199 protein-coding genes and 5 pseudogenes (2 of these 204 cut by a window edge) are annotated in these 230,686 nt (G+C 62.8%); 117 read left to right on the top strand and 87 right to left on the bottom strand.

Annotated elements, in window-relative coordinates; genetic code table 11:
- Both GA0004734_RS19445 and GA0004734_RS19440 read right to left on the bottom strand, forming a co-directional pair.
- Nucleotides 1-5,293 carry the 5' portion of a VCBS domain-containing protein gene (locus GA0004734_RS19445; RefSeq protein WP_092937112.1) on the bottom strand. It extends 1,817 nt beyond the left edge of the window, so 5,293 of the gene's 7,110 nt are visible here — the first part of the coding sequence; it begins with the start codon at nt 5,291-5,293; the stop codon falls past the left edge of the window.
- Nucleotides 5,294-5,397: 104 nt separating this feature from the next.
- Nucleotides 5,398-5,688 (bottom strand): hypothetical protein, encoded by a 291-nt coding sequence (locus tag GA0004734_RS19440; protein ID WP_092937110.1) that lies wholly within the window; start codon nt 5,686-5,688, stop codon nt 5,398-5,400.
- Nucleotides 5,689-5,955: 267 nt separating this feature from the next.
- On the opposite strand from GA0004734_RS19440, the gene GA0004734_RS19435 reads away from it, so the two are divergent.
- From GA0004734_RS19435 to GA0004734_RS19420, 4 genes are read left to right on the top strand one after another with little or no spacing between them, the layout of a single operon-like run.
- Nucleotides 5,956-6,714 (top strand): GntR family transcriptional regulator, encoded by a 759-nt coding sequence (locus tag GA0004734_RS19435; protein ID WP_092937108.1) that lies wholly within the window; start codon nt 5,956-5,958, stop codon nt 6,712-6,714.
- Nucleotides 6,707-7,060: a TIGR04076 family protein gene (locus GA0004734_RS19430; protein WP_092937106.1), complete on the top strand. Its 354-nt coding sequence runs from the start codon at nt 6,707-6,709 to the stop codon at nt 7,058-7,060. The genes GA0004734_RS19435 and GA0004734_RS19430 overlap by 8 nt, the downstream gene beginning before the upstream one ends.
- A 10-nt stretch (nt 7,061-7,070) precedes the next feature.
- Nucleotides 7,071-8,117 carry an aldo/keto reductase gene (locus GA0004734_RS19425; RefSeq protein ID WP_092937103.1) on the top strand — a complete coding sequence of 349 codons (1,047 nt, stop codon included), beginning with the start codon at nt 7,071-7,073 and terminating at the stop codon, nt 8,115-8,117.
- A 2-nt stretch (nt 8,118-8,119) separates the two neighbouring features.
- The gene (locus GA0004734_RS19420; protein ID WP_092937101.1) at nt 8,120-9,379 is read left to right on the top strand and encodes an ABC transporter substrate-binding protein; all 1,260 of its coding nucleotides are present in this window, start codon (nt 8,120-8,122) and stop codon (nt 9,377-9,379) included.
- Nucleotides 9,380-9,424: 45 nt separating this feature from the next.
- On the opposite strand, the gene GA0004734_RS19415 is transcribed toward GA0004734_RS19420, so the two are convergent.
- Nucleotides 9,425-10,513, bottom strand: a complete 1,089-nt coding sequence (locus GA0004734_RS19415) for a lactonase family protein (protein ID WP_092937099.1) — start codon at nt 10,511-10,513, stop codon at nt 9,425-9,427.
- 130 nt (nt 10,514-10,643) lie between these two features.
- Here GA0004734_RS19415 and GA0004734_RS19410 point away from each other — a divergent pair, with 130 nt between their 5' ends.
- The 8 genes from GA0004734_RS19410 (at nt 10,644) to GA0004734_RS19375 (ending at nt 18,288) form a co-directional block, all read left to right on the top strand.
- Nucleotides 10,644-11,192, top strand: a complete 549-nt coding sequence (locus GA0004734_RS19410) for a MaoC family dehydratase (RefSeq protein ID WP_092937097.1) — start codon at nt 10,644-10,646, stop codon at nt 11,190-11,192.
- A gap of 6 nt (nt 11,193-11,198) precedes the next feature.
- Nucleotides 11,199-12,398: a CaiB/BaiF CoA transferase family protein gene (locus GA0004734_RS19405; protein ID WP_092937095.1), complete on the top strand. Its 1,200-nt coding sequence runs from the start codon at nt 11,199-11,201 to the stop codon at nt 12,396-12,398.
- Nucleotides 12,399-12,424: 26 nt separating this feature from the next.
- Nucleotides 12,425-13,540, top strand: coding sequence for an ABC transporter substrate-binding protein (locus tag GA0004734_RS19400; RefSeq protein WP_092938188.1), 1,116 nt, complete (start codon nt 12,425-12,427; stop codon nt 13,538-13,540).
- 40 nt (nt 13,541-13,580) lie between these two features.
- Complete coding sequence (locus GA0004734_RS19395) at nt 13,581-14,771, top strand: substrate-binding domain-containing protein (RefSeq protein ID WP_092937093.1); 1,191 nt, start codon at nt 13,581-13,583, stop codon at nt 14,769-14,771.
- Between the two features lie 66 nt (nt 14,772-14,837).
- On the top strand, nt 14,838-15,575 hold the full coding sequence (locus tag GA0004734_RS19390) for an ATP-binding cassette domain-containing protein (RefSeq protein ID WP_092937091.1): 738 nt from the start codon (nt 14,838-14,840) through the stop codon (nt 15,573-15,575).
- Nucleotides 15,568-16,311, top strand: coding sequence for an ATP-binding cassette domain-containing protein (locus GA0004734_RS19385; RefSeq protein WP_092937089.1), 744 nt, complete (start codon nt 15,568-15,570; stop codon nt 16,309-16,311). Before GA0004734_RS19390 ends, GA0004734_RS19385 begins: the two co-directional genes overlap by 8 nt.
- The gene (locus GA0004734_RS19380) at nt 16,311-17,267 is read left to right on the top strand and encodes an ABC transporter permease (RefSeq protein ID WP_092938186.1); all 957 of its coding nucleotides are present in this window, start codon (nt 16,311-16,313) and stop codon (nt 17,265-17,267) included. The genes GA0004734_RS19385 and GA0004734_RS19380 overlap by 1 nt, the downstream gene beginning before the upstream one ends.
- Before the next feature lies 1 nt (nt 17,268).
- A complete protein-coding gene (locus tag GA0004734_RS19375; protein ID WP_092937087.1) occupies nt 17,269-18,288 on the top strand; it encodes an ABC transporter permease in 1,020 nt (339 codons plus the stop codon).
- Nucleotides 18,289-18,297: 9 nt separating this feature from the next.
- Here the strand turns inward: GA0004734_RS19375 and GA0004734_RS19370 are convergent, their stop codons facing one another.
- Nucleotides 18,298-19,152: an amidohydrolase family protein gene (locus GA0004734_RS19370; RefSeq protein WP_092937085.1), complete on the bottom strand. Its 855-nt coding sequence runs from the start codon at nt 19,150-19,152 to the stop codon at nt 18,298-18,300.
- Nucleotides 19,153-19,247: 95 nt separating this feature from the next.
- Nucleotides 19,248-20,045, bottom strand: coding sequence for an IclR family transcriptional regulator (locus tag GA0004734_RS19365; protein ID WP_092937083.1), 798 nt, complete (start codon nt 20,043-20,045; stop codon nt 19,248-19,250).
- A gap of 246 nt (nt 20,046-20,291) precedes the next feature.
- On the opposite strand from GA0004734_RS19365, the gene GA0004734_RS19360 reads away from it, so the two are divergent.
- The 14 genes from GA0004734_RS19360 to GA0004734_RS19295 all read left to right on the top strand — a co-directional run bounded on the left by GA0004734_RS19360 (nt 20,292) and on the right by GA0004734_RS19295 (nt 33,519).
- Nucleotides 20,292-21,530, top strand: a complete 1,239-nt coding sequence (locus GA0004734_RS19360) for an ABC transporter substrate-binding protein (RefSeq protein ID WP_245292597.1) — start codon at nt 20,292-20,294, stop codon at nt 21,528-21,530.
- Nucleotides 21,531-21,683: 153 nt separating this feature from the next.
- Nucleotides 21,684-22,577, top strand: a complete 894-nt coding sequence (locus GA0004734_RS19355; RefSeq protein ID WP_092937079.1) for a carbohydrate ABC transporter permease — start codon at nt 21,684-21,686, stop codon at nt 22,575-22,577.
- A 1-nt stretch (nt 22,578) separates the two neighbouring features.
- Entirely contained in the window at nt 22,579-23,445 is an 867-nt protein-coding gene (locus tag GA0004734_RS19350) for a carbohydrate ABC transporter permease (protein ID WP_092937077.1), read from the top strand.
- A gap of 4 nt (nt 23,446-23,449) precedes the next feature.
- A complete protein-coding gene (gene ugpC / locus GA0004734_RS19345) occupies nt 23,450-24,559 on the top strand; it encodes an ABC transporter ATP-binding protein (protein WP_092937075.1) in 1,110 nt (369 codons plus the stop codon).
- Nucleotide 24,560: 1 nt separating this feature from the next.
- Complete coding sequence (locus tag GA0004734_RS19340; RefSeq protein WP_092937073.1) at nt 24,561-25,676, top strand: mandelate racemase/muconate lactonizing enzyme family protein; 1,116 nt, start codon at nt 24,561-24,563, stop codon at nt 25,674-25,676.
- Between the two features lie 9 nt (nt 25,677-25,685).
- A complete protein-coding gene (locus GA0004734_RS19335) occupies nt 25,686-26,015 on the top strand; it encodes an L-rhamnose mutarotase (RefSeq protein WP_092937071.1) in 330 nt (109 codons plus the stop codon).
- On the top strand, nt 26,008-27,105 hold the full coding sequence (locus GA0004734_RS19330) for a Gfo/Idh/MocA family protein (protein WP_092937069.1): 1,098 nt from the start codon (nt 26,008-26,010) through the stop codon (nt 27,103-27,105). Before GA0004734_RS19335 ends, GA0004734_RS19330 begins: the two co-directional genes overlap by 8 nt.
- Before the next feature lies 1 nt (nt 27,106).
- A complete protein-coding gene (locus GA0004734_RS19325; RefSeq protein WP_092937067.1) occupies nt 27,107-27,556 on the top strand; it encodes a MaoC/PaaZ C-terminal domain-containing protein in 450 nt (149 codons plus the stop codon).
- 10 nt (nt 27,557-27,566) lie between these two features.
- A complete protein-coding gene (locus GA0004734_RS19320; protein ID WP_092937065.1) occupies nt 27,567-28,301 on the top strand; it encodes an SDR family oxidoreductase in 735 nt (244 codons plus the stop codon).
- A gap of 41 nt (nt 28,302-28,342) precedes the next feature.
- Nucleotides 28,343-29,188, top strand: coding sequence for a fumarylacetoacetate hydrolase family protein (locus GA0004734_RS19315; protein ID WP_092937063.1), 846 nt, complete (start codon nt 28,343-28,345; stop codon nt 29,186-29,188).
- A gap of 27 nt (nt 29,189-29,215) precedes the next feature.
- Nucleotides 29,216-30,493 (top strand): L-fuconate dehydratase, encoded by a 1,278-nt coding sequence (locus GA0004734_RS19310; protein ID WP_092937061.1) that lies wholly within the window; start codon nt 29,216-29,218, stop codon nt 30,491-30,493.
- 177 nt (nt 30,494-30,670) lie between these two features.
- Nucleotides 30,671-31,645: a C4-dicarboxylate TRAP transporter substrate-binding protein gene (locus GA0004734_RS19305; RefSeq protein ID WP_092938184.1), complete on the top strand. Its 975-nt coding sequence runs from the start codon at nt 30,671-30,673 to the stop codon at nt 31,643-31,645.
- Between the two features lie 51 nt (nt 31,646-31,696).
- On the top strand, nt 31,697-32,209 hold the full coding sequence (locus GA0004734_RS19300; RefSeq protein WP_092937059.1) for a TRAP transporter small permease: 513 nt from the start codon (nt 31,697-31,699) through the stop codon (nt 32,207-32,209).
- Nucleotides 32,206-33,519, top strand: coding sequence for a TRAP transporter large permease (locus GA0004734_RS19295; RefSeq protein WP_092937057.1), 1,314 nt, complete (start codon nt 32,206-32,208; stop codon nt 33,517-33,519). Before GA0004734_RS19300 ends, GA0004734_RS19295 begins: the two co-directional genes overlap by 4 nt.
- A gap of 98 nt (nt 33,520-33,617) precedes the next feature.
- Here the strand turns inward: GA0004734_RS19295 and GA0004734_RS19290 are convergent, their stop codons facing one another.
- Genes GA0004734_RS19290 through GA0004734_RS19275 form a run of 4 tightly spaced genes read right to left on the bottom strand, consistent with a single transcriptional unit; the run spans nt 33,618 to nt 39,866 of the window.
- Nucleotides 33,618-35,285, bottom strand: a complete 1,668-nt coding sequence (locus GA0004734_RS19290) for a methyl-accepting chemotaxis protein (RefSeq protein WP_092937055.1) — start codon at nt 35,283-35,285, stop codon at nt 33,618-33,620.
- Nucleotides 35,273-37,654: a bifunctional diguanylate cyclase/phosphodiesterase gene (locus GA0004734_RS19285; protein WP_092937053.1), complete on the bottom strand. Its 2,382-nt coding sequence runs from the start codon at nt 37,652-37,654 to the stop codon at nt 35,273-35,275. Before GA0004734_RS19285 ends, GA0004734_RS19290 begins: the two co-directional genes overlap by 13 nt.
- Before the next feature lie 50 nt (nt 37,655-37,704).
- Entirely contained in the window at nt 37,705-39,441 is a 1,737-nt protein-coding gene (locus GA0004734_RS19280) for a pilus assembly protein TadG-related protein (protein WP_092937050.1), read from the bottom strand.
- On the bottom strand, nt 39,441-39,866 hold the full coding sequence (locus GA0004734_RS19275; protein ID WP_092937048.1) for a TadE family protein: 426 nt from the start codon (nt 39,864-39,866) through the stop codon (nt 39,441-39,443). The genes GA0004734_RS19280 and GA0004734_RS19275 overlap by 1 nt, the downstream gene beginning before the upstream one ends.
- Nucleotides 39,867-40,548: 682 nt before the next feature.
- Between GA0004734_RS19275 and GA0004734_RS19270 the strand changes: the two genes are divergently transcribed.
- Nucleotides 40,549-41,319, top strand: coding sequence for a FadR/GntR family transcriptional regulator (locus tag GA0004734_RS19270; RefSeq protein ID WP_092937046.1), 771 nt, complete (start codon nt 40,549-40,551; stop codon nt 41,317-41,319).
- Between the two features lie 47 nt (nt 41,320-41,366).
- A complete protein-coding gene (gene dgoD / locus GA0004734_RS19265; RefSeq protein ID WP_092937044.1) occupies nt 41,367-42,515 on the top strand; it encodes a galactonate dehydratase in 1,149 nt (382 codons plus the stop codon).
- Nucleotides 42,516-42,625: 110 nt separating this feature from the next.
- Here the strand turns inward: dgoD and GA0004734_RS19260 are convergent, their stop codons facing one another.
- The 12 genes from GA0004734_RS19260 to GA0004734_RS19215 all read right to left on the bottom strand — a co-directional run bounded on the left by GA0004734_RS19260 (nt 42,626) and on the right by GA0004734_RS19215 (nt 50,443).
- Nucleotides 42,626-43,075 carry a flavin reductase gene (locus GA0004734_RS19260; RefSeq protein ID WP_245292596.1) on the bottom strand — a complete coding sequence of 150 codons (450 nt, stop codon included), beginning with the start codon at nt 43,073-43,075 and terminating at the stop codon, nt 42,626-42,628.
- Nucleotides 43,076-43,152: 77 nt separating this feature from the next.
- The gene (gene rutD / locus GA0004734_RS19255) at nt 43,153-43,953 is read right to left on the bottom strand and encodes a pyrimidine utilization protein D (protein ID WP_092937040.1); all 801 of its coding nucleotides are present in this window, start codon (nt 43,951-43,953) and stop codon (nt 43,153-43,155) included.
- A gap of 50 nt (nt 43,954-44,003) precedes the next feature.
- Nucleotides 44,004-44,387, bottom strand: a complete 384-nt coding sequence (gene rutC / locus GA0004734_RS19250) for a pyrimidine utilization protein C (RefSeq protein WP_092937038.1) — start codon at nt 44,385-44,387, stop codon at nt 44,004-44,006.
- A gap of 42 nt (nt 44,388-44,429) precedes the next feature.
- Complete coding sequence (rutB, locus tag GA0004734_RS19245) at nt 44,430-45,170, bottom strand: pyrimidine utilization protein B (protein ID WP_092937036.1); 741 nt, start codon at nt 45,168-45,170, stop codon at nt 44,430-44,432.
- The gene (rutA, locus tag GA0004734_RS19240; RefSeq protein ID WP_092937034.1) at nt 45,167-46,261 is read right to left on the bottom strand and encodes a pyrimidine utilization protein A; all 1,095 of its coding nucleotides are present in this window, start codon (nt 46,259-46,261) and stop codon (nt 45,167-45,169) included. The genes rutB and rutA overlap by 4 nt, the downstream gene beginning before the upstream one ends.
- Nucleotides 46,262-46,723: 462 nt before the next feature.
- Nucleotides 46,724-46,849, bottom strand: a complete 126-nt coding sequence (locus GA0004734_RS26710) for a hypothetical protein (RefSeq protein WP_280949519.1) — start codon at nt 46,847-46,849, stop codon at nt 46,724-46,726.
- 35 nt (nt 46,850-46,884) lie between these two features.
- Nucleotides 46,885-47,013 carry a hypothetical protein gene (locus tag GA0004734_RS26705; protein ID WP_280949518.1) on the bottom strand — a complete coding sequence of 43 codons (129 nt, stop codon included), beginning with the start codon at nt 47,011-47,013 and terminating at the stop codon, nt 46,885-46,887.
- Between the two features lie 166 nt (nt 47,014-47,179).
- Nucleotides 47,180-48,217 (bottom strand): ribosome small subunit-dependent GTPase A, encoded by a 1,038-nt coding sequence (gene rsgA, locus GA0004734_RS19235; RefSeq protein WP_092937030.1) that lies wholly within the window; start codon nt 48,215-48,217, stop codon nt 47,180-47,182.
- A gap of 272 nt (nt 48,218-48,489) precedes the next feature.
- Nucleotides 48,490-48,783, bottom strand: a complete 294-nt coding sequence (locus GA0004734_RS19230) for a hypothetical protein (RefSeq protein WP_092937026.1) — start codon at nt 48,781-48,783, stop codon at nt 48,490-48,492.
- 429 nt (nt 48,784-49,212) lie between these two features.
- Nucleotides 49,213-49,593 (bottom strand): DUF6481 family protein, encoded by a 381-nt coding sequence (locus tag GA0004734_RS19225; protein WP_092937024.1) that lies wholly within the window; start codon nt 49,591-49,593, stop codon nt 49,213-49,215.
- 294 nt (nt 49,594-49,887) lie between these two features.
- Entirely contained in the window at nt 49,888-50,097 is a 210-nt protein-coding gene (locus GA0004734_RS19220) for a cold-shock protein (RefSeq protein ID WP_062478651.1), read from the bottom strand.
- 82 nt (nt 50,098-50,179) lie between these two features.
- A complete protein-coding gene (locus tag GA0004734_RS19215) occupies nt 50,180-50,443 on the bottom strand; it encodes a hypothetical protein (protein ID WP_139056305.1) in 264 nt (87 codons plus the stop codon).
- Between the two features lie 57 nt (nt 50,444-50,500).
- Between GA0004734_RS19215 and GA0004734_RS19210 the strand changes: the two genes are divergently transcribed.
- From GA0004734_RS19210 to GA0004734_RS19145, 14 genes are all read left to right on the top strand, one after another.
- Nucleotides 50,501-50,734, top strand: a complete 234-nt coding sequence (locus tag GA0004734_RS19210; RefSeq protein WP_092937022.1) for a BrnA antitoxin family protein — start codon at nt 50,501-50,503, stop codon at nt 50,732-50,734.
- Between the two features lie 87 nt (nt 50,735-50,821).
- Entirely contained in the window at nt 50,822-51,748 is a 927-nt protein-coding gene (rbsK, locus tag GA0004734_RS19205) for a ribokinase (RefSeq protein ID WP_092937020.1), read from the top strand.
- 59 nt (nt 51,749-51,807) lie between these two features.
- On the top strand, nt 51,808-52,569 hold the full coding sequence (locus tag GA0004734_RS19200; RefSeq protein ID WP_092937018.1) for a DeoR/GlpR family DNA-binding transcription regulator: 762 nt from the start codon (nt 51,808-51,810) through the stop codon (nt 52,567-52,569).
- A 124-nt stretch (nt 52,570-52,693) separates the two neighbouring features.
- Nucleotides 52,694-54,214: a glycerol-3-phosphate dehydrogenase gene (locus tag GA0004734_RS19195; RefSeq protein WP_092937016.1), complete on the top strand. Its 1,521-nt coding sequence runs from the start codon at nt 52,694-52,696 to the stop codon at nt 54,212-54,214.
- A gap of 42 nt (nt 54,215-54,256) precedes the next feature.
- Nucleotides 54,257-55,339 carry an ABC transporter ATP-binding protein gene (locus GA0004734_RS19190; RefSeq protein WP_092937014.1) on the top strand — a complete coding sequence of 361 codons (1,083 nt, stop codon included), beginning with the start codon at nt 54,257-54,259 and terminating at the stop codon, nt 55,337-55,339.
- Between the two features lie 10 nt (nt 55,340-55,349).
- A complete protein-coding gene (locus tag GA0004734_RS19185; RefSeq protein ID WP_092937012.1) occupies nt 55,350-56,438 on the top strand; it encodes an ABC transporter ATP-binding protein in 1,089 nt (362 codons plus the stop codon).
- A gap of 3 nt (nt 56,439-56,441) precedes the next feature.
- Nucleotides 56,442-57,308, top strand: coding sequence for a carbohydrate ABC transporter permease (locus GA0004734_RS19180; RefSeq protein WP_062596988.1), 867 nt, complete (start codon nt 56,442-56,444; stop codon nt 57,306-57,308).
- Nucleotides 57,309-57,329: 21 nt separating this feature from the next.
- The gene (locus GA0004734_RS19175) at nt 57,330-58,208 is read left to right on the top strand and encodes a carbohydrate ABC transporter permease (RefSeq protein WP_245292549.1); all 879 of its coding nucleotides are present in this window, start codon (nt 57,330-57,332) and stop codon (nt 58,206-58,208) included.
- Between the two features lie 10 nt (nt 58,209-58,218).
- Nucleotides 58,219-58,500: a DUF2160 domain-containing protein gene (locus GA0004734_RS19170; RefSeq protein ID WP_092937010.1), complete on the top strand. Its 282-nt coding sequence runs from the start codon at nt 58,219-58,221 to the stop codon at nt 58,498-58,500.
- A gap of 85 nt (nt 58,501-58,585) precedes the next feature.
- The gene (locus GA0004734_RS19165; protein ID WP_092937008.1) at nt 58,586-60,307 is read left to right on the top strand and encodes an ABC transporter substrate-binding protein; all 1,722 of its coding nucleotides are present in this window, start codon (nt 58,586-58,588) and stop codon (nt 60,305-60,307) included.
- Between the two features lie 156 nt (nt 60,308-60,463).
- Nucleotides 60,464-61,966, top strand: a complete 1,503-nt coding sequence (gene glpK, locus GA0004734_RS19160; protein WP_092937006.1) for a glycerol kinase GlpK — start codon at nt 60,464-60,466, stop codon at nt 61,964-61,966.
- A gap of 264 nt (nt 61,967-62,230) precedes the next feature.
- Nucleotides 62,231-63,823 (top strand): adenylate/guanylate cyclase domain-containing protein, encoded by a 1,593-nt coding sequence (locus tag GA0004734_RS19155; RefSeq protein ID WP_092937004.1) that lies wholly within the window; start codon nt 62,231-62,233, stop codon nt 63,821-63,823.
- A gap of 289 nt (nt 63,824-64,112) precedes the next feature.
- Nucleotides 64,113-65,495, top strand: a complete 1,383-nt coding sequence (locus tag GA0004734_RS19150) for an aspartate aminotransferase family protein (protein WP_092937002.1) — start codon at nt 64,113-64,115, stop codon at nt 65,493-65,495.
- 285 nt (nt 65,496-65,780) lie between these two features.
- Entirely contained in the window at nt 65,781-67,052 is a 1,272-nt protein-coding gene (locus tag GA0004734_RS19145) for an MFS transporter (RefSeq protein WP_092937000.1), read from the top strand.
- A gap of 61 nt (nt 67,053-67,113) precedes the next feature.
- Here the strand turns inward: GA0004734_RS19145 and GA0004734_RS19140 are convergent, their stop codons facing one another.
- The 5 genes from GA0004734_RS19140 to GA0004734_RS19120 all read right to left on the bottom strand — a co-directional run bounded on the left by GA0004734_RS19140 (nt 67,114) and on the right by GA0004734_RS19120 (nt 73,461).
- Entirely contained in the window at nt 67,114-67,902 is a 789-nt protein-coding gene (locus tag GA0004734_RS19140) for an inositol monophosphatase family protein (RefSeq protein WP_092936998.1), read from the bottom strand.
- Between the two features lie 25 nt (nt 67,903-67,927).
- The gene (locus tag GA0004734_RS19135) at nt 67,928-68,989 is read right to left on the bottom strand and encodes an ABC transporter ATP-binding protein (protein ID WP_092936996.1); all 1,062 of its coding nucleotides are present in this window, start codon (nt 68,987-68,989) and stop codon (nt 67,928-67,930) included.
- Entirely contained in the window at nt 68,986-71,229 is a 2,244-nt protein-coding gene (locus tag GA0004734_RS19130) for an ABC transporter permease (protein ID WP_092936994.1), read from the bottom strand. The genes GA0004734_RS19135 and GA0004734_RS19130 overlap by 4 nt, the downstream gene beginning before the upstream one ends.
- Before the next feature lie 81 nt (nt 71,230-71,310).
- Nucleotides 71,311-72,336, bottom strand: a complete 1,026-nt coding sequence (locus tag GA0004734_RS19125) for an ABC transporter substrate-binding protein (protein WP_092936992.1) — start codon at nt 72,334-72,336, stop codon at nt 71,311-71,313.
- A gap of 171 nt (nt 72,337-72,507) precedes the next feature.
- A complete protein-coding gene (locus GA0004734_RS19120) occupies nt 72,508-73,461 on the bottom strand; it encodes an ABC transporter substrate-binding protein (protein ID WP_092936990.1) in 954 nt (317 codons plus the stop codon).
- A 285-nt stretch (nt 73,462-73,746) separates the two neighbouring features.
- Between GA0004734_RS19120 and GA0004734_RS19115 the strand changes: the two genes are divergently transcribed.
- Both GA0004734_RS19115 and GA0004734_RS19110 read left to right on the top strand, forming a co-directional pair.
- Nucleotides 73,747-74,490, top strand: coding sequence for a response regulator transcription factor (locus tag GA0004734_RS19115; RefSeq protein WP_092936988.1), 744 nt, complete (start codon nt 73,747-73,749; stop codon nt 74,488-74,490).
- The gene (locus GA0004734_RS19110; protein ID WP_092936986.1) at nt 74,487-76,604 is read left to right on the top strand and encodes a sensor histidine kinase; all 2,118 of its coding nucleotides are present in this window, start codon (nt 74,487-74,489) and stop codon (nt 76,602-76,604) included. The genes GA0004734_RS19115 and GA0004734_RS19110 overlap by 4 nt, the downstream gene beginning before the upstream one ends.
- Here the strand turns inward: GA0004734_RS19110 and GA0004734_RS19105 are convergent.
- Nucleotides 76,552-77,298, bottom strand: coding sequence for an ArsR/SmtB family transcription factor (locus GA0004734_RS19105; protein WP_092936984.1), 747 nt, complete (start codon nt 77,296-77,298; stop codon nt 76,552-76,554). The two genes, GA0004734_RS19110 and GA0004734_RS19105, sit on opposite strands and share 53 nt — an antisense overlap.
- A 122-nt stretch (nt 77,299-77,420) precedes the next feature.
- Between GA0004734_RS19105 and GA0004734_RS19100 the strand changes: the two genes are divergently transcribed.
- On the top strand, nt 77,421-78,323 hold the full coding sequence (locus GA0004734_RS19100; RefSeq protein ID WP_092936982.1) for a DMT family transporter: 903 nt from the start codon (nt 77,421-77,423) through the stop codon (nt 78,321-78,323).
- A 42-nt stretch (nt 78,324-78,365) separates the two neighbouring features.
- On the opposite strand, the gene GA0004734_RS19095 is transcribed toward GA0004734_RS19100, so the two are convergent.
- A complete protein-coding gene (locus GA0004734_RS19095) occupies nt 78,366-79,487 on the bottom strand; it encodes a hypothetical protein (RefSeq protein WP_092936980.1) in 1,122 nt (373 codons plus the stop codon).
- A 175-nt stretch (nt 79,488-79,662) separates the two neighbouring features.
- Here GA0004734_RS19095 and GA0004734_RS19090 point away from each other — a divergent pair, with 175 nt between their 5' ends.
- The gene (locus GA0004734_RS19090; RefSeq protein ID WP_092938180.1) at nt 79,663-80,118 is read left to right on the top strand and encodes a BA14K family protein; all 456 of its coding nucleotides are present in this window, start codon (nt 79,663-79,665) and stop codon (nt 80,116-80,118) included.
- Nucleotides 80,119-80,192: 74 nt separating this feature from the next.
- On the opposite strand, the gene GA0004734_RS19085 is transcribed toward GA0004734_RS19090, so the two are convergent.
- Complete coding sequence (locus GA0004734_RS19085) at nt 80,193-80,777, bottom strand: YceI family protein (RefSeq protein WP_092936978.1); 585 nt, start codon at nt 80,775-80,777, stop codon at nt 80,193-80,195.
- Nucleotides 80,778-80,841: 64 nt separating this feature from the next.
- On the bottom strand, nt 80,842-82,005 hold the full coding sequence (locus GA0004734_RS19080; protein WP_210173764.1) for a cytochrome b/b6 domain-containing protein: 1,164 nt from the start codon (nt 82,003-82,005) through the stop codon (nt 80,842-80,844).
- Nucleotides 82,006-82,276: 271 nt separating this feature from the next.
- On the opposite strand from GA0004734_RS19080, the gene GA0004734_RS19075 reads away from it, so the two are divergent.
- Complete coding sequence (locus GA0004734_RS19075) at nt 82,277-83,977, top strand: dihydroxyacetone kinase family protein (protein ID WP_092936976.1); 1,701 nt, start codon at nt 82,277-82,279, stop codon at nt 83,975-83,977.
- Between the two features lie 38 nt (nt 83,978-84,015).
- On the opposite strand, the gene GA0004734_RS19070 is transcribed toward GA0004734_RS19075, so the two are convergent.
- Nucleotides 84,016-84,984 carry an AraC family transcriptional regulator gene (locus GA0004734_RS19070; protein WP_092938178.1) on the bottom strand — a complete coding sequence of 323 codons (969 nt, stop codon included), beginning with the start codon at nt 84,982-84,984 and terminating at the stop codon, nt 84,016-84,018.
- Nucleotides 84,985-85,096: 112 nt separating this feature from the next.
- Between GA0004734_RS19070 and GA0004734_RS19065 the strand changes: the two genes are divergently transcribed.
- On the top strand, nt 85,097-86,305 hold the full coding sequence (locus GA0004734_RS19065; RefSeq protein WP_092936974.1) for an MFS transporter: 1,209 nt from the start codon (nt 85,097-85,099) through the stop codon (nt 86,303-86,305).
- Between the two features lie 142 nt (nt 86,306-86,447).
- Complete coding sequence (locus GA0004734_RS19060) at nt 86,448-87,149, top strand: SDR family oxidoreductase (RefSeq protein ID WP_092936972.1); 702 nt, start codon at nt 86,448-86,450, stop codon at nt 87,147-87,149.
- 6 nt (nt 87,150-87,155) lie between these two features.
- On the opposite strand, the gene GA0004734_RS19055 is transcribed toward GA0004734_RS19060, so the two are convergent.
- The 3 genes from GA0004734_RS19055 to GA0004734_RS19045 all read right to left on the bottom strand — a co-directional run bounded on the left by GA0004734_RS19055 (nt 87,156) and on the right by GA0004734_RS19045 (nt 89,347).
- A complete protein-coding gene (locus GA0004734_RS19055) occupies nt 87,156-87,764 on the bottom strand; it encodes a pyridoxamine 5'-phosphate oxidase family protein (protein WP_092936970.1) in 609 nt (202 codons plus the stop codon).
- A 72-nt stretch (nt 87,765-87,836) separates the two neighbouring features.
- Nucleotides 87,837-88,505 (bottom strand): DUF2161 domain-containing phosphodiesterase, encoded by a 669-nt coding sequence (locus GA0004734_RS19050; RefSeq protein ID WP_092936968.1) that lies wholly within the window; start codon nt 88,503-88,505, stop codon nt 87,837-87,839.
- Between the two features lie 68 nt (nt 88,506-88,573).
- On the bottom strand, nt 88,574-89,347 hold the full coding sequence (locus GA0004734_RS19045) for a GntR family transcriptional regulator (protein WP_245292548.1): 774 nt from the start codon (nt 89,345-89,347) through the stop codon (nt 88,574-88,576).
- A 203-nt stretch (nt 89,348-89,550) separates the two neighbouring features.
- On the opposite strand from GA0004734_RS19045, the gene GA0004734_RS19040 reads away from it, so the two are divergent.
- From GA0004734_RS19040 to GA0004734_RS19010, 7 genes are all read left to right on the top strand, one after another.
- A complete protein-coding gene (locus GA0004734_RS19040) occupies nt 89,551-90,810 on the top strand; it encodes an ABC transporter substrate-binding protein (RefSeq protein WP_092936966.1) in 1,260 nt (419 codons plus the stop codon).
- 165 nt (nt 90,811-90,975) lie between these two features.
- Nucleotides 90,976-92,088 carry an ABC transporter ATP-binding protein gene (locus tag GA0004734_RS19035; protein WP_092936964.1) on the top strand — a complete coding sequence of 371 codons (1,113 nt, stop codon included), beginning with the start codon at nt 90,976-90,978 and terminating at the stop codon, nt 92,086-92,088.
- Nucleotides 92,078-92,968, top strand: a complete 891-nt coding sequence (locus GA0004734_RS19030; protein WP_092936962.1) for a carbohydrate ABC transporter permease — start codon at nt 92,078-92,080, stop codon at nt 92,966-92,968. Before GA0004734_RS19035 ends, GA0004734_RS19030 begins: the two co-directional genes overlap by 11 nt.
- A gap of 2 nt (nt 92,969-92,970) precedes the next feature.
- Nucleotides 92,971-93,861, top strand: a complete 891-nt coding sequence (locus GA0004734_RS19025) for a carbohydrate ABC transporter permease (RefSeq protein ID WP_092936960.1) — start codon at nt 92,971-92,973, stop codon at nt 93,859-93,861.
- A gap of 11 nt (nt 93,862-93,872) precedes the next feature.
- Nucleotides 93,873-94,370 (top strand): GNAT family N-acetyltransferase, encoded by a 498-nt coding sequence (locus GA0004734_RS19020; RefSeq protein WP_092936958.1) that lies wholly within the window; start codon nt 93,873-93,875, stop codon nt 94,368-94,370.
- A 131-nt stretch (nt 94,371-94,501) separates the two neighbouring features.
- Nucleotides 94,502-95,263: a transporter substrate-binding domain-containing protein gene (locus GA0004734_RS19015; protein ID WP_245292547.1), complete on the top strand. Its 762-nt coding sequence runs from the start codon at nt 94,502-94,504 to the stop codon at nt 95,261-95,263.
- A gap of 3 nt (nt 95,264-95,266) precedes the next feature.
- Nucleotides 95,267-96,649, top strand: coding sequence for a GGDEF domain-containing protein (locus tag GA0004734_RS19010; RefSeq protein ID WP_092936954.1), 1,383 nt, complete (start codon nt 95,267-95,269; stop codon nt 96,647-96,649).
- Between the two features lie 35 nt (nt 96,650-96,684).
- Here GA0004734_RS19010 and GA0004734_RS19005 read toward each other — a convergent pair whose 3' ends face one another.
- The 3 genes from GA0004734_RS19005 to GA0004734_RS18995 all read right to left on the bottom strand — a co-directional run bounded on the left by GA0004734_RS19005 (nt 96,685) and on the right by GA0004734_RS18995 (nt 99,141).
- Nucleotides 96,685-97,002: a hypothetical protein gene (locus GA0004734_RS19005; protein WP_092936952.1), complete on the bottom strand. Its 318-nt coding sequence runs from the start codon at nt 97,000-97,002 to the stop codon at nt 96,685-96,687.
- Between the two features lie 67 nt (nt 97,003-97,069).
- On the bottom strand, nt 97,070-98,482 hold the full coding sequence (locus GA0004734_RS19000; RefSeq protein WP_092936950.1) for a sensor histidine kinase: 1,413 nt from the start codon (nt 98,480-98,482) through the stop codon (nt 97,070-97,072).
- A complete protein-coding gene (locus GA0004734_RS18995) occupies nt 98,479-99,141 on the bottom strand; it encodes a response regulator (RefSeq protein WP_092936948.1) in 663 nt (220 codons plus the stop codon). The genes GA0004734_RS19000 and GA0004734_RS18995 overlap by 4 nt, the downstream gene beginning before the upstream one ends.
- A gap of 133 nt (nt 99,142-99,274) precedes the next feature.
- Between GA0004734_RS18995 and GA0004734_RS18990 the strand changes: the two are divergent.
- From GA0004734_RS18990 to GA0004734_RS18980, 3 genes and pseudogenes are all read left to right on the top strand, one after another.
- Nucleotides 99,275-99,748: pseudogene (locus GA0004734_RS18990) on the top strand (hypothetical protein); the annotation flags it as partial.
- A 420-nt stretch (nt 99,749-100,168) separates the two neighbouring features.
- Nucleotides 100,169-102,061 carry a molecular chaperone HtpG gene (htpG, locus tag GA0004734_RS18985; RefSeq protein ID WP_092936946.1) on the top strand — a complete coding sequence of 631 codons (1,893 nt, stop codon included), beginning with the start codon at nt 100,169-100,171 and terminating at the stop codon, nt 102,059-102,061.
- A gap of 148 nt (nt 102,062-102,209) precedes the next feature.
- Complete coding sequence (locus tag GA0004734_RS18980; RefSeq protein ID WP_092936944.1) at nt 102,210-102,569, top strand: hypothetical protein; 360 nt, start codon at nt 102,210-102,212, stop codon at nt 102,567-102,569.
- Nucleotides 102,570-102,715: 146 nt separating this feature from the next.
- On the opposite strand, the gene GA0004734_RS18975 is transcribed toward GA0004734_RS18980, so the two are convergent.
- Complete coding sequence (locus GA0004734_RS18975) at nt 102,716-103,513, bottom strand: creatininase family protein (RefSeq protein WP_092936942.1); 798 nt, start codon at nt 103,511-103,513, stop codon at nt 102,716-102,718.
- The gene (locus GA0004734_RS18970) at nt 103,510-103,917 is read right to left on the bottom strand and encodes a RidA family protein (RefSeq protein WP_092938174.1); all 408 of its coding nucleotides are present in this window, start codon (nt 103,915-103,917) and stop codon (nt 103,510-103,512) included. Before GA0004734_RS18970 ends, GA0004734_RS18975 begins: the two co-directional genes overlap by 4 nt.
- A 188-nt stretch (nt 103,918-104,105) precedes the next feature.
- Here GA0004734_RS18970 and GA0004734_RS18965 point away from each other — a divergent pair, with 188 nt between their 5' ends.
- Genes GA0004734_RS18965 through GA0004734_RS18935 form a run of 7 tightly spaced genes read left to right on the top strand, consistent with a single transcriptional unit; the run spans nt 104,106 to nt 111,114 of the window.
- Entirely contained in the window at nt 104,106-105,110 is a 1,005-nt protein-coding gene (locus GA0004734_RS18965; protein ID WP_092936940.1) for an ABC transporter substrate-binding protein, read from the top strand.
- A 4-nt stretch (nt 105,111-105,114) separates the two neighbouring features.
- Nucleotides 105,115-105,969 carry an ABC transporter ATP-binding protein gene (locus GA0004734_RS18960; RefSeq protein WP_092936938.1) on the top strand — a complete coding sequence of 285 codons (855 nt, stop codon included), beginning with the start codon at nt 105,115-105,117 and terminating at the stop codon, nt 105,967-105,969.
- A gap of 1 nt (nt 105,970) precedes the next feature.
- Complete coding sequence (locus tag GA0004734_RS18955) at nt 105,971-106,819, top strand: ABC transporter permease (protein WP_092936936.1); 849 nt, start codon at nt 105,971-105,973, stop codon at nt 106,817-106,819.
- Between the two features lie 4 nt (nt 106,820-106,823).
- Nucleotides 106,824-108,116, top strand: a complete 1,293-nt coding sequence (locus GA0004734_RS18950) for a cytosine deaminase (protein WP_092936934.1) — start codon at nt 106,824-106,826, stop codon at nt 108,114-108,116.
- Nucleotides 108,113-109,513 (top strand): FAD-binding oxidoreductase, encoded by a 1,401-nt coding sequence (locus GA0004734_RS18945; RefSeq protein ID WP_092936932.1) that lies wholly within the window; start codon nt 108,113-108,115, stop codon nt 109,511-109,513. Before GA0004734_RS18950 ends, GA0004734_RS18945 begins: the two co-directional genes overlap by 4 nt.
- 3 nt (nt 109,514-109,516) lie before the next feature.
- On the top strand, nt 109,517-110,122 hold the full coding sequence (locus tag GA0004734_RS18940) for an NAD(P)H-dependent oxidoreductase (RefSeq protein WP_092936930.1): 606 nt from the start codon (nt 109,517-109,519) through the stop codon (nt 110,120-110,122).
- A gap of 35 nt (nt 110,123-110,157) precedes the next feature.
- A complete protein-coding gene (locus GA0004734_RS18935) occupies nt 110,158-111,114 on the top strand; it encodes a LysR family transcriptional regulator (protein ID WP_092936928.1) in 957 nt (318 codons plus the stop codon).
- Between the two features lie 142 nt (nt 111,115-111,256).
- On the opposite strand, the gene GA0004734_RS18930 is transcribed toward GA0004734_RS18935, so the two are convergent.
- Nucleotides 111,257-111,811, bottom strand: a complete 555-nt coding sequence (locus GA0004734_RS18930; protein WP_092936926.1) for a 3'-5' exonuclease — start codon at nt 111,809-111,811, stop codon at nt 111,257-111,259.
- Between the two features lie 234 nt (nt 111,812-112,045).
- Between GA0004734_RS18930 and GA0004734_RS18925 the strand changes: the two genes are divergently transcribed.
- From GA0004734_RS18925 to GA0004734_RS18905, 5 genes are all read left to right on the top strand, one after another.
- Entirely contained in the window at nt 112,046-112,873 is an 828-nt protein-coding gene (locus tag GA0004734_RS18925; protein WP_092936924.1) for a phosphogluconate dehydrogenase C-terminal domain-containing protein, read from the top strand.
- Between the two features lie 103 nt (nt 112,874-112,976).
- On the top strand, nt 112,977-113,918 hold the full coding sequence (locus GA0004734_RS18920; RefSeq protein ID WP_092936922.1) for a D-ribose ABC transporter substrate-binding protein: 942 nt from the start codon (nt 112,977-112,979) through the stop codon (nt 113,916-113,918).
- 71 nt (nt 113,919-113,989) lie between these two features.
- Nucleotides 113,990-114,640 (top strand): DUF2291 family protein, encoded by a 651-nt coding sequence (locus GA0004734_RS18915; protein ID WP_092936919.1) that lies wholly within the window; start codon nt 113,990-113,992, stop codon nt 114,638-114,640.
- 2 nt (nt 114,641-114,642) lie between these two features.
- Nucleotides 114,643-116,211 (top strand): sugar ABC transporter ATP-binding protein, encoded by a 1,569-nt coding sequence (locus tag GA0004734_RS18910; protein WP_092936917.1) that lies wholly within the window; start codon nt 114,643-114,645, stop codon nt 116,209-116,211.
- Entirely contained in the window at nt 116,208-117,272 is a 1,065-nt protein-coding gene (locus tag GA0004734_RS18905; protein ID WP_092936915.1) for an ABC transporter permease, read from the top strand. Before GA0004734_RS18910 ends, GA0004734_RS18905 begins: the two co-directional genes overlap by 4 nt.
- Nucleotides 117,273-117,294: 22 nt before the next feature.
- Here the strand turns inward: GA0004734_RS18905 and GA0004734_RS18900 are convergent, their stop codons facing one another.
- Entirely contained in the window at nt 117,295-118,194 is a 900-nt protein-coding gene (locus GA0004734_RS18900) for a DMT family transporter (protein WP_092936913.1), read from the bottom strand.
- 246 nt (nt 118,195-118,440) lie between these two features.
- Here GA0004734_RS18900 and GA0004734_RS18895 point away from each other — a divergent pair, with 246 nt between their 5' ends.
- Both GA0004734_RS18895 and speB read left to right on the top strand, forming a co-directional pair.
- On the top strand, nt 118,441-120,963 hold the full coding sequence (locus tag GA0004734_RS18895) for a methyl-accepting chemotaxis protein (protein ID WP_092936911.1): 2,523 nt from the start codon (nt 118,441-118,443) through the stop codon (nt 120,961-120,963).
- A gap of 88 nt (nt 120,964-121,051) precedes the next feature.
- Nucleotides 121,052-122,101 carry an agmatinase gene (speB, locus tag GA0004734_RS18890; protein ID WP_092936909.1) on the top strand — a complete coding sequence of 350 codons (1,050 nt, stop codon included), beginning with the start codon at nt 121,052-121,054 and terminating at the stop codon, nt 122,099-122,101.
- A 46-nt stretch (nt 122,102-122,147) separates the two neighbouring features.
- Here the strand turns inward: speB and GA0004734_RS18885 are convergent, their stop codons facing one another.
- The 7 genes from GA0004734_RS18885 to GA0004734_RS18855 form a co-directional block, all read right to left on the bottom strand.
- A complete protein-coding gene (locus GA0004734_RS18885) occupies nt 122,148-122,594 on the bottom strand; it encodes a DoxX family protein (RefSeq protein WP_092936907.1) in 447 nt (148 codons plus the stop codon).
- Between the two features lie 168 nt (nt 122,595-122,762).
- Nucleotides 122,763-124,088, bottom strand: coding sequence for an extracellular solute-binding protein (locus GA0004734_RS18880; protein ID WP_092936905.1), 1,326 nt, complete (start codon nt 124,086-124,088; stop codon nt 122,763-122,765).
- A 64-nt stretch (nt 124,089-124,152) separates the two neighbouring features.
- Nucleotides 124,153-124,980 carry a carbohydrate ABC transporter permease gene (locus GA0004734_RS18875; protein ID WP_092938172.1) on the bottom strand — a complete coding sequence of 276 codons (828 nt, stop codon included), beginning with the start codon at nt 124,978-124,980 and terminating at the stop codon, nt 124,153-124,155.
- 47 nt (nt 124,981-125,027) lie between these two features.
- Nucleotides 125,028-125,966 (bottom strand): carbohydrate ABC transporter permease, encoded by a 939-nt coding sequence (locus tag GA0004734_RS18870; RefSeq protein WP_092936902.1) that lies wholly within the window; start codon nt 125,964-125,966, stop codon nt 125,028-125,030.
- The gene (gene ugpC / locus GA0004734_RS18865) at nt 125,959-127,062 is read right to left on the bottom strand and encodes an ABC transporter ATP-binding protein (protein WP_092936901.1); all 1,104 of its coding nucleotides are present in this window, start codon (nt 127,060-127,062) and stop codon (nt 125,959-125,961) included. Before ugpC (GA0004734_RS18865) ends, GA0004734_RS18870 begins: the two co-directional genes overlap by 8 nt.
- Before the next feature lie 158 nt (nt 127,063-127,220).
- Entirely contained in the window at nt 127,221-128,732 is a 1,512-nt protein-coding gene (locus tag GA0004734_RS18860; RefSeq protein ID WP_092936899.1) for an arabinosylfuranosidase ArfA, read from the bottom strand.
- 114 nt (nt 128,733-128,846) lie between these two features.
- On the bottom strand, nt 128,847-129,776 hold the full coding sequence (locus GA0004734_RS18855; protein WP_092938171.1) for an ArsR/SmtB family transcription factor: 930 nt from the start codon (nt 129,774-129,776) through the stop codon (nt 128,847-128,849).
- A 183-nt stretch (nt 129,777-129,959) separates the two neighbouring features.
- Between GA0004734_RS18855 and GA0004734_RS18850 the strand changes: the two genes are divergently transcribed.
- From GA0004734_RS18850 to GA0004734_RS18830, 5 genes and pseudogenes are all read left to right on the top strand, one after another.
- Nucleotides 129,960-130,517: a hypothetical protein gene (locus GA0004734_RS18850; protein WP_175386559.1), complete on the top strand. Its 558-nt coding sequence runs from the start codon at nt 129,960-129,962 to the stop codon at nt 130,515-130,517.
- Nucleotides 130,518-130,575: 58 nt separating this feature from the next.
- Nucleotides 130,576-132,072, top strand: a complete 1,497-nt coding sequence (istA, locus tag GA0004734_RS18845) for an IS21 family transposase (protein WP_139056207.1) — start codon at nt 130,576-130,578, stop codon at nt 132,070-132,072.
- Nucleotides 132,069-132,827, top strand: a complete 759-nt coding sequence (gene istB / locus GA0004734_RS18840) for an IS21-like element helper ATPase IstB (RefSeq protein ID WP_092930036.1) — start codon at nt 132,069-132,071, stop codon at nt 132,825-132,827. Before istA ends, istB begins: the two co-directional genes overlap by 4 nt.
- 133 nt (nt 132,828-132,960) lie before the next feature.
- Nucleotides 132,961-134,010, top strand: a pseudogene (gene zwf / locus GA0004734_RS18835) (glucose-6-phosphate dehydrogenase); the annotation flags it as partial.
- Between the two features lie 140 nt (nt 134,011-134,150).
- Nucleotides 134,151-135,014 carry a transglycosylase SLT domain-containing protein gene (locus GA0004734_RS18830; protein ID WP_245292546.1) on the top strand — a complete coding sequence of 288 codons (864 nt, stop codon included), beginning with the start codon at nt 134,151-134,153 and terminating at the stop codon, nt 135,012-135,014.
- A gap of 67 nt (nt 135,015-135,081) precedes the next feature.
- Here GA0004734_RS18830 and kdgD (GA0004734_RS18825) read toward each other — a convergent pair whose 3' ends face one another.
- Nucleotides 135,082-136,014 (bottom strand): 5-dehydro-4-deoxyglucarate dehydratase, encoded by a 933-nt coding sequence (gene kdgD / locus GA0004734_RS18825; RefSeq protein WP_092938170.1) that lies wholly within the window; start codon nt 136,012-136,014, stop codon nt 135,082-135,084.
- Between the two features lie 79 nt (nt 136,015-136,093).
- Entirely contained in the window at nt 136,094-136,849 is a 756-nt protein-coding gene (locus GA0004734_RS18820) for a FadR/GntR family transcriptional regulator (protein WP_348626098.1), read from the bottom strand.
- A gap of 230 nt (nt 136,850-137,079) precedes the next feature.
- Between GA0004734_RS18820 and GA0004734_RS18815 the strand changes: the two genes are divergently transcribed.
- Both GA0004734_RS18815 and GA0004734_RS18810 read left to right on the top strand, forming a co-directional pair.
- Nucleotides 137,080-138,513: an aldehyde dehydrogenase family protein gene (locus GA0004734_RS18815; RefSeq protein WP_092936889.1), complete on the top strand. Its 1,434-nt coding sequence runs from the start codon at nt 137,080-137,082 to the stop codon at nt 138,511-138,513.
- 67 nt (nt 138,514-138,580) lie between these two features.
- On the top strand, nt 138,581-139,729 hold the full coding sequence (locus GA0004734_RS18810) for a mandelate racemase family protein (RefSeq protein WP_092936887.1): 1,149 nt from the start codon (nt 138,581-138,583) through the stop codon (nt 139,727-139,729).
- Nucleotides 139,730-139,732: 3 nt separating this feature from the next.
- Here the strand turns inward: GA0004734_RS18810 and GA0004734_RS18805 are convergent, their stop codons facing one another.
- The 8 genes from GA0004734_RS18805 to GA0004734_RS18770 form a co-directional block, all read right to left on the bottom strand.
- Nucleotides 139,733-140,770 carry an alpha/beta fold hydrolase gene (locus GA0004734_RS18805; RefSeq protein ID WP_245292545.1) on the bottom strand — a complete coding sequence of 346 codons (1,038 nt, stop codon included), beginning with the start codon at nt 140,768-140,770 and terminating at the stop codon, nt 139,733-139,735.
- 14 nt (nt 140,771-140,784) lie between these two features.
- A complete protein-coding gene (locus GA0004734_RS18800; protein WP_245292544.1) occupies nt 140,785-141,570 on the bottom strand; it encodes a FadR/GntR family transcriptional regulator in 786 nt (261 codons plus the stop codon).
- A complete protein-coding gene (locus GA0004734_RS18795) occupies nt 141,567-142,325 on the bottom strand; it encodes an ABC transporter ATP-binding protein (RefSeq protein WP_092936881.1) in 759 nt (252 codons plus the stop codon). Before GA0004734_RS18795 ends, GA0004734_RS18800 begins: the two co-directional genes overlap by 4 nt.
- Nucleotides 142,322-143,191, bottom strand: coding sequence for an ABC transporter ATP-binding protein (locus GA0004734_RS18790; RefSeq protein ID WP_245292543.1), 870 nt, complete (start codon nt 143,189-143,191; stop codon nt 142,322-142,324). The genes GA0004734_RS18795 and GA0004734_RS18790 overlap by 4 nt, the downstream gene beginning before the upstream one ends.
- Nucleotides 143,192-143,201: 10 nt before the next feature.
- Nucleotides 143,202-144,074, bottom strand: a complete 873-nt coding sequence (locus GA0004734_RS18785) for an ABC transporter permease (protein ID WP_092938169.1) — start codon at nt 144,072-144,074, stop codon at nt 143,202-143,204.
- A 37-nt stretch (nt 144,075-144,111) separates the two neighbouring features.
- On the bottom strand, nt 144,112-145,128 hold the full coding sequence (locus tag GA0004734_RS18780) for an ABC transporter permease (protein ID WP_092938167.1): 1,017 nt from the start codon (nt 145,126-145,128) through the stop codon (nt 144,112-144,114).
- A gap of 69 nt (nt 145,129-145,197) precedes the next feature.
- Nucleotides 145,198-146,802 carry an ABC transporter substrate-binding protein gene (locus GA0004734_RS18775; RefSeq protein ID WP_245292594.1) on the bottom strand — a complete coding sequence of 535 codons (1,605 nt, stop codon included), beginning with the start codon at nt 146,800-146,802 and terminating at the stop codon, nt 145,198-145,200.
- Nucleotides 146,803-147,052: 250 nt separating this feature from the next.
- Nucleotides 147,053-154,078: a beta strand repeat-containing protein gene (locus tag GA0004734_RS18770; RefSeq protein ID WP_092936875.1), complete on the bottom strand. Its 7,026-nt coding sequence runs from the start codon at nt 154,076-154,078 to the stop codon at nt 147,053-147,055.
- Between the two features lie 473 nt (nt 154,079-154,551).
- On the opposite strand from GA0004734_RS18770, the gene GA0004734_RS18765 reads away from it, so the two are divergent.
- Nucleotides 154,552-156,030: an MDR family MFS transporter gene (locus GA0004734_RS18765; RefSeq protein WP_092936873.1), complete on the top strand. Its 1,479-nt coding sequence runs from the start codon at nt 154,552-154,554 to the stop codon at nt 156,028-156,030.
- Between the two features lie 18 nt (nt 156,031-156,048).
- Here the strand turns inward: GA0004734_RS18765 and glf are convergent, their stop codons facing one another.
- The 3 genes from glf to GA0004734_RS18750 all read right to left on the bottom strand — a co-directional run bounded on the left by glf (nt 156,049) and on the right by GA0004734_RS18750 (nt 160,707).
- On the bottom strand, nt 156,049-157,206 hold the full coding sequence (glf, locus tag GA0004734_RS18760) for a UDP-galactopyranose mutase (RefSeq protein ID WP_092936871.1): 1,158 nt from the start codon (nt 157,204-157,206) through the stop codon (nt 156,049-156,051).
- A gap of 97 nt (nt 157,207-157,303) precedes the next feature.
- Entirely contained in the window at nt 157,304-158,560 is a 1,257-nt protein-coding gene (locus GA0004734_RS18755) for a hypothetical protein (RefSeq protein ID WP_092936869.1), read from the bottom strand.
- 104 nt (nt 158,561-158,664) lie between these two features.
- Nucleotides 158,665-160,707 (bottom strand): O-linked N-acetylglucosamine transferase, SPINDLY family protein, encoded by a 2,043-nt coding sequence (locus GA0004734_RS18750; RefSeq protein WP_092938165.1) that lies wholly within the window; start codon nt 160,705-160,707, stop codon nt 158,665-158,667.
- A gap of 634 nt (nt 160,708-161,341) precedes the next feature.
- Here GA0004734_RS18750 and GA0004734_RS18745 point away from each other — a divergent pair.
- Nucleotides 161,342-167,701: a hypothetical protein gene (locus GA0004734_RS18745; RefSeq protein ID WP_092936867.1), complete on the top strand. Its 6,360-nt coding sequence runs from the start codon at nt 161,342-161,344 to the stop codon at nt 167,699-167,701.
- Between the two features lie 204 nt (nt 167,702-167,905).
- Here GA0004734_RS18745 and GA0004734_RS26480 read toward each other — a convergent pair.
- A pseudogene (locus GA0004734_RS26480) lies at nt 167,906-168,135 on the bottom strand (ABC transporter permease); the annotation flags it as partial.
- Here GA0004734_RS26480 and GA0004734_RS26475 point away from each other — a divergent pair.
- A pseudogene (locus GA0004734_RS26475) lies at nt 168,133-168,588 on the top strand (sugar ABC transporter substrate-binding protein); the annotation flags it as partial. The pseudogenes GA0004734_RS26480 and GA0004734_RS26475 overlap by 3 nt on opposite strands.
- A 330-nt stretch (nt 168,589-168,918) precedes the next feature.
- Here GA0004734_RS26475 and GA0004734_RS18735 read toward each other — a convergent pair.
- Nucleotides 168,919-169,932 carry a zinc-binding alcohol dehydrogenase family protein gene (locus GA0004734_RS18735; RefSeq protein ID WP_092936863.1) on the bottom strand — a complete coding sequence of 338 codons (1,014 nt, stop codon included), beginning with the start codon at nt 169,930-169,932 and terminating at the stop codon, nt 168,919-168,921.
- Nucleotides 169,933-170,052: 120 nt separating this feature from the next.
- Between GA0004734_RS18735 and GA0004734_RS18730 the strand changes: the two genes are divergently transcribed.
- The 9 genes from GA0004734_RS18730 (at nt 170,053) to ugpC (GA0004734_RS18690) (ending at nt 179,875) form a co-directional block, all read left to right on the top strand.
- On the top strand, nt 170,053-170,448 hold the full coding sequence (locus tag GA0004734_RS18730; protein WP_092936861.1) for a winged helix-turn-helix transcriptional regulator: 396 nt from the start codon (nt 170,053-170,055) through the stop codon (nt 170,446-170,448).
- Nucleotides 170,449-170,543: 95 nt separating this feature from the next.
- A complete protein-coding gene (locus tag GA0004734_RS18725; protein ID WP_092936859.1) occupies nt 170,544-171,491 on the top strand; it encodes an MYG1 family protein in 948 nt (315 codons plus the stop codon).
- Between the two features lie 27 nt (nt 171,492-171,518).
- Nucleotides 171,519-172,001 (top strand): transcription elongation factor GreA, encoded by a 483-nt coding sequence (greA, locus tag GA0004734_RS18720; RefSeq protein ID WP_092936857.1) that lies wholly within the window; start codon nt 171,519-171,521, stop codon nt 171,999-172,001.
- A 169-nt stretch (nt 172,002-172,170) separates the two neighbouring features.
- Nucleotides 172,171-173,265 (top strand): LacI family DNA-binding transcriptional regulator, encoded by a 1,095-nt coding sequence (locus GA0004734_RS18715; protein ID WP_092936855.1) that lies wholly within the window; start codon nt 172,171-172,173, stop codon nt 173,263-173,265.
- Between the two features lie 138 nt (nt 173,266-173,403).
- Entirely contained in the window at nt 173,404-174,672 is a 1,269-nt protein-coding gene (locus GA0004734_RS18710) for an ABC transporter substrate-binding protein (RefSeq protein WP_092936853.1), read from the top strand.
- Nucleotides 174,673-174,794: 122 nt separating this feature from the next.
- Nucleotides 174,795-175,706 (top strand): carbohydrate ABC transporter permease, encoded by a 912-nt coding sequence (locus GA0004734_RS18705; RefSeq protein ID WP_092936851.1) that lies wholly within the window; start codon nt 174,795-174,797, stop codon nt 175,704-175,706.
- Nucleotides 175,703-176,527 carry a carbohydrate ABC transporter permease gene (locus tag GA0004734_RS18700; RefSeq protein WP_092936849.1) on the top strand — a complete coding sequence of 275 codons (825 nt, stop codon included), beginning with the start codon at nt 175,703-175,705 and terminating at the stop codon, nt 176,525-176,527. The genes GA0004734_RS18705 and GA0004734_RS18700 overlap by 4 nt, the downstream gene beginning before the upstream one ends.
- Before the next feature lie 10 nt (nt 176,528-176,537).
- Nucleotides 176,538-178,784: a glycoside hydrolase family 2 protein gene (locus GA0004734_RS18695; protein ID WP_092938163.1), complete on the top strand. Its 2,247-nt coding sequence runs from the start codon at nt 176,538-176,540 to the stop codon at nt 178,782-178,784.
- Nucleotides 178,785-178,792: 8 nt separating this feature from the next.
- Nucleotides 178,793-179,875 carry an ABC transporter ATP-binding protein gene (gene ugpC / locus GA0004734_RS18690; protein ID WP_092936847.1) on the top strand — a complete coding sequence of 361 codons (1,083 nt, stop codon included), beginning with the start codon at nt 178,793-178,795 and terminating at the stop codon, nt 179,873-179,875.
- 198 nt (nt 179,876-180,073) lie between these two features.
- On the opposite strand, the gene GA0004734_RS18685 is transcribed toward ugpC (GA0004734_RS18690), so the two are convergent.
- The 6 genes from GA0004734_RS18685 to GA0004734_RS18660 all read right to left on the bottom strand — a co-directional run bounded on the left by GA0004734_RS18685 (nt 180,074) and on the right by GA0004734_RS18660 (nt 189,099).
- Complete coding sequence (locus GA0004734_RS18685) at nt 180,074-181,444, bottom strand: alpha-glucosidase/alpha-galactosidase (RefSeq protein WP_092936845.1); 1,371 nt, start codon at nt 181,442-181,444, stop codon at nt 180,074-180,076.
- A 17-nt stretch (nt 181,445-181,461) separates the two neighbouring features.
- Complete coding sequence (locus GA0004734_RS18680) at nt 181,462-183,132, bottom strand: ABC transporter ATP-binding protein (RefSeq protein ID WP_092936843.1); 1,671 nt, start codon at nt 183,130-183,132, stop codon at nt 181,462-181,464.
- A 13-nt stretch (nt 183,133-183,145) separates the two neighbouring features.
- On the bottom strand, nt 183,146-184,273 hold the full coding sequence (locus tag GA0004734_RS18675) for an ABC transporter permease (RefSeq protein ID WP_348626113.1): 1,128 nt from the start codon (nt 184,271-184,273) through the stop codon (nt 183,146-183,148).
- Nucleotides 184,274-184,299: 26 nt separating this feature from the next.
- Entirely contained in the window at nt 184,300-185,313 is a 1,014-nt protein-coding gene (locus GA0004734_RS18670; RefSeq protein ID WP_092936839.1) for an ABC transporter permease, read from the bottom strand.
- A gap of 115 nt (nt 185,314-185,428) precedes the next feature.
- The gene (locus tag GA0004734_RS18665) at nt 185,429-187,516 is read right to left on the bottom strand and encodes an ABC transporter substrate-binding protein (RefSeq protein ID WP_092936837.1); all 2,088 of its coding nucleotides are present in this window, start codon (nt 187,514-187,516) and stop codon (nt 185,429-185,431) included.
- A 116-nt stretch (nt 187,517-187,632) separates the two neighbouring features.
- Entirely contained in the window at nt 187,633-189,099 is a 1,467-nt protein-coding gene (locus GA0004734_RS18660; RefSeq protein ID WP_092936835.1) for an alpha-glucosidase/alpha-galactosidase, read from the bottom strand.
- Nucleotides 189,100-189,287: 188 nt separating this feature from the next.
- Between GA0004734_RS18660 and GA0004734_RS18655 the strand changes: the two genes are divergently transcribed.
- Nucleotides 189,288-190,202: an AraC family transcriptional regulator gene (locus GA0004734_RS18655; RefSeq protein WP_092936833.1), complete on the top strand. Its 915-nt coding sequence runs from the start codon at nt 189,288-189,290 to the stop codon at nt 190,200-190,202.
- Nucleotides 190,203-190,403: 201 nt separating this feature from the next.
- On the top strand, nt 190,404-190,547 hold the full coding sequence (locus tag GA0004734_RS18650; protein ID WP_082475727.1) for a DUF1127 domain-containing protein: 144 nt from the start codon (nt 190,404-190,406) through the stop codon (nt 190,545-190,547).
- Nucleotides 190,548-190,668: 121 nt separating this feature from the next.
- Here GA0004734_RS18650 and GA0004734_RS18645 read toward each other — a convergent pair whose 3' ends face one another.
- Entirely contained in the window at nt 190,669-191,523 is an 855-nt protein-coding gene (locus GA0004734_RS18645) for a LysR substrate-binding domain-containing protein (protein ID WP_092936831.1), read from the bottom strand.
- Nucleotides 191,524-191,637: 114 nt separating this feature from the next.
- Between GA0004734_RS18645 and GA0004734_RS18640 the strand changes: the two genes are divergently transcribed.
- Both GA0004734_RS18640 and GA0004734_RS18635 read left to right on the top strand, forming a co-directional pair.
- Nucleotides 191,638-192,633, top strand: a complete 996-nt coding sequence (locus GA0004734_RS18640; protein ID WP_092938161.1) for a bile acid:sodium symporter family protein — start codon at nt 191,638-191,640, stop codon at nt 192,631-192,633.
- Nucleotides 192,634-192,882: 249 nt separating this feature from the next.
- The gene (locus GA0004734_RS18635) at nt 192,883-194,790 is read left to right on the top strand and encodes a methyl-accepting chemotaxis protein (protein WP_245292542.1); all 1,908 of its coding nucleotides are present in this window, start codon (nt 192,883-192,885) and stop codon (nt 194,788-194,790) included.
- A gap of 63 nt (nt 194,791-194,853) precedes the next feature.
- On the opposite strand, the gene GA0004734_RS18630 is transcribed toward GA0004734_RS18635, so the two are convergent.
- The 4 genes from GA0004734_RS18630 to GA0004734_RS18615 form a co-directional block, all read right to left on the bottom strand.
- Nucleotides 194,854-196,239, bottom strand: a complete 1,386-nt coding sequence (locus GA0004734_RS18630; protein WP_092936827.1) for an FAD-containing oxidoreductase — start codon at nt 196,237-196,239, stop codon at nt 194,854-194,856.
- Nucleotides 196,236-196,724 carry a DUF4126 family protein gene (locus tag GA0004734_RS18625; RefSeq protein WP_092936825.1) on the bottom strand — a complete coding sequence of 163 codons (489 nt, stop codon included), beginning with the start codon at nt 196,722-196,724 and terminating at the stop codon, nt 196,236-196,238. The genes GA0004734_RS18630 and GA0004734_RS18625 overlap by 4 nt, the downstream gene beginning before the upstream one ends.
- A gap of 386 nt (nt 196,725-197,110) precedes the next feature.
- Nucleotides 197,111-198,247 (bottom strand): DNA polymerase IV, encoded by a 1,137-nt coding sequence (dinB, locus tag GA0004734_RS18620; protein ID WP_280949524.1) that lies wholly within the window; start codon nt 198,245-198,247, stop codon nt 197,111-197,113.
- Nucleotides 198,248-198,328: 81 nt separating this feature from the next.
- Nucleotides 198,329-200,407 (bottom strand): ATP-dependent helicase, encoded by a 2,079-nt coding sequence (locus tag GA0004734_RS18615; RefSeq protein ID WP_092936823.1) that lies wholly within the window; start codon nt 200,405-200,407, stop codon nt 198,329-198,331.
- A 159-nt stretch (nt 200,408-200,566) separates the two neighbouring features.
- Here GA0004734_RS18615 and GA0004734_RS26470 point away from each other — a divergent pair.
- The 10 genes and pseudogenes from GA0004734_RS26470 to GA0004734_RS26700 all read left to right on the top strand — a co-directional run.
- Nucleotides 200,567-200,734, top strand: a pseudogene (locus GA0004734_RS26470) (carbohydrate ABC transporter permease); the annotation flags it as partial.
- A 55-nt stretch (nt 200,735-200,789) separates the two neighbouring features.
- Nucleotides 200,790-201,245, top strand: coding sequence for an RbsD/FucU family protein (locus tag GA0004734_RS18605; protein WP_092936821.1), 456 nt, complete (start codon nt 200,790-200,792; stop codon nt 201,243-201,245).
- Between the two features lie 345 nt (nt 201,246-201,590).
- Nucleotides 201,591-202,265, top strand: coding sequence for a FadR/GntR family transcriptional regulator (locus tag GA0004734_RS18600; protein WP_092936819.1), 675 nt, complete (start codon nt 201,591-201,593; stop codon nt 202,263-202,265).
- On the top strand, nt 202,262-203,443 hold the full coding sequence (locus GA0004734_RS18595; RefSeq protein ID WP_092936817.1) for a PLP-dependent transferase: 1,182 nt from the start codon (nt 202,262-202,264) through the stop codon (nt 203,441-203,443). The genes GA0004734_RS18600 and GA0004734_RS18595 overlap by 4 nt, the downstream gene beginning before the upstream one ends.
- Before the next feature lie 36 nt (nt 203,444-203,479).
- Nucleotides 203,480-204,739, top strand: a complete 1,260-nt coding sequence (locus tag GA0004734_RS18590) for an ABC transporter substrate-binding protein (protein WP_092936815.1) — start codon at nt 203,480-203,482, stop codon at nt 204,737-204,739.
- 83 nt (nt 204,740-204,822) lie between these two features.
- Nucleotides 204,823-205,755, top strand: coding sequence for a carbohydrate ABC transporter permease (locus tag GA0004734_RS18585; protein WP_092936813.1), 933 nt, complete (start codon nt 204,823-204,825; stop codon nt 205,753-205,755).
- Nucleotides 205,756-205,763: 8 nt separating this feature from the next.
- Nucleotides 205,764-206,594: a carbohydrate ABC transporter permease gene (locus GA0004734_RS18580; RefSeq protein WP_092938157.1), complete on the top strand. Its 831-nt coding sequence runs from the start codon at nt 205,764-205,766 to the stop codon at nt 206,592-206,594.
- 3 nt (nt 206,595-206,597) lie between these two features.
- Entirely contained in the window at nt 206,598-207,713 is a 1,116-nt protein-coding gene (gene ugpC / locus GA0004734_RS18575; RefSeq protein WP_092936811.1) for an ABC transporter ATP-binding protein, read from the top strand.
- A 129-nt stretch (nt 207,714-207,842) separates the two neighbouring features.
- A complete protein-coding gene (locus tag GA0004734_RS18570; RefSeq protein WP_092936809.1) occupies nt 207,843-208,223 on the top strand; it encodes a PRC-barrel domain-containing protein in 381 nt (126 codons plus the stop codon).
- Between the two features lie 133 nt (nt 208,224-208,356).
- A complete protein-coding gene (locus GA0004734_RS26700; protein WP_280949517.1) occupies nt 208,357-208,482 on the top strand; it encodes a hypothetical protein in 126 nt (41 codons plus the stop codon).
- 149 nt (nt 208,483-208,631) lie between these two features.
- Here the strand turns inward: GA0004734_RS26700 and GA0004734_RS18565 are convergent, their stop codons facing one another.
- Together GA0004734_RS18565 and GA0004734_RS18560 are read right to left on the bottom strand one after the other, a co-directional pair.
- Nucleotides 208,632-208,799 carry a Thivi_2564 family membrane protein gene (locus GA0004734_RS18565; protein WP_092936807.1) on the bottom strand — a complete coding sequence of 56 codons (168 nt, stop codon included), beginning with the start codon at nt 208,797-208,799 and terminating at the stop codon, nt 208,632-208,634.
- A 140-nt stretch (nt 208,800-208,939) separates the two neighbouring features.
- A complete protein-coding gene (locus GA0004734_RS18560; protein ID WP_092936805.1) occupies nt 208,940-209,146 on the bottom strand; it encodes a hypothetical protein in 207 nt (68 codons plus the stop codon).
- A 94-nt stretch (nt 209,147-209,240) separates the two neighbouring features.
- On the opposite strand from GA0004734_RS18560, the gene GA0004734_RS18555 reads away from it, so the two are divergent.
- Complete coding sequence (locus tag GA0004734_RS18555) at nt 209,241-210,212, top strand: 3'-5' exonuclease (RefSeq protein WP_092936803.1); 972 nt, start codon at nt 209,241-209,243, stop codon at nt 210,210-210,212.
- A gap of 399 nt (nt 210,213-210,611) precedes the next feature.
- Here the strand turns inward: GA0004734_RS18555 and GA0004734_RS18550 are convergent, their stop codons facing one another.
- The 7 genes from GA0004734_RS18550 to GA0004734_RS18520 form a co-directional block, all read right to left on the bottom strand.
- Nucleotides 210,612-211,892 (bottom strand): TRAP transporter large permease, encoded by a 1,281-nt coding sequence (locus tag GA0004734_RS18550; protein ID WP_092936801.1) that lies wholly within the window; start codon nt 211,890-211,892, stop codon nt 210,612-210,614.
- The gene (locus GA0004734_RS18545) at nt 211,892-212,413 is read right to left on the bottom strand and encodes a TRAP transporter small permease (RefSeq protein WP_092936799.1); all 522 of its coding nucleotides are present in this window, start codon (nt 212,411-212,413) and stop codon (nt 211,892-211,894) included. The genes GA0004734_RS18550 and GA0004734_RS18545 overlap by 1 nt, the downstream gene beginning before the upstream one ends.
- An 84-nt stretch (nt 212,414-212,497) precedes the next feature.
- Nucleotides 212,498-213,472 carry a TRAP transporter substrate-binding protein gene (locus GA0004734_RS18540; RefSeq protein WP_092936797.1) on the bottom strand — a complete coding sequence of 325 codons (975 nt, stop codon included), beginning with the start codon at nt 213,470-213,472 and terminating at the stop codon, nt 212,498-212,500.
- Between the two features lie 50 nt (nt 213,473-213,522).
- The gene (locus GA0004734_RS18535; RefSeq protein ID WP_092936795.1) at nt 213,523-214,410 is read right to left on the bottom strand and encodes an amidohydrolase family protein; all 888 of its coding nucleotides are present in this window, start codon (nt 214,408-214,410) and stop codon (nt 213,523-213,525) included.
- The gene (locus tag GA0004734_RS18530; RefSeq protein ID WP_092936793.1) at nt 214,410-215,558 is read right to left on the bottom strand and encodes a mandelate racemase/muconate lactonizing enzyme family protein; all 1,149 of its coding nucleotides are present in this window, start codon (nt 215,556-215,558) and stop codon (nt 214,410-214,412) included. Before GA0004734_RS18530 ends, GA0004734_RS18535 begins: the two co-directional genes overlap by 1 nt.
- Nucleotide 215,559: 1 nt before the next feature.
- Entirely contained in the window at nt 215,560-216,465 is a 906-nt protein-coding gene (gene kdgD, locus GA0004734_RS18525) for a 5-dehydro-4-deoxyglucarate dehydratase (protein ID WP_092936791.1), read from the bottom strand.
- 70 nt (nt 216,466-216,535) lie between these two features.
- Nucleotides 216,536-217,270: a FadR/GntR family transcriptional regulator gene (locus GA0004734_RS18520; RefSeq protein WP_092936789.1), complete on the bottom strand. Its 735-nt coding sequence runs from the start codon at nt 217,268-217,270 to the stop codon at nt 216,536-216,538.
- Nucleotides 217,271-217,394: 124 nt separating this feature from the next.
- Here GA0004734_RS18520 and GA0004734_RS18515 point away from each other — a divergent pair, with 124 nt between their 5' ends.
- From GA0004734_RS18515 to GA0004734_RS18500, 4 genes are all read left to right on the top strand, one after another.
- Nucleotides 217,395-218,192, top strand: a complete 798-nt coding sequence (locus GA0004734_RS18515; protein ID WP_092936787.1) for an NAD-dependent epimerase/dehydratase family protein — start codon at nt 217,395-217,397, stop codon at nt 218,190-218,192.
- Nucleotides 218,193-218,222: 30 nt separating this feature from the next.
- Nucleotides 218,223-218,945 carry a hypothetical protein gene (locus GA0004734_RS18510; RefSeq protein ID WP_092936785.1) on the top strand — a complete coding sequence of 241 codons (723 nt, stop codon included), beginning with the start codon at nt 218,223-218,225 and terminating at the stop codon, nt 218,943-218,945.
- Nucleotides 218,946-219,036: 91 nt separating this feature from the next.
- A complete protein-coding gene (locus tag GA0004734_RS18505) occupies nt 219,037-220,629 on the top strand; it encodes an FAD-dependent oxidoreductase (RefSeq protein WP_092936783.1) in 1,593 nt (530 codons plus the stop codon).
- A 164-nt stretch (nt 220,630-220,793) separates the two neighbouring features.
- The gene (locus tag GA0004734_RS18500) at nt 220,794-223,106 is read left to right on the top strand and encodes a PAS domain S-box protein (protein ID WP_175386557.1); all 2,313 of its coding nucleotides are present in this window, start codon (nt 220,794-220,796) and stop codon (nt 223,104-223,106) included.
- A 150-nt stretch (nt 223,107-223,256) separates the two neighbouring features.
- On the opposite strand, the gene GA0004734_RS18495 is transcribed toward GA0004734_RS18500, so the two are convergent.
- From GA0004734_RS18495 to GA0004734_RS18480, 4 genes are all read right to left on the bottom strand, one after another.
- Nucleotides 223,257-223,736, bottom strand: coding sequence for a response regulator (locus tag GA0004734_RS18495; RefSeq protein WP_092936779.1), 480 nt, complete (start codon nt 223,734-223,736; stop codon nt 223,257-223,259).
- Nucleotides 223,733-225,007: a PAS domain-containing protein gene (locus GA0004734_RS18490; protein WP_245292541.1), complete on the bottom strand. Its 1,275-nt coding sequence runs from the start codon at nt 225,005-225,007 to the stop codon at nt 223,733-223,735. The genes GA0004734_RS18495 and GA0004734_RS18490 overlap by 4 nt, the downstream gene beginning before the upstream one ends.
- On the bottom strand, nt 224,952-225,236 hold the full coding sequence (locus GA0004734_RS18485; protein WP_092936775.1) for a WGR domain-containing protein: 285 nt from the start codon (nt 225,234-225,236) through the stop codon (nt 224,952-224,954). Before GA0004734_RS18485 ends, GA0004734_RS18490 begins: the two co-directional genes overlap by 56 nt.
- A 68-nt stretch (nt 225,237-225,304) precedes the next feature.
- Nucleotides 225,305-226,231: a GntR family transcriptional regulator gene (locus tag GA0004734_RS18480; RefSeq protein WP_092936773.1), complete on the bottom strand. Its 927-nt coding sequence runs from the start codon at nt 226,229-226,231 to the stop codon at nt 225,305-225,307.
- A 224-nt stretch (nt 226,232-226,455) separates the two neighbouring features.
- Between GA0004734_RS18480 and GA0004734_RS18475 the strand changes: the two genes are divergently transcribed.
- The 6 genes from GA0004734_RS18475 to GA0004734_RS18450 form a co-directional block, all read left to right on the top strand.
- Complete coding sequence (locus GA0004734_RS18475) at nt 226,456-227,610, top strand: mannitol dehydrogenase family protein (protein WP_092936771.1); 1,155 nt, start codon at nt 226,456-226,458, stop codon at nt 227,608-227,610.
- Nucleotides 227,607-228,290, top strand: a complete 684-nt coding sequence (locus GA0004734_RS18470; protein WP_092936769.1) for an amino acid ABC transporter permease — start codon at nt 227,607-227,609, stop codon at nt 228,288-228,290. The genes GA0004734_RS18475 and GA0004734_RS18470 overlap by 4 nt, the downstream gene beginning before the upstream one ends.
- A 13-nt stretch (nt 228,291-228,303) precedes the next feature.
- The gene (locus tag GA0004734_RS18465) at nt 228,304-228,963 is read left to right on the top strand and encodes an amino acid ABC transporter permease (protein ID WP_092936767.1); all 660 of its coding nucleotides are present in this window, start codon (nt 228,304-228,306) and stop codon (nt 228,961-228,963) included.
- Entirely contained in the window at nt 228,947-229,675 is a 729-nt protein-coding gene (locus tag GA0004734_RS18460) for an amino acid ABC transporter ATP-binding protein (protein ID WP_092936765.1), read from the top strand. The genes GA0004734_RS18465 and GA0004734_RS18460 overlap by 17 nt, the downstream gene beginning before the upstream one ends.
- Before the next feature lie 69 nt (nt 229,676-229,744).
- On the top strand, nt 229,745-230,557 hold the full coding sequence (locus GA0004734_RS18455; protein ID WP_092936763.1) for a transporter substrate-binding domain-containing protein: 813 nt from the start codon (nt 229,745-229,747) through the stop codon (nt 230,555-230,557).
- A 78-nt stretch (nt 230,558-230,635) separates the two neighbouring features.
- On the top strand, nt 230,636-230,686 hold the 5' end (the start) of the coding sequence (locus GA0004734_RS18450; protein ID WP_092936761.1) for a zinc-binding alcohol dehydrogenase family protein. It continues 960 nt past the right edge of the window; the window shows 51 of its 1,011 coding nt (coding positions 1-51); the start codon lies at nt 230,636-230,638; its stop codon lies off the right edge, out of view.

Raw genomic sequence — 230,686 nt, 5'->3', positions numbered from 1 at the left:
GTTCCATCGCGTCCGCGGCGGTGCCGCTGCCGTTCATGACGATCGCGTAATCCGTCGTCACCTTCTGACCGAGCGTCAGCGTCTGCGACGCATCGGCGCCGCCGCCGTTCATGAGGACGTAGCTGATCTTCGATCCGTCGCCCACGGCGACCGAGTTTGCGGCCCTGTCCTCGCTCATCAGGATGTCGCCGCCGTTGAGGTTGGCGTTCTTTCCAAGCGTCAGGCTCGCCGGTCCGGTGCTCGCATCGAAGTTGAGCGTACCGGCCTTGAGTACGAAGTTGTCGCCTGCCGTCAGGCTGTTGGCGCCCGCGCCGAAACTGCCGCCCTGGTTCAGGGTGGTGTTGTCGCCGAAAACAATGGCGTCCGCGCCGGCCCCGACCTGGAGAGCGGAGACGATCGTCGGGCCTGCTTCGGCGTCGCTCGCGCCGGTGATCGTCACCACCGCGGTTCGGGTCGTCCGACCGCCATGGCCGTCATCGACGATGATGTCGTAGGACTGGGTGAGAACCTCTCCTGCCTTGAGCTTGTCGAGAGCGCTGTCTTCGGCAGAGAACGTCCAACCTATCCTGCCGTTCTCGGCCCGGGTGAGGGTGAAGGCGCCGAGATAGTCGGCGGCCTTTGCCGTAAACGTCGCGGTGTGGCTGTCGCTGAGGTCTGCGTCGGAGAAGGCGATCGAACCGGGTGTCGTCAGGCTCGTCCGGTTCTCCCCGGCCAAGCCATCCACCAGTTCCGTGATCCCGCCCGAGAACACGGATGCGCTCGTGTGAATGACCGGCGCATCGTTGGTCCCGGTCATCGTGACGCTGACCGGTTGCGTCGTCCGGCCGCCCCGGCCGTCGTCGATGGTGACGTCATAGACCTGAACGCGCGTTTCGCCTGCGCCGAGGAAATCGACAGTGTGCGAGGGAACGGAGAAGGTCCAGCCGACCTCATTGGCGGATGCCGTGCCGAGAAGGAGTTCGCCCAGATAGTTTGCGCCGCGAGCGGTCGCCGTGACGGTCGGCACGCTGCCGGCAGCGTCAGCATCCGCAAAGGCGAGAGAGCCGCTGACGCTCGGATCGGAACCCGCCTGTCCCGTCGGCTCCGCAATGGTTCCGACCAGCGTCGAGCTTGCGACATCGACGACCGGTGCGACGTTGACACTGACATCGTCATGGGCACCGCGAATGGTGACGGAGACGGTTTCCGTCGCCTTGCCGCCATGGCCGTCATCCACGGTCACCTGATAGGATTGCGTCAGCACCTCATCGGCATCCAGCCGGTCGATCGCTGCGTCTCCCACCTGGAACGTCCAGCCAAGCTTGCCACCCGAGACGGTGCCAAGGCTGAACGTGCCGAGATAGTTCGCACCGCTGGCAACGTAGCTCACCGCCTGCTTGTCGGTGATATCCGCATCGGCAACGCTGATCGCACCGGTCGCCGTATGGGTCGCCTGGTTCTCCTGCGGCGCGCCGTCTGCCAGCTCGGCAACCGCGCCGGAGAGCGTTGATGTCGCGGCGGTGATGACGGGCGCGTCGTTGGAACCGGTGATCGTTACGGTAACGGTCTCTGTCGTGCTGGCACCCTTGCTGTCGGTGATCCGGACATCATAGAACTGCGTGCGCACCTGTCCCTCTGCCAGCCAGTCCAGCGCGCCGCTGTTGACGGAATAAACCCACGGCAGAAGGCCGAACTGCGCCGAGGTCGGCTGCTTGTAGTCGATGGTCCCGAGATATCCGCCGTCGCGCGGCGTGATCGTCACGCTGTGTGTGTCGCCGAGGTTCCTGTCGGTGAACTCGATCGTACCGTTGGTCTTCAGGATGGTGCTGTTTTCGCCGATCTTTCCGTCGGAAAGCTCGCTGACCGCACCGGTCTTCGTGGTGCCGGAGGCAACCACCTCAGGCGCGTCGTTGCGGCCTGCGACCTTCAGTTCGGCACTTTCGAAATTGGTGAAGGTCATGCCCCGCCAGGTGAGGTTGCCGCGGGGCGTCCAGGCGTCATTGCCGAGCGCGACCCAGCCCGCCGCCTTTGCCGCCGCTTCGAAGCTGGCGAGATCGCTGGCGTCGATGCTGAGGGATAGTGCGTCCTTGCCAGCGCCGCCGTCGAACGTGGTCGGCGTCGTATCGACCGTGGAGAGGCCGAGGCTCAGCCGGTCATCGCCACCGCCCAGATTGACGCGGCCGTCGATGTTCCAGTTCTTGCCGAGCGTGACCGTATCGACGCCGGTCGTGCTGCCGGTCAGTGCACCGCGCAGGGTGAAGTTGTCGCCGGCTTTGATCGTATTGACGTTCTGCGCGCCGTTCAGCGTCATCGCGCCGCCCACGGTCACGCCGGATCCGAAGTCGAACGTCTTGGTGGAATAGGCGCCATCTGCATCGATGCCGCCGCCGATGCTGACGCCATCGCCAAGCTTGATCTTCATCGCGGCGAAATTCGCAGCCGTGCCGGCGCCGTCCATGTCGATGGCGGCATCCGACTTCGACCGGTCGCCGATCGTCACCGTATTGACCGTGCCGGCGCCCGAGCCATCGGCGCGGATGAGGCTGAAGGTCGTTTCGTCACCGAGGACGACCGTGTTCTTGATGCCGCCCTTGCCCATGAGAATGTCACCGCCATTCAGGCGGGCGCCCATGCCGGTGGACACGGAGGCGGAATGCAGACTGTTGCTGAAATCGAGATTGCCAGCTTTCAACTCGAAGAAGTTGCCGGCCTCCAGCCGGTTCGAGCCGCCGCCGAAGTCGCCGCCTGTGAGCAGACGGACGTTGTCGCCGAAGACAACGCTATCGTCCGCCTTTGTCGTTGCAAGGCGGGAGACCACGGTAACCTGGCTGTCCGTCGGGAAGCCCGGATCGTCCGAGCCGCGCAGCGTGACGGAGATCGTCTGCACGGTGATACCGCCATGGCCATCGTTGATGGCGACGTCATAGATCTGCACGACCTCCTGTCCTTCCGTGAGCTTGTCGAGAGCGGCGTCATTGACTTTGTAGGTCCAGGTGATCGAGCCGGTCTTCACGCCGACGCCGGTCGTCGGATTGCCGATTGTCAACTGGCCGAGATAGTCCGCGCCTTTCGGCGTGATACTCGCGGTGTGGGCTTCCGCGTCGGCATCCGCAAAGGCGATGATGCCGCTCGTGGTCAGTTCGGTTTTGTTCTCGCCGGGCGTGCCGTTCTTCAGTTCGGTCACGTCTCCGGCAACGGTCGAGTATTTCGTAAACACCTTCGGTGCGTCGTTTCCGGCGGTGTCGTCCACATCCGGCACGAGCAGGCCGCAGAGGCAGACGGCTTCGCCGGTCGTGGCGCAGGGGCTGCTTGGCGCGGACGGATCGAGGTCGGCGAAATTGCCGTAGTTCGCGATCTTCAGGTCGCGGATCAGGCCGACGAAATGGGCATCGCCGGACACGCTGGATTCGCCGATGAGGTAGTGCGCGCGATCGACGTCGGCGGGAACGACCCCCTGACCTTCCTTCAGGACGTCGGAATTCTTGATGATGCGCATGACGCCGTTCGGATCGACACCGACGCGCCATGTCGCGGTTTCACCCTCGACGATCGCGTTGGTCGCGACCACACGGTAGGTCTCGCCACCCTGCTTGATGACGAACTCGATGTCGCTGGTATCGCGGACCTGGCCCAGCCAGATGTTCTGCGCATCGGGGCCGTTGCCGAGGTCGAAGATCTTCTGGTTCTTGCCACCGGCCAGATCGTCGAAGCGCGCGCTGACGGCCAGTGCGAAGGCGCCGTCGATCTGCTCGTTGTCGATCGCATAGATGGTCGCGCCGCCGCCCTGAAGATTGTCGGTCTGCTGGAGATCGACCATGTCGACGCCGACCATCTTGGCGACGGAGGGGACGCCGTTCTTGTCCACGACGAACATCATCCACGTGCCGGGGATGGCGACGTTGGCCTTCGGGATCGTGATCTCAACCGTGTTGCCGTCGATGATCTTGTGTTCAAGCTCCACGAACCGCACGTCGGCATTGCGCGCATGCGTGTTGGCGCCGGACTTGATGAAGGTGATCTTGTCGATGTCGGACGTGTCGTCCACGGTGATGCGGATGACGCTGTCGGTATCGATGTTGGTCGGCGCGGAAACGATCGACGGCCGGTCGCTGGTCGGATTGCCGTTTGCGTCGAACAGGTAGGACGGGTTGAGAATCTGGAAATTGGCATTCTCTTCCGGACCCGGCGAACCGCTGCCGCCGGAGTAGATCGTGCCGTCGGGTAGGAGAAGCGCGCTCGAATGATACATCCGGGCGAGATCCTGCTTCTCGGAATAGGTGACGGTGCCCGTAGCGGGATCCCAGAAGAGCACGGAGTGCTGTGCGCTACCCAGATTGTCGGCCAGCAGGCCGGCGCTGGATGAGCCGCCGACCATGGCGACCTTGCCATCCGGCATCATGATGAAGGTGCCGTTGGTGCGGGCGACGAGACCGCCGCCGTTTTCATTGTTGATCGAGAAGGCGAGCTCCCACTTGATCGTCGGCTGCGACAGGTCGGCCTTCCAGACCTGGCCCGTGCTCGAGGCGACGATGACCTTGTCGGTCTCGTACATCATGGAGCCGGTGAGATTGCGGGTGTCGAAAGGCAGCTTGCCGATCTTCTGCATGGAGCCTTCGCCGTGCACGTCCATGCGGTAGACGTCGTGGCCGGAATTGCTGGTGCCGCCCGCCTCGATAATGATGACCGAACCATCGGTGACCTGCCAGGCGTGCGGATAGTAATAGGTGCCGGTCAGCGTTCCCTCGCCGTCCTTCATGTCGCCCATGTAGGTGCCTGATAGCTGCCGCATGCCCGTTTCGCTGTTGTAGATCTCGGCAAAGGTCGAGCCGTTGGAGTTCTCGTCACGGCCGCCGACCATCAGGATCTCGCCGTTGCTCAGCGTCACCGTGGTGCCGTACCAGCGGGCCTGATGCAGGGCGAAGCTCGAGTCTTCCTGCGAGATGTTGCGGATCGACTGGGTGGTGTAGTCGAACATCACGACATCGTGCCGCCCGGTCCAGGTGCCGCCGGCTTCACCGGTATTGTGGTTGTCGCCGCCCATGATGATGACGTTGCCCGTGTTCGGGTCGATCGACATCTGCGAGCAGAAGATGTTGGTGCCCGTGGTATTGGGCAGAACCTTGAGCACACCCGTGACCGGATCGTAGATGGAGTAGACGAAGCGCGCGTCGTAGTCTCCGGCAACGCCGTCCGTGCCGAATGCGAGCACCTTGCCGTCCGGCAGGACGATGGAGTGAAGCGGAATGAGGGCGTCCTTGATGACGGCACCCCATTCGCCGTTGCCATTCGTATCCTTTGAGGTCAGGTTGGCCATTGGTCATACTCCATGGGATGAACAGACTGCCAAGGCGTCAGCCTGCAGTGTTCCGAAACGATCAGAAATGAAAATGCGGACCGCGGGGCGGTCGAGAGCCTGCTTTAGCGGACCGGTTGAAGCACGAGAGTACCGGCTGGGCGCAGCCGTGCGGCGATGGTCGTCGCCACCAGGAGGGCGACGCCGAGAGCGGCGGCCGGGCAGCCCCAGCAATGGACGGCGTCGGCAAACATCGAGCCCGAAACATCGGCCGAACTGCCGCAGATCGAGCCGATGAAGGCGTCTGCCGTCGGCAGGTGCGCAACGATCTTCGCCGTACCCGCCGCCGTCAGCATGGCGCCGAGACCGGCGAAGCCCATAAAGTAAGCAGCCTGGTTTTCGGAGTGATGGGTCATAGGATCCTCGTCAGTATACATCACCTTATATCGAGGAACAGTAATCCCGAAACTTCTTAAATAAGAAGAAAAATGCGCGATTTCTAAAATTCGACCGATCTATACGGTTAATTTTAACGCTGATGTCAGGGTCTTTCTTCGGCATCTTGCGCGGTTGCGGTCCCAAAGGCGCACGGAAGGCACTTGATTTGATCGGTGATGTTTGATCAAACTCAGTCAACTGAGGAGCATGATATCGAAGACCGCACAGCCGCGGGAGCGTGGGAGATGGCAATAGGAACGGGAGGCGATCTGCGAAACGCACCCACTGCCGCTGGCGTCGAGACGCAAGCGATCTCGCCGGTCGGGCGCGAGACGCTGCAGGATCGCGTTTATGCTCAGCTGCGGAATTCTTTGATCAACGGCATGTTCGATGCCGGCGACGTGCTGCGCATCGTCGATCTGGCCGAGCGGTTGCAGACCAGCACCATGCCGGTGCGCGAGGCGCTGGGGCGTCTCGTGTCGGAAAAGGCGCTGGAGTCGCTGCCGAACCGCTCCGTCCGCGTGCCGCTCATCACCCGCGCGCGGCTCGACGATCTCGCCCGCGCCCGGATTCTCATCGAAGGACGGATGGTCTCGCTTGCCTTGCCGCATCTGACGCGGGAGGATGTCGCTATCCTGAAGCAGGCCAATGTGGATTGCGATGCCGCCTTCGAGACGCATGGCAAGGATATCGGCCATGTCACCTCCGCGCTGAACCAGCGCTTCCACTTTCATCTCTACAGCGTCGCCCGCTCCCCCGTTCTCCTGTCTATTGTCGAAAGCCTCTGGCTCCAGTCCGGCGCCATCATCCGTCAGGCGGCGCAGATCCACGACGAGCAGGGTGGGCTCGCCGCAACCGATCATCACTGGGCGCTGATCGCAGCGCTTGAAGCGCGCGACGAGGATGCGGCGCTGCGTTCGCTCACCAATGACATCAGCCGCTCCTTCGACCTCATCCGGGGACGGCTCGATGCACAGCAAAACGTGGAGGTGCGCTATGGCTGAGGCTGGCGATGACGGCTTCGAGTTGTTCGATCTGCGCGTGGACGTGGTCATTCCCGAGGGCGGGGCGGTCTATTGCGGCGCGAAGCCGGGCGATCATTTCGAGCTGCGCGGCGAAATGCTGCATCTGCCGGTGGGGCAGGGCCTGTCGATCTATTCGCTCGCCTCCGTGCTGCCGCTGCTTGCGGCGAAGCAGCGGCCCACCCACCGCAACGACTGGATGACGACGGATGCGGAGATCGCCTGTCCGGACCCGAACTGTTCCACGCGGTTGCGGATCACCCGCCTGGGCCGGCGACGTTTCAGCCACGCCGCGACCACCGCAGTCCCCTTGAACGACGAAACATAGGCCTGAAGACATGCAGCGCATCGCCATCGCCCCCGACTACGAGATTTCCCGCGTCATCCGCGGCGGCTGGCAGTTGGCCGGCGGCCATGGCGCTGTCGATGCCGATTCTGCGGTGGAGCATATGATCGCATTTGCAGATGCCGGCATCACCACATTCGACTGTGCCGACATCTATACCGGCGTGGAGGAGCTGATCGGCCGCTTCCGGCTCGCCTATGGCAACCTGCGGGGTGCAGAGGCGCTGTCGCGCATCCGGGTCCATACGAAGTTCGTGCCCGACCTTGCCGTCCTGCCCACCATCGACAAGGCCTATGTCGAGGGCGTGATCGACACCTCGCGCAAGCGGCTGAACCTCGAGACACTCGATCTCGTCCAGTTTCACTGGTGGGCGCTCGACGTGCCCGGCTGGCTGGAGACGGCCGGCTGGTTGAAGGAACTCTCGGAAGAGGGCAGGATCGGAAAGGTCAGCCTGACAAATTTCGACGCAGACCACGTGGCGGCGATCATTCATGCCGGCGTTCCCGTCGCCTCCCTTCAACTGCAATATTCGCTGCTCGACCAGCGACCTGAAAAGCGTATGGTCGACCTCGCGCGCGAGAAGGGGTTTGCCTTGCTTTGCTACGGCACGGTCGCCGGCGGCTTCCTCAGCGATCGCTGGCTGGGCCAGGTGGAGCCGGAGCATCCGCTCGAAAACCGGTCGCTGACCAAGTACAAGCTGATCATCGATGATTTCGGTGGATGGGACCTTTTCCAGTCTCTTCTACAGACGCTGCGGCGCATTGCCGACCGCCACAAGACCGACATCGCGACGGTCGCGAGTGCAGCCATGTTGACGAAGCCCACCGTTGCCGGCGTCATCGTCGGTGCGCGCAACCGCAGCCATCTGCCCGCCAATCTCGCCATTTGCGATATCGTGCTGAACGACGAAGACCATGCGGCGCTGGCAGACGTCCTTACTGAAGCCCGGCCGCTGGACGGCGATGTCTATACGCTGGAACGCGACCGCACGGGCCGTCACGGCGCCATCATGAAATACAATCTCAACAAAGGGGAATAGGAATGAGACCGTCACATCTGCTCGCAGCGCTTTTCACCACGCTGGCAGCCTCCACATCGCCCGCTTTCTCGGCCGATTGCGACATCACCGTCGGCCTCGTCATGGAACTGACAGGCCCCGCTGGCGAATATGGTCAGGCGGGGGCAAAATCCGTCGAGATGGCCTTCCGTGACATCAACGACGCCGGTGGCGTCGGTGGCTGCAAGGTCGTGGCCGATACACGCGACAGTCAGAGCCAGGGCAATGTTGCCGTCGATCAGGCGACGCAGCTCGTCAACATCAAGAAGGTGCCGGTCATCATCGGCGGCATCATTTCCTCGGTGTCCATTCCGATCCTGACCTCGGTCACGGCGCCGGCCGGCGTCGTGCAGATCTCGCCGGCCTCCTCGTCGCCGACGCTCACTGCGCTCGGCCGTGATGGCAAGACGAACGGCGTGTTCTTCCGCACCATCACCTCGGATGCGCTGCAGGGAACGGCGGCTGCAAAATATGCGATCGACCAGGGCCTGAAGAAGATCGCCATCATCAACGTCAACAACGACTTCGGCGTCAACATGGTGCGGGAGTTCAAGACGGCTTACGAAAAGCTCGGCGGCACCATCACCACCACGACGCCCTATAACGAGAAGCAGTCCAGCTATGCCTCGGAAGCAAGCGCCGCCATGGCGGGCGAGCCGGATGCGCTTTACCTCGTTAGCACGCCGGTGGATGGCGCGACGATCGCCCGCGCCTGGATCTCCGGCGGCGGCAAGCAGACGTTCCTCCTGAACGACGGCATGAACTCCAAGGACTTCATCGAAAGCGTTGGCGCGCAATATCTGGAAAATGCCTACGGCACCTCGTCCGGCACCAGCCCGACCGCTTCGACGGACTATTTCAACGCCAATTACGAGGCCTTCTCCGGCGGCATCGCGCCGTCGGCGCCGGCGGCCGATCGTTCCTACGATGCCGGTGCGATCGTCGGACTTGCCATTGCCAAGGCGGGCAAATCGGATGCAGCGGCCATCAAGGCCGCGATGCGCGAGGTCGTGGCCGACGGCGGCACGCCGATCCACGCCGGCAAGCAAGAGTTCGTCAAGGCCCTGGCGCTGATCAAGGAGGGCAAACCTGTGAAGTATGAGGGCGTCATCGGCCCGGTCAGCTTCGACCAGTATGGCGACATCACCGGTCCCTTCCGCTTGTGGAAGATCACGAACGGTGATGTGACCACCGTGGGCGAACTGAGTGCCGAAGAGGTCGGCAAGCTGAAGGACGGCAAGTAAGTCTGAGGAGGGCCGGCGGGCATACCCTGCCGGCCTCTCGGCCGATCACGCGAAACGAATGCACATGGGCGTGCCCACGGCGATCGTCTTTCCGCTCGGTGTCAGGCTGCCCGTGTCCGCATCGCGCGTGAAGATCGTGATGACGTCGGCGTTCTGGTTGGCGCAAAGGAGGTGCCGGCCTGACGGTGAGATCGCAAGGTTTCGCGGGGTCTCGCCGCCGCAGGGCGTATGGGCGACATGCTTCAGTTGGCCGGTGGCGTCATTGACGGCAAAGGTGACGATGCTGTCGTGTCCGCGGTTCGAGCCATAGACGAAACGACCGTCCGGCGAGATCTGGATATCGGCGCAGTGATTGCCGTCGCGGGAATCCTCGGGTACGGCGGGTTTGGCATCGACGGGCGTCAGCCGGCCGTCGGTGCTGACAGCGTAACTTGCAATGGTCGAGTCGAGCTCGTTCATCACGAAGATCCAGCCTCCGCCGGGATGAAGTGCGACATGCCGGGGACCGGCCCCAGGCGCGGTCTTGCAGACATGGCGGCGCGTCAGGCTGCCCTCGTCTCCGATGGTATAGGTGGTCAGCGTATCCGTACCGAGATCTGCGACCAGCAGCAGGTTTGGCCCAATGCGCGTAACGCTATGGGCGTGGCTACGCTCCTGCCGTTCGGTATCCGGCCCGGTTCCCGCCTGCTGCACGCTGGAGACAGGTGGCGTCAGGCTCCCGTCCTCCCGAATGCCATAGACCACGAGCGCTTGATCCGGTCCGCCGGCACCCATGCCGTAATTGACGACGAACAGCCATCTGCCATCGTCCGAAAGTGTATTGTGCGCCGTGATGCTGCCGAGGGTCGGCTGCATGCCGATCGGCGCGAATCGTCCCGTTGCCCGATCGAAGGACAGGGCAGAGACCAGACCTTCCGCCCAGCCGAAGATCTCGGAATTGGCATAGACCCGGCGCCCATCCGGCGTGACCGAGAGGAAGGTCGGGTTGTCGATGCCGGTAAAGCCGGCAATCGTCTCTACCGCCAGCGTATCCTCATCGAAGCTGAAGACCGTCAGGCCCGTGCCGCGCGCGCCTTGAAAATACGGCGCCTCGCGATTGAGCGATCCGACAAACACCAGGCAAGGCTCCGCCATGTCTCTTCCTCCCATTTCCACCGTCTTCCAACGGTTCCTTTTCCCGTGGCGAGAATGGTCGATGCCTCTTGCAAAAGCAATCCATATGTGAACACTATCTTCACATAAGAAAATGCGGAGGAGGAGCTTCGTGGAGACGTTTCAGCCGACTGTGGGTGTGGAAAGCACCTTTCCCTCGGATATGCCGGCAGACCATGCGGGCCTCCCGGTTTGGAATGCGGAGAACTGGTTCTACGAGGATTGGCCGGTCGGTCAGAAGATCCGTTCGCTGCGCCGCACCCTTGGGGAATCCGACAGTCATCTCTTCAACACGCTCGTGACCGACATCCATCCGTACGTTCAGGACGAGATGTTTGCCCGGCGGGACGGCGTCTTCGGTCGTCGGCTCGTTGCCGGTGCCTTCGTTTTTTCCGCAGGCCTCGGCCTCGTCGCCACGAATTGCGTCAATGCCTTTTCCTACGGCTATGACAGGCTGCGCTTCATCAAGCCGGTCTTCATCGGCGACACGATCTACACGATCCGGACCAATATGGAGAAGAAGCCGCGCACGGCGGATCTCGGCCTGATCAGGGCCAGCTACGAGATCTTCAAGGGCGAGGGCGAGTTGGTGCTCTACTGCAAGCATCTCCAGACCGTCCGCTACAAGAACCCCGGCGCCATCGTCGTCATCGAAAAGTAAGCCGTTATGCCCATATCCGATATTCCAGCCTTCACAACCCCAGCCGCAGCGGACCAGACCGAACTTCCCTTGAGCGGGCTCCTTGTCGTGGATATGAGCCAGTTCCTGTCCGGCCCTTATTGTTCGCTCCGCCTGATGGATCTCGGCGCCCGCGTGATCAAGATCGAGCGGCCCGATGGCGGCGACCTTTCGCGGCGGCTCTACCTGAGCGATACGGAGATCGGCGGCGACTCCACGATTTTCCACGCGATCAACCGCGCCAAGGAAAGCCTGGCGATCGACTTGAAGAACGCCGGCGACCTCGCAGCGCTCCGTAAACTGCTGCAAAGCGCCGACGTCGTCATCCAGAATTTCCGTCCTGGCGTCATCGAGCGGCTGGGGCTCGACTATGCCAAAGTGAAGGCGATCAATCCGCGTATCGTCTTCTGCTCGATCAGTGGTTACGGCAACGAAGGCCCCTGGGTGTCGCGTCCGGGACAGGATCTTCTGGCGCAGTCGCGTTCCGGCGTCATGTGGCTGAATGGCGACGAGGGGCAGGGGCCGGTACCCTTCGGGCTCGCCATTGGCGACATGCTGGCCGGTGCGGCTGCCGCGCAGGGCATTCTTGCCGCGCTCGTGCGGCGCGGCGTGACGGGCAAAGGCAGTCACGTGGAAACCAGCCTGCTCGAAGCTCTGGTCGATCTGCAGTTCGAGGTGCTGACCACGCATCTGAACGACGGTCGTCGTTTGCCGAAGCGTTCGGATTTCCGCAGTGCACACGCCTATCTCTCGGCCCCCTACGGCGTCTATCCCGCAGCCGACGGATACCTCGCCATCGCGATGACCCCGATCCCGAAACTGGCGGACCTTCTGGAGATGGACGAGCTCGCCATGTTCCGGGACGATCCGTCGAGCTGGTTTACCGCGCGGGATGCGATCAAGGCGCTGATCGCCAAACGCATATCCGAAAAGACCATCGACGAATGGCTCGCCATCCTGGAGCCGGCGGATATCTGGTGCGCAAAGGTGATGGACTGGAAGGAGCTGATGGAAAGCGACGGCTTTCAGCATCTCGACATGCTGCAAACGGTCTCTCGCGACGATGGCGTCTCCATCCACACCACGCGGTCGCCGCTCAGGATCGATGGCGTGCGCCCCACGTTCGATCGGGCAGCGCCCCGGATCGGTGAGCAGAGCGCGGCGATCCGTGAGGAGTTTGGCCTGTGAACACGCACCGCATCACCCTCAAGGGCATGACCTGGAACCACCCGCGCGGCTACGATCCGATGGTCGCCTGCTCGCGTCTCTGGCAGGAGCAGACCGGCGTCACCATCACTTGGGACAAACGCTCTTTGCAGGATTTCGAGACCTATCCCGTCGAGGAGCTGGCGCGGGCCTACGACCTCATCGTCATCGATCATCCGCATGTCGGCCAGATCACGCGCGAGAACTGCCTCGCGCCACTCGACGTGCCGGAGAAGGCGGCGGAGGCAGCGGCTCTTCGTGCCGGCAGCGTTGGTGCATCCTTTCCGAGCTATCACTGGCAGGGCCGGCAATGGGGCTTGCCCATCGATGCGGCAACGCAGGTGCAGGCCTTTCGGCCGGATCTCCTGTCCGCACCCCCGCAGCGGTGGGTAGACATGCTGGATCTCGCACGCGAAGGCCGCGTGCTGCTGCCGCTTCGCCCGCCGCACAGCCTCATGAGTTTCTACACGCTGGCGGCCAATCTAGGCACGCCTTGTGCCGTCGAGGGCGAGGAACTCATCGCGCCGGAGGCCGGTGCGGCTGCGTTCGAGGCGCTGCGGGAACTCGCCGCCCTCGTCCCCTCAATGTGCTTCGAGATGGACCCCATCGCCGTCTTCGAAGCCATGGCGGATACCGGCTCGACCTATGCCATGACGCCGTTGATCTACGGCTATGTCAGCTATGCCATGGACGGGTTTCGGGAGAAGCCCATTCACTTCTGCAACATACCCTCCGCGGGCCGGAACGGCCCTGTCGGGTCTGCACTGGGCGGCACCGGCATCGCGGTTTCCGCTTTTTCTGCCTCGCCCCTTGAAGCGATCGACTTTGCCTATTGGATCGCCAGCGGCGATGTCCAGAAGGGCCTCTATGCCGCTTCCGGTGGGCAGCCGGGGCATGCGGCGGCCTGGGACGACGAGACGGTGAACGCCACGACGGCCGATTTCTACCGTGCCACGCGGGCAACGCTGGAGACTGCCTGGGTTCGCCCGCGGCACGATGGCTACATGGTGTTCCAGCAGGCGGCTTCCGACCGGATCAATCGCGGCCTTCTGGAAAAGCGTCCGCCGGCAGAGGTCGTCGCCGACCTCAACCGCCTGTTCCGCGAGAGTTTCAAGACGATTTAATATCCCGGCGGAGGAGCCGGACATTCGGGAGGAGAGAGAGATGAAAATGAGGATCAACGGCCTTCTGGCCGCAACAGCGCTCGTGCTGTCCGCGCATGCCACGCAGGCACAGGATGCCGTCGCCACCGTCGTCGCCGGTCTGCCGGAGCCTTTGAAGGCGCAGTACGAAGGCGCGCCGCAGGCGGTTCTGCCGTCGGCCTGGGATGGCTTCACGGCCCCTGCAAAACCTTGGAAATGGTGCCATTCGGAATCCTATCAGGGCAACCCGTGGCGGGTGACCGTGACGAAGGAGTTGCAGCGGCTGGTGGAAGGGCTGATCGCGAACGGGACCGTAGCCAGCTTCGAAGTGTCCGACAGCAACAACGACGTCAGCCAGCAGATCAACCAGATCCGAGCCTTCGTGGACAAGGGCTGCTCGATCATCACCTCCATCCCCGGCTCGGCGACGGCGCTGGACGATGCCATCGACGCGGCTGCGAAAGCCGGCATTCCCTTCGTGACGGCTGCCGGTTCCGTCACCAGCCCGAACGCGATCAATGTCGACTCCAACTATGCGCGCTGGGGCTACGACATGATGAGCGCGGTCGGCAAGGCTCTGCCGGATGGCGGCAGCGTTCTCCTGGTCGAAGGTATTGCTGGCCATCCGATCGTGGTGCAGGAACGGCAGGGCGGCGACAAGGCGCTTGCCGAAAACACCAAGCTCAGGGTTGCCCGCAACGTCAACGGCAACTGGACGGCCAACGTCACGAAGACGGTCGTCTTTCAGGCAATCGCCACCAATCCGGCGCCGATCGATGCGGTCTGGACCACAGGCAGCGAAAGCCGCGTCGTGGCCGAAGCCTTTGCCGAAGCCGGCCGCCCTGCGCCGCTGATCACGGGTTCACTGACCGGCGATGCACTTGGCTACTGGAAGGCCAATCCGGACAAGTTCCGCTTCGAGGGCCACGCGCTCCTGCCGCATTGGACGGCGCAGACGCTGTTTCGCGTCGGCGCGCGCATGCTGGATGGACAGAAGCCGAAGCTGAACACGCTGATGATTCCGATCCCGGCCATCCACAATGCCGATCTGCCGAACTGGTACAAGGACTGCATGATGCCGGACTCCGTGTCCGTCTTCCCGGTTCCGCCGCAGGATCCGATGCCGGAACCGCTGCTCGACGCCTACTTCACCGGCGCCAAGCCCACGCCCGGCTGGGACTATGCGTCCACGCCCGATGCGTGCGCGAAGTAGCGATAATATGAGGGAGAGGCGGGCGCGTTCCAGGTGGACGGCCCGCCGCCACAGGCGGACGGTACGATGCTCGAAATCAACACTCTGTCAAAACGCTACGGTGAGACGGTGGCTCTTGCCGGCGCCAGCATCGCGTTCCGTGCCGGCACCATCCACACGATCCTCGGTGAGAACGGCTCCGGCAAGAGCACGCTGGTGAAATTGCTGTCCGGCATCGTTCAGCCGGATGGGGGTACGATGCTGCTGGACGGGACGCCGTTTTTGGGGCGGAGGCCTGCGGATTTCCAAGCCGCCGGTTTTGCCACCGTGTTCCAGGAAGTGCTGATCGCGCCGGACAGGAGCGTGGAGGACAATATCCTGCTTGGGCTCGACGGGCTCGTGCACCGGAACGTCCCGCGCGACCAGCGGCGGCAGACGGCGGCAGATGCGCTGGCCCGCTTTGCCGTCACGCCGGTCCCGCTCGATGTCAAAGCCGGCGCTCTGCCGCTTGCGGCACAGCAGTTGATCGTTCTGGCGCGTGCGGTCGTTCGTCGCCCGCGTGTTCTTATTCTCGATGAAGTGACGGCCGCGCTCGATTATGCCGACCGCGAGTCCGTCTTCTCCCTGATGCGCCAGCTGGCGGCGGAAGGCTCGCTGCTTCTCTTCATCACCCACCGTATGGATGAGGTGATGAGCCTTTCCGACAGGATCTCCATCCTGCGCAGCGGCAAGGTCGTGACGACCGAGGAGCGCGGGCTCTCGACGCCTGCGGAGCTGCTGAAAGCCATGGCGCCACAAACGGCCGAGGCGTTACTGCATGTCTGATCCCGCACGCCTTCATGCCCGTGACCTCGTGATCCGGCGCGGCGCGACCCCGATCATCGAGGAGATCCGCTCCGGCGAGATCGTCGGCCTTGCCGGCCTCGACGGGCATGGACAGGAGCAATTTCTCGAAACGCTCGCCGGCCTGCAGAAGCCGCTCGCCGGATCCGTGTCCCTGGAGCGGGGTGGCACCGAGACGCGGATTACGGATTTCCGCAAGGCCGTCGCCGCCCATGTCGCCTATCTCCCGCGCGACCGGCGGGCGACAGGCATCTTCCCCACCCAGTCCGTCCTCGACAACTTCGCCATTTCCACGGTGTCGGAGGATGCCCGCTTCGGCTTCATCAGCGCCGGCCAGCGCGCGCGGCGCTACGAGGTCTATCGCGACCGGCTGTTCATCGCCGCACCGCGGCCGGATGCGGCGATCACCACGCTGTCGGGCGGCAACCAGCAGAAGGTGCTGCTGGCGCGTGCCCTGGCGTTGAAGCCGGATGTGCTGCTGCTCAACGACCCCACCCGCGGCGTCGATGTCGCCACCCGCCATGTGCTCTATGACGTCTTTCGCGATCTTGCTCGGGACGGCATGGCGCTGGTCGTTCTGTCCAGCGAGATCGAGGAGATCCTGCTTTTGTGCCATCGCGTTCTCGTTTTTCGCGACCATGATATCGTCGCCAACCTGCAGGGGCCTGCCATGACCACCGATGCCGTCATCGCCGCCATGTTCGGACGCGCGGCATGATGAAGGCGCTTCCGCGAACACTGGGCGGGCTCTGGCGCGATACGGGCTTTGCGTTCGTGCTCCTCGTCATCCTGCTCGTCGTCAACCTCATCCTCAACCCGGCACGCTTCCACCCGGCAGCCTGGGGGTCGCTCATCGGGCTTGCAGCACCGCTCATCGGCGCGGCGGTGGCCTCCGCGCCTGTCATTCTGGGGGGACGCGGCGGCATCGATATCTCGGTCGGGCCGCTGATGGGCTTCGTCAACGCCATCGTCATCCAGCTTCTGTTTCTGAAGGCAGGCATCTCGTCGCCGCTCGTCATCATTCCCGCAGCCCTCCTGATCGGCGCTGCGATCGGCGCCATCAACGGAGCGCTGACCACGCTGGTGCGAATCCAGCCGATCGTGGCGACGCTCGGGACCTATCTCGTGCTGACCGGCGTGACCCTGACCATCCTGCCCGCGCCCATCGGGCCGGCGCCGGGCTGGCTGAAGGCGCTGGCCGGCCCCTGGTCGGCCCTGCCACTGATCGCCCTCTTCGCCGCCTGGTGGACCATCCGCCGGCTGCCCTATTACGATCAACTGATGGCGATCGGCAGCGACGACCGCGCAGCCTATACCGCCGGCGTCGATGTCACCCGCGTCCGCTTCATCGCCTATGTCATCACGGGCGTCTTCGCCGCCGTGGCGGGCCTGATGTTGACAGCCCTGATCGGCTCGGCCGACCCGAACATCGGACAGGCTTATACGCTGATCTCGATTGCGGCCGTCGCGCTCGGCGGCGTCAGCCTTGCCGGGGGTCGCGGCGGGCTCATCGGCGCCTCCATCGGCGCGATCGACATCTTCCTGCTGCAAAGCGTGCTCACCGCCTTCAACGTTTCCACGTACGTTCTGCAAATCGCCTATGGCGCCATCCTCGTTGCCGCCGTCATTCTGACGGCCGTGCAGGAACGGGCGGCCCGCGGCCGGGAGGTCTGACATGGCTGCCATCGAAACAGGTCGCCCGGAACAGGCAAGGCCGGGCCTCGCCCTCCGCATCCGCTCGGGCCTTGCCGGCACGAACGGCCGAATCCTCATGGCTTTCTTCATTGCGGGCGTGCTGCATCTTGTCGGCACGCTCGTCATTCCGGGCTATTCCTCGCCGTTTGCCATCCGCGCTCTGCTGGTTATCGCCGCTCTCCTCGCCGTTGCCTCCATCGGGCAGACGCTCGTCGTCATCCTCGGCGGAATCGATCTGTCTATTCCGTTCATCATCGGTTTCGCTAACGTGGTTGCCGCACAGCTCTATGGCGACAGGTGGAATTTCGCGCTCGTCTGCCTGTTCGTCGTCGTGGTCGCAATGCTGATCGGCGCGCTGAACGGCTACATCTCGCGGCGGCTCGATATCCATCCGCTCATCGTAACCTTGGGGATCGGCATGATCGTACAGGGGGCCGTCCTGCTTTGGACGAAGGGGTTTCCGTCCGGTTCCGCGCCACCCTACGTCTCCGCTTTCGTTTCCATCGGCGGTTCGGCGGGGCCGCTGCCCTTTCCCTGGGTGGTGCCGGCACTCGCGGTGCTCGCAACGCTCATCGTGCTCGTTCTCGCCCGCACACCCTACGGGCGGCGTCTCTATGCCCTCGGCAGCAATCTCGGCGCAGCCTCTCTCGCGCTGATCGACCCCGTGCGCATGTGGATGCTGACATTCTCGCTCAGCGCCCTGTTCGCCGCCGTCACGGGCATCCTGCTCCTCGGCTTCACCGGCTCGGCCTATGGCGATGTTGGCCAGCCCTATCTGTTCCAGACGATTGCCGCGGTCGTGGTCGGTGGCGCGGCGCTGGTCGGCGGGCGCGGCAGCTATCTCGGCACGATTGCCGGCGTGCTGGTTCTCACTGAGATCAACACGCTGCTGATCGGCCTTGGCTTCCAGCCGGCCGCCGTACAGGCATCGCTCGGCGCCGTCATCATCCTGCTCGTCTCGATCTATGGCCGGGAGCGGCATGTCAGCATGACGATCTGAGGCGATCCCTCAAGTTCCAGTGGGAAGATCGAGGCTCCAGAGCTTCAGCGCATTGCCGGCCAGCAGCGCGTGGCGCTCGGCATCGCTGCTGCCTGCGAGCAGCGCATGCGTGGCGGCGACCCAGGTCGAGAGGCTGCCGGCGAGCGTGCAGACGGGCCAGTCGCTGCCCCACACGACCCTGTCCCATCCAAATTGCAGGATGGCGGTTTCCGCATAGGGGCGGATCGTGTCCACGCTCCAGCTGTGGGGATCGGTATAGGCGACGAGCCCGGACATCTTGCAGACCACATTCGGCCGACGTGCGACATCCTTCAGCTCGTCCCGCCAGAGCGAGATATCGCCTGCCTTGATATCGGGAACGCCGCAATGGTCGAGGATGAAGGTCACATCGGGTGCGAGGTCGGCAAGGGCCGCCGCGTGGCCCAGCTGGCGCGGCAGCACGCAGAGATCGAAGGTGAGGCCGGTGCCCCCGAGGCGCTTGATGTTGTCGCGAAAGACCGCGCTTTCCGACAGCGCGTCCGGCATGACGTGGAGGACACGGCGAAAGCCCTTGACCAGCGGGTTTTCACGCTGACGCTCCAGCATAGCGGGAAAGCTCTCGTCTTCCGGCCGGCAGGCGGAGATGGCGCCGACGACAAGGCTCTCGGGGAGCGCTGCGAGCTGCCCCACATGCTGCGTTTCGGCCTCGATCTCCTCGGCCGCGACATCGACCTCCATGTGCAGGCTTGCGGCAATGCCGCAGCGCAGGGCCTCCTGGCGATAGGTCTCGTAGAGGTAGTCCCGATCGAGCGCCGGGACGGAGGCAAGCCACGGATAGGTGAGGGCCGTCTTGTCGATCAGGTGAAGATGGGTGTCGATGATCATGCGTGCTCCTCCCGCGTCATGCGCCGAATTGGACACTCTCACAGGGAAGCAGAGGTTTCAAATAAGAATGTACCGGTTCGCGGACTGACGGAGCCTCATAGCTCCGCCGGGTTGTCGTGCTGGACGTCGGAGCCGGCGAGAAGCGAAAGCTGCTCGGCGGTCTTTTGAAGCAGGGAGATCGTTGTCGAGATATCGGGCGCAGATGGCGCGTTGACGAGGCTGATGTAAGGCACGGTGAGGGCCGCAATTCCGCGACGGTCCGGACCGAGAATCGGCGCCGAGAGGTTGAATACGCCGGCCGTCTGGGCGCTCGCCATCATTTCGTAGCCGCGGGCGCGGATCTCGTCGAGGCGCGCGTAGAACTCCGGCGTCAGTTCGATGTCCTTCCGGCTCTTGACGTGTTCCGAGATCATCATCTCCCGCTCCTCGGGCGGGCGGAAGGCGAGGAGGACGTGGCCGGAGCCGGTGTCGAACAGGCTGATATGCGAGCCGACACGGATGGAAATGCCCCAGTAATCCGGTGCTTCCTGCTGGGCGATGACGACGGCGGAGCCGCGGTCGAACACGGCAAGTTGGTTGGCCTGCCGCGTCCGCTGCGCAAGGTCGCGCATCAGCGGGGTCGCGTAGGCCGCCAGACGGCGTGTCGGCGCGTGCAGTTGCGCAAGGCCGAAGAGCTTGAGCGTCAGCGAATAGCGGTCACCATCGATGCGGGTGATGTAGCCGCGCCGCACGAGGCGGTCGAGCATCCGGTAGAACTCGTTCGGGCTGCGATTGAGCTTCTTGGAAATTTCCGCCTGCGTCAGCCCGCCATCCACACCGGCCAGAAGCTCCAGAATATCGAGCCCCTTGTCCAGCGCCGGTGCGCGGTAACGATCGTCTTCTCCGTCCAACATTCGGGATCCCCTGTGAATACGCATTTCCATATACGAAGAACGATTGCCCGACAAAGCAAAGTTGACGCTTGACGACGCCTGAAAATGTTGTTTGTATATGAATGAGTTTCTCGCAGATGAGAGACCGTGCTCCCGAGGAGGAGTGCACTCGGAGGAGGGAATCTGATGAACAAGCTGCTGTGTGGCGCCGCATCCGGCGTCGTGGCATTCGTTCTGGCGCACGGCACAGCCGGTGCGGCCGAACTGATGGGCAAATTCGAAGGTGTCACGATCGACGCCAAGCTGATCGGTGGTCAGCAATACGAGCCGCTCTATGCGCGGATCGCGGAATGGGAGAAGGCAACGGGGGCCAAGGTCAACGTGCTCTCCAAGAAGAACCATTTCGAGCTCGACAAGGAGATTAAGTCGGACATCGCCTCGGGCTCGATTTCCTGGTGCGTCGGCTCGAACCATTCGTCCTTCGCCCCGCAATATCCCGATCTCTATGTCGACCTGAACACGCTGGTGCCGAAGGAGATTGTCGGGGAATATGTCGACACCGTCATCAAGGCCTCCACCATCGACGACAAGCTGGTGATGCTGCCGCGCGCGCAGTTCGACGTGTCGGCGCTCTATTACCAGAAGAGCCTCTACAGCGACGACGCGAAGAAGGCGGCGTTCAAGGAAAAGTACGGCTACGACCTCGCGCCGCCGGATACGTGGAGCCAGGTGTCGGACCAGGCGCAGTTCTTCGCCGCCCCGCCGAATTTCTACGGTACACAGTTCGCGGGTAAGGAAGAGGCGATCAATGGTCGCTTCTACGAGATGCTGATCGCCGAAGGCGGAGCTTACCTCGATGAAGAGGGCAAGCCCGCCTTCAATTCGGACGCCGGCGTCCGTGCGCTCGACTGGTTCGTCAATCTCTACAAGGCGAAAGCCGTTCCCGCCGGCACGACCAATTATCTCTGGGACGAGCTTGGTGCCGGCTTTGCCTCCGGCACCGTCGCGCTCAATCTCGATTGGCCGGGATGGGCGACCTATTTCAACGATCCGAAGTCGTCCAAGGTCGCCGGCAATGTCGGCGTGACCGTGGCCCCCAAGGGTTCTTCCGGCAAGCGCACGGGCTGGTCCGGTCACCACGGCTTCTCGATCACGGAAGCCTGCGCCAACAAAGAGGCCGCTGCCTCGCTCGTCTGGTTCCTGACCAATGAGGATTCGCAGAAGCTAGAGGCTGCAAACGGCACACTGCCGACCCGCACCGCCGTTTGGGAATGGGACATCCAGCAGGCCGCTTCCGACCCCTACAAGAAAGAGGTGCTGAGCACCTTCCAGGAAACCGCGAAGGGCGCCTTCGCCGTACCGCAGACGCCGGAATGGATCGAGATCTCGAACACGGTTTATCCCGAGCTTCAGGCCGCCATCCTCGGCGACAAGACCTCGAAGGAAGCGCTGGACGCCGCCGCCGAAAAGGCGACCACTATCCTGAAGGACGCCGGCGCGCTCTGACGCCCTCTCCGTCTTCGCCCGCAACGTCACTTGCGGGCGAAGACCCGGCGGCCAGCCGCCGTCTCCATACCGTCTTCGGGCTCATACGGTCTTCGGGGGCCTCCGTTCTCGATCGGCCACGCGCTTTTGACGCTGGCCATCAGGTGCCACAGCATGTTTCGAAAAATCTCAACACCGGTTCTTCTGCTGCTGCCGGCGCTCGTCGTGCTGGCGGCCGTGGTGCTGCTGCCGCTGCTTCTGTCGCTCTATTCGAGCTTCACACCCTTTCGCCTCACGCGTCCGGCGTCGCTCTGGGTCTGGGCCGGCTTTCGCAATTATGAACGTATTCTGACCGACTGGGTCTTCTGGTCGGCCTTTCTGCGCACGATCGTCCTGCTCACCATCGCGCTCAACCTCGAAATGCTGCTCGGCCTCGGTCTGGCGCTGCTCGTCAACAAGGCGACGCGGGGCAAGCGGGCGCTGCGCACGATGATGATGTTTCCGATGATGTTTTCGCCGGTTCTCGTCGGCTTCCAGTTCAAGTTCATGTTCAACGACAATGTCGGCCTCGTGAACAACGCGCTGCAATCGCTAGGGCTTACGGATCAGGCGATCCCGTGGCTGATCGACGGCAACCTCGCGCTGTTTGCCATCGTCGTTGCCGAAGTCTGGTCCTCCACCTCCGTCTTCGCCATCCTCATCCTCGCAGGGCTTCTCGCCATGCCGCAGGAGCCGGTGGAAGCGGCGAAGGTCGATGGCTGCACCGCTTGGCAGACCTTTCGTTACGTCACGCTGCCCTTCGTCATGCCGTTCGCCTACATCGCCATGACCATTCGCTCGCTCGACATTGCGCGCGCCTACGACATCGTGAAGATCATGACGGATGGCGGGCCGGCGCGGCGCACGGAGCTGATTTGGACGCTGGTCGGCCGCACCGCCTATTCCGATGCGCAGATGGGTCTTGCCAACGCCATGGCCTATGTCTCGATCCTCCTGTCGATCCTGTTCACCGTCTATTTCTTCCGGAAGCTTGCCGCCGCCCGGACCCAGATCGGAGCGGAGTGGTAAGATGGACCGTAACGCCAAACAGCGCCTCAAGCGCCGCGTTCTACACGTCGCCTATCTGATCGGGCTTTTCCTCGCGATGCTCGTCATCTGCCTGCCGGGCCTCTGGATCGTGCTCAGCTCGCTGCGCCCGACGGTCGAGATCATGGCGAAGCCGCCGGTCTGGATCCCGCAGGAGATCACGCTCGATGCCTACCGCGCCATGTTCGGCGGCGTCGGGCAGGGCGGCATTCCCATCTGGGATTATTTCCGCAACTCGCTGATCGTGTCGATCACCTCCACGGTCATCGCGCTCGCCATCGGCATGTCCGGCGGCTACGCTTTTGCGCGGTTTCGGTTTCGCGGCAAGTCCGGTGCGTTTCTCGGCCTCATGCTGACGCGCTCGGTGCCGGGCATCGCGCTGTCGTTGCCGCTCTTCATCGTCTATTCCCGTGTCGGCATCATCGATACCCATTTCGGGCTCATCCTCACCTATGTCGCGCTCAACGTACCCTTCACGATCTGGCTGATCGACGGGTTCTTCCGGCAGGTGCCGCGCGATCTTGCCGAAGCAGCGCAGATCGACGGCTGCACGCGATGGCAGGCCTTCTGGCAGGTCGAGTTTCCGCTTGCCGGCCCCGGCATCGCATCGGCCGGCATCTTCTCCTTCCTCACCTGCTGGAACGAATACGCGCTGGCCTCGCAGCTCACGCGCTCGGTCAACTCCAAGACGCTTCCCGTGGGTTTGCTCGACTACACCTCCGAATTCACCATCGACTGGCGCGGCATGTGTGCGCTGGCGGTGATCATGATCCTCCCGGCGCTGGCTCTGACCTTCGCCATTCAAAAGCACCTTGTGTCAGGTCTGACATTCGGCGCTGTCAAAGGCTGATCTCATGGCTCAGGTCTCTCTCAGGAAACTGGTCAAATCCTACGGCGCGCTCCAGGTCGTGCACGGCATCGATCTCGATGTTGCCGACGGCGAGTTCGTCGCGCTGGTCGGCCCCTCCGGCTGCGGCAAATCAACGACGCTGCGCATGATCGCGGGGCTGGAAAGCGTGTCGGACGGCGCCATCGAGATCGGCGGCATTGTCGTCAACGACCTGCCGCCGCGCGACCGCAACATCTCCATGGTGTTCCAGTCCTACGCGCTCTACCCCCATATGACGGTGCGCGAGAACATGGGGTTCTCGCTGAAGATCGCCAAGCAACCGCAGAGCGAGATCGACAGGCAGGTCAACGAGGCCGCCGCGATCCTCGGTCTCGATGCTTTGATGGATCGGCGGCCGGCGCAGCTTTCCGGCGGCCAGCGGCAGCGCGTGGCCATGGGCCGGGCCATCGTCCGCCATCCCGAAGTTTTCCTGTTCGACGAGCCGCTCTCCAACCTCGACGCCAAGCTGCGCACGCAGATGCGCACCGAGATCAAGAAGCTCCACGCCAAGGTGCAATCGACCGTCATCTATGTGACGCACGATCAGGTAGAGGCGATGACGCTGGCGGACCGGATCGTCATCATGCGCGACGGTTATATCGAGCAGGTCGGGACGCCGGACGACGTGTTCAAGCGACCTGCCAGCCGCTTCGTCGCCGGCTTCATCGGCTCGCCGCCGATGAACATGGAGGAGGCGCGGGTCACCTCGGGCCAGCTCGTCTTTGCCAATGGCGACAGCCTTCCGCTTCCGCGCCAGTTTGCGGGCCGGGTGAAAGAGGGCGAGACGGTCGTTTTCGGTCTGCGCCCGGACGATATTTTCCCGAGCGGTCATGGCTTGAGTTCGGGAAGCGACGGCGCCGTGCACGAGGTGACGCTGCCGGTCTCTATCACCGAACCTCTCGGCAACGAAACGCTCGTCTTCGTCGAGTTCGCGGGACGCGAATGGGTGTCGCGCATGCTCAATCCGCGGGCGCTCAAATCCGGCGAGCGCATTGCCATGAGCTTCGATTTCTCGCAGGCACACCTGTTCTCGGCCGAGACCGGGCGCAGCCTCGCCGCAGCGAGGGAGATCTGACATGGCCCGGATCGAACGCATCGAACTGCGCATGGTGGACCTGAAGCCGAAGGTGAAGCGGACGGATGCGATCCAGAGCTTCGTCAGCCAGGAAACACCCATCATCACCATCACCGATAGCGATGGCGCAACGGGAACGGGTTATTCCTACACGATCGGCACCGGTGGCTCCTCCGTCATGCGGCTCCTTGCGGACCACCTCGCCCCGGTTCTTCTGGGGGAAGATGCCGACCGGATCGAGGCGATCTGGCACAAGCTCGAGTTCCACACCCATGCGACCACCATCGGCGCGATCAGCGCGCTGGCGCTGGCAGCGATCGATACGGCGCTCTGGGATCTGCGCGCGCGCAAGCAGAACCTGCCCCTCTGGAAACTTGCCGGTGGCGCGCGCGAAAGCTGTCCGCTCTACACGACCGAGGGCGGCTGGCTGCATATCGAAGCCGGCGCTCTGGTGGAGGATGCCCTGCAAGCCAAGGAGAAGGGCTTTGCCGGATCGAAGGTGAAGATCGGCAAGCCGCATGGCTCGGAAGATTTCGCCCGACTTTCTGCCATGCGCAAGGCGCTGGGCGAAGGCTTCGAGATCATGACGGACTGCAATCAGGGTTTTTCGGTGGACGAGGCCATCCGGCGGGCCGAGCGGTTGAAGGAGCTCGATCTCGCCTGGATTGAGGAGCCGCTGTCGGCCGACGATCTCGACGGACATATCCGCCTGACGCGCTCGACGGCGACGCCGATTGCGGTTGGCGAATCCATCTACTCGATCCGCCACTTCCGCGAATACATGCAGAAGGGCGCCTGCTCGATCGTGCAGGTCGATGTCGCCCGCATCGGCGGCATCACGCCCTGGCTGAAGGTTGCGCATGCCGCCGAGGCCTTCGACATCCCCGTCTGCCCGCACTTCCTGATGGAACTGCATGTCAGCCTCGTCTGCGCCGTGCCGAACGGGCGCTATGTCGAGTACATCCCGCAGCTCGAAGACCTGACGACCAAGGGCATGGAGATCCGGGATGGGCGCGCGATGGCGCCCAGCGAACCGGGCCTCGGCATCGCCTGGGACTGGGCAGCGGTGAAGGCGCAGAGCGTTTCGGAGTTCACGCACGATATCTCGGCGCAGTAGGAGGTCGCGATGCAACGGATGGGAATGGTCATCGGCCTGCAGCCGGAGAAAGTGTCTGAATACAAGGCGCTGCATGTGGCGGTGTGGCCGGAGATTCTGGCGCTGATCTCGGACTGCAACATTACGCGGTACTCGATCTTCCTGAAGGAGCCCGAGAATCTGCTGTTCGGCACATGGACCTATGTCGGCGACGACTTTACGGCTGACATGGCCAAGATGGCGGCTGACCCGCGCAATCGGGAATGGTGGGCCGTCTGCATGCCCTGCCAGAAGCCGCTCGATACACGGAAAGAGGGCGAGTGGTGGGCGATGATGGGAGAGGTCTTCCATCATGACTGAGGCTTACGAAGGCAACGCGACATTCGACCCTGCAAGCTTGCAGCAGTGGTGGCCGAAGCCGGGCCGCCCGCGTCCGATCGTTATCTTCGGCGCCGGGAGCATCGTCAGCGACGCGCATTTTCCGGCCTATCGGAAGGCCGGTTTTCCCGTGGCGGGTCTTTACGATCCCGACCCGGAAAAGGCGCGTGCGACGGCGGCGCATTGGGGCGTCGAGGCTTACGACTCGATTGCAGATGCCGCCGCAGTTCCCGGCGCGATCTTCGATCTGGCGACGCCGCCCGCAGCGCATGCCCGCATCCTTTCGGCGCTTCCGCAGGGCTCCTACGCCCTGATCCAGAAGCCGATGGGTGCGGATCTCCAAGCCGCGACCGAGATTCTCGACCTCTGCCGAACGCGCAAGCTTCATGCCGCCGTGAATTTCCAGCTGCGTTTCGCACCGATGATGCTGGCGTTGCGCGATGCCATCCGGCGTGGATGGCTCGGCGACGTCGTCGATTTCGACGCGCATCTGGCGCTCGCAACGCCCTGGGGGCTGTGGCCCTTTCTCAAAGGTCTGCCGCGCATCGAGATCGCCATGCACTCGATCCACTATCTCGACCTCGTGCGCAGCCTGCTGGGCGACCCGCAGGGCATTCATGCGAAGACCATCGGTCACCCCGACCACGATGTCGCGCAGACCCGCACGAGCGCCATCCTCGACTATGGCGATAGCGTGCGCTGTGCCTTGTCGATCAATCACGACCATGATTTCGGCCGGAAATTCCAGGCTTGCGAATTCCGCATCTGCGGCACGAAGGGGGCGGCCACCGTGAAGCTCGGGGTCAATCTCGATTACCCCAAGGGCGAGCCGGACGAGCTCTGGATCTATCCCGCAGGCGGGAGCGGCTGGACCGAAGTTCCCCTCCAAGGCACGTGGTTCCCGGACGCCTTCATCGGCCGCATGGCAAACCTCCAGCGCTTTGCGAGCGGCGAAGACGAGACCCTCGTCGGTGGCGTGGAGGACGCCTGGCGGACCATGGCGCTGGTCGAAGCCGCCTATCAATCCAGCGCCCAACCCGCAACGCCTGTGCGCACGCTGCCGGAGACATGAGATGATCGAGCAGACGCTCTATTTCGAAGATTACGACCTCGGCCACCAGCGGATGACGACCGGGAGGACCATGACGGAGACGGATTTCGTTGTCCATGCCGGCCACACCGGAGACTTCTTTCCGCACCACATGGACAGCGAATTTGCAAAGACGCTGCCCGGCGGGCAAAGGATCGCGCATGGCACCATGATCTTCTCGATCGGCATCGGAATGACCGCGTCGCTCATCAATCCTGTCGCCTTTTCCTACGGTTACGATAGGTTGAGATTCGTGCGTCCGGTTCATATCGGCGATACGATCAGGACGCGGGTGACGATTTCCGCCAAGGAGGATGATCCCAAGCGCGCCGACAGGGGCCGGGTGATCGAGCGGTGCGAGGTGCTGAACCAGCGCGACGAGGTGGTGCTGGCGGCCGACCACATCCTGCTCGTCGAACGAAAACAGAAGTGAGGATCAAACCATGACGACGACAATGACGGGCAAGACGGTGCTGATCACCGCGGCGGCCCAGGGGATCGGGCGCGCAACGGCGCTGGCCTTCGCCAGGACGGGTGCGACCGTGCATGCGACCGACATCAACCTCGATATTCTCTCTGAGATCGCCGGTGAACCCGGCATCCTGACGCACAGGCTCGACGTCCTCGACGCCGCCGCGGTGAAGGCGCTCGTCGAGGAGATCGGCGCGGTGGATGTGCTCTTCAACTGCGCGGGTGTCGTCCATTCCGGCTCGATCCTCGAGATGGCCGACAAGGATCTCGACTTCGCCTTCGATCTCAACGTCAAGGCGATGATCCGCACCATCCGCGCCGTACTGCCCGGCATGATCGAGCGCAAGGAAGGCGCCATCATCAACATGGCCTCCGTCGCGTCCAGCATCAAGGGCGTGCCGAACCGCTTTGCCTATGGCACGACCAAGGCCGCCGTCATTGGCCTCACCAAGGCGGTCGCCGCCGACTACGTTGCCGCCGGCATCCGCTGCAACGCCATTTGCCCCGGCACGGTGGAGAGCCCCTCGCTTGAAGGGCGCATGCGCGCGCAGGGCGACTACGAGACGGCGCGCGCCGCCTTCATCGCCCGCCAGCCGATGGGCCGGCTCGGAACGGCGGAAGAGATCGCCGATCTTGCCGTCCATCTCGCCGGCGCCACCTACACCACGGGCCAGGCCTATGCCATCGACGGTGGCTGGTCGATCTGACCGCCCGCCCGCCTCTTCACTGAGAAACCAAGGATACTGCCATGAAATTCGTTCGTTACGGTGCAAAGGGCGCCGAGAAGCCCGGTCTGGTCGATGCGACCGGCGCCATTCGCGACCTCTCCGGTCACATCTCCGATCTTTCCGGTGCGGCCATCGATCCCGACGCGCTGGCAAAGCTCGGCGCCGTCGATCCGGCATCGCTGCCGCTGGTCTCCACGGATGAGCGTCTTGGCCCCTGCGTCGCCGGCACCGGCAAGTTCATCTGCATCGGCCTCAACTATTCCGACCACGCCGCTGAAACCGGCGCGACCGTGCCGCCGGAGCCGATCATCTTCATGAAGGCGACATCGGCCATATCAGGCCCGAACGACGACCTTCTCATCCCGCGCGGCTCCGAGAAGACGGATTGGGAGGTCGAACTCGGCATCGTCATCGGCCGCAAGGCGAAATATGTCAGCGAAGCCGAGGCGCTCGATTTTGTCGCCGGCTATTGCACGATCCACGACGTCAGCGAACGCGCCTTCCAGACGGAGCGCTCCGGCCAGTGGACCAAGGGCAAGTCCTGCGACACGTTCGGGCCGACGGGTCCATGGCTGGTGACGAAGGACGAGGTTCCCGATCCGCAGAACCTGCGCCTCTGGCTGAAGGTCAACGGCGAGACGATGCAGGACGGCACGACCAAGACCATGGTCTATGGCGCGGCCTATCTCGTTTCCTACCTCTCGCAGTTCATGTCGCTCCAGCCGGGTGACATCATTTCGACGGGCACACCTCCGGGTGTCGGCATGGGCATGAAGCCACCGCGCTACCTCAAAGCCGGCGATGTGATCGAACTGGGAATCGACGGTCTCGGTTCGCAGCGCCAGACCGCCCGCGCCGACGCCTGATCCTCATCTCACCTCTCCGGAGCCCCCATGACCCGCATTACAGACCTGCGCGTGTTCGACCTGCGCTTTCCGACGTCCCAGAGCCTCGACGGCTCGGATGCTATGAATCCCGATCCGGATTATTCGGCAGCCTATGTCATTCTCGACACGGACACGCCCGGTCTCGGCGGTCATGGCCTGACCTTCACCATCGGTCGCGGCAACGACATCTGCTGCATGGCCATCAAGGCGATGCAGCATCTCGTGGTCGGGACCGAGCTTTCCACGGTGCTCGAAAATCCCGGCCGCTACTGGCGGCACCTGACGAGCGACAGCCAGTTGCGCTGGATCGGGCCGGAGAAGGGCGCGATGCATCTGGCGACCGGCGCTGTCGTCAATGCGGTGTGGGACCTTCTCGCCAAGCAGGCGGGCAAGCCCGTGTGGCAGATGGTCAGCGAGATGTCGCCGGAGCAGATCGCCGATATCGTCGATTATCGCTACCTGACGGACGTTCTGACCCGCGACGAGGCGCTCGATATCCTGAGGCGGGCCGAGCCCGGCAAGGCCGAGCGGATGGCCGTGCTGCGGGCGGAGGGTTACACCTGCTACACCACGTCTGCGGGCTGGCTCGGCTATGACGACGACAAGCTGCGCCGGCTTTGCCAGGAGGCGATCGACGAAGGGTTCAACCATGTCAAGATGAAGGTCGGGCGCGATCTCGAAGACGATATCCGTCGGCTGACGATTGCCCGCGAGGTCATCGGTCCGGACCGTTATCTGATGATCGATGCCAATCAGGTCTGGGAGGTCGGGGAGGCCATCGACTGGGTGAAGCAGCTGGCCTTCTGCAAGCCCTTCTTCATCGAGGAGCCGACCAGTCCCGACGATGTTGCAGGCCACCGCAAGATCCGGCAGGCGATCTCGCCGGTCAAGGTCGCGACCGGTGAAATGTGCCAGAACCGCATCATGTTCAAGCAGTTCATCGCCGAGGGCGCGATCGATATCGTGCAGATCGACAGCTGCCGCATGGGCGGGCTGAACGAGGTTCTCGCCGTCCTTCTCGTGGCGGCGAAATACCAGCTGCCCGTCTGGCCGCATGCCGGCGGTGTCGGACTTTGCGAATATGTCCAGCATCTCTCGATGATCGACTACATCGCCGTCTCCGGCACGAAGACCGACCGCGTCATCGAATATGTCGACCATCTGCACGAGCACTTTCTCGAACCCTGCGTGATTGAAAACGCCGCCTATATGCCGCCGACCCGTCCGGGTTTCTCCATCGAGATGAAGGCGCAGTCGATCGCAGACTACACGTTCAAGGGCTGAACGAACCTCATCAATCACTGAGATTGGCAAAAAGCCGGGCTGTTCGCAGTCCGGCTTTTTCATGGCCTCAAGGGAAAGCGAACACTGACGCCTTGACCCCGACGAATTATTCTTTCATAACGTATCTATTCGTATATGAATGATGCCAGGGGAGGAGCCCGGGCAATGGAGGGTCTCATGAAGAGCGTACTCGTAGCGTCCGCACTGGCGGCGCTGTCCTTTTGCGGTGTTGCACAGGCGCAGGAATACAGCCTGCGGTTTTCCACATCGCAGGTCAATCCGAACGAACCGATCGTCAAGGCTATGAAGCTCTATGCCGAACGTGTCGGCGAGCGTTCGGGTGGTCGCATCGCGATCACCGTTATGACCGGCGACCAGCTCGGCGCGCAGAAGAAGGTCAACGAGATGGTCATGAGTGGCGCGAGCCTGCTCAGCGCCACGGATTACGGCCAGCTCGGCCAGTTCGAGCCGGATATGTCGATCCTCGCCGGCCCCTATGTCTATCCAAGCATCGAAGCAAGCGACAAGCTGTTTGCCTCCGACGTTTTTCAGGAGCTCTCGGCGAAGCTCGAGGCCAAAGGCCTCAAGATCATCATGCCGAACGGCCTCTTCGGCTATCGCCACATCATCGCCAACAAGGCGGTGCGCACGCCTGCCGATCTCGCCGGCGTTACCGTGCGCGTTCCCTCTTCGCCGATCATGATGGCGACGTTCGCAACCTACGGCGCCCGACCGACGGAGCTTCCCTGGGGCGATGTCTACAATGCCTTGCAGACCGGCGTGGTCGATGCCGCGGAAGGGCCGTTCGGGTCAATTGCCGGCTCGAAGCTGAACGAGACGCGCAAGGTCATCTCCAAGACCGGCCATCAGGTCATGTTCACGGCCTGGGTCGCCTCGGCAAGCTTCTACAACAGCCTGCCGGAAGACCTGCAAAAGGTGCTGACCGACGAAGGCCGGAAGATCGCCGCCGATCTGACGAAGATGACGATCGAGACTGATGACGGCTATGCCAAGCAGCTGGCCGACAGCGGTGTCGAGATCGTTTCGGACGTGGACGTCCCCGCCTTCATCGAAGCCTCGAAATCCGCCTATGGCAAGGTGCCGAACCTGACGCCGGGCATGTTCGAACGCATTCAGGCCACCATGCAATAAGGATCAAGGCCCGGCCGCGAATGGCCGGGCTTATCCCTGCCGGGAGCATTCATGGACATACCTGCCCAAACCTCGACCGAACCGCCGCTCTGGAGCCTTCGACGTCTCGACGAGGCCGTCGGCGTTCTGGCCCTGCTGGTCATCGTCGTCTCCATTCTCTGGGGCATCGTCAGCCGCTATATCTTTCCGCAGCCGGCAGCCTGGACCTACGAACTGGCGATCCTTGCCTTCTCCTATCTCGTCTTCTTCGGAGCGGTTGCCGGCGTGCGTCTCGGCACCCATGCCGCCATCGACGTCCTGGTCGCCGCCCTGCCGGAACGTTGGCAGGACGGCGTGCGCTGGTTCAATTATCTGCTCCTCACCGCCTTCTTCGTCCTGCTGACCGGCCTCTTCCTGTGGCAGGCCTGGACCTCGCGCAATGTGCACACCATCGCGCTCGACCTGTCTCGCAGCATTGCCTATGCGCCCTTGGCCATCGCCTCGGTCGGCATGCTGGTGCAGCACCTCATCGTCGAGCGCCCCTGGCGGCCGCGCACGCATCGCATCGTGGATTCGATCATATGACCTTTTTTCACCTGGCCGGCCCATCGCTCGTCGTCGTTCTTCTGTTCCTCCTCTCGACGCCGATCACCTGGGCCTTGGCGATCGGTGCGCTGACCTTCTTCTTCCTCAACATGGACATGATCCCTCTGTCCAATTTCGCGCAGGAGATGGCGGAAGGCAGCCAGTCCGTCTCGCTGCTGGCGCTGCCGCTCTTCGTGCTGGCGGGCTGCATCATGAATGCGTCTGGCATCACGCGGCGGCTTCTGACGCTTGCGGACGTTCTGGTCGGGCATATGACGGGCGCTCTGGCGCAGATGTGCACCGTGCTTGCCACACTGCTCGGCGGCCTCACCGCTTCGGCCAACGCGGATGCGGCGATGCTGGCGAAGACGCTCGGCATCCAGATGGCCGAGCGCGGCTATAGCCGGGCCTTTGCTGCCGTTATCACCTCGTCCGCCGCCATCATCACGAGCCTCATTCCGCCATCGATCGGCCTCATCGTTTATGGCTTTCTTGCGGAAACCTCGATCGGGCGGCTGTTTGCGGCCGGTGTCGTGCCCGGTCTGGTGCTGGCGCTCGGCCTGATGACCACGACGTACTTCATTGCCCGAAAACGTGGTTATCGCTCGCTCCGTGACAAACGCGCAACCGGCGTCGAGATGCGCACAGCTCTCATCGACGGGCTGCGGGCACTCTCTATTCCCGTCGTCATCTTCGTCGGCACGCGTTACGGCCTGTTCACGACGACGGAAGCCGGCGCCGTGGTGGTCGTCTACGTCCTTTTCGTCGCGATCTTCGGCTATCGGGAATTCACCGTGCGCCAGATCCCCGAAGTGCTGGCGGAAGCCGTACGCGACTCCGCGGTCGTCATGGTGATGATCTGCGCGGCCGCCGCCTTCGGCTTCTATCTCGCCTGGGAGCAGGTGCCGCAGGCGATGTCGGGCTGGCTCGGGGGCGCAACCAGCAACCCGCTCGTCATGCTGCTGCTCATCAACGTCATGCTGCTCGTCATCGGCACGGCAATCGAAGGATCGGCGGCGCTCATTATCCTGACGCCGATGCTGATCCCGATCATCGACGGCGTCCATATCGACCGCGTCCATTTCGGCATCATCTTCATCACCAATCTTACCATCGCCGGCATCACCCCGCCGGTCGGTGGGTTGATGTATATCTCCTCCATGGTGATGAAGGTGCCGATGATGGCCTATGCGCGGGAGGTGCTGCCGTACCTCGCCATGATGATGGTGCTGCTGAGTATCCTCAGCATCTTCCCGCAACTGTCGCTGTGGCTGCCGAACCTGATCTACGGAACCTCTGCCGTCCAGTAGGGTGTCCTATCGCCACAAACGCGCCGTAGCCGACGGCTTCCTATGAACACTCGGCAGCGCCCGATTTGCGCTGCCGCCTCCCATCCCCGCATCTGTTGTCAGGCGACGATGCGCAGCCGGATCTCGCGATAGGTGAAGGCGGAGAGGAGCTGCCGAAGAGCGGTCGTCTGCGCCGCCAGTTCCACGCTCGCAGCCGTGCTCTCCTCGGCCATCGCCGCATTCTGCTGCGTTGCCTGGTCCATGGCGTTGACCGCGATGTTGATCTCGCGCAGACCGCCGGCCTGCTCGCGTCCGGCCTGAACGATTGCCGCGATGTTGACGTCGATCCGGGTGACCTTGCCGACGATCTCCTCCAATGCGCGCCCGGTTTCGCCCACCAGCTCCACGCCGTTGCGCACGATCCCGTTCGAGGCGGCGATCAGGGCGCCGATCTCCTTGGCGGCCTGCGCCGAACGCTGTGCCAGCTCCCGGACCTCCTGAGCGACGACCGCAAAGCCGCGACCCGCGTCTCCGGCGCGTGCGGCTTCGATGCCAGCATTGAGCGCAAGCAGGTTCGTCTGAAACGCAATCTCGTCGATGACGCCAATGATGCCGGTGATCGATTGCGACGATGCCGCGATCTCGGCCATGGCCGATACGGCACGCTCGACCACGGCTCCCGACCGCTCGGCGCCGCTGCGAGTCTCGTTTACGAGACTGCCGGCCTCCTGCGCGCGGGCGCTGGTATCGTTGACGGTGGTGGTGATCTCCTCGAGCGCGGCTGCAGTTTCCTCCAGGCTCGCCGCATTCTGCTCCGTGCGACGCGATAGGCTCCCGGCGTTCTGACTGATCTCGCGGGAGCCGTCGGCGATGGCCGCCACGCTGATGCCGATATTTTCCATCGTGCTGCGGAGTTGTGCCAGTGTCGCGTTGAAGTGATGTCGCAGCTCTTCCATCGAGGGCACGAAGGGCCGGTCCAGAGTCGCGGTGAGATCGCCGTTCGACATCGCCTTCATGGCCGTGCCGATCTCGGCGATGGCGCTCATGCGCTCGGTCACGTCGGTAGCGAACTTCACCACCTTGCAGACCTTGCCGTTGGAATCGAGGATCGGGTTGTAGGCGGCCTGGATCCAGACCTCCTTGTCGCCCTTGCCGACGCGCACGAACTCGTTGGCGATGAACTCGCCACCCGCCAGCCGCGACCAGAAAGCCTTGTATTCCGGCGATGCGGCATAGTCCTTGCGGCAGAACAGGCTGTGATGCCGCCCGGTGATTTCGCTCAGCGCATACCCCAGCGTCTTGCAGAAATTATCGTTCGCCGTGATGATTTCGCCGGTTGGGTAAAATTCGATGACGGCTTGCGAGCGGGAAATGGCTTCCAGCTTTCCGGCATCCTCGATCGCCTTCTCTCGGGCAGCCGTGATATCGGCCGCGAATTTCACAACCTTGTAAGGCTTGCCACCCTTCATTACCGGATTGTAGGTAGCCTGAATCCAGATCTCGCGCCCACCCTTGCCGATTCGCTTGTAGGCGCCGGCATCGAACGTGCCTGCCGCCAGTCGCATCCAGAACGCGGTATAGTCCGCGGACGTGACCGTCTGGGGGTCGCAAAAGAGACTGTGATGCCTCCCGACGATCTCTTCGATCGTATAGCCGAGAGTTTGGCAGAAATTCTCGTTCGCGCTTAGGATGTTGCCTTCGAGGTCGAATTCGATAATCGCCTGTGATCTGGAAAGCGCATCCGAAATGTCGGATCCCCGTCCCGCGCCTTTGTTCAATCCAAACATGTGTTCCGCTCTTTTCTTGGCTTCGTTTTCTTCAGTTCGACGCGATGCTCCCGCGCGCCGGTGAATGTCTCAGGCCCCTTGTCCGGTTTGCCGAACAGATAGCCCTGGGCATGTGCGCAACCTTCGTCGACGATCATGCGGTACTGGGCTTGCGTCTCGATGCCCTCCGCGGTCACGGGAAGATTAAGGCTGCGGCCGAGGCTGACGACCGCGCGGACGATGGCGCGCGCATTGGCGTCGTGATCCATCTCGGCGATGAAGCTGCGGTCGATCTTCAGCCCGTCGAAAGGGAAGGACTGAAGGTTGCTCAGCGACGAGTAGCCCGTGCCGAAGTCGTCCATCACGACCTTCACGCCGAGCGCCTTGATCTGCCTGAGGATGTCGAGCGTTGCGACACGATCCTTAAGCAGCGCCGTTTCGGTGATTTCGAGTTCCAGCCGCGCAGGAGCAAGCCCCGTCGCATCGAGGACGCTGGCGATGGCGCCTGCAAGGTGGGGAAGGCGGAACTGAACGGCCGACATGTTGACCGCGACTTTCAGCGCAAGATCCCAGCCGGCAGCCTGCCGGCAGGCCTCGCGCAGCACCCATTCGCCGATCGAGAGGATGATGCCGCTTTCCTCCGCAATCGGAATGAAGACGTCCGGCGGTACATTCCCACGCACCGGGTGGGTCCAGCGCAGCAACGCCTCATAGCCGAGAATAGCCGCTTTATCGATCGACTGTATTGGCTGGAACAGGAGGTGCAGTTCGTTGCGCGAGATCGCCTGACGCAGTTCGCTTTCGAGCTGGCGCCGGTCGCGCCGCTCCTGATCCATCGCGAGATCGTAGAAGGCGTGCATGCCGCGCCCGCTCGCTTTCGCCCGGTAGAGCGCAACGTCGGCAGCTTGGGTCAGCGCGTCGGCGTCGGCGCCATCCTTCGGAAAAACGGCGATGCCGATGCTGACGCCGACGGCAGTCGGATCGAGCGAGATGTTCATGCGTTCGCGGAAGGTGGTGCGGATGCGAGCGGCCAGCGCCCCGGCACCCTCCGTATCGACGCCCTCCGCCGTCAGGATGACGAACTCGTCGCCGCCGATCCGCGCCACAGTGTCGCCACCGCGGCAACTGGCGCGCAGGATTCCAGCGACGTCGCGCAACACCCGGTCGCCCTCTGCATGTCCGAATAGATCGTTCACCGCCTTGAACCGATCGAGATCAAGCGCGAGCAGCGCGAAGGGCTTGCCCGTCAAAGCGGCACGCTCCAGCTGCAGCTGGAGACTTTCTTGGAAGATCGAGCGGTTTGTGAGGCCGGTCAGCATGTCGTGGCGCGCGAGATATTCCACCTTCTTCTGCACGGCGCGCCGCTCGGTCAGGTCGCGAACCGCGATGACCTCCGAAGGACGGCCGCCATATTCGATGGTGTGCACGGCGACCTCGAAGATGCGGGCATGATCGCCCGTGCGTGGCGATGCCTCGACGGCCGACCTGCGCGGCTGGTCGATTGGCTGACCGTCGATCGCAACCAGAAATTGATCCGCGCGCCGGCCGATAAGCTCGCCGTCTTCGCGATCGAGCAGCGCCGAGAACTTGGCGTTGACCTCAAGAATGATGCCGTCGCGCACGACGGCGAGGCCATCGAGCGTGGAGTTGGCAAAGCCTTTGAGATCGACGAGATGCCGGTCGATGACGACACCGATGGCGGATGAGACGAGGATCAGCAGCGTGACGCCGGTAATGGCGCTCGTCAGCCAGACATTATCCGCCATGTCGATGACGATTGCCGGCAGGGACGGGTCGGGCGTGATGATCGTTGCCGACATGGTGACGAAATGCAGCGTGCAGACGCCGAGGACTGAGCAGATCGCAGGGGCTGCGATCCGGAACGGACCGCGCAGCCGGGAAAAGAGCACGAGCGACAGGATAAACAGCGCGAACGCGACAACGGTACCAACGACGATCGGCGGCCATTCGAAGTCAAAATGCGCTTCTGCGCGAAGTCCTGCCATGCCGACGAAATGCATGGCGGCAACGGTGAGGGTGATGAGCCCGGCGGAGGCGACCATGGAGCTGGCGCCGAGAAAGCCTTGCCGGATGGACAGCCAGAAGCCGACGACGGCGATGGCGGCAGAGAGCGTCGTGAACATCAGGTCGAACCGCAGCGCGACCGTTCCCTCATAGGCCAGCATGGCGACGAAATGCGTGGCCCAGACGCTGAGACCGGCCGAGAAAGCCGCGACCAGCCGCCAGTTTCGGCGTCGGCTGGCGGTGCTCTCTTCCGCGCGCAGGAGCAGGTGGTGGAAGGCCAGCATGCCAAGAAGCGCAATCAGACCGGAGATGACCGTGATCGACCGGTCGTGCCGGTCCGTGACGCATTCGAGGACAGTGAACATGTGCACCAGTTTCCTTGGTCAAACTCAGAACGTCTTGGGTCTTGCCCCGGCTATTGAACGAGAACGGGATTTGCGCAGTCGACTTGAGTGACACGGACATCTGCTTCGCCGATGCGGACGCCGGCAACAGCGAGGATCCGTTCGAGAAGCGCATCGATGCTGGGTGTGACGACGCCCAGCGTCTTTGCCAGCGCAGCCTGCACCACCTTTTCCGTCATCAGGGAAAGCAGCGGCAGCCGGATCTCTGCTTCGAGATTGGCCAGAAGGGACTGGGTCAGCGACGTCAGGAGACCGCTCGACGAGACGTTCTTCGTTGTTCCCACCGCGATGTCTCCCGGCGTGAACGTCAGCTTCCTGATCTGCGTGCTACCGACATCGACGGACGCCAGCCCTTCGACCGTGAGCAGGCCGGAATCGACCAGCTTTGCCTTCGTCACCCGCGGTGACGATCCGAAATTCCTCAGCGCTGCCGCATCGACCTGGCCGATCGACACCTCCGCCACGCCCGGAACTGTGTCAATCGTAACAGTCGCATTGCTCGGCTTGCCGCCATGACACTGGATACTTGCAAGCTTCGCTTCGGCATGCGCGACCTCGATATAGAGGGGGAGACTGATCTTGATGCCGAGCAGGTCCGCCAGTCCCTCGATCTTGATGGCGAGAGCGACGCGAACTTGCGCGGTGCGAACGGCCTGCCCCGGTTCGCCGACGCGGTGAAGCGGCGTGCCGACTGGGGGCTCGCCGATGGCCAGTGCGAGATCGACCGAGCCAAGTCCGGGGAGATCGAGTATCGTATCGACCTTGACCAGCTCAGCGCCGTTGGCGAGGGCCGCGCTCGACTGGAGGAGATCAAGCACGCCAACCTTGATACCCAGCCCCGTGGGCGCATCGATGCGCAGATGCCCTTTGCTTCCGAGATCGATGAGCCGGGCGAGCGACAGGCGCTTGCCGCTTGCCGGCAGGGATTGCCGGATCTTCGAAACGAGCGTCGTCGTGCTGGACGGTAGACCGCCATAACGAAGGATCGCGGTCAGAAGCTGTGGCACGGTGATGTCGGTCGCGAGGATCTCGTCATAGGTCAGGGCCGTCAGGTTGAGGTCGGACGCAAGACCGCGCGTGAGCTGGAAGAGGTCGAGATCCGCCGTGGCCAAAGCGCGGTAATCGACAGCTTTGAGATCGAGTGTGGTGCCAAGGATCTTGCCGAGAATCGCGTTCAGCAATCCGCCTTCAAGGCTTGCGAGGCGCGACCCGATAGAGAAGGCAGCGGTCTTTGTCATGGCGGCCGTACCGACGGCCGACATGACGGGTGGGGTGGTGAACATCGAGGCGAAGAACAGCGTTCCCGGCTGCTCGATGGTGACGCGCACGGCATCGCTTGGTGCCACACCCGGTTGGAACCGCTGATCGGGGCTTAGCGCGGCACTGGCGATGTAGCGGCCTTTTTCGAGGGTCAAGCGACCGGTCGTGTCCGCTATGGCCGCTTCCGGAACGACAACACCACTCGGTCCCTTCAAACCCTGCGGCGTTTTCAGCACCAGGTTCAGACGGTTGTTCTCGATATGCGACAAGGCTGCCGCTTCCGCATGTGCCATATCGGAAGCGACTGCGATTGCGGTCAGATCCGCTGCGACCTGCATCTCCCGGCGTTCCAGCGTCAGGTGACCGTAATCGACACCGATGGCGAGCACGCTGATACAGGCGGGCAGGACGAGCGCCGTCATGATGGCGACGTTGCCGTCTTGACGGGATCGGAAGGCCTGCATCTTCCGGGTGAGGGGAATCGGCATTATGCACCTCCGATCCGGATCGTCGCGGAACGCGCGATGATGGTGTCCGGCAGGGCGAATGTCATCAGGTTCCAGATTGGCAGATCGCTGGCATCATAGGTGAGCTTGACGGTAAACTGATTGGGGCGAACCTTGTCGTCCTCAACCAAGACGTTGAGCTTCTTCTGATTGATGAGAGCGAACTCGCCCGGTTTCATCGCGCCGATATAAGCGGACGCCAAGGCATTGCGCTCGCTTGCCGAGAGGCCGGCAATAGCAGCGCGTGCGGTGTCGGCTGCGATCTGCTGGACGGAATGGGTTGCCCCGAGATAAAGGCCCCAAGCAACCATCGTAAACATAACGGCCAGAAAAAGCGGCGCGATGATGGCGAATTCGATCGCGGCGACGCCGGAGGCGTCACGCGTAAAACGTGACATGATCGACATCACGAGACCTCTAGTTTTGCTGTAAAGCCAAGCCCCCTTGGTTCTCCGTAAGGTTGCACTTAAAAACCTAATGGGAGGTTAATACGCACCTCCCGAATTCCTCATCCGTTTGGGTAAATTCTATCTGGGGTAATCGTCCTCCCGTGGCACTTACAACCCTTTATTTGGGGTAACCTGCGGCGGCCTCTACGTTAAAGGCATTTGCGCGTCGTCTTCAATTGACAGCGCTAATGCGCGTGTGTTTGCAAAGTGGTAAAGGGTTGTCATGCGCTGCAGTATCTGTTCTGCAAGTTTAGCGCGAATGCATATGGCTGCTGCAGTACGGCCACGCACCAACCGCAGAATCGTTCGGACGTCATTGCGTTAGGTATTGGTGACGAGAAAAAAATTTACGGGGACACGTAGAATCTATGCTCGAAGGCTAGCGGCGGCTGAGCGCAGATGTCGAGGAAAACGGCCAGGAGGATGACGAGTCCGCGGACGAGCGCTGCCAGCCGACAGTCAGCACAAACCTTTCATCATATCCGGAAATTTTATTGTATGATGATTGAGGATCTGATGTATCGTGTCTTCGGTATTGGTGATTTGCCGGGCCAGGCCGCTGGTCGGCCGATTACGTCACGCGCGCCACATCCGCTGGATTAGACTGTAAAGCCCGACGGGCAGAAAAAAGGAGGCGTTTATGAGAAGACCGCGTGAACGCATCATTCTGCTGCCTGCAACGGCCGGCAGCGACGTTTCGGTCAAGCGTCCGCGCGTGCAGAAGAACGTGACGCGCTCGCTCGCTTCCGACATCTGCGCCGATCTCTTCCCGCCGAACGGCATGCTGCCGACCGAGAACGAGCTCGGCATCCGCTATGGCGTCAGCCGGACCGTGATCCGGGAAACGCTGAAGGTCCTGGAATCCAAGGGTATGGTGCGGGGGCGCTCGCGGATTGGCACCCAGATCTGCCCGCGCGAAGAGTGGAATCTGCTCGATCGGCAGGTGCTGGAATGGATCGGCCCCCGGATCTTCGATCTCGACCTCCTCCAATCCATTCTGGAGGCGCGTCGCGCGACCGAGCCCTTCGCGGCGGAACTTGCCGCCGAGCGCGCCACGGTGCAGGAGATTGCGGAAATCGAGAGCGCCTGGCAGCGCATGCAGGAAGCCGAGGGCGATGTGGAAGCCTTCACGGCCGCTGATGTCGCCTTTCACACCAATCTCATGAAGGCCAGCCACAATCAGGTCTTCATGCAGCTTTCGAGCATCATCCAGGCAGCGCTCGAATTTGCCTTGCATGCCTCCAACGCGGCTGTTGACGCCCGGGGCGAAGCCGTGGATATCCACCGCGCGCTGATCGAGGCCCTGAGGGTGCGGGACAAGGCCGCCGCCCGGGACTGTTCGATGCGCATGCTGGACCTCGCGGCTCGCGATCTGGCAAAAGCGTTGCGAAGGCGCACGCCATCGTCTTGATCACCTTCTTTCCTTCCGAACCACCCGTCACTTCCGAGACAGATCCTATGAAAATCACGAAACTGACCACCTACATCGTGCCTCCGCGCTGGATGTTCCTGAAGATCGAGACCGATGAGGGCATTACCGGCTGGGGCGAACCCGTGGTTGAAGGCCGGGCGCTGACCGTGCAAGCGGCCGTCCACGAGCTCGAGGACTACCTGATCGGCAAGGACCCTTTCCTGATCGAGGATCATTGGAATGTGATGTATCGCGGCGGTTTCTACCGCGGCGGTGCCATTCACATGAGCGCGATTGCCGGCATCGATCAGGCACTGTGGGATATCAAGGGCAAAGCGCTCGGCCAGCCGATCCACTCGCTGCTCGGCGGGCAGGTTCGCGACAAGATCAAGGTCTATTCCTGGATCGGTGGCGATCGTCCGAGCGACGTCGCCAACAATGCGCGCGAGGTCGTCGCCCGTGGCTTCAAGGCCATCAAGCTGAACGGCTGCGAGGAGATGCAGATCGTCGATAGCTGGGACAAGGTCGAGCGCGCCGTCGAGACGATCGCCATCATCCGCGAGGCGATCGGCCCGCATGTCGGCATCGGTGTCGATTTCCATGGTCGCGTGCACCGGCCGATGGCCAAGGTGCTGGCCAAGGAGTTGCAGCCCTATAACCTGATGTTCATTGAGGAACCCGTGCTCTCGGAAAATCGCGAGGCGCTGAAGGAAATTGCCAATCATTGCTCGACGCCCATCGCGCTCGGCGAGCGGCTATATTCGCGTTGGGACTTCAAGCAGGTCCTGACCGACGGCTACGTCGACATCCTCCAGCCGGATCTTTCGCATGCCGGCGGCATTACCGAGTGCCGCAAGATCGCAGCGATGGCTGAGGCTTACGACGTGGCGCTGGCACCGCATTGCCCGCTCGGCCCTATCGCGCTCGCGGCCTGCCTGCAGGTAGACGCCGTCAGCTACAATGCCTTCATCCAGGAGCAGAGCCTCGGCATCCATTACAACACCGGCAATGATATCCTCGATTACATCTCCAACAAGGAGGTCTTCCACTACGAGGACGGCTTCGTTTCCATCCCGCAGGGTCCGGGCCTCGGCATCGAGGTGGACGAGGAATACGTGATCGCCCGCGCCGCCGAGGGCCATCGCTGGCGCAATCCGCTTTGGCGCCATTCTGACGGAAGCGTCGCCGAGTGGTAGGAGTCTAACGTGGCTTCCGGTCGATCAGACCGGAAGCCATATCCGGCCGTCTGAAATCCGGCATCCGGCCAGAGATTTTCGACGGTTCTGGTTTCCCGCTCGGGCAGCGATCAGCCGGAAACCGTATGATATGCCCGGTCGAAATAAAACAGCGCCTGTCCCTCCGCGCGGGTCGCGGTGGAGACGACGCGGCAAAAGAGCACGTCGTGTGTACCCTGCGAGACGGTGGCCTCGATCACGCAATCGAAAGACACCAGCGCGTCCTCCAGAGCTGGCGCGCCCGTCGTCAGAACAGACCAGTCGGCCGTGGCGAAACGTTCGGCCGCTGGTGTCTTGCCGCCGAAAAGCTGCGAGAGGGGTTGGTGACCGGAATTGAGCGTGTTGACGCAGAGCACCTTATTGGTCGTGACGGCCTCATACACAGAGGCCGAGCGGTTGAGGCAGACGAGCAGGGTCGGCGGATCGTCGGTCACGCTGCACACGGCGGTTGCTGCGAAGCCGGTGCGGCCACCCGGCCCGTCCGTCGTGATGATATTGACCGCGGCGCCGAGCTTCGCCATCGCGCCGCGGAACGCCGCGCGCCGCGTGTCGTTGTCCGAAATTTCCGAGAGATCTATTCGTTTGGAAACGGCAATGCTCATGATGCGGTAGCTTTCGTGTCATCAGGGCTTTTGAGAAACTGCAAGAGCCGTTGATTGAACGGGCCGGGATCGACCACGTTGACGGCGTGACCGCCGTGATCGACGAGATCCAGCACCGCGTTCGCAAGCCCTTCGACCAGCCGTTGCGACCGGGTCCAGGGAACAAGAAGATCGTCCTTCGTCGCCATCACCAGCGTTTCGTGACCGATCTCGGCAAGCCGGTCGTCGATGTCGAACGCACGCAGTGCTGCGATGCGGCGCAGGATGTTCGGCTTGCCCTGAAAATGCGCGATGCCATGGGCTTCGTCGGTGGCCATGCGCTCGGGGTTCTCCGCCATCCACACGGCAGGATAGAGAAACAGCGGTTGCGCCTTGATGAAGGCGGGAATGCCGGATTTCTCCAGAAGCTGGATGCGGATGTCGAAGCAGCGCCCCGAATGCGGATCGGCCTTGCTCCAGGCATTGACCAGCACGAGACGACCGATGCGGAGTGGCTGGCGGAGCGCGATATCGAGCCCGATGAGGCCGCCGAGCGCGTGACCGACGAAGTCGACCTGCTCTACATCCAGCGCGTCCAATATCTCCAACACATCATCCGCCATCGCGCGGATGCCGCCGCTCTCCGGCACGTCGCCGCCGGTGCGGCCCGTGCCCCTGTGATCATAAGTCACGACGCGGAAATCGGGTGAGAGTACCGATATCTGCTCTGCCCAGTAAGCGCCTGAGCCGCCGAGGCCGGAGGACAGCAGAACGGTGCGTGCGTCCGCATCCGTGCGGCCGTGAAGATCGAAATGCATGTGTCCGCCTTTGTCGGTATTCGGTCCGACGGTCGTGGATGCGACCTGTCTCAGCCGATATGGGCGATGGTCGCGATTTCAATCAGCGCGTCCGGCTTGACGAGACCGCACTGGATGCAGAATCGGGCCGGCTTGTCGCCCGGAAAATATTCCGCATAGACGGCATTAACGGCCTGGTAATTCGCCCAATCGGTGATGAAGATGTGATTCATCGTCACGTCGCCCATCGTGCCACCGGCCGTCTCGATCACCGACTTGATGGTCTCAAGCACGTGGCGGGTCTGCGCGCCGGCGTCGCCCACATGAACCACGTCGTTGTTCTTGTCGAAGGGCAGTGTGCCGGAGACATAGACCACGCCATCGGCGAGCGTGCCGGGAGAAAACGGGGCGATCGGCTTGTGTGTGCCTTCGGGAACGATGATGGACTTGGGCATGGTGTCTCCTTGATCGAAGTGGGACGCTGCGCGTTGCTGGGTTCAGGACTGATCGGGTGCGACCTGAGAGATCGCGCCGCAGAAATCGTTGACGGTGGATACCCACCCAAAGAACTTCTCGACATTGTAGACCGTCGCCTGCTGAATGAATTCCGGTCCGAGGTGATGCGTCGCATCCTCGAGCATGATGCCGAAATATTCGAGGTGGAAGGCGTCGCGCAACGAGCTTTCCACGCAGACATTGGTGGCGATGCCGACGAAAACGAGATTGCGGATGCCGCGGGCGCGCAGGACGCTGTCCATGTTCGTGTTGAAGAAGCCGCTATAGCGCGTCTTCGGCACAAGGATATCGCCCGGCTGCGGCTGCAGTTCATCGACGATCGCGTAGTCCCAAGTGCCCTTGGCGAGAAGCTGGCCCTGCAGTTCCGGCCGCGCGCGCATCGTTTTCAGTGCATTGGACTTGTGCCAGTTTGGCGATCCCGGGCCGCCGGCCTCGACATAGTCCTTGTCCCAGCCGTTCTGGAAGTAGACAACGAGCACGCCGGCCGCGCGGGCCGCATCCAGCGTCTTCTTGATGTTGGCGATCGTGCCCTTGGCGCCGGCGATGTCGAAACCGGCGAGATCGACATAGCCACCTTCGGTGGAATAGGCATTCTGCATATCCACGACGACCACAGCCGTTTCGTTCGGCTTGAGGCTGATCGGTTCGGGGCGGGCGGGAACGGTGACGCTCTGGACATGACGACGAGGCAGCTGGTAGCCGGCGGTTACGGTTTCGCTCATTGTGCAGCCTCCAAGGTCATCTTCTTTACGTGCTGGCGGCAGGCCATCAGCGGCTGGATGCGCGTTCCGAAATCCTCGACGCCTTTTAGGAAATCGTCGAACGTCAGCAGGACTCCGCCCGTGCCGGGCACCGTCGGCACTTCGTCGAGCAGCCGGGCGACCGTCTCGTAGGAGCCGACCAGCGTTCCCATGTTGATGTTTACGGCGGAGACCGGATCGGCCATCTGGCGGACGTTGGTGTCCGTGCCGGAGCGCGTGTCCGCCGCGCCCTGAATGCCGAGCCACTGGATCGCCTCCTGGTCGGCGCCGGCCTTGTAGTGTTCCCACTTGGCGCGGGCCGCTTCGTCGGTTTCGTCCGCGATGATCATGAACAGCACGAAGGACGAGACGTCGCGGCCGGTCTTCTCTGTCGCGGCGATCAGCCGTTCTGCGGCCGGCGCGAAAGCTTTCGGCGTGTTGACGCCGACGCCGAAGCAGAAATTATAGTCGGCATACGCGGCCGAGAAATCCATGCCGGCGGTGGAGGATCCGGCGCAGATGATCTTCATGTCGGCCTGGGGGCGAGGGGAGAGGCGGCAGTCGTCCATCTGGAAGAATTCGCCCTTCAGGTCGCTGGTGCCGGTTTCCCAAAGGTCCCGCAGAACGGTTGCATATTCTGCGAGATATTCGTAGCGCTTGGAGAAATATTCGTCGCCCGGCCACAGGCCCATCTGTGAATATTCCGGACGTTGCCAGCCGGTCACGAGGTTCAGACCGAAGCGGCCGTTGGAGATACTGTCGATGGTGGACGCCATTCGCGCCACGATAGCGGGCGGCATGACGAGGCTGGCGGCCGTCGCGAACAGCTTGATGCGGGTGGTGACGGCGGCAAGGCCAGCCATCAGCGTGAAGGATTCCAAGTTGTGATCCCAGAATTCCGTCTTGCCGCCGAAGCCGCGCAGCTTGATCATGGACAGCACGAAATCGAGGCCGTACTTCTCGGCCTTCAAGGTGATTTCCTTGTTCATCTCGAAGGTCGGCTTGTACTGCGGAGCGTTCTCCGAGAGCAGCCAGCCATTGTTGCCGATCGGAATGAAGATGCCAATTTCCACGGTGCGATCCCCTCTTTACCTGCCTGAACCCTGCCTCTCGGGCTCTGCTTTACGGCAAACCTGCACCGAAAAATTAAAATGCACCAGCGATAAATTTATCAAAAGGTCAAAAATTTACCGTCCGGTAAAAACATGCCGAACATCTCGGCGGTGTGCCAAAACTTTCATCCGCCAACGCATATTTCGTGGGCAATCCGGTAGATCCTGGGGAGGGGAAAGTGCACCTGCGGCGGGCGCGATTCGAGCATGGGTGCCGGGAGATGGCGACCTATCGCACCTGGCCGCGCGTCATGTCTGACGCAATCAATTCGCTATATCTGCTGCGTCATCTCAATCCGAGATCGATTGTAACTGCAGGAATGATGCAGGTGTTTCCACTCAGGTTGGTTTGCCGTTCAGAAGCTCGGAACGCGAACAGCCGTGCCGCTGCGGGTTGGCGCAGCCGGCACGAGCGGAAGCGTTTCAGCCCTTCTTGCCAGCAGCTGCGGCCTTGACCTGCGAACCGAGCGCAGGAGCGGGGGTTGCGGCTGCCTTTTCCTTCTTGGGCTTGCGGGTTTCCTTGTTACCGCGAACTTGACCTTTGGCCATGATGTCCTCCGAATGTGTTTGCGGGCTCAACTGGTCTACCAGACGAAGCCCATGAGCGTGCAGTAGGTGATGAAGATCAGCGATATAACGGGCGTTGCCTTCACGAGGAAGAGCGCCGTCTGTGAAGCGAAAGTCGGAACGAATGCCGTGGAATTGGAAGACATGATGTCCTCCTTTGCTTGGGGCCAGGGCTTCATCACCCCGAACGGCAGCGCCCGCATCATCTGCTGCCGATGGCGACACTTTGCGCCCATATCGCAGACTTGGCAATGGGTTGCGCACCTGTGCCGGCTTGCCAGACAGGCTTTGACTGCGCGGTTTGGCGCCGTGCTAATATTTTTTCTTCCGAAAGATCTTGTTGCCTTTCGGACCGCTCGAAACCGGCGTCTTCTCCCGGTTTTCGGCCAGCAACCCGCGCCAGCGTTCAAGGCGCGCGGCGTCGAGCGTGCCGCCGGCGACAGCCGCCTGGACGGCGCATCCCGGTTCGTGCTGGTGGGTGCAGTCGCGGAAGCGGCAATGGGGAGCAAGTTCGATGATTTCGGCAAACAGGGTATCGATGCCGTCGGTGACGTCGCTCACATAGAGCGTCCGGATGCCGGGCGTGTCGATGACCCAGCCGCCGCCTGCAATGGAATGAAGCGAGCGGGCGGTGGTCGTGTGGCGACCCTTCGCATCATGCTGACGGATTTCGCCGGTCTTCTGCTGCGCTTCTGCGCCGGACCCGGCGAGCGTATTCACCAGCGTCGATTTACCGACGCCCGAGGACCCCACAAGCGCTACCGTTTCGCCCATGCCGCACCAGGGAGAAAGTTTCGAAAGAGCATCGGGCGAGCGGGCATTGAGAACCACGACGGGCAAGTCCCGTTGGAGCGCACGCGCCTGCGTTTCATAGGTTTCGGCGTCCTCGACGGTATCGGCCTTCGTCAGCACGATGACCGGCCGCGTTCCCGCCTGGTTCGCCATGATGAGGTAGCGTTCGAGCCGTGCCGGATTGAAGTCCGCATTGCAGGACGTGACGATGAAGAGCGTATCGACATTGGCGGCCGCCAGCTGCTGCCCGTGGCTGCCTTCGGTTCGCCGCTGGAGAACCGTCTTGCGGTCGAGACGCCGCACGAAGTCTCGGGTAAGCGGCGATGCCAGCACCCAGTCGCCGACGGCGAAGTCGGCGGTATTCGTATTGGGCGACAAAACCACGTCCGCAGCGCCGTCCACATCGATTACATCGATGCGCGATCGGTGAACGGAGGAAACGCGCAGAATCTGCAGATCGCCCTCATCAGGCGCGAGTTGTTCCGCGAACACTTCTGACCAGCCGAGCTGCCGGAGCCGATCCGTCTCGCCGTAAGCCGTCTCTGCTGAATCCGTCAAAGCCGTGTCCGAAGATGCGTAAGCGAGATCATATCCGGGCCTTCGGTGCTGTTTTCGTGTTCGATATCGGATGGACGCGCGGTGTCAGCCGCATGTCCTACCTATATGAACGAACGACGCCCGTCGGCAAGGCCGGAACGGTCCGCGAAGAGCATTCAGGTAACGATACCGCAAATGACGCCAGAAACGTCATGTCTGCAGAGGCGCGCTGACCATCGATGCCGGGAAGACGCCGATGGGATCGCAAATCCCAAGCGTTGCCGAACGTCTGATTATTTGTTCTGGAGCAGCCAGATCTTGCCGGCCATCGTGATTTCGTGCGGCGTTTCCAGCGGTGCGCTGTCAGCCTCGATGGTACGCAGCAGGCCCATGCCTCGCAGTTCGTCGAGCGTCGTGGTCGTCACGAACTTGATCTTCTGCGGGCGTTCCTTGAAGCGGTCGGTCTTCGCATAGGTGATGGTGGCGTTCTCGTGCGTCCACTTCTTGGCCTCCTGCGGGAAGAGATTGCCGTCCTTGGCAAGCTTCAATCCGCGGATCTGCGTCGGCGTCAGTGTCAGAGCGGTCATTTCGGGTCCTTCAAGTGGGATAAGCGCCCTCCCACATTCATATGGGCCACGATCTCACGATCTCACGGGCACGGCAGGCTGCAAGCGGTTGCCCGCCGAAGAGAATGCTACGGCAGGCGGGCCTTGCGAAACGCCGTCCGATCTGTCGCTTGTCAGCGCCGATCATTGGACTTCGGCGGTCGAGGTTGCTGCAGGCGTCCTTCAATCGGTGTCGACGTCGGGAAAATATTGCAGCAGGTAGGGAGCGTTACAGCAAAACTGAGAGCGTCTTACAGCTCGCTGTCGCCAAATCGCCGGCCGGGCGCTGTATAGGGCTCCAACAATCGTGAGCGATCAAGGGAGCAGAGGCGCGTCGGCATGGCGTATGAAAACTGACAAACTGCGGGATGGCGGCGCAATGCACCGCCATCGTCCGATTGCCAGAAGACGTCAGCCCTGACGAGCTTTGCGTGCCGCATAGCGACGGTCGCGTTCGGCCTTGCGCGCTGCCTCATCAGCCACGACGCGGGCGACGCGATCGTTGACTTCTGCCTGGCGGGCTTCGGCTTCTGCGCGCTCACTGGCTTCGGCAGCAGCTGCGGCTTCGGCGGCCTCAGCCATCTGACGTTCATTTTCGACCCTCTTCAGGGCTTCGCGTTCTGCGCGGCGCTCTTCACGGGCCTTGGCGGTCGCTTCGCGAGCCGCAAGCTGGGCCTGCATTTCAGGATCGGTCGGCTTGGGGGCTGCAGCAAATTTTGCAAGGAGCTGCTTCTTGGCTTCGATTGCCGTCTTGCGGCGTTCGTTGAAGCCATTGTCGTTCGGGTGTCTCAACGTGTCTTCCTTGTTCTACTTTCTCGATGGCAGCGAAGCTGCCGCGTCTTTCTGCACTGGCTGGATCCGCTGCAGCCCACCAAGGTGGGTCGATGAGCTAGCAGGCCCTTCGGCTCTGCCGCCGCATTATGCATCAAATCCGCGCCGCGCGAAAGAACATGCGCCGCCGGCAAAACCTGCAAACGCTGCCGATCGTGATTGTCAGCCGACGCAAAAAGGCCAGGCATCCGCCTGACCTTTCACCATCTCATGCTTCCCATGCCGGTACATCCGCGGTCAAGGGTAGCGAAAGACTTAAGCCGCCTGGAGCGATCCGGCGGACATCTTGCCCGACTTGCGGTCCTTCTCGAGCTCGAAGCCGAGCTTCTGGCCTTCGACGATTTCGCGCATGCCAGCGCGTTCGACGGCCGAGATGTGAACGAAAACGTCGGCCGAGCCGTCGTCCGGCTGAATGAAGCCGAAGCCCTTGGTAGCGTTAAACCATTTTACGGTGCCTGTGGTCATGACAAACCCTTTCAGTGCAATATTCGTTGCCCGCCATACGACGCATGGCAAGATTTTTGTCGACTTTTGAGAGGGGATTTTATCACGTGGCGCAGAGCGCAGCAAAAAAACGATCGGCAAACAAAGTATCGATGAGCATGTTGTACGGCACGGAATGGGGTTTGTCAAACGCCTGCGGTCTGCTGCCTGCGCCAAGGTGGCGGATAATGGGGGATAATGCGTAGAAATACTGTCGCAAATCCAGAAAAAGCCCCGCGGGACATCTTTCCAGCCGCATCGGACGTCCGGCACGGCGTGCCTGAAAATTCGCTTGTGGACGTTGCGAAAACCGTGCGGATTCCGTCACGTGCGATCGTAATTGCTGATAGAGTCGGATTTTCCACTCGACATGAGGATACGATCGATGGCGATCACCCCCCGCCGGCCTATGAGTGCCAAGGATGCAGCCGAAGCGCTGTTTAAGCCTGTCAAGAAACCCGTCGCTCCGGCGGTGGAACGTCAGGTCATTCCCAAGACCCGCGAGATGGTGACGCTGAAGATCGACAGCGATGTTCTGGCGCACTTCCAGTCCGGCGGCCCCGGCTGGCAGGACCGGGTCAACGCGACGCTGCGTGCCGCGATGAACGACAAGGGATAAGACGCGCTGCAGCCCATGACGGGCTGTGGGTTTGCGAGGCGATAAGCGGGTGATCGGGAGGAGAAGCCGGTCGAGAGGAGAAGACACGTGAAGAACGCCGTATCGATTCTTGGAATTTTCGTTGCCGATACGACCTATCTTGCGGCGCGCATGCCGGTCGTCGGCGAGACGATTCGTGGCAGCGGATTTGCGGTCGGGCCGGGCGGCAAGGGTTCGAATCAGGCTGTCGCCGCGGCCCGCGCCGGTGCTGCCGTCTCCTTCATATCGAAGATCGGTCGGGATACGTTCGGCGATCTCGCGCAGAAAACCTATGCGGATGCCGGCGTCACGCCGGTTCTGACCGTCATGGATACGGAGCCGACAGGCGCGGCGTTCATCTATGTCAACGAGAACAATGGTGACAACGCCATCATCGTCTATCCCGGCGCGGCCGGCACGATCGGCGTGGAGGATGTCGAGGCGGCCCGCGCGACCATAGAGCAGTCCGCCATCTTCGTTACCCAGCTGGAACAGCCGGTGGCGGCCGCACAGCGAGCGCTTGAAATCGCACGAAATGCCGACGTCGTCACAGTGTTCAATCCCGCACCGGCCGAAACCTTTCCCGACATGCTCTACGGTTTGAGCGACTACATCATCCCCAACGAAACCGAGGCGGCAGCCCTCGTCGGTTTTGGTATCGAGACGCTTGACGATGCGCGCCGTGCCGGGGATGCCCTGTTGAAACGCGGCGCCGGCGCGGCCGTCATCACGCTGGGCGGTCGTGGCGTCCTTCTCCACACATCGGGGCATTCCGATCATCTGCCGGTTTTCAGCGTCGGGCCGGTGATCGATACGACGGGGGCAGGCGATGCTTTCGTCGGTGGCTTCTCCGCGGCCCTCTCCGCCGGGCGTAACCCGCCGGAGGCCGTCCGATTCGGCTGCGCGACAGCCGGCATCTCCGTCACACGGCGCGGAACGGCGCCGGCCATGCCCTCGTTGGCGGAGATTGAGGCCGTTCTCGCAACAACGCACTAAGGTCGATTGTGCTCCTTTCGTTTTCTGCCTAGATTGAAGAAAACGAAAGGGAGGTCGTCGTGCTGCTATCATCGCGTCAGAGCGAGATCATATCGATCGCGCGCGAACAGGGCCGTGTGCTGGTCGAGGACCTCGCGCTCCGTTTCTCTGTTTCCCCGCAGACGATCCGCAAGGACCTGAACGATCTTTGCGACGCGCGCGCGCTCAACCGCATTCATGGCGGAGCCGTCATTCCGCGCGGCAACGAGAATGTCGAATATGAAGAGCGCCGCTCGATGGCCGCCTTGGAAAAGCAGGCGATCGGCCGTGCCGCAGCCGCCCTCATTCCAGACAACGCGTCTCTCTTCATCAACATCGGCACCACCACCGAGACGGTCGGCGACGCGCTTGTCGATCATAAGTCGCTGATGGTGATCACCAACAATATCAACGTTGCCAATCGCTTACGGGTCTATCCGCAGATCGAGGTCGTCATTGCCGGCGGCGTCGTGCGTGGGTCCGACGGCGGCATCGTGGGGGAGGCTGCGGTCGATTTCATCCGTCAGTTCAAGGTCGATTTCGCCATCATCGGCGTCTCCGCCATCGATGAGGACGGGGCCTTGCTCGACTATGATTTTCGCGAGGTGAAGGTTGCCCAAGCCATTATCGCCAATGCCCGCCACGTCATTCTGGTTTCAGATTCGTCCAAGTTCGATCGTACCGCGCCGGTTCGTATCGGTCACATCTCCCAGGTCGATTCGTTCATCACCGACCGTTGCCCTTCAGACAGCGTTCGCGCCATCTGCCGCGAGCATAATGTGACCTTGATGGAGACAGCGTAATCGGTTTCCGGACCGTAAATAAGGATTTACATTCTCTTTCATTTGACATTCGTTTCAATTTCGCTTTAGATGTCCTTGTTTCGCAGGTGCGCATTTATGCTGCATTGCGAAAGGGGCGGGGAACATGACTGGGCAGGAACCTTTCGATATTTTCGTCATAGGTGGCGGGATCAACGGCTGTGGCATCGCACGCGATGCCATCGGCCGCGGATACTCGGTCGGCCTTGCCGAGATGAACGATTTCGCTTCGGGCACATCGTCCGGCGCGACCAAGCTCATCCATGGCGGCCTGCGTTACCTCGAGCATTACGAGTTCAGGCTCGTTCGGGAATCGCTGATGGAGCGCGAAGTGCTCTGGGCCATGGCGCCGCACATCATCTGGCCGATGCGCTTTGTCCTGCCATTTCACAAGGGCGGCATTCGTCCTGCCTGGCTCATTCGCCTCGGCCTGTTCCTTTATGACCATATCGGCGGCCGCAAGCTTTTGCCGGCAACGAAGACGCTCGATATGCGGCGCGATCCCGCCGGCAAGCCGCTGAAGCCGCTCTTCACCAAGGCCTTCGAATATTCGGATGGCTGGGTGGACGATGCGCGCCTCGTGGTGCTCAACGCCCGCGACGCTGCCAATCGCGGCGCGGAGATCCTTTCGCGTAGCCGCGTTGTCTCGGCCCGGCGCGAGGGCAAGTTGTGGGCAGTCGATATTCAGGAAGGCAAGGGCGGCCCGGTCCGGCGCGTCATGGCGCGGATGCTGGTCAATGCGGCTGGTCCCTGGGTGGACCGCGTGCTCTCCAATGCGGTCGGCAAGAATCAAGTCCATAATGTCCGTCTCGTGCAGGGCAGCCACATCGTCATCCGCCAGAAGTTCAACGATCCCAGGGCCTATTTCTTCCAAAACCCGGATGGTCGTATCATTTTCGCCATTCCGTACGAGCGCGATTTCACGCTGATCGGCACGACGGACCAGGATTTTACCGGCGACCCCAAGGACATTCGCATCACGGATGCGGAAACGGATTATCTCTGCAAGGCAGCCAGCGAATATTTCGCTGAACCAGTGCGCCGCGAGGATATCGTTTGGAGCTATTCGGGTGTCAGGCCGCTGTTCGACGACGGTGCTTCGAAGGCGCAGGAAGCGACCCGCGATTACGTCCTGAAGGTCGAGGGGGACGATGATGCTGCGCCGCTGCTCAACGTCTTTGGCGGCAAGCTCACCACCTATCGCCGTCTTGCGGAGCATGCGCTGGAAAAGATCGGCGAAGCGATCGGCAGCAAGGGCACGCCGTGGACGGCGAAGAGCACGCTGCCGGGCGGCGACTTCGCGCCGACGAGCTACGAGGCCGAGGTGGCTACACTGAAAAACCGTTACGGCTTTCTCAGCGATCGCCACGCGCGGCGGCTGGTCCGGCTCTATGGAACGCTCTCCGGGAAGATCGTCGGCGATGCGCAGTCGATCGAGGGGCTCGGGCGGCATTACGGGGCGGATCTCTACGAAGCCGAGGTTCGCTATCTGATCGAACAGGAGTGGGCGCGCACGGCGGAGGATATCCTCTGGCGCCGCACGAAGCTTGGACTGAACCTTTCGGGAGCCGAGGCGAGCGCGCTCGCGGATGACATGCAGGATTTGACGGCGCGCTGCGTCGCCTGAGGCTGCTCCAAGGAGGGAGCGCCGCGGGCTGGGAGGAAAGACATGCTGGAACTGACGAACATCACAAAGGTCGTAGGAGCGGATACCCATATCCATCCGACGAACCTCGTCCTGCAGCGCGGTTCGCTGAACGTGCTGCTCGGACCGACCTTGTCGGGCAAAACCTCGCTGATGCGGCTGATGGCCGGCCTCGACAAGCCGACATCCGGCACGATCCGTTTCGACGGCAAGGACGTGACCGGCGTTCGCGTGCAGGATCGCTCGGTTGCTATGGTCTACCAGCAGTTCATCAACTACCCCGCCATGACGGTTTATGAGAACATCGCCTCGCCGATGCGGATCGCCGGCAAGGATGCCGCCACCATCGACCGCGAGGTGAAACAAGCGGCCGAGCTGATGAAGCTGACGCCCTATCTCGCCCGCACGCCCCTCAATCTCTCGGGCGGCCAGCAGCAGCGCACGGCGCTGGCGCGCGCGATCGTCAAGAATGCAAGCCTCGTGCTGCTCGACGAGCCGCTCGCCAACCTCGACTACAAGCTGCGCGAGGAACTGCGCGAGGAACTGCCGAAGATCTTCGCGGCTTCCGGCGCCATATTCGTCTACGCGACGACCGAGCCGGGCGAAGCCCTGCTGCTCGGCGGCCATACCGCGACCATGCATCACGGCAGCATCAGCCAGTTCGGCCCGACCATCGACGTCTACCGCCGGCCAGTCGATCTGGTCACAGCCAAGACTTTTGCCGATCCGCCGCTCAATACATTGGCTGTGGTGAAGTCCGGTGGCAGCTTCCTGCAGGATGGTGCGCCGCTTCTGCCCGTTCCCGCCCATCTCGCCGACATCGCCGACGGTCCCTGCATCGTCGGGTTCCACCCCTACCATCTGTCGCTGGACGGCACTTCGGATGCGGCGGCCGTGCTTCCGGCGCGCATAGTCATTAGCGAGATCGCCGGTTCGGAGAGCTTCGTGCATGTGGAGAGCGCCGGGGCACGCTGGGTCATGCTGGAGCCCGGCATCCGCAATATCGAGCCGGACACGCGCGTGAACCTGGCGCTCGACACCCGCCATCTCATGGCCTTTTCCACCGACGGACGCGCCATCGCCGGCCGTCTCGACAGAGCGGCGTGAGGAGACAGACATGGCCCGCATCAGCCTCGATCATATCCGCCACGCCTACGGCCCGAACCCGAAATCGCCGGCCGACTACTCGCTGAAGGAAGTCCATCACGATTGGGACGATGGCGGCGCCTATGCGCTGCTCGGCCCCTCCGGCTGCGGCAAGACCACGTTGCTGAACATCATCTCCGGCCTCGTTTCGCCCTCGGAAGGCCGCATCCTGTTCGACGGGCGCGATGTGACCAATCTGCCGACGCAGGACCGCAACATCGCGCAGGTGTTCCAGTTTCCGGTGATCTACGACACGATGACCGTCTACGACAATCTGGCTTTCCCCTTGCGCAATCGCCGCGTTCCGGAACCCGAGGTCGATCGGCGGGTCAAGGAAATCCTCGAAATGATCGATCTCTCTTCCTGGGCGAAGAAGACCGCGCGCGGTCTGACGGCCGACCAGAAGCAGAAGATCTCGCTCGGCCGCGGCCTCGTGCGCAACGACGTCAGCGCCATCCTGTTCGACGAGCCGCTGACCGTCATCGATCCGCATATGAAGTGGGTGCTGCGCTCGCAGTTGAAGCGGCTGCACAAGCAGTTCGGCTTTACCATGGTGTACGTCACGCACGACCAGACCGAAGCGCTGACCTTCGCCGATAAGGTGGTGGTGATGTATGACGGCGAGATCGTGCAGATCGGCACGCCGGCGGAGCTGTTCGAAAAGCCGAAGCACACCTTTGTCGGCTATTTCATCGGCTCACCGGGCATGAACGTCATTCCGGCCCGCATCGACGGGACGACGGCCGATCTCGGTGGTGGGCAGGTCTTGCTCGGCTTTACGCCCGAGATCGCGAGCGGCGCCAAGGTGGAACTGGGTATCCGCCCGGAATTCGTGCGGCTCGGCCGCGAGGGAATGCCGGTGACGATCTCCAAGGTCGAGGATATCGGTCGCCACAAGATCGTGCGCGCGCTGTTTGCCAACCGGCCGATGGCCATCGTCGTCGGTGAAAACAGCGAGATCCCGTCCGAGCCGCGCGTCACGTTCGATCCCGCGGCGGTCAATATCTATGCAGACAGCTGGCGGGTTTCCGATCCGTCGCATGTCAACGGGAGGGTTTGATCCATGGAAAAGACCTGGAACAACAAGGCCTGGTTCATGGTGCTGCCGGTGCTGGTGCTGGTCGCCTTCTCCGCCGTCATCCCTTTGATGACAGTCGTCAACTATTCGGTTCAGGACACCTTCGGGAACAACGAATTCTTCTGGGCCGGCACCGACTGGTTCATTCAGGTGCTGCATTCGTCCCGCTTCTGGGACGCGCTGCAACGTAACTTGCTCTTCTCGGTCATCATCCTGTCGATCGAGATCCCGCTCGGCATCCTCATCGCGCTGAACATGCCGAAGAAGGGCTTTGGCGTGCCGGTCTGCCTCATCCTGATGTCGCTGCCGCTGCTCATTCCGTGGAACGTCGTCGGCACGATCTGGCAGGTGTTCGGCCGCGTCGATATCGGCCTGCTCGGCTACACGCTGGCCGCTCTTGGCATTCCCTACAACTACGTCAACAATGTCTTCGACGCCTGGGTCACGTTGATCGTCATGGACGTCTGGCACTGGACGAGCCTCGTCGTGCTGCTCTGCTACGCCGGCCTCGTCTCTATCCCCGACGCCTATTATCAGGCCGCGAAAATCGACGGCGCGTCGCGCTGGTCCGTGTTCCGCTACATTCAGCTGCCGAAAATGAAGCGCGTGCTGCTCATCGCCTTCCTGCTGCGCTTCATGGACAGTTTCATGATCTATACCGAGCCTTTCGTCATCACCGGCGGCGGACCCGGCAATTCCACGACGTTCCTGTCGATCGACCTCGTGAAAACCGCCATCGGGCAGTTCGACCTCGGGCCGGCCGCCGCCCTCTCGCTGATCTACTTCCTCATCATCCTGCTGCTCTCATGGATCTTCTACACCGTGATGACCACCAGCGACGCGCAGAACTGATCCGGGAAGGGAGGAGAAACCATGACCACCGCAATGTCCAATCCGGCCGTCAACGCACCGCCATCGACGACGGCAAGCCGCGTCTCGGCCCCGTCGACCGGCCTCCGCCTGTCCTGGCTGGTACCCACGCTCTACATCGTCTTCCTGCTGCTGCCGATCTACTGGCTCGTGAATATGAGCTTCAAGACGAACATGGAGATCACCAGCACCTTTTCGCTCTATCCGCATGAACCGACGCTGCGGAACTATGCGGTGATCTTCACCGATCCGTCCTGGTACAAGGGATACATCAACTCGATCATCTATGTGGTGATGAACACGGTGATCTCGGTGCTGGCGGCGCTTCCCGCAGCCTACGCCTTCTCGCGTTACCGGTTCCTCGGCGACAAGCACCTGTTCTTCTGGCTCTTGACCAACCGTATGGCGCCGCCGGCCGTTTTCGCCCTGCCGTTCTTCCAGCTCTATTCGGCCTTCGGTCTGATCGACACGCATATCGCGGTGGCTCTTGCCCACTGCCTGTTCAACGTGCCGCTCGCGGTCTGGATCCTCGAAGGCTTCATGTCGGGTGTGCCGAAGGAAATCGACGAGACCGCCTATATCGACGGCTATTCCTTCCCGCGCTTCTTCGTAAAGATCTACATTCCCCTGATCGCATCCGGCATCGGCGTCGCCGCCTTCTTCTGCTTCATGTTTTCCTGGGTCGAACTGCTGATCGCCCGGACGCTGACGACGACGGATGCAAAGCCCATCGCCGCCATCATGACGCGCACCGTCTCGGCGTCTGGCATGGACTGGGGCGTGCTGGCGGCAGCCGGCGTGCTCACCATCATCCCCGGCGCCATCGTCATCTATTTCGTCCGCAACTACATCGCCAAGGGCTTTGCCCTCGGCCGCGTGTAAGGAGACCGACATGAACTTCTCCTGGATGGCGTGGACGCTGCCGACGGTCCTGTTCTTCGTGACGATCCTGACGCTGCTCATCGGCATGGGGATCTGGGAATTCCTTTCGCCCGGCGGCCATCCGCGCGTCGGCATCCTGCGCTTCGAGACGACACGGGGAGACCGCCTCTTCGTGTCGCTGCTCGGCAGCGCCTTCATTCACCTTGCATGGCTGGGGCTTGTCGGTCCCAACGTGTGGTGGGCTCTTGCCCTGTCCGTTGTCTACGCCATCGGCGTCTTCAAGCTGGTCTGAGGCATCTGAACGACACGGGTTTTGCCGGGGGAGGGTCCTGGCGCCCGTGACCGCAATCGCAGAAACCTTAAGAGGAGGACTACTCATGCGACGGCATCTTCTAACATCGACGGCAGCCATGCTGCTCGCCTTTACCGGGTCGGCATTTGCCGGCATGGACGAGGCAAAGACGTTCCTCGACGCAGAGATCGGCGATCTGTCGACGCTCTCACGCGCCGACCAGGAAAATGAAATGCAGTGGTATATCGATGCGGCAAAGCCTTTTGCCGGCATGGAGATCAAGGTCGTTTCCGAGACGCTCACCACGCATGAATATGAGTCCAAGGTTCTGGCCAAGGCGTTCACCGACATCACCGGCATCAAGGTCACGCACGACCTGATCGGCGAAGGCGACGTCGTCGAGAAGCTGCAGACGCAGATGCAGTCCGGCGAGAATATCTATGACGCCTATGTCAACGACTCGGACCTCATCGGCACGCATTGGCGCTACCAGCAGGTGCGCAACCTGACCGACTGGATGGCTGGCGAAGGCGAGGACGTGACGTCCCCGACACTCGACATCAAGGACTTCATCGGCACGTCGTTCACGACCGCGCCGGACAAAAAGCTCTATCAGCTGCCGACCCAGCAGTTCGCCAACCTCTACTGGTTCCGGTACGACTGGTTCAACGACGAGAATAACAAGGCAGACTTCAAGGCGAAGTACGGCTACGACCTCGGCGTTCCCGTCAACTGGTCTGCCTACGAGGATATCGCGGAATTCTTCACCGGCCGCGAGATCGACGGCAAGAAGGTCTATGGTCACATGGACTACGGCAAGAAGGACCCGTCGCTCGGCTGGCGCTTCACCGATGCCTGGCTCTCGATGGCCGGCAACGGCGACAAGGGCCTGCCGAACGGTCTGCCCGTCGACGAATGGGGCATCAAGGTCAACGAAAAGTCCCAGCCGGTCGGCTCCTGCGTCGCCCGCGGCGGCGACACCAACGGCCCGGCTGCCGTCTACTCGATCGCCAAGTACCTCGATTGGTTGAAGGCCTATGCTCCGCCGGAAGCGCAGGGCATGACCTTCGGCGAAGCCGGCCCGGTTCCGGCACAGGGTAACGTCGCCCAGCAGATCTTCTGGTACACGGCGTTTACCGCCGATGCCGTCAAGAAAGGCCTGCCGGTCGTCAACGAGGACGGTACGCCGAAGTGGCGCATGGCTCCCTCACCGCATGGCGTCTACTGGAAGGACGGCATGAAGCTCGGCTATCAGGACGTCGGCGCCTGGACGCTGATGAAGTCCACGCCGGAAAAGAACGCCAAGGCTGCGTGGCTCTACGCGCAGTTCGTGACCTCGAAGACCGTGGACGTGAAGAAGAGCCATGTCGGCCTGACCCTCATCCGCGAATCGACCATCCAAGACAAGAGCTTCACCAAGCGTGCGCCCGAACTCGGCGGCCTCGTCGAATTCTACCGCTCGCCGGCCCGTGTCCAGTGGTCGCCGACCGGCACCAATGTTCCTGACTATCCGAAGCTGGCACAGCTCTGGTGGCAAGCCGTCGGCGATGCCGCCGCCGGCAACAAGACGCCGCAGGAAGCGATGGATTCGCTCTGCGCCGAACAGGAAAAGGTTCTCCAGCGCCTGCAGCGCGCCGGCGTTCAGGGCGATATCGGTCCTGCCCTCGCAGAGGAGCACGATATCGAATACTGGAACAAGGATGCGGCCGAAAAGGGCAACATCGCGCCGCAGCTGAAGATCGAGAACGAGAAGGAAAAGCCGGTCACGGTCAACTACGACGAGCTCGTCAAGAGCTGGCAGAAGTAAGACCGACGGTCAGACAACGGCCGGGGCACGAGACGTGCCCCGGCCTCTTATTGGCCCGCATGGTCCCGAACGTGACGTTGCCGGGAGTGCGGACGGACTGACACGGTGGTGCACGCCGATCGGGCGTGGGCGCGGTCGATGGGGAGACGAGGGCGAATGAGCGGCTACATTCTGGCGATCGATCAGGGAACGACATCCACCCGATCGATGATCTTCGACGCGAACATGGCCATTGCCGGCGTGTCTGGCCAGGAATTCCAGCAGTTCTTCCCGGACTCCGGCTGGGTCGAGCACGATGCAGACGAGATCTGGGAGAGCGTGCTCTCCACCAGCCGCAAGGCGATCGAGAAGGCCGGCATCGCGGCCACCGATATTGCGGCGATCGGGATCACAAACCAGCGCGAGACGATCGTCGTCTGGGATCGCGAGACGGGCGAGCCCGTTCACCGCGCCATCGTCTGGCAGGACCGGCGCACGGCGCGCTTCTGCGACGACTTGAAAGCGCGTGGGCTGGAGCCGCTGTTCACCGAGAAGACCGGCCTTCTGATCGATCCCTATTTCTCCGGCACGAAGCTCGCCTGGCTGCTCGACGGTGTGGACGGGCTGCGTGCCCGCGCCGAGAAGGGCGAAGTCTGCTTCGGAACCATCGACAGCTGGCTCATCTACAAGCTCACCGGCGGGCGGGTGCATGTCACCGATGCCACCAACGCCTCGCGCACGCTGCTCTACGATATTTCCGAGAACCGTTTCGATGACGAGCTTCTCGACATCCTGTCCGTTCCCCGCGCGATGCTGCCGGAGGTGAAGGATTGCGCGGCCGATTTCGGCGTGACCGATCCCGACATATTCGGCGCGGAGATTCCGATCCTTGGGGTGGCCGGCGATCAGCAGGCCGCCATCATCGGCAATGCCTGCTTTGCGCCGGGCATGCTGAAATCAACCTATGGAACAGGTTGCTTTGCGCTTCTCAACACGGGCGAGGACCGCGTCGTGTCCTCCAACCGTCTCCTGACGACGATCGCCTACCGCCTCGACGGCAAGACGACCTATGCGCTGGAAGGCTCGATCTTCATCGCTGGTGCGGCCGTGCAATGGCTGCGCGACGAAATGGGCTTCATCTCCAAGTCCTCCGAGGCTGAGGAACTGGCAAAGACCGCGGACCCGAACCAGCATGTCTACCTCGTGCCGGCCTTCACCGGCCTTGGCGCGCCGCACTGGGACCCCGATGCCCGCGGCGCTGTCTTCGGCCTGACGCGAGCCACTGGCCCCGCCGAATTCGCGCGCGCGGCTCTGGAAAGCGTGGCCTACCAGACCCTCGACCTTCTGGACGCGATGAAGAAGGACTGGGGCGACAAGCGCGAGCGGACGGTCTTGCGGGTCGATGGCGGCATGGTCGCTTCCGACTGGACGATGCAGCGCCTCGCCGATATTCTCGCAGCACCCGTCGATCGTCCTGTTGTCTTGGAAACCACCGTTCTCGGTGCGGCGTGGCTGGCCGGCTCGCGCGCTGGCCTCTGGCCCGATCAGGCCGGTTTTGCCGAAGCCTGGCAATGCGACCGCCGGTTCGAACCGGAAGATCGCGACGGTGCGCGCCAGACCGGGATCGACGGCTGGAAGGATTGCGTCGCCCGTTGCCTGACGAATCGCCCCGCCGTCTGAGCGTGCTTTCCCTGTCAGGTGACAGGTTCGATGAGCGTCAGGCGAACGATGGAGATAATAGGCAAGCGTTGACTGAGCGGGCATATTCGCTTTGCTGCAGGCGAATGCTGCGACGTCCGTTCCGACGAAACTCATCGGGGAAGGTCCATGCCCGGCGCCGGACTGGTGAACGGCGCAATTGCGGCTTGCCAATGTTCCGAACCCGCTCATATAAGCGGTTGACGGAATGCTTCAGGCGTTCCACCGCTGGAATGAGGGGACGCGATGGCCGAGGATGCAGATCAGGGCCGGACGTCGAGGAAAATCGGCGTCTTCGTGGTCGTGGCCTTGGTCGGCATGCTCGCCGGCCTGCCGTTTGCTGTATGGATGGATGTCAGCAGCCTTTCTCAGGCCGCGCTGAGGCGGCAGGCGCAGGACATGAGTTCGCTGATCACCAGCATCCGTTCCTATTACGCCACCAATGTCGTCGGCCGTATTCTTGCAGCGCATGCGGCGGGCGATGTGGCGGCGACAGCGGTGACGGACCAGTACGCCACCATCCCTGGCGCGGTTCCGATCCCCGCGACGCTGTCGCTGGAACTCGGCGACGTGATCAAGCAGCAGCAGGCAAACATCACCTACCGCTTCGTTTCCGACCTGCCGTTCAAGACACGGGCGCCGCACGATCTGGACGGCTTCGAGACGGCCTCGCTTGCCGCCTTGCGCGGCAAGCCCGAACAGACGATCACCGACCTGACACGGGTCGGCTTCTCCAATACGTTCCGTCTCGTCACGCCGGTCATCATGGGGCAGGCCTGCGTTGCCTGTCACAACCAGCATCCCGCCAGTCCGAAGACCGACTGGAAGGTCGGCGACGTGCGTGGCATCCAGGAGGTCATCATCCAGCAGCCGCTGGCCGGGAACGTCTTCGCCTTCAAATACCTGCTGGTCTATTTTCTCTGTTTCGCCGGGGTCGGCGCTGCCCTCATCGTGCTGCAACAGCGCCAGACGGCTTTGATCCAGGGGTTCAACCGCGATCTGGAATCCGCCAACGAGTTTCTCGCAAGCATTTCCCTGAAGATCTCCCGCTACCTCTCGCCGCAGGTCTACAAGGGCATCTTCAGCGGCCAGAAGGACGTCGTCGTCCAGACCGAGCGCAAGCGCCTGACGATTTTCTTTTCCGATATCAAGGACTTCACGGCGACGACCGAGCGGCTGCAGCCGGAAACCCTGACGGAAATGCTCAACGAGTACCTGACGGAAATGTCGGCCATCGCGGCCATGCATGGGGGAACACTCGACAAGTTCATCGGCGACGCCGTGCTCGTCTTTTTCGGCGACCCCGAGACGCATGGCGCGGTGGAGGATGCCAAGGCCTGCCTGCGGATGGCCGTGGACATGCAGACGCGTCTCGGCGAACTCAAGGCAAAATGGCGCGGCGGCGGCACCGAGGAGCCCTTCGTCGTCAGGATGGGGATCAACACCGGCTATTGTAACGTCGGCAATTTCGGCAGCAGCGACCGGATGGACTATACGATCATCGGCGCTGAGGCGAACCTTGCCGCACGCCTGCAATCGATCGCCGAGGGCGGCAAGATCGTCATCAGCTACGAGACCTACGCTTTGGTGACAGACATCGTGGACGCCACGCCGCTACCGCCGATCACCATGAAAGGCATCCAGCGCGAGATCGTGCCCTATGCTGTCAACGGCCTCGTGTCCGACAACGGGCAGACGCGGGGTGTCGTCCGGGAGACGCTCGCAGGCCTCGATCTCCGTCTCGACCCCGCACAACTCGGCCCGGCCGAGCGCGCACAGGCGCGCGCCATCCTGCGGGAGGCGATGGCCGCCATCGAGGAGAAGGACGCGAAGGCCTGATGCTCCCCGTTCCGACGGAAGGCCGCTGCGCCGCACGAGCTTGCTGTTCGTGAGGGGCGCGTGGAAATCGCCGGCCGGGGAGAACCGGTCTTGCTATTCCCAAGATCGACGCCCATGCTCAGCCACGCACCGGACCGATCAGCGCGACAGGCCGTTTCGCCGCGAAGGCCACGCCCTCGATGTCCGGCTGTGCAATGGGCCATGTCATTGCAGACGGCAGCAATACGCTCGGCTCCTGACATCGCCGATCGCGACGACGTCTTCCTTCATCCCCTCCGCGAGACCTTTCATGACGCCTCTCTCAAATTCTCTTGCCGACGCCGATATCGCCAATGTGCTGCATCCCAACACGAACATGCGCCAGCATGAACGCACCGGGCCGCTGGTGATCGATCGTGGCGAGGGCATCCGGGTCTACGACAACACAGGCAAAGAATATATCGAGGGGCTGGCTGGCCTGTGGTCCGTCGCCGTCGGCTTTTCCGAGCCCCGGCTCGCCGAGGCCGCCCACCGGCAGATGCTGAAGCTGCCCTACTATCATACGTTCTCTTCGAAATCGCACGAGCCTTCGATCCGGCTTGCCGAGAAGCTGGTCGAGATGACGCCGCCGAACATCTCCCGCGCCTTCTTCACCTCGTCGGGCTCGGAAGCCAACGACACGATCGTCAAGATGGTGTGGTACATGAACAATGCGCTCGGCCGGCCGAACAAGAAGACGTTCCTGTCGCGTATCAAGGGCTATCACGGCATTACGGTCGCGTCCGGCAGCCTGACCGGCCTGCCCACCAATCACCGCGACTTCGACCTGCCGGCCATCCCCGTGCATCATCTGACGTGCCCGCATTTCTACCGCTTCGGCGTGCCCGGCGAAGACGAGGCGGCTTTCACAGCAAGGCTGCTCGCCGAACTCGAAACCGTCATCGCAACCGAAGGCGCCGACACGATCGCGGCCTTCATCGGTGAGCCGCTGATGGCGGCAGGCGGCGTGATGCCACCGCCGGTCGGATACTGGGAAGGCGTGGAGCGGATCTGCCGCGCCCATGACATCCTGATCGTTTCCGACGAGGTCATCTGCGGCTTCGGGCGTCTGGGGATGCCGTTCGGTTGCCAGAAATACGGTTTTACGCCCGACATCATGACACTGTCGAAGCAGATCACCTCGTCCTACATGCCCCTGGCCGCGGTGCTGTTTTCGGACCCGATCTACCAGGCGATCGCCGACAACTCGGAGAAGATCGGCATGTTCGGCCATGGCTACACCGCCTCCGGTCATCCGGTGGCCACCGCCGTCGCGCTCGAAAACCTCGCGATCATCGAGGAGCGCGACCTGATGGGCAATGCCGCCCGTCTTGAGGCACAGTTCCAGGCGGGGCTCCAGGCCTTTGCAGATCACCCGCTGGTGGGCGAAGCGCGGGGCGCGGGCCTTATCGGTGCCGTCGAGCTGGTCGCCGACAAGGAGACGCGCAAGCCGTTCGACAAGCTCGGCCGTGCCGGCGCTCTGGCCTCCACCATCGGCCATGAAGAGGGATTGATCTTCCGGGCGATTGGCGATCAGCTGGCCCTTTGCCCGCCCCTGATCGTGACGCCCAACGATATCACCGAGATCATGACCCGCATGGGGCGCACGCTCGACCGTCTGACGGGCGCCGTCGCCGCGGAGGGGCTGGCGTAACCTCAAGCGGGATATCTCCGCCGGACCAGCCGCACTTTTTGGAGCGACCATAACTCCGCGGTTATCAATCAGAGAGAAAAACTCATTTTACCGAACTGAACGATCCCTGCAGTATCGGAGCCGGAGGGCGGGCGTGTGAATTTTCCGCAAATGGGAAAGCCCACGATCCGTTGTCGGGACGAGAGAATGCGCCGCAATGCTTGACGTTCGCGCTTTCGGCCCGCGCGGGAAACGCGGAGGCGGTGCGCTTCTCTCCCGTCGATGTATGTTTGGGAAGGAGAGAAAATGACAATCGGAAAGAGCGGCGTCGCGGTCGGATGGGTCGCGACACTCTGTTGGGCCGCTGTGGTGTTGGACGGCTTCGATCTCGTGGTGCTGGGCGCGTTGATTCCGACGTTGACGGGTGGTGAAACGCCGTGGATGACGGCGCCGGAAGCGACGTTCGTATCGACCATCAGCCTTGTCGGCATGACGCTCGGGGCGCTGTCGATCGGCATCGCGACGGACAGCCTCGGCCGCCGTAAGGTAATGATCTGGGCTGTTGCCGCCTTCTCGCTGCTGACGCTCGCCTGTGGCCTGGCGCAGAACTGGTGGCAGCTCGGTCTCTTCCGTTTTCTCGCCGGCTTCGGTCTGGGCGGCTGCTTGCCGACAGCCATCGCCATGGTCACCGAGTTTTCACGCGGCAAGGCCGGCAAGGCCTCGACCACGGTCATGACCGGCTATCATGTCGGTGCTGTTTCGACGGCTCTTCTCGGTCTATTGCTTCTGCCATCGCTCGGCTGGCGCGCCATGTTCTTTGCAGGCGCCGTGCCCGGTTTCGTGCTCGTCCCGCTGATGATCCGTTACCTGCCGGAGTCCCCGGCTTTCCTGCTCGCCAAGGGTCGCGCCGAAGAGGCCCGCCAGATTGCCGATGCCTTTGGCCTTAAGATCAGCGCGCCGGTGGCCGGTCAGCCGGAGGAGCGGCCGTCGATCGCCACCCTTCTTCGCCCGCCGATCCTGCGCAACAGCATCGCCATCTGGGTGACGTCCTTCATGGGACTTCTGCTGGTCTACGCGCTGAACACCTGGCTTCCGGCCATGATGGTCGCCGCCGACTACGGGCTTGAACGCGGGCTCTGGCTGCTTCTGCTTCTCAATGCGGGTGCCGTCGTCGGTCTGATCGTCGCCGGGCGCGTCGGCGACGCGATCGGCTTGAAGCGGGCCGCGGTGTTATGGTTCGTCTGCGGCGGCGTCCTGCTGGCCATCCTCTCGGTGAAAGCCCCGGTCGCGTTGCTGTATCCTCTTGTGTTCATGACCGGTTGCTTCGTCTTTTCGGCCCAGGTCCTCGTCTATGCCTTCACCGCCGCAAACCACCCGCCTGCCATCCGGGCCACCGCGCTCGGCATGTCGGCAGGCGTCGGCCGCCTTGGTGCCATTGCCGGTCCGTTGGTCGGTGGAACGCTCGTGTCGCTCGGCATGGGCCACCCGTGGGGCTTCTACGCTTTCGCCGCCGTCGGCTTCGTCGGCGCCCTTGCCATGCTGGGGACGCATACGCTGCGGTCGGCACGGGACGCTTGACGGGAAGGGACATGGTCCGCAGGCAGCATGAGTCCGAATGCTGCCCGCGGCTGAGACGGTGCTAGACCCCGGCAATGCGCCGCAGATCGTCCACGGCGCCCGGAGCTGCTGCCACTACGGGAGCCCCGCGGGTCAGCTGTTCGCCATCGACAGGGAAGGGATGGTGCCAGCCGCCCGCCTCCGTCACGAGGCAATAGCCGGCAAGGCAATCCCAGGCGTGCATGTACGGTTCGTAATAGCCGACCAGCCTGCCCGCCGCGACGTAGGCGAGCATCAGCGCGCCCGACCCATTGCGGATGAAATTGCCGCCGGCTTCCATCAGCGTCTCCACCATCTTTCCGACGAAGGCCGGCGTGACGTAATTGTTGGCGCCGATGCCGGTGACGGCGTTGCGGATGGTGCGTGACGGGTCGAGGGTCAACACCCGGCCGTTGAGCACGGCGCCTTTGGCCTCAGCCGCGGCGTAGAGCTCATCGAAGCAGGGCGCATAGATCACGCCGATCACCGGCTTGCTGTCATGCAGGACCGCAATGGAAACGCACCAGCTCGGCATGCCGTTGACGAAGGGGCTGGTGCCGTCGATCGGATCGACCACCCAGGTATAGCCGGAGGCACCCGTGGCAAGGCCGTATTCCTCGCCGAGAAATCCGTCATCCGGATGGGCGTCGGCCACCGCGGCGCGGATCAGGTTCTCGACCTCCCGGTCGGCGATCGAGACGACGTCCTGCGCGTCGCGCTTGGTTTCGATGACCAGCGTTTCGCGGCGGTTGAAATAGTCGAGAGCGACAGCGCCGGCGTTGCGGGCGATCGTCTGCGCGAGAGCAAAGCGGGCGTCGAGATCATGCGTCATGTGAAGTCCTTGTATACGAAGCGGCTCAGTCGTTGATAATGGCAATGCCGCGTCCTTTGAAGCCGACAGCGACATCTGTTGCAGGCGGCAGCGCCCGTTCCACCGCGGGATCGACCACGAACAGCCGCCCGGTGCCGGTCTCCACCTCATATTCCACATGGTCGCCGAGGTAGGCCGCATGGGTAATCCGCCCCGGGAAGGCGGCGGTTGACGCCGGCTCCAGCGTGATCGAGTTCGGTCGCACAGCAAGCTTGGCAGGCCCTGGCCGTGCGTTGCGGCTGGGCACGCGATGTTCGAGCGCCCCGATGCGAATGGTCGCGTCCGCCCCTTCGACGCGGATGACGTCGCAGGCGACGACGTTGGCCTCGCCCATGAAATCGGCGATGAAGGCCGAAGCGGGGGCCTCGTAGAGATCGCGCGGCGAGCCCTCCTGCGCGATCACGCCATCCTTCATGATGATGATGCGGTCGGAGACGGCCAGCGCCTCGTCCTGATCATGCGTGACGTAGACGGCGGTGAAGCCGAGGCGCTGCTGGAGCTCGCGGATTTCGGTGCGCACCTGTCGGCGCAGGCGCGCATCGAGGTTCGAGAGCGGCTCGTCGAGCAGCAAGACCTGCGGCTCCAGCACCAGCGCCCGGGCGACGGCCACACGCTGCTGCTGGCCGCCCGAGAGTTCGGCGGGAAGCCGCGCGCCCATGCCGGCGAGGCCGACGAGCTTCAGGCCTTCTTCCGCCCGCTCCCGCGCGTCCCTGCGCTTCATGCCGGAAGATTCCAGCCCGTAGGCGACGTTGTCGAGCGAACTCATATGCGGAAACAGCGCGTAGGACTGGAACACCATCGATACGTCCCGCTCGTTGGCCGGCAGCATCGTCACGTCCTTGCCGCCGATGAGGATTTGGCCGGAGGTGGGATGTTCGAGCCCCGCCAACATGCGCAGCGTCGTGGTCTTGCCGCAGCCCGAGGGGCCGAGCAGGGTCACGAGCTGGCCGGGCTCGATGGTGATGGACAGGTCGTGAATGGCGGTGAAGGCACCGAACTGCTTCTTGACGTGCTGGAAGACGACGGAACCGGCGCGGGGATGGATCATGCTGTTTTCTCCTGACCGAGAAGGGGTGAAGGCGCGGAGCGAAGGCCGGCAACCCGGTTTTCGCGGCGGAGCCGGCGTTCGCCGACGAGAAGCTGGAAGCCGGCGATGATGACGATCATCACGACGATCAGCATGGAGGAATAGGCGATGGCCACGCCATACTCGCCGTTTTCGACAAGGCCGACGATGTAGGAGGTCGCCATGTTGTACTCGGCGCTGACGAGGAAGATGACCGCGCTGATGGAGGTGATGGCCCGCACGAAGGAGTAGACCAGCGCTGCGGTAATCGCCGGGCGCAGAAGCGGCAGGATGACCTTGCGGACCGTGCGGAAGCTCGTGGCGCGCAGTGTCAGGGACGCCTCATCGAGGCTCTTGTCGAGCTGGCTCATGGCCGCCACCCCGCCGCGCACGCCGACAGGCATATTGCGGAAGACGAAGCAGGCGATGAGGATCAGCGCCGTGCCGGTCATTTCGAGCGGCGGCAGGTTGAATGCCATGATGTAGCTGATGCCGATGACGGTGCCGGGAATGGCAAAGCTCATCATCAGCGCGAATTCGAACACGTTGCGGCCGACGAACGTCTGGCGGACGATGATGTAGGCGGTGAGCAAGCCGACCGCCGCTGTCAGGGGTGCCGAGATCAGCGCGATCTCCATGGTCGTCCAGAAGGAGTTCCAGGCGACACCCGTCCATGCCAGAGCCCCGTCGCGGATCTCGACCGAAAAGGCTCTGATGTAGTGATCGAGCGTCAGGGAGTTGTCGAGCCCCCAGGTTTTGACGAAGCCGCCGAAGAGGATCATGCCGTAGATGACGATGGTGAAGAGCATCCAGGGAACGACCAGGGCATGCACGCCGATGGAGAGTGGGCGCGGCAGAGCAATGTGCGATCCGCTGTCGCCCTTGCCGGTAACGGTCGCGAAGTTCTTGCCGGCCAGCCAATAGCGCTGCGCGAGGAACGCGGTGAGCGTGAAGCAGAGCAGGATGATGGCGAGCACGGCGGCGCGCGACGGGTCGTTCTGCGAGCCGACGACGGCGAAGAAGATCTCCGTTGAGAGTACCCCATGGCTGCCGCCGAGCACCAGCGGATTGCCGAAATCCGCCATGCTTTCGATAAAGCCGATCAGGAACGCATTGGCGATGCCCGGCTTCATCAAAGGCAGCGAGACCCGCCAGAAGGTGCGCCAGCGGTCGGCCCGCAGTGTCTGCGACGCCTCTTCCATGGACGGGCTGACGCCTTCGACGACGCCGATGAGCACGAGGAAGGAGATGGGCGTGAACGAGAGCACCTGTGCGATCCAGATGCCCGTCATGCCGTAGAGCCAGCGGCCCGGCTCGACGCCGAACAGGCTGGACAGCGCCTCGGTGACAACGCCGGCGCGGCCGAACAGCAGCGTCAGCGCGAGGCCGATGACGAAAGGCGGCGTGATGATGGGTAGGACGGTGAGGAGACGCAGGCCCTTCTTGAAGGGAAAGCGCGTGCGGGTGGCGACGAGCGCGAAGGCGAGCCCCATGACGGTGGAGCCGCCGGCCGTCATGATCGCGAGCCACAGCGTGCGCCACGCGACACCGCATCGCTCGCCGCCGATGACGCAGCCGAGGCTCCAGATGGCGGGGTCCTGAATGTTGCGGGTAAAGCCATCCGGATTGAGCGAGCCGTCGAAATCCTGAAACGCGCCGACCAGCATGCTGCCGACCGGGTAGAACACGAAGATGGCGACGAGAAAGACCAGAAGCGCGATGGAGGCGACCACGAAGGCATCGCCCTTCATGGCGCCACGCTCGGCGAGGCCGAAGGAGAAGAGGAGCACGAAGACCAGCGCCGAGAGCATGGCGCCCGCGCCCATCGACGGTTGCCCGTCGGACAACGCCCCGAACAGCGTCTCGCTGATCGTCCACGACCAGCCGGAATAGCCGACGGCAAGGCCCTGCAACGTCAGGAACAGGACACCGACGGCGCCGGATAGGACAAGGAGCGCGCCGCGTCGTTTCGGATCGCGCGTGAAGCGGGCGACGCCGGCGACGGCCAGCATCAGCGCGGCGATGGAAAGCCACCAGCGCCCGTGCAGAAGGATCTGGAGCAGGCCGGGCGACCCGGAGGCTTCGCCGGGAAAGCCCGACAGCCAGCCGAACGCCAGAAACCCACCCTCGATTCTGTACCAGGGGACGAGCAGGAGGGCGAGAATGCCGAGACCGAGCGTGATATCCAGTCTGCGGTTACGATTGTCTTTGCCGGTATCCATCCCGATCCCCTCTTCAAGCCATGCCATGTTTCAAAAGTCTCGCGCCGGCCAACACCTCCGCCAGCCGGCACGAGGCGCGTATCAGTTCGCGTTGGCGCTGATCTCGCGGTCCCAGCGCTCCAGCAGCTGCTTGCGCTTGGCCGGATCGCCATAGGTCTTGAAGTCGTAGTCGATCAGCTTGATGTCCTCGAAGCGCGGCGCCTCTTTGGGGATCTCGGCCGACTTGTTGGACGGCAACTGGAACGACTTGGCGTCCTTCATGCGCGACTGGACGGCGGGGGTCAGCGCCCAGTCGTACCAGATCTTCGCATTGTCGAGGTTCTTGGCGCCCTTGACGATCGACATGGAGCCGATCTCGTAGCCGGTGCCTTCGCAAGGCGCGACCGACTTGACCGGGAAGCCTTCCGCCGTCTGCGCCACCGCATCATGCATGAAGACGATGCCGATGGCCGTCTCGCCGCGGGCCGCCGCCTTCACCGGAGCGGAGCCGGATTTCGTATACTGCGAGATGTTGGCGTTAAGCTTCTTCAGGTAGTCGTAGGCCTGATCCTCGCCCATGATCTGGACCAGCGAGGCGAGCGCCGTATAGGCCGTGCCGGAAGAGTTCGGATTGGCGATCTGGATCTCGCCCTTGAAGGCGGGATTGAGAAGGTCGGCCCAGCACTTCGGCTCGGTGAAGCCCTTCGTCTTGAAGATCTCGGTGTTGTAGCCCCAGCCGAGCGCGCCCGCATACACACCGACCGTCTTGAAGCCGGAGCCTTCGGCCTGCTTCTGTGCCCAATCCTGCAACTGGTCGAGAAGCGGCGACTTGTATTCCTGCGTCAGCCCGTCGGAGGCCGCCTGCATATGGGGATCGCCGGTCCCGGCCCACCAGATATCCGTCTTCGGGTTGCGGGCTTCGGCGCGGATCTTCGCATAGGTTTCGCCGGATGACAGACGCACCATGTTGACCTTGATATCGTGGTCCTTCTCGAAGTCGCCCTTCATCTGCTCGCAGATGACGACGTCGGCCGAGCAGATCAGGTTGAGCGTGCCGGCCGCCTGCGCAGTCGTGGTCGTCAGAGCTGTCCCGGCCATTAACAGAATGGCTGCTGTCGTGGTTTTCATGGTCTTTCCTCCTTGGTTGAACGTGTTTTCGGACGACACGGGGATGCCTTGCCCACCTGTCTCTGCAAGCGGGATCACGTGTTCCGTCCTGTGTGTGATGCCTCGGCGCCGGCGGAAACGGGCAGGCGACGGTCTTGCCAGAGAGGACGGCTTCCTCTCCCTCGTGCTTTGTCAGGGGATCCCGCGGATCTCGCTGTCGAAGCGTTTGAGAAGCCGGCGGCGCTCGTCCGCCGAGCCGAAGGTCGCGAAGTCGTAATCGACCATCCGGATCATCGAAATGTCAGGCGCACCGGGCGGCAGGGACGCGCCGGCATTGGACGGCATCTGGTTCTGCCCGGCACCAGCCCCTGTCGCCTGTCCCTCGGCACTCAACGCAAAATCGACGAAGGCACGGGCTGCCTCCAGGTTTTTCGCACCTTTGACGATGCTGACGGCGCCGATCTCGTAGCCGGTGCCTTCGCAGGGCGCGACGATCTCAAGCGGATAGCCCGCCTGCCGCAGCGTCACAGCGTCGTGGATGAAGGAAATGCCGATCAGCGTCTCGCCATGGGCGGCATCTTTCACCGGGGCCGAGCCCGACGGCGGATAGGCGCTGATATTGGTGCCGAGCCGACCGAGGTATTTGAACGCTTCGTCTTCCCCAAAGAGCTGAACCAGCGTCGCCAGCGCGGTATAGGCCGTTCCCGACGAATTTGGATCAGCAAGCTCGATAGCGCCGGCATAGGTCCCGTCAAGTAGGTCCTTCCAGCAGGCCGGGGCTTTAAGACCTTTCTGCTTGAGAAGGTCGGTATTGTAGGCAAAGCCGAGCGCCCCGGCATAGATACCCGCGGAATGCCCGCCCGAGAGATCGAAGAAATTGTCAGCCCAAGGCAACACCGCAGTGGCCGTTTGCGGCTGGTAGGATTGCAGCAGGCCTTCATTCGCCGCCTGCAACTGCGCATCGCCCGTGCCGCCCCACCAGACATCCGTCTGCGGATCGGCCTGTTCGCGGCGCACCTGATCGAGGATGTCGCCGGTGCTCTTGCGCGTCACGGTGGCGTCGATCTGCAGCCGGGTCCGCACGGCCTCTTTCATTGCGGCGCACCAAGCTTCGTCTACGCCGCACAGTACGTTCAGCCGCGCCATGGGCTCTGCACGTGCGATCGCGCCAGGCGACAGACATGCCGCCGCTGCCAGACAGATGAACGTCCTCACCAAAAGCCTCCACTCGGGAACAATCATGTCCCGACCTCCGCAGTCAGAATGGCAGATACGGCGAACGCTTCAAGGACGGATTGGTTACCGTTGTTACAGCCGATGTTTCCGACGGTTGCGAAACTTTCAAATATTACATTTGTGACAGTTTCGGTCACCTGCGAGGATTTGAACATTCCGCCTTGAAGCCTATGATGCGGCAGGAGGAATTTCGATATGCAGGTGAAGGTTCTGATCGTGGAGGACGATCCGGATATGGCAGAGTTGTTGTTCGATCTCGTCGAGGCGGAGGGCTGGACGCCGTTCGTGGCGGGTTCGGCCGAGGAGGCGACGGCCTTCCTGTTGTGCGAGATCGTGCATCTCATCCTGCTGGACCATAACCTACCCGGTGCGTCCGGGCGCACATTTGCGCAGCGCATTCGCGGCAGCATGGATGTGGGCATCATCATGGTGACGGCGGCCGGCAGCTCGGCCGAGCGCGTGCTGGGCCTGGAGACGGCCGCCGACGACTATATCGTCAAACCGTTCGAGCCGATCGAGCTTGCCGCCCGCATGAAGGCGGTGTTGCGCCGTTCGATCCTGATGCCGAAGCCCGAGCGCGCACCGGAGATGGCACCAGATCTCGCACCCGCAACGTCCGCGTTGCGGCTCGGAGACTGGACCATCGATCTGAAACGCAGGCTCGCCGCATGCGAGGGACTGCCCGGCAAAACGCTGACCGGCGCGGAGTTCGCGCTTTTGGAACTGCTGGCCGAAACGCCGAACTTCCCCGTCACCCGCTCCCAGATTCTTGAGCGGCTGGGCAGCGGCACGGAGCGCTACGTGGATCGCAATGTCGATGTGCTCGTCCTCCGGCTGCGCCGCAAGATCGAGCAGAACCCGGAACTGCCGCGCTATATCAAGACCCGCCGGGGTCGCGGCTACGTGCTGGAGGTCCCCCGCCACGAGACGGAGCGATGACCCGTCGCGCCTTCTTCTCTTCCATCGCCTTTCGTCTTCCCGCGGCCATCCTGCTCATCGGCGCGCTGGTGCTCGGCATTTCCACGGTCGCCATCTTCGGACTTCTGAAGGCGCGCAACGAGATGGCGACCTATGGCACGCAGGCCTTCGTCAGCCTCGGCAAGTCCGCCATCGTCTCCAAGCAGGTCTCCGACCTCGTTTCCAGCGCACCCTTCCTGATGAACGCGACGTCGCCCTATCGCATTTCCAGCGAGAGCCGCGCCGTTCTGGCTCAGGTCGAGGCATTGATGAGCATGATGCAGCCCCGGCACGAGCGGGTCACGGCGCCCACCGATGGCCGGGTGCTGGCGCTGCTGGGCGCGATCCGGCAGCAGACGATGACCATGTTGCAAAATGCCGAGGCGGCGCAGGCGCACAAGTCGGATACCGCGATGGCGCTGAGCCAGATCGCGACACGGGACATGACCACGGTTCGCGACCTGCCGCCCAGCCTCAACGCCATCGCGCAATCGGCATCGACATCCGACAGCCTGTTTCAGCTGGGCGAACTCCAGAGGCGCTATGTCCGGGATCTGTCGATTGCCGAGGCCGCGCCTGTCCGCATGGATCAGGCGGCACTCGATTCCCACCGCCGTATCTTCGCGGCGCAGACCCGCTATCTCAGGGAAATGTTCTCCATCCGCGCCGCGATCACGCGCCTCCACACGGTTTCGCGCGAACTGTCGCTCGCCGTCGAGGCGCAGAACGATAGCGTGGTGCGAAAGCTCGGCGATGATGTGCTGGCGATTTCGCAGATGCTGCAACGGCTGCTCAGCATCGTTTTCGTGACCGCTCTTCTGATGCTGATCATCGCGGCGCTCGCCATCCGGTCCGTCATGCGGGTTTCGCGCGGGATCGTCGATCTCTCTGCCGGCATGAATGCGCTAGCCGGCGGGCAGAAGCACATCGCGGTCCCGCGCTATCGCGGCAACGAGACGGAACTGATCCGGCTGGTGCAGGCTTTCAGCGCCTTCCGCGAAAGCGTCGACCGCGTCAGCCGGATGCGCCGGAAAGCCGATACGGCGGCCAAGACGATCCGCGCGATCTTTCGCAGCATGAACGAGGGCATCGCTCTGTTCGATGCCGCGGGCAAGCCGCTGGCGATGAACCGGCGGGTGATCGAGCTCGTCGGCCATGGCGGTGCGTCCCGAAAGCTGCCCTTGCGGGCCTTTCTGGAAGGTCTGCCCGATGTCGATGCCAAGGGCGTCGAGGATGCGCTCGAAGATGCGGAGCGGCCGGGCAGGCCATGCGTGTTCCGGCTGCGCAAGGAGGAGGGGCAAGTGGTGGAGGTGTCGCTCTCGCGCCAGCCGGACGGCGGTTTCGTCCTGCTGGCGCGTGACGTGACCGAGGCCGACCGGCAGGAAGCCGAGGCTGCGAAATCCCTGAGGCTCGACGGAATCATGCGCATGACGCATCAGCTCGCCCATGAGGTCGGCAATATGATTGGCATCGTCACCGGCAGCCTTGGCCTTCTGGAGCGTGAGGACGGCGTGAGCGATCGCCAGAGGCGGCATCTCAACCGTATCCGCAAAGCGGCGGACCGGGGCCGGGCGCTGTCCTCCAGCATGCTGTCGGTCGCGAGCCAGCAGCAGATCTTTCCCGTCTCGATCGATCTCGGATCCGTGCTGACCGGCATGATAGACGTGCTCGAAATCGCCGTCGGCGAGGCATGCCGGGTTACGCTGTCCACCGATGCGGATTTGCCGATGGTTTATCTCGACCCGTCGCTTTTCGAGCAATCCGTGCTGAACCTCTGCCTGAACGCCGCAGCAGCCATGCCGAGTGGCGGAGAGATCGCCATCTCGGCGACGCATGACGGGACATCCGTTGTCGTTTCCGTTTCCGACGAGGGCATCGGAATGGCGCCGGAAGCGATCGACAAGGCTTTCGAACCCTACTTCACGACGCGTATGAAGGACGGAAGCGCCGGTCTCGGCCTTGCGACGGTCTATGGCTTCGTGCGTCAATCCGGCGGAGATGCGAGCATCCAGTCGCGACTGGGCGAGGGTACCCGGGTAACGCTCACCTTCCCCAATCGGCGTTTTGAAGGTTTTTCAGGCTCTGCGACGGTGTGAGCGCCCGACCGAGCATGGCTGCAAAGCCGCGATCGCCGGTCGGGGTGATCTTCAGCGTCCGGCTGTTCGGCGTCCGCATCACCCAGCCGAGCTCGATCGTTCGCGCCAGCAGCGCTGTGCCGAGCCGTCCCGCCATATGCGGCCGGCGCTCGCTCCAGTCGAGGCACATGCGGCAGATCGGCCGCGTCGGACGGCGGGTCGTCGCCAGGTCGATTCCGAAATCGCAGAAGAAGCGACGTCCCTTGTCAGAGAGAACACCCACGCCCTCCGAGCCTTGCAGAAGCCCTCGCTGCTCGAAATTCGCGGCAATCTCCACGGCAAGGCGACCTGCCATGTGGTCATAGCATGTCCTTGCCCATCGCATCGCTTCGCCGCGGGGACCATGGCGCTTTGCCGGTAGAGCCAGCGGCATCTGCGAGAGCGCCATCAGGCCCTCCAGCGCTTGCGCGACGGAGGGGGAGGCGAGCCGGAAATAGCGATGGCGTCCCTGCCGCTCGGCCGTAACGAGCCGTCCGTCGAGAAGCTTTGCGAGGTGCCCGCTCGCCGTCTGCGGTGTGATGCCTGCATGAGATGCCAGTTCGCCTGCCGTCAGCGCTTCGCCGCCGATCAGGGCCGCAAGCATGTTGGCGCGAGCGGGGTCGCCCATGAGATAGGCCGCCTGGGCGATCATGTTGCCGGTGGGAAGGTCGATCATGGCTGCAGACTATTAGTTTGCCGCCTGCGTGTCAGGCGCGAATGCTTCGGCGATGACCGAAGCGTTGACGGCCGGAAAACTGTAAGGCTCTGCCACATCGACATCAACGACCTGGACCGGACATGCCCGAACAACCGCCCCGCCTTGCCATAAGCCTTCTAATGCTCCTGGCTCTCGCCACCCTCTGGGGGGCGTCCTATACCTTCATCAAGATCGGCGTTGCCACGATCCCGCCCATCACGCTGATCGCTGCACGGACGATCATTGCCGGCAGTCTGCTTCTGCTCGTGCTTCGTCTGCGCGGGCTGAAGCTGCCGAGGGATCGCCGCAATACGCGCCGTTTCGTCATCCAGGCCGTCCTGAACTCCGTGCTACCCTTCACTTTGATTGCCTGGGGAGAGCAGCATGTCGATGCAGGACTGGCTGTCATCCTGAATTCGCTGACGCCCGTCTTCGCCTTCTTGATCAACGTCCTCATAACGCGTCATGAAGCGGTCACGGCCCCGAAGTTGTTCGGCGTCGCCTTCGGGCTTCTCGGCATCTGCCTCGTGGTCGGCCCGTCCGTTCTTGCAGGGTTTGGCACCGGCGTCATTGCGCAGCTCGCCATCATTCTCGCGGCTGTCGCCTATGGCGGAGCCGTGACCTTCGGCCGGACCTTTCGGGATCTCGACCCGATGATGCCGGCGGCGGGCTCCCTCATCTGGGGCGGCGTGATCCTGCTGCCCGTCAGTCTTCTCGTCGATCAGCCCTGGACGCTTGCGCCTGCCATATCGTCGCTCGCAGCGCTCCTCGCCTTGTCCATTTTCTCGACGGCGCTTGCCTTCGTTCTCTATTTCACCCTGCTGCAGAGGCTGGGCTCGGTCGGCACCACGGCGCAGGCCTATCTGCGCGTCCCGATCGGCGTCGGCATCGGGGTACTGTTTCTCGGCGAAACGCCCAACCCGAACGCCTTGCTGGGCCTCGTCTTCGTGGTGGCGAGCGTCATCGCGATGACGATGCCGTCCCGCCGGAGGTCTGGACGATGAGAAAGCGTCCATTCCTCGTCGATGGCGCAATGTTAACGATGCCTATTCCCAATAGCCGTCGTCGGCGAGTGTCGAAACACGGCTCAGCACCTTAGCCCCGTCAGCCAGTGGCGAGATATTGGTATAGTCCTCGCAAAGCGTCATCACCCATTTATGCTGTTCGCCTGTGACGGGATTGCTGATGATCCGGCTGTAGATATCCGCTCCGTGATCCGTGCCGCCAATCTGCATTTCCGGCGTGAACGTGATCGGTGAATGAACAGGCGGGCTGCACCTGCCGGCTGCGGCGAGCTGTGCTGCGAGATCCAACGCGGATTTGTCGGAACGGGGGTGAACCCAGTCCTCCCTGGCCCATTTTTCCCAGCGCGACAGTCCGAATTCCCGTGTCCAGAACGTCTGCTCCATCTGCATCGCCTCGCCCGGGCTCTGTCCGTCCGAAGCGCCGCGGGAGTAATGACTGGATACCACCGAGACAAGATCGCGACCGGATGTGTAGGTGATCTTATCGACAGTCCACGTGGTCAGGGCGCGGGAATAGCGGAGCGCGCATGCGCCCATATTCGCAGAGGCCGCGCCTTTCTGGAGCTTCGTCTGGAACACACCGTACCCCGTTGCGCCAAGCGCGGGGACGTCAGCCGGGCCGATGACCCAGCCGCGAAAGAAGCGCTGGGAGTTGTCCTTGTTTGCGGCGCAGAGATCACTTTCGAAGGAGGACAGGGAAACCGGGCTGTAACTGCCCATGATGAAGCCATACCCGTCGTCGTGCCACTGGATCGACGCACCGTTCCGCTCAAGGTCGTCATCGTCATCAGGGGCCGCTTTGCTGCAGGGTGTCTGGCGAAGGGTGGAGCTGACGATCCGCGTTTCGGTGAAGCGGGAGACCGGAACATTGATCTTCGACACGGGTCCCGCCGCACAGCCGGATGTGGGCGCAGGGAAATTCTGAAGGGTGTAAGGCGGGGTTTCTCCCGGTGTGATATCCCGGTGCCGCTGACAGCCTTTGTCTCCGGGGACGCCGGCGACCGGGTGTCCATCGGGTCCCGTGCACACATCCATCACCATGAAGTTCGCTATGGGACCGAAACCCTGGGCCTGTGCGGACGTCGTGGACGCCGCAAAGACCGCGATGACGGCCGCAGCCGAGCGAAGCAGAAACGTCTTCATCGAAATCCTCAAGTCCTTATCCCGCTTTGTTGCAGTCGGACGGAGGCTATAACGCATTGCCGGGCGTATTATGGCCGACGCCGCAGTATGATGTTCCGCGGGTGATTGCTGCCATGCGCCTTATCGCGCGCTACTGACGCACTATGTCCAATCCATAACCAATGGAAAAGGCATGATGAAAAAACTCGCGATTATCCTGATTTCCCTCGTCACCGCACTGACCAGCTTTGTGCCGGCGCAGGCTTTCCCGGCGCGGCCCGTCACGATATCGGCAGGCTCCGTATCCACAGGCACGACGGACGTTCAGCAGGTTCAGTATCGGGAAGACAAACGAATTATTCGCCGGCACAACCAGCGTAAAAGCGATCGTTACAACGGCCGCTACGATCGTCGCGACCGCTACAGCGACCATCGTCGCTATGACCGTCGCGATCGTAATCGCGATGGCCGCCGGTATGACCGTCGTCACAGCAACAATGGCGCGATTATCGGTGGTCTTGCCGCCGGCGCCATCATCGGCGGCGCGATCGCCTCGCAGAACCGCAGCAGCTGTGCGGCGCGCTACCGTTCCTACCGTGCGTCGGATAACACGTATCAGCCCAACTCCGGCCCGCGCCGCATTTGCCGTTAAGGTTTAAAACGGCGCCGAAAACGTTCCGAGGCTAGAAATGGCGCAGACCAAGAGGTCTGCGCTATTTCTGTTTTTTACTTCGCTGCGCTTGCCTCGACGGAGATGCGAACGACGACGTCGTCGGAGACCGCCGGGGCGAACATTCCGAGATTGAAGTCGGTGCGCTTGACCGTAGCGGTCGCATTGAAGCCGATCCACGGCTTGTTTTCCATCGGATGCTGGCCCTGCTGATTGAGGACGGTATCGAGGACGACCGGCTTGGTGACGCCGTTCAGCGTCAGGTCGCCGGTGATCAGCGCGGTCTTCTCGCCTGTCACCTTGATCGAGGTCGACTTGAAGCTCACATTCGGCGCCTTGCCTTCGCCGCCGAAGAAGTCAGCCGACTGGAAGTGCTTGTCGCGTCCGGCGTCGCCGGTCTGGAGCGACGAGATCGGGAATTCGACCGAGACGGTCGAGGTCTCTGGCTTGGCTTCATCGAAGTTGATGGTGCCCGTGATGCCGCTGAACATTCCGCTCGTCGTTGAGAAGCCCAGGTGCTGGTAGGAGAAGACGACCTGGCTGTGGCCGGAATCGAACGTGTAGGCCTTAGGCTCTGCATGGGCAGCACCTGCAAGAAGCATTGCCGACGCGAAGACAGCAAACTTGGTTCTGGAGATCATGATCTTATCCTTCGTTCATGCCGCCTGCGGAATGCAGACGGAAATGGAATTGCGAGGCGGTGCCTCATCGCTTTGCCCGCAGGGAGATATCGACCTCGACCGGAAAGCCGACCGTCTTCTCGTCGGCGTAACTTTCGCCGACTTTGAAATCCCGTCGATCCAGCACCGTCTGGCCCGCCATGTCGGCGACACCATCCTTGATGGTCATCGTGAACGGCAGTCGGACTGGCAGCTCTATGCCCTTGAGATTTAAGGTTCCAACCGCAAGGAAGTTCTTGCCCTCCGTTTGAATCTTGGCGGTGAATAACGCCTGCGGATATTGGGCCGTATCCAGGAAGCCAGCACCCTTCACCTGGTCGCTCACGCTGCCCAGCGTGACGCTTGAGAGATTGATGACGGCTTTGACATTGCCCGTTCCGGTTGCCTCATCGAAGGCGATGGAGGCCGTCCAGTCCGAGAATGAGCCCGAAACCGGCGTTCCCATCTGCTTGACCTTGAAGCCGAGCGTGCCCTCGGTCACCTTCCATTCGGATGTTGCAGCCTGAAGGGAGGCTGCAGGGGCCGATGCGGCGCGAAGGCCGATCTGCGAGGCGAATACCACGCCCGCGAAAGCCACCGCCGCAAGACCGAAGGCCACGGCAGACGTCCAACCGGCACGCCCGGATTCCGTTCCGGCGCTCTTCCCGCGCGTCATCCGCTGGAGAACGCCGTCGCGGTCGATCAAGGCATGCTTCAAAGCGCCTGCCACGTGCAGCCCGACGGCCAGACAGAGCGTCCAGGCCAGAAGCTGATGTGTCGCCGCCATGCGCTGCGCCAGTTCATCCGACTTCGGCACCAGCGGCAGATCCTGACCGAACGGCCAGAGGATCGGCGCATATCCAGAGGTCGCGGCATGCTCGATCCAGCCCGTCAGCGGAACCAGAAGCATCGAACCGTACAGCATCCAGTGAACCACGGCGGCGACGAAAACTTCAAGGCGCCGCTGCGGGTGGACGGGAGCGGGATGCGGCTGGAAAAGCGTCCAACAGATACGGGCGAGCGCCAGTGTGAAAGCGAGAACACCAAGGGTCTTGTGGATCGAGAAGTAGAGAACCTTCGCGTCGACCGCCTCCATCGACGATCGATGCGCGATAAAGCCCATTGCGATGTTGAGGCTGATGACGACGGCAGTCGCCCAATGGAAGAAGCGAGATACGCTTCCATAAGCCGTCGAACTGTTGTGCTTCACGCGGGCTTCTCCGATGTCCTACCGTGTCAAAGCATATCATTGCTTACAAAAGAACCCGGCCAAATGCAGACATACTGTTCACTATTTGCGAACAATCACGACAGCTTGATCATTTTTTCGATTCAAACGCGTCTGCCGCCTTAATTTGACCCTGCGGTCGCAGATGAAGGCAAAGACTCGTACGAATGCGCCCAATCGGTATCGCGTGCGCCGGCGATTGGCAGTATTCACGATCAGTTCGTGACGCAGTTTCGCTGAGGAGACGATGCACATGACGACGATCTACGACGAACCGGAAGACTTCGCGGCAAGCGCGCTGAAAGGCTACGCCGCCGTCTATGGTCGCTTCGTGCGCGCGGTGAAGGGGGGTGTCGTCAGGTCCACGCTGCGGGTCGAAGGTAAGGTCGCGGTCGTCGTCGGTGGTGGGTCGGGGCATTATCCGGCCTTTGCCGGATATGTCGGTCCCGGTCTTGCGGATGCCGCTGTGGCCGGCGATGTCTTCGCGTCGCCCTCGACGGCCGCTGTCGCGCGGGTCTGCCGGCTGGCGGATCGGGGCGGCGGCGTCCTCCTCGGCTACGGCAACTATGCCGGCGACGTGCTGAATTTCGGCGCTGCGGCCGAGCGGCTGCGGGCAGAAGGTCTCGATGTCCGCGTGCTTCCGGTCACGGATGACGTCGCGAGCGGGCCGGCCGATGATCATCTGAGCCGCCGGGGTATCGCAGGCGACCTCATCGTCTTCAAGATCGCCGGTGCGGCCGCAGAGGAGGGCCGGTCGCTGGATGATGTCGAGGCCGTGGCAAAGCATGCGAATGCCCGCACGGTCTCCTTCGGGGTCGCGTTCGGCGGCTGCACCCTGCCTGGGTCGTCCGAGCCGCTGTTCACGGTACCCAAGGGTCAGATGGCACTTGGGCTTGGCATTCACGGCGAGCCGGGGATCAGCGAGACCGCGATCCTTCCGGCAGCGGCGCTTGCCGATCTTCTGACGCACCGTCTGCTGGCGGAGCGCCCCGTCGATTGCACGCAGGTTGCCGTGGTCCTCAACGGCCTCGGCGCCACCAAATACGAAGAACTCTTCGTCCTCTGGCCGCAGGTCGCGGCGCGGTTGGCCGCAGCGGGCTTGGAGGTTGTGCGTCCCGAGGTCGGCGAGTTCGTGACGAGCCTCGACATGCGCGGCTGCTCGCTCAGCCTGCTTTGGCTGGACAAGGATCTCGAGCGCCTCTGGTGCGCCCCTTGCGAAACGGCTGTGCTGGTCCGGCGCGAGGAAACTGCCCTTGCAGAGCCGATTCCTGAGGAGACGGAGGAAACACCGACCTTTCCCGCGGCGTCCGCCGCCTCACGCGAGACCGGCCGCTGCATCGCCGGCATCATCACCAAGCTTGCCGAGGTGCTCCACGAGGCGGAGGCCGAACTTGGTCGGATCGACGCGCAGGCGGGCGACGGCGATCACGGACAGGGCATGACCCGCGGCGCGACGGCCGCCCGAGCGGCGGCTGATGTCGCCGTCACGGCGGGTGCCGGTGCACGAAGCGTCCTCGCCGCGGCAGCCGATGCGTGGGCGGACCGGGCCGGCGGCACCTCGGGCGTGATCTGGGGCGTGCTGCTCCGGGCCTGGAGCACGGCGCTTTCAGACATCGACATGCTCGATGACGCCGCCGTCGTGACCGGCGCGCGCCTCGCTCTCAACGGCGTCACGCGGCTTGGAGGCGCCAAGGTCGGCGACAAGACGCTGGTCGATGCGCTGATGCCCTTCGTTGAGATATTGGAGACGGCGTTTGCGGAAACGGGATCGTTGAAGACGGCCTGGACCCGTGCCGCCGCCGCCGCGAACACGGCCGCTGAAGAGACGCGCGCCCTCACGCCCCGCCTTGGTCGCGCGCGCCCGCTCGCTGAACGCAGCATCGGCCATCGCGATGCCGGTGCGGTTTCGCTGGCGCTGTGTGCAGAGACCGTGGTTGCGCGGTTGGGCGATTAACGGGATGAGAATGCCTGCGCCCTGCATCCCCAAGGCGCTCAAGCCCCTTGCGGAACTCCGAGCCTATCCGTTGCGGACGCCCGCGGCTGGCGTTTTGCACCATCCCGCACGTGGCTTGGCGGGCTGCCGGTGATGCGCTTGAAGGCGCGGCTGAAGGATGCCTCGGACTCGTAGCCGAGCCGCTCCGCCACGGCTGCGACCCTCTGGCCTTCGCCGAGCCACTGGTGGGCTTGGTGCATGCGCATGCGGGCGACGTAGCGGGCGGGCGTTTCGCCGACCACTTCCGCAAAGCGCTGGGCGAAGCCCGAGCGTGAGGCGCCCATGTGTCGGGCGAGTTCGTCAACGCTCCATTCGTGGGCGGGATCGAGGTGGATCGCCGCCAGCACGCGGCCGATTTCGGGGTTGCGCAAGGCGGCCAGCCAGCCGGTGGAGTCGCCGCATCCATGCTCCACCCAGGTGCGGATCAGCGTTGCCGTCAGCACGTCGGCGAGACGCGAGAGGATGCCGCCGGCACCGACGCGGTTCATCTCGACCTCGCGCTGCATGGCATCGAGCAGCGGGCGGATGGAGGGCTCGCTGGCGGCGAGGTCGCTGGCCCGCATCACGTCCGGCATCAGTTGCAGCAGCGGATGGAGCGTATCGACATTGAAGCGCATCAGGGCAAAGAACAGCACGTTGCCGCTGTTGGAGCCCCGGCATTCCAGTTCGACGATGCCATCGCAGAGCGGCTTGCGGGGCAGGGCGGCGAGCGGGGTGGCCGGCACATCGGGCGCGCTGGCGATGATGTGGGCATCGCCGCGGGGCAGAAGCAGGGCGTCGCCGGGATAAAGCTCGCTCCACGCGCCGGTAGGTCCCTGGAAGAAGGCGGAGCCCGCTGCGAGGAAGTGGAACTGCGCGGCATCCTGTTTCGGGAAGGCCGTCGCCCATGGGGCCGTCGGCTGACAGCGGCTGTAATCCACGCCATCCAAGCGCAGCCCTTTAAGCATTTCCGTCAGTGGATCGTTCACGGCACGGGCTCCCAATTTTGGACGAATGGTCATGTGATATGGATTTTATAGCATAGATTCTCCAGCCTGTCGCGCCTAACCATAGGGGCACATCCTCTTGGAGAACATGCTAATGAACGCACTTGTCGATGATGACGTACAATATGTGCCGGGAACCGACGACGTCAAAACGGCGGCCTGGTCCGGCGTCGCCTCGCTGTCTCTCGGTGTCTTCGCGCTGGTGACGGCCGAATTCCTGCCGGCGAGCCTGCTGACGCCTATGTCGCAGGATCTGGGCGTCAGCGTCGGCGCCGCCGGACAATCCGTGACGATGACGGCGATCGTCGGGGCGATTGCCGGCCCGGCCGTCGTGATCGGAACCAGCCGATGGGACCGTCGTGCGACGCTTCTGGTGCTGACCGCCCTTCTCATCGTGTCGAGCCTCATGGCGGCATTTGCCAGCGGTCTTCCGATGCTGCTTGTGTCCCGCGCTCTGCTCGGTATCGGTCTCGGTGGCTTCTGGGCCATGTCGCTGGCGCTCGCCATGCGCCTTTTTCCCGGTCGGCTCATGCCGCGCGCCATGGCGATCATTATGACGGGCGTCTCACTTGCCACCGTGTGTGCGGCGCCCCTCGGCGCCTGGATCGGCGAGGCCTATGGCTGGCGCACGGCCTTCGGCATCTCCGCCGCACTCGGCCTCGTCGCCTTCATCATGCAGGCCACAAGCCTTCCCGTCATGCCGTCAAAGGGTGCGGCCGGGCTTTCGACGCTGCTCGGCGTCCTGCGCCGGCCGGCCATTCGCGTCGGTCTGCTAACGGTGCTTCTCGTCGTCGCCGGGCACTTCGCCGGGTTCACCTTCATTCGCTATTATCTTGAGACCGTTCCCGGCTTCGGTGTGGAGGCCCTCTCGGCGATCCTACTCGCCTATGGCATCGGCGGCTTCCTCGGCAATATCTTCGGTGGCTTCGTCTCGGAACGCAACACCTCGCTCTCGATCGCACTTGCTGCCGGTGGCGTCGCCGCGACAGCGCTGGTTCTCGCGCTCCTCGGAGCCTCTCCGGCGATCGCCGCCGTGACCACCGCTCTCTGGGGCTTTGCCTTCGGCGCCCTCCCTGTCAGCGTACAGAGCTATGTGACGCGCGCTGCCGGCGACGAGGCTGAAAGTGCGGGCGCGCTGATGCTCAGCACGTTCCAGATCGCGATTTCGAGCGGCGCCGTGCTCGGCGGGCTGCTTGTCGATACCCAAGGCGCGGCTGCGGTCTTCGGGTTCACCAGTATCTCCGCCCTTCTCGGCGTGGTCGTCATCGTCTTTGCCGGACGGACCCGCCTGCAGACGGCCTGAACCGCTCGTCACAAAACGAACGGCGGCAGCGATGCCGCCGTTCGCATGTCGGCACGACGCCCATCGCCGGCAAAAACCGCTTCGCCCGGGCGATATCCAGTGGCATACATTCCGAAACCATCCAGCATGTGAAAGGCACGCCATGACCGACAGGATCGCCATCATCACCGCAGGCGGAAGCGGCATGGGCGCGGACGCTGCCCGAAGGCTGGCCGCAGACGGCTTCAAGGTCGCGATTCTCTCCTCCTCCGGCAAGGGCGAGGCGCTGGCCGAAGAGCTCGGCGGTCTGGGCGTGACCGGCTCCAACCAGTCGAACGAGGATCTCAAGACACTGGTCGATCGGACCATGGAGCGCTGGGGCCGCATCGATGTTCTCGTCAACAGCGCCGGCCACGGTCCGCGCGCGCCCGTTGCCGATATCACCGACGAGGACTGGGTGCGGGGCATGGACGTCTATTTCATGAACGTCGTGCGCCCGGTGCGTCTGGTCGCGCCGATCATGCGCGCGCAGAAATCCGGCGTCATCATCAACATTTCGAGCTTCAGCGCCGTCGAGCCCGATCCGGTCTTCCCGACCTCGTCGGTCTTCCGCGCAGGGCTTGCCGCCTATACCAAGCTTTTCGCGGACCAGTTCGCCGCCGACAACGTGCGGATGAACAACGTCCTCCCCGGCTTCATCGACAGCCTGCCGGAGAAGGAGGCGTTTCGCGACCGCGTTCCCATGGGCCGCTATGGCAAAAGCGAAGAGATCGCGGCAACCGTCTCGTTTCTCGCCTCGCAGGGTGCCGGCTACATCACCGGACAGAGCATCCGCGTGGATGGCGGCATCACGCGCTCGCTCTGAGACGCGCTACCACATTGTCCGGGCGGCGCGTGCCGCCCATTCGCGATCGTAGGTTTCCTGATCGAAGCTCGCCTTTGCTTCTTTCAGCAATTGCCCGGCGGTCGGCAGGGTGGCCGGGTCCTGAAAGCGAGCGGGGTTCCAGAGTTCGGAGCGGATCAGCGCGCGGGCACACTGGAAATAGACCTCGTGGACCTCGACCACGATGACGCTACGCGGGTGCTTGCCGTCCATCTCGAAGCTTTCGAGCAGGTCGGGATCGATCGAGACGGTGGCCGCGCCATTGATTCGCATGGTCGTATTGGAGCCGGGGACGAGCAGCATGAGGGCGACGCGCGGGTCGCGAACGATGTTCCTCAGCGAATCGATGCGGTTGTTGCCACGCCAATCCGGCAGGAGCACGGTCTTGTCGTCGCGCACCCGGACGACGCGTTCCGCATCGCCGCGTGGTGAGCAGTCCATGCCATCCGGCCCGACGGTGGCAAGGGCCAGAAACGGCGATGCCTCGATCATCGCGCGGTATCCCGGCGTCAGGGACGAGGTCACTTTGGCGGTGGACGCTTCCGAAACGCCGTCATAGATCTCGGCAAGCTGGTCGATCGTGCGGATGGTCGTCATGGTCTCTCCCTTTCCCGTCGCTGCTCGTCTATCACCGATTTATGACAGTTTTCGGCGGGTCTGAAACGGTCTTCATCCCTCCGCCGTATCCTCGATCTGCGGCCAGCGCTCCAGTGCCTTGTTGCCACTTTCGGTCAGGCGGTAGACCCCCCGCTCGACGCGCTCGAACCAGCCATAGACATTGTCCTGCAAGATCGCGGCCGCTTTCGGTGCCTTCGGTCGCATCTCGACTGGCCGCACCCGGCCGGCCCGGATCGCGGCGGCGCAGAGAAGCGCCTGCTGGCGGTAGGCAGTCATGATCGGTGCCCGCGCGCCGCCTCCGGCGGTCGGGTCGCCGTGGCGAGCGCGATGTTCCTTGACCAGTCTCGCCCGACGCTTCGTGTTGGTGCGCGGCATGGGCGAGACGGCGCTGACGATGACGCTGACGGCGCCGGTATCCGCGACGCCGAGCATGCCGATGCCCAGCCTGCGGCAGAGATCGCGATAGCGCTTGTCCGCCTCCCGCCCGCGCCCCTTCACGGACACCCGCGCGGCAATCCAGACCTCGTCGCAGAGGGTCGCCCGGTCCACGGCCTGCAGGATCAGTTCCAGATTGAAGGTCAGCTTCAGCTCGCAGACGACGACAATGTCCGGCTCGCCCGCGCGAATGCCGACGAGATCGCAACTTGCAACCTCGCCTTTCACGTCGAAGCCGAAGCTTTCCAGAAATGTCTTTACGGGCAGATAGAGAGTGGTTTCCACGATCGGTTCCGGTGCAACGGCCGGCTTCTAACGCAGTTCGCGCGCCGGAGCGACCCCTGGAATATGGGCTACGATTGCGTCAGCGTCAGCGGATATCGCTCGGGATGGTGGATCAGCGTCGTCATGTTGATCGGCCGGTTGCGGCGATCGAACACGATCTGGTCGACGGTGAGCACGGCGGCCGGGTTCGTCAGTTCCAGACGTTCGGCCTCCCACGGCGTGGCGATGCGGGCGCTGAGCGTCGTGTGGCCTCGTCCGGGCTGGATATGATAGCGGTCGCGCAGTTCGGCATAGAGCGAGCGGTTGGCGCCGGTCCAGTCGAGATCGGCCAATCCCGGCACCTGCACTGCCGGCAGCCAGTCGGTCTGGATCGCGACCGGCACACCATCGATCGTCCGGATACGCTTGAGAATCACCACTTCCGCACCCTCCGGCAGAAACAGCGGGCGCGTGATCTCGGCGGCCGGTTTGTAGGCCTGCACCTCCACCAGCATGCTGCCGGGCTGCCGGTTGGTGGAGAGGGCAGTCGCCGTAAAACTCTCCAGCACCTGCAGCTCGTAGCCGAGCGGGCGTAGCGTCACGTACAGGCCCTTGCCCGGATGGCTTTTGACCATGCCCTGGCGGATCAGATCCTGGATCGCGTGGCGCACCGTAATCCGGCTGACGCCGAAGGATTCGACGAGCTTGCGCTCGGAGGGCAGTTTGCCGTTGTGGGGCAGGCGGCCGTCCTCGATGGCGCGCAACAGCGCCTCTTTCACCTGTTGGTGAAGCGGCCGCGGATCGTCATGGCGCACCATGGCGGCGAGCGGCGCATCGGCTGGCGCGCTGCGGTTCCCGTCCATCAAGATGTCTGCTGCCGCACCGTCGCCCAACCGGATTCCCTTCCTGCTCGCGCCATCATTACAGATCTTGTCATAAGCCTGAAATATAAAATTGAAGGGCGATTGACATAACTGGTCATATCCAGTCCAATCCTTCTCAGCGGCCGACAAAAATAAAACGAAGACGCCGTCAGAGAAAAAAATCGAACAGGGGAACGACCGTCATGTTCAATCGAAAGCTTGCCTTCAGCCTTCCGCTTCTCGCGCTTTTGGGCGCCGGCGCGGCACACGCCGAAACCGTATCGGTCTTCTGCGCATCGACCGAGTTCGAGCTCTGCACCAAGGCTGCCGCCGCCTGGAAGGAGAAGACCGGGAACGAGGCGAAGATCAACAAGATGCCGGCACTTCTGGATGATGCGATCCCGCTCTACCAGCAGCTTCTCGCCGCGAAGTCCACCGATGTCGACGTTCTCTTCCTCGACGTCATCTGGCTTGGCATGTTCAAGAATAACCTGCTCGACATCTCCACCCTCGTGCCCAAGGCCGACCAGGATCAGCATTTCGCTTCCACGCTGAACGCCGCCAAGCTCGACGGCAAGCTGGTGGCCATGCCCGCCTATATGGACGTCGGCCTGATGTTCTACCGGAAGGATCTTCTCGAGAAATATGGCAAGCCCGCACCCAAGACCTGGGAAGAGCTGACAGCGACCGCCAAGGAGATCCAGGACAAGGAACGCGCCGACGGCAAGTCCGACATGTGGGGCTATGCCTGGCAGGCCAAGAGCTTCGAAGGGCTGACCTGCGACGCGCTCGAGCTGATCAGCTCCAGCGGCGGCGGCACCATCATCTCCGACGACGGCAAGGTGACGATCGACAATCCCGCGGCCGCCGGCGCGCTCACGCTCGCGAAAAGCTGGATCGGCACGATCAGCCCCGAAGGTGTGCTCAACTACGACGAGGAAGCCTCGCGCGCCGTTTTCGAATCCGGCAATGCCGTCTTCCACCGCAACTGGCCCTATGTCTGGGGAACGTCGCAGACCAAGGGCAGCGCCGTGATCGACAAGGTCGGCATGATGCCGCTTCCGGTCGGCAAGGCCGGCGAAAAGTCGTCCGGTTGCCTCGGCCCGATGTATTACGGCGTCTCCAAGTTTTCGACGAAGCCCGATATCGCGGCGAATTTCGTCGATTTCATCACGGGTCCCGAGATGCAGAAGATGCGCGCCGTCGATGCCGCCTTCAACCCGTCCATCACGGCGCTCTATACCGATCCCGACGTCCTCAAGAAGATCCCCTTCCTCAAGGACAACCAGCAGGCCTTTGCCGACAGCGCCAGTCGCCCGTCCGGCTATACCGGCACCAGCTATAACCGTGTGTCGCAGGCGTTTTATCGCAGCGTCCACGATATGCTGTCCGGCGGCAAGGAGGTCGAGAGCGGCCTCAAGGATCTGGCCGCCCGGCTGGAGAAGCTGAAAGAAAGTCGCTGAGCCCTCCCAAGGCTGTCCTCCGTTTCCGTCCCTTAAGGGGTCGGGAACGGAGGCGCGATGTGGCTTTGAACTCTCCCGTGTCTCGTCTCCACCTTCCCGCATGACCACGAGCCTGCAGCAGCGCAGGCGCGGCGGCGTTCATTTGTCTTCCTGATCGGATCTGCTATGGCATCCATCGCTCTTTCTTCCGTCACCAAAGCGTACGGCACGCACACCGTCATCCGGGGAGTCGATCTCGACATCGCGGATGGCGAGTTCGTGGTGTTCGTCGGCCCGTCGGGCTGCGGAAAATCGACGCTGCTGCGTATCGTCGCCGGTCTCGTTCCCGCCTCCAGCGGGCAGGTGCTCATCGATGGCGAGGAGGTGACGGATGTGCCGGCGTCGAAGCGTGGCGTCGCCTTCGTCTTCCAGTCCTATGCGCTCTATCCCCATATGAGCGTCGAGCGGAACATCGGCTTTGCGCTGGAGACCATGCGCCTCGGCAAGGACGCGATCCGCCGCAAGGTCGAGACGGTCGCCCGGATGCTGAAGGTCGATCATCTCCTCGCGCGGCGCCCGCGCGAACTCTCGGGCGGTCAGCGCCAGCGCGTGGCGATCGGTCGGGCGCTCGTGCGCGAGCCGGAAATATTCCTCTTCGATGAGCCGCTGTCGAACCTCGATTCCGACTTGCGCATGGAAATGCGCATCGAAATCGCGCGCCTGCACGAGGACATCAAGACCACCATGGTCTACGTGACCCACGATCAGGCCGAGGCCATGACGCTGGCCGACCGGATCGTCGTGCTCAATCAGGGCACCATCGAGCAGGTCGGTACACCGCTGGAACTCTACCAATCACCGGTCAATCGTTTCGTCGCGGGCTTCATCGGCAGTCCCCGGATGAACTTCGCCAACCTGGCAGCAGGCTCCGGGACAAACGGCTTCGCCTTGCCGTCCGGCCTTCTGGCCGATGGCAACCAGCCCGCGTCCATCGGTGTTCGGCCCGAAGCGCTGTCGATCGTCGCTGCCGGCGCTGGCCGGATGGGCGGCATTCTGGAGCGCGTCGAGGACCTCGGTCACGAGCACTTCGCTTATATCCGCCTGTCCGACGAAACGATCTGGGTCGTACGCGTTGCCGGGCGTCCCCCCGCCGAGCGGCGCAACCAGCCGGTCGGGCTTTCCTTTGCGGATACCGATATCTTCGTCTTCGATGGCGAGGGCAAGCGGATCGCCCACCGGTCTTCGAGCACGGTGTCCGAAGCTGTTCCGGCCGAGGGGAGGCTGCTCCATGAGCGCTAAGCTCGCCCGCCGGGAGCACAGGACGGCGTGGCTGTTCCTGACGCCGCTGGTTGTCGTCATGCTGATGGTCGCGGTATGGCCGCTCGGTCGCACGTTCTTCTTCAGCTTCACGGATGCCTATCTTGATGATCCCACCGTGTACGGCATGGTCGGCATCTCGAATTTCATCGAGGTCATCAACGATCCCGCCTGGTGGTCGGCGGTGCGCAATACGCTGACCTTTGCCGTCATCTCCGTGGCGATCGAGACGCTGCTCGGCCTCGGCATCGCGCTGCTGCTGAACGAGGCGATCCCCGGGCGCGGGTTGCTGCGTGCGGCGATCCTCGTTCCCTGGGCGATCCCCGTCGTCGTCGCCACCAAGATCTGGGAGTGGATGCTGAACGACCAGTTCGGCGTGTTCAACCGCATCCTCATCTGCCTCGGGCTCATCGACCACGGCATCGCCTGGACGGCCAGCAGTTCGCTGATCATGGGCGTCGTGATCTTCATCGATGTCTGGATGACGACGCCGTTTATGGTGCTCCTGATCCTTGCCGGCCTCCAGACCATTCCCGGCGAGATGATGGAAGCAGCCGAAGTCGACGGCATTCCCGCATGGAAGCGGTTCTGGTCGATCACGCTGCCCTTGCTGAAACCGGCCATCGGCGTTGCCGTGCTCTTCCGGTCGCTCGATGCGATCCGCATGTTCGACCTGGCCTATGTGCTCGCCGCCAGCAACCAGAACGTCATGACGGTATCGATCTATGCGCGAGACCGGCTGATCAGCTTTCAGGAACTGGGCGTCGGCTCGGCTGCCTCCACCTGGGTGTTCCTGCTGGTCGCCTTGGTCGCGATCATCCTCATCGGCGCGCTGCGTCTCGATCGTTCGGCGGGAGAATGATCATGGCTATAGGTGCCTCCACATCCTCACCCGTTCGCATCACGCGTCGGTCATCGGCGCATTACCGGCTGCGTCGCCGGGTCCGCAAGGGCGCTCTCGGCGTGCTTATCCTCCTCGTGCTCGCCTACACGCTGTTTCCCTATTACTGGGCGATCGTCTCCTCCACCAAGCAGGGGGCGGAACTTTACACGACGGCCTTCCTGCCGGCGCTGAACTTCAGCTACTACCGGCAACTTTTCGACAATCCGGTCTTCATGGGTTCGCTGCTCAATTCGGTCTTCGTGGCAACGGGCACGACCGTCGTGTCGCTGGCGCTCGGCATCGTCTCGGCCTACGCGCTTGGACGTCTGGAGTTTCCCCAGAAGCGGGTCGTGCTGATGGCGATCCTGATGATCTCGATCTTTCCGCAAGTCGCGGTCCTCTCCGGCATGTTCGAGCTCATCAACGCGCTCGGCCTCTACAATCGCCCGAGCGCGCTCATCGTCACCTACCTGCTGTCCACCGTGCCGTTCACCACCTGGATTCTCACGACCTTCATTCGCGAGTTTCCGCGGGAACTGGAAGAGGCGGCGCTGATCGACGGGTGCTCGCATTTCCGGATTCTCACACGGGTTTTGCTGCCGCTTATGGGGCCTTCCCTTGCCAGCACCGGCATTCTCGCCTTCATTCTCGCCTGGAACGAATTTCTCTTCGCGCTCACCTTCATGCTGACGGACGAGAACAAAACCGTTCCGGTCGCGATCGGCCTCATCGGGGGCACGACGCGCTATGAATATCCGTTCGGCCAGATCATGGCCGCTTCGGTCACCGTTACATTGCCGCTGATCATCGTCGTTCTGATCTTCCAGCGGCGCATCGTGGCCGGTCTCACCGCCGGCGCGGTCAAGGGATAGGGACTTCTGCCATGGACATGCTCGTCAACCTCTACGACCTCAAGCCGGATGCGGCACTTGACGAAAAGGTAGCGCAGGAGGACGTGGTCATCCGCCGCGCCCTGCCGCCGGAGCTGCACACGATCGCGGCCTGGATCGGCCCGCGCTTCGGGCAGGGCTGGGTCAGCGAGGCCACCGTGGCGATGATGCGCCAGCCGGTCTCGCTGCTCGTCGCCGTCAGGCAAGGCGAGGTCGTCGGCTTTGCCTGCTACGACGCGACCGCGCGCGGCTTCTTCGGCCCTACTGGCGTGGATGAGGCCATGCGCGGCAAGGGCATTGGTCACGCGCTGCTTCTGAAGACGCTGCTGGCCATGTCCGACCAGGGTTATGGATATGGCGTCATCGGCGGCGCGGGACCGACCGGTTTCTACAAGCGTGCCGTCGGCGCCGTCGTTATCGCCGGCTCGGAAGAGGGCATCTACAAGGGGATGCTCAAAGCGGCCCACGCGACAGGCATCGACTATAGCTAGACAGGCGCTTTTTCTGCGCGCACCGATCGAATTTCGCTTAAATCGGCTAGCGTAAGGATTGGTTCACCTAACTTCTGGACCCGCCGTTAATAGCCCTCGGCCATCATGCGCTCCGAAACCGGAGATCGACCATGATATCCAGACGCATGCTTGCAGCGCTCCTTCTGACGCTTGTCTCCGCCAGCCCGACGCTGGCGGATGATCCGGTCCTGCGGATCGGCACCGAAGGGGCATACCCGCCGTTCAACTTCGTCAATGAGAAGGGCGAACCGGCCGGCTTCGACGTCGATATTGCCAAGGCGCTCTGCAAGGAGATGCAGCGGACCTGCACCTTCGTCGTGACGCCCTGGGCAGAGATCATCGAGGGGCTGGAGCAGAACAAATACGACCTCATGGTCTCCAGCATGGCTTTCACCGAGGAGCGGGCAAAGCGCATCGCCTATTCCGACCCCTACTACCGGTCGCATGCCGTGTTTATCGGCGATGCGAAGAAGTATCAGGACATCAGCCCCGAGGGTCTCGCGGGAGCGCGCATCACGGCCGGCAATGGCACGATGCAATCGCAATATCTTTCCAAGGTCTATGCGAAGAGCACGCTCGTCTTCGGCAAGGATCAGCCCGAAGCGCAATCGTTTCTCGAGCAGGGCAAGGCAGATCTGATGCTCGGCGACGCGATCGAGCTGATGAGCTTCCTCGAAAGCGCCGAGGGGTCGGCCTTCGAGTTCATCGGCGATCCCGTCACCAACGACTTTCTTCAGAGTACGGCGCATGTCACGGCGCGCAAGAGCGATACGGCATTGTTGGAGCAAGTAAACGCGGCCATCAAGAAGACCCGCCTCGACGGCAGCTACGAGCGGATCAACGACATCTACTTCCCGTTCAGCATTTACTGATCCATGACCTTTCTGCGCAAACCCCGGCATGGCATATCGATGCGGATCGTCGGCAGGGTCGCCCTGCTGCTGGTCTGCCTCTATGCGGGGATTGCGGCAACCTATTCCGTGCGGTTCCTGAACGGGATCGAACGGGACGCGCAGACGGCTCGCGAAGAGCAGATACCGCTCATCCTGTCCCAAAACAGGAACGCACTGAAGATCGAGCGGGCAGCGTCGCTCATCCGCTCGGTCTACCTCGCGCATGACCGCAAGATCGAGCGGCAGATCCAGTTGCAGTTGCAGACCCTCTGCCAGAGCTTTACGCTCGACGAAAATCAGACGCTGATCGACGGCGCGCGCGACATTGCGGCTTCCGTCAAGGTGATCGTGTCTACGCGCGAAGCCTCCCGCAAGCTTCGCGATCCCGATGGTGCCGAGATGACGGCGGAGATCGAGACGCAGATCAGAAATACGGATGCGGCCAGTGCGGAAGCCTACCAGCGTGCCATCCTCACCGCCGACCGCCTGAGCGAGACGCTGGCAACCGATGCGGTGGCGCTGGCCGACAGCATGGCCTCGACCATCGGCAGTGCCGCGCGCGAGGTCAAGCTCGGCTGGACGCTGATCCTCACGCTGCCGGTGCTGTTCCTCGTCGTGACGCTGTGGGTCGTCAGCCGCCATGTCATGGCGCCGATCGGTGCGGCTATTGCGCGGCTCGAAGCCATCAGCAGCGGGAATTCCGAAGGCGCGGACCCGCGGACGCCGGTTTTCCATGAACTCGCGACCATCGCTGGCGCGGTGAAAGCCTACGGCGCGTTGTCGAGCGATCTCTCGCGCACGAACACCCTTCTCAAGATTCTCTCCGACCGTGATGGCCTGACCGGCCTTGCCAACCGCCGCTCGTTGCAAGGCGTGCTGGATGGCGCGTTCCAGGCCGCGAAATCCGGCGGGCCGGATATCGGTGTGATGATGATCGACCTCGATCACTTCAAGGCGATCAACGACACCTACGGCCACAATGCCGGTGATGCCTGCCTCGTGGCGGTTGCTGCCGCCTTGCAGCTGTTCGAAGAAAAGGACGGGCTCCACGTCGGCCGCTACGGCGGAGAGGAGTTCGTGGCCGTTGTGTCAGGGCGGGATCATGCCGCTCTGGCCGGTCTTGCCGAGCGCGTGCGTGCCGCGATCATGGCCCTCGACGTGCGTAGCGAGAATGGGGGACGTATTTCGTTGACCACGAGTATCGGCGTTTCCCACTTGGCCGAGCGGCCGCTCGATAGCGTTCATCGCCTGGTCTCTGAAGCGGATGCCGCGCTCTATCAGGCGAAGAGAGAGGGTCGAAACCGCGTTGGCTTCGCCGGTCCTGCAGGACCGTACGATATTGCGAAACGAAACAGGCAGGCGTGAGCCTGCCTGTTCAATGCATATTACGTAAAGACGGTTTAGCGTGTACGACCGTAGAGCCAGGCAAGCCCCGCGACGATGGCGGCTGCGGCAAGCGGCTTCTCGCGGATGCGGCCTTCGATATCCGCCAAATACCCGTCCAGCGAGCCCTTCACATCGGACGACGCCGACGGGCGGCGGTAAGAACGGCTGCTGCGGTTGTCACCGGTGGTGGAGGAAACGGAAACCGGGTCCGAGGCCGGGAACGTATCCTCAAGCGCCTTGTCGAGATCGCTGTCCATACCGCGGCGTTCGCGATCGCCCTGCTCGTTCTGCAGAGACCGTACAGCCGGGGAAATATCGTTCTGATTTGCCATGATCACTCCTTGGGTTCGATATGCCCCTTAACGAGCGGTTGCGAGCGAAGTTCCACGCGCACCCGCGTCAGCCGTCGACACGGCCCGCGCACGGCGTCAAAGCACTGGGCCGGACCACGGCGCGTGGCAGGCTGAGGCTGACCTTCAGGCCTCCTTCCGGGCGGTTCGCGAGGATAATGCCGCCGCCGTAGAGTTCGGCGACCTCACGCGCAATCGTGAGCCCGAACCCGTCGCCGTGAACGGTTTCGTCCATGCGAATGCCGGGCAGAAACGCGTTGGCAATCCTGTCCTCGGCGATCCCCGGCCCGTCATCCTCGATGCCGATGACGACCATACGGCCCTCGATAGCAGCCGTGATGACGACGGACGTGCGCGCCCACTTGCAGGCGTTGTCGATCAGGTTGCCGAGGATTTCATCGAGATCGTCGGTCGCGCACGCGACGGGTATATCTTCGGGGACAACGCAGGTCACGGTCAGTCCCCGTTCGGCATGGATGCGGGAGAGGATCTGCACGAGATCGGCTAGGCTGGCGGCGAGGGTGGTCGAGGCACCCATGCCTGCGCCGGACATCGTCTTGCGGGCTCGCGCGAGGTGATGGCGAATGCGCTCGTCGATCCGCTCCACCAGCCGGCGCATTTCCCCGTCCGGATCGTTGCGATCGTCGAGCGCAAGCGAAAGGCTGGCCACGGGGGTTTTCAGGCCATGGGCGAGGTTGGCGAAGTGCAGGCGGGTATCGGCAAGGCGCTGGAGGTTCGCCGCAACGAGCCGGTTTATCTCGTTCGCCACCGGCCGCAACTCCTCGGCGCTCACATCCGGCAGCGTCTCGCGCGACCCTTCCGCAACGTCGGCAATATCCTGTGTGAGCGTCTTCAACGGGCGAAGGCCGTAGCGTACCTGCAGCAGGGTGCCCAGAACGAGGCTGACCCCGAGAACCGCCATGGCCGGCACGAGCCAGAACAGCGCCCGCCGGGCGGGGTCGTTCAGGGCCGCCTGTGGTGCCGTTGCCGAGATTTCGAGCGTCCGGTCGCCGATGCGGGCTTCGACCGTGCGGATATGCAGATCCATGCCCCCGTCGTCGGCAGCCTCCACGCGCTTCTGCGGATCGTCGGCTCCGGGGCGATGCCGACCGGGTATGGGGCGCGGCGGGCTGTCGATCGTGCGGCTTCCGAGGGACCGCGACGTCATCGGTGCGCCGTCTCCCGTCACTTGCCAGTACCAGCCGGAGCCGATGCGATCGAAAGGCGGTCCATCGAGGGAGGCACCAAGCGCCAGCGAGCCATCCGGATGAACAACCAGCGTGCCGCGTAACGCGTCGATCTGGGTGTCGAGTCGCTGGTCGATCTGTTCGCGCACGACGCCGGCGACGATCAGCCAGAGAATGACGGCGGCAACGATCAGGGCTGCCGTGACGAACAACGTCGAGAAAATCAGCAGCCGGGCGGAGATGGTCGATCGCGACGGGAGGGTCGGTAGCTTCATGGAGCGGCCGTCAGCATGTAGCCGCGACCGCGAACGGTCTCGATCCGCTCCGCGCCGATCTTGCGGCGCAGTCTGGCGATGATGACCTCGATCGAATTGGAATCGACCTCCGTGTCCCCCTCATAGACCCGCTCGATCAGTTCGCGACGATCGACGATCACGTCCCTGCGCAGGATGAGGCAAGAGAGCACGCGCCATTCGAGCGCGGTCAACTTCAGCGGCAGGCCTTCCAACTCGAAGGTGCCGAGTTGCGCGTCGAACACGAGCGGTCCGCAGGTGATCAGCGACGACGCATGGCCTGTGGCGCGGCGGACGAGCGCGCGCAGGCGCAGCACGAGTTCCTCGACTTTGAACGGTTTGGTCATGAAGTCGTCGGCACCCGCCTTGAAGCCCGCGACCTTGTCCGGCCATCCGTCGCGCGCGGTCAGGATCATGACCGGAAAGGTCCGCTCCGCTTTCCGCCACGCTTTGAGCACCGAGATGCCGTCCTTGCGGGGAAGGCCGAGATCGAGCACGGCGACGTCGAAGATCTCGGTGAGGCCGGCATGTTCCGCATCCTCGCCATTGGTCGCGATATCCACGACGAAGCTCTCTGTGCGCAGGCTGGTGGCGATACGCCGGGAGAGATCGGCATCGTCCTCGACAAGAAGAACTCTCATGGCATCCCGTTTCCCGCTGATCGTGGAGGAGGACATAGGGCGCTGCGGCTTAACGCAAGCTGAACCGCGAGGTTCAGGCTGCCGGTGGCAGGGTCTTGCTAGAAGGGTCTCGTCAACACGACAGGAGAACACGATGTCGAACGAAGAAATTAAAGCCACCGCCGATCAGGCTGCCCCCCATGTTGCAACCGACCGCGCGGTACCGCCGCACCGCCGGCGTTCGTCGCGGCTGGCTCTCACCGGCGTTGCTTCCGTCGCCCTTCTCGCCCTCGGCATCGCCGGCGGCGCGGGTGCTATGAAGCTTGCCAAGCCCAGCGTTGAGATGGCACCGATGGCGCCTGTCGCCATCTCCACCCTGCCGGATGGCGATCTCGTCACCATCAAGGGCAAGGTCGCCGAGATCTTCGGCAACAAATTCGTGCTTCAGGATGCCAGTGGCCGCGCACTGGTCGAGACCGGCCCGACGGGCGAGGACGGGAAGCTCGTCACGGTCAACGAGGAGATCAGCGTTCAGGGCCGCTTCGATGACGGCTTCCTGCATGCAAGCTTCCTCGTCCACCCGGATGGCAGGATCGAGGCGCTTGGCCCGGCCGGCAAGCCGCCGCATCACGGCCATGGACCGCGCCCCGGTCCCGATGGCGGCCCGAAGGATGGTCCGAAGGGCGGACCCGATGCGCGGTCCGATGCCGATCCCGGCCCGGCCGCAGGCCCTGTCGCCGATGCGGGTCCGCGCGTTAAAGGTGATCCTGCTCCGGAGATCGCCCCTGCACCTGCTATGGGTGCCGGTACCGGTGCCGGTGTCCCCGCCGCTGGCGAAGAGGCACCCCGGCCACCGCAGCCGTAAGGGATCGTGACGGCATCTCCGCAGATCGGAGGCGCACGGCGTTCCGGGCGTATCCGCCCCGGGACGCCGTTCTTGTGGTTTTTCGTCGTCAACGTGGCGGGGAACGGTGCGAGCCTCTTGAATCCGCACGAAATCTTCGCCAACTGGTCGTTCGAATTTCGATCATGACGGAGAAGATGACATATGACGAACCTTGATGCGGAACGCCCCGCCGAGAGCCATGTTTTCGAAGCCGACGTGTCGCGCCTTCTGCACATGATGGTGCACTCGGTCTACTCGGACAAGGACGTGTTCCTGCGCGAGCTGATCTCGAATGCGGCCGACGCCTGCGAGAAGCTGCGTTTCGAGGCGATTGCCGCGCCGAACCTTTTGGGCAGCGACGGCGACAGCCGGATCACGCTGACGCTCGACGAGGAGAACCGCCGGCTCGTCGTGGACGATAACGGCATTGGCATGAGCCGCGAAGAGTTGATCGAGGCGCTGGGCACGATCGCGCGCTCCGGCACCCGCGCCTTCATGGAGCGCATCGAGGCCAACAAGGCGGGCGAGGGCGCGCAGCTGATCGGCCAGTTCGGTGTCGGCTTCTACTCCTGCTTCATGGTGGCCGACCGGGTGGATGTGGTCTCGCGGCGTGCGGGTTCGGAGGAGGCTTGGCTCTGGTCGTCGGACGGGCAGGGTGCCTATACCGTCAGCCCGGTCGATCTCGCGGACGCTCCGGCGCGCGGTACGCGCATCACGCTCAACCTGATGGAAGATGCCAAGGCTTACGCCTCGCGCTGGTCCGTCGAGCGGATCGTCAAGGAGCAATCCGGCCATGTGCCGGTGCCGATCTCGATTGTCGAAAAGCCCGGTGCCGAGCCCGCGCAACTGACGGATGGCACGGCGCTCTGGACGCGCGCGAAGAACGAGGTTTCCAAGGAAGACCACGCCGATTTCTATCGCAGCCTTTCCGGCCAGTACGACGAGCCGGCGCTGACCGTACATTTCCGCGCCGAGGGCCGGCACGAATATACGACGCTGGCCTATATTCCCGGCGCGCAGCCGTTCGATATGTTCGATCCGGACCGTAAGGGCCGCATGAAGCTCTACGTCAAGCGCATCTTCATCACCGACGAGGCCGATGTGCTACCGCGCTACCTTCGCTTCGTCCGCGGTCTGGTCGATACCGCAGATCTTCCGCTGAACGTTTCGCGCGAGATGATCCAGGAAAGCCCGATCCTGTCGGCCATCCGCAAGGGCGTGACGAGCCGCATCATCACGGCCATCGAAAAGCTGGCGGAAAGCGACGCCGAGGCGTTTGCGAAGCTGTGGGAAAACTTCGGCGCGGTGCTGAAGGAAGGCATCTACGAGGATGGCGAGCGGCGGACGCAGCTTCTGTCGCTGGCCCGCTTCAGGACGACGGCGGCCGGCGAGGAAACGCGCTCGCTCAAGCAATATGTCGAGGACGCCAAGCCGGAACAGTCGGCGATCTACTACCTGACCGGCATAAGTGTCGAGCAGCTCAAGGCCTCGCCGCAGCTGGAAGGTTTCCGTGCGCGCGGGATCGAGGTTCTGCTCCTGACCGACCAGATCGACAGTTTCTGGGTCATGACGGCCGGTGAATTCGAGGGCAAGACCTTCAAGTCGATCACGCAGGGTGCAGCCGACCTCGCCCAGTTCGCCAAGCCGGAGGGCGAAGCGGAAGCGGACAGCGCGCCGTCAGCCGATGTGGCGAGCTTCATTGCCTATGCCAAGGAGAAGCTTGGCGGCGAGGTTTCCGACGTTCGCGCCTCCGACCGCCTGACGGAAAGCGCCGTCTGCCTCGTCGCATCCGAAGGCGGCTACGACCGGCAGATGGAGAAGATCCTGCAAGGTGCCGGACGGCTGGAGCTTTCGGCAAAGCCGATCCTCGAGATCAATCCGTCGCATCCCCTGGTCAAGGCCATTGCCGCCAAGGCGGATGGTACAGCGCTAAAGGAAGATGCCGCTCTGCTTCTTCTCGATCAGGCACGCGTGCTCGATGGCGACAAGCCGGCCGATCCCCGCGCCTTTGCCGAGCGTCTGACGCGGCTGTTCGAGCGCGCATTGCAGGCGTGATGCTCTTTCCGCCGGCCCGCTGCAACGCGGCGGGCTGGCGGGCGGGCGGGCGGAACCGGTAGAGGAATCATGCCTAAATCAGAACTTCTTACATGAACAAAGCTGCGAATGAGGCGTTGTCGGGGGCCACTCAACACGAGGATTTTCGATGAAGCACCTTCTTCTCCTTGCCGGCTTTTCCCTGTCGCTCGCTGCGGGTGCAGCGGTCGCACAGGACACCCCACCGCCGCCGCCGCCGCCAGCCCCTCCCGCCGCCGCTGACGCGATGACCCCGCCGCCGCCACCGCCGCCGGGTGGTCCCCGCGGTCCGGAGGATGCGATGAAGGGCGGCAAAGGGCCGCACGGTCCCGAAGGTCACCGCCCGCCGCCGCCGTCGAAGGCCGCGCATTACCGCGTCGAGACAGACGAGGTGAAGATCGATCTGAAATGCGCCGACGACGAGCCGGCAAAGGCCTGCGCCGATCTCCTGATGTCGACCATCGACAAGCTCGGTATCGCGCGCGACTAGAGTGGATTCCCCTTATCCCTGACAAACTGCAGGCAAGCCCGGCAAATTCTCGCGCTGACGCAATGTCCGACACCGGCCGGGATTTTTCCCTGCCGGTGTTCTCATGCCGAGACGGCACGATGTTCGTCCTCGACGGGCGTTTGTGGCTATCGAGAGCGGGGCAACGGCGCTTTTCGCATGTCGGTCAGAAGCGTGACCAGGCCTTGAGCCTGATACGCGGCCAGCGCCTGGCCCTTTTCTTTCGTCGCCTGTGCGGCCTCGCCGACAGCGCCGCCCGGGTTGAGATCACTGGCGATCCAAGCATAGGCGTGGGTGCCTGTCGCGCGCAACAGCGCGTAGTCCTCCTCGTCCTGCGCGACGGTCGAGGCAAAATCTTCGGCCTTTTCCATATCGACGGCCTCCGGCCGGAAGTGGAGGATCAGGGAGGTCTCGGCGTCACCGCCGTGAATGCCGAAGCGGTTCTCGACATCCGAGAAGAGCCCGTCCGGCTTGCCGAAGCGGGACCAGGAGGTTTTTGCAACCAGCATTCCATCGGTCACCCGCAGTTCGCGCGCGGCGATGCCCATGACCTCTTCGTTGCCGCCATGGGAATTGACGATGACCAGCTTGCGGATGCCCGCCCGGGCGACGGATTGCCCAAGCGCGATCCAGTGGTCGATCAGCACGGTCGCCGGAATGGTCAGCGTACCCGGTGCATGCAGGTGTTCGTTCGACTTGCCCACCGACTGGATCGGCAGAATGCGCAGGTCGAGATCGCCGGGCAACAAAGGGATCAGCGTCTTCAGCATGCCCCGCGCGATCGTCGCATCCGTGCCGCAGCCGAGATGTGGCCCGTGCTGCTCCGTTGCCGCGATGGGCAGCAGCGCGATCGTCTCCATCGGGTCGATGTCCTGAAAGTCCGTGGTTGCGAAATCGCCCCACCATGTCTTGCGCTGCCCGCTCATGGTCTCGGTTCCTCTTCTGCCAATGGGGTCTCGACCGCAGCGGCGACGACCTCGATCTCCACCACGAATTCCGGACGTGTGAAGCCGCTGACGATCATCAGGGTCGAGGCGGGGGGATGCTCTGCGAACAGACGGTCGCGCACGCGCATATAGGCCGCCAGGTGTTCGCGGCCGGTCACATAGGCATTGATCCGAACGACATGGGCAAGGCTCATTCCGGCCCCTGCAAGGATCGCCTTTATATTGGCAAAGCAGATCTCTGCCTGCCCCTCGCAGTCTGCCGGTACGATGTCGTCGGCCCCAAGACCCAACTGGCCGGAGCAGAAGACGAGCCGGGCGCCGGGGGTGACATCGACTCCATGGCTGTAGGCCGCCAAAGGTGGCGCGATGCCCGCGACGGGGATGGGACGATGCGCGGGTTTCAACGCGGATGAAGATGTGGAGATTTCCGAAAAAATGCCTTGCAATTGTGCATGCCTCTTTTAGTATCATCGCATTCCGCTGATACAGTACACATTAGAAAGCCGATTACCACATCTTTCATCAGCTCAACTTATTCCGCCGCTCCCGGCCCGAGAAGGACCCTGTCGCCATGCCGAACTTGCCCGTCTCTGCATTCCTTCTTTCCCTGGCCCTTTTGGCCACCACGCCGTCGCTGGCGGCCGATAAGGTGACCTTCGGCACGAACTGGCTCGCCCAGGCCGAGCACGGCGGCTATTATCAGGCCATCGCCGACGGTACCTATGCGAAGTATGGGCTCGACGTGTCCATCCGCCAGGGCGGGCCGCAGGCGGCCAACCGCAATCTTCTGATCGCCGGCCAGATCGATTTCTACATGGGCGGCACACTCGGCTCGTTTGATGCCGTGGCACAGGGTATTCCCCTCGTGACGGTCGCCGCCATCTTCCAGAAGGATCCGCAGGGCATTCTGGCGCATCCCGATGCCGGCATCGAGACCTTCGAGGATCTCGCCAAGGCCAAAACGATCTTCATGGGCAAGGAGGGCTTCACCACCTACTTCACGTGGATGAAGGCCAACTTCAAGGGTTTCTCGGACGAGCAGTTCAAGCCCTACCAGTTCAACCCCGGCCCCTTCCTCGCCGACAAGGCCTCCGCCCAGCAGGGCTACATCACATCGGAACCCTTCGAGATCGAGCGTCAGGCAGGCTTCAAGCCGAAGGTCTTCCTTCTCGCCGACGCCGGCTATGACCCCTATTCCACGACGATCGAGACGCAGACGGCGCTGGTGGAGAAGAACCCGGACCTCGTGCAGCGCTTCGTCGATGCCACGGCCATCGGCTGGTACAATTACATGCATGCCGACAACAAGGCCGCCAATGCCTTGATCAAGACCGACAATCCGGAGATGACCGACGAGCAGCTGGCCTTCTCGCTTGCCAAGATGAAGGAATTCGACGTTCTGGAATCCGGCGACGCCAAGGAGGGCGGCATCGGCTGCATGACGGATGCGCACTACAAGGACTTCTACGACAAGATGGCGGCAATCGACGTCGTGAAGAAGGATCTCGACATCAAGAAATCCTACACGCTGCAGTTCACATGCAAGAAGGTGGGTATGGACCTGAAGAAGTCCTGATCCGATGGAGCAGGCCGTTCCCTCCGGCAATCCGGATGGCGCCGAACCGGCGCCGGTCTCTGCATCGCCCCGCAGCGTGGTGTCGCTTCGCGACGTCACCAAGCGCTTTTCCAACGGCACGCTCGCCCTTTCGCACATGACGATGGACATCCGCAAGGGCGAGTTCGTCAGCCTTCTCGGGCCTTCGGGCTGCGGCAAATCGACGGCACTGCGGATCATCGCGGGGCTCGGCCGTGCCTCGCAGGGGACGGTCGACTGGCCGGCCTCGCGGATCGGCCGGGACGGGCGACCGGATGCCGATATCGGCTTCGTCTTTCAGGAGCCGACCCTGATGCCGTGGAAGCCCGTGTTCGACAATGCCTATCTGCCGCTTCGCCTCAAGGGCATGGGGAAGGGCGAGGTTCGCGACCGGGTGATGGCGGTGCTGGAGACCGTGGGGCTCAAGGATTTCGCCAAGGCCTATCCGAGAGAACTCTCCGGCGGCATGCGCATGCGGGTATCGATCGCGCGCGCTCTTGTGACCGATCCGAAGCTCCTGCTGATGGACGAGCCCTTTGGCGCGCTGGACGAGATCACCCGCCAGAAACTGAACGACGACGTGCTGCGTCTCTGGAGCGAGAAGGATCTGACCGTGGTGTTCGTCACGCATTCCGTCTTCGAAGCGGCCTACCTCTCCAGCCGCATCGCCGTCATGGGCGCGCGCCCCGGCCGCGTCGTCGCGGATATGATGCTGCCGCGCCCCGAAGGTCGCGAGAAGGACGAAAGCTTCCGCGCATCCGAAGCCTATGCCGATCTCTGCCGAACCGTTTCGCAGGCCCTCGGCCATGCCATCGCAACACCTGTCAGCGAGGGCGCCTGACATGGAGGCTGTTGAAAGAGGGGCCGTTCTCGATCCTGCATCGAACGAAGACAAGCCGGGCCTCGGCCGAAGCCGGCTGCTTCAGGTGGCGGTTCCCGCCATCATGCTGGGCCTAACCCTGCTCGTCTGGGAGGTCTATGTCCGCGTCAACGCCGTGCCGCCCTATATCCTGCCAGCACCGAGCCTCGTCGCGCAGACGCTGGTCAAGGACTGGGGCACGCTCTATCCGGCCCTGCTCGTCACGCTGCGCATAACATTTTCAGCGCTCGTCCTCGCGCTGATCGGCGGCACGGTGCTGGCGGTCCTGCTCGTCCAGTCGAAATGGGTGGAACTCGCGCTTTACCCCTATGCCGTCATTCTGCAGGTCACACCGATCGTCGCCATCGCCCCGCTCATCCTCGTCTACGTCTCCTCAACGCAGGCGGCGATCATGATCTGCGCCTTCCTCGTCGCCTTCTTCCCCATCCTCTCCAACATGGTGCAGGGCCTGAAGAGCGTCGATCACAATCTTCTCAATCTTTACGATCTCTACGGCGCCAGCCGCTGGCAGCAGCTTCGTCTTCTGAAGCTGCCGGCCGCGTTGCCCTATTTCATGACCGGGCTGAAGATCGGCGGTGGCCTGTCGCTGATCGCGGCCGTCGTCGCGGAGTTTGCGGCGGGTTCGGCCGGCGCCGGTTCCGGCCTCGCCTTCCGGCTGCTGGAGGCGCAGTACCGCCTCAACATTCCCCGGCTGTTCGCGGCGCTGGTGCTTCTCTCGGCAACCGGTGTCGCCATCTTCGCCCTCACATCGGTCGTCGCCTGGCTGTCGCTGCGCCGCTGGCACGAAAGCGCGATCGCGCGGGAGAATTGACCGTATGACGAATGACACGACATCCACCAAACGTCTGATCCGGAAGGGCCGTATTCCCGGCAAAACAGGGTTTTCCCCGGCCGACATCCGGCTGGTCGATGGCGTGATCGACACCATCGCCGCACCCGGCTCGCTGACGCCGGAAGATGGCGAAACGGTGCTGGACGCCGATGACGGCATCGTCCTGCCGGCCTTCGTCGATCTGCACACCCATCTCGACAAGGGCCACATCACGCCGCGCAGGCCCAATCCGGATGGCTCTTTCATGGGCGCGCTCAACGCGGTCTCCGCCGATCGCGTGGCAAACTGGAACGCTGCGGATGTCGAGGCGCGGATGGAATTCGCCCTGCGCTGTGCTTATGCGCATGGAACGGCGGCCATTCGGACGCATCTCGATTCCGCGCCGCCCCAGCACGAAATTTCCTGGCCGGTCTTTGCCCGCAAGCGTGAAGAGTGGGCGGGGCGGATCGAGCTTCAGGCGACAGCACTTTGCGGCCCGGATCATGCGCTCGACAAGGCGCTGGTCGAGGAGCTGGCCCGCACGGTCAAGACCTATGGCGGATCTCTCGGCGGCGCGATCTCCGTCTTCGACCGGGCAGGGGAAGCCATCGCCAACCTCGTGGATGCCGCCGGCCGCCATGGTCTCGATCTTGATCTGCATATCGACGAGAGCGGCGATACCGCTTCGCGCAGCTTGTCCATCCTTGCCGACCGCGTCATCGAAACCGGGTTTTCCGGTCGCGTGCTGGCCGGCCATTGCTGCTCGCTCGCGATTCTTGCCGGCGAAGACGCGAAGGCGACCATAGCCCGCGTGGCCGAGGCCGGCATCGACATTGTGTCGCTGCCGATGTGCAATCTCTACCTTCAGGACCGTCGGCCCGAGGAGACGCCGCGCTGGCGGGGGGTGACACTGCTGCGCGAACTGAAGGCGGCGGGCGTCGCGGTCTCTCTCGCCTCCGACAACACGCGCGATCCGTTCTACGCCTATGGCGATCTCGACATGCTGGAGGTGCTGCGCGAAAGCGTGCGCATCGGCCATCTGGACCATCCGGAGGACAAGCTTGCCGACTGGTTTTCGGCCGTCGCCGCCGTCCCGGCGAGAACCGCCGGCTTTGCCTATGGCGCGACACTTCTGGCCGGCGCTCCGGCCGATCTCGTCGTCACGCGGGCGCGCACACCCGGCGAACTCTTCTCGCGGCCCCAGTCCGATCGCACGGTCATCCGCGCCGGCAAGGTCGTCTCGGCCAAGCTTCCCGACTATCGCGAACTCGACACCCTTCTCGGAGTGACACCATGACGCTCGACGCTTTCCGCAACGATATCGGCTCCATCGCGGTCGAAGACAATCCCAAGCTGGTGCAGAAGAAGAGCCGCGATTTCTACTGGTATTCGCCGGTGCTCAAGCGCCAGCTGGATCATGTCACGGCCGATCTCATCGTCAGTCCGAAGTCTGAAGGCGAGGTGGTCGAGGTTCTCGCGGCGGCCCACCGGCACGGCATCGCCATCACCCCGCGCGGGGCCGGCACCGGCAATTACGGGCAAGCCATGCCGCTGGCCGGCGGCGTGGTGCTCAATCTTGCCGAGATGAACCGCATCATCGAAACGAGCCCGGTGCATGTGAAGGCGGAAACCGGCGTCATTCTCGAAAAGATCGACCAGCAGACGCGGGCGGCGCATGGCAGCGAAATCCGGTTCTTCCCGTCCACCTATCGCACCGCGACGGTCGGCGGCTTCGTTGCCGGCGGGTCGGGCGGCGTCGGGTCGATCCGCTGGGGCGGCCTGCGAGCGCTCGGCAACATTCTCGGCCTCACCGTCGTCACCTGCGAGGCGGTGCCGCGGGTGCTGAAGATCGAGGGCGCCGATATCCTCAAGGTCGCGCATGCCTACGGCACCAACGGCATCATCACCGATGTCACCTTGCCGCTGACCGCCGCCTATGACTGGATCGACAGTCTTGTCGCCTTTCCCGACGTGATGGCAGCAACGCGTTTTGCCGAGGCGCTGGCGCGACAGGATGGTATCCTCACCAAGGAGATCGCGGTGGTCGCCGCCCCCGTGGCACATGACTACTTTCCGCACTACCGCCGTTTCTTCGCACGCGAAGCCTCGCTCGTCGTCGTCATCGCGGCGCCGCACGCCATGGATGCGCTCTCCCTTCTCGCGGCGCATCATAAGGGCGATCTCGTCTTCCGGTCCGACACCGTGCCGCCGGAGGAGAAGCGCCAGTTTCCGCCGGTCTACGAACTCTGCTGGAACCATACGACGATGCGCGGTCTGAAGGTTGATCCGTCGATCACCTATCTCCAGACGCAATATCCGGATTTCGAGCATGTCCGCCGCATTCACGAGCTGCTCGGCGACGAGATGCCGCTCCATCTGGAAATGATCCGCTTCGACGGCCGCATCGTCTTCTCCGGGCTCCCGATCGTTCGCTATACCAGCGAGGAGCGATTGGAGGAGATCATCGCCATCCACGAGAACAATGGCTGCCTCGTCTTCAATCCGCACCGCTACACACTGGAGGAGGGCGGCATGAAGCAGACGGATGCGGGGCAACTCGCCTTCAAGGGCGAGGCCGATCCGAAGGGTCTGCTGAACCCCGGCAAGATGGTCGCCTGGGAAAATCCGGATTACGACTTCAATCAGAAGCGCAGCTGGGTTTTTGCCGGGCTGCAAAGCATGGATGCGGCGTGAGCCATGGCGCGGATCCTTCTCATCCATGCCCATCCGGTGGAAACCAGCTACAGCGCGCAATTGCGGGATGTCGCCCGGCAGGCGCTGGAGGCGCGGGGGCATGAGGTCGATCTGCTCTCGCTCTACGATGACGGTTTCGATGCCGTTCTCTCGCGCGAGGAGCGCCTGAACTATCACGACGAGGCGATCAATATCACGCCCGGCATCGCGCCCTATGTCGCGCGCATCCGGGCGGCGGATGCGGTGGTGCTCGTACATCCCGTCTGGAATTTCGGCCTGCCGGCGATCCTGAAAGGCTTCTTCGACCGCGTGTTCGTTCCCGGCGTGGCGTTCACCATGTCGGCCGGCGACAAGGGCAAGCTCGTCCGCATCCTTCACAACGTCAAATCGGTCGCCGTCATCACCACCTATGGCGGTCCGCGCTTTCGCGCCATGCTCGTCGGCGATCCGCCGCGCAAGGTGGCGCGCCGGGTGCTTTGGGCGATCTTTCGCCCGAAAAGACCGGTGCGCTATCTCGCGCTCTATAATATGAACGGCAACGGCCCAGCCGAGCTTGAGGCGTTCAAGGCCAAGGTGGCAAAGGCGATGGCGTCGTTCCACGCTGTTTAAGGTGGGGGCAGCGTCGTGCGGGTGAAGGAGAGAGCTTGGCAGGCGGCATCAAGACGGCGACAGATGCGATGGAGGCCGGCGAGCGAACCCGCGGCGAACTCGACATCCGCCAGCTTCGCGTGCTGAAGACATTGCTGTCGGAGAGCAGCGTCTCACGCACGGCGGCGATCCATGGCCTGAGCCAGCCGGCGGTCAGCCTGACCTTGCGGCGCTTCCGGGCGATGACCGGCGATCCGCTTCTGGTGCGCAGCGGCACGGGCCTTTCGCCGACGCCGCGGGCGCAGGATCTCGTCACGCTCGTCGATCGCATTCTGGATGACATCGACCATCTCGCCGGGCGCGAGGCCGACTTCGACCCGGCGACATCCCAGAGGCGGGTGCGGATCGTCGCGGCGACGAGTTTCGGCCCGTTTCTCGTTCCCCGGCTCATCCGCCACCTGCGGCAGGTCGCGCCGCATATGATGCTGGAAATGCTGCCCATGCCGAGCATGGCGGCGCTTCAGCAATTGCTGGAGGCCGGCGAGGTCGATCTGGTGCTCGCCCACCGCCAGCCCGCTTCGCGCAATCTGCGGGGAGAGACCGTCACCGAGTGCCGCACCGTCTGCATGCTGGACCGGAATCACCCGTTCGCCGGCGCCCCCGCGATCACCATGGACGATTACCTCGACCTCGAACACCTGTCGCCGAACCCGCCGCACGGCGCGTCCGTCAGCCCCATCGACGGCCACCTCGCGGAACTCGGCCTGCAACGGCGCATTCGCGCCAGCCTCTCGGAATATGCGCTCGTCCCCATGGTGCTGGCCGGCAGCGATCTCGTCTTCACGACGTCGAAGCCGTTCGCGGATCATTTCGCCGCGCTGTCGGATATCGCCGTGGTCGATGCGCCCGAGGAATTCGGCGCCATGCCCGTCTTCCTGTTCTGGCATGAGCGCTCGCATCATTCGACGTTCAACGCCTGGCTCCGCCGCCTCGTGCGTGACATGCTCGTGTAGGGGAATATGGGCTCATCTGTAAGAGCAAGGCGCGTGTCCGGCGGCGAGACGAGGCGCGCCTTAGTATCCGGCTCCCCGGGTCGAGTGCCATGCGAGGGGATTCAGCGTCTTGAAGGCATCGGCAATAGTTGGCATGCGGTGCTTACCCTGAAACTTCCCCACGTTCGGCAACCGCCTGCGTAGCGGCCTTCCGGATGGCAAGCCATCGCGTGTGTTCCAGCGTGGCATCCGCCAGCGCCCTGTGCGCGGGTTGCGCCGGCTCGGTCCTCTCGATCATGCCCTTCACGAAATCGGCGATCTCGCGGCGGGTGAACATGCCATCCATGATCGTTCTCGCATGCTCCAGAAAGACATCGTCGGATTTCCCGAGCCTCAGCGCATGGCGCGGCAGGCCGCCTGTGCGCAGCAGCACGCTCAGCCATTTCCCATCCCAGGAAGGGGCGCTGGCGTAGAGTGCATGGCCCTCCAGCGTTTCCAGCATATCCCGCGCGACGTCCGCGACGGGCGTGCCTTCCAAGTGGAGACGGCGCCGGGAGAGGCCGTGAATGCGCTCGCTCTTCATCGACCAGTCCGTCCAATCCGGCGTCGGGCGGATCAGGTGAGCGCGCGACGTTCCATCCTCGAAAACCCAGGCAACCTCGACCGGATAGCTCTTCTTGCCGAGGGAGGACGCTTCGAAATCGAGAAACACGAGCATGGCATTTGTCCAGAATGGTGTGCGGCATAAAGCGCGAGACGCTGACCACCGCGACGTCCGTCTCTTCAAGGCATCTGCCGGCCTGTTCCGATCTAGCTGGATCGGACCGCCTGCGTAAAGGGACCAGGGAGTGCGCATTCCGTCGAATCTCCGCTCTGCGACATCATGTGAAATGCTCATTGACTCATTATACCAGTTACCGTTAGATGACCCGACAAAACGGGATCAAGACACATGACATCGATCGCACTTTTCGGCGCAGGCGGAAAAATGGGTACGCGGCTCGCGCGCAACCTCATCGGCTCGCGCTTTGACATCCGCCCTGTGGAGGTAAGCGACGCTGGACGCGCACGGCTGCAGGCTGATCTGGGCCTGACGTGCTTATCCGTAGACGAGGCGCTCGATGGCGCCGAAGTCGTGGTTCTCGCCGTACCGGATACGGCCATCGGCAAAGTCGCTTCCGGCATCATCGACAAGCTCGCACCGGGCACCATGGTCGTCGTTCTCGACGCGGCTGCCCCCTTTGCCGGTCATCTGCCGGAACGCGCCGACATCACCTATTTCGTCACGCATCCCTGCCATCCCCCTATTTTCAATGACGAAACAGAGATGGCGGCGAAGAAGGATCATTTTGGCGGGATTGCCGCCAAACAGCACATCGTCTCCGCCCTGATGCAGGGGCCGGAAGAGCATTACGCCCTCGGCGAAGAGGTCGCGAAGACCATCTGGGCGCCGGTGATGCGCTCGCACCGGGTGACGGTCGAGCAGATGGCGATCCTGGAGCCAGGTCTTTCGGAGACGGTCTGCGCCTCGCTGCTGGTCGTCATGAGCCAGGCGCTGGACGAGTGCGTGAAGCGCGGCGTACCGGAACAGGCGGCGCGCGACTTCCTGCTCGGCCATATGAACGTGCTCGGCGCGGTTATCTTCAAGGAAGTCGATGGCGTGTTTTCGGATGCCTGCAACAAGGCCATCGAGTTCGGCATCCCCGCGCTGATGCGCGACGACTGGAAGAAGGTCTTCGAGCCACAGGAAATCGCCGAAAGCATTCGGCGCATCACCTGATGACGAGATCGGCGGTTCCGCTCGCGAGCGGGCTCGTCGGATGAGACAACACGGACCCGCAGGGAGGCGGGTTCTTCGAACAGATACCACCGGGAGGAACCACATGAAACTTTCACGCAGACTGACCCTTGCCGCCTTTGCCGGCGTTCTCGCACTCGGCACGGCCATGCCGTCCTACGCGGCCGATCTCATCGCCATCATCACGCCGAGCCACGACAACCCGTTCTTCAAGGCCGAAGCCGTTGGCGCCGAAGCCAAGGCCAAGGAGCTTGGCTATGAAACGCTCGTCCTCGTCCATGACGACGATGCCAACAAGCAGTCGCAGCTGATCGACACCGCCATCGGCCGCGGCGCCAAAGCCATCATTCTCGACAATGCCGGCTCCGAAGCCTCGATCGCCGCCGTGCAGAAGGCCAAGGACGCGAAGATCCCGTCCTTCCTCATCGACCGCGAAATCAACGCGACGGGCGTCGCCGTCTCCCAGATCGTGTCCAACAACTATCAGGGCGCCCAGCTCGGCGCCGAAGAGTTCGTCAAGCTGATGGGCGAAAAGGGCAATTACGTCGAGCTGCTCGGCCGCGAGGCGGATCTCAATGCCGGCATCCGCTCCAAGGGCTATCACGATATCATCGACGAATATCCCGACCTGAAGATGGTGGCGCAACAGTCCGCCAACTGGAGCCAGACGGAAGGCTATTCCAAGATGGAAACCATCCTTCAGGCCAATCCGGACATCAAGGGCGTGATCGCCGGCAACGACACGATGGCGATGGGCGCAATCGCTGCGTTGCAGGCCGCCGGTCGCAAGGACGTGATCGTCGTCGGTTTCGACGGCTCCAACGATGTTCGCGACAGCATCAAGGCGGGCGGCATCAAGGCGACCGTGATGCAGCCGGCTTACGCGCAGGCCCAGATGGCCGTCGAGCAGGCCGATGCCTACATCAAGACGGGCAAGGCGCCGGCCGAGGAAAAACAGCTGATGGACTGCGTGCTGATCAACGCCGACAATGCCGACAAGCTCGAGACCTTCGCGCTCAAGGATTAATCTCGATCTTACGAGGCGGGCGGCTCGTCCACACGCGCCGCCCGCGCCTTTTCCCATCCGGAGTTGACGGAATGCCGCGTTTCACCGCCGCTGCCGCGCTTTGCCTCGTCTCGGCCACGTTCATGGTCCTGCCCGGCTGCAAGATCATCAAGACGCCGACGGCCGAGGAGGCCGCCGAGGCCGCAAGCGGTGGCTTCAATCCCGAGCGTCAGGCGACAGAGCTGTGGGCGCCGAAGGTGGTGCCGTATCTGACCTCGAAGGCGGGTCCCTATGCCGAGGTCGCAGCATCGATCGCATCCGATCCCGATGCGGCGGCCGCGAAATACGGCCACAAGGAAAAGGAGGGCAACGCCCCCTGGACCTATGCCGCCAAGGTCTCCGGCACGGTGATCGCGGCCGAGACCACGTCGCGCGCCGGCTATCTCGACACGGATATCGACGGCGACGGCAAAGCGGATGTTCGGGTCCAGATCGGGCCGGTCATCAAGGGTACGGCGATCCGCGACAGCCTCGATTTCGTGAGCTTCAACCAGTTCAAGAACCAGATCCAGTGGGCCGAATTCGGCAAGGCCTTCAATGCCCATCTGAATGCTCAGGTGTTGCAGGCACTGCCGCGCGAAGGGCTTGATGGCAGGAGGATCGAGGCGGTTGGCGCTTTTCCCGTGCCGGCGAAAGGCCAATTGCCGCTGCTGACGCCCGTCGCCCTGACGCTGGAACCATGACGATGGTTTCCGATACGAGCAGCGCGGTCGAGGACGATATCATCCTTCAGCTGGAGGACGTGACGAAGGTCTATTCGGGCATCGTCGCGGTCCGGAATGCCAATCTCTCGCTGCGCCGGGGCGCGGTAAACGTGCTCGTCGGCGAGAACGGCGCCGGGAAATCGACGCTGATGCGGATGATCGCAGGCGTCGAGCGTCCGTCGCTCGGGCGCATCCTGCTCGACGGCAAACCGGTCGAATTCCACTCGCCGGCCGATGCGCAGAAACACGGTATCGGCATGGTGTTCCAGGAGCTGAACCTCTTCGGCAACCTGTCCGTCGCCGAGAACATCTTTGCGACCCGCGAGATCGTTCGCGGCTTCGCCGGCATCGATCACAAGGCGCAGATCGAGAAAGCCAATATCTTCCTCGACCGGCTGGATGCGGGCATCAGCGCGGAGACGATGGTGGAGGACCTGCCGATCGGCCAGCAGCAGCTGGTGGAGATCGCCAGGGCGCTTTCGCTCGACACGCGCATTCTCATCCTGGACGAGCCGACCTCGGCGCTCTCTGCCGCCGAAGTCGATATCCTGTTCAAGGTGATCGCCGAGCTGAAGGCACAAGGGGTCGCGATCGTCTATATCTCGCACCGGCTGGAAGAGCTGATGCGTATCGGCGACCACATCACCGTGCTCCGGGACGGGCAGATTACCGGTCAGGCAGAAATCAAGGACATCGACACCCGCTGGATCGTCCGCTCGATGATCGGCTCGGATGCCAAGGATTTCGCGAAATCGGTCGATCACACACTGGGTCGCGAAGCCTTCCGCGCCGAGGATATCTCGCTTGCACGGCGGACGGGAGGCCTTGCGGTCGATCATCTCTCGATCTCGGTCAGGGCCGGCGAGGTGCTGGGGATTTACGGCCTGATGGGCGCCGGGCGCAGCGAGTTCTTCGAATGCGTCATGGGGCAGCATCCGCATGCGACGGGCCGTATCTTCGTCGATGGCGAGGAGATCGCCGCGCGCGATACGCCGACGCGCATCAAGCGCGGGCTGGCGCTGATCCCGGAAGACCGGCAGCGCGAGGGCCTGGTGCAGGTGCTGTCGATCGCCGCGAACCTGACGCTCGCCAGTCTCGACCGCTTCGTTCGTTTCGGGTTCCACATCGCGGGAGAGCGGGAGCGCTCCGCCATCGCGTCCGCCATTAAGGATCTTGCCATCAAGGCGCCGAACCCGGATTTCGATGTGACCTCCATGTCCGGCGGCAACCAGCAGAAGGTGGTCATCGGCAAGGCGCTGATGACGAAGCCGAAGGTTCTGCTGATGGACGAGCCGAGCCGCGGCATCGATGTCGGCGCGAAGGCCGACGTCTTCCGCACCATGCGCCGGCTGGCGGGCGAGGGGCTCGCCATCCTGTTCTCCACCTCGGATCTCGAAGAGGTGATGGCGCTCTCCGACCGGATCGCCGTGATGAGCAATGGCCGCATCACCACCATTCTCGACCGGGCGGAGGCAAGCGAGGAAGCGATCGTGCGCGCGGCATCGATCGGCCATAAATCGACACAGACAAGCGGGGATATCGCGCCATGACGACGGCCACCACGACCACACCGGCAGCCGCGGCGGACAGCGGCTCGCTTCTGTTGACGCTGATGAAGCTGCGCACATTCATCGCGCTTTTCGCCGTCATCGCCTTCTTCTCGGCCTTCGCGCCGAACTTCCTTTCGACGGCCAACATCATCCTGATGTCGAAGCATGTGGCGCTGAACGCGTTCCTCGCCATGGGCATGACCTTCGTCATCATCACCGGCGGCATCGACCTTTCGGTCGGCTCCATCGTCGGCCTCTGCGGCATGGTGGCCGGCGGGCTGATCATTAACGGCATCGATCTGCAAATCGGCTACACGATCTATTTCAATATCGTCGAGGTCTGCCTGATCACGCTTTCCGTCGGCATCCTGATCGGCGCGGTCAACGGATTGCTGATCACCCGGCTGAACGTCGCGCCGTTCATCGCCACGCTCGGCACGCTCTATGTGGCCCGTGGCCTCGCGCTGCTCTCGTCGGACGGGCAGACCTTTCCGAACCTTATCGGCAAGCCGGAGCTGGCCACCACGGGGTTCGGCTTTCTGGGCTCGGGCCGTATCATCGGCCTGCCGGTGTCGATCTGGATCCTGATCGTCGTCGCGCTGGCCGCGGCCTATTTCGCGCGCTACGTGCCGCTGGGTCGCCAGATCTTCGCCGTCGGCGGCAATGAGCGGGCGGCGCGCATGTCGGGCATCCGGGTCAACCGGGTGAAGATGTTCGTCTATATGTTCTCCGGCTTCTGCGCCGCCATCGTCGGTATCGTCATCTCCTCCGAACTCATGGCCGCCCATCCGGCCACGGGCAATTCGTTCGAACTCAACGCCATCGCCGCAGCGGTCCTTGGCGGCACCTCCATGTCCGGCGGGCGGGGTACGATCGGCGGAACGATCATCGGCGCCTTCGTCATCGGCATCCTGTCGGACGGGTTGGTGATGATGGGCGTCTCCTCCTTCTGGCAGATGGTCATCAAGGGCATCGTCATCATCGTCGCCGTGGTGGTGGATCAGGCCCAACGCCGGTTGCAGCAGCAGGTCGCCCTGATGCAACTCGCCAGGAAGGGCTGATCGTCATCCTCTCGGACGTGGCTCAGGCGGGCGAGCCCTTGCGGCGGGCGCCATGCCCGCGTCGCTCCCAGAAGACGAGCACGATGCTGGACGCAACGATCAGGAGGGCGCCGATGAAGACGTTCATGGCCGGCACCTCGGCCCAGATCAGGTAGCCGTAGATGAAGGCCCACATCAGGCCGGTATATTCGATCGGCGCGATGGCGGAAGCGGGCGCATAGCGGAACCCGTCATAGAGCAGGTACTGCCCGATGGTGGAGATGAGGCCGAGCGCCAGCAGCAGGCCCCAGCCCGTCGCATCCGGCGTCGTCCACACCCAGGGCAGCGCCAGCGCGCAGGCAAGGCCGAACAGAAGGCTTGTCGCATACATCTGGGTCAGCGTGGATTCGCTGCGGCTGACGAGACGCACGAGGATCGTGCTCCAGGCCCAGCAGAAACCTGCAACGACGCACATGGCGGCCGGCAGGAGGTTCGGTGACTGCGTGGGATTGGCGGCTACGACCACGCCGATGAACCCCCCGATACAGGCGGCCCAGCGTCCCATGCCGATCGTTTCCTTCAGCACGAGGATCGACAGGAACATGACCATGATCGGCGCCGAGAAATAGAGCGTCGTCAGTTCCGCAAGGCCGAGCGTGCGGGCCGCATTGTAAAACAGCAGCCAGGCGACCAGCATCAGCGCCGCGCGCAGCACCAGTGTCTTCCGGTAGGGGCTCTGCCAGGCGGAGGGGTGCTTGCGAACGCGAACGAGCATGCCCGTGATGGCGACGATCACGAGGCTGCGGAAGAACAGGATCTGCGGCACGGCATAGTCCGCCACCAGCCATTTGACGATCGCATCCTGCAAGGCGAAGCAGGCATAGCCCGCCGTGGCCAGCGCGATCCCCGTCAGCGCTCCCTTATCCTTGACGTCCGAAACCATGTGGCCCTCCCGCCGCGTTTCCCCCAGCCCGACCATGGAGGGGACACGCCATCGACTGTGCCGCAATGGCAGGAACCGGCCTGCGCCGCAACGTCAAATTCTCTCGCACCCGACAGAACGTTCACCGATGCCGGAGCCATACGGATCGTAAGTATTTTATTATATTTTAATCCGCATTTGACAGAATGCCGCACACGCTGCGCCGATCACTCCGGTGCGGCCTTAAGCGGGTGGGGGGAGCTTTTCATGATCGATCGTTTGATGTCTCGGATACGGATCCAGACCAAGGTGCTGGTTCTCGTCACGCCGTTCGTGCTCAGCATCACGGCCGTCGGCATCACCGGTCTCTACACATCCGGTCTGCTGCAGGGACGCATGGAAATTTCCAACAGCGTCCTCCAGTCGCTGAGCGGCTTCAAGGAAGTCTTCTCCGCCATGTCGCGCTTCCTGATGCAGCCGTCGCCGGAGACGCACGATGCGGCGCGCAGGGAACTGAGCGACGAGATCGCCAACCTGAAAACGATGGCCGATGGCCTGCGTGCGGAGACGGATGTCGCCCGGCTGGACGAGGCGCTGGCCCAGTCCGCCAGCATCGCCGCGAACATCGAAACCCTTTGGGCGCTGCAGACCGACCGCGAGCGGATCGCCACCGCGGTCGGCGCGAGCACCGAGGAGCTTCTCGCCGTGCAGGCCGCAGCGGGGAAACAGGCCTTCGTCCTCCTCGCCTCTGCCAAAACCCTCGAGAAATCCGCGAAATCCGACCTGAAAACGGCGCTGCAAGTCGGCGCGCTCGGTTCCGCGGCGCAGACGCTCGCGACGCAGGCAACCGCAGCGGCAAGCGATGCGGACCGGATCAAGGTGATCAAGACGGGCCTGCCCGCCGTGTCCACGGCGCTCGACGCGACGATCAAGGCCCTCGGAAAGACCTCGCTTCCAGCCGTCGATGCGCTGAAGCCTCAGATGGCGGCCGTCGGAGACGGCGCGACAAAGGCCGGCACCGATCCCTTCGCCGTCGGCAATCTCGTTACCGCACTCGCTTCGCTCGACCGCGCGGCGGCGGCGATCAAGACCGCGTCCGACGACGCTCTGCGCAATGCCGTCTCCGCGCTTGCCGCAGCGGAAGGCGAAATCGCCAAGGCCGATCGCGTCGGCAACAAGCTGCGCGCCATCGTCGGAAATGCCAACCAGATCCGCGTCGTCTTTGCCGAACTCGCGGCCGTTCCGGACGAGGGCGGCGTAAAGACGGTGCAGCAGGCGCTGTATGCCTATGGCAAGGAGATGGAGGGTCTCGCGACCGCCGTTCCCGGCGATACGGTTCTGGCCGCGCTGCCGGCAAAGGCGAAGCCGGCCATGGCATCCCTGGAGGCGAACGCCCTCGCGCTCGTGGCCTTGTCGGCGAAACAGCGCTCGGAGTTCGACGCCGCGGCCGCACAGATCGACGGGACATGGACGCTGCTGACGGAATTCGCGGAGAGCCAGAAGCAGAGTGCGGGCACGGAGCGCGAGCAGGCGAACACCATTTCGCTCGGCGCGACGCTTGCCGGCATTCTCATCGCCCTTCTCGCCGGAACAGCACTGGTCATAACGTTGAAAGGTCCGATCGGGCAGATCACCGCTGCCATGCGTCGCCTTGCCGACGGTGCGCTGGATACGTCGATCACGGGTGAAAACCGTTCCGACGAAATTGGCGACATGGCGCGCGCGCTTTCGGTCTTCAAAGGCAATGCGCTCACCAAGGTCTCGATGGAAGAGCAGGCGGAGGCGACGCGTCGCGAGACGGAGACCCAGCGGCGGCGCAACGATACGGATCGTCAGGAGGCCGCGCAGCAGGTTCAGTTCGCTGTGGACACCCTGGCGCAGGGCCTGTCGCGCCTCGCACGCGGTGACATGAGCGTCACCATCGAAACACCCTTTGCCGCGCATCTCGATCGTCTTCGCAGCGACTTCAACGCCTCGGTCGGTGGGTTGCGCGAGACGCTTTCGGAAATTCGCAATATCTCCAGCGCCATCCATCATAATGGCCAGCAGATGGCCGATGCCGTCGGCGACCTTGCCAAGCGGACGGAACAGCAGGCGGCAGCGCTTGAGGAAACTTCGGCTGCGGTTGACGAGGTTTCATCGACGGTGCGCACGGCGGCCGGTCGCGCCAACGACGTGCAGGGCATCGTTCAGCGCGCCAAGCGCAATGCCGACAACTCCTCCGGCATCGTGCAGAATGCGATCTCGGCCATGATGCGCATTCGCGAGGCTTCCGACAAGATCGGGCAGATCGTCGGCGCCATCGATACGATCGCCTTCCAGACCAACCTCCTCGCGCTGAATGCCGGCGTAGAGGCTGCACGGGCAGGCGAGGCCGGAAAGGGCTTTGCGGTTGTTGCCCAAGAGGTGCGCGACCTCGCGCAGCGTTCGGCGCAAGCGGCTAAGGAAATCGGCGGGCTGATCGCGAAATCGTCGGCGGAGGTTGCAACGGGCTCGCAATATGTCGAGCAGACCGGCAGTGCCCTGATGGAAATCGCCCACCAGATCGTGGATATCGCCGGCCATGTCGATCATCTCGCGATCTCCAGCCGCGACCAGTCGACCTCGCTCGAATCCGTCAACGGTTCCGTCAACCAGATCGACCACATGACCCAGCAGAATGCCGCGATGGTGGAAGAGACCAATGCCGCAACCTTGCAGCTTGCCGAGGATATCGACATGCTCGCAGGCCTCGTCAGCCGCTTCCGCCTGCTGGAGGAGGACAATGTTCGGCACGCGCGGGCTGCCTGATCGGTTCTTCAGGCAGGCTCTCGTCGATTTCGGTTGAATTGGCGGGAGACGGAGATAGCGTCAGGCTCTGATATTACGGGAGCATCCGATGACGTTGACCGAACAGAGACTGCGCGAATTGCGGGAAAAATACGCGACAGGGCACGGGGGCGAGATCAGCGATCCCGGCTTTCGCCGCGTGGCCGCACATATCTTCTCCGAGACGGGCACGCGGTCTGCGCCCTATTCCGGCATACCGACGCTCCTGTCCGCGCCCCTGGTCGAGCCGAGCGATAGCGAAGCGTTCGACGCGCTGCAGGTCGCGCTGCTCGGAATTCCCATGGATCTCGGGGTGACCAACCGCACCGGCTCCCGCTTCGGCCCGCGGGCGCTGCGGACGATCGAGCGGATCGGACCCTATAACCATGTGCTCGAGGTCGCGCCGGTGCACGAGCTGCGCGTGGCGGATATCGGCGACGTTCCCTTTCGCAGCCGCTACCGGCTGGAGATGAGCCACGAGGACATCGAGCAGCATGTGGGCAGGGTCGTCGCAAAGGGCATCCTGCCGCTGTCGGTCGGCGGCGATCATTCCGTCACGCATCCCATCCTTCGCTCGGTCGGGCGGGAGCGGCCTGTCGGCATGATCCATATCGATGCGCATTGCGACACGGGCGGTGCGTATGACCTGACCAAGTTCCACCATGGCGGCCCGTTCCGCAACGCGGTTCTCGATGGCGTCCTCGATCCGACACGGGTGATCCAGATCGGCATTCGCGGCTCGTCCGAATATCTCTGGGAATTCTCCTACGATGCCGGCATGACGGTCATCCACGCAGAAGAGGTGACCGGAATGGGCGTTCCGGCGATCGTCGAGAAGGCGCGCGCCATCGTCGGAGACGGGCCGACCTATCTCTCCTTCGACATCGACAGTCTCGACCCGGCTTTTGCGCCCGGCACGGGAACGCCGGAGATCGGCGGTCTGACCACGCGGGAGGCGCTGGAACTGCTCCGAGGGCTGAAGGGTCTGAATTTCGTCGGTGGAGATGTTGTCGAGGTCGCACCGCAATATGATAGCACGACCAACACCGCCCAGGCCGGGGCACAGATGCTGTTCGAGATCCTGAGCCTGCTCGCGTTCAGCCCGTCGCTGAGGCCGTGATCGTGATACCGCTTCCCGATCGCTGGCAGGCTTGGCCCTGCCGCGTCTACCGTTTGCGAAGCGGCCAGCGCAGGATGCCGGCGGCATAAAGCGGCAGCCAGACGAGCACTGGCTGGAGCGCCAGACGCGGGAGGTGATAGAGCCAGGGCAGAACGCCAACATCAAGCATGCCGTCGACCGACGTCAGGCCGTCGACCGACGTCAGGCCGTCGATGGCATGCTTGATGTTGGCGGGGTAGACGCAGACGGCGTATAGCGCAAGGCCAAGCGCCGCCACACGTTCTGCGGCGCGGAACCAGAGACCAATCGCACCCAAAAGCTCGCAGACACCCGTCAGCGCGATAACCGTTGTGGGATACGGCACCCAACCGGGCGTGATCGTCAGAAAGGGCGATGGCCAGACGAGATGCAGGATGCCGGCCGCCGCGTAGAACAGAGAGAGCGCGATGCGCAGGCCGATATGCCGTTGGTCGCTGTGCGTCGCTCCGATCATGGGGTGTTCATCGTCCTGTGGAAGTCTGCAGCTTTATGCCCGTTTTTTAGAACGTATGGCACCCCGATACGAATGACCCGCCGCTTCAGGGAAAGCGGCGGGCCTTGACCTCGAAGGCAGGGAGTAGCGCCCCGAGGTCAAGGGAGATAAGCCGAGATTCAGCCGGCTCTACAGGTTGGCCAGGAGATCGTTGATGCGGTTCTCCATATCTGCCAGCGCGGCATCGACCTCTTTCTGCCCGGTCATCGCGGCGTTCATTTCCTGACCGATGATGTCCTGAATCGCGAACTGGCGCTGGACGGTCGACGGCAGGGCCGTGCCGAGTGTGGCAATCGGCGCCACCGTATCACGGTGCGGCAGGGCCTTGAATGCCGGCGTTTCGAACACGGCCTTCACGGATGGCAGGTGGCCGGTGCGCGACCATTCGAAGTCATTGTCCTTGAAGAACTTGAGGAACTTGCCGATGGCCGCCGTCTCTTCGGCTGAGCGGTCCTTCTGCGAAATACCCCAGGCGTGGCCGTCGGCGTATTGCGATTTCTTGCCGGGAAAGAGCTGCGGATAGGGATAGACGGCATAGCCGCCTTTGTTCAGCGCAGTCCCCGGCGTTTCCGAGGAGGCATTGTAGTCGCCGATGACCCAGGTGCCGTTGAGGTGTACGCCACCTTCGCCGGCGAGAAAGGCGTTGATGCTGGCGGCGTAGTCCATGTCCTTCGTGGTGTCGCCCTGGTCGAAGATCGCCTTGTACATCTCCAGAACCTTTTTGGCCTCGGGCGTGTTCAACTTGACCTTCAGCGGATCGGCGAAGAAGTCGGAATCCTGCTGGAACAGGTAGGTGTAGAAATTGCGGGTATAGAGCGCCGTCTCGTTGGCAAGATTCTGGACGAAGTAAGGCTTGCCGGTCTTCTCGCGAAACTGCTTGGCCTGCGCCAGGAGTTCGTCGACGCTGGTCGGCAGCTTCGGCGTGCCATCGGCATTCACGAGGTCCGCCTGCTTAAACAGGTCCATGTTGATGTGGTAGAGCATCGTCCAGTTATCGATCGGCAGGCCGTAGATCTGGCCGTCCTTGGTCACGCCGTTGCGGGCCGCATCGGTAAAGTCGTCCGGCTTCACGCCGACAGAGGCGAGAACCTCGTCGAGCGGCATCAGCAGGCCCTTGGACTGGTAGTCCGAGAGGGCGGAGTGGTGGATCGAGACGATGTCGGGTGGATCGCCGGCCGCAAACTGCGCGGTCAGCTGGTCGTAGCCCGGCCACTCCACCGTCGTCACCGAGATATGGATATCGGGATTGTCGGCGTTAAACTTGTTGATCATCGAGGTGATGATCCCGCACTCGCCGACGGCTTTGGCCACATCCGTATTGCTGCCGAAATCGGCGTCGCAAGCACCGAAAAAGCGCTGCAGGCTGAGTTCCGTGGCCGCGAAAGACGGCGTCGCCGCCATTACCGCAAGGGCCGAAGCCGCCGCCAGAATAGACGTCCTCCATACATGCATCATGCGTGTCTCCTCCATGTCATGATTGCGTTTCACCGGCCTTGTCTACACAGGCCGGGCAGTCTCCTCACCGAACGGCAGCGCCGGATACGGCGGTAACGATGTATTTCTGGAAAAACAGATAGAGGATCAGGATCGGCGCGCTGGCAAAGACCGCCTGCGACATGAGGAAGCCGAGGCCCTCGGACTGTGCGAAGTTCGTCTGCGTCGAGGCGATGCCCACGGTCAGCGTGTACATGTCTTTCTTCGTGCCGGAGATCAGCGGCCAGAAGTAGTCGTTCCAGACGCTGAGAAAGGTGAAGATGCCGAGCGTCGCCTGCGCCGGCACCGTCAGCGGCAAAAGCACCTTCCAGAAGATCTTGAAACGGCTCGCATTGTCGAGCAGCGCCGCCTCGTCCAGCTCCTTGGGAATGGCGCGAAAATACTGCGTCATCAGGAACACGCCGAACGGCGCCGAAAGCCACGGCAGGATCAGCCCCGAATAGGTGTTGTGCAGCTTCAACCAGGAAAAGAGCTGGTGGCGGGCGATCAGCACGGCCTGCTCGGGAATGGCAAGACCGATGAGCACGACCACGAAGAGGGCGTTGCGGAAGGGAAAATTGAGGCGGGCAAAGCCGTAGCCGGCGAGCGAGCAGAGCACCAGCGTGCCGAGCGTTACCCCGCCGGACACGATGAGGCTGTTGAGAATCCATCGGAAGACCGACGAGGTCGTGAGGATGTTGAGGTAGTTCTGGAGCGTGTAGGGCGCATGGAACACGGCGTTCATGCTCGCCATCAGCTCCTTATTGTCCTTCAGCGACAGAGCGACGACCCAGACCAGCGGCGCCATCATGACGACGGCCGTCGCGATCGTAAGGGCGAGAATGACGCGGTCGCCCGTGCTGCGTCCGACCATGCCGGAAGGTCCCGCGCCTGTCTGTGCGGATGTGGCTGTCATCGTGCTCATGCGTCCTCTCCCTTGCGGCGGGAAACGAGATACTGGATCATTGCGGCAACGAGGATCAGCGCAAACAGGACTTCGGAAGCCGCAGCGCCGAGGCCGAGATCCCAACGTTTGAAGGCGGCGTCGTAGATGTAGAGGACGAGCGGGGTGGATACGTTGTTTGGCCCACCATTCGTCATCAGCCGTGCCTGCCCGAAGAGTTGGAATTGAAGCACGATCTGGATGACGACGACCAGCACGAAGGTGCGCTTGATGGATGGGAAGGTGATGGACCGGAACGTGCGCCAGCGGCCCGCATTGTCGAGTGCCGCTGCCTCATAGATATCGTCGGGGATCTGCTGGAGCGCGGAGAGAAACAGCATTATCGGCAGGCCGACGCACCACCAGATCGTCGCGATGGCGATGGCGATCATGACCAGCTTCGGATCCGACAGGAAGGCCGGAGCCGTTGCGCCGAACCAGCCGTAGACGGTGGAGAGGAGGCCGAAGCCCGGCACGAAGACGATGCGCCAGATCAGCGTGACGATGGTGACGGACAGAACGGACGAGGCGAAGAAGATGGTGCGCAGCACCGCTGCCGTGCGCGTCTGCCGGTTGAGCGCCAACGCCAGCAGAAGCCCGATCAGCGCCAGCGCGGGCATGGTGAGAAGGACGAAATAGAAGGTGTTGCCGATGGCCTGCAGGAAGATCCGGTCGTTGAAAAGCCTGACATAATTGGCAAGGGCGACGAAGCGGCCGGTGGAAAACGCGTCCGCCTTGTGCAGGCTCATCCACATGCCCCAGAACAAAGGCACGATGAGCAGCAGAACGAAGAAAACGAGGTAGGGCGCGACGAAGATCGCATTGCGCCAGCGCGGCGCGTTGACGTTTTGGACCCGTCGTCGGGACGATGCGGGCCGTTCCGCCGGGGATGTGCCGCCAAGCGTCAGGTCAGCCATGGCCGATCTCCTCCGCATGACGGGCGCGACCCTCGGTATCGAACAGGTGGGTTCGCGTGCCGTCGAGGACAAGCGCGATCTCATCGCCGATGGCAACGCGGCTCATGCCGATATCCTCGGCGACGATCATGCTGCCGTCCTTCAGACGGACATAAAGCAGCGTGCGGTCGCCGAGCCTTTCCAGCACCTCGACCCGGCCGGGCATCGTGTTGACGGCGCCAGGCTCCGCGCGACGGACGGCCTCGGCGCGGATGCCGAGCGTCTGTTCGCCCGCGGCCACGCCATTGGCCTGAATGGTGGTTGTCAGCTGTCCCCCGTTCGGCAGCGTTGCCACAAGGAATCCGCCACTTTCCGACAGGGTGACCGGCAAGAAGTTCATGGTGGGCGACCCGACGAAGGTCGCGACGAACCGGCTGGCCGGCCTCAGATAGATGTCCATCGGCGTGCCGATCTGCTCGATCTGCCGGTTGTTCATAACGACGACACGATCGGCCAGCGTCATCGCCTCGATCTGGTCATGCGTGACGAAAATCATGGTGGACTTGACGCGGTTGCGCAGCTGCGCGAGTTCCACGCGGGTTCGAACCCGAAGAGCTGCATCGAGGTTGGAAAGCGGCTCGTCGAACAAAAAGGCCTTGGGTTCCTTGACGATGGCGCGGCCGATGGCGACGCGCTGGCGCTGCCCGCCGGAGAGCTGGCCGGGCTTGCGCTCCATGAGATGCCCGATTTCCAGCATACGAGCAGCTTCCGCCAGACGCGCATCGATCACGCCCCTGGGCACGTCGATATTCTCAAGGCCGAAGGCCATATTGTCGGCGACCGTCATATGCGGATAGAGCGCGTATGACTGGAACACCATGGCGATGCCGCGCTGGCCGGGCGGCAGCGTGTCGATCCGCTCGCCATTGATTGAGATCGTGCCCTCGTCCACGCTTTCGAGCCCGGCGATCATGCGCAGCAGCGTCGATTTTCCGCAGCCGGAAGGGCCGAGAAACACCATGAACTCATTGGCTTTGACGGATAGCGAGAGGTTTTCAAGCACTGTCATTGCGCCATAGCGCTTCGTGACGCTGTCGATCTCGATCTGCGCGGTCATGCAAGCCTCCTGCCGGTGTCGTTCAAAACACAGGTCTGCATCATATCCTCCCGGCGGTGGCGCGGGTTCCCGCCCGTCCATCCGCCATCCTTGCCGCCATTCCGTGTCACCGAACCGGGTATCCTCCTCCGGTTCGCAATACCGCTTTTTGACCCGTGTCAGCCCTTGAGGCGGATCATCCGATAGCTTAACGGCGCGATGGACGCTGTGAGACGACCGTCTGCAAACAGGGCGCCTTCGCCCTTCACCGGCACGACGTTGTCGGGCGTCTCCGCCGTATTGGTGATGCGGAGGTCGGAATGAGCGATCACCTGATCCTCGACGACCGTCAGGCTGCCGAATTCGAGCAGGCCGACATCGAGATCGAGCGCTTCGCTCAGATGCCGGTTGACGAGGAAGAAGGTGACATGGCCCGATGTCGCGTCGTGCACGGCGGAGACATCGAGATAGGGGACAGCGCCGATATCCTCGACCGTGTAGCTGGGACTGTCCACCATCAGCTTCAGGGCCGTGCCGCGCCCGTAGACCGAGGCGTAATAGTAGGGGTAAAAGATCGTCTGGCGCCAGGCCGGGCCGCCGGGCACGGTCATGATCGGCGCGATGACGTTGACCAGCTGCGCAAGGCAGGCGATCTTCACCACGTCGGCCCGGTTGATGAACGTATTCAGAATGCAGCCGACCTGCAGCACATCCTCGAAATTGTAGTCGTCCTCCAGCAACGGCGGCGCTTCCGGCCAGCCATTGTGGCCTTCGAGGATCGCCTTGTCCCGCTCCTTGGAGTGGTACCAGACGTTCCACTCGTCGAAGGAGATATAGACGTCCTTCTTGGAGCGCTTCTTCGACTTCACATAGGCGATGACGCCGGCGACCGTGCCGATATAGGTGTCGAGCTCCAGGCTGCGGGCGAGATAGCTCGCCGTGTCCCTGGCCCGGTTCTCGAAATACATATGCAGCGAGATATGGTCGACTTCGTTATAGGTATGCTCCAGCACCGTCGCCTCCCATTGCGGGTAGGTCGGCATGTGAGCGTTGGAGGAGCCGCAGACGACGAGTTCGAGCCGGCTGTCGAAGGCGCGCATGGCCTTTGCCGTCTCATGAGCCAGCCGCCCGTATTCGTCGGCCGTTTTGTGGCCGATCTGCCAGGGGCCGTCCATCTCGTTGCCGAGGCACCAGAGGCGCACGTCAAACGGCGCTTCGCGGCCGTTGGCACGGCGCTTGTCGCTCCAGGTGCTGCCGCCTTCGTGATTGACGTATTCGAGGAAATTGCGCGCCTCGTCGAGACCGCGTGAGCCGAGGTTGACCGCAAGCATCATCTCGGTGCCCACCGTCTCGCACCAGTCGGCGAACTCGTGAATGCCGACCTGATTGCTCTCCGACGTGTGCCAGGCGAGATCGAGGCGAACGGGGCGCTCTTTGCGCGGACCGATGCCGTCCTCCCAATTGTAGGCGGACACGAAATTGCCGCCGGGATAACGGACGATGGGGACCTGCAGCTCCTTCACGAGATCGATGACGTCCTGACGCATGCCGTCGCCATCGGCCGTCGGGTGGTCCGGCTCATAGATCCCGGTGTAGACGGCGCGGCCCAGATGCTCGATGAACGAGCCGTAGAGCCGCGGGTCGATCTCCGAGATCGTGAATTTGCTGTGGGCGATAACTGACGCCTTCATGCCGTCCTCCCAAATAAATCACACTTCATGATTTATATCATGATTTAAGATGAATAGAGCGGAGGCGGCGAGAGGCGTCAAGCGGAAAATGTTGTGCAGTGCGACAGCGACGTCTTATTTGCGGGTGCGCAGACGCAGCAGGATATCCTGATCGTAGTTGCCGAAACCGCGCCCGAAAATGTTGATGCCGCCCGGGTGTTTGGCATCGTCGCGCACACCGATCCGCAGCCGGATGGAATGATGGACGTCCAGTTTCAGGTCGTCGAGACGGATGTCTGACATCCGCAGGCCATCGACGTAAGAGCCTTCATCATTCACCCGAAAGCTCTTGAGTTTGCCGTACTGCGAGCCCTTCAGTTTCCACCAATCCGGCGTGTAAACCCCTCTCTTATCGCCGAAATCTCCAGGAGAGGTCCATGTTCCCACCTCCACGCCGTTGACGCCAAGCGTGATGTCGGAAGGCCAGTCGGCACTGGTGCCGGGGACTTCGGAGGAGAGCTCCATCACGAATTCCAGTTCGCGGATGTGTGCATTGGCAAGGCGGGCATTGTTGGGAAATTGGTACTCGACATGACCACGGGTGAACCAGATCAGCCCGGTTTTCATGCGGTCTGGATCGAGAAACGTGCTGGGTACATCCAGGAGCCCGATGATGCCATCGACCGAACAGAGCCCGCAGGGTGCCGACACCTCGAAGCTCGTATAAAGGCCAAGCGGCATGGACACATCGATGGCATCCGGTTCCGTTTCCTTGATATCATTCTTTAGAACGATCAGGATCTCATCGTAAAGTGCGTGACAAACCTTCTGGTTTCCTTTCCGCGCCTTGATGGTTTCCGTGCGGATCAGCCCGGCTTCCTGCAGCATCTGGACGTTGATCGACACGCTGGATTGCGGTGATCGGAGGACGTCTGCGATGTCGTTGACGTTCATCGGTCCCTTGTTTTGCAGCAACTTCAGGATCGAAATGCGTGCCGGCGATGCCAAGCCTTTCAGGACGGCCTGATTCTCTTCAGGATCGACGACGAGAAAATTTCGGCTCACGAACTGGCACTCCAAGCTAGGCTTTTGCGGTTTTAATTCATATCGATAAAACTGATCCAGTCAACAACAGCATTTGCGTGCCTTCGACATGTGAACCCGGTTCCATCCGCCCTATCTGTTAGGTGACCGCGCGTGCTGCCGACGAGGATGGCGGTGCGATTGTTATCAGTGAAGGAGACCTGCGTGACGACACCGACAGCCCGCGTGCAGCAGACCGCCGACGCCACTTCAGGCGCAGCCCTCGGCAATCTCGATCCCGCACCGCCCGCCACGCTGGTGATTTTCGGCGCGACCGGGGATCTCACCCGCCGCCTGCTCGTTCCCGCCCTCATCAACATGGAGCGGGAAGGGCTGATCAACCCGTCCTCGACCGTGCTCGGCATCGGCAAGGACGCCGGCGATGACGAGATGCTCAGGACGAGCCTCGAGACCTTCAGTGCCGGGCATTTCGGCGAAGGCGACGCGCAGCGTGGCGAGGCCTGGAAGAGTCTGCGGCCAAAATTGCGCTACCGCGCCGGAGACTTCACGGCAGATCAAATCTACACCGAGATCGCCGCCGAAATCACCGGCAACGCGGTCTTCTACCTCGCCGTACCACCGCGCTTCTTCGGCGATATCGTCGAGAAGCTCGCCGATCACGGGCTGACGACGGAAGCCGACGGCGCCTTTCGCCGCATTGAGAGCGGCGGTGCAAAATTAGACCACGGTAGCGGCGGGATTGTCCCGCTTCGGGCGGCGTAAAAGTCGGCCACCTATTTCTCTTCTGCAATGAGCGCAGGAGGGCCTGGGGATCTATACCGTGGAATTATATCTGAAGGTTCGACTGGCTTGCTCGGAAGGCATGAGCCGGCGTCAGGCTGCAAAGCATTTCAACATATCGCGCGACAGCGTTTCCAAGATGCTGTCCTATTCGACGCCACCTGGCTATCAGCGACAATCACCGATCCGGCGGCCCAAGCTGGATGCGTTTGTCTCGACGATCGATCACTGGCTGGACGAAGACAGACAAGTGCCGCGCAAGCAGCGCCATACGGCCAAGCGGGTGTTTGACCGGCTTCGAGACGAATGCGGGTTCACTGGCGGCTATACGATCATCAAGGATTACATGCGCGAGCGGGATCAGCGCCGCCAGGAAGTGTTCGTGCCGCTGTCGCATCCGCCCGGCCATGCGCAGGCCGATTTCGGTGAGGCGATGGTGGTCATCGGCGGTGTCGAGCAGAAGGCGCATTTCTTCGTGCTCGACCTTCCGCACAGCGACGGCTGCTACGTGCGGGCCTATCCGGCGGCAGTGGCCGAGGCCTGGGTCGATGGCCATGTCCATGCGTTCGCTTTCTTCGGCGCCGTGCCGCAATCGATCGTCTACGACAACGACCGTTGCCTGGTGGCGAAGATTTTGCCTGACGGCACCCGCAAGCGCGCGACGTTGTTCAGCGGCTTCCTGTCCCACTACCTTATCCGGGATCGCTATGGCCGTCCCGGCAAGGGCAACGACAAGGGGAACGTCGAGGGTCTCGTCGGCTATGCCCGGCGCAACTTCATGGTACCGATCCCGCAGTTTGCGACATGGGAGGCGTTCAACACCTTTCTGGAGGAGCAGTGCCGGAAGCGCCAGCGCGACAGGCTGCGCGGCGAGAGCGAGACGATCGGCGAGCGCTTGCGGCGCGATCTGGCTGCCATGCGCGCCTTGCCAGCCTCGCCATTTGATGCCTGCGACCAGGCAAGTGCCAAGGTGACGGCGCAGTCGCTGGTGCGCTACAAGACCAACGACTATTCCGTCCCGGTCGCCTATGGCCATCAGGATGTGTGGGTGCGCGGCTATGTCAACGAAGTGGTCATTGGTGGCCGTGGCGAGATCATCGCCCGCCATCCTCGGTGCTGGGAACGGGAAGACGTCGTCTTCGATCCTGTCCATTACCTGCCGCTGATCGAGCAGAAGATCAATTCGCTGGATCAGGCAGCGCCCCTCCAGGGCTGGGACTTGCCGCAAGAGTTCGCTACGCTGCGCCGGTTGATGGAAGGCCGCATGGCCAAACACGGCCGGCGTGAGTACGTGCAGGTCCTCCGCCTGCTGGAGAGCTTCGAACTCGCCGATCTGCATGCGGCGGTGAAGCAGGCGATCCAGCTTGGCGCCATTGGCTTTGACGCCGTCAAGCATCTGATCCTGTGCCGGGTGGAACGCCGGCCGCCCAGACTGGACCTGTCCATCTACCCGTATTTGCCGAGGGCGACGGTCGAGACGACATCGGCGAAGGCGTATATGCGTCTCCTGTCGTCGGATGCGGGAGAAGTCGCATGAACACCCAAGCACCCGAGATCCTTCTCACCCATTATCTCAAAACCCTGAAGCTGCCGAGTTTCCAGCGCGAGTACCAGAAGCTGGCCCGGCTGTGCGCCACCGAAGGCGTCGATCATGTCGGATACCTCACCCGGCTTGCCGAGCGGGAGATGATCGAACGGGACCGTCGCAAGGTCGAGCGTCGCATCAAGGCGGCCAGGTTCCCGGTCGTCAAAAGCCTCGACAGTTTCGACTTCGCCGCCATCCCAAAGCTGAACAGGATGCAGGTGCTGGAACTGGCGCGCTGCGAATGGATCGAGCGCAGGGAGAACGTTATCGCTCTCGGCCCCAGCGGCACGGGCAAGACCCATGTGGCGCTCGGCCTCGGCCTGGCCGCCTGCCAGAAGGGCCTGTCCGTTGGGTTCACGACAGCGGCCGCACTGGTCAGCGAGATGATGGAGGCGCGCGACGAGCGGCGTCTCATCCGGTTCCAGAAGCAGATGGCCGCCTACCAGCTGTTGATCATCGATGAACTGGGCTTCGTGCCGCTGTCAAAGACCGGCGCGGAATTGCTGTTCGAGCTGATCTCGCAACGATACGAGCGAGGCGCGACCCTGATCACCAGCAACCTTCCTTTTGACGAATGGACGGAAACCTTGGGGTCCGAGCGCCTGACCGGCGCTTTGCTCGACCGCATCACCCATCACGTCAGCATCCTCGAGATGAACGGCGACAGCTATCGTCTCGCCCAAAGCCGCGCCCGAAAGGCCGGCTGACGCCCTTCGAAAATCGCAACGCGCGCATGAGACCCCCGCTCGGGCCTAAGCCCTCCCGGCGGTCTCATGCGCGCGCCACAAGTGGCCGACTTTTGCGCCGCCGCGTGGCAGGATTTTACTCCGCCGTTGACACCGCATCGCGATCGAAAAGCCGTTCGGGCATGATGCGGCATCCGCGAAGGCTTTGAACGCGCGTATTCTGGCCCGTGTGGCGGAAACGCAGGTCTACCGCATCGACCATTTCCTCGGCAAGGAAACGGTCCAGAACATCATGACGCTGCGCTTTGCCAACATGATGATCGAGAAGCTGTGGAACAGCGACAGCATCGACCATATCCAGATCACGGCGGCGGAAACTGTGGATGTCGGCACGCGCGGCAGCTTCTACGACGGTACCGGCGCGCTTCGCGACATGGTGCCGAACCACCTGTTCCAGCTTCTGTCCATGGTGGCGATGGAGCCGCCGATCAGCTTCGATGCGGAGGCCGTGCGCGACGAGAAGGCGAAGGTGCTGCGCGCAATCCGGATTTACGAGCCGGAGGAGGCAGCCGAAAACAGCGTGCGTGGCGCCTACACGGCCGGAACCATCGGTGATCGCACCATTCCCGCCTATACCGAAACAGCCGACGTCAAAACGGATAGCACCACGGAGACCTATGTCGCGCTGAAGTTGATGATCGACACGTGGCGCTGGGCCGGGGTGCCATTCTACTTGCGCACGGGCAAGGCGTTGACCGTGCGGGATACGGAGGTCATCGTCACGTTCAAACCCGTGCCGTTCGCGCAGTTCCCGCGCCTCAAGAACGCGCATCTGCCGCCGAACCGCATCGTTATTCAGATCCAGCCAGACGAGGGAATCAGCCTTGATATGCTCATCAAGCGACCTGGCATCGGCGTGGCGGTGGAGCCTGCGGTGATGGATTTCCGCTATGCCGGCCTGTTCGATATCGGTCGGCTGAATGGCTACGAGACGCTGATCTACGATATCCTGACCGGCGACCAGACCCTGTTCCAGCGGGCGGATGCGGTGGAGGCCGGCTGGCGGGCCGTCCAGCCGTTTCTCGACCACTGGGCGGAAGGCGGAGCACCTGAGCCCTACGCGCCCGGCTCGCTCGGGCCGGACATGGCAGCGGATCTGCTCGCCCGCGATGGTCTTGCCTGGCACGATCTCGTCACCCGTTGACGCGCGGGATGGAGCTGCGAGCGCAGGCTGCGTTCTGCCGGGACGAGGTGGATACGTCCCGGCTGGGCGGGCGCACGATCTTCGCAGCCCTTCGTGTCGCAGTCCTCAGCGCATGTCTCTTACCCATACAGGTACCGGAGGTGGCAGCCCAGACCAAGGAAGAGCGTGACGCCGGCTGTCTGTACGAGGGCGGGGCGGCATCACCTTCGCTCTGTATCCGCAAGAAGAGTTTCAACGGCGATCTTTGCCGGGCGATCGAGCATTTCGCGAAACGGTCGGATCTGCCGCCGGATTACTTCGCACGATTGCTCTGGCGCGAAAGCCTGTTCCGGCCGGAGGCCGTCAGCCCCAAGGGTGCGGAAGGCATCGCGCAGTTCATGCCGGGCACGGCGCGGGCGCGTGGGCTCGGCAACAGCTTCGACGTCATTCAGTCGCTCGATGCAGCCTCGGCCTACTTGCAGGAGCTTGGTACGCGGTTCGGCAATTTTGGCCTTGCCGCGGCGGCCTACAATGCAGGGGAGGGCGGACTTTCACGTTTTCTCTCGAGGGGAAGGCTGCCGCTGGAAACGCAGGATTACGTCTTCGCCATCACCGGACATTCCGCCGAGATCTGGAAAACCAGCCCGCCCGAGAGCGCGGCCCCGGTGCTCGATACGGCGAAGCCGTTTCTGGATGCCTGCATCGCGCTTGCGACCAGCCGCATCATCCGCGATCCCGTCCTCGCCGGCTCGGCTGACTGGGCGCCGTGGGGCGTGCAGCTTGCCGGGCACTACAATCCGGCCACCGCGATGAAGCTGTTCACATTGGCCGTCGCTCGGCTACCCGCGCCTTATAATGCCGAGCGCGCCCTTCTCGTCCGCCAGCGCGGCGGCAATTTCGGCTACCGGCCCCGTTACGCCGCCCGCATCGCGCGCGAGAACCGGCAGGAGGCGGATGCCCTTTGCACCATCGTACGGAAAACCGGCGTCGCCTGCATCGTCTTTCGCAACAGGCCCCATCGCTGACCCTTCATCCGCGCCAACGCAAAAAGGCCCGACAATGCCGGGCCTTCAGAACTGCGCGTTCCGGCCGTTACTCAGCGGCCTGCGAGACCGGTGTCATGTTCCGGTAGGGCTCGCAGAGCGCTTCCATCATCCGCACCTCTTCTGCCGTCAAGTCGGTCAGCGGCGCGCGGACGGGGCCGGCGTCGAAGCCCATCAGCCGGACGCCGGCCTTGATAGCGGAGACCGCGTAGCCCTTCTGCCGATTGCGGATGTCCATGAACGGGTAGAAGAAGTCGATCAGGATGCGGTTGGTGGTCGCGGTGTCGCCGGCACGAAGCGCCGTATAGAACTGCTGGGCCAGCGCTGGCACGAAGTTGAAGACGGCCGAGGAATAGGTCGTCACGCCGGCGCCGAGATAGGCATCGGCGAAGAGTTCCGCTGTCGGCATGCCGCCGAGATAGGTGAGGCGGTCGCCCATCGTCGCCGTGATGCGGCGCACCAGTGCGATGTCGCCGGAGCCGTCCTTGAAGCCAACAAGGTTGGGGCAGGCGTCGCAAAGGCGCGACAGCGTGTCCGCCGTCAGGATCGAATTGTCGCGATTATAGACCATGACCCCGATCGAGACGGACTGGCAGACGGTCTTGATGTGCTGGTAGAGGCCTTCCTGGCTCGCATCCATCAGGTAATGCGGCAAGAGCAGGATGCCGTCGGCGCCGGCCTTTTCCGCGGATGTTGCTATGGAGACTGCGATGCGCGTGCCGTAACCGCAGCCCGCAACGATCGGCGTGGCTCCGGCAGAAGCCTTGGCGGCCGCGACGATCTCGGGAATTTCCGAAGGCTCCAGCGAGAAGAACTCCCCCGTTCCGCCGGCGGCGAACAGAACCGTCGCATCGAAACCGGCCAACCAGCCGACATGCGCCTCATAGGCCTTGCGGTTGAACAGCCCGTCGGCGCCGAACGGGGTGACGGGGAAGGACAAGAGGCCGGCGCCGAGCGCGTGCTTCAGTTCGATGGGATCCATGGACACGGGGATGTTCTCCAGACGTTGCATTCCGGAGGACGATAGCTAGAGATAATATCTCTGTCAATGGTTGTATGATCTATTCCGTCGCAGTGCTGCGCGTACTGCGCATCAGAGCCCGGTAACGCTGCTGACTGCCCTTCAGATGGTTGCGCATCGCATCCCGCGCGGCGCCTTCGTCCCGGTCGGCGATAGCGCGGGCGATGGTCTCGTGTTCCTGCTGGATCTGCGAGAGGTAGTCGGCGGGCGTGGCCTCCGGCCTGTCGTTACCCAGAAGAGAGCGCGGTATCATCTGCTCGCCGATGGCCTGCAGCAGTTCACGGAAGCGGGGATTGTTGGTGCTGTCGGCAATGGCAAGGTGAAACGCGCGGTCGCTCTCCACCGTGGCCGTGCCCGATGCAATCTGGTTGTTCATCACGTGCAGAGCCTCGAAAACAAGCTCCTGCTGCGCCGGGGAACAGCGCCCGGCAGCAAGGCCCGCGGCCTCGATTTCGATCGCAGCGCGAACCTCCAGCATCTCGATGATGGATGACACGCGGTTGGGATCGACGCTTTGCAGGCCGCCCTGCGGCTTGGGTTGCGTGGCCAGAACGAACACGCCGACGCCATGCCGCACCTCCACCAGCCCGTCTGCCCGCAGGGACGCGATGGCCTCGCGGATCACGGTCCTGCTGACCTGGTGCTCCTCCGTCAAGCCACTCTCGCTCGCCAGTTTGTCGCCCGGCTTCAGTGTGCCGTCCGCAATGGCGGCACGCAGCCTGTGGCTGACGGTGGCCACAAGGTTCCGCCCTTTGCGCCCCGGCGCACCCTGCATGTCGTGGTCCGATCTCTTCACGTATCCCCGCTCTGCGAACGCGTTGTTTCGTCTGCTTTTAACATAGAGATAAACCATATGGCGCTGATGGCGGAAGAAATTAATTGACGTCAACCTGAAGTCTTATAGGATGACATACGTCAGTTATATGATAACAAGCGCTTTTGCTGGAGGCGGGACGTTTGGGCTCGAAGCGATCGATCGCTGGCGGAAACGCGCCTGACTCGGGCGGATGTGTGGAGGAGACGAACATGACCATTTACCAGAACCTTATTGCCGGCGAGTGGGTCGGGGCGCAGGCCTCCCGGAACCTGAGCCCGTCGGATACCAACGACGTCGTCGGTCTCTACGCCCAGGCCAGCGCCGACGATGCGAATGACGCCATCGCCGCAGCCAAAGCTGCGTTTCCGGCATGGTCGCGTTCCGGCATTCTGGAGCGCCACGCTATCCTGCGGAAGGCGTCTGACGAAATTCTCGCGCGCAAGGAAGAACTCGGCGCGCTGCTGGCGCGGGAGGAGGGTAAGGTGCTTCCCGAGGCGATCGGCGAGGTGACGCGCGCGGCCCAGATCTTCGATTTCTTCGCAGGCGAAGCATTGCGTCTGACGGGCGAGACCGTACCGTCTGCGCGGCCGGGGATCGGCGTCGAGGTGACGCGTGAGCCGCTTGGCGTCATCGGCATCATTACACCTTGGAATTTTCCGATCGCCATACCCGCCTGGAAAATCGCGCCGGCGCTTTGCTATGGCAATACGGTCGTTTTCAAGCCGGCGGATCTCGTTCCCGGTTGCGCTTGGGCGATCGTGGACATTCTCCACCGCGCGGGCCTCCCCAAGGGCGTGCTGAACCTCGTCATGGGGCGCGGCTCCGTCGTCGGGCAAGCGCTGCTCGACAGCCCGGATCTGGCCGGCCTCACATTCACGGGCTCTACGAGCACCGGCAAGCGGGTTGCTCTCGCCTCCATCGAGCATAACCGCAAGTTCCAGCTCGAAATGGGCGGCAAGAACCCGATGGTGGTTCTCGATGATGCCGACCTTTCGGTCGCGGTCGAGGCAGCCGCCAATTCAGGCTTCTTCTCCACCGGCCAGCGCTGCACCGCATCTTCCAGGCTGATCGTCACCGAAGGCATCCACGACCGTTTCGTCGCGGCGCTCACCGAGCGGCTGAAGACGCTGACGGTGGATAACGCCATGAAGCCCGGTACGCATATCGGTCCCGTGGTGGACGAGCGGCAGTTGAGGCAGGACACCGACTACATCGACATCGGCAAGGCCGAGGGAGCCAGGCTGGCCTTCGGCGGCGAGGTGCTGACGCGCGAAACGCCCGGCTTCTACCTTCAGCCGACGCTCTTCACCGAAGCGACCAACCAGATGCGCATCTCGCGCGAGGAGATTTTTGGGCCGGTGGTCAGCGTCATCAGGGCTCGGGATTATGACGAGGCGCTTTCCATCTCCAACGACACGCCGTTTGGTCTGTCGGCGGGCATCGCCACCACCAGCCTGAAGCACGCGACACACTTCAAGCGCAATGCGGAGGCCGGCATGGTCATGGTCAATCTGCCCACAGCCGGTGTCGATTTCCATGTGCCGTTCGGCGGCCGCAAGGCCTCCTCGTTCGGCCCGCACGAACAGGGCCGCTATGCCGCCGAGTTCTTCACCGTGGTGAAGACGGCCTACACGCTGGCCTGATCGAGGCGCACGCATACCACAATGACCGGCAGCGGCATCAGCCGCGCCTATCCGAGGAGGACATTCCGTGAAAATCGTCGACGTCAACGTGCGCGTCTTTGCCCACACCACCTATCGCCATCAGGACACGGCTGGCCATGCCCATCCGGGTCCGGCACACAAGGTGAACCTCGCGCTCCTGACCATCGTCGATGACGAGGGCGGCGAAGGCTATTGCTTCGCGGCGCCCGAGGTTGTGCGCCCGCATGTCATCGAGAAGTTCGTGAAGAAAGTGCTGATCGGCGCCGACCCCTTCGCGCGCGAACGGCTCTGGCAGGAGCTGGCGCACTGGCAGCGCGGCAGCGCGGCGCAGTTGACCGACAGGACGCTGGCGATCGTCGATTGCGCGCTGTGGGATCTCGCCGGGCGCAAGCTGAATATGCCCGTCCACAAGCTGATCGGCACCTACCGCGAGAAGATGCTCGCCTATGGCTCGATCATGTGCGGCGACGAGCTGGAGAACGGCTTGGCGACCCCGGAGGATTACGGCCGGTTTGCCGAAAAGCTCGTCGCGCGCGGCTACAAGGGCATCAAGCTGCACACCTGGATGCCACCGGTATCCTGGGCGCCGGATGTGACCATGGATCTCAAGGCCTGCGCGGCGGTGCGCGAAGCCGTTGGTCCGGATATTCACCTGATGATCGACGCGTTCCATTGGTATACCCGGACCGACGCCCTGAAGCTCGGTCGAGGGCTGGAGGCGCTCGGTTTCGACTGGATCGAGGAGCCGATGGACGAGCAGAGCTCCATGTCCTACGCATGGCTTTCCGAGAACCTGGATATACCCGTTCTCGGCCCGGAAAGCGCCGGCGGCAAACACTTCAGCCGTGCCGAATGGATCGCGACCAAAGCCTGCGACATCCTGAGGACCGGTGTTCACGATGTCGGCGGCATCAGTCCGGCCATGAAGTGCATGCATCTCGCCGAATCCTTCGGCATGAACTGCGAGATTCATGGAAACGGCGCGCCGAATCTCATCATTGCCGCCTGCTCGAAGAATGCAAATTGGTACGAGCGCGGACTGCTGCATCCCTTCCTGGAATACGATGACGGCTTCGAGTATCTGAACGGTCTCGTCGATCCGATGGACGCGGACGGCTACGTTCACATCTCCGACAAGCCGGGCCTCGGCGAAGACATCAACTTCGACTTCATCGACGCGAACCTCGTCGGCTGAGCTTCAGAGGACGCGGTCGAGCCAGTCGATCGCGTCGTCCTGCTGCTGCACCGCAAAGACATGGCCGCCGGGCACCATCTGTGTCCGGAGCGCATTCGGTACACCGATGGCATCCCAGATCGTATGCATCTGGCGGAAGGCCTCCGTGGCGATGGCTTCCAGGAAATGCCGGTCGTCGCGGCCGCTGAGAAAGAGGGCAGGCTTGGGCGCGGCAAGCGCTGCGAGATGGGGATAATCGATCCGACCGGCGATGCCGGGATGCAGCATGTAGAAGGCGGACTGGCCGCGCAGCTGGTTGCTGCCGGGCTGCATCAGGCCGGCAAGCGTTCCCATCCATCCCCCGGACACGCAGGCCTTCACATCGGGCGAGAGGGCGGCCAACTGCCAGGCTCGCGCACCACCCATCGAAAAGCCGAAGCTCGCCACGCGTTCCGGGTCGATCCCGTCGAGATGCTTGAGGAACGCAAAGGCTTCCAGATCTTCCTGAAGGACGACGCCGGCCAGCGACTGGCCGAACTGCATGAGGTTCGCCGCCAGCGCCTGCTGCCCCTCATATCCGGTTCCAGCCCTGCCGCCCCAGCCCAGTGCATCGACGCAGAGAACGCTGTACCCGCGACGCGCCAGAGAATTTCCGATATGGCGGCCACCGTAAAGACGGGCGACCCAGTCATCCGATAGCGCGGCCGTCTCTCTCGCCTCGTCAGGGCGCCGGATCAGCTTCTGTCGGCCGATGGAAAAGAAGGAGCCGTGATCGTGGAGCAGCAGGATGCCAGGCGTCGGCCCCTTCGCAGACGGGCGGAGCAGATAGGCATCGGCGGCCTCTCCGTTGGAGAAACCAAGCTGGAGATGCTGACCGAGAAGCCCGTCATCCTCCCACTCGGCAACAAGCGTCGCGGAGGGCCTGGCGACAGGCTCGACGACAAGCGCGCCGCGCACGGCGGCGAGCGTCGTGCTCCGCCACGTCACGACATCCGACATGGCCGGATCGAAGTTCCAGGCGAAAACGTTTCTATTCCGCAGTCGCCTTGCGAGATCCGGCATGTTCTCGCCGTCGATCATCCGCCGCGGCGCATGCGTTCGATCATCCGGTCGCGGCTGACCGTCAGATGCTGCCGCATCGCTAGCCGGGCGCCGTCGATATCGCGCTCCGCGATGGCGGCGAGGACCAGACGGTGCTCGTTGTTGACCCGCGCGAGATTCGCCTGAAATACCGCGTCTTCCACATCCTTGGTCTGCAACCGCATGCGCGGCATCAGCGTTTCGCCCAGATAGTTGAAGATGCCGAAGAAATGCTCGTTCTGGCTGGCCTTGGCCACCGCACAGTGAAACTCGAAATCCGTCTGGCTGTCGCGGACGATATCCCGGATGGCGTCGTCCATCGCGTCGCAGACGGCGGCCATGGCGTCGATGTCGACTTGCGTACGACGTTCGGCCGCCAGCGCCGCAGCTTCGGACTCGATGCCGATGCGAAGTTCGAGACCCTTCAACTGGTTCTCCACCATGGTCAGCCTTTCAGGGGCAAGCCGGAAGGGTGGAATACCCGCATCATCGCGAACGAAAGCGCCGACCCCGTGCTGGATGGAAACGAGGCCGCTCGCCCTCAGATTGGCGATCGCTTCGCGCACCACCGTTCGACTGACGCCGAGTTCGTCGATCAGCACCTTCTCCGTCGGTAGTTGCGAGCCGCGGGAGTATTCCCCTTGCCGGATGCGGTCGGCGAGCGTGCGGACGACCTGCGAGCTCAACGTCTCCCGCCTGCGCGCGGCAGCGGGAAGCGGAGCAGACTTGTCGGCATCTATCGTCATGGCGTAGAGCCCCTCCAGCGGGCGGTGAACCGTCAAACGGCCTGGTCGTAGGCAAGGCTCGCTTCGATCAGCTCCCGGGCATAGGGGTCGTTCGCCTTGCCCGTCGAGAGAACCGAGCGATCCATGATTTCCACCACGCGCCCATGCTGCATCACCGCCAGTCGTTCGCACATATGGTCGATTACCGCCAGATCATGGCTGACGAAGAGATAGGTGAGGTTGCGCCGGGTCCGCAGGTCCGCCAGCAGGTTCAGCACTTCGGCCTGAACGGAGACGTCGAGCGCGGACGTCGGCTCGTCGAGAAGCAGGATGCGCGGCTCGAGGATGAGCGCGCGCGCGATAGCGACGCGCTGGCGCTGCCCGCCGGAAAGCTCGTGCGGATAGCGGGCGAGAAAAGCGGGGTCGAGCCCGACATCGGTCAGCGCCCGTTCCATCCGCTCCAGCTGCCGGTCCATGCGGTGGATGCGCAAGGGCTCCTGCAACGCCGTGCGGATCGACTGGCGCGGGTGGAGCGAACCGTACGGGTCCTGAAACACCATCTGCACCATGCGGCAATAGTCGGCAAAGGGCATGTCCTTGATCGACGTGCCTTCCATCTCGATCGTGCCGTCCCAGAGCGTCAGCAGCCGGGCGATGCAGCGCAGGATGGTCGATTTGCCGGAGCCGGACTCGCCGACCAGCCCGAAGGATTCCCCCGGCTTGACGGAGAACGTGACGTCGCCGAGAATCCGACGCTTGGCGGCGCCGGAGCCAAGGTCGATCGATACGTTGCGAACATCGATGGCGTTCATGGCTGGGCCTCTTCCGTGATGCGCGCCGCCGGCTCGCGGTTGAGCACCGGCAAGGGGCGGCGGCTTCCGCCGATATGCGGCTGCGCGGCGAGCAGGCCGCGGGTGTAGGGGTGGACGCAATTCTGCATGTCGCGCGCCGCGCGCTCCTCCACCACTTCGCCATGGCGCATGACCAGCACCCTGTCGCAGAAATTGCGCACGAGGTTCAGGTCGTGGCTGATCATGATCAGGCCGATGCCCTTGTTGGTCACAAGCTCGTTCAGGATATTCAGCACCTGCATGCGCACCGTCACATCGAGCGCCGAGGTTGGCTCGTCGGCGATGATGATCTGCGGCTCGGGGATCAGCATCATGGCGATCATGATACGCTGGCCCATGCCGCCGGAGACCTCGTGCGGATAGAGGCCATAGACCCGCTCGGGATCGCGGATCTTCACCGCTTCGAGCATGGCGAGCGTTTTATCGCGTGCCACCTTGGCGGAGGCCTTGTTGTGAACGCGATAGGCTTCGGCGATCTGGTCGCCGACCCGGTGCACCGGGTTCAGCGAGAACTTCGGGTCCTGAAGGATCATGGAGATTCGCTGCCCCCGGATCGAGAGCATCTGCCGTTCCGTCGCGGCCAGAAGATCGGTGCCCTCGAAGTCCATCCGGTCTGCCTCGATCCGCGCGGTTGGCAGCAGCTTGAGGAGCGCGCGACCGATGGTCGATTTGCCCGAGCCGGATTCACCAACGATGCCGAGGCGTTCGCGGCCAAGGTCGAAGGAGACGCCCTTGACGACGGGCGTGAAGGTTCGCCCGTTTCGGTAGCTGACGCGCAGGCCTTCGACGCGAAGGAGGGGCGTGCGGTTGTCCATCTGCGTTTCCATCGTCGCCTCCCTAATGGCCCTGTTTCGGATCGAGCGCATCGCGCAGGCCATCGCCGAGCAGGTTGAAGGCGAGGCTGACAAGAAGGATGGCGCCGCCGGGGAAGGCGACCAGCCACCAGTTGTCGAGCATGTAGCGCCGGCCGGTGGCGATCATCGCGCCCCATTCCGGCAGCGGCGGCTGGGCGCCGAGGCCGAGAAAGCCGAGGCCTGCGGCCGTCAGGATGACGGTTGCCATGCTGAGCGTGACGCGCACGAGCACGGAGGGCAGGCACATCGGCATGATCGACTTGATGATGATGCGCAGTCTGGAGGCGCCCTGCATGCGCGACGCCGAGATGTAGTCCGCATTGCGGAAGGTCAGCGTTTCCGCGCGCGCCAGCCGGGCGATCGGCGGCCATGCGGTCAGGCCGATGGCGATGATGGCGTTCTCGAGGCTGGCGCCCAGCGCTGCCACGAAGGCGAGCGACAGGATGAGGCTCGGGAAGGACAGGAAGATGTCGGTGATCCGCATCATGACCGTGTCGTACCAGCCGCCGAAATAGCCGGCGGTCGTGCCGACCAGAAGGCCGAGCGGACCGACGATGACGGAGACGATGGTGATGATCGTCAGGCTGATGCGCGAGCCGTGGATGATGCGGCTCAGCACATCGCGCCCCAGCTCGTCTGTGCCGAACAGATGGGCGGCGGATGGCGGCTGGAGGGCCTGGGCGAGGTTGATCATGTTTGGCTCATAGGGCGCGATCCAGGGCGCGACGAGCGCCGTGAGGAGAAGGATCGCGATGACAATGAGGCCGAAGCCGGAGGAGGGGTTGGCGAGCAAGTCTTTGAGAACACGGAGCAGGCGGCTCCAGGCCGTGTAGGTTTTCTCACTGGAAGCGGTCATGGCTGCGGTCCCGATGTCGATGGTTTTCGTCGTCATGTCAGCGCGTCCTCGGGTCGAAGATCTTGTAGAGCGCATCGGACAGGAGATTGAGCCCGATGAAGATGACGCCCACGAGCAGCACGCAGGTCATCACCGCGTTCATATCGCCGACCAGCATGTTGTTGGTGATATACTGGCCAAAGCCCGGCCAGGAGAACACGGTCTCGATCAGCACGGCGCCTTCGAGCAGGCTGCCATAGGCGAGCGCGACGATGGTGACGAGCTGGACGCGGATATTGGCGAAGGCATGGTGCCAGATCGTCCGGCTCTTCGAGAGACCCTTCACCCGCGCCGTCGTCACATATTCCTGGTTCAACTGGTCCAGCATGAAGCTGCGGGTCATGCGGGTGATGTAGGCCATGGAGGAATAGCCGAGGATGCTCGCCGGCAGCAGCAGGTGGTTGACGGCATCCCGGAAGACCTCCCAGTCCCCGGCCAGCATCGAGTCGATCAGCAGGAAACCCGTGGTCTCCGGCACGAGGCCGATATAGTAGTCCGACAACCGGCCGCCGCCGCCCACCAGATCAAGAGCCGCGTAGAAGACGATGAGGCCGATCATGCCGGTCCAGAAGATCGGCATGGAATGGCCGATGAGCGTCAGGAAGCGGATGACGTGATCGACCGGCTTGTTGCGGCGTACGGCTGCGAGAATGCCGAGGGGAATGCCGAGCCCGGCCCCGACGATGATGGCGAAGGTCGCAAGCTCGATCGTTGCCGGCATCACGTGCAGGATATCGTTGATGACGGGCTGGCCGGTGCGGATCGAGACGCCGAAGTCGCCGTGAAGCAGGTCGCTCACATATTTGAAGAACTGCTGGTAGAGCGGCAGGTTCGCCCCGATCCGCTCGGCAACCATCTCGTAGGTTGCCCGGTCCGCCTCCTCCCCGACGATCGCGCGCACGGGATCGACCGGCATCAGGCGGCCGATGCAGAAGGTGAGGATCAGAAGGCCGATGAGGGTGACCAGAATGGTTCCTGCCTGCCTGCCGAAAGCAGAAAAGCGCGCATTATTCATGACGGCGTCCTTGAAATGCAAAGGGTCGAGGGGCGGCAGCCGGCGTGCGGGCACGCCGGCCAAAGCGCGCTAGCGCTCCTTCGTTACCGTGCGCAGCCGCGTGGACCAGGACGGATTCAGCGCCAGTCCCTTGATGTCGGCGCGGTAGCCGACGCTGTCGACCACCTCGGCGAAGGGCTGGATGGCCGGTACGACATCGGCGTAATAGGTCTGGATCGCTTCGTAATCCTTGACCTGCTTCGCCTTGTCCGTCTCAACGAGCGCCGCGTCGACCATGCTGTTGATCTTTTCGTCGTAGAAAGACGTGCGCCAGCCCTGGAAATTGGTCAGCTTGGCTTCGTCGGCATTGTCGGGATTGTAGACGATGGCGCGCAGGTTGCTGTCCGGGTGCGGCAACTGCCCGCCGCCGCCGCGGCCGACGAGGAGTTCATACTTCCGTTCGCGCATCGCGCCGTAGATCTGGTCGCCGCTGCCGGTGATGATCTCGGCCTTGATGCCACCCTGCGCCAGCGTTGCCTGGATGGCCGTCGCCGCATTCATGAAGGGTGCGTCGGAGATCGCGCGGAGCGTGGTCGAGAAACCGTCGGGATAACCGGCTTCCGCCAGCAGCGCCTTTGCCTTCTCCACGTCCAGTTTGTAGCCGGCATTCGGCAGGGCGCCGAAAAGGCCGGTCTGGATCGGACGATCCCGCAGGCGCCCGAAGTAGGGCAGCACGGTGTCGTTCAGCCCCTGATAGTCGATCAGGTAGCGCAATGCCTCGCGCACCTTCGGCTTCTGGAACTTCTCGTCCTTCATGGAGACGGCGAGGTAGTAGAACCCGCTGCCGCCATTGGTCTGCACCTCAACCTTGTCGCTCTTCTCCAGCGCCTTCAGGTCGGCTGCCGACATCGAATAGGCAATGTCGATATCGCCCTTTTCGAGCATCAGTCGCTGGCTCTGGGATTCCGCCAGATGCCGCATCATGATGCGCTTCATGCCGGGCGCATCGCCCCAGTAGCTCTCGTTGCGGTCGAGAATAACGCGCTCGTTGGAGCGCCACTGACCGAGCGTGTAGGGGCCGGAGCCTGCGGAATTGTTGGTGAGCCAGGCAGAGCCGAGATCGCCGGCCTTGTCGTGTTCCATCACGACCTTGCTGTCGAGCACCGAGCCGGGGCCGACGATGCCGAGCGTCTGGACGATGATCTCCGGATCGACTTTCTTCGGCAGGGTGATGACGACCGTCGTCTCGTCGGGTGCCGTGAAGCTCTGGTCGGCATTGGCGGCGGTGAAGCCGTGCGTCTTGAGGAACGAGGCCTGGGCGAGATTCAGCGTCAGCAGGCGCTTCAGCGACCAGATGACATCAGCCGAGGTCACCGGGTTGCCGGAGGCGAAGGTCGCGCCGGATCTCAGCTTGAAGGTGATTGCCGTGTTGTCGGGGCTGATGCTCCAGCTCTCGGCGAGCTGCGGATTGACCTGCGCGCGGTTGACGGCGTCGAGCCCAACAAGGTTATCATATATGTTGGCGAGGACTTGTACCGTCTCCTTGCCGGTAATGGCGGCGGGATCCAGCGTCAGGATATTGCTCATGGAAAAGCCGACAACCAGCATATTCGGCGGCGTTTCTGCCCATGCCGGGCTGGTCAGCAAGGTGGAACCAACCAAAATCGTCGACAGTGCTTTGATCATGCGATGCATCATTTCCTCCACACGCTGCTCCCCAGCAGCATTCCGTTCCTCAACTCCGAAACAAGAGATATGATGTCCTACCTTGACTGTCAATCGGATTTGGTTGGATGCGCAAGAGGGCTGCACACACGGGAGGACAGACGCGGCCAAAGGCAGCGATGATCGCATGATGGGGTTGCATAGGATTCAGCTGTCCGACACGTCAAGAACGAGCGGCCGGATGGTATCGGGACAGGAGCGCGGCGCTCCTGTCACCCTGCTAGACGCTCAGCATCGACATGATCAGCGAGGCACTGCTTTCGCTCGGCTGTTCGGATGTGGCGGAGGCCTCGCTTTGCGCGCTGGACGTCTCCGAACCCGAGGCGACCCGGGCACTGGAGGTGCTCGTGGTCGTCTGGGCGTTGATCGCCACGTCCGTCAGGGCCTGCAGCTGCGCGGAGGTCATGCCGTTGATCTGGGCGGGCGTGAAGGCCTCTGCCTGTGCAACGGTGAGGCCCGAAATGGCGCGCGTGCTCAAACCGGAGATCGCGCCGGTGCCGAGCGCAATGATATGTTCCGGCGTCAGCCGGACCAGATCGTCCGAGCCGAGGGCCGCCGCCTGCATCAGGCCGAAGGCGCCGACCTGCGATGTCGTGAGCATCTCGATCTGCGCCGGGGTCAGGGCGCTGACCTGACTATAACCGAGGGCCGCGACCTGGCCGGTCGTCAAAGCCGCGATACTGGTCGATGTCAGGCCGGAAACGATCGTTGTGCTCAATCCTTTGATAGCGCCCGGCGAGATCGCGGCGATATCCTGCGCAGAGAAGGTTGCGAGGTGCGTCGTGGTCAGGCCAGCGAGACCGCTCTGGCTGAGGGCGGTGATCTGGCTGGTCGTGAGCGTATCCACCTGCTCGGCGCTCAGCACGCCAAGCTGCGCGCTCGTCAGCCCGGCAACGGTGCCCGTCCCGAGGCCGGCGATTTCGGTGAGAGACAGCGCAGCGATGAAGGCGGTCGGGAGACCCTTTACGGCCGTCGAGCCGAGGGCGCCGATTTTGGCGGGCTTCAGCGTTGCGAGGCTGTCCGTCGTGAGGCCCGCAATGGCCTCCGAACTCAGCGCCGCGATCTGGCCGGTTGACAGGACCTGCATTTGTGCGGCGCTGAGCGCTGCTGCCTGACCGCTGCTGATGCCGGCAAGGCCCTTGATGCTCAGGGCGGCAAGCTGGTTATCCGAAAGACCGGCGATGCCGGTCGTCGTCAGGGCGCCGATCTGGGCGGAGGTCAGCGCACCGACCTGTGCGAGGCTCAGGGCCTCGATCTGGCTGGAGGTGAGGGCGGCGATCTGCGTCGAGGCGAGCCCCGAAATGCCGCCCGGGCTCAGGGCCGCGATCTGCTGCTGCGTCAATGAGGAGAGCATGGCCGACGAGAGACCCGCGATGGCCGTCGAGCTGATGGCGGCGATCTCGCTTGTGGTGAAGCGGTCGATATCATCCGCGCCGAGGGCCGCCAGCTGGCGGGAATCGAGCACCGCGATCTGCGACGCCGTCAGCGCTTCGGCCTGATCGACGCTGAGAGTTGCGATCTGTGCCGTGCCGAGGCCTGCAATCGCAGATGTGCCGAGTGCGGCGATCTGGTTCAGGGAGAGCGATGCGATCGCCGTCGTGGAGAGGCCGGGAATAGCGAGAGAGCTGATCGCCGCGAGCTGCCCCGTACCCAGGTTGTCCAAGGCATCGGTGCTGAGCAGGGCCAGTTGTTGCGACGAAAGCGTTCCCATCTGAACGGCCGTCAGAGCCTTGACCTGATCGATCGTGAGGATGGAGATCGCGGCCGTGGAGAGACCGGCAATGCCGCTCGTACCCAATGCGCCAATCTGGGCGGGAGACAAGAGGGCAATATCCTCGGTTCCCAGAACGGACGCCTGCCGGGAGGAGAGCGCACCAAGCTGCGCGGTCGTCAGCGCTTCGATCTGGTCACTGTTCAGCGAAGCGATCTGATCGGTGCTGAGCCCCGCCACGCCGGAGGCGCTGAGGGCTGCGACCTGTTCCGCAGACAGCGACACGATCGCCGTCGTTGACAGGCCGGGGATAGCCGCAGAGCCGAAGGCGGCGATATCCGCCGTCGAGAAGCCGTCGAGATCCTCATTGGCCAGCGCTGCGACCTGGGCGGAGCTCAGTGCTGCGACCTGCGTCGGCGTGAAGGCAGCCGTCTGGTCCGTGGTCAGGGCGGCGATCTGCGTGGCCGTGAGGCCAGCGACGCCGTCGGCGCTCAGAGCGGCCATCTGGCGGAGAGAGAGGACCGCGACGGCTGCTGTCCCGAGTGCGGCAACCTGTTTGGAGGTGAGTGCTGCGACCTGCGCGGTTGTCAGGCCATCGACCTGGTCGCTCGATAGGGCTGCGATCTGCATGCTGCTCAGGCCGGCAATGCTGCCGGTGCTGAGAGCAGCGACGCCCTCGGCCGAAAGCGTTGCGATCGTCGCCGTGGACAGGCCGGCAATGGCCGAGGCGGAAATGGCAGCGATATCGGTAAGGCTGAAGCGGGCAAGCGCGCCGGTGCCGAGCGCTGCCAGCTGCCGCGAGCCAAGAGCTGCGATCTGGACGCCGTTCAGAGCTTCCGCCTGATCGGCACTCAGTGCGCCGATCTGCTGGGTGGTCAGGCCGGCAACGCCTGCGGCGCTCAGCGCGGCGATCTGTGTCGCCGTCATCGCGGCGACATCGCTGGCAGCGAGAACGGCCACCTGTCGTGAACTCAGGGCAGCGATCTGGGTGGTGCCAAGAGCCTGCACCTGCGTGCTGCTCAGATGCGCGATCAACGATGTGCTGAGCCCGCTGATGCCGCTCGCGCTGATGGCGGCGATCTGGTCGTTCGTCAAAGCAGTGACGGCCTCGGAGGTCAGCCCCGCCATCGCATCGGACGAGAGAGCGCTGAAGTTCCTGGGCAGGATGGCCTGGATGTCGGTGGAGGTCAGCACGGCCGTCTGCCGGGAGGTGAGGGCGCCCAGCTGAGCACGGGTCAGCGCTGCGATCTGGTCTGCGCTCAGGGCGTCGATCTGGCGGGAGCCGAGGGCTGCGACAGCCGCAGTGCTCAATGCTGCAATTTTGCTTGGATCAAGCGATGCAATGGTAGCGGAAGACAGACCGACGATGGCAGCCGCATCGATCGCGGCGATCTCGCGTGTCGTGAAAGTGGCGATGGCGCTGGAGGACAGCGCGGATAGCTGGGACGAGCTAAGGGCTGCGATCTGCACACCGGTCAGGGCTTCCACCTGCTCTGTCTGCAGCGCTGCCAGCTGCCGGGTGGTCAAGCCGTGCATGCCGGACGCGCTGAGAGCGGCGATCTGGTTCGTGGAGAGCGTGGCGATCGTGTCCGTGGTCAGGCCGGCAATCGCAGTGGATGTAATAGCTGCGATATCCCTCGTCGAGAAGGTGGCCATGTCGTCCGACCGGAGGCCCGACATCTGACCCGACGTCAGGTTCCCCACCTGGACACTGGTCAGCGCTTCCGCCTGGTCCGTCGTCAACACGGCGACGTGCTGCGAGGTGAAGCCGGAAATCGCCGCGCTCGAAAGCGCTGCGATCTGCGCCGTCGAGAGCACGGCGACGTTGGCCGTTGCGAGGGCACCGATCTGGGCCGAGCTCAAGCCGGCGACCTGCCGGGTGGAGAGATTGACGATCTGGTCCGCACCAAGCGCTGCGATCTGGGCGGTCGAGAGACCACTGACCGCGCTGCTGCTTAGTGACCCGATGCGCTGTGCGGAGAACGCAACGATATCCGCCGTGCTAAACCCGGCCATCTGCTGGGATGTCATCCCGCCCAGTTGAGCGGAGGTCAGCGTCGCCAGTTGCATGTCGCTGAGGGCTGCGATCTGGTCGGTCCCGAGCGCGCCGATCGCAAGCGGCGTCATGGCGGCTACCTGATCGGTTGAGAAGACGGAAATGTTCTCGGCGAGCGCTTCCATCTGCGCGGACGTCAGCTGTTTGACCTGCAAAGCGGAAAGGGCGGCGAGTTGCCCGGTGGAGAAAGCCGACGCCTGCAGGGTCGAGAGGCCGGCCAGCGCAGCCGTCCCCAGCGCTGCGACCTGTGCGGTGGAAAGGGCCGCAACGAGATCCGTACCGATGCCCGAGAGTGCCTGGCTGCCGAGGGCGGCGATGTTTGCAGTCGGGAAGGCGGCGATATCCTCGACCTCAAGTGCGGCCATCTGCGCAACGCTCAGGGCCTTGACCTGAGCGACCGAGAGGGACGCGATCTGGCTTGCGGCCATCGCCGAGATCTGCGTGGTCGTCAGCCGCGCGATCGCACCCGTGCTCAGCGCGCCGATCTTGTCCGCGGTCAGACTTTCCATCACATCGCCACTGAGGCCCGATATGGCTGTGGTGCTGATGGCCGCGAACTCTTCCTTCGAGAAGGTCGCGATGTCATCGGCGCCGAGCGCGGCGAGCTGTGCTGCGGTCAGCACGCGGATCTGGACCAACGACAGCGCCTCGGCCTGCGCCGTCCCGAGCGCCTCGATCTGCGCCGTCGTCAGGCTTGCGATGGCCGATGTTCCCAAGGCGGCGATCTTGGCAGTCCCAAGCGTCGCCACGGCATCGGCGCTGAGGCCGGAAAGGGCGCGGCTGTTGATCGCGGCAACATTGGGAACTGAAAATGCCGCCATATCGCTCGTGTTGAGCACGGTGAAATGCTGCGCGGTCAACCGTGCGACCTGGGTGGTGCTGAGAGCCGCAAGATGGGCCGTGCTGAGGGCAGCCATTTGCGCCGTCGAAAGTACCGCCACCGAATTCGCGTTCAGAGCAGCCACTTGTGCGGTCGAGAGCGACCCGATCTGATCTGCCGACAGTGCCGCAATCTGCGTTGTCCGCAAAGCTGCGACTTGCGCGGTCGTCAGCGCAGCCAGCTGGTTTCCTGAAAGGGCTGCAATATTGAGGCCCTGAACCGCCGTCGTGGTCATCGCCGCGACATCGTCCGTGGAGAGGACGGCGATAGCCTCGTCGCTCAAGCCGGAGATTTGCACGGACGTCAGGGCGGCCATCTGTGTTGGTGACAGAACCTCGATCTGCGCCGTGCCCATTGCGGCCAGCTGTCCCTTCGTTAGTCCGGCAACCTGCGTTGTCGTCAAAGCGGCAATCTGCGCTGTCGAAAGCGTTGCGGCCACGTCCGTCGTCAGGCCGGACAGGGACGATTTGGAAATCGCTCTGATATTGTCGGCCGAGAGAGAAGCGATATCATCCGCGCCGAGGGCAGAAAGCTGAGAAGCGGTCAGGGCCTTGATCTGATCGGACGACAGCGCGGCAACCTGGCCCGTCTGCAGGGCCTCGATCTGGGCAAACGTCAGGCTGACGATGGCGCTTGTGCTCAGGGCCGCGATCTTGTCGCTCGACAGCGCGGCGAGAATGTCGGTCTGCAGGCCCGAGATCGCCCTGTTGGTAATGGCGGTCATGTCCTCGGTCGAGAAGGTACCGATGCCTGCAGTATCGAGCGCGGCAAGCTGTGTCGCGGAGAGGGCTCGGATCTGTCCGGGTAAGAGGGCCTCGACCTGCAGACTGCTCATGGCCGATAGCTGTAGCGTCGTCAGGGCGCCCGTCTGACTAGAGGTGAACGCCGCGATCTGGTCTGTGGACAGGATCGCCAGAGTGCTGGTGCCCAGCCCCCGGATGGCGGACGTTGAAATGGCCGCTATGGCCGCGGACGAGAAGGAGGCCAACGCGGCGGCGCTAAAGGCCGAGATCTGCGTTGCGTTCAGTGCGCGAGCTTGCTGAGAGGTGAGGGCTGCCGTCTTCTCGGCCGTCAGACTGCTGATTTGCAGTGTGCTGAGGCCTGCAATCGTCTGCGGGCCGAGCTTTGCGATCTGCGCCGTGGAGAGCGTCTCAAACTGCTCCGAACCCCAGCCGCTGATCTGCACTGCACTGAGAGCGGCGATCTGCGCCGGGAGCAGGGCCGGCAGGTGCTCGGTCGTCAGGGCGTTGACCTGGGTGCTCGTCAGCGCGGCGAGGGTGGCGGTGCTGAGCGCAGCGAGTTGTGCGTTTGAAAGTGCCGCAACGACATCGGTCTTCAGCCCTCGCACGGCCTGGCCACTGATGGCGGCGATATCGGTGGGGGAGAAATTGGCGATATCGTCAGCGTCGAGGGCGGCCAGCTGGGTCGAGCTGAGGGCTTTGACCTGCACGGGTGTGAGGGCTTCCAGCTGCGCGCCGTTCAGCGCCTCGATCTGCCGGCTGCTCAGACTGGCGATGACGCTGGTCGCGAGCGCCGTAATGTGACCGTCCGTCAGCCCGGGGATGGCGTCCGGCTGAATTCCGGAAAATGTCTGCGCCGTCACGGCGGACATCGCAGACGTCGACAATGCGGCGATCTGGCTGGACGACAGGGCGGAGACCTGCGTGGAGGTGAGGCTCTTGACCTGCGTGAAGGACAAACCGCCGATCTGGTCCGAGGACAGGGCGACCATCTGGTCCGTGGTCAAGGCTGCGACGGATCTCGGTGCCAGCGCTACGATCTGACCGCTGTTGAAGGCCGCCAGCTGCCCTGTGCTCAACGAGGAAATCTGCGATGCCCCCAGAGCGGAGACCTGCGCAGGCGAGAGCGCGGACAGCCTGTCATTCGACAGGCTGCCAATACGCAAACCGGCGATCGACCGGATGGAGATCGCCGCGACGTCCTCGATGGAAAGAACGTCGACATCTTCCGGCTCGAGCGCCGCAAGCTGGAGCGAGCTGAGGGCGGAAACCTGTGAGGAGGTGAACGATTCGACCTGATCCTTGCTCAGGGCGACGATCTGGTCGCTCGACAGGTTCGAGACGGCGCCGGTGTTCAGAGCCGAAATCTGATCGTTCGTCAGCGCAGACAGCACATCCGTCCGAAGTCCGCGAATGGCGGTGCCGGAGATCGCGTTCATGTCGTCCGTCGAAAAGGTCGCGAGGTCTTCCGCACTCAGGGCGGCGATCTGGGCGCTGGTCAGCGCTCTGATCTGGGCCGGCGTCAGGGCTTCCGCCTGATCGGTCGTCAATGCGCCGATCTGCGTCGTCGTCATTCCGCCGACCTGGGAGGAGGAGAGCGCCTCGATGCCGGTCTTGTGCAGGGCGCTGAGCTGATCGAGCGTCAGACCGACAATGGCCGCGCGGGAAATGGCGCTGAGCTGCTCGGTGCTGAGAATCTCCACATCCTCGACGTCGAGGGCGGCGATCTGAGCGGAGGAGAGGGCCTTGATCTGGAGCGTGGAAAGGGAGCTGACATCTTCGGTCGTCCAGGCCGCAACGGCGGGTGTGGACAGGGACCGGATTTGCGTGACGCTCAGGCCGGAAGCAATTGTCGTCATGCTATCAATCCCCACACTTAACCGGCCCACTCACGACGGGCGCCGAGCCCTGCAACGGACAAAACTCTCCTTCCGAACGAGCATGGGCGAACACCCCATCGATACGGCTGGTTACCGTCTTGAGTATTGCCTCTGGCTTGCATGAGCCTGAAGTGAGCAACCTGAAAGGATTGCATGCGCCTCTATATTCTCGGCGTGGTCGCGCGAAAACGACATGTCGGTAGCCGCGGAGATGGTGCCTTTCGCCATCCCGTCCGTTGCTGACATGATGGAGAGCGGGAATGTAAGTTTTACAAACTATCGGGCTTGACCCTTGAGATCGACGGGTCCACTGCAGGCGCGCGAGATCTGATCTCGACCGACGCAGAGTCGGCGCCTGCAAGGGTGCGCTGGCGCATGTCGTCGTCTACTGACGGCCGTCCGACCGCCGATGTCCCTCCCTCGACGCCGGCAAGGCGCTCCGGAACCCATTCATGACGGAAAAGCATGTTCACCGCGGCCTCGTCGTTGCCGCGATCATGGCAAGCATGGCGATGATCGCGATCGAGGCAACCATCGTCTCGACAGCCATGCCGCAAATCGCGGCACAACTCGGCCAGCTCAACCTCTACAGCTGGGTGTTCTCCGCATTTCTGCTGACGCAGACGGCAACGACTGTCGTGTTCGGCAAGCTTTCGGATATCTACGGGCGCAAGCCGATCGTGCTCTTCGGCATCGCCGTCTTTCTCGCATCCTCGCTGCTTGCTGGCTTTGCCTGGTCCATGCCGTCGATGATCGCGTTCCGCCTGCTGCAGGGCGTCGGCGCCGGTGCGATCCAGCCGGTCGCGATGACGATCATCGGGGACCTGTTTCCCGGACGCGAACGCGGCAAGGTGCAGGGTTATCTCGCGAGCGTCTGGGCACTGTCCGCCGTCGTCGGGCCGCTGCTCGGCAGCTTCATCATTCATAGCCTGCCATGGGCCTGGGTCTTCTGGATCAACATTCCCGTCGGCATCCTCGCGGCCTTCGGCTTCATCCGCTTTCTGCACGAGGAGAAGCTGACGCGCACGGCGTCGATCGACATTCTCGGCGCAGCGCTCTTCGCCATTTCCATCTCCGCGCTCATGGTGGCGCTGACCGAGGTGGAGGCCGCGACACCTGTCTACACGATCGTGGCGGTGCTCGTCTTCGTCGTCAGTCTCGGCCTGTTCCTCTGGCAGGAGCGTCGTGCCGAAGCGCCGATGGTCGCGCCCGATCTCTGGCTGCGCCGGCCGATCGCGGCCTCCAACATTGCCATCTTCTTTGCCAGCATGGCGATCATGGGGCTGACGACCTTTCTGCCGATGTATGTGCAGACGGTGCTCGACCGTTCGCCTCTGGTCGCCGGCTTCGCGCTGACCATGCTGCTCCTCGGCTGGCCGGCCGGCGCCACGTTCGCCTCACGCATGTTCCCGCGTTTCGGGCTGCGGCCGATCATGCTCGTCGCAAGCCTGCTCATCCCTGCCGGGGCCTTCCTGCTCGTGCTGCTGACGCCGGAAAGCTCGCCCGCCCAGGCGGGTGCGGGATCGCTGATCATGGGGGTCGGCATGGGCCTGCTCAATATCTGCGCGCTGGTCATCACGCAGGAGAGCGTCGGCTGGTCGCAGCGCGGCAGCGCCACGGCGTCGAACGTGTTCTCCCGCAACCTCGGCAGCACGCTCGGCGCCTCCATTCTGGGTGCAGTGCTCAGCTACGGCCTTGCGCATGCCGGCGGCATCGGGGCAATCTCCCCCGAGCAGCTGCGCGGCCTGCTTGACGGGACAGGCGCGGCAGCAATCGATGCAGCGCCCGTCCGCATGGCTCTGCAGGCGGCGCTCCATGTTACCTTTCTGGTGATGTTCGTCATGACGGTCCTCATCGTCCCCGTCTGCCTCTGGGTGCCGAAGCGTCTCGATCAGGACCAGCCTGCGGAAGCGGCCGACGCCAAGGCCTGACAAGGCTCGTCCGAACGCTCAGAGCGGCGAATGCAGAAAGGCCGGAACGGGGGCTTTGTCAGCGGCCTTCTTTTGGTAAAGCGCCGCCGTATCCAGCGCCTCGCGGATGGTCACGTCCATGTCGAGATAGCGGTAGGTGCCGAGACGGCCGACGAAGGTGACGGAGGTTTCCGCCTCTGCCCGCTCGACGTAAGACGCCAGTAGCTGCTTTTCCTCGACCAGCCGAATGGGGTAGAACGGTACGTCGTCTTCACCGCAGAGGCGGGAGAACTCGCGATAGCAGACCGATCCGGCAACGCTTTCCCAGGGCGAGAAGTGCTTGTGCTCGGTGATGCGGGTATAGGGAACATCCGGATCGCCGTAGTTCATCACCGCGCAGCCCTGATAGTCTCCTTCATAGGTGAAACGCTCGAAATCGAGCGTTCGATATCCCAGCCGACCGAACTCATAGTTGAAATAGCCATCGAGCGGGCCGGAATAGAAGACGTGATCGTAGGCATCGTTCTGCGACTTGTCGAAGCGCGTGCCGAGGTGGACGGTGATGCCGGTATGATCGAGAATGCCGGCCACCATGTCCGTATAGCCATTCTCGGGCATGCCCTGGAAACGATGGAAGAAGTAGTTGTCGTCATAGTTGAAGCGCACCGGCAGGCGCTTGAGGATGGACGCCGGAAGCTGGGTCGGCGAACAACCCCACTGCTTCTCGGTGTAGCCCTTGAAGAACGCCTCATAGAGCTCGCGGCCGACGAAACGCAGTGCCTGCTCCTCGAACGTCTGCGGATCCGCGATGGTCTTGTCGGCCTTCTCCTCGATAAAGGCCCGGGCCTCGTCGGGCCGGAAGGTCTTGCCGAAGAACTGATTGATCGTGTGCAGGTTCACCGGCAGCGAGAAGACCTGCTCGTCCACCGTCGTCTTCACGCGATTCTTATAAGGCATGAAGGTTTGGAAGCGGTTGACGTAGTTCCAGACCTCTTCGTCATCGGTATGGAAGATATGCGGTCCGTAGATGTGGACCATCACGCCGGTATCGGCATCCCGCTCGCTGTAGCAATTGCCGGCGATGTGGTCGCGGACGTCGAAGATCTCGACGCTATAGCCTGCAAGCGCCAGTTCGCGCCCGATGACGGCACCCGAAAGGCCGGCGCCGACCACCGCAATTTTCCCGTTCCCGCCCATGTCGCTTCCTCGTCTTTTATCGTTCTTGACCCATGCCGATCCGGCACGGATATGTCGTTACGTCAGGGCATATGAACCCCTGTCCGCCGGAATTGCTCTAGGCCGCCGCAAGGTTGGTGCGCATCAGCGCGTCGTAGCCGTCGATCAGTCGCTCGAGCGCCAGGCCGTTTTCCTGCGGCCCGAAGCTTAAGTGGCTCACCGTGAAGTCGGAATAGATGGCCGTCGGGCGATTCAGGTAGTTGGGCAGATCGACCGTCAGCGCATATTCGTCATCGCACTTCGGTAGCGCCATATGGACGAGGTCCTTCCCAAGCCAGGCGATGAAGTTGATCGACTGGCGCTCGTGCCAGTCGATGACGGGGCTCGGCAAGGGTAGCGACTTCTCGGTCTTGCCGAGGAAGTAGTCGTGCAGCCGGGTGGCGCGCTCTGCGCTCTGCCACAGACTGCCGCCGAAGCCGCCTGGCGGGCGCTCGAATTGGCCGAGCGTGGCGGGCAGGGAGCCCGCTTCCTGCTGCCAGTAGGCGCAGACGCCATTGTTGACCACGTTCGCCGACACGATGAAGTAGTGCGGATTGTCACGGCGAAACGCAATGAACTTGCTGAGATTGTCGAGATCGAGATAGACGACGTCGTCGTCGCATTTCAGGAAAACGGCGTCCGTGAACGCGCTGAGGCGCTTGGTGTAATAGCTGTAGGCCTGCCAGTAGGGCGTGCTCTCGTTCTCGTTGCCGACATAGCGGCGAACCGGGCTCTGGACGTCGCAGAGCTCGAGGTCGGAGCCCCAGCCGCCGCGAACCATGATCGACGCGCCGCCCGGCAGGTGGATGTCGGGCCAAGTGCCGACCATCACGCCATTGACGTGGAGGGTCGGAACGCCTGTTTCATCCAGGTTCAGAACGACGTGATTGGCCAGACCGGGGGACAGAACGCCGGGTGTCGAGCGAGTCCAGATCAACGGATGCGTGTCGCGCGAGAAGCTGGTGAGATCGGTCTCGGTGATGCGGCGAAGGGCAGAGTGGGTGTTGTTCCAGCCGCCGATAACGAGTTCGTAGGCATCGCTCGTCTTGTCATTCGGAACGATCGCGATGTGCAGGTCGCTCTGGATCTTTGCGGTGGTGCGGAACGACGAGAGACGGCTGAGCGAGCCCTTGTGCTGGTAGGAGGCGTTCGGACCCATGAAGCGTACCGGACCAAATTCCTTCGTAACCCAGGCACGGTCCTCGGCCGAACGGGTGAAATCCCAGATATGCCATTCGTCGATGATCCCGGCTTCCAGCGCCTTCCTTATATACTGGGTCAGGATCTCCATCCGCTGCTGGCGGCCGGCAAAAGTGACCAAAATCACGGGGTTCATATCGTCCTGCCCTCTTGTCGATGTCGTCGTTCGTCTGTTTGCGGCAAAGTGCCGGAAGGTCTCGCTTACCGTTGCCTGCATCTGCCCCCCGGCAGCACGCTGGATCAGTCGATATGGGTCCAGAAGCGGGTGTCCCTGGCGATCGGCGCGTAAGCGTGCCGCTGCGCGAGTTCCTGGCGGTAACGCTCCCGGTAGCTCGCATCGGTCTCGAACTCGACTGGGTCGGACAGGAAATCGACCCCGACCTCGTAGTAGATGCCGAGATTGTCGAGGCGCGGCACGGGAATCTCGCCGCGCTCGCCTTCGCCCTGCATCTGCCAGTAAAGCTCTTCGAGACGGCGCACCAGAGCCGGGATGTCGCGCAGCGCGCAGGTCTCCCGCTGCGCCTGCAGCGAATGGCGCACGGCCCGCAGGCTCTCCGGGTCGCGGGCATAGGCGATGGCCTTGGCGACATAGGCATCCGGCGTTTCGCAGATCATCTCGGGAATACCGGCGGCATGCAGGATGCTGCTGCAGAAGCGGGACGCAAACCCCTTGCCGCGAAGCGTCAGGACCGGCAGCCCCATGGTCACGGCGTCGGCAGCCGTCGAATGCGCCCCATAGGGGAACGTGTCGAGGAAGAGATCCGCCACGCCGATCCGGGCGAGGTGGAAGGCGTTGGGAGCCTTGGGCGCGAAGATCAGGCGATCCGGCTCGACGCCGTGGTCGATCGCCATCTGCCGAAGCCGCTGGTTGACGGGCTCCGAGGCGCCGAGCAGCCAGAGCACGCTGCCGGGAACGGCGGCAAGGATGGTCATCCAGCGTGTGAAGCAGGCAGCGGTCGTCTTCTGCGAGCCATTGAAGCAGGCAAACACGAAGGCATCTTCCGGCAGGCCGGCTGCCGCACGTGTCGGCCTGGCCGCGATCTGGCGTTTCCGGTCGACCGGCTGGTTGCAGGGTATGCGCAGGACCTTTTCGGTGTAGTAAAGTTCGTTTTCCGGCGGGATGATCTGTTCGTCGGCGATGATATATTGATGGACCGGGCTCGCCATCGTTCCGGGATAGCCACAGAAGTTCACGATCACAGGCGCCGGGCGGTAGGCGAAGATCCTGGTGCGAGCATGCTTGGTGTAGCCGTTAACGTCCACGAGGATGTCGATCTCGTCGGCGCGAATCTGTCTGGCGGCATCGAGATCGCTGAGGGCGGCGATGTCATGCCAGTGGTCGACAGCCGCCTGGATACGGGTCTGGGTGGCGTCGTTGGTACGGGGCTCGCCGCAATAGTAGGCGAAGACCTCGACGCTCGTCTTGTCGTGCAACTCCAGCACTTCGCTGAGCGCGAAGCCGACGGCGTGGTCGCGGAGGTCCGAGGAGACGTAGCCGATCCGCAGGCGTTCCGTTGTGCCGGCCTTCTTGGCGGGCGCCGGGCGCAGCATGTCGCGGGCATCGATGCGGCCGACGAGATGCTTGTTGTAGCGATAGGCCTTTGCCATCTGGAAGATCGGGTCGTCCGTGTAGCAGGCGAGGGGCAGCGGCGAAAAGGCTTCCAGCAGTTGGCGGCTCGTCACATATTCCGACGTGGTGATGATCGGCCACTTGCACTGGTGCTGGCGCGTCGACAGCCAATGCTGCGCCGCCTCGGTGCGGTCTGGACGAAGCTCGATCGCCTGCCACAGAATGGCTTCGGCGTCCTCAAGTAGGCCGACACCTTCCATGACTCGGCCGATATGCTGAAGGGCCATCAGGCGATAGCCGATCTTTTCCGGCGTAATATCCTGCGTCGCGGCGACATATTGCTGCCACTGCTGCACGGCTTGAGCGTTCAGGCCGCTATCCTCGAAGGTGCGGCCCAGATTGATGCGTGCCTGACCCATCAGCGGCGAGATCTTGAGGCTGGCCTGGAGCGCATTGATGGCGCCGGGCATATCGTCCAGACCCCGCAATGTGACCGAGTAGTTGAAGTAGGCGAGATGCAGGACCGGGCTGTTGTCGTTGAATGCGATCCAGGTGTTGTACAGCTTTGCGGCCGCGGCCTTCTGGTTGCTCGCGTTCAGCTCCTCGGCGATCTGGAACAGCTCCAGAAGGGAGAGTTGCTGTTGGCGAGCACGTTCCAGGGCGGCAGCAAGCATCGATTGGTGTGCTGAGGCAAAGGTATTATGAATAACCATGGACATCACATTGATCGTGGGCCTGAAGGCCGCATTGGGAAGACGGTACTGCCTCGACCCTTAGCGGCGTTGCCTTGCCTTGAGCTTGCGACCGCAGCGCACAACGACGCGGAAGCAGCTTAACCGGCCAAATGTTCTTGCTTCTGAGGCGCGTGTCGGAAGACCGACCTGTATCGGCTTGAAAAGCGCCACCCCCGCGCAAGTTACCCGATGTAACGAGGGGACGGAGGTTTAAACTATTTCTTTAGGTTGCGTTTTAACCGAAAATTAGAAGGTGACGCGGTACAAATTGGGACGTGGACAGATCGGTATCCCCGTTCGTGGGATATGGGGGCGTCCGCAGGGGAATTCATAGACTTCGAATTTTTTATACTTCCAGGTGTGGGAAGCAGAGTCTCTAACTCTGCATGCATGATGCCGCCCCCACGTCAGGCTCCTATGAGCCATGTTCCAGATATTCTTTCCGCTCGAATAAGCGCCACCCTGTGCCTTGCCCGATGGAGCAGGCAGCAGCCATGGCGATCGTTTGAAGATGCCCGGCGCATCATAGGCTCTGTGACGCGAGGCTACGCCTTCCGCCGCAGGCATCGGAGAGGAAAGAATATTAATCCTTGAACGATGAAGGCGCGCACCCATGACCTCGATTGTATCTTCTCTCAGCGTTAAACAGATTCAGTCTCTGAATACCTCCACGATCGCGTCGTTCACGACCAGCGATGTCGGTGCTCTGACGTCGCTGCAGATTGCTGCATTTTCCTCGAATCAAATTGCGGCTTTCGCCACGGAAGACCTGGCAGCGTTCAACTCGACACAGCTTCGCGCGGTTTCCGCTGCAGCTGTAACGGGTCTGACGGCCGGGCAGCTCGCCGTTCTCGACAGCAGCAAGCTTGCAACGCTGGTGTCCAGCCAGGTCGCGGCATTGTCATCCGCTCAGGTTGCCTCTCTTTCCTCCGGCCAGCTTGATGGCCTGACGACGGCTCAGCTCGGCGCACTGAGCGCCGGCGCACTTGCCGGCTTTGCAACCGAAGACATGGCGACCATCTCGTCGACGGAAATCTCCGCCCTCAGCGCACGGTCGATTGCAACGCTCTCCACCTCGAACTTCGCGGCTCTGACGTCCACCCAGCTGAGCGGCCTGACGACCGCACAGGCCGGCGCGCTCGGCACAGCCCAGATCAAGGTGCTTTCGACGGCACAGATCGACGGTCTGACGACGGCACAGGTCAAGGTCCTGACGGCAGCACAGGTCGGTGCGCTCACCACGGACGGTCTGGCCTCGCTCTCCACCGATCAGGTCGCCGCCCTGAGCACGACCGTGATCGCCTCCCTGTCCTCGACCCAGATCGGCGCTTTGAGCAGCGTGCAGCTTGGTGCCTTCGACACCAAGCAGCTGGCGGCTCTGCAGCCTGCAGCAGCAGCCGGCCTTGAAACCGCCGACATGGCGGCGATCTCGTCGACGGAAATCTCGGCCCTGAATGCCAGAGTTCTGTCGAACCTCTCGACGGCGAACATCGCGGCCCTGACGTCCACCCAGCTCGGCGGTCTGACGACTGCACAGGCCGGTGCCCTCGGCACGGCCCAGATCAAGGTGCTTTCGACAGCCCAGATCGACGGTCTGACGACGGCACAGGTCAAGGTCCTGACGGCAGTCCAGGTCGGCGCTCTCTCCACGGACGGTCTGGCCTCGCTCTCGACCGATCAGGTCGCAGTGCTGAGCACGGCGGCCGTCGCCTCCCTGACCTCCACGCAGCTCGGTGCTCTGAGCAGCGAGCAGCTCGGTGCTTTCGACACCAAGCAGCTTGCAGCCTTGTCGGCTGCAGCCGTCGCCGGCCTTGAAACGGCCGACATGGCAACGATCTCGTCGACGGAAATCTCGGCCCTCAGCGCCAAGGTCCTGTCGAGCCTCTCGACGGCGAACATCGCAGTCCTGACGTCCACGCAGATCGGCGGTCTGACGACCGCACAGGCCGGCGCGCTCAGCACGGCCCAGATCAAGGTGCTCTCGACGGCCCAGATCGACGGCCTGACGACGGCGCAGGTCAAGGTCCTGACGGCGGCCCAGGTCGGCGCGCTCACCACGGATGGTGTCGCCTCGCTCTCGACCGATCAGGTCGCAGCGTTGGACGTCAAGACGATTGCCGCCCTCTCGACGGCCCAGCTGAGCGCCATGAGCTCCGCCCAGATCGGCGCGCTCAATGCGGCACAGATCGCGCAACTCGGCTCCGAAGATCTGGCAGTCCTTGCATCCGAAGACCTCGAGGCCTTCTCGACCAGCGAGATTGCCGTGCTCAGCGCCAAGGCCGTTACCGGCCTGTCGTCGAGCGTCATTGCAACGCTTGCCACCGACAAGGTTGCCGCGCTCAGCTCGGCCGCCATTGGTGCGCTGAGCTCCACCCAGATCGCTGCGCTGACGACGACCCAGATCGGTGCCCTGGACACCAGGCAGCTGGCAGCCCTGACGTCCACGGCCGTTGCCGGCCTGGAAACCGCCGACATCGCGGCCATCTCCTCGACCGAGATTTCCGCCCTCAACACCAAGACGCTCGCCAGCCTGTCCACGGCGAACTTCGCTGCCCTGGCATCCACCCAGCTGGCCGGCCTGACGACGGCACAGGCCGGCGCCTTGACCGCTGCCCAGATGCGCACCCTCAGCACCGCGCAGATCGACGGCCTGACGACGGCACAGGTCAAGGTCCTGACGGCGGCTCAGGTCGGCGCTCTGACAACGGACGGCCTGGCTTCGCTCTCGACCGATCAGGTCGCAGTGCTGAGCACGGCCGCGATCGCCTCCCTGACCTCGACGCAGATCGGCGCTCTGACCAGCGTGCAGATCGATGCCTTCGACACCAAGCAGCTGGCGGCGCTGTCGCCGGCAGCCGTCGCCGGCCTTGAAACGGCCGACATGGCGGCAATCTCTTCGACGGAAATCTCGGCCCTCAACGCCAATGTGTTGTCGAAGCTCTCGACGGCGAACATCGCGGCACTGACGTCGACCCAGCTTGGCGGTCTGACGACCGCACAGGCCGGCGCACTCGGTACGGCTCAGATCAAGGTGCTTTCGACGGCCCAGATCGACGGCTTGACGACAGCACAGGTCAAGGTTCTGACGGCGGCACAGGTCGGCGCTTTCTCCACGGACGGCCTCGCTTCGCTCTCGACCGATCAGGTCGCAGTGCTGAGCACCACGGCAATTGCCTCCCTGACCTCCACGCAGATCGGCGCTCTGACCAGCGTGCAGCTCGATGCCTTCGACACCAAGCAGCTGGCGGCCCTGTCGGCCGCAGCCGTCGCTGGCCTTGAAACGGCCGACATGGCAACGATCTCGTCGACGGAAATCTCCGCTCTCAGCGCCAAGGTTCTGTCGAGCCTCTCCACGACGACCTTCGCGGCTCTGACCTCCACACAGATCGGCGGTCTGACGACCGCACAGGCCGGTGCGCTCAGCACGGCCCAGATCAAGGTGCTCTCGACGGCCCAGATCGACGGCCTGACGACGGCACAGGTCAAGGTTCTGACGGCAGCACAGGTCGGTGCGCTTTCCACGGACGGTCTGGCTTCGCTTTCGACCGATCAGGTCGCAGTTCTGAGCACGGCCGCGATCGCCTCCCTGACATCCACGCAGATCGGTGCTCTGACCAGCGTGCAGCTCGATGCCTTCGACACCAAGCAGCTGGCGGCCCTGTCGGCCGCAGCCGTCGCTGGCCTTGAAACGGCCGACATGGCAACGATCTCGTCGACGGAAATCTCGGCTCTCAATGCCAGAGTGTTGTCGAGCCTCTCGACGGCGAACTTCGCGGCCCTGACATCGACCCAGCTGAGTGGTTTGACGACCGCACAGGCCGGCGCGCTCGGCACAGCCCAGATCAAGGTGCTTTCGACGGCACAGATCGACGGTCTGACGACGGCACAGGTCAAGGTCCTGACGGCAGCACAGGTCGGTGCGCTCACCACGGACGGTCTGGCCTCGCTCTCCACCGATCAGGTCGCCGCCCTGAGCACGACCGTGATCGCCTCCCTGTCCTCGACCCAGATCGGCGCTTTGAGCAGCGTGCAGCTTGGTGCCTTCGACACCAAGCAGCTGGCGGCTCTGCAGCCTGCAGCAGCAGCCGGCCTTGAAACCGCCGACATGGCGGCGATCTCGTCGACGGAAATCTCGGCCCTGAATGCCAGAGTTCTGTCGAACCTCTCGACGGCGAACATCGCGGCCCTGACGTCCACCCAGCTCGGCGGTCTGACGACTGCACAGGCCGGTGCCCTCGGCACGGCCCAGATCAAGGTGCTTTCGACAGCCCAGATCGACGGTCTGACGACGGCACAGGTCAAGGTCCTGACGGCAGTCCAGGTCGGCGCTCTCTCCACGGACGGTCTGGCCTCGCTCTCGACCGATCAGGTCGCAGTGCTGAGCACGGCGGCCGTCGCCTCCCTGACCTCCACGCAGCTCGGTGCTCTGAGCAGCGAGCAGCTCGGTGCTTTCGACACCAAGCAGCTTGCAGCCCTGTCGGCTGCAGCCGTCGCCGGCCTTGAAACGGCCGATATGGCAACGATCTCGTCGACGGAAATCTCGGCCCTCAGCGCCAAGGTCCTGTCGAGCCTCTCGACGGCGAACATCGCAGCCCTGACGTCCACCCAGATCGGCGGTCTGACGACCGCACAGGCCGGTGCGCTCAGCACGGCCCAGATCAAGGTGCTCTCGACGGCCCAGATCGACGGCCTGACGACGGCGCAGGTCAAGGTCCTGACGGCGGCCCAGGTCGGCGCGCTCACCACGGATGGTGTCGCCTCGCTCTCGACCGATCAGGTCGCAGCGTTGGACGTCAAGACGATTGCCGCCCTCTCGACGGCCCAGCTGAGCGCCATGAGCTCCGCCCAGATCGGCGCGCTCAATGCGGCACAGATCGCGCAACTCGGCTCCGAAGATCTGGCAGTCCTTGCATCCGAAGACCTCGAGGCCTTCTCGACCAGCGAGATTGCCGTGCTCAGCGCCAAGGCCGTTACCGGCCTGTCGTCGAGCGTCATTGCAACGCTTGCCACCGACAAGGTTGCCGCGCTCAGCTCGGCCGCCATTGGTGCGCTGAGCTCCACCCAGATCGCTGCGCTGACGACGACCCAGATCGGTGCCCTGGACACCAGGCAGCTGGCAGCCCTGACGTCCACGGCCGTTGCCGGCCTGGAAACCGCCGACATCGCGGCCATCTCCTCGACCGAGATTTCCGCCCTCAACACCAAGACGCTCGCCAGCCTGTCCACGGCGAACTTCGCTGCCCTGGCATCCACCCAGCTGGCCGGCCTGACGACGGCACAGGCCGGCGCCTTGACCGCTGCCCAGATGCGCACCCTCAGCACCGCGCAGATCGACGGCCTGACGACGGCACAGGTCAAGGTCCTGACGGCGGCTCAGGTCGGCGCTCTGACAACGGACGGCCTGGCTTCGCTCTCGACCGATCAGGTCGCAGTGCTGAGCACGGCCGCGATCGCCTCCCTGACCTCGACGCAGATCGGCGCTCTGACCAGCGTGCAGATCGATGCCTTCGACACCAAGCAGCTGGCGGCGCTGTCGCCGGCAGCCGTCGCCGGCCTTGAAACGGCCGACATGGCGGCAATCTCTTCGACGGAAATCTCGGCCCTCAACGCCAATGTGTTGTCGAAGCTCTCGACGGCGAACATCGCGGCCCTGACGTCGACCCAGCTTGGCGGTCTGACGACCGCACAGGCCGGCGCACTCGGTACGGCTCAGATCAAGGTGCTTTCGACGGCACAGATCGACGGCTTGACGACAGCACAGGTCAAGGTTCTGACGGCGGCACAGGTCGGCGCTTTCTCCACGGACGGCCTGGCTTCGCTCTCGACCGATCAGGTCGCAGTGCTGAGCACCGCCGTGGTCGCAGCGTTGTCCTCCACGCAGATCGGCGCTCTGACCAGCGTGCAGCTTGGTGCCTTCGATACCAAGCAACTGGCGGCCCTGCAGCCTGCAGCAGCAGCCGGCCTTGAAACCGCCGACATAGCAACGATCTCGTCGACGGAAATCTCCGCTCTGAACGCGAAGGTGCTGTCGAACCTCTCGACGGCGAACATCGCGGCTCTGACGTCGACCCAGCTCGGCGGTCTGACGACCGCACAGGCGGGTGCCCTCGGGACGGCTCAGATCAAGGTGCTCTCGACGGCACAGATCGACGGCCTGACGACGGCACAGGTCAAGGTCCTGACGGCGGCTCAGGTCGGCGCTCTGACAACGGACGGCCTGGCTTCGCTCTCGACCGATCAGGTCGCAGTGCTGAGCACGGCCGCGATCGCCTCCCTGACATCCACGCAGATCGGTGCTCTGAGCAGCGTTCAGCTCGATGCCTTCGACACCAAGCAGCTGGCGGCGCTTTCGTCGGCAGCGGCTGCAGGCCTTGAAACCGTCGACATGGCAACGATCTCGTCGACGGAAATCTCGGCTCTCAGCGCCAGAGTGTTGTCGAGCCTCTCGACGGCGAACATCGCGGCCCTGACATCGACCCAGCTGAGTGGTTTGACGACGGCACAGGCCAGCGCTCTCGGCACGGCCCAGATCAAGGTGCTCTCGACGGCCCAGATCGATGGTCTGACGACAGCACAGGTCAAGGTCCTGACGGCGGCCCAAGTTGGCGCGCTCACCACAGACGGTCTGGCCTCGCTTTCGACCGATCAGGTCGCAGCCTTGGGCACCGGCGCTGTTGCCGCGCTCTCGACCGCGCAGCTGGATGCCATGTCATCCGAACAGATCGGTGCGCTGACAGCTACCCAGGTGTCTGTGCTTGGCTCGGCAGCGATCGCTGCTCTGTCCTCGCAGGACCTCCTGGCCTTCTCGACGAGCGATATCGCTGCCATCAACCTCCGGGCACTGGCAGGGCTCTCGACGGCGGATATCGGTAACCTGTCGACCACGCAGGTACGGGCCTTCACGATGACCCAGGTCGCCGCGTTCGACACGGAGCAGATGAACGCTATCGTCATCGCCTACCAGCAGATCTAAGACACACACCGCCATCCGGGCTTGTTCCGGATGGCGGTGAACCTTCCAATATCGAGATCCCGCCGGCTGATGCACATGCGTCAGCCGGCGAACGGCGTTCTGGAGAACGGTGGCCTAAAGCCGGCTCCGCGCACCCCTTAGGTCAGCGCCAGCGCTCCGACGAGGACGGCACCCTTGATGACGTCCTGCGTGCAGGAAAGGGCGTGAAGCGATCTCATTGCCGCCCGTGACGAACAGGACGCGACCGAAGCGGGTCTTTCCGGTGAAGACGGTGGCGAGCGCGGCCATGATGACGACCGGAATGGGGACGTTTCCCAAAGACTGGATCGGCCAATCGGAAGGAAAGAAGGATCGACCCGCTGGGCGGCCGTCGTGCCGTCCGGAAGGATAAGGCCGGACGAGATCGAGCGGCCTGCGGCCGGGATCAGTTGCAACCGGTGAGAAGGAGCATCAAGGTGATCGACTTCGACGTCATTCCGAAGAACCCGCAGGCAGAGCAATCCGACCACCGCCTCGCCGAATTCGCTCTCGACAAACCAGCAAGTACAATGGGACGGCCTTCAAGGCGGGCTACGTCTATGTCGCAGACTTCGTGCCGCTCGACCGCCGCAACGGTGTCTGGGAAAGGTGAGGGCGGCAATTCCCGGTATCGAACATAAGGTGCATTTCGGCGGTGTCAGCGATACCACCGCTGCGACAACCGCAGATCAGGCCAAGGCGGCGCTTCAGGCAAACCCGATATTGCCGTGATCTTTAGGCCCTGTGACGTGTTCGCGCGCGGCGTGAAGCTGGCGCTTGCCGATCTCGGGTGGTCTGACGCGGTGAAGATCGACCGGGCGGATTTCTCCACCGCAGATATCCAGGAGATCACCGAGGCCGGCAGCCCTGGGTGGCGATGGCTGCGACCAATCCGCCATAACCACCGACTGGATCCTCGCCGCGGCATTCCGAGCCGCAGTTGGGAGAGTGCGGAAAAGCAACTTCGCCGGAGAAACGAAATGGCAGGAGTAAGACAGGTCCTGCGGCTGGAAAGCCTGCGCGATGATCTGGAGGCCCGCTTGTTTCTCCACGAGGAGCGACGTCGATGACGGTCGGTGGCAGGACGTGAAAGTCCGGATCCGTGATCTCTCGTGGGAGATCGGCGCCTTGCGCCATTGCGCGAGTTGCTGCCGCGAGGCGGCATTTGTCCCCTGTCGGACGTCGGCAGGGGGCCGAGATCAGAAGCCCTCGAGCACGATCTTGCCGCGCGCCTTGCCGCTTTCGATCACGGCATGCGCTTGTTTCAGGTTCTCGGCATTGATCGGTCGCAGTACCTCCGTCACGGTGGTGCGGATCTTGCCGGCGTCGATCAGCGCGGCAACCTCTGTGAGCAGCTTGCCCTGCTCGTCCATATCGGGCGTTTCGAAGATCGAGCGGGTGAACATCAACTCCCAGTGGATAGATACGGCCTTGCGCTTGAAGCCGATGACATCAAGGCTTTCCGGATCATCGATCAGGCCGAAGCGGCCTTGCGGGGCGATCAGGCTGACGATCTCCGCGAGATGACGGTGCGTTTCCGTGGTAGAGAACACGAAGGCCGGGGCGCCGATGCCGAGCGCGGTTATCTGGTCTGCGAGCGGCTTGCTGTGGTCGATGAAGTGATGCGCGCCGAGCGCACTGACCCAATCCCGCGTTTCCGGGCGGGACGCCGTCGCAATGACGGTCAGGCCCGTGAGGGCACGCACGAGCTGGATGGCGATCGATCCGACACCGCCGGCGCCGCCAATGATGAGAATGGCGTCTGCCGCGCCCGCGACTGGCTTGCGCACGTCGAGACGGTCGAACAGCATTTCCCACGCAGTGATGGCTGTGAGCGGCAAAGCGGCGGCTTCGGCATTCGATAGAGACGACGGCTTCCGGCCCACCAGCCGCTCATCGACCAGATGGAATTCGCTGTTTGCACCCGGGCGCAGCAGAGAACCGGCATAGTAGACCGCATCGCCGGGCTTGAACGCTACGACGGCGGCGCCCACCTCCACGACCCGACCGACCGCATCCCAGCCGAGCACTTTCTGCGCGCCAGCTTCGGGCGACACGTTTTTCCGGATCTTCGTATCCACCGGGTTCACGGAGATCGCGTCGACTGCGACCAGTAGATCGCGGGACCCGGGCGTGGGCTTGGAGATTTCGACATCGATGAGCGCGTCGTTGCGTTCGATGGTGCCGGCCTTGGTGTAGGCGACTGCTCTCATGATCGGATTCCTCGTCCTGTTGCGCCGGTCGATCCGGTTGCTTCGAGCATAATATGTGCATACATTCGGAGGAATGAAATACGCACAACGAGCGTACATAGTGTCGAAAAGGATACCGTCATGGCGAAGGTTCGGCATTCCCGGTTCGATTGCAGTCCGGGCTGCTCGGTGGAAGCGGCCATCGGGCTGATCGACGGCAAATGGAAATCGGTCATCCTTTTCCATTTGCTGTCGGGTACGCTGCGTTTCAACGAGATCCGCAAGACCATCCCCAACGCGACGCAGCGCATGCTGACCAACCAGCTGCGCGAGATGGAAGAGGACGGCCTGATCTCGCGCAAGGTCTATGCACAGGTTCCGCCGAAGGTGGAGTACAGCCTGTCGCCGCTCGGCCGATCGATGGAGCCCGTGCTGCTGACGCTGAAGCAGTGGGGAGATGCCAATCTCGGCCTCTACGGCAAGCCGAAGGTCGCAAACGCCGATGAACCGGCCTCCGCCGACAGCGCGGCGGCGTGAAGAGCGCTTTCAATACCGGTTGAGATCGGGGGGCGAAGCGTCTATCTGATGGGCTCGCGCAAGCGCAAACATCCCGACAGAACAAGGCATCCGGCATGACCCCTATCTATCTCGTCACCCATTCCGGTGGCTTCCATGCGGATGAACTTCTCTCGAGCGTCATCCTGACACGACTTTATCCCGAGGCGCGGATCGTTCGCAGCCGGGCGCCGGAGTGGATCACGACGGGCGCGGACAGGATCGTCTACGATGTCGGCGGCGCCTATGACGCTGAGACGCGCATCTTCGACCATCACCAGCGTGGGGCGCCGGTGCGGGACGATGGCCAGCCCTACAGTTCCTTCGGCCTGGTCTGGCGGCATTTCGGACAGGACTATCTCCGTGCGTCCGGCGTTCCCGAGGCGCATGTCGCGGTAATCCATGCCGCCTTCGACGGCAGCTTCGTTTTGCCGGTCGATCTGGTCGATAACGGCGCGCTCAGCCCTTCGACGGCAGGCGTTCTCGCAGGCCTAACGCTTCCGGCCCTGCTGGAAACGCTGAAGCCCGTCTTCGACGAGACCGATCCGGACGCGGAAACCCGGAATTTTCACGCAGCGCTCGCTATCGCGCGCAGTTTCGTGGAGGCCAGCATTGGCAAGTCTGCAGCCAAGCTGCGGGCGGAGGCGCTGGTCATGAGCGCGATCGAGGCGGCAGGGCAGGGGCATATTCTGGAGCTTCCGCTCGGCATGCCGTTCCGTTCGGCGGTGGTGAAGGCTGGAGCCGATCAGCTGCTCTTCGTCGTGCACCCGCGCGACAAGGACTGGTGTGTCACGGGCATTCGCCGCGCGGATGAGGGTTTCGAGCTTCGTGCCGACCTGCCTGTCGCCTGGGCCGGGCTGACGAATACCGATCTTGAAGCGGCCAGCGGCGTGGCCGGCGCGAGCTTCTGCCACAAGGGCCGCTTCATCGCGGCCGCCCGCACGCGCGAGGCCGCCCTGGCTCTGGCGGAGATCGCCGTCGCCGAGGCGCTGGCCGAGCGGGCAGACGTCGCGGCTGTCGCCTGATCGCGGCGTAATGCAGGGAGGTCTGGAATGAGTGTCGCCTTTACCAAGGAGGAAAGCTTCGAGACCGCATCGGAAACGCTCGTTCCCGACCGTCCGATCTCGGCGCATCCGAACCTCGTGACGCAACAGGGTTTCGCGGCGCTGGAGGCGCAGCTGGAGCAGGCGCGGACCGCCTATACCGCGGCGAACCTGATCGAAGACGTCAACGAGAAACGCCGGCAGACGGCAACGCCGCTGCGGGACCTGCGCTATCTCCAGGCTCGCATCCGCTCCGCGCAGGTCATGCCGGAACCGACGTCCTCGGCCGCCGTGGCCTTTGGCAGCACCGTCACGTTTTCCCGCGATGACGGCCGCGTTCAGACCTACCGGATCGTCGGCGAGGATGAGGCGGATCCAAAGGGCGGGACGATTTCGCATGTCTCGCCGGTGGCGGCCCTTTTGATGGGCAAGGCCGTAGGCGATGTTTTCAGCGTCAATGGTCATGAGCTGGAGATCGTTGCCATTGCGTGAAGAGGCGCGATCAGTCTCTGCCATGGATGAACAGCATGGCGGAGCGGACATACGGTAAAAATCGCCGATGCCGACGCGCAAACGAGTAAATATTTACTGACAGCCGGTTGGCAATGAGGCAAGTTGCTTCGTCCCGTCACCGGCTTTCAGCATCGAGCTTCAGCATCTCATGGTCACCATCAAGGAAATTGCGAAAGCTGTCGGCGTGTCCTCCGCGACGGTGTCCCGCGTCCTGAACTACGATCCCGCTCTCTCGATTTCCGCCGCCAAGCGGCAGGCGATCATCGAGACGGCAGAGGCGCTGAATTACGCCACCCCCCGCAACCGCGCCCGTCAGAGCGAGGCTTTGCAGCAGGAGGCGGCGCAGAACGGCGCTGGTCATTATGGCGGCACGGAGCGAAGCATCCTTCAGAGGCTTGCCATCGTTCATTTTCTCGAGCCGTCCGACGAGGTGGCCGACCCCTATTATGTCGGCGTTCGCCTCGGCATCGAGAACCGGTGTCGCGAGTTGCGCACCGATATCGTCAAGGTCTTTCACTCCGATACCCTGCCGGACGCAGCGCTTCTGGCGGACGTTGCCGGTGTGATCGTGATCGGCAAGCACTCGGACAATGAAATCGCCTGGCTCGACGAACATTGTCGCCATGTTGTGTTCGCCGATTTCGTGCCATCGTCTGATCGCTTCGACTGCGTGCATAGCGATCTCGTTGCCGCGACGCACAAGGTATTGGATACGCTTCATCATCTCGACTATGAGCGGATCGCCTTCATTGGCAGCTACGAGCACCTGAACGGGGAAACCCAGCAGTTTGGCGAGCGGCGCTGCAAGGCCTATATCGACTGGCAGACGGCGCGTGGCACCTTCGACGCAGAGCTGCTGGTGCTTGGCGAGAGCTGCGATTCCGGGCAGAATCTGCGGCTCGAAACCGGCTACGAACTCGCGCGCCAGCTCCTGTCCCGGCGCCCGCTTCCCGATATTATCCTGACTGCGAACGACAATATGGCGATCGGCACCTACCGTGCCGCGCGCGAGGCTGGCCTGTCGATCCCCGACGACGTGGCGATCGTTTCCTTCAACGATATTCCCGTGGCGCAGTTCCTGACGCCGCCGCTGTCGACTGTGAAGATCCACGGGGAGCATATCGGCGAGACCGCAGTCAACCTGCTGCTCGAGCGGTTGGGCGGTCGCAGCTATGCCAAGATGGTGACGATCCCGACCGAGACGATCTGGCGTGGCAGCTGTCGGACTCCGGAAGGTCCGTGACCGCAGTCGCAGCAGAACACTTTTGCAGTGCGATAAATATTTACTAAATTTCTGTTGCTCTTGGGCAAAGTTTAGGAAATACTCCCTCACAAGACAGGTGGAGCTGTCTCAGCCATCGGGACTTCAGGGAGGAAGACCATGCATTTTCAGCGTATTTCCAGGACCTTCGCAGCCGTTGCTCTGGCGGGCACGAGCTTCTTCGCCACTACCGCGGCCTTTGCCGGCGAGATCACCGTGTGGTGCTGGGACCCCAATTTCAATGTCGCAATCATGAAGGAAGCCGGTGCGCGCTATACGGCGAAGCACCCGGAGACCACGTTCAACATCGTTGACTTCGCCAAGGCCGATGTCGAGCAGAAGCTACAGACGGCGCTGACGTCCGGCACGACCGATGCGCTTCCCGATATCGTTCTGATTGAGGATTACGGCGCGCAGAAATACCTTCAGTCCTTCCCCGGGGCCTTTGCGCCGATGTCCGGTACGGTCGATTATTCCAGCTTCGCGCCCTACAAGGTGAAGCTGATGACGGTGGACGATCAGGTCTACGGCATGCCGTTCGACAGTGGCGTGACGGGCCTCTACTACCGCAAGGATTATCTGGAGCAAGCCGGCTTCAAGCCGTCCGACATGCAGGATATCACCTGGGATCGCTTCATCGAGATCGGCAAGGTGGTCGAGGAAAAGACCGGCAAGAAGATGCTCGGTCTCGATATCACCGATGCCGGCTTCACGCGCATCCTCATGCAGTCGGCGGGCCAGTGGTATTTCGATGCCGAGGGCAATCTGAGCATCGAGAACAACACGGCGCTGAAGGCGGCGCTGGAGACGCAGCAGAAAATCCTCAAGGCGAACATCCACAAGCCAGCCGCTGGCTGGACGGACTGGGTCGGCACGTTCACATCAGGCGATGTCGCGACGGTCACGACCGGCGTCTGGATCACCGGGACGGTCAAGGCTCAGGCCGACCAGTCGGGGAAATGGGGCGTCGCACCACTGCCAAGCCTCGGTATCGAGGGGGCGACCCACGCTTCCAACCTCGGCGGCTCGAGCTGGTATGTCATCGAAAGCTCGCCCGAGAAAAAAGAAGCCATCGACTTCCTCAACGCGATCTATGCGAAGGATATCTCGTTCTATCAGGACATCCTGACGACGCGCGGCGCTGTGGGTTCGCTGATGGCGGCCCGTACGGGCGATGCCTACATGTTGGCGGACCCGTTTTTCGGCGGCGAGAAGGTGTGGCAGAATTTCTCGGACTGGCTCTCGAAGGTGCCGCCGGTCAATTACGGCATCTTTACCAACGAGGTCGACACCGCCGTGACGGCGCACCTGCCGTCGCTGGCCCAAGGTGCCGACATTCCCACGGTGCTGAAGGAAATCCAGTCTCAGGCCGAAGGCCAGATCCAGTAAGCGGTTCCTCCCGACCGCGCTGCGGTGTCGCGCCTCCCTCCCGGCGCGGCACCGGCTTATCCCCCGACCCGGTGGGCCGGGGCTGAAGCGCACTCTTCACCCAACAGGGACCGGTCGAAACCATGGCTCACGCGAAAACAGGCGGCGCGCGAACACGCGGGCTGAAGCGCTATTACGACGTCAACGGCTGGCTGTTCATCGCGCCCGCCATCGGCCTGATCGGCCTGTTCCTCATCTACCCCATCTTCCGCTCGCTCTATCTCTCGTTCTTCTCGGGCCGGGGAATGATGATGAAGTTCGCGGGCTTTGGAAACATCACGCGGCTGAGTGGCGATCCGGTGTTCCTGAAGGCGCTGACCAACACGACGATCTTCTTCGTCGTGCAGGTGCCGATCATGATCGTGCTCGCGCTGATGCTCGCCTCGCTTTTGAACACCGACCGACTGAAGTTCGCGGGCGTCTTCCGCACGGCCATTTTCTTGCCCTGCGTCGCATCGCTGGTTGCCTATTCCATCCTGTTCAAGAGCATGTTTTCGATCGATGGCGTCATCAACCAGGCGCTTCTCGCGGTCGGCATCATCGGCAAGCCTATCGGCTGGCTGACGGAGCCCTTCTGGGCGAAGGTACTCGTCATCCTCGCCATCACCTGGCGGTGGACCGGTTACAACATGATCTTCTACCTTGCCGCCCTGCAGAACATCGACCGCTCGATCTACGAGGCCGCCCGGATCGACGGCGTGCCGGCCTGGGCGCGGTTCGTGCACCTGACCATTCCCATGCTGAAACCGGTGATCCTGTTCACCACCATCATTTCCACCATCGGCACGATCCAGCTCTTCGACGAGGTTTATAACCTGACCGAAGGCAAGGGCGGGCCGGCAGATGCGACGATCACCCTGTCGCTCTACATCTACAATCTCACCTTCCGCTACATGCCGAGCTTCGGCTATGCCGCGACGATCTCCTATGTGATCGTCGTCATGGTGGCGGTGCTGTCCTTCCTGCAATTCTATGCCGCAAGGGAGCGCTCATGACTGCCATCCCCGTCTCCCGTGCCCTGCCACGTGCCGCGACCTATGTCGCCCTGTCGGTCGCAGCCTTCGTCTCGGTCTTCCCCTTCCTCTGGATGGTGATTTCCTCCACCAACACTTCGATCGACATCATCAAGGGCAAGGCGACGTTCGGCCGCGCTTTTTCCAACAATGTCGCGAACTTCTTCGCGCAGGTCGATGTGCCGCTCGTGTTCTGGAGTTCGGCCAAGGTGGCGATCCTCGCCACGCTGCTGACGATCGCGGTGTCGTCCCTTGCCGGATACGGCTTCGAGATGTTCCGCTCGAAGATGCGCGACCGTCTCTATTCGCTGGTGCTGTTGACGCTGATGGTGCCGTTTGCGGCCCTGATGATCCCGCTGTTCATGATGATGGGCAAGGCGGGGCTGATCAACACGCACATCGCGATCCTGCTGCCGACGGTCGCCTCCGCTTTCATCATCTTCTACTTCCGTCAGGCGACGAAGGCCTTTCCGACCGAACTCAGGGACGCCGCCAAGGTCGATGGTCTGAAGGAATGGCAGATCTTCCTCTACATTTACGTTCCCGTGATGCGGTCCACCTATGCCGCCGCCTTCGTCATCGTCTTCATGATGAACTGGAACAATTATCTGTGGCCGCTGATCGTTCTCCAGTCGAACGATACGAAGACGATCACCCTCGTCGTCTCGTCGCTGGCCTCGGCCTATTACCCCGATTTCGGCGTGGTCATGATCGGCACGATCCTCGCCACGCTTCCAACCCTTCTCGTCTTCTTCGTCATGCAGCGCCAGTTCGTGGCCGGCATGCTCGGTTCTGTGAAATAGGATGTCGACAATGCGTATGTATGAAAGCTTCAACGGCAACTGGATCTTCAGCGAGGGGTTCGACGCCGCCAAAGCCGGCCAGCCCCTCCGCGGCGAGACGGTGCGCCTGCCGCATACCGCCGTGGAACTGCCCTACAACTACTTCGACGAGACGAGCTACCAGAAGGCCTTCACCTACCAGAAGGTCATTGCGTGGGATAAAGGCTTCGAAGGCCGCGAAGTGTCTCTCGTTTTCGATGGCGCGATGGCCGATAGCGAGGTCTATCTGAACGGCGAGAAGATCGCCTCCCACCGCGACGGCTATACGCCGTTCGAAGCCCGGCTGACCGACGGGCTGAAGCCGGGCGACAACCTCGTCACCGTCAAGATCGACGGTTCCGAGAACCCGGACATTCCTCCTTTTGGCGGTATGATCGACTACCTCTGCTATGCCGGCATCTATCGCGATGTCTGGCTCAAGGTCGCAAGCCCGATCTCGATCCGCAACATGAAGATCGAAACACCCGAGGCGCTCTCGGCGAGCACGGTCACGGTTCGCGTCGATCTTGCCAATCCACGGAGCCTGCCCACAACAGGCACCATCCGCGTCTCCATCGCCGACAAGGCAGGTGCTGTGGTCGGCAAGGCCACGGCGGATGTCGCGGGAGAGAGCACGACGCTCACGATCGCCGGGCTCACAGGCCTCGCCCTCTGGGATATCGACAATCCCGTGCTCTACACACTGACAGCGGAACTGGAGACTGCCGCCGGGGCCGATGCTCTGTCGTCCCGCTTCGGCTTCCGCACCGCGGAGTTCACGCCGGACGGGTTCCGGCTCAATGGCAAGCCGCTGAAGCTGCGCGGGCTTAACCGGCATCAGGCCTGGCCCTATTCCGGCTATGCCATGGGCCGACGGGCGCAGGAAAAGGATGCGGACATCCTGAAATTCGACCTTCGCTGCAACATCGTACGCACCTCGCACTATCCGCAGGCGAAGAGCTTCATCGAGCGTTGCGACGATATCGGCCTTCTTGTGTTCGAGGAAATTCCCGGCTGGCAGCATATCGGCGGCGAGGCCTGGAAGAGGGAGTCCGTCGAGAACGTTCGCCGGATGATCGAGCGCGACTGGAACCATCCCTCCATCATCATCTGGGGCGTTCGCATCAACGAGAGCCAGGACGACCACGATTTCTACGCCGAGACCAACCGGCTGGCGCGCGAACTCGACACCACCCGCCAGACCGGCGGCGTGCGGTTCATCACCAATTCGGAATTGCTGGAAGACGTCTACACCATGAACGACTTCATCCTCGGTCAGGAGGAGATGCCGGGCAACAATCGTGGCCGCGTGGTGCTGCGCGACCGGGTGGAAACGACGGGCATCACCAGGCCTATCCCCTATATGATCACCGAATATAACGGCCACATGTATCCGACCAAGCGCTTCGACCAGGAGCAGCGGCAGGCCGAGCACGTCACGCGCCACCTGCTCATCCTCGATGCGGTCGCCGGTCGTGACGATATCTCGGGGTCCACGGGCTGGTGCATGTTCGACTACAACACCCACAAGGATTTCGGCTCCGGCGACCGCGTCTGCTATCACGGGGTACTCGACATCTTCCGCGAGCCGAAGCTTGCGGCCTATGCCTATTCGTCCCAAGGCGATCCGGAAGGCGGCGTGGTGTTGCAGCCGGTAACCTACTGGGCGCGCGGTGAGCGCAATATCGGCGGCGTCCTGCCGCTGATCATCCTGACGAACTGCGACTATCTCGAGATCACATTCGGCGACTTCGAGCCGAAGCGCATCGAGCCCGACCGCGAAACCTATCCGCACCTTGCACATCCCCCCGTCATTCTCGACATGCGCAACGTCACGCCGTCCGAATTCGGCACCTGGGGCCGCATCTGGCGGGATGGCGTTATCACCGGTTATGTCGGCGGCAAGGCTGTGAAGACCGTGGTTCTGCCCGCCGATCCGCTGCCGACGACGCTGGAGATTGCGCCCGACGACACGGCGCTGCGGGCCGGCGAGAAGGATGCCGTCCGCGTCATCGCCCGCGTGCGCGATCAGGGCGGCAATATCCTGCCCTTCTTCGAGGAGCCGATCCGCTTTGCTGTGGACGGCCCCGGCCGCATCATCGGCCCGTCATTGCAGAGCTTCAAGGGCGGCGTGACCGGCTTCTGGCTGGAGGCGGGCGACGAGGCCGGCACGATCACGCTTTCGGCGGAGTGCGGCCTGTTCGCAGGCCAGACCGTCACCTTCACCGTCAGCGCATAGGAGCCGGCATGGCCGACGTCACCCTCAAGGACATCCGCAAGACATTCGGCGCGCTCGACGTCATCAAGGGCGTCGATCTCGACATCAAATCAGGCGAGTTCGTCGTCTTCGTCGGACCGTCGGGTTGTGGCAAGTCCACGCTGCTGCGCATGATTGCGGGCCTCGAAGACATTACCTCGGGCATGCTGGAGATCGGCGGGCAGGTGATGAACGACGTCGATCCCTCGAAACGCGGGATCGCCATGGTCTTCCAGTCCTATGCGCTCTACCCGCATATGACGGTGCGGGAGAACATGGGTTTCGCACTGCGTTTCGCGGGCCAGGACAAGGCGGAGATCGCCCGCCGGGTCGATGCGGCCGCAAAGATCCTCGAGCTCGGACCCTTGATGGACCGCAAGCCGAAGGCGCTCTCGGGCGGGCAGCGCCAGCGCGTCGCCATCGGCCGCGCCATCGTGCGCGAGCCCGACGTGTTCCTGTTCGACGAGCCGCTGTCGAACCTCGATGCGGAGCTTCGCGTCCACATGCGGGTGGAGATCGCCCGCCTGCACAAGGAACTCAACGCCACCATCGTCTACGTCACGCACGATCAGGTGGAGGCCATGACGCTCGCCGACAAGATCGTGGTGCTGCGCGCCGGCATTGTCGAGCAGGTCGGAGCGCCGCTCGATCTCTATGACGATCCCGCCAACCTCTTCGTCGCCGGCTTCATCGGCTCGCCGCGCATGAACGTCTTTGCCGGCCGGGTGATCGGCGCCAGCGGCACCTCGGCCCTCGTCACGCTCGACGGCTTTGCCAACAAGGAGATCGCCGTACCCCTGCAAGGTGCCGTGCCCTCCGCCGGCACGCCGATCCGCCTCGGCATCCGGCCGGAGCATTTCACCGATGCAGGCGAAGACAGCCTGTCGATCACCATCGATATGTTCGAGCATCTGGGCGGCGAAACCTTCGCCTATGGCCGCTCGACCTCCGGCGAAACCATCGTTGTCACCACCCGCAACGGCCGCGGCCTTTCGGCCGGCCACGTGCTGAAGGCGGGCTTCGACCCGACACGGGCGCTGCTGTTTGCGGAAGACGGCAAGCGGATTCGATAGCGATCACGGACGTCGAATGTCGAGGCGCCGGAACCCTTGCAAGGTTCCGGCGCTTTTTCTTTGGGCCAGAGGCGGTTGTCAGCGGCCTCTCCATGAAATCAACGGACCGGATGGGCAAGGCGTGCCATCCGGTCCGTCAGCGCGGCGGCGACGGTGTCGTCTCGACCCGGGAGGAGGTCGCGCGCTATCTCTATCCGGTCAGGCGGCGCGGACCTTCTTTTCGATGCGCGCCCACTGCGGAATCCACTCGTTGTGCGCGATCAGCAGATCGTCCACCAAAGACCAGATCTGATCGAGATCGAGCTCGGCTGCGGTATGCGGATCCATCATGGCGGCGTGGTAGAGATGCTCGCGGTTCTCCGTCATCAGGGCCTGAACGGTGAGTTCCTGAACGTTGATGTTCGTGCGCATCAGGGCCGTCAGCTGCGGTGGCAATGCGCCGACGAAGGTCGGCTGGATACCGCTTTCGTCGACGAGGCACGGCACTTCGGCAGCGCAATTGTCCGGAAGCGAAGTGATGCAGCCATTGTTGCGCTGGTTGCCGTAGATGACCGAGGGTTCGCCGGTCCAGACCGAGTTGACGATCGAGGAGGCGTACTCCTTCGATTTCTTCACCTCGATCTTTTCGGCGGACATATAGGCCGCTGCCTGTCCCTTCCAGCGTTCGATCTGCTCGACGCAACGCTTGGGATATTCGTCGAGTGGGATTCCGAATTTCTCGATCAGGTCTTCGCGGCCCTCCTTGATGAAGTAGGGGGTGTATTCGGCAAAGTGTTCCGAGCTTTCGGTGACGAAGTAGCCGAGACGCGTCAGCATTTCGTAGCGCACCTTGTTCGGGCAACGCGGGTTCCAGGTCGCCTTCGGCGCGCGGCCTTCGCGGTAGCCGCGCAGGAGATCCGGGTAGAGATCCCTGTACGATCCGTCGGGCTGGCGATGCTCGAATTTCAGGTAGAAGGCCATGTGGTTGATGCCGGCCGACTTGTAGCGGATTTCCTCGTAGGGGATATCGAGATCCTCGGCGAGTTCCATCGCGGTTCCCTGCACGGAGTGGCAGAGACCGACCTGCTTGATCTTGGGGTACTTCTCGGCGATCGCCCAGGTGTTGATGGCCATCGGGTTGACATATTGCAGCAGGATCGCCTCCGGGCAGACCTGCATCATATCCTCGCAGATCGACCAGAGATGCGGCACGGTGCGTAAGCCCCGCATGATGCCGCCGACGCCGAGCGTATCGGCAATCGTCTGGCGCAGGCCGTATTTTTTCGGTACCTCGAAGTCGGTGACCGTGCAGGGCTCGAAGCCGCCGATCTGGAAGGCGACGACGACGAAGTTCGCGCCATCGAGCGCTCGCTTCTGGCTGGAATGCATCTCGATGGTGGCCTTTGCACCAAGGGACGAGATGAGCTTGCGGACGATGACTTCGCTTTCTGCCAAGCGCTCCGCATTGATATCCATCAGCGCGATCTTGGCACCGGAGAGGGCCGGGCGCTGGAGGATGTCGCCGATGATGTTCTTCATGAACGTGGTCGATCCCGCGCCGATGAAAGTGATCTTGGGTTGTCTGGTCATTGGGGGCCTCTTTCTGCTCAGGCTGCAACGTTGAAGGCGGCTCGGACAAGCCGCTCGGTGTAGTCGGTCTTGGGGTTGGACAGGACGTCGGCGACGGGACCTTCCTCGACAATCTTCCCCCGCTGCATCACCGCAACGCGGTGGCAGAGCGCGCGCACCACCTTGAGGTCGTGGGAGATGAAGAGATAGGAGAGGCCCCGCTCTTCCTGCAGCTTGCGCAGCAGATCGATGATCTGGGCCTGCACCGAAAGATCGAGCGCCGAGGTCGGTTCGTCGAGAAGGATGAATTCCGGCTCCAGCGCGATGGCACGGGCAATTGCGATGCGCTGCCTCTGGCCGCCGGAGAATTCATGCGGGAAACGGCTGAGGATATTTCCGGGCATACCGGCGCTTGCCAGGGCGTCGTAAATCCGCCCCAGCCGCTCCTCGCGCGTCGCACCGAGGCGGTTGACGATCAGCCCTTCCTCGATGATCTGCCCGACCGACATGCGCGGGTTGAGCGAGGAGAATGGGTCCTGAAAGACGATCTGCATGCGGGCGCGCAGCGGGCGCATCTCGGTCCGGCCGTAGGACTGGATCGCCTCTCCGTCGAATGTGATTTCGCCACTTTCCGGGTTCAACAGCCGGATAAGCGCCTGTCCGAACGTCGTCTTGCCGGAGCCGCTTTCGCCGACGATGCCGAGTGTCTCGCCGCGCTTCAGCGTGAGGCTCAGATCGTTGACGGCAAGAAGCTCGCTGAAGACGGGTTTGAAGAAGCCTCCCGATTTCAGCGTGAAGGCGACGCGGACATTGCGACCTTCGAGGATCACCGGCGCCGTATCCGCGATCGGCTTCACTGTGCCGCGTGGCTCGGATGCCAGAAGCTTCGCGGTGTAGGGATGGCGCGGATTGGAAAACAGCGCCTCGGTGGTGTTGTGCTCGCGGACCTGGCCAGTGCTCATCACGTAGACGTAGTCCGAAAACTGCCGCACGACGGTGAGGTCGTGGGTGATCAGGATCACGGCCATGTTCATCTCGCGTTGCAGCGAGCGGATGAGGTTGAGGATCTGCGCCTGCACCGTCACGTCCAGCGCCGTCGTCGGCTCGTCGGCGATCAGCACGTCCGGCTTGTTGGAAAGCGCCATGGCGATCATGACGCGCTGGCGCTGGCCGCCCGAAAGCTGGTGCGGATACTGGTTAAGGCGCGCCTCCGGCTCGGGGATCTGGACGTGGCGCAGAAGATCGAGCGCTTCCGCCATGGCCGCCTTCCGGCTCATGCGGCGGTGGACGAGAATGGCTTCGGCGATCTGCGCGCCGATCGTATAGACCGGATTGAGCGAGCTCATCGGCTCCTGGAAGATCATCGAGATCCGGTCGCCGCGCAGCTTTCGCCGCCGGTTTTCCGAGAACTTGAGCACGTCCTCGCCCTTGTAGGCGATGGTCGAGCGGGGGCTGGTCACGGCGCGTTTGGAGAGCAGCCCCATGATGGTGCGGGCGGTCACGGATTTGCCAGACCCGCTCTCCCCGACGATGGCGATCGTTTCGCCGCGGTAAAGCTGGAAGGACACGTCCTTCACGGCGCTGACCATGCCGTGCTCAACCTTGAAATCGACCGCCACGTTGCGGGCGTCGATGATCGGCGCGTCGGTGTGCTGCGCAAGGTCGCAGCGCTCGTCCGGGGCCGTGACGGAGACGTCTGATGTCGTCATGGGCTCGCTCCTCTCAATAGGGGTCGATGGCATCGCGCAGTCCATCGCCGAGCGCGTTGAACGCGAAGACGGTGATCAGAACGATGCCGACGGGCGACAGGATCCAGGGATAGGATCCGATGACGGAATAGGTGGAGGTATCCTGAAGCATCAGTCCCCAGGAGATCAGCGGCGGCTTGACCGCGAAGCCGAGGAACCCGAGGAAGGATTCGAGGAGCACCACACTGGGGATCGCCAGCGTCACCGCGACGATCACGTGGCTCATGACGTTCGGGAAGATGTGCTGGAGGATGATGCGCCGGTCGCTGGCACCCACCGCGATGGCGGCACGGACATAGTCGATCCGGGCGAGTGCCAGCGTCTTGCCGCGCACCTCCCGCGACATCTGCGCCCAGCCGAGCGCCGACATGACGCCGACTACGAAGACGAGGAACACATGCGTGGGTGCGGTGACCGGGATCAGCGAGGTCAGCGCGAGGTAGAGCGGCAGCTGCGGAAAGGCGAGGACGAGTTCCACGAAGCGCTGCGTCCAGGCATCGAAGCGGCCGCCGAAATAGCCAGAGACCATGCCGACCGTGGTGCCGACGACGGTGACGATGAACACCACCGTCAGCGCGATCGACAGCGAGATGCGCGAGCCGTAGAGCATGCGGGAGAGAACGTCCCGCCCGAATTTGTCGGTTCCGAGGAAATGGATGGGCGAACCGTCCTGCGTGCCGATCAGGTGACGATCCAGCGGAATGACGCCGAGCAGCCGATAGGGCGCGCCCTTGACGAAGAGCCCGATGACCTGCGGATTGTCGTAATCGGGGCCGATGATGGGCTGGAACGTGACGGGATCGAGCTCGTCGGTTTCCCGCACCGGGTAAACCCGTGGAGGGAAGACGAAGTTGCCGTTCTTGTCGGTGAAGCTCGGCAGTTGCGGCGGCGAGAAGCCTACATTCGTCGCCTTGGGATCGACCGGCGACAGGAAATCCGCAAAAACGGCCGAGAAAAGAAGCAGGCAGACGAGGATCAGCCCGAGCATGCCGCTCCAGGATTTCCTCAGCCGCCGCCAGACGAGCGACATATAGCTCTCGTTGCGATGACGCTCGCCCGCCTGAGGTGCGGCCTCGTGCTGCTCTGTGTTGGAGGTTGCAATCGGCAGTGTGGCCTGTGTTTCAAAGCTCATGCGGTGGCCCCTCCCATCTGGCGGACGCGGGGGTCGATGGCTGCGAGCAGCATATCGGCGATGATGTTGCCGACGATCAGGGTCGCCGAGAGCACCAGCATGAAGGTGGCGGTGACATAGACGTCACCCACGGCCATGGAGCCGACGATGGCGGGGCCAACGGTCGGCAGGGCGAAGATGATGGCCGTCTCGATCTCCCCGGTCAGCATGTAGGGGAGGACGACGCCCTGGTACATCACCAGCGGATGCAGCGCATTGGGCACCGCATGGCGCATGATCACTTTGCGTTCCGACAGACCCTTGGCGCGGGCGGTTTCGACATATTGCGCGTTCAACGTGTCGAGCAGATTGCCGCGCATGACGCGCATATTATAGGCGAGGCCTCCGAAGGTCGCGATGGCGATGACGGGCCAGACATGCTTCAGAAGGTCTACGAACTTGTCCCAGGACCACGGTGCTCCGCCGTAGCGGGCCGACTGGAACGAGCCGATCTCGCTGACATTGAAATGAAACACCATGATGTAGACGATGATCAGCGCCATCAGGAAGCGCGGCACCGTCATGCCAAGGAACGAGATTCCCGAAAGCAGCGTATCCACCCAGGTATATTGTCGCGTGGCCGCGAGAATGCCGAAGGTGATGCCGATGACGGAGGCAAGGATGTGGCAGACGAGGGCCAGCGCCAGCGTGCGCGGCAGGCGTTCGCCGACCACTTCCGAGACCGGCTTGTTGTAGAACAGGCTGTGGCCGAAATCGCCGCGCGTGACAATGCCCGTGATCCAGTTGACGTATTGGACGGGCAGCGGCTTATCGAGGCCGTTTGCAATCTTGTAGGCCTGCGCCTGTGCATCAGCTTCTTCGAAGGAGGCGCCGCCCTGGTTGATCGCCTGCGAGCGGATATAGTCGCTATAGTCGCCAGGTGGCGCCTGGATGATGGTGAAGGTGACGACGCTCAGGACGAAGAGCACCGGCAGCGCGGAGGCGATCCGCACAAGCAAAAACCTGAGCATGTCGTATCCTTTAGGAAACGGGCCGCCGGACGCGACGCTGCCATGCGCCCGTGCGGTCATTTTTCTCTGCCGCCGGAATGCCCGGCGGCGGTGATGTCAACGGGCTGGGCTCCGATCAGTTGATCGGACCGGCGTCTCCAGGCTTGCCGGGCAGCTGCTGCTTGAACAGCTCGTAATCGCCCTGCTTATCGGCGCTGACGAAGACCCGTTCGCGCAGGATCGTGTCCTCGGCCCAGTTGAACATGTAGATCGGTGCGCCCGGGGGAATGTTGGAGAAGCGCTTGTTGATGATGAGCGCGCCCGGATACTCCGTCAGGCCGACCGTATCGACGTTCTCGGTCGCGATCTTCTGATACCTCTTCATCAGATCCTGCCGTTCGGCATTGTCGTTGGACGCGATGAAGCTGTTGACGGTCGCCACCATTTCCTTCTCGAACGGCATCAGGTCCATCGTGCCGTCAGGACCGGCGCGGTGGTGCCAGCTGGTGCGCGGTCCGGTCGGGGCCAGCTGCGGCGTGTTCTGCACGACGGAGGAAATCTCCGAATTATGCCGCAGCAGGGTCCAGTCGAACCGCCCGGCATCACGCGCCGCATCGCGTTTCACGCCGTCGAGCGAGTTGAGCGTCACTTTGATGCCCAGCTGCTCCATCTGCCCGATCACGCCTTCGGCCAGATTGCGATCCGTGCCGTAGTCGGAGGTCGAGAGAAGCACGATCTGCACGTCGTTGCCGCCGGCCGTTCCCGCTGGGAAATTAACGAAGCCGTTGCCGTCCGTGTCCTTCAGGCCGATCTTCTCCAGGAGCGCCTTGGCGCCCTCTAGATCGAACGGATAGTAGACGGTCGACTGGCGGTCGTAGAAGCTCGTGCCGGAGGAGATGCCGCCCGGATAGATCGAGGTGAATGGCCCCTTCACGAGGCTGTCGCCGATCTTCTTGCGATCGACCGCCATGGTGATCGCCTTGCGGAAATCGGGATTGCGGTTGAGCTCGCGCACCGCCTGGGTCCGCTCGTCCGGGTCGCCCCAGCCATTAGCCGAGAAGTTCATGTGCAGGTTATAGCCGATGAGGCGCGCGCCGAAGGCGAGACGGGCAGGGGCGCTTTCCTGCGCTGCACGCTTCAGGCTCTCGACGAAGTTCTCCGGCTGCTCGAGGTTGGAGAAATCGCCGGAGCCGGCAATCGCCTGGACGTCCCGGTCGGCCCAGGTCGAGAGCTTGTAGTGCAGCTCGTTGACATAAGGCAGCTGGTGGCCGGCTTCGTCCACCTTCCAGTAATAGGGATTGCGACGCAGCACGATCATGTCGTCCGGCCTGTAGGACACGGGGACCCAGGCACCCATGACCGGGATGTTCATGTACTGGGCGGGAAAGCCGTTCTTGTACTGGTCGTAGGTGAAGTCCTTGTTGTACTTCGGATGCTTGGTTTTCAGGATATGGGCAGGGCCGGGGCAGAAGGTGCCATAGGCCATGGCGAACAGATGCTGGCGCGGGAAGGCGTCCTTGAACGTCCACTCCACGGTAAAGGCATCGATGGCTTTCAATGTCGTACCCTCGCCGAACGTCTCGGGCGAAGCACCGTTGAGCGGGGTCACGTTGGGATCGACCACATTGTCGTTCCAATAAAACATGAGGTCGTCGGAGGTGAATTCGACGCCGTCGGACCATTTCGCACCCTCGACCAGATGCATGGTCAGCTTGTGGCCGTCCTGCGACCACTCCCAGCTTCGCGCGAGGTTCGGCAGCGGCTCGACGTCGGTCGCTTCGACCTGAAACAGCGGTGCGGTGCGCGTCAGGCACTCCGACATGGCAATGTCGATGCCGCCCCAGCCCTGTGTCTGGCCCGCCGAATAGTTCCAGCCTTCCGGCCGGCCGCCGATGACGTGGCGCAGCGTATCGCCATAGACGCCGATGCCGTCCGGCATATTGCCGGTCTTATAGACCAGCGGCTCCTTCGGCAGGCGCTGTTCGACCGGCGGCAGCTTGCCGGTCGCAACGAACTTTTCCGTCACCCAGTCCGGCTCGCTGTACTTCGGCAGCGCCTTGAACTCGAGGATCGAGTCGCGCGGCACATAGGTGATCTTGCCTTGCCCGGGAAAGGGCGGTGCTTCCGGCGCGACGGTCGGCTCGGAGGCCGAGGCGGTCATTGCGAAGGCGGATACGCCGAGCATCAGCGCGGCGACGGCCCTCAAATAGCGGTTCGATGTCATGGTTTTGTCTCTCCCTCAATCTCTGCCGGTCCGGTTTCCCCGGCTGCGGCACTCCTCCGGAACAAGCCGGTCCGCCTCTCCTCCAGAAGCGGGCCGTCTCATGGCTCAAGCCGTTCTCAGCTCGCGGCCCGCAATTCGGCCTTCTCGGCCCTCAACTCCTCGATGGAGCGGACCTCACGGCGGGCGACGCCCTTCCAGTCGCGGGTCTTCACCGTAGCATGCTTGAGGCGTTCGCGAGCTTCCGGAACGGCGTGCGCATATTGCGGCAGCCATTCGGCCTGGGCGACGACCATCTCGTCCACCATCTGCCAGACCTCGTCCGGCGTGCAGATCGCGCCGACCAGCGGATCGTGCAGCACGGCGAGTTTCAGGAGATCGATATCCCCGGAGACGGCGGCATGGACGGACATACGCTGAACGTTGATCGAGGCGATGCAGGTTGCCGCGCAGGCTTCCGGAAGCGTGATGCCGGCAACCATATTGATGCCGAAGCGATCGACGAAGCCGGGCGATTCGATGATGGCATCGGCCGGAAGATTGGTGATGACGCCATTGTTCTTGACGTTGAAGTGGCCGCGATAGACCCGCCCCGTTTCCAGCGCCTCGAGAATGTGGCTCGCATGCTCGTTGGATCGCTTGCCCGGATCGAGCGGCTTGCCGGCACTTTCCAGGAATTGCGGAAATTCGGTTTCGAACCAGTTGCGTGTTTCCGTGGAGTAGCGGAGATAGCCGCCAGTCTCGCCGTGGATCCAGTCCGACATGTCGATCCAGCGGGTGATTTCTTCCGGCCGCTTGCGATACCAGGGCAGGTATTCCGACAGATGGCCGTTGCTCTCGGTGGAGTAGACGCCGAAGCGCTTGAGGACGTCGATGCGCAGCTTTTCCTGCTGCGAGAAGATCGGATGCGCTTCGAAGGCGGCGACCAATTCGTCCTTGCCGATCTTGCGGCCCTTCAGGCGAACATCCGTGAACCAGGTCTGGTGGTTGATGCCCGAGCAGATGAAGTCGAGTTCGCCGTCCTTGGCGCCGAGGATCTCGGCGATCTGCTCGCCGCCATGCTGGACGCCGTGGCAGAGACCGATCGTGTCAACCTTGCCGTATTCGATCGCCGCCCAGGTGTTCATGGCCATGGGGTTGGCGTAATTCAGGAACTTCGCGCCGGGCTCGGCAAGCTCGCGGATGTCCTTGCAGAAGTCGAGGATGACGGGAATGTTGCGCTGGCCGTAGAGGATGCCACCGGCGCAGATCGTATCGCCGACGCACTGGTCGACGCCGTATTTCAGGGGAATGCGGATATCGTCGGCATAAGCGCCGAGCCCGCCGACGCGGACGCAGCTAATCACATAGCGCGCACCTTCGATGGCTTTGCGGCGATCCGTCGTCGCCGTTACCTTTGTCGGCAGGCGGTTGGCTTCAACGATGCGGTCGAGGATCGTCTTGATCATCGAAAGATTCTGCTCGCTGATGTCGGTCAGCGCGACCTCGATCTCGGCGAATTCTGGTACGGACAGGATGTCCGTGAAGAGCTTCTTGGTGAAGCCGACGCTGCCTGCGCCGATGATGGCGATCTTGAAGCTACTCATGGCGGTCTCTATCCTCCGAATGGGTCTTGTCGTTCAGCCGGGTAAAATCGCGCGGTGCAAGCCAAGCGTAAAGCCGTTCAGGCCTCCCGTTCGGCTGTCATTTGGCGCTCTGTACTCTCCCGGTATTGCTCCCTTGGGCGGCATTATGCGTATAATATCGAAGCGTGATAGAGAGGGATTGTGCTTTCATGGGTAATTCTATGCTGCAAAGATTGATGGCCAGCGGACCTTGCATGAGGACCGTTTCCCTGCCACGCGGGCGGCATCGGCTGCACACCATGCCGACGAGCACCGGTTACGAGATCCGCGAAAAACCCAACTACGACTGGGACGGGCGCAAACGCGGACAGACGCCGTTCACGGTTTTGCAACACACGATTTCCGGCGCCGGCAACCTGCGTTATGACGGGCGAGCCTACCGCGTGATACCGGGCGAAACCCTGCTGGTCACCGTGCCGGACAATCATCGCTATTGGCTGGAACCTGGTGGGCGGTGGGAGTTCTTCTGGATTTCCATGAATGGCGAAGAGGCGATGCGCCTGCACCAGGCCATCCTCTCGGCCAATGGGCCGATCCTCTTGCTCCAGCCGGAAACGATCGAGCATCTCGCCGATTGCAGCTACCGGCTGATCCATGACGGCGGGGAAATGCCAGGGCGGGCCTCGGCCATCGCCTATGAGGCAGCGATGGCGCTTTACGACGATGTCTTCGGGGCGCATCCGGTGTTCGGGCAGGAATATCGCACGATGCAGCATGTCCTGAACCATATCGCCGACAATCTGGAGAAGCCGTTGCCTGTGGAGGAACTCGCGCGCGTGTCCGGGCTCAGCCGCGCGCATTTCTCCCGCGTCTTCAGCGCCACCGAGGGCATGCCACCGGCGGAGTTCGTGATGCGCAAGCGACTGCAACGCGCTGCCAAGCTGTTGACGCAGGCGGCCAACCTTTCGGTCAAAGAGATCTCGCTGATGTCGGGCTTCGATGAGCCCAATTATTTCGCCAAGGTCTTCCGCCGGCATTTCGGTGCAAGCCCGACGGAATTTCGCACGACAGGCATGTATGCGAGCATTGCTGAGCCGCCGGGCGTGTCGGAGAAGGGCGCCTGACCGACCAGGGAGAACGCCGAGATCATACAAGTCTTATAAATTTCCTAACTCGGCAAATCTGAGGCATGCGGCTCTTGCATACGTCACCTGAGGCTTTCGCGCTGGTCGATGTTGCGGTGCACGCGTATAAAGATTCCAACACAGCGGAAGAGACGAAACAAGGGTTTCGCCAACGCTGGAGACCTTGGAAAGGGGATTATCATGAACGTAGCACGCTCCTTCAATAACTGGCGCAAGTATCGTCAGACGGTGACCGAGCTCGGCCGCATGTCGACGCGCGAACTCAACGACCTCGGCATCTCCCGCTCCGAGATCACAAGCGTCGCTCGCGCTGCGATCCGCTAAGTCCTTGATCAGTGTTTCCGCTTAAGCGGAAGCTGCACCGATCATCTTGTTTCACGCCCGCGATTGCCGCGGGCGTTTTGCGTTTTGCGCCGTTGTTAAGGGCTCGAAATGAGCTCCGGCCTTACGCATTGTGTGGAGCGATCTGCGCGACGATGAGGTTCGACAATGCATCGACCAGCGCTGCGTCGGCACCACGTCTCTGCACCAGCACGAATTCCACATCCGCAAGCGGCGGAAGACGATCTGCCGAGACCTCCCGCAGGCCGCTTGGCGCCATGCTGCGCGGCTGGACCAGAAATCCCATGCCGGCACGTGCCGCTGCGGTCAGCCCGCTCAGACTGCCGCAAGTGCAGACAATCCGCCACGGTACGCGTGCCGAGTCAAGCGCCTCCTGCGCGATGCGCCGCGTGATCGAGGGTGGGGGGAAGGCGATGAGAGGCAAGGCGTTTCCGCGCGACAGCAAGAGATCGGGGTCCTGTGCAAGCCAGACGAGAGGCTCGCGATAGAGCAGCCGCCCATGCGTTTCGCCGATGTGACGCTTGGCGAGCACCAGATCGAGATCGCCGGCATCCTGCATCTGGTTGAGCACGGCACTGAGGGCAACTGTCATTTCGAGATCCACCAGCGGATAGAGGCGGATGAAGTCCGCAAGGATCGCCGTCAGGCGGCTGGCCACAACATCCTCCGACACGCCCAGCCGCAATCGCCCGCGCAACCGGTTCTCACCGAAGAGTGCCGCGACTTTACCATTCAGATCGAGCATGCCGCGGGCGTGGCCAAGGAGCGCTTCTCCCTCCGCCGTCAGCCGTACCTGATGCGTATCGCGGAACACCAGTTGTCGCCCAAGCGTCTTTTCCAGCCTCTGGATATGCTGCGTGACCGTGGACTGACCGATTCCGAGACGGAGAGCCGTTTCCGTGAAGCTACCGGTTTGCTCGAGCATGACGAAACTGGCGAGATGGGTGAGGTTCAACACGGTTATCGGACTTTATAATGACTGTTAGTGTTTGCATCTTGAAACATGATAAGCGATGACGCGACGCAACTTCAAGGCAAGACCTGTCCCCAGAGCCATCAAGGGATCATCACCATGCGCCGCTACCTGCCCGATACCTTCACCGTCCTCCTCGTCTGCACCGTCATCCTCGCGTCGCTCCTGCCGATCCATGGCCGATATGCGGATGTCTTCGATATCGCGACGGACATTGCGATCGGGCTTCTGTTCTTCCTCCATGGCGCACGCCTGTCGCGTGATACCGTGGTGGCGGGGGCACTGCACTGGCGGCTGCACCTCACGATCCTCTTCACGACATTCTGCATCTTTCCGCTTCTGGGCCTCGCCATCGGCCTCATCCCGTCGTCGGTTCTCGCCGCCCCGCTCTATACCGGCATCCTCTTTCTCTGTGTCCTGCCCTCAACGGTTCAGTCATCGATCGCGTTTACATCGATGGCCGGCGGCAATGTGCCCGCAGCGATCGTGGCAGCCTCCGGGTCCAACATTTTCGGCATGTTCCTGACGCCACTGCTCACGGGCCTCGTCCTGTCCACCACGGGTGGCGGTGGGTTTTCCTGGGATGCGTTGCAGAGCATTCTCCTGCAGCTGATGCTGCCCTTCGTCGTCGGGCAGATCCTGCAACCGTGGATCGGGAACTGGATCCGTTCGCGCAAGAAACTCCTGATGCCCGTCGATCGCGGCTCCATCCTGATGGTCGTCTATCTCGCATTCTCGGAGGCCGTCATGGAAGGGCTGTGGCACACGTTCTCGGTGGGCGATATCGCCGCCGTCATCGTCGTCGATATGGTCCTTCTCGCCACTGTTCTCTGCATCACCATGTTCGGCAGCCGCCTTCTCGGCTTCTCCAAGGAAGACGAGATCACCATCACCTTCTGCGGATCGAAGAAGTCGCTCGCCAGCGGCGTGCCTATGGCCAATGCCATCTTCGGCAACGCCTCGTCCTCCGTCGGCGCCATCGTGCTGCCGCTGATGCTGTTCCATCAGATCCAGCTCATGGCCTGCGCCGTGATCGCTCAGAGATATGCAGCGCGATTAAAGGATAAGGCGGAGGTAAAGCCGCTCGCCGCCTGAGGTGGTTTTGAGAAGGTTATCTGTAAGCGACGATTCAGGATGAGGCGAAATATCTGTTCGCATCTGCGAATGGTGACGCGCATGTAAACCATCGTTTAAAATTCACGCCCTAAGGTGCCGCTATCCGTTGTTGCGTATGGCTTGAGGCATCTTGTGAAACACATTCCGATCATTGGCAAATTTTTGAGCCTGATGGGCGTCTTCGCGCTCTTCTCCCTCGGTGTTGCGTTCTACTCAGGCGATCGGATCATGAAAACCGATGACGCCTACTCCGCGCTGCTGACCCAGCAGTCAAAGGCCGCCACGGAGCTCGCTCTTGCCAACCAGGCCTTCCAGGCCGCGCGGGCCGCGGCCGGCACGTTGATGATCGTCACCACCGAGGCGGCGAAATCAGCGGCAACGGCCGAGCTTCAGGCCTCCAAGACCCAGTTTGCCACGGAAATGGACGCGGCACTGGCTGCGACACCCGAGAACGCAAGAATTACCGAACTGAAGACCAAGGGTCTGTCGATCCTCAACGAGGCCTGCGGCAATGCCTTTACGCGCGCGTCGAGCGCACGGGGTTCGCAGGAGCGCCTGAGCGCACAGGGCGCCTTCCTGCGGGAATGCGAGATGCAGTTCGCGCCCATGAGCCAGGCCATGGCCGAGGAAACCAACGAGCTTCTCGCCATCGCCAAGACGGGAGGCGACGTGCTGACGACCGGATCGATCCACACCTACTGGGTGACGATTGCCATGGTTGTCGTGGGAACGCTGGTCGTCATCCTCGCCGCGTTCTTTGCCATCCGCGCCTGGCTCGTCCAGCCAATCGATGCGCTGGGTAGCGTCATGCGGCGGCTGGCAACAGGCGAACTCGACGCCGATGTCGTCGGCACCGATCGCCGCGACGAAGTGGGTGGCATGGCGCGCGCCGTGGAAGTGTTCAAGGAAAACGGCCTTAAGGCGCGTGCGCTGGAAACGGAAGCCGTGCAGCAGCGGTCGCTGAGCGAAAGCGAGCGGCGCCGTCAGGCCGAACTGGAGCACGAGCGTGCCGAAGCGATGGCGCAGGCGACCAGCGGGCTCGCCAAGGGTCTGACGCATCTGGCCTCCGGCGACCTAAGCTTCCAGCTCACCGAGCGTTTTGCCGACGACTTCGAGACGTTGCGCACGGACTTCAACCGGGCCGTCGAGCAGCTTCGTGACACACTGAGCGCGGTTGCAGACGCCACGGGCTCGATCGACAGCGGCTCGCGCGAGATCAGCCAGAGTGCCGACGACCTGTCGCGCCGGACCGAACAGCAGGCAGCCTCGCTTGAGGAAACCGCAGCGGCTCTCGATGAAATCACCGCCAACGTCGCCAGTTCCTCCAAGCGCGCGGAAGAAGCCCGCTCGGTTGCCGTTCAGGCCAATGACAGCGCCCGTCAGTCCGGCGCCGTCGTCAACAGTGCGGTCGATGCGATGAGCAAGATCGAGCAGTCCTCCAACCAGATCTCCTCGATCATCGGCGTCATCGACGAAATCGCCTTCCAGACGAACCTGCTGGCCCTGAACGCCGGTGTGGAAGCCGCTCGTGCCGGCGAAGCCGGCAAGGGTTTCGCCGTGGTCGCGCAGGAAGTGCGGGAACTCGCTCAACGCTCGGCCAAGGCTGCTAAGGAAATCAAGGACCTGATCCGGAATTCCTCAGGCGAAGTGCAAAGCGGTGTCCAACTCGTCAGCCAGACGGGCGAAGCGTTGAAGACGATCGAGACCTACATCGTCACGATCAACCAGCACATGGATGCGATCGCCACGTCGTCACGCGAGCAGTCGGTCGGCCTTGCCGAAGTCAACACGGCCGTCAACCAGATGGATCAGGTGACGCAGCAGAATGCGGCGTTGGTGGAAGAGGCCAATGCGGCCGGTGCCACGCTCGCCACCGAAGCTGCACGGCTGAAGGATCTGGTCGCGCGCTTCCAGTTCGGCGGCGCATCCGCATCCTATGCGTCGGCAACGCCGTCGCAGCAGGTACCCCGTGTCAAGACACCGAGCCGGCCCGCGCTCGCGACAGCCACACGCGCCGTTCCCGTCGCTTCTCCGGCCCGCAAGATGGCGAACACGCTCGCACGTGCGTTCTCTGGCGGTTCCGCCAGTGCCGCACCGGCCGCAGCCGCAGCACAGGACAATTGGGAAGAGTTTTGATCGGCACGCGTGTCCTGCCCCACATCATCAAGAGAGGCCCTCGATGAAAACCGGGGGCCTTTTCTATGAAGAGGCCTCCATCGGCTTCATGCCGAGAACAAGGGTCGGCCAGAATTCGGATATGGTGGGATGGATCGGTACGGCCCAGCGGAGGTCGTCGTAGCGCGCGCCGACATTCATCATGTCGAGCACGCCATGAATGGCCTCGTCGCCACCCGTGCCGAGAACGGCAGCGCCCAGGATTTCGCGCGTGTCCGCATCGGCAATGATCTTCATCAGCCCCTGCGTCTCCCCTTTCTCGACGGCCCGTCCAACGCGCGCCATCGGCAGACGTCCGACGAGGATCCGCCTGCCGGAGGCGCGGGCCTCCCGTTCGCTCATTCCGACACGGCCGAGTGGCGGGTCGATGTAAAGCGCGTAACCGGGCAGGCGGTCGGAAACCCGGTGGGTCTCGCCATCCAGCAGGTTCGCCGCGATGATTTCAAAATCATTGTACGCCGTATGGGTGAAGGCGCCGCGGCCGTTGCAGTCGCCCATTGCCCAGATGCCGGGCGCGCTGGTGGCGAGCGCATCATCAACGATGATGTAGCCGCGTTCATCCAGAGCAACACCGGCGACGTCGAGCCCGAGATCATCCGTGTTGGGTTTGCGCCCCGTGGCGAGCAGAATGTCGGAGCCGCGAATGTCGGGCTCGCCCTTCATGCAACTCACACCGACGATGACGTCTTCGCCGTCGCGGGAAAAGCGGATGCACTCTGCCGCGGTTCGAACCACAATGCCTTCGTGCTCCAGCACTGTCTGGATTGCGTCCGATATCTCCTCGTCCTCCCGCGCAACCAGTCGAGGCCCCTTTTCGACAATGGTCACATCGGCTCCAAACCGACGGTACATCTGGGCGAACTCCAGACCAATATAGCTGCCACCGACGATAATGAGGTGTTTAGGCACACGCTCCAGCATGACGATGTCGCTGTTGGTCATGGAGGGAACATCGTGGATTCCGGGAAAATCCGGGATGGAGGCCCGGCCGCCGACATTGATGAAAATCTGCGGCGCGGACAGGCGCTCGTCGCCGACACGTAACGTCGTGCGATCCTCGAACCGCGCATGGCCACGGATCAGCGTGCCGTTTTCAAGCCCCTCCAGCCAGCGCTCGTTGCTGTGGCGGCTGTCGAGCGTGATCTTGTGCGACCGGCGGAACACGGAGGGCATATCGATCGTCACATCACCGCCAATGACAACCCCGAAATCCGCAGCGCGCCGGGCGATATGGGCGGCGTGCGCACTGGCGACGAGCGCCTTGGTCGGCTTGCACCCGGTGTTGATGCAGGTTCCGCCGACATGCTTGCGCTCGATAATGGCGACGGAGCGCCCTGCGCCGGACAGGCGAGCGGCGAGCGACGGGCCGGCCTGACCGGCGCCGATGATGATCGCGTCGAACGTCCTCATGCGGGGATCGGCATGGACGCCGAGACGGGCAGGGCGCTCATGATGAGAAACGCCCCGATGATGGCGATGGCATCCTCAATAAAGGCTGCCGGCGGATCGCGGCCGAAGCTTGCGGCGAGACGGCCCCGGAGAGCGGCCCCACCAAGGGTGCCGGCGATGGCGCCGAGGAGACCGGCAATGAGGCAGACCAGCCATCCGCCGGAGGGCGTTCCTATGACCGCACCGCAGAGCGCGCCGATCACGACGCGGGTGGCGAACTGTACCGGCACCTTACGGCTTGGCGTTGTCGGCAACTGGTCGGTGACGTATTCGCCGAGTGCAAGGACGGTGAGGATTCCGGCCGTCCAGATCGAGCTCATGAAAGACGCCCACGAGCCGGAAAGATCGATCCATCCGAGCGTAGCGGCCCAGGCAATGGCTGCCGGCGCGGTCATGGCGCGCAGACCGGCGATGACGCCGATCAGGAATGCGAGAAACAAGAGCATGAAACCTCCGAGGCCGGATCGGCATTCTCAATGCAATCACAGACTGACATTGTGAACAAGGGCGATGCGTGGCGACGCTGCCGACCGATGAAGCGACATAGCTATCGTGTCCTTCGATTTCTGCATAGCTGCACTGCAACATTGCCTCTCGTAAGAGCAGCCATCTCGGCGTAAATATTATTCCAACGAAGCGATGCACCTCCTCCCGCGTCCCTTCGTAGTTCGAACGCTCCCCTCCTCCTCCCAGGATCGTTCGACGGAATGGCGACATCCTCCTCCCAGTCGCCGTTCGGTTCTTATCGAAAAGCCTGCCGCACCTCCTCCCGCGGCAGGCTTTTTCGTTTTGAGCCTATCGCTCGCTTGCTGCTTCCCGGGCGCTGAGAGACTTACAGACCGAGATCGAGCTGCGATGCCTCGCTCGCTTCAGCACTTGCGCCCGCCGTCGTTAGCGATGACAGCGTTACGCCGAGAAGCCGCACAGGCCGGCGAAAGGGATGGACCGTCGCCAGCAACTGGTCGGCGACTTCAAGAACATCTTCGATACGGGCAAAGTTCGCCGCGAGCGTTCGCGCGCGCGTCGCCTGCGTGAAGTCTGCATATTTGATCTTCACCGTCACCGTCTTGCCGGCGATGTCGTGCGCCTCGCAGTACCGCCAGACCTTTTCCGCCAACGGGCGCAGTTCGGCCTCGGCGAGAGCGAGGTCGGATATGTCCTCGCTAAAGGTGTCCTCGGCGCCAACCGACTTGCGGATCCGGTCCGGGCGCACGCGCCGCTCGTCGATCCCCCGCGCGATCCCGTGGAAATAGGCGCCGGATTTGCCAAAATGCTGCTGGAGATAGGCGAGTGGCTTCATCTTGAGGTCGAGACCCGTCTCGATGCCGTGCTTCTTCATCCGCTCGGCCGTCGCCGGGCCGACGCCATGAAACTTCTTCACCGGGAGAGCCTCCACGAAGGCGGGGCCGTTCTTCGGCGTGATCACGAACTGACCGTTTGGCTTGCGCTGGTCGGACGCCATCTTGGCAAGAAATTTGTTGTAACTGATACCTGCCGAAGCCGTGAGACCGGTTGCCGCAAAGATCCGGGCACGGATCTCGGCGGCGATTTCGGTTGCGATCTCCATGCCCTTCAGGTTTTCCGTGACGTCAAGATAGGCCTCGTCCAGCGACAGCGGCTCGATCAGAGGTGTGTAGTCCGCAAAGATTTCCCGGATCTGCTGCGACACGGCGCGGTAGACCTCGAAGCGCGGTTTGACGAAGATCAAGTCCGGGCATTTGCGCTTGGCGGTGACGGACGCCATGGCGGAATGCACACCGAACACCCGCGCCTCATAGCTCGCTGCCGCCACGACGCCGCGTGCGGCCGATCCGCCGACGGCGACCGGCTTGCCGAGAAGCTCCGGGTTGTCCCGCTGCTCGACCGAGGCATAGAAGGCGTCCATATCGACATGGATGATCTTGCGCACCGGCGCATCCCGTCGCTCGACGCTTTCCCCCGGTGCAGCATCGGGGACAGGCGCGGCCAGCGCTTCCGCCAAATCCTGAGCCTCGCGGGCCGCCGCTCTTGCTGCCGTTTCCGCCCTATCGGAAGCGCCCGTCTGCACGGCCTAGCTCCACATGCCGCGCATGCGGGCGGCAACGTCGATGCGGATTTCCCGCGCGCTGCGTTCCGAGGCGGAGGCTGATATCAACGGCCAGGTCGTGCTTTCGAAGAACTGCAGCAGCGTTGCGGGAATGAAGCGGGTGCGCGCGGCATAGACATGCCGATCGCCTTGCGGGTTCTGCCCGTGGGTGAAAAAGCGTTGCGGCGTGATCAGCGACAGACTGTCTTTCGCGCGCGTCATGCCGACATAGAGAAGGCGGCGCTCCTCCTCGATTTCCTCCGTCGTTCCGGTTCCCAAATCGGACGGGATGCAGCCATCGACGACGTTCAGCATAAAGACGGATCGCCATTCCTGCCCCTTGGCGGAATGGATGGTCGAGAGGATGAGATAATCCTCGTCCAGCAGCGGTACGCCGGGCTGGTCGCTCGTGGCATCCGGCGGATCGAGCGTCAGTTCGGTTAGGAAGCGCTCGCGCGAGGCATAGCCGGTGGCGATCTGCTCCAGTTGGAGGAGGTCCGCCTTGCGCGTTTCCGCGTCCTCGTGGATGCGGTCGAGATGCGGCTCGTACCACATCCGTGCGAGACCGATCTCTGCCGGCCAGCCCGGGCCAGACTTTCTCAGGCTTTCCAGCATGGTGATGAAGCGGCTCCAGTCGTCGCCGGCGCGGGGCGGGGCGGGGATCTCGGCCAGGGTTGCGAGCGGCTCGGGATCGGCCGTAATCGCATCGAGAATTTTGCCCGCCGTTTGCGGGCCGACGCCCGGCAGCATCTGCAGCAGCCGGAAGCCTGCCACCCGGTCGCGCGGGTTCTGCGCGAACCGCAGCACGGCCAGCATGTCCTTCACATGCGCGCTGTCGAGAAATTTCAGGCCACCGAACTTCACGAAGGGAATGTTGCGCCGCGTCAGTTCGACTTCGAGCGGCCCGCTGTGATTGGAGGAGCGGAATAACACGGCCTGCTGCTTGAGCGTCATGCCGGTCTCGCGGTTGGCCAAAACCTGCTCGACGATGTAGGCGGCCTGATCCGTCTCGTCCTTCACCGTCACCAGCTTCGGTCGCTCTGCCGACTGGCGCTCCGTCCAAAGGTTCTTGGTGAACCGCTCCCGCGCGAGATCGATGACGCCATTGGCGGCAGCGAGAATGGTCTGGGTCGAACGGTAATTGCGGTCGAGCGTGATCACATCCGCCGCCGGGCTGAAGGAGCCGGGGAAATCCAGAATGTTACGAACGGTGGCGGCGCGAAAGGCGTAGATCGACTGTGCATCGTCGCCCACCACGGTCAGGCCGCGACCACCGGGCTTCAGCGCCATCAGCACCGAGGCCTGGAGCCGGTTCGTATCCTGATACTCGTCCACCATGACATGGTCGAAACGATTCCCGATATCCTGTGCGAGGCCGGGATCGGACACCATCTGCGCCCAATAGAGCAGGAGATCGTCGTAATCGAGCACGTTCTGGGCCTGCTTGGCGGCGACATAGGCGGCAAACAGGGTCTTCAGCTGTGCTTCCCACCCGGCGACCCAGGGAAAATGCAGGCGCAGCACGTCGGTCAGCGGCGTTTGCGAATTCACCACTCGGGAATAGATGGACAGGCAGGTGCCCTTGGTCGGAAACCGGCTTTCCATCTTGGAGAAGCCGAGTTCGTGACGCACGAGGTTCATGAGGTCGGCACTATCTTCACGGTCGTGAATCGTGAAATCGATGTCGAGGCCGATCTGCTCGGCGTACATCCGCAGCAGGCGGGCGCCGATGCCATGAAACGTGCCGGACCAGGCAAGGGCATCGGTCAGAACGCCCGCGTTAGCACCAAGAACCTTCCGGCAGATCCGCTCGACCCGCCGCGCCATCTCGGACGCGGCGCGGCGCGAAAAGGTCAGCAGAAGGATACGGCGGGGATCGGCACCGTGAACGATGAGATGGGCGACGCGGTGCGCGAGCGTATTGGTCTTGCCCGATCCGGCGCCGGCGATGATCAACAGCGGACCTGCGACGGTGTCGGATATTGTCCCGTTGGAGACGATGCCGTGCTCGACGGCCTGGCGTTGCCGCTCGTTCAACGTCTCCAGATAGGCTGCCGCCGCCATGTCGTCTTCCCCGTCCTGCCTGCATGTTCCGGAGCCAGACGCAGAATCGCCGCACCGAGGACTTGGGAACAAATAACGAACATATCAGCCGGGGAAAAGCTTGAACAGGGCCGTCGCGATTGCGTCAGGCTTATCTGCTCAAGGTCAGAGCTGGTTGACGCTCTTCTCGACAGCTCCAATGCGAAGACGCTGCCTGCGACGGTCGCGAGCCAGACAGGATCGCAGGGCATCAACGGGTGGTCGAAAGTTGCCATCATGCCTTTGGTGCTGGCCGGAATCCTTCTGGAGCGTTACATCGTCAAGGGCCTTACGGTCGGAGCCGTGAGGTGGGCATTCAGAGATCGCGGCGGAAGCCGCGACGAAGACGTAATGGGAGGTTTTCTTGCTGAAGAATATTCATCCGGCGCTTGGCGCCGACGTGCTGCACGCACTCCGCTCCATGGGGCATGGCGATACGCTCGTCATATCGGACACCAATTTTCCCACAGATAGCGTCGGGCGACAGACGGTCATCGGGCGGCCGCTGACGATGGCCAATCTGAGTGCACCGCAGGCGATCGCCACGATCCTCTCGGTGCTGCCGCTGGATACACCACTGCAGAACTCGGCGGGCCGCATGGAAGTCATGGGCGCACCGGACGAGGTGCCGGATGTGCAACGCGAGGTTCAGGCGGAGATCGACCACGCCGAGGGGAAGCCTTGCCCCATGTACGGGATCGAGCGCTTCGCCTTCTACGATCTGGCAAAGAAGGCCTATTGCGTCATCTCGACGGGGGAAACGCGGTTCTACGGCTGCTTCCTGTTCACCAAGGGTGTCATTCCCCCGGCCGGTGCGTAAATCGCTCTCCTTTCGGATCGCAATGACGCTGGCAGGCAGGCAACAGCATGGCCGCCCGGATATTGCTGAGACCGTCCTCGGCAATATCCGGAAGCTCGACGCGATTGCCGTCGCAGCTACCGGCGGGGCCATCGCTGATGGGTGACACAACCGTCAGTCTACGGCAGACATCCTTGGGTCGTGAGATATCGATGAGCAAAAAGCATAAAGCTTCCGACGGCAGCATCTTGACAAACCATCACAGCCATCTTCAATTGGCAGGATGTCAGACCAATCATTTTTGACCGAGTTCCTGTCGTGAGTGCGTCGCCCCGTTCACCGACGCGGATCGCGCCGTTGCCGCCGATGAACCGGGCGCAGCAGGTCGAGACGGCGCTGGCGCAGTATGTGGAGCATGCTGGCCTCAAGGCTGGGGACAGATTGCCAGCCGAGCGCGAATTGATGCTGGCGCTCAGTGTCGGCCGATCGACCATCCGCGAGGCGATCGGCAAGTTTCAGGCGCTGGGAGTCGTCGAGAGCCGCAAGGGCAGCGGCAACTACCTGCTGAAGCCAATTTCCGCCGGCACGGTCCATATGCCGCTCTCGTTCGAAACCGTCGGCCTTCGCGACGCGCTGTTGATGACGCTCGAAGTTCGCCGCGGCATCGAGGTGGAGGCCTCCATGGCTGCCGCCCGCCGCCGGACGGAGACGGACCTTGAGACCATCGAAGCCCGCCTCGACGAAATGGAGACCGTGCATCTTGCCGAGGGCACATCAGGCAAGGCCGATCTCGCATTCCACCTCTCGATCTACGACGCCACTCACAACCCGTTGTTTCGGCAATTGCTCGAACAGATGCGCGGCGGTTTCGAGCGCTTCTGGTCGAAGCCGTTCGACCGGCCGGATTTTGCGGCGCGCTCTTTTCCCTTCCACCGGACGCTCTTTGATGCGATCGCCGCAGGCGACGCCGAGGCTGCGCGGACGGAAACACTGAAGATCCTCGCCATCGTCGAGGAAGATATCAAGGACATGTCGAAATGACCCCAGGCCACGATCTCTTCGATCCCGCCTCGCTGATCGTCGCCCATGACGAGACCCATGCTTTCGAGGCCGTCGTGCCGCCGATCGTGCAGACCTCGCTTTTCACCTTTTCGAGCTATGACGAGATGGTCGCGACCTATCGGGGCGAGCGCAGCCGGCCGGTCTATACCCGTGGCCTGAACCCGACCGTCCGCCTGTTCGAGGAAATGCTGGCGAAGCTCGAAGGGGCGGAAGATGCGCTTGGTTTTGCGAGCGGCATGGCTGCGATCTCCTCGACGGTCTTGTCCTTCGTCGAGCCCGGGGACCGGATCGTCGCCGTCCGCCATCTCTACCCCGACGCCTTTCGCCTGTTCGGCACCTTCTTCAAGCGCATGAACATCGCTGTTACCTATGTCGACGGTCGCGACGAGGCGGCGGTCGAGGCGGCGATGCCGGGTGCAAAACTATTCTACATGGAAAGCCCGACGAGCTGGGTGATGGAGGCGCATGACGTGGGTGCGCTTGCGGGGATTGCCCGCCGTCACGGCGCTATTTCGGTCATCGATAATTCCTGGGCGAGCCCGATCTTCCAGCAGCCTTTGTCGCTCGGTTGCGATCTCGTGCTCCATTCGGCCTCAAAATATCTCGGGGGACATAGCGATGTCGTCGCCGGCGTCGTGGCAGGCCCAAAGGCGCTCATCGACCGTATTCGGGGCGAGGCCTATCCCTATCTCGGCGGCAAGCTCTCGCCGTTCGACGCCTGGCTGATCGTGCGGGGTCTGCGCACCTTGCCGATCCGCATGAAGCAGCATCAGGCATCCGCGCTGGAGATCGCGACGCGTCTTCAGGCGATGGATGCCGTGGAGACCGTGTGCCATCCCGGCCTTGCCAACCGCCTGCCGCCGGGGTTGAACGGCACGTCCGGCCTCTTCTCCTTCATCTTCCGCGAGGGTGTCGATGTCAGGGCTTTTGCCGACCGGCTTCGGCTCTTCAAGCTCGGCGTGTCCTGGGGCGGGCATGAAAGCCTGATCGTTCCCGGCGAGGTCGTACTGGAGCAGAAGGCGCAGCCAAATTCCGCACACACCTTCGGCATCAGCGCCCGTTCCGTCCGTCTGCATGTAGGGCTGGAGGGAACCGAAGCGCTCTGGGCCGATCTGGAGCCCGCCATCCACGCCGCGACATCAACCACTGCGGCCTGAGACTGTCATTCACACATTAAAAAAAGGGAGAACAGCATGAAACGCCTGATCGCAGCCACACTCTTCACAGCCCTCATGGCCGGCACGGCGCTGGCCGATACCACCCTGAAGCTCGTCGAGGTCATCACCAGCCCGGAGCGAACCGAGACGCTGAAAAGCATCGTTTCCAAGTTCGAAAGCGCCAATCCGGGTACCAAGGTCGAGATCGTCTCGCTGCCCTGGAGCGATGCCTTCCAGAAGTTCGCGACCATGGTCTCGGCCGGCGACGTGCCGGACGTCATCGAAATGCCGGACACATGGCTGTCGCTCTACGCCAATAACGGCATGCTGGAGAGCCTGGAGCCCTACTTGAAGGAGTGGGAATACACCAAGGACCTGAGCGCCCGCACGCTGGAACTCGGCCGCGATGTCAAGGACACGGCCTACATGCTGCCCTACGGTTTCTATCTCCGGGCGATGTTCTACAACAAGAAGCTGCTCGAACAGGCCGGCGTCACCGAGCCGCCGAAGACGCTGGAAGACTTCGCCGAGGCGTCCAAGAAGGTTTCGGCCATTCCCGGCAAGTACGGCTATTGCCTGCGCGGCGGCCCGGGCGGGTTGAACGGCTGGGTCATGTTCGGCGCCAGCATGGCCGGCTCCAATAGCTTCTTCAACGAGGACGGCACCTCGACTTTCGACAGCCCCGGTTGGATCAAGGGCCTCACCTATGTGGTCGATCTCTACAAGAATGGCTATGCTCCGAAGGACAGCGTCAACTGGGGCTTCAACGAGATCGTCGCCGGATTCTACTCCGGCACCTGCGCCTTCCTTGATCAGGATCCGGACGCCCTGATCGCGATTGCGCAGCGCATGAAGGCCGAGGACTTCGGCGTCATGACCATGCCGAAAGGCCCGGATGGCAAGACCTTCCCGACCATCGGTTTTGCAGGCTGGTCTATGATGGCCTCGTCTGCCAACAAGGATCTCTCCTGGAAGCTCATCTCGACGCTCGAAGGGCCGGAAGGCAATATCGAGTGGAACAAGAAGACCGGCGCCCTGCCGGCTCTGACGACCGCCGAGAAGGATCCGTTCTATCAAAGCGAACAGTTCAAGGGCTGGTTTGCGGAGCTTGCCGACACGAATGCCGTGCCGACGACCATGCCGACCTATCTCGAGGAATTCGCCTTCTTCAAGGACTCGCTGGTGATCAAGACCTCGCAGGAAGCGCTGCTCGGCGATATCACGCCGGAAGAGCTTGGCAAGCAGTGGGCGGACTACATGACGAAGGCGCAGAAGAAGTTCCTCGCCTCGAAGTAATTTTCCGTCGAGACGCCCGGCGCGCTTTCCAGGCGCGCCGGTTGCCGCCTTCACGACAGCACCGACCTCCAGGTGACGAGACCATGACCCCTTCCACGACCGGCAGCCGCCCGCGCCCGCGCAAGCCTTTCGCAAGCCGGCTTGCCGATGCCGCTGAGCCATGGCTCTACACGGCTCCCGTGCTCGTCCTCATCATCGCCGTCATGCTGGTGCCGCTGGTGCTCGGGCTCTCCTACGCGTTCCGCGATATCCAGCTGCTCAATCCGTTCTCGGGCGGGTTCGTCGGGCTCGATCATTTCCGCGAACTTTCGCAAGATACGGCATTTTATCGGGCGCTGCGCAACACGCTCTGGTGGACCGGCGCGTCCGTCTTCCTCCAGTTCTTCTTCGGCCTCATTCTGGCTCTGCTTCTTGACAAGCCGTTTGCAGGGCGCGGCCTTGCACAGGCGCTGGTCTTCCTGCCCTGGGCCGTTCCCACCTTCCTTGCCGGGCTCAACTGGGCGTGGATGTTCAATCCCGTCATCGGCCCTTTGCCGCATTGGATGGTCTCCCTCGGTATCCTGTCTGCGCCGAACAATATCCTCGCCGATCCGCAGCTCGCCATGTGGGGACCGATCATTGCCAATGTCTGGTGGGGCATTCCGTTCTTCGCGATCACGCTTCTCGCCGCACTTCAAGCCATTCCGCGCGATCTTTATGAGGCAGCTGCGATCGACGGCGCCAATCCGTTGCAGCGCTTCACCTCGATAACGCTGCCCTTCCTCGCGCCGACCATCGCCATCACGGTCCTCCTGCGAACGGTCTGGATCGCCAATTTCGCCGATCTCATCATCGTCATGACCAATGGCGGCCCGGCCGACCGCACCCAGATCGTCGCCAGCTACATCTTCACGCAGGCGTTCAAGCGGCTCGATTTCGGCTATGCCTCCGCCATCGCGCTGGTGCTGCTCGTGCTGCTGCTCGCCTATTCCATGGTGATCGTGGTCATCCGCCAGCGCCTGATCGAGAAGGATTGAGCATGGGCATGAGCATGAGCATCCTTCTCACCATCGCGCATCGCCTGGCCATTCTTGCCTATGTCGTCTTTGCGCTGTTCCCACTCTACTGGCTGCTCAAGGTGTCGGTGACGCCGAACGATCTGCTCTACAGCGAGGGCGTGCGAATGTGGCCATCGCATGCGACGCTCGAGCATTATCGCTACGTTCTCGAAAACAGCGCGTTCCCGGTCTTCTTCCGCAACAGCCTGATCGTTGCAGGATCCACGGCGCTGGCGGTCACGCTGATCTCGTCTCTGTCAGGCTATGCGCTCTCCCGCTTTACGTTCCGAGGCAAATATGCGGTCGTGGCCTTGATGCTGATCACCCAGATGTTTCCGCTGGTCATGCTGGTCGCGCCGATCTTCAAGATGCTCTCGCCACTCGGTCTCACAAACAGTCTCACCGGCCTGATCATCGTCTACACTGCCTTCAACGTGCCGTTTGCGACCTTTCTCATGCAGTCCTTCTTCGATGGCATTCCGAGGGATCTGGAGGATGCCGCGATGATCGACGGGGCAAGCCGGTTCACAGCCTTTCGCCAGATCATCCTGCCGCTGACATTGCCCGGCATCGCCGCCACGCTCGGCTTCGTCTTTACGGCCGCGTGGAGCGAACTGCTCTTCGCGCTCATGCTGATCTCGGGCAACGACAGCGCGACATTCCCGGTCGGGCTTCTCACCTTCGTGTCGAAATTCTCCGTCGATTTCGGGCAGATGATGGCGGCGGGCGTTATGGCGCTGGTGCCGGCCTGCCTCTTCTTCCTCCTGATCCAGCGGTATCTCGTGCAGGGCCTGACGGCCGGCGCGGTGAAAGGATAATCCATGGCCTCCATCGAAATGCGCGATATCGTCAAGACCTATGGAGACCACCCGGTACTCCACGGCGTCGATCTGTCGATCGAGGACGGTGAGTTCATCGTTCTCGTCGGCCCCTCCGGCTGCGGCAAATCGACCCTGCTGCGGATGATTGCGGGACTGGAATCGATCTCGTCCGGGACGATGTCGATCGACGAGCGCGAGGTCAACGACCTGAAACCCAAGGACCGCGACATCGCCATGGTGTTCCAGTCCTACGCGCTCTATCCGCACATGACCGTTGCCGACAATATGAGCTACAGCCTGCGCCTGCGCCGCACGCCGAAGGAGAAGATCGCCGCCGCCGTTGCCGCCGCATCCGCCAAGCTCGGCCTCGACCCCTTCCTCGGCCGTCGCCCGAAGGCGCTGTCCGGCGGCCAGCGCCAACGCGTCGCCATGGGTCGCGCCATCGTGCGCCAGCCAAAGGCCTTCCTGTTCGATGAACCATTGTCCAATCTCGATGCGCGCCTGCGCGAACAGATGCGGGCCGAGATCAAGCGCATGCATGCCGAATTCGGCGCGACGTCGGTCTACGTCACGCATGACCAGATCGAGGCGATGACGCTCGCATCGCGCATCGTCGCGATGAATGCCGGTTCGGTGCAGCAGATCGGGGCGCCGCTCGAACTCTACGACCGGCCTGCCAATCTCTTCGTCGCGGGCTTCATCGGCTCGCCGGGCATGAACATGCTGGAAGGCACGATGGCCTCTGATAACGGGACGAGCCTCGTGCGCCTGACCAACGGAACGACGATCTCGCTGGGGCAGACGGTGGACCTGGCCGAGGGAACGTCCGTCACGCTCGGCATCCGTCCCGAGCATGTCGCCATTCGCCCCGTGACCGGAGGCGTTGCGGCGTCCGTCGAACTGATCGAGCCGACCGGCCTGGGTATCATTCTCCACCTCACGGTGCATGGGCTGCCGTTCAAGATCTTCACCAGCGACCGGGCGCTTCTGGCACCGGGCACAGACCTGACGGTCGGCTTTCCCGCGGAGCGCTTGCATCTCTTCGGCCCGGATGGTCAGCGGACTGGACTCGGCCCGTTGGAAGGGAGCGTGGTCTCGTCGCTGACCGCGTCGTGATTGTCACACGCGGTCTCGTGATCGTCGAGCGACGTCTTTAGGGGAACCTATCGGGTGGTTTGCGTCTTCTCCAGGCTGCAGACTGCGCCGATCGTGGTCTGCGTCATTATCCCACAAGACGGAGTCACCATGACAAAGCGCAATATCTTCATCGCAACCGCGACCTTCACTCTCTTTGCTGGCGCCGGCGTCGCCTTTGCGCAGGCTCCTGCGACAGCATCGGTCGACGTGTCGGGAAAGACGATGATTCCGGGCTTCAACGTCACGGCGGACGATCTGGAAAGCATGAACGTCTACAACGCGGCCGGTGAAAAGATCGGCGAGATCGAAGACGTCGTGGGTAGCGACAAGACGACGCCGACCGGCGTGGCCATCGATTTCGAACGCAGCGCCAATCTCGGCCGCGAGGATCGGGTGATAACCCTCGACAAGGTCAGGCAGGACGGTCTGCGTCTGGTCGTTGATATTGATGCCGCCGCTGCTGCACAATTGCCTATCTACGACGATTGATCGGAACGAACGCAGGCGACCGGCTGCTTTCGCCTCGGAGATCGGAAACCGGCCCCTTCGCGCGGCCGGCTTAGCTTTGAGCAGGGCTCGACATCGTCGTGCTCTCTCGATCGTCCAAAGCGTCGTACGTAACATGATGTTTTCAGCTGCGCTCGATGGCTTTCGCGGCCGCATCCAGCGCCGAGGCGATCGCCTCGATGGTCTCGGCATCGACCGTTTTCTGCCCGGCCTCTCCTCAACGGCCTTGATCAACTCGTAGCCATGACTCGGACGGTCCGCGCAGCTGGTTACTGGGTCATTGGGAAAGCGGATGCCCATGAGACGTTCGTTTGAGAAGCGCGCGTAACACAAACGAAAACAGGCCCGGCGGAAGGCCGGACCTGTTTGGTCTCGTCGATCACACGTCGCCTAGAAGACGGCGAGATACTTCAGTAGCGAGATGATGCCGATGATGATGACGATGATCTGGACGATCTGCTTCGCACGTCCGTCGATCGGCAGGCGTGCGACGAGATAGAGAACCAGAACAACGACGAGAAACGTGATCAGGATGCTGATCAGTGCAGAACTTCCCATAACCCCAACTCCTTACATTCAAGGCCTCCGGGAAAAGCCTCCAGGACGCTGAAGGTTGAGATATAGCGGTTCCCTGTGAAGGGAAGGGCGTATCCGTCTGAAATCGATGGAAACTTCACGATCGCCGTCGATTCGCACACTCAGTCGCCGATCAGCCCGTCGAAGACTTCAAGCATCGCCTCGGAAATCGCCGTGCCCAGCGCTGCGGCGGTGGTGGCCAGAGCGTCGTCGTTCATGTCGCGCGCGGCAATCGCGAAGGCGGCGCCCTCGCTGGTGACGATCTCCTGTGCGCGCTGGATCGCCCAGAGCGCAAAGTCGCTGCGGCTGCCGATTTCGGTGGTTTCCACGGGCTTGCTCCTGACGTTGACCTGTCATCGGGTTATACTGATCTGAACGAGTCCCGATAGACTCAAAGGACGAGACGGGCATAAGAGGCGGCCGATGGCAGTGCAGTTCGATATGTTTGCGCATGAAGCGCGCGAGACGGCGCGACCGGCGACGCGACGCGCGCGACCGACGCTCTTGTCGTCCGGCCCGGCGGCGGAAGCGAACCTTGTCGAGCACTTGACCGGTACCGGACGCTACCGGATCCTGCGCAAGCTGGAGCCACGCGCGGTCACCACGGAGCCGAGGCCCGGCTTTCCGCTGCGCGGCGTCATTCTGGATACGGAAACGACCGGACTCGATCATCGCCGCAACGAGATCATCGAGATCGGCGCCATCGCGTTTACGTATCATTCGAATGGAGACATCGGGGACATCACCAGCGTCTTCGGTGGCTTGCGGCAACCTCTGGCACCTATTCCTCCGGAGATCACGCGTCTGACGGGGATCACGGACGAGATGGTCGAGGGGCAGCAGATCGACGTGGCGGCTCTGGAAGCCATGGTGGCTCCCGCCGACCTGATCATTGCCCATAACGCAGCCTTCGACCGGCCATTCTGCGAGACCTTCCACCCGGTCTTCGAACGCAAGGCATGGGCCTGCTCGAATGCGGAGATCGACTGGTCGGCACGCGGTTATGAGGGCACCAAGCTCGGTTATCTTATCGGTCAGGCCGGTTTCTTTCATGAGGGGCACCGGGCGGTGGACGATTGCTTCGCGCTTCTCGAAGTGCTGAACCGTGCGGTCGATGGCGTTCCCACGGCGTTTGCCGAACTGCAGGAGGCAAGCCACGCCAGCCGCGTGCGCATCTATGCCGAGCACAGCCCCTTCGACATGAAGGATCACCTGAAGGCACGCGGCTATCGCTGGGCGGACGGCAGCGACGGGCGACCGAAATCCTGGTGGATCGAGATCGCCGAAGAGGCGGTAGACGAGGAACTGCGGTTCCTGCGCAGCGAGATCTACCGCTATCCCGAAGCCGATCCGCCGATGCGGCGGCTAACGGCCTTCGACCGTTTTCGTGCCTGATCCGAACCCCTTTTTAGAGTCCTGCTTCTATTGCATGGCTGCACTGCAAAGACAGCTCTGGGATATCCCGACAGGATCCGTATATTACTCGTCAACGAAGCGATGCACCTCCTCCCGCAAAGCTTCGTTCCTCAGACGCTCCTCTCCTCCTCCCAGGGACGTCTGTTCGAACATCGGCACTCCTCCTCCCAGCCAATGTTCGGTTTTTTCGGAAAGCCTGCCGCACCTCCTCCCGCGGCAGGCTTTTCCGTTTCTGGAGGTCTCTCGTTTTTGTTGCTTGAGCGTGACCGTTTCGATCACCGGCTTCGGCGTCCATTACCTTTCCAAGCGTTTGGCGCATGCGAAAACGCCCTGCATCGCGAAATGCAGGGCGCGGGAATAGGTGACGATACGTGGTCGCTATCGGAAAACGGCCGGGAGCCAGAGGGAGAGCGCGGGAATGTAAGTGACGAGCAACAGCACCGCGACGCTCGCGCCGAAGAACGGCCAGATCGTCTTCATTGCTTCGCGGATCGAAATTCCCCCGACGGCGCAGCCGACGAAGAGCACCGTTCCCACGGGTGGGGTGTTCAGCCCGATGCCGGCATTCAGGATCATCACCACCCCGAAATGCACAGGATCGACACCGAACGCCTTGACGACGGGCAGAAGCACCGGCGTCGCTATGATCACCAGAGGTGCCATATCCATGAAGGTGCCGAGCAACAGCAGCAGGATGTTGATCACGAGCAGGACGATCAGCGGATTGTCGGAGATGGCGCTGATCGCGCCGATCATCAGGGTCTGCACCTGCAGGAAGGCCATGAGCCATCCGAACGAGGCCGCCGTGCCGATGACGAGCAGCACCATGGACGTCGTCCGCGCGGCACCCAGAACAGCTTCGATGAAACCGGCCCAATCGAGTTCGCGGTAGACGAGCGTGGCCACGAGGAAGGCGTAGAGCACGGCGATGCAGGAGCTTTCCGTGGCCGTGAAGACACCGGAGCGTACGCCGCCGAAGATGATGCCGATCAGGAGAAGGCCCGGGAAGGATGCAAGCAGGTAGTAGCCGAGTCGCGAGAAGCCGGGGAAAGGCTCCGACGGATAGCCGCGGCGGCGTGCGACGATATAGGCCGTGATCATGAGGGCGCCGGCCAGAAGCATGCCGGGGATGATGCCGGCCGTGAAGAGGTCGGCAACGGAAACGTTGCCGCCGGCCGCGATCGAATAGAGGATCATGTTGTGCGACGGGGGAATCATCAGCGCAATGATGGCGGCGTTGACGGTGACGTTGACGGCATAGCCGCGATCGTAGCCGCGCGCGGCCATCTGAGGAATCATCAGCCCGCCGACGGCGGAGGCATCAGCGACCGCCGACCCGGAGATGCCGCCGAAGAGGGTCGAGGCGACGATATTGACCTGCCCGAGGCCGCCCTTGAGGTGGCCGACGAGACCGGCCGCAAAGCGGATCAGCCGGGTGGCGATGCCACCGCGCACCATCAGGTCGCCCGCGAAGATGAAGAACGGGATCGCCATCATCGCGAAGACGTTCATGCCGGAATTCATTTGCTGGAATACGACGATCGGCGGCAAGCCCATGTAGAGCACCGTGGCGACCGATGCGATGCCGAGGCAGAAGGCGATCGGCATGCCGATGAACATCAGCGTGACGAAGGTTCCGAAGAGTACGGTATAGGCCATTACGCAACCTCCGTCAGCACGACAACGTCGGTGACTTCCTGACCGAGGGACACATCGACGAAGCGCTCCGCTGCAAACAGCGATATCAACGCGCCGCCGACGATCATGGGAATGAAATCCACTCCGCCGGGCCAGCCCAGAACAGGAATGCGCGCGGTCCATGTGCCGGCTGCCAAGAGGATGGCATAATAGGTCATGGCGATGCCGAAGAGCGTGATGAGGCCGAGGCTGACCTGATCCATCAGTTTCTGAACGGCGGGCGGGACCATGTGGTGCACGAGATCAAGGCCCAGATGCACGCTTTCGCGCACGCCGACGGCGGCACCCAGCAGGATGAACCAGGACATGAGGTGCAGCGACAGCGGCTCCGACCAGCTCGGCGTGTCGTTCAGCACATAGCGCGCGAAAACCTGCCAGCCGATGATCAGCGTCATCGCGATGATCCCGAGGCCGGCGAGATAGATCGCCGTCCGATTGAGTAGGGCCAGAACGCGCCTTACTGACGACATGAAATGCCGCATTGCAGAAACCTCCCAAAGAGCCGGTGGAAAGCCCCGGCCGGCATGCGAAAACAGGCCCCGGTCAGGGGCCTGTCGAAAGCGGTTTTACTGAACGGCCTGTACGCGCTCGAGCAGGTCCTTCATGGCAGGCTCGGTAACGAAGCGGTCGTAGACGGGCTTCATCGCATCGGCGAACTGCTTCTTGTCGACCTTGATGATGTTGTTGCCGGCGGCGCGAACCTTCTCTTCGGAAGCCTTCTCGCGCGCCAACCACAGTTCCCGCATCTTGCCGACGGAATCCTTGGCGGCCTGGCGCAGGAGCGTCTGGTCTTCCGGCGTCAGTTTGTCCCAGGATATCTTGGAAATGACGAGGATCTCGGGGTTCAGGGAGTGTTCGGTCAGCGTGTAGTTCTTGGCAACTTCGTAGTGGCGAGCGGACTCGTAGGAGGGCCAGTTGTTCTCGGCACCATCCACGACGCCGGTTTCAAGCGACGAGTAGACTTCGCCCATCGGCATGGGTGTCGGGTTGGCGCCGAAGGCCTGCATCATGGCAATCCAGAGGTCGGATTGCTGGACGCGGATCTTCATGCCCTTCAGATCGTCCAGTTTCTCGATCGGCTTCTTGGTGGTGTAGAACGAGCGGGCGCCGCTGTCATAGAAGGCAAGGCCGACGAGGCCGTGCGGCTCGAAAGCCTTGAGCACTTCATCGCCGATCGGTCCGTCCACCGTATGGTGCATATGCTCGGTGGAGCGGAACAGGAATGGCAGACCAAGAACCGTCGTTTCCGGTACGAGGTTGTTGAACGGCGCGGCGTTGACGCGGTTCATGTCGATCACGCCAAAGCGCGTCTGCTCGATCGTGTCCTTCTCGTTGCCGAGAACGGCATTGTTGGACACCTCGATCTTGATCCGGCCGTTCGACCGTTCCGAGAGCAACTGCCCCATATATTTGACCGCCTCGACGGTCGGATAGCCGTCGGGATGGATGTCCGCGGAACGCAGGGTAATTTCCTGCGCCTGTGCGGTCGATGCGGCGAGGGCGATGCCCAGCGCCATGATCAGCTTGCCTGCAATGTTCATGTGTTTCCTCCACCTTTTCAAGAAATCCGGCTCTCCTCTGCCGGGTCGCGTCAAACTCTCTTTTCGACCGCCTGCCATGCGGGAAGGCCGAACAGTTCCTCTGGATTATCGACCAGCGCCTGACGGATGGCCGCTTCGTCGCCGATCCAGCTCAGAACCGTGTCGGCCAGAGCAATGTCGTCGGGATAGGCATCCTGCGTCTTCGCCAGATTGTGCGGCCAGTTGCTGCCCCAGACGATGCGCTCCGGCGCGTGCACTGCCAGAACACGCGAAAAGCCGGCGACATCGACGTAATCAGGTGCACCGGACCGGGAGGACTCGTAGACGCCGGCGAATTTGAACCAGCACCGACCGCCATCCAGCAGCCCTCGCAGGGCAGTCACCTCGGCGCCATCCGGTGCGGCACCAGCAAAGAACTTGCCGTGATGATCGAACACCCAGCGCGATTTGAGCGCCTTCAGCCGGTCGACATGGTCGAGGATACGGTTGCCGTCGAACTGGACGGCGAGCATCCAGCCACGGCTTGCAGCCTTGGCATCGACCGCTTCCAGAGCATCGAGGCCGACGGCGCCGCCCGGGAGATCCATGATGCGCACACCGACGACGCCCGCAGCCGAGAGACGATCGAGTTCGCCTTCGCTCGTCTCGGCATCGATGACGGCAACGCCGCGGGCGACGTCGCCCATCTCCGTCAGGCAGGCGATGAGGTTGCCGTTGTCGCGCTGATGGGCATTGCCCTGTGTGATGATGACGCGATCGATGCCGAGCCAGCGCATGAAGGCGCGGTATTGATCGGCGTCGGGCAGGCTACCCGCCGGAAGATCAGGACCACCCGGCTGCGCTGGATATCCGGGCAGATACATATGCATTTGCGAATCGACGGAGCCTGCAGGGAAGGCGATTCTCGGTGCTGGCCCTGAAAGAGGTCTGACGAGCATTAGATGTCCTTTCCTGCGTCGGGCATGCGATATTCGGCCAGCGCATCGCGATCGACCTCGATGCCGAGGCCAGGGCCATTCGGGATCGTGACGACACCATCGACATGATCGATCGGTGTTTTCACCACGGCCTGCCGGAACGGGTTTTCCGTGCGGTCGAATTCGAGAATTGGCTCCACAGGATTGACGCGCACCGGGCTCGGCACTATCGCCGCCATGAACTGAAGGGCTGCGGCGATGTGCACCGCCGTTCCCCAGACATGCGGCACGACGCGCACGCCATGAAGCGCGGCAAGATCTGCGATTCTCCGGGCCTCCGTAAAGCCGCCGGTGCCCGCAAGATCGGGTTGGAGGATATCGACGGCGCGGGTTTCGATGGGTTCGCGCATGCCCCAGCGGCTGTGCCACGTCTCGCCGCCCGCAACGGGGATCGGCTGGCGATCGCGGACTTCGCGATAGGCGGCAAGCTGCTCGGGCACGACAGGTTCCTCGAACCAGTCGATATCGAGTTCGGCCGCAGCATTACCGAAGCGGATGGCGTCCAGCGCATCGTAGCCATGATTGGCATCGACCATGATGCGGAAGTCCGGGCCGACGGCATCGCGCACGGCCTGCACGATCGCCAGGTCTTCTGTTACGCCGAAGCCGATCTTGATTTTGCTGGCGTGGAAGCCTTCGCGCTGGTAGCGAGTGATGTCAGCGACATTGTCATCAAGGCGGTTGACGCCGTCGCGCTTGAAACTGCCCGTGGCATAGGCTTTGACGCTCTCGCGAAAGCGGCCGCCTAGCAGGGTGGAAACCGGCACGCCGAAATGCTTGCCCTTGATATCCCAGAGCGCGATGTCAATACCGGAGAGCGCCGTGATGGCAAGGCCGCGCTGGCCCTGATCGCGCAACGCATTGTAGAGCACGGCCCAGATCTTTTCTGTTTCCAGCGGATCGGCGCCGATCAGCCACTGGGTATAGGCCTTGACCACGGCCGCGTTGGGCCGGGCAGGGCCGAGGCATTCGCCCCAGCCGACGAGACCGTTGTCACAGACTACCTCCACCAGGATATGCGCCCGACGGTCGAACCGCATGGATGCACTTTCAAACGGCGTCGGCAGCCGGTATTCCAGCAGATGGGTGTGGACCGCAGCGATCTTCACCTCAACGCCTCCAGGGGTCGATCAACCTGTCGAGGATGCCCTCTTCCTCGGCTGTCAGGTCCGAGAGCGGCGAGCGAACCGCGCCGGCATCGAAGCCCTGCAGCCGCACGCCAGCCTTGACGGCGGCAACGGCATAGCCTTTGCGACGGCTGCGGAGCGCCATAAAGGGATAGAAGAAATCCTTCAGGATCGTTTCGCAGCGCGCACGGTTACCGCCACGCAGGGCGTCGTAGAATTCCACCGCGAGCTTCGGCACGAAGTTGAAGACGGCGGAGGAATAGGTGGTGAAGCCCGCCGCCAGATAGGCTTCCGCGAACAATTCTGCTGTCGGCATGCCGCCGAGATACGTCAGCCGGTCGCCCATGGTGGCGGAGATTTGGCGGATGAGACCGATATCGCCCGTGCCATCCTTGAAGCCGACGAGGTTGGGGCAGGCGTCGCAGAGCTTCTGCAGCGTATCGACCTGTATGACCGAATTGTCGCGGTTGTAGACCATGACGCCGACGCCGACCGACTGGCAGACGCGCCGGACATGCTCAAAGATGCCGTCCTGCGGTGCATCGATCAGGTAATGCGGCAGAAGCAGAATGCCATCGGCGCCTGCCTTCTCCGCGCTGCGCGCGATTTCAATCGCGATCTCGGTGCCATAGCCGCAGCCGGACACGATGGCGGTCTTGCCGGCCGCTTCCTTCGCGGCGCGGATGATGTCGGGAATTTCGCGTGGAGCGAGCGAGAAGAATTCGCCCGTCCCACCGGCTGCAAACAGAACGGGCGCCGGGAAACCGGCCAGCCACTCGACATGCCGACGATAGCTCTCGGCCTGGAAAATTCCGTTTCCATCAAAATGGGTCACGGGAAATGACAACAGGCCAGCGCCAAGCGCGACCTTTACGTCTTGCGGGTTCATCAGTATGTCCTCTTTGCCTCCTCCGGCATCCCGAGGTCTACAAGTTCGTCAGACGTGTGTCAATAACCTGTCATACAGCTTTTCTGTTCTCGCGCAGGAGCGAGCGATAGCGCGTCTGGCTCCCGCGCAAGTGACGGCGCATCGCCTCGCGCGCGCCGTCGTCGTCGCCGTTCGAAATCGCGAACACGATAGCGCGATGCTCCTCATCGATCAGCTTGAGATAGGCCGTCTGGTCGGTCTCCTCGTCACCTGTGCGCAAGGCCGCTCGCGGGATGACGTTGGAGCCGATCATCGAGAGGAAATCGCGGAAACGCGGATTGTTCGTGGCCTCTGCAATGGCGAGATGGAGTGCGAAATCTGCCTCCGAACTCGAGGTGCCTGCTTCGAGGCAGGCGCGAACCGCGTAATGCCGCTCCAGAATCACTTCCTCCTGCAGCGGAGAGCGCCGAAGGGCTGCAAGCCCAGCAGACTCGACCTCAACGGCTGTCCGAAGCTCCAGAACCTCGATCATGGAGGAGACGCGCGCCGGATCGATCGACTGCAAAGATAGAGCAGCCGGCACCAAGAGCTGCGGTGGCTCCAGCACGAAGACGCCGGCGCCCTGACGCGTATCGACCAGCCGGTCGGCGCGCAGGCTGGCGATGGCCTCGCGCACCACTGTACGGCTGACGCCATGCGATTTGCCCAGTTGCGCCTCGCTCGGAAGCTTGGTGCCGGGCGGAAAGCGACCGTCCACGATGGCTGTGCGCAGGCTTTCTCCGAGCCTTGCCGTCAGGGTGCCTCCCGTGGCGCGGGCCTTGTTCATTCTTCGCGTCTCCGACTGGTATTCAATGCAGTATACGTGCATCCGCTGCCACTGATATAGCCGATGTGTTGACGCGATACCAGCAGCCTGTATGATAAGTTTGGCAACACAGGAGGAATGACCGTTGAAACGACTGCTGGTAACCGGCGCTGCGGGCGGGTTGGGCCGCGCGATGCGCGAGCGCCTGGGCAAGATGGCCGACATCGTCAGACTGTCCGACATTGCCGACCTCGGAGACGCTGCGCCGAACGAAGAGCTGATGCCGTGCGACCTCGGCGATGCCGACGCCGTGATGGCGCTGGTCGAAGGGTGCGATGGCATTCTGCACCTTGGCGGCATCTCGGTGGAGGACACGTTCTCGAAAATCCTCAACGCCAACATCGCCGGCCTCTACAATCTATACGAGGCGGCACAGGCACACGGTCAGCCGCGCATTCTCTTTGCGAGCTCCAACCACACGATCGGCTTCTACCGGCAGGACGAGCACATCGACACGACATCACCAATGCGTCCTGATGGACTTTATGGCGTCTCCAAATGCTTCGGCGAAGCCCTGGCGCGGATGTACTACGAGAAATTCGGGCAGGAGACGGCACTGGTCCGCATCGGCAGCTGCTTCGAAAAGCCGCGGAACCACCGCATGCTCGCAACCTGGATGTCGTTCGACGATTTCGAAGCGCTGATCGGGCGGGTCTTTCATGCGCCGTTACTCGGCTGCCCGATCATCTGGGGTGTTTCGGACAACGACTGCTCGTGGTGGGACAACAGCGCGGCCGCCTATCTCGGATGGCGTCCGAAGGATAATGCAGAAACATTCCGGGCCGAACTCGACGCTGCGATACCCATGCCGCCGAAAGACGATCCCGCTTCGCTTTACCAGGGCGGGCCTTTTGTGGCAGAGCCGATCCATCGGGATCGCTAGGTCGGTCGGAAGCAGGCAAGCGAGAGAGACATGCGCATGGATTTGGCGGATATCCTGGCAGAGGCCATTCAAAACGGTGGAAGCGTCGACATCGACACCGTGCCGCAACCGGAGCTGGCTGAGGCCTATGCGATCCAGTCCGCGATACTGGGTCGCCTGCGCATCGAGCCAAAGGGGTACAAACTTTCCCTTCGAAGCGACGGTGTGCTGAGCGCGCCGTTGCTGTCCGTGACCGGAGCGGCAAGCTTTCCGTATCAGCCCGGGCTGAAGCTGGAGGTAGAGATTGCGCTCGTTCTTGGTCGAGATCTTCCGGTCCGCGCCGAGCCCTACGACCGGGAGGAGATCAGGGACGCCATCGCTGCCGTCCATATCGGAATCGAGTTGGTTCGCAGTCGCTATGCCGGCGGCCCTCAGGGGCGCACGGCACTTCTGGTTGCAGACCTCATGAGCAACGCAGGCTACCGCCTCGGGCCGTCGCTCAACGCCGATGTTTTGGATGAAGGCCGGGTGGACGACCTTCGCGTCACCGCAGGCGACCAACATCTTTTCGACGCCCCGGGTACGCACCCGGACAAAGATCCTCTGGCAGCGCTCGTCGCCTATACCAATGAGGCTGGGCGTGCCGCCGGGACACTACGGCAAGGCATTGTCGTCACCACGGGCTCCCTCTGCGGAGGCCTTACCATTCCATCACCGGCGACCGTTTCCATTTCGCTCGGGCGAACAACGTGGAGTCTGGTTATCGTCGAGTAGGTCTTCCAGACTCTAACGTGGATTAACTCTCCCAGTAGTTGTCTTTTCTGAAGATATTCGATAATCCTCCATCAGGTGAGGGTTATCGAATATGGTGGATATTGTTTTGCAGATAAAGCGCGCCTGTTTCGTTCTGGGGCTTTTTCTGATGTTTGGAAGTGCCCAGGCTGCGGCGGCTGGTTGCCAGCGTGCCGATGTCGTCGTTTACGGCGGAACACCGGGGGGCATCACCGCGGCGATACAGGCGGCGCGCCTGAAGAAATCCGTCATCCTCCTTGAGCCGACAGCCCATATCGGCGGCATGATGTCCAATGGACTGACCAAGACCGACGCTTCGCCGCGCAAGAATGTTTATGGCGGCATTACCGCCGAGTTTCTGGCCAAGGCGAAAGCCTATTACGGCACGCCGGACCCGATCCGCATTTATTTCGAGTCGAAATGGGCGGAATCGACCTTTAAATCCATGCTTGCCACTGCGAAGGTCAAGGTCGAGTTCCAGCAACGCATACTGAAGACCACGAAGGTCAACAAAGCAATCACTGAGATTGCGATGGTCTCCGGCAAGACCTATTGCGGAAGCGTGTTCATCGACGCCAGCTACGAAGGCGACCTGATGCTCAAAGCTTTCGTCGATACCATTGCTGGACGGGAAAGCCGTTCGAAGTATGGTGAAACGGCTGCTGGCGTCCAGAAGCTTGCGCGGCCGTATGTCAGCCGAAAGTCCATTATGGTCGACCCGTACGTCATTCCCGGAGATCGCAGCAGCGGGCTGCTTCCAGGCGTTATCGGAGTCGGCCAGAAGCCTTTGGGATCAGCCGATACCAGCATGATGGCATTTAACTACCGGCTCTGCGTGACGAATGACGCGAATAATCGTATTCCGTTTTCGAAGCCTCCCAATTACGATCCGTTGCGATACGAGACGACAGCCCGGTTCCTTGCCGCTCACAAGCCTGCGGGGATCGGCATCGATCAGGCTTATTTCATAGGCTACGGCAGTACGGTACGCGGGAAGCAGGATGTCAATTCAACACCCTTCTTTTCTACCAATGTCTGGCATATCGGGTACGACTATACGACTGGCAACGAAGCCAAACGTAGTGAAATCCGCAATATGGTGCGCAACCACATTGAGGGGTTACTATGGTTTGGGCAAACAGACCCGCGTGTCCCGCAATATGTGCGAGACTACACGTCCAAGTTCGGTTATTGCGCAGATGAATTTGTCGATAACGGCGGCTTTCCCCGTCAGATGTATGTCCGTCAAGCGAGACGTCTCGTTGGCCAATTTGTGTTGACACAAAGAAATTTGATGCAAAAAACCACTTTCTCCGACACGATCGGTCTCGGCTTCTATCCGATGGACGAGCACGGGATGATCCGAACGGTCCTGAATGGTTACATTGCCGATGAATCCCGCGATGGCATCGGCGTCGGTCCATACGAGATCCCATACCGCGCCATGCTGCCGAAAGCGGCGCAGGTGACCAACCTCATCGTTCCCGTCGCGATTTCCTCAAGCCACGCCGCCTTCACGTCCGTTCGCGTCGAACCGACATTCATGGTGCTGGGACAGGCGGCAGGAGCTGCGGCGGCGCTGGCGCCTTCCGGCAATGTCAACAAGGTCAACGTAACCGATCTTCGCAAGAAGCTGTCGTCTGCCGGGCAGATCCTGAAGTTCTGATCGCCCGCCAAAACGACCGGCGCCGCTTGGGGCAGGTCGTGGGGCAAGGTCAGTGAACGCGGACGCGATAGGCGATACGACATTTTTGCCGCGGTTTTCGCTGATCGTGCATCCACTGAGGTTTCTTCCTTCAGAAGATGCTTGAAATACTGGCGTTTGGCCGTATGTCTGAGCCGAACATCGCAGCCACCGGATTGTCCCTCTGGCGCGGGTCCGGGAAGATCGGCCGTATCAAGGTCGACAAGGTCAGGATGAACGCCGAAGAACTCGCCGCCCAACGCATCGCCGCGATCCGTCGCAGTGGACTTCTCGACAAGGCCGGAAATGAACAGTTCGGGCATCTGACCGAGCATGTCCGCGCGGCGCTCGATGTCCCCGTAGCCATCATCTCCATCGTCGATGAGCATCGTCAGGTCTTCGCCGGTCATTGCGGCCTGCCCGAACCGTGGGCCGCACGCGGCGAAACTCCCATCACACACTCGTTCTGCCAGCATGTCGTGGCCACGAATGACGTGCTGACGATCGAGGATGCGCGCCTGAACGACCTCGTGCGCGACAACATGGCGATCGATGATCTCGGCGTCGTCGCCTATCTCGGCGTTCCCATTCGCCTGCCGGATGGGCAACTCATCGGCGCCCTTGCGGCGATCGATACACAGCCGCATCTCTGGACGGCGCGCGACCGACTTACGCTGGAAACACTGGCAAAGGTCGTCGAGAAGCAGATCGAGGTCGGTGTCTCCGAACTCATGTATCGTTCGCTGTTCCGTGACATGCAGGAAGGCTACTATGTTGCGAGCGCCGTGCGTGATGCAACAGGTGACATCGTCGATATCCGCTTCGAGGATATCAATCCGGCCTTCCAGCGTTTGACGGGCATGATACCCGACACGGTGCTTGGCGCCACCCTGTCGCAGATTGCGCCCGACGTGCTCGATGACATGATGCCTGCTTATCGGTCGGTCTTCGATCTCGGCGAGCCGATCGTGCATTTGAACCAGGCAAACGAAATCGGCGGAAAGTGGTTCGAGAACCGCATTCGCCGGATCGGCGCGGATCGCATCGCGTCCGTCTTTTCCGACGTGACGGCGCGCAAGCTGGCGGAGGAGCGCCTGCAGAAGAGCGAGGCGCACTGGCGTGGCCTGTTCGAGCAGCTTGAAGAAGGTTTCATTCTCGGAGAGCTCATCCGCGATGCGGACGGTCACGTGATCGACTGGCGCTACATCGAGGTCAACCGCGCTTGGGGAGAGCTGGTCGGCATTGCCCCTTCCTCCGCCGTCGGGCGAACCGTTCACGAGGTTTTCCACGGCAGCGAAGACGCGTGGATCCCGGCATTTGCAGCTGTCGTCAGCTCCGACGAACCGCTCATCTTTGTGCGGGAGGTCGGGACGACAGGCCGTTGGTACGAGGGTCATGCCCAGCCGCTCGATGCGGAGCGTTTCGTCGTTCTCTTCGTTGAGGTGACCGCGCGCCTGAAGCTAGAAGCAGAATTGCGGGAACAGCAGCGGCAACTCTCGACCATCATCGATACCATGCCGGTCGGCGTGCTTCTTGCGGAAGCGCCGACGGGCCGGATCATCCTCCAGAATGAGCGATCGCAGCAGTTGCTGGGTCGCGACGCGACGGCCGCGCAGTCGGTGGATGAATATGATATCTTCGTCGCCACCCATCACGATGGATCGCCGTTCGATCCGCAGCATTATCCTTTGGCCCGCATCATGGCTCGCGAATGCGACAGCGCAACGGTAGAGGTGCTCTATCACAGGCCGGACGGCAGCAAGACCTGGATCTCGATCGTGGGCGAGGCGATAAAGGACCTTTCCGGAGATCTCTCGGGCGCGGTCGTCGCGGTCACCGACATCTCGGACCGCAAGATGGTCGAGGCGGAAAAGGAGCTCATCAACCGGGAAATGGCGCACCGGCTGAAGAATATGCTGGCCATGGTCCAAGCCATTGCAACACAGACGCTGCGTCCGGTGACCGAGCAGGCTCATGTGCGGACCTTTGAGAAGCGGCTCCATGCTCTCAGTCGGGCTCACGACGTCCTCTTGCACGACAATCACGATTCCGCACCGATCCAGGCGATCATGGCGACAACGCTCGAGAGTCTGGCACCTGCGGACCGGGTCGATCTGCGCGGCCCCCGGACGATCGTCGGCCCGAAGGGTGCCCTGTCGCTTGCCTTGTTGCTACATGAGCTTGGCACCAACGCGGTGAAGTACGGCGCCCTGTCGAACGAGCACGGTCGCGTTGCAATCGATTGGTTCATCGACGGAAAGGGCGTGGAGCGGGCGCTGCACATGACATGGCAGGAGACCGATGGTCCGATCGTTACGCCGCCGGAGCGCAAGGGTTTCGGCACGAAGCTGCTGCGCATGGGGCTGGCCGGCGCCGGTGGCGTCGATGTCGACTACGCACCAACGGGTCTCGTCGTGAAGATGACAGCTTTGCTGACGCAGCTGCAGCAGACGGAGTGAGCCGTCGCCCTGCGGCGGTAGTCGGTCCTTCAGGAAGAAAAAGCGCTAACGACTGAGATCGCGTCAGCTACGCGTTCGCAAAGTCTATGAAAATGCCTAAAAACACCAGGGCAACGACGTAGCCCAGCCCTGCCCAGCTTGAACCGCCACCTACCGACCGATGTGTGACCGCACTGCCCAGACTTCCAGTACGGCCGGTGCAGCAACAAAGCTCGACGGCTGGCTCGATGCCGGTGGCGGGTCTGCGATGCCTTCGCCGAGATAGTTGAGCGCCGACAGGAAGCCGCTCCGAGAGAAGGGCTTGGCTATGACACCGTGGGCTCCGGAAAAATCCGCAGGAATCTTCTTCGGGTTTGCCGTGACGAAGACGATTACAGCGGAAGGCCATCTATCCTGGATCAGCTTCGAGACGTCGAGGCCGTTCGTGCCCCGGGCAAGCTGCATATCGACCAGCGCGAGATCTGGCGCCGGCTCGGTTTCCATGGCCTCCACCTCGTAGAGAGAAGCAGCTTCGCCGACGACGGTGTGCCCGGCTTCTTCAACCATCATTTCCACATCCATGGCCAGCAACGGTTCGTCCTCGACGATGAGAACTTGCAGGGCCTTGAAGGCGGGAGGGGAGGGGGTCATGATGTCTGCTCCATTTCCGGTATGCGCAACGTCACGCGCGTGCCCGTCGGCAAACGGTCCCACGCGACAGTTGTGCCGCTTTGAGGCGACAGGCGTTTGATCAGGGCGTGACCGAGACCGCTGGATGCGGGGTTCATGATCAGTCCCACCCCGTCGTCTTCGATCGAAAGCTGAGCTTCCTCGTCATTACGGGTCGCAATGATCGATACGGATCCTGCACGGTTCTCGCGCAGGCCATGCTTGATGGCGTTGGTCAATACCTCGTTCAGGATCAGTCCGAGCGCCGATGCGTGCTCGGAGCGCACCTCTATCGGTTCGATATCGCATTTCAACCGGATATTACTGCGTCCGCTTGCGCCAATCACATCCGAGGCAAGGTTCGCAGCAAAGGCCGCGACGTCGAAACGCGTCACATCATCGGCCTGATAGAGCCGGCGGTGAACCGTCGCGAGCGCGTCGATCCGCTCCATCATCGTTTCGAGTTTTACCCGGATATCGGCATCGTCGATCGCCCGCACCTGCAGCCGCAAGAGAGCGCCGATCATGGTGAGGTTGTTCTTGACCCGGTGATCGACCTCGTGAAGCAGCAGTGTCTTGGCTTCCAGCGCTTTTTCCAGATCTGCCGTGCGACGCTTGACCTCTCTGTCGACGGCGGCCTTCTGCGCGGCAATCGTCTCGTGTGCCATCACGCGATCCGTCACATCGAGCTGTGACGCAAAGAAGAATTGAACATCTCCGCTCTCGCCGCGAACCGGGCTGAGGAACAGAGCATTCCAAAAGGTGGAGCCATCCTTCCGGTAGTTCAGCAGGTCGATGTGAATGCTCTCCTGCGCCTTTATGGCAGACCGGATTTTCGCAACGCTGTCTTTATCCGTATCGACACCCTGCAGGAACCTGCAATTACGACCGATGATATCTTCACGACTATATCTAGTGAGATTCTGGAAAGCTTCGTTGCAGAACACGATCGGGTTGTCTGGCTGCGAAGGATCCGTGATGACCATCGCCATGCGGGTTGCCCGCACAGCAGCAGCAAAGGGGTCACCCCGGCCATGCTCGTAATCGAGAATTTCCGTCAGGTGCCAATCATCTTTCTGGCTCATGCGTACTCCAGGCGCCGAAAGGATGCAATTACAACGGCCACTCATAATGCCACATAGCGCCGTTTGTTCCGGCCATCTGACACTCTGCGGAACTGCGAGCGAACGTGATCGACTATGATGGACAATACGCGGCAGGCATCCGGCTGGATGTGGCGGGTCTCGGACCATACCCTCTCTGCCGCTTCTGCCGTGCGACCTGCAGGAAGAGCATGACGGCTGCTGCCTCGTCCTCGAACAAGTGGATCTTCTCGTGCCCCGTCGTCCCGATCCGCCCCCATCGGCGGACGAGGGACGTCTTGCCGAACAAGGAAGGCTCGATCGACAGGGCGTAGAACCGGGCCATGTTTTTCGCCGGCTGGGTGCGTTCGATATAGAGATAATAGGGGTGCTGGTTCATGCGGCGAGAATCGCCCGTGGCGGAGAAAGCGTCCAACCAAACTTATGAATCGGTCAGGCACGTCCGATTCACGCGGGTGATACATCCGGGGCCTGAGGCACCTTCATGCGCAGGTCGATCGAGCGCAACAGATTGGAGCGTGCCGTCTTCAGGTGCTGGCGGCAGGCGCGATCGATGGCCTTGAGGTCGCGGCGCAGCAGCGCTTCGATATAAGCAAGGTGCTCGGTCAGCGCGGTGAAGGTGCGCTGCTTCTCATCTTCCGCATCCCACTGGGCATTGTAGTGGAAGAGCATCGAGATGATGTCGTAGAAATCCTTGATGAACCGGTTATCGGCAGTCTCGTGGACGGTGCGGTGCAGGCGTTCGTCCAAATCCGGAAACAGCCCGTAATCCGTGTCGATGTTTGCCAGCAGTGCCCGATGCTCCGCCTCGATCGTCCGCATGCGCCGCCATGACCCGGAATCGTCGGACAGATCGATGAAGCTACGCGCGGCGCGCAGCTCGAACATTTCACGGACCTCGTAGATCTCGTTTGCAAAGGCCGGCGTGACGCCCTTGAAGAGCCAGGCGCTATTCGGACGCCGCTCGATGAGGCCGAAATGCTGGAAATGCGGCAGGTGTTCACGGATGATCGTGGTCGATGTGCCGAACTGTCGCGCGAGTTCCGCAGCCGTCAGAAGATGACCCGGCCCGATATGGCCGTCCAATATCCATTCCAGAAAACGACGCTCGACGGTGGCGCTGGTCGACAGGGTCTGCGTATCGGGAAAGGCATCGTCTGGCGCAGGGTGGCGAGACAGCCGGCGTGCGCCGCCTTCGCGACGAAGGATGCCAGCCGCCTCAAGCCCGGTCATGACGGTGCGGATCGTGGTGCGGCTGACGGCAAGCGACTGCGAAAGTTCGTTCTCGGAGGGCATCTCGGCGCCGAGCGGCAGGCTCCCGCAGATTGCGAGGCAGCCGTTATAACTCCGCTTGTAGACCGCATTTCCCTTCATTCAAAACCCCTCCTCCGGTCCCCATGTCGGCATCTTCCTGTTTATTGCATAAAATAAACAAAATAAAGCTTTGCACGGCAGTTTGTTTTTTGTATATAAAACGCAAGGGAGAGCCTGAGGAGGATCTAACGCATGAACAGATTGAACATCAGCAGAACCGCGTGCAGCGCCATGTTCTTCACCTGTCGCGTGCCTTCAGGTTTTGCGACGTCAGAGCTTTGCCTATGAGCACGCGCATCATTCAGTTCGGAACCAGCCGGTTTCTTCAGGCGCATGTCGATCTCTTCGTTCACGAGGCGCGCGAGGCTGGTCAGGCGATCGGTCCGATCACCATCGTCCAGGTTTCGGGTTCCGCGGAACGCGCCGGCCGTGTGGCCGCCTTCGGACATCCGCAAGGCTATCCGGTCATTATCCGCGGCATCGAGGCCGGCCGGAAGGTCGGGCGCCGGATCTCCGTCACATCGGTCGATGGCGGCATCTCCGCGCTTGCCGATTGGGCAAAGCTGAAGGCACTCTTTGCGAACGACGCCGCTTTCGTCGTCTCCAACACTGGTGATCGCGGTTACGAATTGTCTACGGATGATCGCGGCGACACGCTTTTCTCAGGACGCATCCCCACCTCGTTCGTGGGCAAGCTTGCGGCTCTGCTTCTTCATCGCTGGCAGGCGCAGGGCGGTCCACTTACGGTTCTGCCGTGCGAGCTTTTGAACCGCAATGGCGACATTCTGCAGCAAGCCGTTCTCACGCTCGCCGCCGAGGCCGGCGCAGACGAGGCGTTCCTCCGCTACGTCGTGACCGAGGTCGTCTTCGCCAACACGCTCGTGGACCGCATCGTCTCCGAGCCGATCGAGCCTGTTGGTGCTGTCGCCGAGCCCTACGCGCTCTGGGCGATCGAGGCGAAGCCGGGTCTGACGCTCCCGTTCGACCATCCGTCCGTCGTCCTGACCAACGATCTCGAACCCTATGAGCGGCTGAAGCTGCATATCCTCAATCTCGGCCACACGGTCCTCGCAGACATCTGGCTGCGCGAAGATCGCACACAGGACGAGACGGTCCGGGTCCTGTTGCAGGACGCGGCGATCCGCGATCGGCTGCTTGCCGTCTATGGGCAGGAGGTCGTGCCTGGCTTTGCCGCGCATGGCATGGCCGACGCCGCGAAAGCCTATGTGGAGGTGACGCTGGAGCGGTTCGACAACCCGTTCCTCGATCACCGTGTCGCAGACATCGCCCAGAACCACGTCGTCAAGATCGAGAGGCGAATCGGCGCCTTCCTTGACTGGGTGGCGGAAACCGGCACGACGCCGGCAGCCCCGATCCTCCGTGGCCTCATCGCCGGGCAGACCGTCACAAGGCATGAAACGGAGAGGGCAAAGGCATGACCTATACGTTCGATTTCTCAGCGCTTCTGCCGTACTGGCCGGATTTCCTCTGGGGCGCGGTTCTGACGCTGCAGTTATCCGCCGTCGCGACGGTCGCCGGCTTCATTGTGGGCACGCTCTGTGCCATCGGGCGAGCCGACGGATCGCCGGTCATCAAGGCGATCGTGGCGGCCTATGTCGAGGTGATCCGCAACACGCCGCTGCTGGTGCAGGTGTTCATCATCTATTTCGGCATCGCCACGCTCGGCATCCGCGTCTCCGCCAATCTCGCGGCCATGATCGCGCTTACCGTCAATGTCGGTGCCTATACCTGCGAGATCGTGCGGGCCGGGCTTCAGTCCATTCACCGCTCGCAGGTCGAAGCGGCGGAGTGTCTCGGGCTTTCGAAACCGCAGATCTACTGGCACGTGATCGTACGCCCGGCCATCGAGCGGGTCTATCCGTCCCTGACCAGCCAATACGTGCTGCTGATGCTGGCATCCTCGATCACCTCGCAGATTTCCGCCGAGGAGCTGACCGCCGTCGCCAACCGCATCCAGTCGGGCACCTTCCGCGCATTCGAGACCTACATCGTCGTCGGCATCATCTATCTCGTCCTGTCCTTCGTGATGCGCGGCGCCTTCACCGCCTTTGCGCAGGCAGCCTTTACCCGCCGGCGCAAGCTCGGCACGACATTGTGAGGCGGCCCCTGTGATGACGACACCCACATTCAGCCTGCTCCACGTCGAATTCCTGGCATGGGCCGCTCTTTGGACGCTCGGCCTTTCGGCCATCGCCTTCATCGGCGGCGGTCTGCTCGGCTTCGGTGTCATGCTCGCCCGCATCGGACCGTCGAAACTTCTGCGGCGGGCGGCCGGCACCTACATCCAGATCGTGCAGGGTACGCCCCTGCTGATCCTTCTGTTTCTCATCTATTACGGCATCGCCATCTTTGCCGGTCCCGGTTTTCCCGCCATCCTTGCGGCGGGTGCGGGTCTGACCATCTACGCCTCCGGCTTCCTTGCCGAAATCTGGCGCGGCTGCATCGAGGCCGTGCCGAAGACCCAGTGGGAGGCCGCCGAATGTCTGGCGCTGACGCGCTGGCAGCGCATGACCCGGGTCATCCTGCCGCAGGCGCTGCGCATCGCGACACCACCCACGGTCGGCTTCCTGGTGCAGATCGTGAAGAACACGTCTCTGGCGTCGGTCATCGGCTTCATCGAGCTCGCCCAGGCCGGCAAGCTCATCAACAACTCCATCTTCGAACCGTTCACCGTCTTCATGGTGGTGGCAGCGTTCTACTTTGCGATCTGCTTCCCGTTGTCCATGTGGAGCCGGAAGCTTGAAAGGAAGCTCAATGTCGCCGGTCGTTAAGCTCAGCAACGTTCACAAGTATTTCGGGGCTCTCAAGGTTCTGGAAGGCGTATCCTTCGAGGTCGAGCGCGGCGGAGTGGCTGCGGTCATCGGCCAGTCCGGCTCGGGCAAGTCCACGGCGCTTCGCTGCATCAATGCTCTGGAGACCATTCAGGACGGCACGATCGAGGTCTGCGGCCATGCCGTCGGCGACCCGAAACTCGACCGCCGCGCGCTTCGCCAAGATGTCGGCATCGTGTTCCAAAGCTACAATCTCTTCCCTCACCTGACGGTAGAGCAGAACATTATGCTGGCACCCACCTGCGTGAAATCCATCGGCAAGAGCGAGGCCCGCGACCTTGCGCGCGATGTGCTGGCGCAGGTTGGCCTGTCGGAGAAGGCGCAGCAATATCCCGAGCAGCTCTCGGGCGGGCAGCAGCAGCGCGTGGCGATCGCGAGGTCGCTCGCTATGCAGCCAAAGCTGATGCTGTTCGACGAGGTCACATCGGCGCTCGACCCGCAGCTGACAGGCGAGGTTCTGAAGGTCATGGAGGATCTGGCACGCGGCGGCATGACCATGATCCTCGTCACACACGAAATGGCGTTCGCCCGCAAGGTCGCAAGCCAGGTCATCTACATGCACAAGGGCCAGGTCTGGGAAACCGGGCCTGGGTCCATGCTCGACGCCCCGAAGACGCCAGAACTGGCGAACTTCGTCGGCAGCGGTCTTTGAAGCAAGACGTCTTGCGTAAAGGCAAGGACCCGCAAACGCTCTACAGTCTTTCAACCGGGAGGAAATACCATGAACAGACGTAACCTGCTTGCCACCGTCTCCGCGGCGGCCTTCGCCCTCATCGTCGGCCTGCCGTTGCTCGGCGGCTCGAACGCCATGGCCGACACGCTGGCCGACATCCAGCAGCGCGGCAAGATCCGCATCGCGGTCGATCTGGGCTCGCCACCCTTTGGCATGACGGACGCGCAGATGCAGCCCACGGGTTCGGACATCGAGAGTGCCCGTCTGGTTGCCGAAGCGCTCGGCGTCGAACTGGAACTGGTGCAGGTCACCGGCCCGAACCGGGTTCCCGCACTCCTGACCGGCCAGGCCGACATCGTCATGGCCTCGTTCAGCGTCAACGCGGAGCGCAAGAAGGTGATCGACTTCACCGATGCCTATGGCGTCATCCAGATCGTGGTTGCGGCCGGTTCTGCTGGTGCAAACGTGACCAAGCCGGAGGATCTCAACGGCGTACAGGTCGGCACGACGCGCGGCTCGACGAACGATCTCGAAGCGACGGCCAAGCTGCCGGGCGCGCAGCTGACGCGCTACGATGATGATGCGACGCTCGTCACGGCTCTCGTCTCCGGCCAGGTCGACGTCATGGCATCCTCGCCGCAGATCATGTCGGCGGTCAACCAGCGCCGCACGGCCGATCCGCTGACGCTCAAGATCGTGCTGAAGACCAACCCCTACGCGATCGGGCTGCGCAAGGGCGATGACACGCTGAAGGCCAAGCTGAACGAGGTCATCGCCGAGAACCTGAAGAACGGGAAGCTCAGCGAGATCTACAACCGCTACACGGGCGTGCCGCTGCCGGCGACCCTGCCCAAGACCTGATCACGGCGATATCGCGGAAGCCGGTCGTCCGGCTTCCGCATTCGGAAGAGACTGCGAACGATCTGCGAAGGTGATGCTATGAGAGCCCTGATCTGCAACGAGCCCGGCCGTCTTTCGGTCATCGACCGC

It is taken from the genome of Rhizobium sp. 9140 (assembly GCF_900067135.1).
Lineage (GTDB): Bacteria > Pseudomonadota > Alphaproteobacteria > Rhizobiales > Rhizobiaceae > Ferranicluibacter.
This window is presented reverse-complemented; position numbering and strand designations above follow the sequence as displayed.

Coding starts and splice junctions, on each gene's coding strand:
- GA0004734_RS18805 (WP_245292545.1), bottom strand. CDS start 140,770: ATGCCGGATCTCGCAAGGCGACTGCGGAATAGAAACGTTTTCGCCTGG.
- GA0004734_RS18540 (WP_092936797.1), bottom strand. CDS start 213,472: ATGAACATTGCAGGCAAGCTGATCATGGCGCTGGGCATCGCCCTCGCC.
- GA0004734_RS18555 (WP_092936803.1), top strand. CDS start 209,241: ATGGCAGTGCAGTTCGATATGTTTGCGCATGAAGCGCGCGAGACGGCG.
- GA0004734_RS19365 (WP_092937083.1), bottom strand. CDS start 20,045: ATGTTGGACGGAGAAGACGATCGTTACCGCGCACCGGCGCTGGACAAG.
- GA0004734_RS18880 (WP_092936905.1), bottom strand. CDS start 124,088: ATGATGCATGTATGGAGGACGTCTATTCTGGCGGCGGCTTCGGCCCTT.
- GA0004734_RS19440 (WP_092937110.1), bottom strand. CDS start 5,688: ATGACCCATCACTCCGAAAACCAGGCTGCTTACTTTATGGGCTTCGCC.
- GA0004734_RS18585 (WP_092936813.1), top strand. CDS start 204,823: ATGACCCCTTCCACGACCGGCAGCCGCCCGCGCCCGCGCAAGCCTTTC.
- GA0004734_RS18955 (WP_092936936.1), top strand. CDS start 105,971: ATGGAGGCTGTTGAAAGAGGGGCCGTTCTCGATCCTGCATCGAACGAA.
- ugpC (WP_092936811.1), top strand. CDS start 206,598: ATGGCCTCCATCGAAATGCGCGATATCGTCAAGACCTATGGAGACCAC.
- GA0004734_RS19355 (WP_092937079.1), top strand. CDS start 21,684: ATGTTTCGAAAAATCTCAACACCGGTTCTTCTGCTGCTGCCGGCGCTC.
- GA0004734_RS19190 (WP_092937014.1), top strand. CDS start 54,257: ATGCTGGAACTGACGAACATCACAAAGGTCGTAGGAGCGGATACCCAT.
- GA0004734_RS19395 (WP_092937093.1), top strand. CDS start 13,581: ATGAAAATGAGGATCAACGGCCTTCTGGCCGCAACAGCGCTCGTGCTG.
- GA0004734_RS18470 (WP_092936769.1), top strand. CDS start 227,607: ATGACCTATACGTTCGATTTCTCAGCGCTTCTGCCGTACTGGCCGGAT.
- GA0004734_RS18980 (WP_092936944.1), top strand. CDS start 102,210: ATGAAGCACCTTCTTCTCCTTGCCGGCTTTTCCCTGTCGCTCGCTGCG.
- GA0004734_RS19110 (WP_092936986.1), top strand. CDS start 74,487: ATGACCCGTCGCGCCTTCTTCTCTTCCATCGCCTTTCGTCTTCCCGCG.
- GA0004734_RS18815 (WP_092936889.1), top strand. CDS start 137,080: ATGACCATTTACCAGAACCTTATTGCCGGCGAGTGGGTCGGGGCGCAG.
- GA0004734_RS18700 (WP_092936849.1), top strand. CDS start 175,703: ATGACTGCCATCCCCGTCTCCCGTGCCCTGCCACGTGCCGCGACCTAT.
- GA0004734_RS18860 (WP_092936899.1), bottom strand. CDS start 128,732: ATGAAGGCGTCAGTTATCGCCCACAGCAAATTCACGATCTCGGAGATC.
- GA0004734_RS19400 (WP_092938188.1), top strand. CDS start 12,425: ATGACCTGGAACCACCCGCGCGGCTACGATCCGATGGTCGCCTGCTCG.
- GA0004734_RS19340 (WP_092937073.1), top strand. CDS start 24,561: ATGGCCCGGATCGAACGCATCGAACTGCGCATGGTGGACCTGAAGCCG.
- GA0004734_RS18995 (WP_092936948.1), bottom strand. CDS start 99,141: ATGAGAGTTCTTCTTGTCGAGGACGATGCCGATCTCTCCCGGCGTATC.
- rutD (WP_092937040.1), bottom strand. CDS start 43,953: ATGCATTTCGATCTTCACGGCCGCACGGATGCGGACGCACGCACCGTT.
- GA0004734_RS18650 (WP_082475727.1), top strand. CDS start 190,404: ATGAACGTAGCACGCTCCTTCAATAACTGGCGCAAGTATCGTCAGACG.
- GA0004734_RS18460 (WP_092936765.1), top strand. CDS start 228,947: ATGTCGCCGGTCGTTAAGCTCAGCAACGTTCACAAGTATTTCGGGGCT.
- GA0004734_RS19105 (WP_092936984.1), bottom strand. CDS start 77,298: ATGATCGACCTTCCCACCGGCAACATGATCGCCCAGGCGGCCTATCTC.
- GA0004734_RS19405 (WP_092937095.1), top strand. CDS start 11,199: ATGCCCATATCCGATATTCCAGCCTTCACAACCCCAGCCGCAGCGGAC.
- greA (WP_092936857.1), top strand. CDS start 171,519: ATGAGTGTCGCCTTTACCAAGGAGGAAAGCTTCGAGACCGCATCGGAA.
- GA0004734_RS26710 (WP_280949519.1), bottom strand. CDS start 46,849: ATGGCCAAAGGTCAAGTTCGCGGTAACAAGGAAACCCGCAAGCCCAAG.
- GA0004734_RS18660 (WP_092936835.1), bottom strand. CDS start 189,099: ATGAGTAGCTTCAAGATCGCCATCATCGGCGCAGGCAGCGTCGGCTTC.
- ugpC (WP_092936847.1), top strand. CDS start 178,793: ATGGCCGACGTCACCCTCAAGGACATCCGCAAGACATTCGGCGCGCTC.
- GA0004734_RS18680 (WP_092936843.1), bottom strand. CDS start 183,132: ATGACGACATCAGACGTCTCCGTCACGGCCCCGGACGAGCGCTGCGAC.
- GA0004734_RS19165 (WP_092937008.1), top strand. CDS start 58,586: ATGCGACGGCATCTTCTAACATCGACGGCAGCCATGCTGCTCGCCTTT.
- GA0004734_RS18910 (WP_092936917.1), top strand. CDS start 114,643: ATGGTTTCCGATACGAGCAGCGCGGTCGAGGACGATATCATCCTTCAG.
- GA0004734_RS18725 (WP_092936859.1), top strand. CDS start 170,544: ATGACCCCTATCTATCTCGTCACCCATTCCGGTGGCTTCCATGCGGAT.
- GA0004734_RS19030 (WP_092936962.1), top strand. CDS start 92,078: ATGAGCGCTAAGCTCGCCCGCCGGGAGCACAGGACGGCGTGGCTGTTC.
- GA0004734_RS18950 (WP_092936934.1), top strand. CDS start 106,824: ATGACGAATGACACGACATCCACCAAACGTCTGATCCGGAAGGGCCGT.
- GA0004734_RS19075 (WP_092936976.1), top strand. CDS start 82,277: ATGACGACGATCTACGACGAACCGGAAGACTTCGCGGCAAGCGCGCTG.
- GA0004734_RS18475 (WP_092936771.1), top strand. CDS start 226,456: ATGAGCACGCGCATCATTCAGTTCGGAACCAGCCGGTTTCTTCAGGCG.
- GA0004734_RS19065 (WP_092936974.1), top strand. CDS start 85,097: ATGAACGCACTTGTCGATGATGACGTACAATATGTGCCGGGAACCGAC.
- GA0004734_RS19285 (WP_092937053.1), bottom strand. CDS start 37,654: ATGTTCACTGTCCTCGAATGCGTCACGGACCGGCACGACCGGTCGATC.
- GA0004734_RS18715 (WP_092936855.1), top strand. CDS start 172,171: ATGGTCACCATCAAGGAAATTGCGAAAGCTGTCGGCGTGTCCTCCGCG.
- GA0004734_RS18495 (WP_092936779.1), bottom strand. CDS start 223,736: ATGACCCCCTCCCCTCCCGCCTTCAAGGCCCTGCAAGTTCTCATCGTC.
- GA0004734_RS18785 (WP_092938169.1), bottom strand. CDS start 144,074: ATGACCGCTTCCAGTGAGAAAACCTACACGGCCTGGAGCCGCCTGCTC.
- GA0004734_RS19280 (WP_092937050.1), bottom strand. CDS start 39,441: ATGCCGATTCCCCTCACCCGGAAGATGCAGGCCTTCCGATCCCGTCAA.
- kdgD (WP_092936791.1), bottom strand. CDS start 216,465: ATGAACCCGCAAGACGTAAAGGTCGCGCTTGGCGCTGGCCTGTTGTCA.
- GA0004734_RS18670 (WP_092936839.1), bottom strand. CDS start 185,313: ATGCTCAGGTTTTTGCTTGTGCGGATCGCCTCCGCGCTGCCGGTGCTC.
- GA0004734_RS18870 (WP_092936902.1), bottom strand. CDS start 125,966: ATGGCTGACCTGACGCTTGGCGGCACATCCCCGGCGGAACGGCCCGCA.
- GA0004734_RS19000 (WP_092936950.1), bottom strand. CDS start 98,482: ATGAAGCTACCGACCCTCCCGTCGCGATCGACCATCTCCGCCCGGCTG.
- GA0004734_RS19100 (WP_092936982.1), top strand. CDS start 77,421: ATGCCCGAACAACCGCCCCGCCTTGCCATAAGCCTTCTAATGCTCCTG.
- GA0004734_RS19420 (WP_092937101.1), top strand. CDS start 8,120: ATGAGACCGTCACATCTGCTCGCAGCGCTTTTCACCACGCTGGCAGCC.
- GA0004734_RS18455 (WP_092936763.1), top strand. CDS start 229,745: ATGAACAGACGTAACCTGCTTGCCACCGTCTCCGCGGCGGCCTTCGCC.
- GA0004734_RS18570 (WP_092936809.1), top strand. CDS start 207,843: ATGACAAAGCGCAATATCTTCATCGCAACCGCGACCTTCACTCTCTTT.
- GA0004734_RS19085 (WP_092936978.1), bottom strand. CDS start 80,777: ATGATCTCCAGAACCAAGTTTGCTGTCTTCGCGTCGGCAATGCTTCTT.
- GA0004734_RS19040 (WP_092936966.1), top strand. CDS start 89,551: ATGTTCAATCGAAAGCTTGCCTTCAGCCTTCCGCTTCTCGCGCTTTTG.
- GA0004734_RS18595 (WP_092936817.1), top strand. CDS start 202,262: ATGACCCCAGGCCACGATCTCTTCGATCCCGCCTCGCTGATCGTCGCC.
- GA0004734_RS18930 (WP_092936926.1), bottom strand. CDS start 111,811: ATGCTCGTGTTTCTCGATTTCGAAGCGTCCTCCCTCGGCAAGAAGAGC.
- GA0004734_RS19035 (WP_092936964.1), top strand. CDS start 90,976: ATGGCATCCATCGCTCTTTCTTCCGTCACCAAAGCGTACGGCACGCAC.
- GA0004734_RS18695 (WP_092938163.1), top strand. CDS start 176,538: ATGCGTATGTATGAAAGCTTCAACGGCAACTGGATCTTCAGCGAGGGG.
- rutC (WP_092937038.1), bottom strand. CDS start 44,387: ATGCCCAAGTCCATCATCGTTCCCGAAGGCACACACAAGCCGATCGCC.
- GA0004734_RS18905 (WP_092936915.1), top strand. CDS start 116,208: ATGACGACGGCCACCACGACCACACCGGCAGCCGCGGCGGACAGCGGC.
- GA0004734_RS19155 (WP_092937004.1), top strand. CDS start 62,231: ATGGCCGAGGATGCAGATCAGGGCCGGACGTCGAGGAAAATCGGCGTC.
- GA0004734_RS19120 (WP_092936990.1), bottom strand. CDS start 73,461: ATGGCGCGGCTGAACGTACTGTGCGGCGTAGACGAAGCTTGGTGCGCC.
- GA0004734_RS18550 (WP_092936801.1), bottom strand. CDS start 211,892: ATGGCCTATACCGTACTCTTCGGAACCTTCGTCACGCTGATGTTCATC.
- GA0004734_RS18795 (WP_092936881.1), bottom strand. CDS start 142,325: ATGAACGCCATCGATGTTCGCAACGTATCGATCGACCTTGGCTCCGGC.
- rutB (WP_092937036.1), bottom strand. CDS start 45,170: ATGAGCGAAACCGTAACCGCCGGCTACCAGCTGCCTCGTCGTCATGTC.
- GA0004734_RS18945 (WP_092936932.1), top strand. CDS start 108,113: ATGACGCTCGACGCTTTCCGCAACGATATCGGCTCCATCGCGGTCGAA.
- GA0004734_RS18790 (WP_245292543.1), bottom strand. CDS start 143,191: ATGGAAACGCAGATGGACAACCGCACGCCCCTCCTTCGCGTCGAAGGC.
- GA0004734_RS18520 (WP_092936789.1), bottom strand. CDS start 217,270: ATGAACAAGGCCCGCGCCACGGGAGGCACCCTGACGGCAAGGCTCGGA.
- GA0004734_RS19330 (WP_092937069.1), top strand. CDS start 26,008: ATGACTGAGGCTTACGAAGGCAACGCGACATTCGACCCTGCAAGCTTG.
- GA0004734_RS18925 (WP_092936924.1), top strand. CDS start 112,046: ATGACATCGATCGCACTTTTCGGCGCAGGCGGAAAAATGGGTACGCGG.
- GA0004734_RS19045 (WP_245292548.1), bottom strand. CDS start 89,347: ATGGACGGGAACCGCAGCGCGCCAGCCGATGCGCCGCTCGCCGCCATG.
- GA0004734_RS19025 (WP_092936960.1), top strand. CDS start 92,971: ATGGCTATAGGTGCCTCCACATCCTCACCCGTTCGCATCACGCGTCGG.
- GA0004734_RS18915 (WP_092936919.1), top strand. CDS start 113,990: ATGCCGCGTTTCACCGCCGCTGCCGCGCTTTGCCTCGTCTCGGCCACG.
- GA0004734_RS19145 (WP_092937000.1), top strand. CDS start 65,781: ATGACAATCGGAAAGAGCGGCGTCGCGGTCGGATGGGTCGCGACACTC.
- GA0004734_RS18615 (WP_092936823.1), bottom strand. CDS start 200,407: ATGGCGGCGGCAGCCTATCTGGAGACGTTGAACGAGCGGCAACGCCAG.
- GA0004734_RS19270 (WP_092937046.1), top strand. CDS start 40,549: ATGAGAAGACCGCGTGAACGCATCATTCTGCTGCCTGCAACGGCCGGC.
- GA0004734_RS18685 (WP_092936845.1), bottom strand. CDS start 181,444: ATGACCAGACAACCCAAGATCACTTTCATCGGCGCGGGATCGACCACG.
- GA0004734_RS19315 (WP_092937063.1), top strand. CDS start 28,343: ATGAAATTCGTTCGTTACGGTGCAAAGGGCGCCGAGAAGCCCGGTCTG.
- GA0004734_RS19310 (WP_092937061.1), top strand. CDS start 29,216: ATGACCCGCATTACAGACCTGCGCGTGTTCGACCTGCGCTTTCCGACG.
- GA0004734_RS19010 (WP_092936954.1), top strand. CDS start 95,267: ATGACCTTTCTGCGCAAACCCCGGCATGGCATATCGATGCGGATCGTC.
- GA0004734_RS18920 (WP_092936922.1), top strand. CDS start 112,977: ATGAAACTTTCACGCAGACTGACCCTTGCCGCCTTTGCCGGCGTTCTC.
- GA0004734_RS19300 (WP_092937059.1), top strand. CDS start 31,697: ATGGACATACCTGCCCAAACCTCGACCGAACCGCCGCTCTGGAGCCTT.
- GA0004734_RS19290 (WP_092937055.1), bottom strand. CDS start 35,285: ATGTTTGGATTGAACAAAGGCGCGGGACGGGGATCCGACATTTCGGAT.
- GA0004734_RS19130 (WP_092936994.1), bottom strand. CDS start 71,229: ATGGATACCGGCAAAGACAATCGTAACCGCAGACTGGATATCACGCTC.
- GA0004734_RS18705 (WP_092936851.1), top strand. CDS start 174,795: ATGGCTCACGCGAAAACAGGCGGCGCGCGAACACGCGGGCTGAAGCGC.
- GA0004734_RS18500 (WP_175386557.1), top strand. CDS start 220,794: ATGTCTGAGCCGAACATCGCAGCCACCGGATTGTCCCTCTGGCGCGGG.
- GA0004734_RS18640 (WP_092938161.1), top strand. CDS start 191,638: ATGCGCCGCTACCTGCCCGATACCTTCACCGTCCTCCTCGTCTGCACC.
- GA0004734_RS18735 (WP_092936863.1), bottom strand. CDS start 169,932: ATGAGAGCAGTCGCCTACACCAAGGCCGGCACCATCGAACGCAACGAC.
- GA0004734_RS18900 (WP_092936913.1), bottom strand. CDS start 118,194: ATGGTTTCGGACGTCAAGGATAAGGGAGCGCTGACGGGGATCGCGCTG.
- GA0004734_RS18965 (WP_092936940.1), top strand. CDS start 104,106: ATGCCGAACTTGCCCGTCTCTGCATTCCTTCTTTCCCTGGCCCTTTTG.
- GA0004734_RS18665 (WP_092936837.1), bottom strand. CDS start 187,516: ATGACATCGAACCGCTATTTGAGGGCCGTCGCCGCGCTGATGCTCGGC.
- ugpC (WP_092937075.1), top strand. CDS start 23,450: ATGGCTCAGGTCTCTCTCAGGAAACTGGTCAAATCCTACGGCGCGCTC.
- GA0004734_RS18635 (WP_245292542.1), top strand. CDS start 192,883: ATGAAAACCGATGACGCCTACTCCGCGCTGCTGACCCAGCAGTCAAAG.
- GA0004734_RS19385 (WP_092937089.1), top strand. CDS start 15,568: ATGTCTGATCCCGCACGCCTTCATGCCCGTGACCTCGTGATCCGGCGC.
- GA0004734_RS19275 (WP_092937048.1), bottom strand. CDS start 39,866: ATGTCGATCATGTCACGTTTTACGCGTGACGCCTCCGGCGTCGCCGCG.
- GA0004734_RS19115 (WP_092936988.1), top strand. CDS start 73,747: ATGCAGGTGAAGGTTCTGATCGTGGAGGACGATCCGGATATGGCAGAG.
- GA0004734_RS19360 (WP_245292597.1), top strand. CDS start 20,292: ATGGGCAAATTCGAAGGTGTCACGATCGACGCCAAGCTGATCGGTGGT.
- GA0004734_RS19295 (WP_092937057.1), top strand. CDS start 32,206: ATGACCTTTTTTCACCTGGCCGGCCCATCGCTCGTCGTCGTTCTTCTG.
- GA0004734_RS18485 (WP_092936775.1), bottom strand. CDS start 225,236: ATGAACCAGCACCCCTATTATCTCTATATCGAACGCACCCAGCCGGCG.
- GA0004734_RS18940 (WP_092936930.1), top strand. CDS start 109,517: ATGGCGCGGATCCTTCTCATCCATGCCCATCCGGTGGAAACCAGCTAC.
- GA0004734_RS19180 (WP_062596988.1), top strand. CDS start 56,442: ATGGAAAAGACCTGGAACAACAAGGCCTGGTTCATGGTGCTGCCGGTG.
- GA0004734_RS18545 (WP_092936799.1), bottom strand. CDS start 212,413: ATGCGGCATTTCATGTCGTCAGTAAGGCGCGTTCTGGCCCTACTCAAT.
- GA0004734_RS18505 (WP_092936783.1), top strand. CDS start 219,037: ATGGTGGATATTGTTTTGCAGATAAAGCGCGCCTGTTTCGTTCTGGGG.
- GA0004734_RS18590 (WP_092936815.1), top strand. CDS start 203,480: ATGAAACGCCTGATCGCAGCCACACTCTTCACAGCCCTCATGGCCGGC.
- GA0004734_RS19370 (WP_092937085.1), bottom strand. CDS start 19,152: ATGATCATCGACACCCATCTTCACCTGATCGACAAGACGGCCCTCACC.
- GA0004734_RS18770 (WP_092936875.1), bottom strand. CDS start 154,078: ATGACGACAATTGCTTCCGGCCTGAGCGTCACGCAAATCCGGTCCCTG.
- GA0004734_RS19015 (WP_245292547.1), top strand. CDS start 94,502: ATGATATCCAGACGCATGCTTGCAGCGCTCCTTCTGACGCTTGTCTCC.
- GA0004734_RS26705 (WP_280949518.1), bottom strand. CDS start 47,013: ATGTCTTCCAATTCCACGGCATTCGTTCCGACTTTCGCTTCACAGACG.
- GA0004734_RS19260 (WP_245292596.1), bottom strand. CDS start 43,075: ATGGCGAAGCTCGGCGCCGCGGTCAATATCATCACGACGGACGGGCCG.
- GA0004734_RS18490 (WP_245292541.1), bottom strand. CDS start 225,007: ATGGTCCGAGACCCGCCACATCCAGCCGGATGCCTGCCGCGTATTGTC.
- GA0004734_RS19005 (WP_092936952.1), bottom strand. CDS start 97,002: ATGGCAAATCAGAACGATATTTCCCCGGCTGTACGGTCTCTGCAGAAC.
- GA0004734_RS19125 (WP_092936992.1), bottom strand. CDS start 72,336: ATGAAAACCACGACAGCAGCCATTCTGTTAATGGCCGGGACAGCTCTG.
- glpK (WP_092937006.1), top strand. CDS start 60,464: ATGAGCGGCTACATTCTGGCGATCGATCAGGGAACGACATCCACCCGA.
- GA0004734_RS18765 (WP_092936873.1), top strand. CDS start 154,552: ATGACGGAAAAGCATGTTCACCGCGGCCTCGTCGTTGCCGCGATCATG.
- GA0004734_RS19140 (WP_092936998.1), bottom strand. CDS start 67,902: ATGACGCATGATCTCGACGCCCGCTTTGCTCTCGCGCAGACGATCGCC.
- GA0004734_RS18625 (WP_092936825.1), bottom strand. CDS start 196,724: ATGCTCTTGTTTCTCGCATTCCTGATCGGCGTCATCGCCGGTCTGCGC.
- GA0004734_RS18580 (WP_092938157.1), top strand. CDS start 205,764: ATGAGCATGAGCATCCTTCTCACCATCGCGCATCGCCTGGCCATTCTT.
- GA0004734_RS19195 (WP_092937016.1), top strand. CDS start 52,694: ATGACTGGGCAGGAACCTTTCGATATTTTCGTCATAGGTGGCGGGATC.
- GA0004734_RS18710 (WP_092936853.1), top strand. CDS start 173,404: ATGCATTTTCAGCGTATTTCCAGGACCTTCGCAGCCGTTGCTCTGGCG.
- GA0004734_RS19415 (WP_092937099.1), bottom strand. CDS start 10,513: ATGGCGGAGCCTTGCCTGGTGTTTGTCGGATCGCTCAATCGCGAGGCG.
- GA0004734_RS19390 (WP_092937091.1), top strand. CDS start 14,838: ATGCTCGAAATCAACACTCTGTCAAAACGCTACGGTGAGACGGTGGCT.
- GA0004734_RS18630 (WP_092936827.1), bottom strand. CDS start 196,239: ATGAGGACGTTCGACGCGATCATCATCGGCGCCGGTCAGGCCGGCCCG.
- GA0004734_RS18755 (WP_092936869.1), bottom strand. CDS start 158,560: ATGAACCCCGTGATTTTGGTCACTTTTGCCGGCCGCCAGCAGCGGATG.
- GA0004734_RS19170 (WP_092937010.1), top strand. CDS start 58,219: ATGAACTTCTCCTGGATGGCGTGGACGCTGCCGACGGTCCTGTTCTTC.
- GA0004734_RS18480 (WP_092936773.1), bottom strand. CDS start 226,231: ATGAAGGGAAATGCGGTCTACAAGCGGAGTTATAACGGCTGCCTCGCA.
- GA0004734_RS19020 (WP_092936958.1), top strand. CDS start 93,873: ATGGACATGCTCGTCAACCTCTACGACCTCAAGCCGGATGCGGCACTT.
- GA0004734_RS19430 (WP_092937106.1), top strand. CDS start 6,707: ATGGCTGAGGCTGGCGATGACGGCTTCGAGTTGTTCGATCTGCGCGTG.
- GA0004734_RS19175 (WP_245292549.1), top strand. CDS start 57,330: ATGACCACCGCAATGTCCAATCCGGCCGTCAACGCACCGCCATCGACG.
- GA0004734_RS18875 (WP_092938172.1), bottom strand. CDS start 124,980: ATGGTCGGACGCAGCACGGGCGACCGCGTCATTCTCGCCCTTACGATC.
- GA0004734_RS19380 (WP_092938186.1), top strand. CDS start 16,311: ATGAAGGCGCTTCCGCGAACACTGGGCGGGCTCTGGCGCGATACGGGC.
- htpG (WP_092936946.1), top strand. CDS start 100,169: ATGACGAACCTTGATGCGGAACGCCCCGCCGAGAGCCATGTTTTCGAA.
- GA0004734_RS18895 (WP_092936911.1), top strand. CDS start 118,441: ATGATCGATCGTTTGATGTCTCGGATACGGATCCAGACCAAGGTGCTG.
- GA0004734_RS18655 (WP_092936833.1), top strand. CDS start 189,288: ATGGGTAATTCTATGCTGCAAAGATTGATGGCCAGCGGACCTTGCATG.
- glf (WP_092936871.1), bottom strand. CDS start 157,206: ATGGGCGGGAACGGGAAAATTGCGGTGGTCGGCGCCGGCCTTTCGGGT.
- GA0004734_RS19060 (WP_092936972.1), top strand. CDS start 86,448: ATGACCGACAGGATCGCCATCATCACCGCAGGCGGAAGCGGCATGGGC.
- GA0004734_RS19185 (WP_092937012.1), top strand. CDS start 55,350: ATGGCCCGCATCAGCCTCGATCATATCCGCCACGCCTACGGCCCGAAC.
- GA0004734_RS18780 (WP_092938167.1), bottom strand. CDS start 145,128: ATGAATAATGCGCGCTTTTCTGCTTTCGGCAGGCAGGCAGGAACCATT.
- GA0004734_RS19055 (WP_092936970.1), bottom strand. CDS start 87,764: ATGACGACCATCCGCACGATCGACCAGCTTGCCGAGATCTATGACGGC.
- GA0004734_RS18745 (WP_092936867.1), top strand. CDS start 161,342: ATGACCTCGATTGTATCTTCTCTCAGCGTTAAACAGATTCAGTCTCTG.
- GA0004734_RS18885 (WP_092936907.1), bottom strand. CDS start 122,594: ATGATCGGAGCGACGCACAGCGACCAACGGCATATCGGCCTGCGCATC.
- GA0004734_RS19325 (WP_092937067.1), top strand. CDS start 27,107: ATGATCGAGCAGACGCTCTATTTCGAAGATTACGACCTCGGCCACCAG.
- GA0004734_RS19435 (WP_092937108.1), top strand. CDS start 5,956: ATGGCAATAGGAACGGGAGGCGATCTGCGAAACGCACCCACTGCCGCT.
- GA0004734_RS26700 (WP_280949517.1), top strand. CDS start 208,357: ATGATGTTTTCAGCTGCGCTCGATGGCTTTCGCGGCCGCATCCAGCGC.
- GA0004734_RS18750 (WP_092938165.1), bottom strand. CDS start 160,707: ATGGTTATTCATAATACCTTTGCCTCAGCACACCAATCGATGCTTGCT.
- GA0004734_RS18600 (WP_092936819.1), top strand. CDS start 201,591: ATGAACCGGGCGCAGCAGGTCGAGACGGCGCTGGCGCAGTATGTGGAG.
- GA0004734_RS19230 (WP_092937026.1), bottom strand. CDS start 48,783: ATGACCGCTCTGACACTGACGCCGACGCAGATCCGCGGATTGAAGCTT.
- GA0004734_RS19210 (WP_092937022.1), top strand. CDS start 50,501: ATGGCGATCACCCCCCGCCGGCCTATGAGTGCCAAGGATGCAGCCGAA.
- GA0004734_RS19425 (WP_092937103.1), top strand. CDS start 7,071: ATGCAGCGCATCGCCATCGCCCCCGACTACGAGATTTCCCGCGTCATC.
- GA0004734_RS18775 (WP_245292594.1), bottom strand. CDS start 146,802: ATGCATCGCATGATCAAAGCACTGTCGACGATTTTGGTTGGTTCCACC.
- GA0004734_RS18565 (WP_092936807.1), bottom strand. CDS start 208,799: ATGGGAAGTTCTGCACTGATCAGCATCCTGATCACGTTTCTCGTCGTT.
- GA0004734_RS19305 (WP_092938184.1), top strand. CDS start 30,671: ATGAAGAGCGTACTCGTAGCGTCCGCACTGGCGGCGCTGTCCTTTTGC.
- kdgD (WP_092938170.1), bottom strand. CDS start 136,014: ATGGATCCCATCGAACTGAAGCACGCGCTCGGCGCCGGCCTCTTGTCC.
- GA0004734_RS19220 (WP_062478651.1), bottom strand. CDS start 50,097: ATGACCACAGGCACCGTAAAATGGTTTAACGCTACCAAGGGCTTCGGC.
- dgoD (WP_092937044.1), top strand. CDS start 41,367: ATGAAAATCACGAAACTGACCACCTACATCGTGCCTCCGCGCTGGATG.
- GA0004734_RS19135 (WP_092936996.1), bottom strand. CDS start 68,989: ATGATCCATCCCCGCGCCGGTTCCGTCGTCTTCCAGCACGTCAAGAAG.
- GA0004734_RS18975 (WP_092936942.1), bottom strand. CDS start 103,513: ATGAGCGGGCAGCGCAAGACATGGTGGGGCGATTTCGCAACCACGGAC.
- GA0004734_RS19150 (WP_092937002.1), top strand. CDS start 64,113: ATGACGCCTCTCTCAAATTCTCTTGCCGACGCCGATATCGCCAATGTG.
- GA0004734_RS18730 (WP_092936861.1), top strand. CDS start 170,053: ATGGCGAAGGTTCGGCATTCCCGGTTCGATTGCAGTCCGGGCTGCTCG.
- ugpC (WP_092936901.1), bottom strand. CDS start 127,062: ATGACCGCGCAGATCGAGATCGACAGCGTCACGAAGCGCTATGGCGCA.
- GA0004734_RS19375 (WP_092937087.1), top strand. CDS start 17,269: ATGGCTGCCATCGAAACAGGTCGCCCGGAACAGGCAAGGCCGGGCCTC.
- GA0004734_RS19095 (WP_092936980.1), bottom strand. CDS start 79,487: ATGAAGACGTTTCTGCTTCGCTCGGCTGCGGCCGTCATCGCGGTCTTT.
- GA0004734_RS19320 (WP_092937065.1), top strand. CDS start 27,567: ATGACGACGACAATGACGGGCAAGACGGTGCTGATCACCGCGGCGGCC.
- istB (WP_092930036.1), top strand. CDS start 132,069: ATGAACACCCAAGCACCCGAGATCCTTCTCACCCATTATCTCAAAACC.
- GA0004734_RS19090 (WP_092938180.1), top strand. CDS start 79,663: ATGAAAAAACTCGCGATTATCCTGATTTCCCTCGTCACCGCACTGACC.
- GA0004734_RS18535 (WP_092936795.1), bottom strand. CDS start 214,410: ATGCTCGTCAGACCTCTTTCAGGGCCAGCACCGAGAATCGCCTTCCCT.
- GA0004734_RS19335 (WP_092937071.1), top strand. CDS start 25,686: ATGCAACGGATGGGAATGGTCATCGGCCTGCAGCCGGAGAAAGTGTCT.
- GA0004734_RS18960 (WP_092936938.1), top strand. CDS start 105,115: ATGGAGCAGGCCGTTCCCTCCGGCAATCCGGATGGCGCCGAACCGGCG.
- GA0004734_RS18510 (WP_092936785.1), top strand. CDS start 218,223: ATGCGCATGGATTTGGCGGATATCCTGGCAGAGGCCATTCAAAACGGT.
- GA0004734_RS19350 (WP_092937077.1), top strand. CDS start 22,579: ATGGACCGTAACGCCAAACAGCGCCTCAAGCGCCGCGTTCTACACGTC.
- GA0004734_RS18465 (WP_092936767.1), top strand. CDS start 228,304: ATGACGACACCCACATTCAGCCTGCTCCACGTCGAATTCCTGGCATGG.
- speB (WP_092936909.1), top strand. CDS start 121,052: ATGACGTTGACCGAACAGAGACTGCGCGAATTGCGGGAAAAATACGCG.